Annotated in this window: 176 protein-coding genes, 1 tRNA gene, 2 pseudogenes and 1 riboswitch (1 of these 180 running past the window's edge); of the genes and pseudogenes, 96 read left to right on the top strand and 83 right to left on the bottom strand. The window is 64.7% G+C overall.

All coding sequences use genetic code 11. The features are described 5' to 3' along the window. A partial coding sequence (locus FYJ28_RS02720; RefSeq protein ID WP_154578246.1) for an IS3 family transposase occupies window positions 1-88 on the top strand: 88 nt, incomplete at its 5' end. Between the two features lie 124 nt (window positions 89-212). Here FYJ28_RS02720 and FYJ28_RS02715 read toward each other — a convergent pair. The 4 genes from FYJ28_RS02715 to FYJ28_RS02700 form a co-directional block, all read right to left on the bottom strand. Further along, window positions 213-1,076 (bottom strand): PhzF family phenazine biosynthesis protein, encoded by an 864-nt coding sequence (locus FYJ28_RS02715; protein WP_326831466.1) that lies wholly within the window; start codon window positions 1,074-1,076, stop codon window positions 213-215. Window positions 1,077-1,210: 134 nt separating this feature from the next. Continuing rightward, window positions 1,211-1,717, bottom strand: a complete 507-nt coding sequence (locus FYJ28_RS02710; protein WP_154578151.1) for a flavin reductase family protein — start codon at window positions 1,715-1,717, stop codon at window positions 1,211-1,213. 51 nt (window positions 1,718-1,768) lie between these two features. Continuing rightward, window positions 1,769-1,888: riboswitch (SAM riboswitch) on the bottom strand. A gap of 89 nt (window positions 1,889-1,977) precedes the next feature. Further along, complete coding sequence (locus FYJ28_RS02705; protein ID WP_154578150.1) at window positions 1,978-2,250, bottom strand: hypothetical protein; 273 nt, start codon at window positions 2,248-2,250, stop codon at window positions 1,978-1,980. Continuing rightward, window positions 2,243-2,533: a hypothetical protein gene (locus FYJ28_RS02700; RefSeq protein ID WP_154578149.1), complete on the bottom strand. Its 291-nt coding sequence runs from the start codon at window positions 2,531-2,533 to the stop codon at window positions 2,243-2,245. The genes FYJ28_RS02705 and FYJ28_RS02700 overlap by 8 nt, the downstream gene beginning before the upstream one ends. Before the next feature lie 125 nt (window positions 2,534-2,658). Between FYJ28_RS02700 and FYJ28_RS02695 the strand changes: the two genes are divergently transcribed. The 14 genes from FYJ28_RS02695 to nusB all read left to right on the top strand — a co-directional run bounded on the left by FYJ28_RS02695 (window position 2,659) and on the right by nusB (window position 16,297). Beyond that, entirely contained in the window at window positions 2,659-3,495 is an 837-nt protein-coding gene (locus tag FYJ28_RS02695) for a PhzF family phenazine biosynthesis protein (RefSeq protein WP_154578148.1), read from the top strand. A gap of 104 nt (window positions 3,496-3,599) precedes the next feature. Beyond that, window positions 3,600-4,994 (top strand): replication-associated recombination protein A, encoded by a 1,395-nt coding sequence (locus tag FYJ28_RS02690; RefSeq protein WP_404320089.1) that lies wholly within the window; start codon window positions 3,600-3,602, stop codon window positions 4,992-4,994. Window positions 4,995-5,312: 318 nt separating this feature from the next. Then, the gene (gene rpsD / locus FYJ28_RS02685) at window positions 5,313-5,939 is read left to right on the top strand and encodes a 30S ribosomal protein S4 (RefSeq protein WP_055242205.1); all 627 of its coding nucleotides are present in this window, start codon (window positions 5,313-5,315) and stop codon (window positions 5,937-5,939) included. Between the two features lie 198 nt (window positions 5,940-6,137). Beyond that, window positions 6,138-6,512, top strand: coding sequence for a DUF948 domain-containing protein (locus FYJ28_RS02680; protein WP_055240989.1), 375 nt, complete (start codon window positions 6,138-6,140; stop codon window positions 6,510-6,512). 36 nt (window positions 6,513-6,548) lie between these two features. After that, window positions 6,549-6,803, top strand: a complete 255-nt coding sequence (locus tag FYJ28_RS02675) for a hypothetical protein (protein ID WP_154578147.1) — start codon at window positions 6,549-6,551, stop codon at window positions 6,801-6,803. 61 nt (window positions 6,804-6,864) lie between these two features. Beyond that, window positions 6,865-9,558 (top strand): alanine--tRNA ligase, encoded by a 2,694-nt coding sequence (gene alaS / locus FYJ28_RS02670; RefSeq protein WP_055240990.1) that lies wholly within the window; start codon window positions 6,865-6,867, stop codon window positions 9,556-9,558. A gap of 7 nt (window positions 9,559-9,565) precedes the next feature. Next, window positions 9,566-10,135 carry a Holliday junction resolvase RuvX gene (gene ruvX / locus FYJ28_RS02665; protein WP_326831465.1) on the top strand — a complete coding sequence of 190 codons (570 nt, stop codon included), beginning with the start codon at window positions 9,566-9,568 and terminating at the stop codon, window positions 10,133-10,135. Then, entirely contained in the window at window positions 10,132-11,475 is a 1,344-nt protein-coding gene (gene mltG, locus FYJ28_RS02660; protein WP_326831464.1) for an endolytic transglycosylase MltG, read from the top strand. Before ruvX ends, mltG begins: the two co-directional genes overlap by 4 nt. Next, window positions 11,476-12,381 carry a shikimate dehydrogenase family protein gene (locus tag FYJ28_RS02655; protein WP_154578145.1) on the top strand — a complete coding sequence of 302 codons (906 nt, stop codon included), beginning with the start codon at window positions 11,476-11,478 and terminating at the stop codon, window positions 12,379-12,381. It begins immediately after the preceding gene. A 32-nt stretch (window positions 12,382-12,413) separates the two neighbouring features. Beyond that, window positions 12,414-13,625, top strand: coding sequence for a chorismate synthase (gene aroC, locus FYJ28_RS02650; protein ID WP_154578144.1), 1,212 nt, complete (start codon window positions 12,414-12,416; stop codon window positions 13,623-13,625). After that, window positions 13,618-14,133 (top strand): shikimate kinase, encoded by a 516-nt coding sequence (locus FYJ28_RS02645; RefSeq protein WP_235472071.1) that lies wholly within the window; start codon window positions 13,618-13,620, stop codon window positions 14,131-14,133. The genes aroC and FYJ28_RS02645 overlap by 8 nt, the downstream gene beginning before the upstream one ends. Then, window positions 14,134-15,255 carry a 3-dehydroquinate synthase gene (gene aroB / locus FYJ28_RS02640; RefSeq protein ID WP_055240994.1) on the top strand — a complete coding sequence of 374 codons (1,122 nt, stop codon included), beginning with the start codon at window positions 14,134-14,136 and terminating at the stop codon, window positions 15,253-15,255. It begins immediately after the preceding gene. A 71-nt stretch (window positions 15,256-15,326) separates the two neighbouring features. Beyond that, window positions 15,327-15,890 carry an elongation factor P gene (efp, locus tag FYJ28_RS02635; protein WP_055240995.1) on the top strand — a complete coding sequence of 188 codons (564 nt, stop codon included), beginning with the start codon at window positions 15,327-15,329 and terminating at the stop codon, window positions 15,888-15,890. Beyond that, on the top strand, window positions 15,887-16,297 hold the full coding sequence (gene nusB / locus FYJ28_RS02630) for a transcription antitermination factor NusB (protein ID WP_055240996.1): 411 nt from the start codon (window positions 15,887-15,889) through the stop codon (window positions 16,295-16,297). Before efp ends, nusB begins: the two co-directional genes overlap by 4 nt. A gap of 80 nt (window positions 16,298-16,377) precedes the next feature. Here the strand turns inward: nusB and FYJ28_RS02625 are convergent, their stop codons facing one another. Continuing rightward, window positions 16,378-17,571 (bottom strand): PrsW family intramembrane metalloprotease, encoded by a 1,194-nt coding sequence (locus FYJ28_RS02625; protein WP_154578143.1) that lies wholly within the window; start codon window positions 17,569-17,571, stop codon window positions 16,378-16,380. Window positions 17,572-17,683: 112 nt separating this feature from the next. Between FYJ28_RS02625 and pyrR the strand changes: the two genes are divergently transcribed. The 13 genes from pyrR to FYJ28_RS02560 all read left to right on the top strand — a co-directional run bounded on the left by pyrR (window position 17,684) and on the right by FYJ28_RS02560 (window position 32,839). Next, the gene (pyrR, locus tag FYJ28_RS02620; RefSeq protein WP_154578142.1) at window positions 17,684-18,265 is read left to right on the top strand and encodes a bifunctional pyr operon transcriptional regulator/uracil phosphoribosyltransferase PyrR; all 582 of its coding nucleotides are present in this window, start codon (window positions 17,684-17,686) and stop codon (window positions 18,263-18,265) included. Then, window positions 18,262-19,260, top strand: a complete 999-nt coding sequence (locus tag FYJ28_RS02615; protein ID WP_326831463.1) for an aspartate carbamoyltransferase catalytic subunit — start codon at window positions 18,262-18,264, stop codon at window positions 19,258-19,260. The genes pyrR and FYJ28_RS02615 overlap by 4 nt, the downstream gene beginning before the upstream one ends. Then, complete coding sequence (locus FYJ28_RS02610) at window positions 19,248-20,636, top strand: dihydroorotase (RefSeq protein WP_442778566.1); 1,389 nt, start codon at window positions 19,248-19,250, stop codon at window positions 20,634-20,636. The genes FYJ28_RS02615 and FYJ28_RS02610 overlap by 13 nt, the downstream gene beginning before the upstream one ends. Beyond that, window positions 20,624-21,139, top strand: coding sequence for a PH-like domain-containing protein (locus FYJ28_RS02605; protein WP_326831462.1), 516 nt, complete (start codon window positions 20,624-20,626; stop codon window positions 21,137-21,139). The genes FYJ28_RS02610 and FYJ28_RS02605 overlap by 13 nt, the downstream gene beginning before the upstream one ends. Before the next feature lie 38 nt (window positions 21,140-21,177). Then, window positions 21,178-22,314 (top strand): glutamine-hydrolyzing carbamoyl-phosphate synthase small subunit, encoded by a 1,137-nt coding sequence (gene carA, locus FYJ28_RS02600; protein WP_082413517.1) that lies wholly within the window; start codon window positions 21,178-21,180, stop codon window positions 22,312-22,314. Next, window positions 22,314-25,610 carry a carbamoyl-phosphate synthase large subunit gene (carB, locus tag FYJ28_RS02595; RefSeq protein ID WP_154578141.1) on the top strand — a complete coding sequence of 1,099 codons (3,297 nt, stop codon included), beginning with the start codon at window positions 22,314-22,316 and terminating at the stop codon, window positions 25,608-25,610. Before carA ends, carB begins: the two co-directional genes overlap by 1 nt. Further along, a complete protein-coding gene (pyrF, locus tag FYJ28_RS02590) occupies window positions 25,603-26,466 on the top strand; it encodes an orotidine-5'-phosphate decarboxylase (protein ID WP_268234964.1) in 864 nt (287 codons plus the stop codon). Before carB ends, pyrF begins: the two co-directional genes overlap by 8 nt. A 142-nt stretch (window positions 26,467-26,608) precedes the next feature. After that, entirely contained in the window at window positions 26,609-26,926 is a 318-nt protein-coding gene (mihF, locus tag FYJ28_RS02585; RefSeq protein ID WP_154578139.1) for an integration host factor, actinobacterial type, read from the top strand. 64 nt (window positions 26,927-26,990) lie between these two features. Next, the gene (gene gmk, locus FYJ28_RS02580; protein ID WP_055241004.1) at window positions 26,991-27,560 is read left to right on the top strand and encodes a guanylate kinase; all 570 of its coding nucleotides are present in this window, start codon (window positions 26,991-26,993) and stop codon (window positions 27,558-27,560) included. 39 nt (window positions 27,561-27,599) lie between these two features. Next, on the top strand, window positions 27,600-27,860 hold the full coding sequence (gene rpoZ, locus FYJ28_RS02575) for a DNA-directed RNA polymerase subunit omega (protein ID WP_055241005.1): 261 nt from the start codon (window positions 27,600-27,602) through the stop codon (window positions 27,858-27,860). Window positions 27,861-27,893: 33 nt separating this feature from the next. Continuing rightward, the gene (gene coaBC, locus FYJ28_RS02570) at window positions 27,894-29,168 is read left to right on the top strand and encodes a bifunctional phosphopantothenoylcysteine decarboxylase/phosphopantothenate--cysteine ligase CoaBC (RefSeq protein WP_326831461.1); all 1,275 of its coding nucleotides are present in this window, start codon (window positions 27,894-27,896) and stop codon (window positions 29,166-29,168) included. Between the two features lie 180 nt (window positions 29,169-29,348). Then, the gene (gene metK / locus FYJ28_RS02565) at window positions 29,349-30,575 is read left to right on the top strand and encodes a methionine adenosyltransferase (RefSeq protein ID WP_326831460.1); all 1,227 of its coding nucleotides are present in this window, start codon (window positions 29,349-29,351) and stop codon (window positions 30,573-30,575) included. 5 nt (window positions 30,576-30,580) lie between these two features. Continuing rightward, the gene (locus tag FYJ28_RS02560) at window positions 30,581-32,839 is read left to right on the top strand and encodes a primosomal protein N' (RefSeq protein WP_195840578.1); all 2,259 of its coding nucleotides are present in this window, start codon (window positions 30,581-30,583) and stop codon (window positions 32,837-32,839) included. On the opposite strand, the gene FYJ28_RS02555 is transcribed toward FYJ28_RS02560, so the two are convergent. Then, the gene (locus FYJ28_RS02555; RefSeq protein WP_195840577.1) at window positions 32,836-33,255 is read right to left on the bottom strand and encodes an Hsp20/alpha crystallin family protein; all 420 of its coding nucleotides are present in this window, start codon (window positions 33,253-33,255) and stop codon (window positions 32,836-32,838) included. The two genes, FYJ28_RS02560 and FYJ28_RS02555, sit on opposite strands and share 4 nt — an antisense overlap. 87 nt (window positions 33,256-33,342) lie before the next feature. On the opposite strand from FYJ28_RS02555, the gene FYJ28_RS02550 reads away from it, so the two are divergent. Continuing rightward, the gene (locus tag FYJ28_RS02550; protein ID WP_055242217.1) at window positions 33,343-33,864 is read left to right on the top strand and encodes a DinB family protein; all 522 of its coding nucleotides are present in this window, start codon (window positions 33,343-33,345) and stop codon (window positions 33,862-33,864) included. Between the two features lie 122 nt (window positions 33,865-33,986). Beyond that, window positions 33,987-35,000 (top strand): NADP-dependent oxidoreductase, encoded by a 1,014-nt coding sequence (locus FYJ28_RS02545; RefSeq protein ID WP_055241009.1) that lies wholly within the window; start codon window positions 33,987-33,989, stop codon window positions 34,998-35,000. Here the strand turns inward: FYJ28_RS02545 and FYJ28_RS02540 are convergent. The 3 genes from FYJ28_RS02540 to FYJ28_RS02530 are packed head-to-tail and all read right to left on the bottom strand — an operon-like array spanning window position 34,997 to window position 37,853. Continuing rightward, a complete protein-coding gene (locus FYJ28_RS02540) occupies window positions 34,997-36,094 on the bottom strand; it encodes a glycosyltransferase family 4 protein (protein ID WP_154578137.1) in 1,098 nt (365 codons plus the stop codon). The two genes, FYJ28_RS02545 and FYJ28_RS02540, sit on opposite strands and share 4 nt — an antisense overlap. Beyond that, on the bottom strand, window positions 36,091-37,017 hold the full coding sequence (locus FYJ28_RS02535; protein ID WP_235472073.1) for an alpha/beta fold hydrolase: 927 nt from the start codon (window positions 37,015-37,017) through the stop codon (window positions 36,091-36,093). The genes FYJ28_RS02540 and FYJ28_RS02535 overlap by 4 nt, the downstream gene beginning before the upstream one ends. Continuing rightward, the gene (locus tag FYJ28_RS02530) at window positions 37,017-37,853 is read right to left on the bottom strand and encodes an aldo/keto reductase (RefSeq protein ID WP_154578136.1); all 837 of its coding nucleotides are present in this window, start codon (window positions 37,851-37,853) and stop codon (window positions 37,017-37,019) included. Before FYJ28_RS02530 ends, FYJ28_RS02535 begins: the two co-directional genes overlap by 1 nt. Before the next feature lie 288 nt (window positions 37,854-38,141). On the opposite strand from FYJ28_RS02530, the gene FYJ28_RS02525 reads away from it, so the two are divergent. From FYJ28_RS02525 to FYJ28_RS02505, 5 genes are all read left to right on the top strand, one after another. Beyond that, complete coding sequence (locus tag FYJ28_RS02525) at window positions 38,142-38,882, top strand: MIP/aquaporin family protein (protein WP_326831459.1); 741 nt, start codon at window positions 38,142-38,144, stop codon at window positions 38,880-38,882. Window positions 38,883-38,929: 47 nt separating this feature from the next. After that, on the top strand, window positions 38,930-40,456 hold the full coding sequence (glpK, locus tag FYJ28_RS02520; protein ID WP_055241012.1) for a glycerol kinase GlpK: 1,527 nt from the start codon (window positions 38,930-38,932) through the stop codon (window positions 40,454-40,456). Between the two features lie 142 nt (window positions 40,457-40,598). Continuing rightward, window positions 40,599-42,002 (top strand): flavin-containing monooxygenase, encoded by a 1,404-nt coding sequence (locus tag FYJ28_RS02515; RefSeq protein ID WP_154578134.1) that lies wholly within the window; start codon window positions 40,599-40,601, stop codon window positions 42,000-42,002. Then, a complete protein-coding gene (locus FYJ28_RS02510) occupies window positions 42,002-42,928 on the top strand; it encodes a bile acid:sodium symporter family protein (protein WP_154578133.1) in 927 nt (308 codons plus the stop codon). The genes FYJ28_RS02515 and FYJ28_RS02510 overlap by 1 nt, the downstream gene beginning before the upstream one ends. Further along, the gene (locus FYJ28_RS02505; protein ID WP_326831458.1) at window positions 42,925-43,893 is read left to right on the top strand and encodes an SDR family oxidoreductase; all 969 of its coding nucleotides are present in this window, start codon (window positions 42,925-42,927) and stop codon (window positions 43,891-43,893) included. Before FYJ28_RS02510 ends, FYJ28_RS02505 begins: the two co-directional genes overlap by 4 nt. Window positions 43,894-43,950: 57 nt before the next feature. Here the strand turns inward: FYJ28_RS02505 and FYJ28_RS02500 are convergent, their stop codons facing one another. Then, entirely contained in the window at window positions 43,951-44,994 is a 1,044-nt protein-coding gene (locus tag FYJ28_RS02500) for a sigma-70 family RNA polymerase sigma factor (RefSeq protein WP_055241015.1), read from the bottom strand. A 391-nt stretch (window positions 44,995-45,385) separates the two neighbouring features. Between FYJ28_RS02500 and leuS the strand changes: the two genes are divergently transcribed. The 4 genes from leuS (at window position 45,386) to FYJ28_RS02480 (ending at window position 52,786) form a co-directional block, all read left to right on the top strand. Next, the gene (gene leuS / locus FYJ28_RS02495) at window positions 45,386-47,887 is read left to right on the top strand and encodes a leucine--tRNA ligase (protein ID WP_442778565.1); all 2,502 of its coding nucleotides are present in this window, start codon (window positions 45,386-45,388) and stop codon (window positions 47,885-47,887) included. Window positions 47,888-47,889: 2 nt separating this feature from the next. Further along, window positions 47,890-48,969, top strand: a complete 1,080-nt coding sequence (locus FYJ28_RS02490) for a DegV family protein (protein ID WP_229780111.1) — start codon at window positions 47,890-47,892, stop codon at window positions 48,967-48,969. A gap of 106 nt (window positions 48,970-49,075) precedes the next feature. Then, window positions 49,076-50,059: a ComEA family DNA-binding protein gene (locus FYJ28_RS02485; protein ID WP_154578132.1), complete on the top strand. Its 984-nt coding sequence runs from the start codon at window positions 49,076-49,078 to the stop codon at window positions 50,057-50,059. 57 nt (window positions 50,060-50,116) lie between these two features. Continuing rightward, window positions 50,117-52,786: a ComEC/Rec2 family competence protein gene (locus FYJ28_RS02480; protein ID WP_154578131.1), complete on the top strand. Its 2,670-nt coding sequence runs from the start codon at window positions 50,117-50,119 to the stop codon at window positions 52,784-52,786. A gap of 6 nt (window positions 52,787-52,792) precedes the next feature. Here the strand turns inward: FYJ28_RS02480 and FYJ28_RS02475 are convergent, their stop codons facing one another. After that, complete coding sequence (locus FYJ28_RS02475) at window positions 52,793-54,115, bottom strand: TetR/AcrR family transcriptional regulator (RefSeq protein WP_154578130.1); 1,323 nt, start codon at window positions 54,113-54,115, stop codon at window positions 52,793-52,795. Between the two features lie 243 nt (window positions 54,116-54,358). Between FYJ28_RS02475 and holA the strand changes: the two genes are divergently transcribed. Further along, on the top strand, window positions 54,359-55,366 hold the full coding sequence (holA, locus tag FYJ28_RS02470; protein WP_326831456.1) for a DNA polymerase III subunit delta: 1,008 nt from the start codon (window positions 54,359-54,361) through the stop codon (window positions 55,364-55,366). A gap of 384 nt (window positions 55,367-55,750) precedes the next feature. Here the strand turns inward: holA and rpsT are convergent, their stop codons facing one another. Continuing rightward, the gene (rpsT, locus tag FYJ28_RS02465; RefSeq protein WP_055241021.1) at window positions 55,751-56,011 is read right to left on the bottom strand and encodes a 30S ribosomal protein S20; all 261 of its coding nucleotides are present in this window, start codon (window positions 56,009-56,011) and stop codon (window positions 55,751-55,753) included. A gap of 218 nt (window positions 56,012-56,229) precedes the next feature. Next, window positions 56,230-56,724, bottom strand: a complete 495-nt coding sequence (locus FYJ28_RS02460; RefSeq protein ID WP_229780109.1) for a type II toxin-antitoxin system PemK/MazF family toxin — start codon at window positions 56,722-56,724, stop codon at window positions 56,230-56,232. Window positions 56,725-57,051: 327 nt separating this feature from the next. Between FYJ28_RS02460 and lepA the strand changes: the two genes are divergently transcribed. After that, window positions 57,052-58,905, top strand: coding sequence for a translation elongation factor 4 (gene lepA, locus FYJ28_RS02455; protein WP_055241023.1), 1,854 nt, complete (start codon window positions 57,052-57,054; stop codon window positions 58,903-58,905). After that, complete coding sequence (gene hemW / locus FYJ28_RS02450; protein WP_326831455.1) at window positions 58,902-60,131, top strand: radical SAM family heme chaperone HemW; 1,230 nt, start codon at window positions 58,902-58,904, stop codon at window positions 60,129-60,131. The genes lepA and hemW overlap by 4 nt, the downstream gene beginning before the upstream one ends. Before the next feature lie 43 nt (window positions 60,132-60,174). Here hemW and FYJ28_RS02445 read toward each other — a convergent pair whose 3' ends face one another. Both FYJ28_RS02445 and FYJ28_RS02440 read right to left on the bottom strand, forming a co-directional pair. After that, a complete protein-coding gene (locus FYJ28_RS02445) occupies window positions 60,175-60,600 on the bottom strand; it encodes a DUF4870 domain-containing protein (RefSeq protein ID WP_326831454.1) in 426 nt (141 codons plus the stop codon). 140 nt (window positions 60,601-60,740) lie between these two features. Beyond that, entirely contained in the window at window positions 60,741-61,583 is an 843-nt protein-coding gene (locus tag FYJ28_RS02440) for a DUF3097 domain-containing protein (protein ID WP_154578129.1), read from the bottom strand. Window positions 61,584-61,747: 164 nt separating this feature from the next. Here FYJ28_RS02440 and hrcA point away from each other — a divergent pair, with 164 nt between their 5' ends. The 3 genes from hrcA to FYJ28_RS02425 all read left to right on the top strand — a co-directional run bounded on the left by hrcA (window position 61,748) and on the right by FYJ28_RS02425 (window position 64,784). Further along, window positions 61,748-62,761 (top strand): heat-inducible transcriptional repressor HrcA, encoded by a 1,014-nt coding sequence (gene hrcA / locus FYJ28_RS02435; RefSeq protein WP_055241027.1) that lies wholly within the window; start codon window positions 61,748-61,750, stop codon window positions 62,759-62,761. 91 nt (window positions 62,762-62,852) lie between these two features. After that, a complete protein-coding gene (gene dnaJ, locus FYJ28_RS02430; RefSeq protein ID WP_326831453.1) occupies window positions 62,853-63,992 on the top strand; it encodes a molecular chaperone DnaJ in 1,140 nt (379 codons plus the stop codon). 15 nt (window positions 63,993-64,007) lie between these two features. Then, complete coding sequence (locus tag FYJ28_RS02425; RefSeq protein WP_055241029.1) at window positions 64,008-64,784, top strand: 16S rRNA (uracil(1498)-N(3))-methyltransferase; 777 nt, start codon at window positions 64,008-64,010, stop codon at window positions 64,782-64,784. A gap of 15 nt (window positions 64,785-64,799) precedes the next feature. On the opposite strand, the gene FYJ28_RS02420 is transcribed toward FYJ28_RS02425, so the two are convergent. Further along, on the bottom strand, window positions 64,800-65,720 hold the full coding sequence (locus tag FYJ28_RS02420) for a GerMN domain-containing protein (protein WP_055241030.1): 921 nt from the start codon (window positions 65,718-65,720) through the stop codon (window positions 64,800-64,802). A 407-nt stretch (window positions 65,721-66,127) separates the two neighbouring features. Between FYJ28_RS02420 and FYJ28_RS02415 the strand changes: the two genes are divergently transcribed. From FYJ28_RS02415 to FYJ28_RS02380, 8 genes are all read left to right on the top strand, one after another. Continuing rightward, window positions 66,128-67,165 (top strand): PhoH family protein, encoded by a 1,038-nt coding sequence (locus FYJ28_RS02415; RefSeq protein WP_229780107.1) that lies wholly within the window; start codon window positions 66,128-66,130, stop codon window positions 67,163-67,165. Next, a complete protein-coding gene (ybeY, locus tag FYJ28_RS02410) occupies window positions 67,162-67,635 on the top strand; it encodes an rRNA maturation RNase YbeY (protein ID WP_055241032.1) in 474 nt (157 codons plus the stop codon). The genes FYJ28_RS02415 and ybeY overlap by 4 nt, the downstream gene beginning before the upstream one ends. Before the next feature lie 20 nt (window positions 67,636-67,655). Beyond that, window positions 67,656-68,963 carry a hemolysin family protein gene (locus tag FYJ28_RS02405; protein WP_404322202.1) on the top strand — a complete coding sequence of 436 codons (1,308 nt, stop codon included), beginning with the start codon at window positions 67,656-67,658 and terminating at the stop codon, window positions 68,961-68,963. After that, window positions 68,956-69,885, top strand: coding sequence for a GTPase Era (era, locus tag FYJ28_RS02400; RefSeq protein ID WP_154578124.1), 930 nt, complete (start codon window positions 68,956-68,958; stop codon window positions 69,883-69,885). Before FYJ28_RS02405 ends, era begins: the two co-directional genes overlap by 8 nt. Before the next feature lie 163 nt (window positions 69,886-70,048). Next, window positions 70,049-71,524 carry an LCP family protein gene (locus FYJ28_RS02395; RefSeq protein ID WP_229780106.1) on the top strand — a complete coding sequence of 492 codons (1,476 nt, stop codon included), beginning with the start codon at window positions 70,049-70,051 and terminating at the stop codon, window positions 71,522-71,524. Window positions 71,525-71,702: 178 nt separating this feature from the next. Next, window positions 71,703-73,451 carry a 2-isopropylmalate synthase gene (gene leuA, locus FYJ28_RS02390; protein ID WP_055241034.1) on the top strand — a complete coding sequence of 583 codons (1,749 nt, stop codon included), beginning with the start codon at window positions 71,703-71,705 and terminating at the stop codon, window positions 73,449-73,451. 83 nt (window positions 73,452-73,534) lie between these two features. Continuing rightward, window positions 73,535-74,287: a DNA repair protein RecO gene (gene recO / locus FYJ28_RS02385; RefSeq protein ID WP_326831452.1), complete on the top strand. Its 753-nt coding sequence runs from the start codon at window positions 73,535-73,537 to the stop codon at window positions 74,285-74,287. Between the two features lie 3 nt (window positions 74,288-74,290). Continuing rightward, window positions 74,291-75,088 (top strand): isoprenyl transferase, encoded by a 798-nt coding sequence (locus tag FYJ28_RS02380; RefSeq protein ID WP_055241036.1) that lies wholly within the window; start codon window positions 74,291-74,293, stop codon window positions 75,086-75,088. Here the strand turns inward: FYJ28_RS02380 and FYJ28_RS02375 are convergent. Continuing rightward, window positions 75,085-76,092 (bottom strand): alpha/beta hydrolase, encoded by a 1,008-nt coding sequence (locus FYJ28_RS02375; protein ID WP_229780099.1) that lies wholly within the window; start codon window positions 76,090-76,092, stop codon window positions 75,085-75,087. The two genes, FYJ28_RS02380 and FYJ28_RS02375, sit on opposite strands and share 4 nt — an antisense overlap. Window positions 76,093-76,218: 126 nt before the next feature. Here FYJ28_RS02375 and FYJ28_RS02370 point away from each other — a divergent pair, with 126 nt between their 5' ends. Beyond that, entirely contained in the window at window positions 76,219-77,295 is a 1,077-nt protein-coding gene (locus tag FYJ28_RS02370; RefSeq protein ID WP_154578122.1) for a quinone-dependent dihydroorotate dehydrogenase, read from the top strand. 132 nt (window positions 77,296-77,427) lie between these two features. On the opposite strand, the gene FYJ28_RS02365 is transcribed toward FYJ28_RS02370, so the two are convergent. After that, window positions 77,428-78,030, bottom strand: coding sequence for a DUF3043 domain-containing protein (locus FYJ28_RS02365; RefSeq protein WP_055241039.1), 603 nt, complete (start codon window positions 78,028-78,030; stop codon window positions 77,428-77,430). Between the two features lie 128 nt (window positions 78,031-78,158). Here FYJ28_RS02365 and FYJ28_RS02360 point away from each other — a divergent pair, with 128 nt between their 5' ends. From FYJ28_RS02360 to FYJ28_RS02330, 7 genes are all read left to right on the top strand, one after another. Further along, a complete protein-coding gene (locus FYJ28_RS02360; protein WP_154578121.1) occupies window positions 78,159-79,565 on the top strand; it encodes a dipeptidase in 1,407 nt (468 codons plus the stop codon). Between the two features lie 109 nt (window positions 79,566-79,674). Beyond that, the gene (locus FYJ28_RS02355) at window positions 79,675-80,064 is read left to right on the top strand and encodes a HesB/IscA family protein (protein ID WP_055241041.1); all 390 of its coding nucleotides are present in this window, start codon (window positions 79,675-79,677) and stop codon (window positions 80,062-80,064) included. A gap of 186 nt (window positions 80,065-80,250) precedes the next feature. Next, complete coding sequence (gene ctaC, locus FYJ28_RS02350; protein WP_055241042.1) at window positions 80,251-81,096, top strand: aa3-type cytochrome oxidase subunit II; 846 nt, start codon at window positions 80,251-80,253, stop codon at window positions 81,094-81,096. 19 nt (window positions 81,097-81,115) lie between these two features. Continuing rightward, entirely contained in the window at window positions 81,116-82,843 is a 1,728-nt protein-coding gene (gene ctaD / locus FYJ28_RS02345) for an aa3-type cytochrome oxidase subunit I (RefSeq protein WP_055241043.1), read from the top strand. Then, the gene (locus FYJ28_RS02340) at window positions 82,840-83,241 is read left to right on the top strand and encodes a cytochrome c oxidase subunit 4 (protein WP_055241044.1); all 402 of its coding nucleotides are present in this window, start codon (window positions 82,840-82,842) and stop codon (window positions 83,239-83,241) included. The genes ctaD and FYJ28_RS02340 overlap by 4 nt, the downstream gene beginning before the upstream one ends. A 201-nt stretch (window positions 83,242-83,442) precedes the next feature. Next, window positions 83,443-84,237, top strand: coding sequence for a GntR family transcriptional regulator (locus FYJ28_RS02335; RefSeq protein WP_326831471.1), 795 nt, complete (start codon window positions 83,443-83,445; stop codon window positions 84,235-84,237). A 23-nt stretch (window positions 84,238-84,260) separates the two neighbouring features. Next, complete coding sequence (locus FYJ28_RS02330) at window positions 84,261-84,818, top strand: hypothetical protein (protein ID WP_055241045.1); 558 nt, start codon at window positions 84,261-84,263, stop codon at window positions 84,816-84,818. A gap of 90 nt (window positions 84,819-84,908) precedes the next feature. Here the strand turns inward: FYJ28_RS02330 and qcrB are convergent, their stop codons facing one another. From qcrB to ctaE, 4 genes are all read right to left on the bottom strand, one after another. Then, window positions 84,909-86,603: a cytochrome bc1 complex cytochrome b subunit gene (gene qcrB / locus FYJ28_RS02325; protein WP_055241046.1), complete on the bottom strand. Its 1,695-nt coding sequence runs from the start codon at window positions 86,601-86,603 to the stop codon at window positions 84,909-84,911. A 2-nt stretch (window positions 86,604-86,605) separates the two neighbouring features. After that, a complete protein-coding gene (gene qcrA, locus FYJ28_RS02320; protein ID WP_055241047.1) occupies window positions 86,606-87,631 on the bottom strand; it encodes a cytochrome bc1 complex Rieske iron-sulfur subunit in 1,026 nt (341 codons plus the stop codon). Window positions 87,632-87,716: 85 nt separating this feature from the next. Further along, a complete protein-coding gene (gene qcrC, locus FYJ28_RS02315) occupies window positions 87,717-88,502 on the bottom strand; it encodes a cytochrome bc1 complex diheme cytochrome c subunit (RefSeq protein ID WP_055241048.1) in 786 nt (261 codons plus the stop codon). A 78-nt stretch (window positions 88,503-88,580) separates the two neighbouring features. Beyond that, window positions 88,581-89,219: an aa3-type cytochrome oxidase subunit III gene (gene ctaE / locus FYJ28_RS02310; protein WP_082413525.1), complete on the bottom strand. Its 639-nt coding sequence runs from the start codon at window positions 89,217-89,219 to the stop codon at window positions 88,581-88,583. Window positions 89,220-89,378: 159 nt separating this feature from the next. On the opposite strand from ctaE, the gene trpD reads away from it, so the two are divergent. Continuing rightward, complete coding sequence (gene trpD, locus FYJ28_RS02305; RefSeq protein WP_326831451.1) at window positions 89,379-90,425, top strand: anthranilate phosphoribosyltransferase; 1,047 nt, start codon at window positions 89,379-89,381, stop codon at window positions 90,423-90,425. A 184-nt stretch (window positions 90,426-90,609) separates the two neighbouring features. On the opposite strand, the gene FYJ28_RS02300 is transcribed toward trpD, so the two are convergent. From FYJ28_RS02300 to FYJ28_RS02280, 5 genes are read right to left on the bottom strand one after another with little or no spacing between them, the layout of a single operon-like run. Continuing rightward, complete coding sequence (locus FYJ28_RS02300) at window positions 90,610-90,891, bottom strand: Lrp/AsnC family transcriptional regulator (RefSeq protein ID WP_055241050.1); 282 nt, start codon at window positions 90,889-90,891, stop codon at window positions 90,610-90,612. A gap of 31 nt (window positions 90,892-90,922) precedes the next feature. Further along, window positions 90,923-91,327: a DUF3054 domain-containing protein gene (locus tag FYJ28_RS02295; protein WP_154578119.1), complete on the bottom strand. Its 405-nt coding sequence runs from the start codon at window positions 91,325-91,327 to the stop codon at window positions 90,923-90,925. Further along, on the bottom strand, window positions 91,324-91,926 hold the full coding sequence (locus FYJ28_RS02290) for a TetR/AcrR family transcriptional regulator (RefSeq protein WP_154578118.1): 603 nt from the start codon (window positions 91,924-91,926) through the stop codon (window positions 91,324-91,326). Before FYJ28_RS02290 ends, FYJ28_RS02295 begins: the two co-directional genes overlap by 4 nt. Window positions 91,927-91,950: 24 nt before the next feature. Further along, the gene (locus FYJ28_RS02285) at window positions 91,951-92,652 is read right to left on the bottom strand and encodes an ABC transporter ATP-binding protein (RefSeq protein WP_055241053.1); all 702 of its coding nucleotides are present in this window, start codon (window positions 92,650-92,652) and stop codon (window positions 91,951-91,953) included. Further along, window positions 92,649-93,794: an ABC transporter permease gene (locus tag FYJ28_RS02280; protein WP_154578117.1), complete on the bottom strand. Its 1,146-nt coding sequence runs from the start codon at window positions 93,792-93,794 to the stop codon at window positions 92,649-92,651. Before FYJ28_RS02280 ends, FYJ28_RS02285 begins: the two co-directional genes overlap by 4 nt. Before the next feature lie 165 nt (window positions 93,795-93,959). Between FYJ28_RS02280 and FYJ28_RS02275 the strand changes: the two genes are divergently transcribed. Beyond that, complete coding sequence (locus tag FYJ28_RS02275) at window positions 93,960-95,021, top strand: lysylphosphatidylglycerol synthase transmembrane domain-containing protein (protein ID WP_055241055.1); 1,062 nt, start codon at window positions 93,960-93,962, stop codon at window positions 95,019-95,021. A gap of 5 nt (window positions 95,022-95,026) precedes the next feature. Here the strand turns inward: FYJ28_RS02275 and FYJ28_RS02270 are convergent, their stop codons facing one another. From FYJ28_RS02270 to FYJ28_RS02255, 4 genes are all read right to left on the bottom strand, one after another. After that, window positions 95,027-95,374, bottom strand: coding sequence for a UBP-type zinc finger domain-containing protein (locus tag FYJ28_RS02270; RefSeq protein ID WP_154578116.1), 348 nt, complete (start codon window positions 95,372-95,374; stop codon window positions 95,027-95,029). Between the two features lie 92 nt (window positions 95,375-95,466). Next, window positions 95,467-96,075: a hypothetical protein gene (locus tag FYJ28_RS02265; RefSeq protein WP_154578115.1), complete on the bottom strand. Its 609-nt coding sequence runs from the start codon at window positions 96,073-96,075 to the stop codon at window positions 95,467-95,469. Continuing rightward, the gene (locus tag FYJ28_RS02260; RefSeq protein WP_154578114.1) at window positions 96,072-97,490 is read right to left on the bottom strand and encodes a glycosyltransferase family 2 protein; all 1,419 of its coding nucleotides are present in this window, start codon (window positions 97,488-97,490) and stop codon (window positions 96,072-96,074) included. The genes FYJ28_RS02265 and FYJ28_RS02260 overlap by 4 nt, the downstream gene beginning before the upstream one ends. A 202-nt stretch (window positions 97,491-97,692) precedes the next feature. Further along, complete coding sequence (locus FYJ28_RS02255; protein ID WP_154578113.1) at window positions 97,693-97,839, bottom strand: hypothetical protein; 147 nt, start codon at window positions 97,837-97,839, stop codon at window positions 97,693-97,695. A 270-nt stretch (window positions 97,840-98,109) separates the two neighbouring features. Between FYJ28_RS02255 and FYJ28_RS02250 the strand changes: the two genes are divergently transcribed. Beyond that, window positions 98,110-99,165: an alpha/beta hydrolase gene (locus FYJ28_RS02250; protein ID WP_160317931.1), complete on the top strand. Its 1,056-nt coding sequence runs from the start codon at window positions 98,110-98,112 to the stop codon at window positions 99,163-99,165. Between the two features lie 67 nt (window positions 99,166-99,232). On the opposite strand, the gene FYJ28_RS02245 is transcribed toward FYJ28_RS02250, so the two are convergent. After that, a complete protein-coding gene (locus tag FYJ28_RS02245) occupies window positions 99,233-100,024 on the bottom strand; it encodes an SDR family oxidoreductase (protein ID WP_055241060.1) in 792 nt (263 codons plus the stop codon). A gap of 341 nt (window positions 100,025-100,365) precedes the next feature. Here FYJ28_RS02245 and FYJ28_RS02240 point away from each other — a divergent pair. Beyond that, a pseudogene (locus tag FYJ28_RS02240) lies at window positions 100,366-100,973 on the top strand (SDR family oxidoreductase); the annotation flags it as partial. 104 nt (window positions 100,974-101,077) lie between these two features. On the opposite strand, the gene FYJ28_RS02235 reads toward FYJ28_RS02240, so the two are convergent. The 5 genes from FYJ28_RS02235 to FYJ28_RS02215 form a co-directional block, all read right to left on the bottom strand. Beyond that, window positions 101,078-101,644: a hypothetical protein gene (locus FYJ28_RS02235; protein WP_154578112.1), complete on the bottom strand. Its 567-nt coding sequence runs from the start codon at window positions 101,642-101,644 to the stop codon at window positions 101,078-101,080. A gap of 188 nt (window positions 101,645-101,832) precedes the next feature. Beyond that, window positions 101,833-102,447: a hypothetical protein gene (locus FYJ28_RS02230; RefSeq protein WP_154578111.1), complete on the bottom strand. Its 615-nt coding sequence runs from the start codon at window positions 102,445-102,447 to the stop codon at window positions 101,833-101,835. Between the two features lie 242 nt (window positions 102,448-102,689). Then, window positions 102,690-103,619 carry a hypothetical protein gene (locus FYJ28_RS02225; RefSeq protein WP_154578110.1) on the bottom strand — a complete coding sequence of 310 codons (930 nt, stop codon included), beginning with the start codon at window positions 103,617-103,619 and terminating at the stop codon, window positions 102,690-102,692. 530 nt (window positions 103,620-104,149) lie between these two features. Beyond that, on the bottom strand, window positions 104,150-104,491 hold the full coding sequence (locus FYJ28_RS02220; RefSeq protein ID WP_154578109.1) for a helix-turn-helix domain-containing protein: 342 nt from the start codon (window positions 104,489-104,491) through the stop codon (window positions 104,150-104,152). Between the two features lie 10 nt (window positions 104,492-104,501). Continuing rightward, the gene (locus FYJ28_RS02215) at window positions 104,502-105,530 is read right to left on the bottom strand and encodes a tyrosine-type recombinase/integrase (RefSeq protein WP_227896917.1); all 1,029 of its coding nucleotides are present in this window, start codon (window positions 105,528-105,530) and stop codon (window positions 104,502-104,504) included. Between the two features lie 919 nt (window positions 105,531-106,449). Between FYJ28_RS02215 and FYJ28_RS02210 the strand changes: the two genes are divergently transcribed. Then, window positions 106,450-106,755 carry a DUF4193 domain-containing protein gene (locus FYJ28_RS02210; RefSeq protein ID WP_055241061.1) on the top strand — a complete coding sequence of 102 codons (306 nt, stop codon included), beginning with the start codon at window positions 106,450-106,452 and terminating at the stop codon, window positions 106,753-106,755. A 179-nt stretch (window positions 106,756-106,934) separates the two neighbouring features. Continuing rightward, on the top strand, window positions 106,935-107,516 hold the full coding sequence (locus FYJ28_RS02205; protein WP_154578223.1) for a peptide deformylase: 582 nt from the start codon (window positions 106,935-106,937) through the stop codon (window positions 107,514-107,516). Window positions 107,517-107,550: 34 nt separating this feature from the next. Here the strand turns inward: FYJ28_RS02205 and FYJ28_RS02200 are convergent, their stop codons facing one another. After that, window positions 107,551-109,614, bottom strand: coding sequence for a S9 family peptidase (locus FYJ28_RS02200; RefSeq protein ID WP_154578107.1), 2,064 nt, complete (start codon window positions 109,612-109,614; stop codon window positions 107,551-107,553). 83 nt (window positions 109,615-109,697) lie between these two features. On the opposite strand from FYJ28_RS02200, the gene FYJ28_RS02195 reads away from it, so the two are divergent. The 4 genes from FYJ28_RS02195 to FYJ28_RS02180 all read left to right on the top strand — a co-directional run bounded on the left by FYJ28_RS02195 (window position 109,698) and on the right by FYJ28_RS02180 (window position 112,895). Continuing rightward, window positions 109,698-110,552, top strand: coding sequence for a putative RNA methyltransferase (locus FYJ28_RS02195; protein ID WP_154578106.1), 855 nt, complete (start codon window positions 109,698-109,700; stop codon window positions 110,550-110,552). A 156-nt stretch (window positions 110,553-110,708) separates the two neighbouring features. Continuing rightward, on the top strand, window positions 110,709-111,224 hold the full coding sequence (locus FYJ28_RS02190) for an NfeD family protein (RefSeq protein WP_442778563.1): 516 nt from the start codon (window positions 110,709-110,711) through the stop codon (window positions 111,222-111,224). Between the two features lie 111 nt (window positions 111,225-111,335). Then, the gene (locus FYJ28_RS02185; RefSeq protein ID WP_055241065.1) at window positions 111,336-112,337 is read left to right on the top strand and encodes an SPFH domain-containing protein; all 1,002 of its coding nucleotides are present in this window, start codon (window positions 111,336-111,338) and stop codon (window positions 112,335-112,337) included. Between the two features lie 207 nt (window positions 112,338-112,544). Then, window positions 112,545-112,895: an RNA polymerase-binding protein RbpA gene (locus FYJ28_RS02180; protein ID WP_055241066.1), complete on the top strand. Its 351-nt coding sequence runs from the start codon at window positions 112,545-112,547 to the stop codon at window positions 112,893-112,895. Between the two features lie 101 nt (window positions 112,896-112,996). Here FYJ28_RS02180 and FYJ28_RS02175 read toward each other — a convergent pair whose 3' ends face one another. From FYJ28_RS02175 to FYJ28_RS02090, 18 genes are all read right to left on the bottom strand, one after another. Beyond that, window positions 112,997-113,725, bottom strand: coding sequence for a polyprenol monophosphomannose synthase (locus FYJ28_RS02175; protein ID WP_055241067.1), 729 nt, complete (start codon window positions 113,723-113,725; stop codon window positions 112,997-112,999). Window positions 113,726-114,172: 447 nt separating this feature from the next. Further along, on the bottom strand, window positions 114,173-115,813 hold the full coding sequence (locus FYJ28_RS02170) for an amidohydrolase (protein ID WP_229780093.1): 1,641 nt from the start codon (window positions 115,811-115,813) through the stop codon (window positions 114,173-114,175). A 62-nt stretch (window positions 115,814-115,875) separates the two neighbouring features. After that, on the bottom strand, window positions 115,876-118,722 hold the full coding sequence (locus FYJ28_RS02165; protein ID WP_154578105.1) for a DEAD/DEAH box helicase: 2,847 nt from the start codon (window positions 118,720-118,722) through the stop codon (window positions 115,876-115,878). An 84-nt stretch (window positions 118,723-118,806) separates the two neighbouring features. Beyond that, on the bottom strand, window positions 118,807-119,592 hold the full coding sequence (tatC, locus tag FYJ28_RS02160; protein WP_055241070.1) for a twin-arginine translocase subunit TatC: 786 nt from the start codon (window positions 119,590-119,592) through the stop codon (window positions 118,807-118,809). A 47-nt stretch (window positions 119,593-119,639) separates the two neighbouring features. After that, window positions 119,640-119,933, bottom strand: coding sequence for a Sec-independent protein translocase subunit TatA (gene tatA / locus FYJ28_RS02155; RefSeq protein WP_055241071.1), 294 nt, complete (start codon window positions 119,931-119,933; stop codon window positions 119,640-119,642). A 32-nt stretch (window positions 119,934-119,965) separates the two neighbouring features. Then, a complete protein-coding gene (locus FYJ28_RS02150; RefSeq protein WP_235472078.1) occupies window positions 119,966-120,253 on the bottom strand; it encodes a hypothetical protein in 288 nt (95 codons plus the stop codon). Between the two features lie 119 nt (window positions 120,254-120,372). Continuing rightward, window positions 120,373-122,382, bottom strand: coding sequence for a helix-turn-helix transcriptional regulator (locus tag FYJ28_RS02145; RefSeq protein WP_154578104.1), 2,010 nt, complete (start codon window positions 122,380-122,382; stop codon window positions 120,373-120,375). 104 nt (window positions 122,383-122,486) lie between these two features. Next, window positions 122,487-122,882 (bottom strand): FKBP-type peptidyl-prolyl cis-trans isomerase, encoded by a 396-nt coding sequence (locus tag FYJ28_RS02140; protein ID WP_055241074.1) that lies wholly within the window; start codon window positions 122,880-122,882, stop codon window positions 122,487-122,489. A gap of 49 nt (window positions 122,883-122,931) precedes the next feature. Then, window positions 122,932-123,813, bottom strand: a complete 882-nt coding sequence (locus tag FYJ28_RS02135; protein WP_326831450.1) for an FKBP-type peptidyl-prolyl cis-trans isomerase — start codon at window positions 123,811-123,813, stop codon at window positions 122,932-122,934. A gap of 148 nt (window positions 123,814-123,961) precedes the next feature. Further along, window positions 123,962-125,323 (bottom strand): Pup--protein ligase, encoded by a 1,362-nt coding sequence (gene pafA / locus FYJ28_RS02130; RefSeq protein WP_055241076.1) that lies wholly within the window; start codon window positions 125,321-125,323, stop codon window positions 123,962-123,964. After that, window positions 125,323-126,081 carry a proteasome subunit alpha gene (gene prcA, locus FYJ28_RS02125; RefSeq protein ID WP_154578102.1) on the bottom strand — a complete coding sequence of 253 codons (759 nt, stop codon included), beginning with the start codon at window positions 126,079-126,081 and terminating at the stop codon, window positions 125,323-125,325. The genes pafA and prcA overlap by 1 nt, the downstream gene beginning before the upstream one ends. A 3-nt stretch (window positions 126,082-126,084) precedes the next feature. Further along, entirely contained in the window at window positions 126,085-126,909 is an 825-nt protein-coding gene (gene prcB / locus FYJ28_RS02120) for a proteasome subunit beta (protein ID WP_154578101.1), read from the bottom strand. Between the two features lie 3 nt (window positions 126,910-126,912). Continuing rightward, complete coding sequence (locus FYJ28_RS02115) at window positions 126,913-127,119, bottom strand: ubiquitin-like protein Pup (RefSeq protein WP_154578100.1); 207 nt, start codon at window positions 127,117-127,119, stop codon at window positions 126,913-126,915. Window positions 127,120-127,158: 39 nt separating this feature from the next. Beyond that, entirely contained in the window at window positions 127,159-128,751 is a 1,593-nt protein-coding gene (dop, locus tag FYJ28_RS02110) for a depupylase/deamidase Dop (protein WP_154578099.1), read from the bottom strand. A 14-nt stretch (window positions 128,752-128,765) separates the two neighbouring features. Then, window positions 128,766-130,493, bottom strand: coding sequence for a proteasome ATPase (gene arc, locus FYJ28_RS02105; RefSeq protein WP_154578219.1), 1,728 nt, complete (start codon window positions 130,491-130,493; stop codon window positions 128,766-128,768). Window positions 130,494-130,638: 145 nt separating this feature from the next. Next, window positions 130,639-131,703: a tRNA (adenine-N1)-methyltransferase gene (locus tag FYJ28_RS02100; protein ID WP_055241081.1), complete on the bottom strand. Its 1,065-nt coding sequence runs from the start codon at window positions 131,701-131,703 to the stop codon at window positions 130,639-130,641. Between the two features lie 70 nt (window positions 131,704-131,773). After that, window positions 131,774-132,934, bottom strand: coding sequence for a site-2 protease family protein (locus tag FYJ28_RS02095; RefSeq protein ID WP_154578098.1), 1,161 nt, complete (start codon window positions 132,932-132,934; stop codon window positions 131,774-131,776). Beyond that, window positions 132,931-133,647 carry an HAD family hydrolase gene (locus FYJ28_RS02090; RefSeq protein WP_154578097.1) on the bottom strand — a complete coding sequence of 239 codons (717 nt, stop codon included), beginning with the start codon at window positions 133,645-133,647 and terminating at the stop codon, window positions 132,931-132,933. Before FYJ28_RS02090 ends, FYJ28_RS02095 begins: the two co-directional genes overlap by 4 nt. A 102-nt stretch (window positions 133,648-133,749) precedes the next feature. Here FYJ28_RS02090 and FYJ28_RS02085 point away from each other — a divergent pair, with 102 nt between their 5' ends. After that, on the top strand, window positions 133,750-134,631 hold the full coding sequence (locus FYJ28_RS02085; RefSeq protein WP_326831449.1) for a PAC2 family protein: 882 nt from the start codon (window positions 133,750-133,752) through the stop codon (window positions 134,629-134,631). A gap of 21 nt (window positions 134,632-134,652) precedes the next feature. Here FYJ28_RS02085 and mshC read toward each other — a convergent pair whose 3' ends face one another. The 3 genes and pseudogenes from mshC to FYJ28_RS02070 form a co-directional block, all read right to left on the bottom strand. Beyond that, window positions 134,653-135,936 carry a cysteine--1-D-myo-inosityl 2-amino-2-deoxy-alpha-D-glucopyranoside ligase gene (gene mshC / locus FYJ28_RS02080; RefSeq protein WP_326831448.1) on the bottom strand — a complete coding sequence of 428 codons (1,284 nt, stop codon included), beginning with the start codon at window positions 135,934-135,936 and terminating at the stop codon, window positions 134,653-134,655. Between the two features lie 60 nt (window positions 135,937-135,996). Further along, window positions 135,997-136,821, bottom strand: a complete 825-nt coding sequence (locus tag FYJ28_RS02075; RefSeq protein ID WP_055241086.1) for an undecaprenyl-diphosphate phosphatase — start codon at window positions 136,819-136,821, stop codon at window positions 135,997-135,999. Window positions 136,822-136,998: 177 nt separating this feature from the next. Continuing rightward, a pseudogene (locus FYJ28_RS02070) lies at window positions 136,999-137,238 on the bottom strand (hypothetical protein); the annotation flags it as partial. 41 nt (window positions 137,239-137,279) lie between these two features. On the opposite strand from FYJ28_RS02070, the gene FYJ28_RS02065 reads away from it, so the two are divergent. After that, a complete protein-coding gene (locus tag FYJ28_RS02065; protein WP_055242232.1) occupies window positions 137,280-137,513 on the top strand; it encodes a DUF5703 family protein in 234 nt (77 codons plus the stop codon). 40 nt (window positions 137,514-137,553) lie between these two features. Here the strand turns inward: FYJ28_RS02065 and FYJ28_RS02060 are convergent, their stop codons facing one another. Both FYJ28_RS02060 and FYJ28_RS02055 read right to left on the bottom strand, forming a co-directional pair. After that, window positions 137,554-138,702, bottom strand: coding sequence for an acyl-CoA dehydrogenase family protein (locus FYJ28_RS02060; protein WP_055241087.1), 1,149 nt, complete (start codon window positions 138,700-138,702; stop codon window positions 137,554-137,556). 33 nt (window positions 138,703-138,735) lie between these two features. Then, entirely contained in the window at window positions 138,736-140,037 is a 1,302-nt protein-coding gene (locus tag FYJ28_RS02055; protein ID WP_154578096.1) for a M20/M25/M40 family metallo-hydrolase, read from the bottom strand. Window positions 140,038-140,238: 201 nt separating this feature from the next. On the opposite strand from FYJ28_RS02055, the gene FYJ28_RS02050 reads away from it, so the two are divergent. The 4 genes from FYJ28_RS02050 (at window position 140,239) to FYJ28_RS02035 (ending at window position 143,736) form a co-directional block, all read left to right on the top strand. Then, window positions 140,239-140,322, top strand: a tRNA-Leu gene (locus FYJ28_RS02050). A gap of 146 nt (window positions 140,323-140,468) precedes the next feature. Further along, window positions 140,469-141,791 (top strand): hemolysin family protein, encoded by a 1,323-nt coding sequence (locus FYJ28_RS02045; RefSeq protein ID WP_154578095.1) that lies wholly within the window; start codon window positions 140,469-140,471, stop codon window positions 141,789-141,791. A gap of 72 nt (window positions 141,792-141,863) precedes the next feature. Beyond that, a complete protein-coding gene (locus tag FYJ28_RS02040) occupies window positions 141,864-143,333 on the top strand; it encodes an APC family permease (protein WP_442778562.1) in 1,470 nt (489 codons plus the stop codon). After that, window positions 143,326-143,736 carry a universal stress protein gene (locus tag FYJ28_RS02035; RefSeq protein ID WP_154578094.1) on the top strand — a complete coding sequence of 137 codons (411 nt, stop codon included), beginning with the start codon at window positions 143,326-143,328 and terminating at the stop codon, window positions 143,734-143,736. Before FYJ28_RS02040 ends, FYJ28_RS02035 begins: the two co-directional genes overlap by 8 nt. Window positions 143,737-143,774: 38 nt before the next feature. On the opposite strand, the gene FYJ28_RS02030 is transcribed toward FYJ28_RS02035, so the two are convergent. From FYJ28_RS02030 to FYJ28_RS02015, 4 genes are all read right to left on the bottom strand, one after another. Then, complete coding sequence (locus tag FYJ28_RS02030) at window positions 143,775-145,010, bottom strand: kynureninase (RefSeq protein ID WP_154578093.1); 1,236 nt, start codon at window positions 145,008-145,010, stop codon at window positions 143,775-143,777. Between the two features lie 23 nt (window positions 145,011-145,033). After that, window positions 145,034-145,699: a MaoC family dehydratase gene (locus FYJ28_RS02025; protein WP_404319994.1), complete on the bottom strand. Its 666-nt coding sequence runs from the start codon at window positions 145,697-145,699 to the stop codon at window positions 145,034-145,036. 251 nt (window positions 145,700-145,950) lie between these two features. Further along, window positions 145,951-147,291, bottom strand: coding sequence for a 3-oxoacyl-ACP reductase (locus FYJ28_RS02020; RefSeq protein ID WP_154578092.1), 1,341 nt, complete (start codon window positions 147,289-147,291; stop codon window positions 145,951-145,953). Window positions 147,292-147,293: 2 nt separating this feature from the next. After that, window positions 147,294-148,625 (bottom strand): acetyl-CoA C-acetyltransferase, encoded by a 1,332-nt coding sequence (locus FYJ28_RS02015; RefSeq protein ID WP_154578091.1) that lies wholly within the window; start codon window positions 148,623-148,625, stop codon window positions 147,294-147,296. A 73-nt stretch (window positions 148,626-148,698) separates the two neighbouring features. Between FYJ28_RS02015 and FYJ28_RS02010 the strand changes: the two genes are divergently transcribed. Both FYJ28_RS02010 and FYJ28_RS02005 read left to right on the top strand, forming a co-directional pair. Next, window positions 148,699-149,454, top strand: a complete 756-nt coding sequence (locus FYJ28_RS02010; protein WP_082413530.1) for a TetR/AcrR family transcriptional regulator — start codon at window positions 148,699-148,701, stop codon at window positions 149,452-149,454. 9 nt (window positions 149,455-149,463) lie between these two features. Beyond that, complete coding sequence (locus FYJ28_RS02005) at window positions 149,464-151,560, top strand: acyl-CoA dehydrogenase family protein (RefSeq protein ID WP_154578089.1); 2,097 nt, start codon at window positions 149,464-149,466, stop codon at window positions 151,558-151,560. 73 nt (window positions 151,561-151,633) lie between these two features. On the opposite strand, the gene glgA is transcribed toward FYJ28_RS02005, so the two are convergent. Continuing rightward, window positions 151,634-152,830, bottom strand: a complete 1,197-nt coding sequence (gene glgA / locus FYJ28_RS02000; RefSeq protein ID WP_326831447.1) for a glycogen synthase — start codon at window positions 152,828-152,830, stop codon at window positions 151,634-151,636. Between the two features lie 115 nt (window positions 152,831-152,945). Between glgA and glgC the strand changes: the two genes are divergently transcribed. Together glgC and FYJ28_RS01990 are read left to right on the top strand one after the other, a co-directional pair. Further along, on the top strand, window positions 152,946-154,190 hold the full coding sequence (gene glgC, locus FYJ28_RS01995) for a glucose-1-phosphate adenylyltransferase (RefSeq protein ID WP_055241109.1): 1,245 nt from the start codon (window positions 152,946-152,948) through the stop codon (window positions 154,188-154,190). A 109-nt stretch (window positions 154,191-154,299) separates the two neighbouring features. Further along, window positions 154,300-155,739: an SDR family NAD(P)-dependent oxidoreductase gene (locus tag FYJ28_RS01990; RefSeq protein ID WP_055241111.1), complete on the top strand. Its 1,440-nt coding sequence runs from the start codon at window positions 154,300-154,302 to the stop codon at window positions 155,737-155,739. Here the strand turns inward: FYJ28_RS01990 and FYJ28_RS01985 are convergent. Continuing rightward, the gene (locus FYJ28_RS01985; protein WP_154578088.1) at window positions 155,711-158,494 is read right to left on the bottom strand and encodes a cation-translocating P-type ATPase; all 2,784 of its coding nucleotides are present in this window, start codon (window positions 158,492-158,494) and stop codon (window positions 155,711-155,713) included. The genes FYJ28_RS01990 and FYJ28_RS01985 overlap by 29 nt on opposite strands. 165 nt (window positions 158,495-158,659) lie before the next feature. Between FYJ28_RS01985 and FYJ28_RS01980 the strand changes: the two genes are divergently transcribed. From FYJ28_RS01980 to pepN, 3 genes are all read left to right on the top strand, one after another. Continuing rightward, window positions 158,660-159,667: a YeiH family protein gene (locus FYJ28_RS01980; RefSeq protein ID WP_055241113.1), complete on the top strand. Its 1,008-nt coding sequence runs from the start codon at window positions 158,660-158,662 to the stop codon at window positions 159,665-159,667. A gap of 135 nt (window positions 159,668-159,802) precedes the next feature. Beyond that, on the top strand, window positions 159,803-161,413 hold the full coding sequence (locus FYJ28_RS01975; RefSeq protein WP_154578087.1) for a hypothetical protein: 1,611 nt from the start codon (window positions 159,803-159,805) through the stop codon (window positions 161,411-161,413). Between the two features lie 4 nt (window positions 161,414-161,417). Continuing rightward, window positions 161,418-164,030 (top strand): aminopeptidase N, encoded by a 2,613-nt coding sequence (gene pepN, locus FYJ28_RS01970; protein WP_326831446.1) that lies wholly within the window; start codon window positions 161,418-161,420, stop codon window positions 164,028-164,030. A gap of 69 nt (window positions 164,031-164,099) precedes the next feature. Here the strand turns inward: pepN and FYJ28_RS01965 are convergent, their stop codons facing one another. The 7 genes from FYJ28_RS01965 to FYJ28_RS01935 form a co-directional block, all read right to left on the bottom strand. After that, on the bottom strand, window positions 164,100-164,432 hold the full coding sequence (locus tag FYJ28_RS01965) for a cupin domain-containing protein (protein ID WP_055241117.1): 333 nt from the start codon (window positions 164,430-164,432) through the stop codon (window positions 164,100-164,102). Between the two features lie 43 nt (window positions 164,433-164,475). Continuing rightward, window positions 164,476-165,549 carry a lipoate--protein ligase family protein gene (locus tag FYJ28_RS01960; protein WP_055241119.1) on the bottom strand — a complete coding sequence of 358 codons (1,074 nt, stop codon included), beginning with the start codon at window positions 165,547-165,549 and terminating at the stop codon, window positions 164,476-164,478. A 124-nt stretch (window positions 165,550-165,673) separates the two neighbouring features. Next, on the bottom strand, window positions 165,674-165,931 hold the full coding sequence (locus tag FYJ28_RS01955) for a type B 50S ribosomal protein L31 (protein ID WP_055241121.1): 258 nt from the start codon (window positions 165,929-165,931) through the stop codon (window positions 165,674-165,676). 136 nt (window positions 165,932-166,067) lie between these two features. Then, entirely contained in the window at window positions 166,068-166,940 is an 873-nt protein-coding gene (locus tag FYJ28_RS01950; protein ID WP_154578085.1) for a hypothetical protein, read from the bottom strand. Window positions 166,941-167,027: 87 nt separating this feature from the next. Beyond that, the gene (locus FYJ28_RS01945; protein WP_055241125.1) at window positions 167,028-167,834 is read right to left on the bottom strand and encodes a TrmH family RNA methyltransferase; all 807 of its coding nucleotides are present in this window, start codon (window positions 167,832-167,834) and stop codon (window positions 167,028-167,030) included. After that, window positions 167,835-168,635: a sulfite exporter TauE/SafE family protein gene (locus FYJ28_RS01940; RefSeq protein ID WP_154578084.1), complete on the bottom strand. Its 801-nt coding sequence runs from the start codon at window positions 168,633-168,635 to the stop codon at window positions 167,835-167,837. A gap of 14 nt (window positions 168,636-168,649) precedes the next feature. Then, window positions 168,650-169,438: an ABC transporter ATP-binding protein gene (locus FYJ28_RS01935; RefSeq protein ID WP_055241130.1), complete on the bottom strand. Its 789-nt coding sequence runs from the start codon at window positions 169,436-169,438 to the stop codon at window positions 168,650-168,652. Between the two features lie 114 nt (window positions 169,439-169,552). Between FYJ28_RS01935 and serB the strand changes: the two genes are divergently transcribed. Further along, the gene (gene serB, locus FYJ28_RS01930; RefSeq protein WP_154578083.1) at window positions 169,553-170,467 is read left to right on the top strand and encodes a phosphoserine phosphatase SerB; all 915 of its coding nucleotides are present in this window, start codon (window positions 169,553-169,555) and stop codon (window positions 170,465-170,467) included. Between the two features lie 3 nt (window positions 170,468-170,470). On the opposite strand, the gene FYJ28_RS01925 is transcribed toward serB, so the two are convergent. After that, a complete protein-coding gene (locus FYJ28_RS01925) occupies window positions 170,471-171,214 on the bottom strand; it encodes an SDR family oxidoreductase (RefSeq protein WP_154578082.1) in 744 nt (247 codons plus the stop codon). 119 nt (window positions 171,215-171,333) lie between these two features. Next, the gene (locus tag FYJ28_RS01920; RefSeq protein WP_055241136.1) at window positions 171,334-172,062 is read right to left on the bottom strand and encodes a beta-ketoacyl-ACP reductase; all 729 of its coding nucleotides are present in this window, start codon (window positions 172,060-172,062) and stop codon (window positions 171,334-171,336) included. Between the two features lie 156 nt (window positions 172,063-172,218). Here FYJ28_RS01920 and FYJ28_RS01915 point away from each other — a divergent pair, with 156 nt between their 5' ends. From FYJ28_RS01915 to FYJ28_RS01905, 3 genes are read left to right on the top strand one after another with little or no spacing between them, the layout of a single operon-like run. Then, window positions 172,219-172,614: a DUF3099 domain-containing protein gene (locus FYJ28_RS01915; RefSeq protein WP_154578081.1), complete on the top strand. Its 396-nt coding sequence runs from the start codon at window positions 172,219-172,221 to the stop codon at window positions 172,612-172,614. Next, the gene (locus FYJ28_RS01910; RefSeq protein ID WP_055241141.1) at window positions 172,611-172,868 is read left to right on the top strand and encodes a hypothetical protein; all 258 of its coding nucleotides are present in this window, start codon (window positions 172,611-172,613) and stop codon (window positions 172,866-172,868) included. The genes FYJ28_RS01915 and FYJ28_RS01910 overlap by 4 nt, the downstream gene beginning before the upstream one ends. Next, window positions 172,869-173,747: an SURF1 family cytochrome oxidase biogenesis protein gene (locus tag FYJ28_RS01905; RefSeq protein WP_055241143.1), complete on the top strand. Its 879-nt coding sequence runs from the start codon at window positions 172,869-172,871 to the stop codon at window positions 173,745-173,747. It abuts the gene before it with no gap. A gap of 68 nt (window positions 173,748-173,815) precedes the next feature. On the opposite strand, the gene FYJ28_RS01900 is transcribed toward FYJ28_RS01905, so the two are convergent. Further along, entirely contained in the window at window positions 173,816-175,414 is a 1,599-nt protein-coding gene (locus tag FYJ28_RS01900) for an ABC-F family ATP-binding cassette domain-containing protein (protein WP_055241144.1), read from the bottom strand. Between the two features lie 329 nt (window positions 175,415-175,743). On the opposite strand from FYJ28_RS01900, the gene FYJ28_RS01895 reads away from it, so the two are divergent. From FYJ28_RS01895 to FYJ28_RS01885, 3 genes are read left to right on the top strand one after another with little or no spacing between them, the layout of a single operon-like run. Continuing rightward, window positions 175,744-176,304: a biotin transporter BioY gene (locus tag FYJ28_RS01895; protein WP_326831445.1), complete on the top strand. Its 561-nt coding sequence runs from the start codon at window positions 175,744-175,746 to the stop codon at window positions 176,302-176,304. Further along, window positions 176,301-177,017, top strand: a complete 717-nt coding sequence (locus FYJ28_RS01890) for an energy-coupling factor ABC transporter ATP-binding protein (RefSeq protein WP_442778564.1) — start codon at window positions 176,301-176,303, stop codon at window positions 177,015-177,017. Before FYJ28_RS01895 ends, FYJ28_RS01890 begins: the two co-directional genes overlap by 4 nt. A gap of 4 nt (window positions 177,018-177,021) precedes the next feature. After that, complete coding sequence (locus FYJ28_RS01885) at window positions 177,022-177,651, top strand: energy-coupling factor transporter transmembrane component T (RefSeq protein ID WP_154578078.1); 630 nt, start codon at window positions 177,022-177,024, stop codon at window positions 177,649-177,651. A gap of 70 nt (window positions 177,652-177,721) precedes the next feature. On the opposite strand, the gene FYJ28_RS01880 is transcribed toward FYJ28_RS01885, so the two are convergent. From FYJ28_RS01880 to FYJ28_RS01860, 5 genes are all read right to left on the bottom strand, one after another. Next, on the bottom strand, window positions 177,722-178,051 hold the full coding sequence (locus tag FYJ28_RS01880; protein WP_055241151.1) for a metal-sulfur cluster assembly factor: 330 nt from the start codon (window positions 178,049-178,051) through the stop codon (window positions 177,722-177,724). A 38-nt stretch (window positions 178,052-178,089) separates the two neighbouring features. Further along, complete coding sequence (gene sufC / locus FYJ28_RS01875) at window positions 178,090-178,860, bottom strand: Fe-S cluster assembly ATPase SufC (RefSeq protein WP_055241153.1); 771 nt, start codon at window positions 178,858-178,860, stop codon at window positions 178,090-178,092. A gap of 66 nt (window positions 178,861-178,926) precedes the next feature. Then, window positions 178,927-180,282, bottom strand: coding sequence for a Fe-S cluster assembly protein SufD (gene sufD, locus FYJ28_RS01870; protein WP_154578077.1), 1,356 nt, complete (start codon window positions 180,280-180,282; stop codon window positions 178,927-178,929). After that, the gene (gene sufB, locus FYJ28_RS01865) at window positions 180,282-181,754 is read right to left on the bottom strand and encodes a Fe-S cluster assembly protein SufB (protein WP_055241155.1); all 1,473 of its coding nucleotides are present in this window, start codon (window positions 181,752-181,754) and stop codon (window positions 180,282-180,284) included. Before sufB ends, sufD begins: the two co-directional genes overlap by 1 nt. After that, the gene (locus FYJ28_RS01860) at window positions 181,754-182,518 is read right to left on the bottom strand and encodes a helix-turn-helix transcriptional regulator (protein WP_055241157.1); all 765 of its coding nucleotides are present in this window, start codon (window positions 182,516-182,518) and stop codon (window positions 181,754-181,756) included. The genes sufB and FYJ28_RS01860 overlap by 1 nt, the downstream gene beginning before the upstream one ends. Before the next feature lie 168 nt (window positions 182,519-182,686). On the opposite strand from FYJ28_RS01860, the gene FYJ28_RS01855 reads away from it, so the two are divergent. The 4 genes from FYJ28_RS01855 to FYJ28_RS01840 all read left to right on the top strand — a co-directional run bounded on the left by FYJ28_RS01855 (window position 182,687) and on the right by FYJ28_RS01840 (window position 186,551). After that, window positions 182,687-183,640: an ABC transporter ATP-binding protein gene (locus tag FYJ28_RS01855; RefSeq protein ID WP_442778561.1), complete on the top strand. Its 954-nt coding sequence runs from the start codon at window positions 182,687-182,689 to the stop codon at window positions 183,638-183,640. Beyond that, window positions 183,637-184,380, top strand: a complete 744-nt coding sequence (locus FYJ28_RS01850; protein WP_055241161.1) for an ABC transporter permease — start codon at window positions 183,637-183,639, stop codon at window positions 184,378-184,380. Before FYJ28_RS01855 ends, FYJ28_RS01850 begins: the two co-directional genes overlap by 4 nt. 5 nt (window positions 184,381-184,385) lie before the next feature. Beyond that, window positions 184,386-185,363 (top strand): COX15/CtaA family protein, encoded by a 978-nt coding sequence (locus tag FYJ28_RS01845; protein ID WP_326831444.1) that lies wholly within the window; start codon window positions 184,386-184,388, stop codon window positions 185,361-185,363. Between the two features lie 108 nt (window positions 185,364-185,471). Continuing rightward, a complete protein-coding gene (locus FYJ28_RS01840; RefSeq protein WP_154578075.1) occupies window positions 185,472-186,551 on the top strand; it encodes a S41 family peptidase in 1,080 nt (359 codons plus the stop codon). On the opposite strand, the gene FYJ28_RS01835 is transcribed toward FYJ28_RS01840, so the two are convergent. Continuing rightward, window positions 186,493-187,389, bottom strand: coding sequence for a heme o synthase (locus tag FYJ28_RS01835; protein ID WP_154578074.1), 897 nt, complete (start codon window positions 187,387-187,389; stop codon window positions 186,493-186,495). The genes FYJ28_RS01840 and FYJ28_RS01835 overlap by 59 nt on opposite strands. Window positions 187,390-187,858: 469 nt before the next feature. Here FYJ28_RS01835 and tkt point away from each other — a divergent pair, with 469 nt between their 5' ends. Beyond that, window positions 187,859-188,547, top strand: the start of a protein-coding gene (gene tkt, locus FYJ28_RS01830) for a transketolase (protein WP_082413538.1). The gene runs 1,501 nt beyond the window's last position; the window shows 689 of its 2,190 coding nt (coding positions 1-689); its start codon is at window positions 187,859-187,861; the stop codon falls past the right edge of the window.

Here is a 188,547-nt window from a genome sequence, read left to right as displayed (position 1 = left end):
CATCGGCTGGTACAACAATGAACGCATCTCGACAAAGCTCGAGGGCCTGAGCCCGGTGCAATACCGTGCTCAGGCCCTCGCGGCCTAGGATCTTATTTGGCCAGTCCAACTTTCGGGGAGCAGTTCATTGAGGTGGCCGGGTCTTTTTCTGTTCGTAACCTTTACGATGCGGACGGTTAGCGCGTTTTCCAAACCGCAGCGATTCGCTTGCCTCAGATGCTGATGGTCCCGGAGATGCGGGTAGTACATTCCCCGCCCACCCAGATGTCTTCGCCGTCAGCTTCCACATGGACTCGTCCAGTCCGGCCCAGGACCGTTCCCTGGGCTGCAGTGTAGGACGACGGCGCCCGGCCGCTGCCAATCAGCCACTGCGCTGCGCCGGCGTTGAAGCTTCCAGTCACCGGGTCCTCGCAGGGGAGCTCATCGGAGATGAACGTGCGCACTTCAAACTCGGTGGCCGCGCCGTCGGGATGCGGGCCGATGACGCCGACTGCCAGCCCCGCCATGGCCGGGTAGTTGGGCTGGATCGCCAGCACCTGCTCAGCGGAGCCCAGCAGCACACCGATCCACTCAGGACCGTTGACCAGCCAGGCAGCGTCCAGCAGCGCCTCACGTGGGAGTCCCAGCCCTGCCGCAACGCGGTCCAGTTCGTGCTCAGCAACAGGCCCGAACCGTGTCAGGTCCGGAGCCGCGAACGCCAGCCGGCCGCCGTCGTCGTCGTCCGCTTTTATCCGCACCAACCCGGCGGCAGATTCCTGGATGAGCATGCCCTCCTGGCGGGGTTTGCCTCCGGCTTCCAGCCAGGCGTGGGCGGAGCCGAGGGTTGGGTGCCCGGCGAACGGCAGCTCCTCGGTCGGAGTGAAAATCCGGACCCGGTAGTCAGCGCGCGGATCCTCCGGGCGCAGAAGGAAGGTGGTCTCGGACAAGTTGGTCCAGTTCGCGAACCGCTGCATCTGGGCGGCGGTTAGGCCGGAGGCTTCAAGGACGACGGCGAGCGGGTTGCCGCCGAAGGGCTCCGGGCTGAACACGTCAACCTGGACAAACGGGCGGGTGGATACGGGAATTTCGGAAGTCACTATTTGAGCTTAGTGAGTCGGCCGGGTGGATCCGCTAGCCACGGATTGCCCCAAGCTGCTCCAGTTTGTGCTGTTCGCTGCGTGGCGCGGCGGAGCGATTTCCCAAAACGGAGCGTTTAGCGCGGTCGGGCGGCTCAGGCGAAAGCCGGAACCGCGAGATTCCGAAACGCCGAGCCGTGGAAGACAAGCGGCTCATGGGCGCCGTCGTGGGTTGAGTAGCCGTGAACGCGGAGCAGGACGACGGCGTGGTCCCCGGCGGGAACCTCGTTCTCAACCGATGTTTCAAGCCAGAGGGCGGCCTCGTCCAGGAACAGGGCGCCGGTGCCGGCTTCGTGCAGGCTTAGTCCGGCGAAGCGGTCGCCGTCGCGGGAAGCGATCTGGCGGCAGACGCCGTCGTGCCCCGTGCCCAGGATGGACACGCCGATCCGGTCCGCAGCCCGAAGCAGCGGCCAGGTGCGGGAGGTATTCTGCACCGCGAACATGACCAGGGGCGGATCCATCGAAACGCCCACGGTGAAGGAAGAGGCCACGATTCCCTGTGGCGCGCCGTCGACTTCGGCGCAGAGTGCTGCGATTCCGGAGGGGAAGCGCCCAAAGGCCCGGCGCAGTGCGTTGGGCTGGAGATCGGTTTCAAGTGCCATGGAGATTCCTCTGCCTGACGCGCAGCCTGCGGTGCGAACCGCGAAATGCCAGCGCTGTACTTGCCGGACCGGGAGATCCACCGGAACGGCCGAATCGTCACCTGGAGCACCCCGCTACGGCGAGAGGGTTGCCGCCCAGCCGGCCAGGGCCTGTGGCTGGAACTCTTGATTCTGGCTACCAATCTAGGAGCGGGAAGGGGCCCGGGGCAAACGTTCGTCACATACCGGCTGTGGCGGGCAACAGTTCGTAACGGGAGTACTTAACCGGTTGCCGGCCCGTTTCCTGTTTCCACAGGGGCCGGTGCCACGGCAGGGAAGTCCGGTCTGTCTCTGACACCCATCCTGTTCAGGGCCAGCGGCCCCAGGATGGACCCGCTGAGAATGACGGCTCCCAGCACCAGGCAGGAAACCAGCCACGAACCGCCGTCGTAGAGGAAGCCTGCCAACAGGGATCCTGCCGCGGCGCCAATCAGTCCTGCATTACTCAGGAGCGCCATTCCCCGGCCGAGGCGAACTCTGCCGGTCTCAGCCACGACCGCCCCATGCATCGGGATCAGCATCGCCCAGGACGCGCAGGTCAGCACCCAGAGCACCGCGATCACCAGCGGAGGGTGTGAATGCCAGGCATCCGGCCGCTACGCCGGAACAGACTGATGCCGCCACGTATCCGGCCCGGCGTCCGCGGCGTTCCGTATAGCGGTGCAGCACCCGGGGGAGAACAGTCAGCGCGATTCCGCCGGGCAGGTAGACGAGGGCGATCTGGTAGACCTCCAGCCCAGCAGTGTTCTGCAGATACAGAAGAAGCAGCAGCCCCACACCGGCTTCAGCAGCGGCGGTCAGTGCCGCGAGGAACAGCAGCGGACTTTTCTCATGCGCTGAGCGTAGCCGACCCGTGCGGCATGCCTTTCCGTGCCGACACGCCGAAGCACTACAGTGTCCGCATGAGACAACGGTGGTTCAAACAGGTAGACGTCTTCGGCAAAAAGCCGTACCAGGGCAACCCATTGGCCGTGGTGCTGGACGGGGAAGACCTCGACGATGAGGCAATGCTCCAGTTCGCCCGCTGGACGAACCTCTCGGAGACGACGTTCGTCCTGCCGGCAACGCAGGACGAGGCTGATTACCGGGTGCGGATCTTCACGCCCGGGGGCGAAATCCCGTTCGCGGGTCATCCGACGCTCGGCACCTGCCATGCGTGGACCGAAGCCGGCAACACTCCGATGAAGCCCGGACTGGTGGTCCAGGAATGCGGCATCGGTTTGGTTCCGCTTCGGGTCAATGCCGGGTTGGCTGCCTTTGCTGCACCGCGGCTGCTGCGGACCGGTCCGGTGGAGCCCGATGTCCTGGCCCGGGTGACGGCAGCCCTGGGACTCACTCCGGACCAGGTCCTGGACCATCAGTGGGTGGACAACGGCCCGGGCTGGCTGGGACTGCTGCTGCCTGACGCGGAGACTGTTCTGTCTGTGCAGCCCGATCACGGTGCGCTCGGTGGACTGAGGGTCGGGCTGATCGGGCGGCAGCCGGAAGCCGCCGAGACGGACTTCGAAGTGCGCGCCTTTGCACCTGGTCTCGGGGTCTCCGAAGATCCGGTCACTGGAAGCCTCAACGCCGGCCTGGCGCAGTGGCTGATCGGCCAGGGCATTGCGGAGGAACGCTATACGGTCACCCAGGGCACCGCCGTCCACCGGTCCGGCCTGGTGCGCGTCTTCACCCGCGAAGGCCGCATCTGGATCGGCGGCGAGTCCGTCACCTGCATTGACGGCTCCGTTTCGCTCTAACAGTCCACCTAGTGCATGATGCCCATCGAGATGACACTTACGGCTCTTTTCAGCGCTGAAAGGAGCCGTAAGTGTCATCTCGATGGCGCGGGTAGCCTTGAAGCGTGAATGACTTGTTCAACAGCGGCGAGGACCAGGACCTGCAGGACCACGACGACGACGCCACGGAGGGCGACTCCCGTCAGCGCCCGCGCAGCCCGCTGGCGGTACGGATGCGCCCCCGCAGCCTCGACGAGGTGGTGGGGCAGCAGCACCTGCTGGCGCCCGGGTCACCCCTGCGGACCCTCGCCGAAGCTCCGCAGGGAGGACCAGCCGGCCCTTCCTCGGTGATGCTCTGGGGCCCGCCCGGCACCGGCAAGACCACCCTGGCGCACGTCGTAGCCCGCGGGCCCGGGCGCAAATTCGTTGAACTCTCGGCAATCACCTCCGGCGTCAAGGACGTCCGGCGGGTCATGGACGAGGCCCTGACCGCCAGGGACCTGCACGGTGTCACAACCGTCCTGTTCCTGGACGAAATCCACCGCTTCAACAAGGCCCAGCAGGACGCACTTCTGCCCGGTGTGGAGAACCGCTGGGTAGTACTTATCGCGGCCACTACCGAGAATCCGTCCTTCTCAGTGGTGTCGCCGCTGCTCTCACGGTCCCTGCTGCTGACCCTGAAACCGCTCACGGAAGAAGACATCGCTGCGCTGCTGGTCCGCGCAGTCCAGGATGAACGCGGGCTGGCCGGGCGGGTTGAACTCAGCGACGAAGCGCTGGAACACCTGGTCCGTCTTGCCGCGGGGGACGCACGCCGCGGGCTGACCGCGCTCGAAGCCGCAGCCGGCGTCGCCTATTCGGAACGGGACCCGGACGTTGAAGTACCGGTTGTGCTGCTGACCCATGCCGAACAGGCACTGGATGTTGCAGCCCTGCGCTACGACCGGGCGGGGGATCAGCACTATGACGTCACCAGCGCCTTCATCAAGTCGCTGCGCGGATCCGACGTGGACGCCGCCCTGCATTACCTGGCGAAAATGCTCGAAGCGGGGGAGGACCCCCGGTTTATCTCGCGCAGGCTGATGATCTCCGCGGCCGAAGACGTGGGTATGGCGGATCCGACGGCGCTGCAGACGGCGGTGGCCGCCGCCCAGGCGGTTCAGATGATCGGTATGCCGGAGGGACGGCTGATCCTTGCGGAGGCGGTGGTTCATATCGCCACTGCTCCTAAATCCAATGCCGCTTACAAGGCGATCGGCGCGGCTACGGCAGACGTACGCGCCGGCTACGGGAAAGGTATCCCTGCGCACCTGCGCGACGCCCATTATCCAGGTGCCAAGCAGCTGGGCCACGGCAAGGGCTACGTGTATTCGCATGATGAGCCGCACGGCGTGGCGAAACAGCAGTACCCGCCGGATGACCTCGTGGGGAAGGACTACTACAAGCCCACCGCGAACGGCGCGGAGCGGGACATCGCTGCCCGGCTGGAGCGCCTGCGCGGGATCATCCGCGGACAGTAGCGGAGCGGGGACGGACACTGTCGGACGCTGTCGGGCAGGGAACGGGCAGGGAACAGTGCCCCGCGGCGCGCGGCCCGTACCCGAAGGCCCGCGCATGCTAGGATTGATGGTTGACTGGCAAGCGCACTGCCGGACAATCCCACCTCATCTCCGGATTAGCGTCCGGACGCGGTGGAACTGTGTCCGGTAACTGCGTTGCAGCAGAAGGCAGCGGTTGGCCGGAGCTCTCCCTAATGGAGGCCAGTGACTACGCATTAGCCGTGCACGGCGGGTTTCCCGGCGCGTACGGCAAAACCGCCAAAACAGTGAAAGGTGAACGTGGCTAATTCAACACGTGCACGCCGTCAGGCCCGCGCTTCGCGCGCCCTCGGCATTGCTTTGACCCCCAAGGCAGCAAAGTACTTCGAGCGCCGGCCTTACCCCCCGGGTGAGCACGGCCGCGCACGCCGCAAGCAGGACAGCGACTACGCAGTCCGCCTGCGCGAAAAGCAGCGCCTGCGCGCACAGTACGGCATCCGCGAAGCACAGATGACCCGTGTCTTCGAAGAAGCCCGCCGCACCGCCGGTCTGACCGGTGAAAACCTGATCGAGCTTCTCGAGATGCGTCTTGACGCCCTCGTGCTGCGTGCCGGCTTCGCCCGGACGATCGCCCAGGCCCGCCAGCTGGTTGTGCACCGCCACATCATGGTTGACGGCGCCCGCGTGGACCGCCCGTCGTTCCGCGTGTCCGAAGGCCAGCTCATCCATGTGCACCAGCGCAGCGAGACCATGACGCCGTTCCAGGTTGCCGCTGCCGGCGCCCACCGCGACGTCCTGCCCGCTGTTCCGGGTTACCTGGATGTCTCCCTGGACAAGCTGCAGGCTCGCCTGGTTCGCCGCCCGAAGCGCTCGGAAGTCCCCGTGACCTGCGAAGAGCAGCTCGTGGTGGAATACTACGCACGCTAATTCGACTGTTTTCCCGGTTTCCGGGAGACATGCGCGAAAATGGAACAGCCCGTGGCCTTTGTGCCGCGGGCTGTTTCATTTCGTGCAGGCCCCGGCCACAGGCCGGTGCGGGAACGCGCCGCCGCCAAGTAAGTGTCCTGTCCCGTCAGTGGGTAAGGTACATAGCGGAAACTCTTCGAATACAACCCAAGGAGAACCATGTCAGGTGGAGATATTGCCGGTCTGATCGCAGCCGGGGTTTTTGCCGTGCTGGTTGCACTGCTGGCCGTCCCCATCCTCAAGCTTGGGAAGGTGTTCGACGAGCTTCGCGGATCGATCAAGACCCTGAGCGATGAGACCACTCCGCTGATCGACGAGGTGACCACCACGGTGTCCACCACCAACCTGCAGCTGCAGAAGGTGGACGGCATCTCCTCCAACGTCTCCGATGCCTCTGCAAACGTCTCTGCGTTGACTTCCCTGGTCGCCGCCACGGTCGGTTCGCCGCTGATCAAGGTTTCCGCCTTCACCTACGGAGTCCGCACCGCACTTGCTTCACGCCGGCCCGCCGGACGCGGCCGCCGCAGCCGCTAAGGCCAACCGCCACGCAGTCCACAATAGGAGCAGCATATGATTAAGCGTGTTTTCTGGATGTCGATCGGCATCACGATCGGCGTGATTGCGGTCCGCCGCATCTCCGACGCCAAGCAGACCCTTGGCCCGGCCGGCCTCAACCGCGCCGTTGGCACTGCAGCCGACGCCCTGCACGATTTCACCGACGCCTTCCGCGACGCCATGACCACCCGTGAAGGCGAGCTCCGCTCCGCCCTGGGCCTGGAAACCACGGACACGGTCGCCCAGACCATGTCTTCGGCCCGCCGCTGACTTTCTTCCACCGCGCAGCCGCCCTGCGCGGAATTGATTTACCAGAAGGGTAAGAACCACCATGAAGTCCCACGAGATCGCACGCCGCTGGCTGGATTTCTTCAGCAGGAAGGGCCACACGGTCGTTCCCTCCGCGTCGCTCGTCACCACCGACCCCTCGCTGCTTTTCACCGTCGCGGGCATGGTGCCCTTCATCCCGTACCTCACGGCACGGGAGACCCCTCCGTACAGCCGGGCCACCAGCGTCCAGAAGTGCATCCGCACAGCAGACATCGAAGAGGTCGGCAAGACGGCGCGCCACGGCACCTTCTTCCAGATGGCCGGCAACTTCTCCTTCGGTGACTACTTCAAGGAAGACGCCATCACCTTTGCCTGGGAGCTGCTGACCAGCCCCGTGGCAGAGGGCGGCTACGGCCTTGACCCCGAGCGCCTCTGGGTCACCGTCTACGAGGACGGCGACGAGCGCGACGACGAGGCCCGCGCCATTTGGCGGGACAAGATCGGCGTCCCGAACGAGCGCATCATCGGCACCGGCAAGGCAGACAACTACTGGAACACCGGCCAGGCCGGCCCCGGCGGTCCCTGCTCGGAGATCTACTACGACCGAGGCCCGGCCTACGGCCTTGAAGGCGGACCGGCAGTCGACGAGACCCGGTACATCGAGATCTGGAACCTCGTCTTTATGCAGTACCAGCTCTCCGAGGTCCGTTCCAAAACGGACTTCGACGTCGCAGGTGAACTGCCGAAGAAGAACATCGATACCGGCCTTGGCCTGGAACGCCTCGCGATGATCCTGCAGGGCGTCGAGAACATGTACGAGACGGACCAGGTCCGCCCGGTCCTGGACAAGGCAGCCGAGCTCTCCGGCAAGGCCTACACCTCCGCCGAGGATCCCTCGGACCCGCACCACGCCGATGACGTGAAGATGCGGGTTGTGGCCGACCACATCCGCTCGGCCCTTATGCTGATCTCCGACGGCGTTACCCCGTCCAACGAAGGCCGCGGCTACGTGCTGCGCCGCCTGATCCGCCGCGCCGTCCGCGCCATGCGCCTGCTCGGCGTGGAAACCGCTGTGCTGCCCGAGCTGCTGCCCGTCTCCCGCGACGCCATGAAGGGCACCTACCCGGAGGTCGAGACCGACTTCGCCCGCATTTCCCGCATCGCCTACGCCGAGGAGAAGGCTTTCCTGCGCACCATTGCCTCGGGCACCGAACGCCTCGAAGCCGCAGTGCAGGAGTCCAAGGCTGCGGGCAAGCCGCTCTCCGGCGCCGACGCCTTCGCGCTGCATGACACCTACGGGTTCCCGATCGACCTCACCCTCGAAATGGCAGAAGAAGCCGGTCTGAAGGTGGACGAAGCAGGTTTCCGTTCCCTGATGCAGGAACAGCGCCAGCGCGCCCAGGCAGATGCCCGCGGCAAGAAGCACGGCCACTCGGACATGTCCGTGTTCAACGAACTGCTGAAGTCCGGCAACACCGTGTTCACCGGCTACGACGAGCTCGCCACCGAGTCTTCCGTCCGCGGCATCGTGTCCAACGGCCAGTCAGTCTCCTACGCAGGCCAGGGCACCGAGATCGAGCTGGTCCTGGACGAAACCCCGTTCTACGCAGAAGCCGGCGGCCAGGCTGCCGACGTCGGACTCATTACCGGCGACGGCTTCGTCGTTGAGGTCTCCGATGTCCAGCGCCCGGTCAAGGGCCTCACTGTCCACAAGGCAGTGGTCCGCGAAGGCGAAATCTCCGCCGGCGCCCTGGCCCAGGCCGTGGTTGATGCCGAGCAGCGGCACGCCGCCGAGCAGGCGCACTCCGGCACGCACATTGTGCACGCCGCCCTGCACCAGATCCTCGGCCCGGAAGCGCTGCAGCGCGGCTCCTTCAACAAGGCCGGTTACCTGCGCTTCGACTTCTCCTGGGGCGAAGGCCTTTCCGATGCCGCCAAGTCGGAAATCGAAGAGGTCTCCAACCTGGCCATCCGCAGCAACCACAAGGTCGAAACCAAGATCATGTCCCTGGCAGATGCCAAGGCCCTGGGCGCTACCGCCCTGTTCGGCGAAGCATACGGCGACCAGGTGCGTGTGGTGGAGATCGACGGCGCATGGTCCCGCGAACTCTGCGGCGGCACGCACGTTGACTCCACTTCCCGGATCGGTTCCCTGACGCTGCTCGGTGAGCAGTCCGTAGGCTCGGGTAACCGCCGCGTGGAAGCCTTTGTTGGCATGGATGCCTTCCGGCACCTCGCCGCTGAGCGCGCACTTGTCAACGAGCTCTCCGAAATGCTCAAGGTCCCCTCTGTCCAGGTGCCGGAGCGCGTGGCAGCCACCCTCGCGAAGCTGAAGCAGGTTGAGAAGGAACTCGAACGACTGCGCCGCGACCAGCTTGCAGCTTCTGCTGCTGCGCTGGTGGGCACGGCCGTGGACATTGACGGAGTCCGCCTCCTGGCACACGACGCCGGCACGGTGTCCGGTGCCGATGACCTTCGGACGCTCGCCCTGGATCTGCGCAGCCGCCTTGGCAGCGAAGCAGCCGTGACGGCAGTAGCCGGTGCAGCCAACGGCCGCCCTGTGGTGATCGTGGCCACGAATGAGGCGGCCCGTGCAGCAGGAGTCAAGGCCGGTGCCCTGGTGAAAACCGCAGCCGGTGTCCTTGGAGGAGGCGGCGGCGGCAAGGACGACGTCGCCCAGGGCGGCGGATCGGATGCTGCCAGGATCTCCGAGGCGCTGGGAGCAATCCGCGCAGCAGTGGCGAACCGGGGTTAGTACCACAGTGTCCGGCTACCCGCGCGGAACGAAGCTCGGCGTCGATGTTGGACTGGCACGCGTCGGGGTCGCCTCCTGCGACCCCGACGGCCTGCTGGCCACCCCCGTGCGCACGTTGAAACGCGATGCCAAGAAGAACAGCGATATCCAGGTGCTGGTGAGGGAAGCTGCCGAGCGGGGAACCGTCGAGTTCTTTGTCGGCCTGCCGCAGAGCATGAAGGGCACGGAAACAGCTTCCACCGCGATGGCCCGAGACTATGCCCAGGTCCTCGCAGAGTTCCTGGATGAGGCAGGACTGGACGTGCCTGTTCGGCTTATTGATGAGCGGCTGAGCACAGTGAGCGCACACCGCTCCCTGCGGGAAGCTGGCTTGGACACAAGAAATCACCGTAGAGTAGTAGACCAAGTGGCCGCTGTGGGTATATTGCAGCAGGCCATTGACATGCAGCGTTCCCTGGGACGCGATGTGGGGGTGCCGGTCACACTGCGCCGGAGCAAGCGGTCTGCTGCTCCGGCCCCGAACGAGGAGCCAACTATTTCCGAGGAAAGCCGCCCCGAAAGCGATACGGCGTCGTGAGCCACAGGTACCCCGACTCCCACGGTGCAGAAGAGCATCCGGACCATGCGCCTGGCGTGAACCGCCATGCCCAGCACCCGGATGACCAGTATGCGGATGCCTACGCGGAGGGGCACTACGAAGAGCCGCAGTACCAGGATGCCCGTTACGCAGAGGCACAGTACGCGAAGGCCTACAGCGGGACCGGGCACCATGAACCGGCTCCCGCCGTGCAGACTTTCTTTGCTGAGGATGAGGCTCCCAGCAGGCGCAGCCGCCGCCCAACCCGCGCCAAGCAGCGCCGCAGGCGGCGCCGGACAATCGTTATGGTCGTAGTCCTCGCGGTCTTCGCCGGTGCTGTCTTCGGACTGACCGTCTTCCTCCGTGACCTGCTGGGCATGAACGAGGTCAAGGACTATGAGGGACCGGGGGAGGGAACTGTCTCTTTCGTGGTCCAGCCCGGTGACGGGCCCCTGGTGATCGGCAACAACCTTGCCGGCCAGGACATCGTCGCGAACAGCAAGACTTTCCTTGAGGTCTTCCAGCAGGAATCCCAGGGCCGGGAAATCCAGCCGGGAACCTTCGAGATGCGTTACCAGATGAGTTCCTCAGGGGCACTGGAAGCCCTGCTGGGTGACGGGGGGACGGCAGTTCACTACGCCGCAATCGACCGTGACCTGCGCCAGAGCGAGACCTTTGACAAGCTCGTCGAATCCACCGGCATTCCGTTGGAGACGTTCACTGCCCTGGCACAGAATCCGCAGGACTTTGGCCTGCCGGCCCAGGCAGTCAGCCTGGAAGGCTACCTCTTCCCCGGTGAGTACCGGTTCCCGGTGGACATGACCGCCGAGGACATTATTGGCGAAATGACCCAGAACGCGTTTGCCGCTCTTGAGGACGCAGGCATCACGGACCCGACGCAGCAGTACGAGGTGCTGACCAAGGCCAGTATCATCCAGGCGGAGGCAGGGGAGGCCGACTACGCCACAGTGGCAGGTGCAATCGAGAACCGCCTGCGTGCCGACAATACGGAGACCAACGGACTCATCCAGTCCGATGCGACGGTGACCTACGGCCTGAACCGCAAGAGCTACAACCTCACACCGGAGGAGAAGGCGGACACCTCAAACCGCTGGAACACCTATGCGAACCCGGGCCTGCCGGTGGGACCGATCGGCTCTCCCAGCGAGGAAGCGATCGACGCTGCCGCCAACCCGGCGGACGTTCCCTACTTCTACTGGGTGACGGTCAACCTGGACTCCGGGGAGACCAAGTTCTCCAGCACGCTGGCCGAACACGGACGCTACGTTGCCGAGTACCAGGAATGGTGCGGCACGCAGATAGCCGGAAGGTGCGAATAGTTGCCTGGCCGCAAACGCGCGGCGGTACTGGGACATCCGATTGGGCATTCCCGGTCCCCCCAGCTTCACCGTGCCGCGTATGAGTACCTGGGTTTTGACTGCAGCTATGAGGCGATTGACGTAGAGGAAGCAGCCGCAGCGGACTTCGCTGCGGCTGCCCGTCAGGACCCGGCATGGAACGGACTGTCCGTCACCATGCCGCTGAAGGCTGCCATGGCTGCCGCCGTCGACCACCTGGATCCGCTGGCACACGCCCTTGGTGTGCTGAACACCGTCACATTTGACCATGGACCCGGCGGGGCCGTGCTCACCGGCTGGAACACCGACGTCCTCGGGCTGGTTAACGCCCTGCGCCATGCCGGCGCCGGGGACGCGCCCCGCGGAATTGTCCTGGGGGCCGGTGGAACCGCGTGTGCCGCCGTGGCCGCGTTCTCCCGGATGGGCTGCACCGCTGTGGACGTCTACGCCCGCAGCCATCAGCGCGGGGACCAGGCGCAGAATACCCAATCACGGGGATCGGCCCAGGCGGCCAACGTATCGAAGGTCGGTGCCGCGCTTGGCATCACCGTCAATCTGCACCCCTGGAACGACGCTGCACAGGCGTGCGCGGAGGCCGACGTCGTCATCTGCACTCTCCCGCCGCGCGGAGCAGATGCCCTCGCTGACGCCTTTGACGCGCTCGGTGCTGCCCGCACCGGCGCCGTCCTGCTGGATGCTGCCTACGACCCGTGGCCCAGCCGGATCGCGCAGGCCTGGGAAAGCGCCGGAGGAACGATCGTGCCGGGCCTTGAAATGCTTCTGTACCAGGCAGTGGAACAGGTCCGTCTGTTTACCGGGAACGCGTTCCGCGACGAGGACGCCGTCATAAACGTGATGTGTGACGCAGTGGGACTGCCTGCGCGCTGAACGCACCTTCCGAACGTGGCAGTATTGAAGCCATGTTGCGTTGGTTGACCGCCGGTGAGTCCCATGGGCCTGCACTGGTTGGAATTATTGAGGGCGTCCCCGCGGGCGTCGAGGTAAGCACCCCGTCCATCCAGGAAGCACTGGCCCGCCGCCGTCTTGGCTACGGCCGCGGCGCCCGGATGAAGTTCGAACAGGACGAGGTCCGCATCCTTGGGGGTGTCCGCCACGGACTGACCCAGGGCGGCCCGGTGGCGATCGAGGTCGGCAATACGGAGTGGCCCAAGTGGGAGCAGATCATGGCATCTGATCCTGTGGCCCCGGAAATCCTTGAGGGCCAGGCACGCAACGCCCCGCTGACCCGGCCCCGCCCGGGACACGCGGATTTCACCGGTATGCAGAAGTACGGCTTCAGCGAGGCGCGGCCGGTACTTGAGAGGGCCAGTGCCCGGGAGACCGCAGCCCGTGTGGCGCTTGGCGCCGTCGCCTCAGCCTTCCTGAACCAGCTCGGCGTCGAACTGGTCAGCCACACTGTGTCGATCGCCGGCGTCGGTTCCCCGGAAGGCTCCGCACTGCCGCAGCCCGCCGACGTCGCAGCACTGGATGAAAACCCCATGCGCTGCTTCGACCCTGCAGTCACCGAAGCGATGGTTGCCGAGGTGGATGCCGCGCACAAGGAAGGCGAAACGCTGGGCGGCGTCGTCGAGGTGCTGGCCTATGGACTCCCGCCGGGACTGGGCAGCTACGTCCACTGGGACCGCCGCCTGGACGCACGCCTGGCCGGAGCCCTGATGGGCATCCAGGCCATCAAGGGCGTTGAAGTGGGCGACGGTTTCCTCACGGCATCCCGCCGCGGCTCGGCAGCCCACGACGAGATCCTGCAGGATGAACTGGGACGGGTTGTCCGCTCCGGCAACCGTGCCGGGGGCATCGAGGGCGGCATGAGCGTTGGCGAAGTGCTGCGCGTCCGTGCAGCCATGAAGCCCATTGCCACCGTTCCCCGTGCCCTGAAGACGGTGGACGTCGCTACCGGCGAGCCCGCCCGCGCACACCACCAGCGTTCGGACGTCTGTGCCGTGCCCGCTGCCGGCGTGGTTGCCGAAGCCATGGTTGCCCTGGTGCTGGCTGAGGCCATGACGGAAAAGTTCGGCGGTGATTCGGTGGTGGAGACCGCAAGGAACCTGCGGACCTACCTTGAGAACATTCCCGAGTCCCTCGCCTCGACCGGTACCGTTACAGGTGCCTGATAAGCACCTGGTCCTAATCGGGCTCATGGCAGCCGGCAAATCCGTTGTCGGCCGCTCACTGGCAGCCCGCCATTCACTGCCGTACGTTGATACTGATCAGCTGGTAGTGGAGGAACACGGACCTATCCCGGAGATTTTCGCGCGCCACAGTGAACGCTTCTTCCGCGAGGCAGAGGCGCAGGCAGTGGCCGGTGCGCTCGGTTCCCCTAAACGCTCGGTGATCTCCCTGGGCGGCGGAGCCGTCCTGAACACCGGAACCCAGCAGCTGCTGGATCGCGCTACGGTGGTATTCCTGGACACGGATCTGGCCACGGTGCTGCCGCGCATTTCGCGCACCGCCCACCGGCCGCTGCTGGCCGGCGACCCCGCGGCGCGGTGGAGTGCGCTGGCCGAGGTCCGCAGGCCAATATACGAATCGCTGGCAGACATAGTCATAGATACCAGGGGCCTGGCAGTAGCCGAGGTGGTGGAACGCATCACCGCAGCCCTGGACGAAGGAGAGAACTAAATGCCCGCTGAAGCCACCACCATTGAAGTGACGGGTGAGAGGCCCGCAGAGAATTACGACGTCGTGATCGGCAACGGGCTGCTGGGCCGCCTGCCGGCCATGCTGGGGGAGCGGGTCCGCCGGGTGCTGGTCATCCATCCCCGCGCCCTGCGCACCACCGGGGACACCGTGCGCGACGAACTGGCTGAAGCCGGCCTGACTGCACTCACAGCAGAGATTCCCGACGCCGAAGAGGGCAAGCACATCCAGGTGGCTTCCTTCTGCTGGCAGGTGCTGGGCCAGAACGACTTCACCCGCTCAGACGCCATTGTGGCCGTGGGCGGCGGCGCAGTCACCGACGTCGCCGGTTTTGTGGCCGCGACCTGGCTGCGCGGCATCAAGGTGGTGCACATCCCCACGAGCCTGCTGGGCATGGTGGACGCCGCTGTTGGCGGCAAGACGGGCATCAACACCGCTGAAGGCAAGAACCTGGTTGGTGCCTTCCACCCGCCCGCCGGTGTGCTGGCAGACCTTGATGCCCTTGGCTCGCTGCCGAAGAACGAACTGCTCAGCGGCATGGCCGAAGTGGTCAAGTGCGGCTTCATCGCCGACCCGGCGATCCTGGACCTGATCGAAGCGAACCCGGAGGCAGTCGCTGACGGCGGCTCCGACGTCGTGCGTGAACTCGTTGAGCGTGCGGTGCGGGTCAAGGCAGAAGTTGTTTCAGGTGACCTGCGCGAAGCAGGACGCCGTGAGTTCCTGAACTACGGCCACACCCTTGGACATTCAATTGAGCTGGCCGAACGGTACCAGTGGCGCCACGGTGCCGCGGTTTCCGTCGGCATGGTCTTTGCAGCTGAACTGGGCCGCACTGTGGGCCGGCTCGACGACGCCACGGCAGACCGGCACAAGGAAATCCTGACCTCCCTGGGGCTTCCGGTGAGCTACCGCCGGGACCGCTGGAGCGCCTTGCTGGACGGCATGCGCCGGGACAAGAAATCCCGTGGTGACCTGCTGCGCTTTGTTGTCCTGGACGGACTCGCGAAACCTTCCATCCTGGAAGTCCCGGACACCTCGCTGCTCTTTGCCGCTTACCAGGAGATCGCCTCCGAACCGGAGACCGGGATTCGCCTCAGCCTGTAGGGAATCGCCGAACAGGTAGAATGGTCGACGGATAAGACTCGAAGCAGAAGCGAAACGACGAAAGAGAAACTGTGGCAACGACCAACGACATCAAGAACGGCACCGTGCTGAAGCTTGAAGGCAACCTCTGGAGCATCATTGAGTTCCAGCACGTAAAGCCGGGCAAGGGTGGTGCGTTTGTCCGTACCAAGATGCGCAACGTCCGTTCGGGCAAAGTCGTCGACAAGACGTTCAACGCGGGCATCAAGATCGAAACCGCCACGGTTGACCGCCGCGATTACCAGTACCTGTACAAGGACGGCGAAGACTACGTCTTCATGGACACCTCGGACTACGACCAGCTCACTGTCCCGGGCTCGATCGTCGGCGATTACGCCAACTTCATGCTTGAGTCCATGATGGTCACCATCGCCATGCACGAAGGTGCGCCGCTCTACATCGAACTTCCGGCTTCCGTGGTCCTGGAGATCACCTACACCGAACCGGGCCTGCAGGGCGACCGCTCCACCGGCGGCACCAAGCCCGCCACCGTGGAAACCGGCTACGAAATCCAGGTTCCGCTGTTCCTGGAAACCGGCACAAAGGTGAAGGTTGATACCCGCACCGGCGACTACCTGGGACGCGTTAACGAGTGAGTGCACGCAGTAAAGCAAGAACACGGGCACTTGAGGTGCTCTTCGAAGCGGAACAGCGATCCATGTCTCCGCTCGAGTCCCTGCGTTCCCGCCGGGAAAAGACGGACCAGGTAATCAACCCCTACACCATGGACCTGGTGGAAGGCGTGATTGCCAAGCAGGAGCAGATCGACGAGTTCCTGAGCACCTATTCCCAGGGCTGGCCGCTGGAACGGATGCCTGCGGTTGACCGCATCATCCTGCGCCTGGGCAGCTGGGAGCTGCTGTACAACGACGAAGTCCCGGACAAGGTTGCCATCAGCGAAGCCGTTGAACTGGCCAAATCCCTCTCCACGGACGAGTCGCCGGCGTTCATCAACGGGCTCCTTAGCCGCCTTCACCAGCTGAAGGACTCGCTGCTGGCCTAGCGTCCGGCGAATCATGCACTATGCCCGGCAGGGTTTGCCTGCCGGGCATTTGCGTGCCCGGCGGCGTTCGCCGGCAGAGGTCAGTACCGGCGTCCTGCGGCGGTAACGCTCAGCAGGCTGGTCCTGGTGCGGGTGAGGGCTGCCAGGAGCAGGTGCTCGCGCTGCAGGTTCTTTTCCAGGTCCCTGCCGTTGACCAGCTGCTGGCGGGTAAGGGCCAGGTGCGTCGCTTCGCGGATGAACGTGCGCATGGGGGCCTTCGCTCCGAATGCCCCCGCCCAGTGCAGTGCCCGGCGGCGTCCGGCGGGAGTGGAGAGCAGGTTCACTTCAGCCGGAGTGAACCAGCCGGCCGCTGCATATTCGCCCAGCCGCTGCCTTGTGAGGCGCTGTTCCTGGCGGCGGAGCCAGGTCACCCCGCCTACCGCCAGCGCAAACAGCGGCACCTGGAGCAGGAAGTAGAAAACGAAGAAGTCGTCGGCTACCAATGCCATGCCGCCGTTCCAGAACATGTGTCCCGCCACGGCGGCAGCCAGCCCGGCAAGGAAACCAACCACGATCCGCCAGGCTCCGGGTTTGCGGACGGCGATGCCCAGTGAAAGGCCGATCGCAGCCGTAAAGAGCACATGAGCGAACGGAGAGAAGAGTCCGCGCAGCACAAAGACGAACCCGAGCTGCAGCCCCACGCCGCCGGCTTCGAACAGCGCGGCACTGAAGTAGAGGATGTTCTCGGTGAAGGCGAAGCCAGCGCCAACCACGCCTGCATAGACAATGCCGTCCAGCGGCCCGTCGAAATGGGAGCGGCGGACAAAGACCAGCAACAGAACGCCCAGACCCTTGGCTGCTTCCTCCACGAGCGGTGCCTGGATCACGGTGGTGATCACGTCCGCCGGTGTCAGCGGCAGCAGAACCACCAGGACCTCGTTTACGGCACCGCCCAGGAGCAGTGTTATGGCAACCGAGACGCCGGCGCCCCAGAGGAACGCGAAAACAAGTGCGCCCCGTGGTTCCGGTTCCCAGCGGTCAATCCAGTGCAGGCCCAGCAGGCAGATGCCCAGCGGAATCAGGGCCAGCACACCGCACAGAATGAACGCCTCGCTGCCCAGCGTCGCAAAAAGAAACAATCCAACCAGCACCAGCACAATGCCGGCAGCGGTAATGAGCAGCACGTTGAGGATGCCCGTCGTGCCGCGGGCAGGGGAGGGGACGCTGAGTTCGGGAACCTGGCCGGCCGGCTGCTCCGGGAGCTGGGAATACCCGCTTCCGGGCTGGAACGTCATGGGCGCATGCCTGTCATGGACCCAAGAATATACGGCTCACCTGCTGTGATAGCTTTGAAAGGCATTCAACCTTTAAGTCCGTCCTGTGAGGCGGGGAAGGAGGAAGCAGAATATGGATCTTGTCGATCCCCAGCAGGCCGCCGCGGCTGCCCGTACCGTTCTGACTTCAGCTGACATTGACCGCGTGCTGACACGCATCGCCCACGAAATCCTTGAAGCAAACAAGGGCGGCACCGATCTGGTGCTGATGGGCATTCCACGCAGGGGCTATCCGCTGGCACGCCGGCTTGCAGCCAAGATCTCCGCTGCGGATCCCACCCTCGACGCCGACGCCATCACCGGGCAGCTGGACGTCACCATGTTCCGCGATGACCTGGCGCACCAGCCGACCCGTCCGCCGCACCCCACCGAGCTTCCCGCCAGCGGGATTGACGGCAAGGTAGTGGTCCTGGTGGATGACGTGCTGTATTCGGGCCGCACTATCCGTGCAGCGCTCGACGCACTGATCGACCTTGGCCGGCCCCGCGCCGTGCGCCTGGCAGTGCTGGTGGACCGCGGACACCGCGAACTTCCAATCCGGGCCGACCACGTTGGCAAGAACCTGCCGACCGCTGCCGTTGAAAAGGTCCGGGTGCGGCTTACCGAAACGGACCAGCCTGCCTTGGATGAAGTCGTGATCGAAGGCACTGCGTGAAACACCTGCTCTCCACCCTGGACCTGTCCCATCAGGACGCCATCTCCATCCTCGACACGGCAGAGGCCATGGCCGCTGTGGGGGAGCGGGAAGTCAAGAAGCTCCCTGCCCTCCGCGGCCGGACAGTGGTCAACCTGTTCTTCGAGGATTCAACCCGGACCCGGATTTCCTTCGAAGCCGCTGCCAAGCGCCTCTCTGCTGACGTCATCAACTTCTCGGCCAAGGGATCCTCAGTGTCCAAGGGCGAATCGCTCAAGGACACCGCGCAGACCCTGGCCGCAATCGGAGCGGACGCGGTCGTGATCCGGCACGGTGCGTCCGGTGCGCCGGCCCGGCTGGCCAACTCCGGCTGGATCGACGCCGCCGTCCTGAATGCCGGGGACGGTACGCATGAGCATCCCACCCAGGCGCTGCTGGATGCCTTCACGATGCGCAGGCACTGGGCGCAGCTGCACGGAACGCCGTCACAGGGCACCGACCTAAAGGGCATGCACGTGGCAATCGTGGGAGACATCCTGCATTCCCGTGTGGCACGGTCGGATCTCTGGCTGCTCAAGACCCTCGGAGCCGAAGTCACCCTGGTGGCCCCGCCCACACTGCTGCCCTTCGGCGTCGAATCCTGGCCCTGCAAGGTCAGCTATTCCCTGGACGAAACCCTCGAAAACAGACCCGACGCCGTGATGATGCTGCGGGTCCAGGCCGAGCGCATGCAATCAGCATTCTTCCCCACGGTCCGGGAGTATTCCCGGCGATGGGGCTTCGACGACGTCCGCCTTGACCGGCTGGACACCCTTGGCCTGGACAATACGATCCTGCTGCACCCCGGCCCCATGAACCGCGGGCTGGAAATCTCCTCCCGGGCTGCCGATTCCCCCCGGGCAACCGTTCTGGCCCAGGTCAGCAACGGCGTCTCGGTCCGTATGGCCGCCCTCTACCTGCTGCTCTCCGGTGAGGGCAGCTCCCAGCGCACGACACAGGAAGTATCCGCACAGTGAAAACTGCAACACCTGCACCTGCCGCCCAGCCAATCCTCTCAGCCGATGGCACCTACCTGATCCGCGGTGCGTCGCTGCTGGGTGCCCAGACGGCTGACCTGCTGATCCAGGACGGCCTGATCGCGGCCGTAGGCCAGGACCTCGAAGCGCCCGAAGGTGCCGTCACCGTCGAGGCAGCAGGCCTGGTGGCGCTGCCCGGCATGGTCGACCTGCACACCCACCTGCGCGAGCCGGGACGCGAAGACGCCGAGACTGTTGAAACCGGTACCCGGGCCGCCGCACTGGGCGGATTTACCTCGGTGCACGCCATGGCCAACTCAAATCCGGTGGCAGACACCGCCGGCGTGGTGGAGCAGGTCTACAGCCTGGGCCTGAAGTCCGGCTGGGTGGACGTGCGCCCGGTCGGGGCTGTCACCGTTGGCCTCAAGGGCGAACGGCTGGCTGAGCTCGGGGCCATGGCAGACTCCCGCGCCCGGGTCCGGGTCTTCTCCGACGACGGCATGTGCGTCCACGACCCTGTGCTGATGCGGCGGGCACTGGAGTACGTGAAGGCGTTCGACGGCGTTGTTGCCCAGCACGCGCAGGAACCCAGAATGACCGAGGGCGCGCAGATGCACGAAGGTGACGTCAGCGCTGTCCTGGGGCTGCCGGGCTGGCCGGCCGTCGCTGAGGAATCCATCATTGCCCGCGACGTGCTGCTGGCACAGCACACCGGCTCCCGCCTGCACGTCTGCCACGTCTCCACCGCAGGATCGGTGGAAATCATCCGGTGGGCCAAGGAACGGGGCATCAATGTCACCGCAGAGGTGACACCGCACCACCTGCTGCTGACGGACGAAGCCGTGCGCAGCTACGACCCGGTGTACAAGGTCAACCCGCCGCTGCGCACTGAATCCGATGTGCAGGCACTGCGCCGGGGCCTGGCCGACGGCACGATCGACATCGTTGGAACCGACCACGCCCCGCACCCCAGCGAACACAAGGAATGCGAATGGGCGCAGGCCGCCATGGGCATGACGGGCCTTGAGACGGCGCTTTCCGTGGTGCAGGCGACCATGATCGACACCGGCCTGATGGACTGGGCAGGATTCGCCCGCGTGACATCCGCCACTCCGGCGCGGATCGGAGGCGTGAGGACGCAGGGAAGACCGCTGGAAAGCGGCGAACCGGCCAACGTCATATTGGTTGACCCGGCTGCGCGGCGCACCGTGGACCCCCATAAGATGGCAACCATGGGTAAGAACAGTCCGTACGCCGGACTCGAGCTGCCCGGCCAGGTCCGAGCCACCTTCTACGCAGGCCATCCGACAGTCCTCGAGGGAGCACTCAACGGCCCCCGTGCCGCCGCAGCTGAGGAGACACCGTGGATTGGGTAATCTTCCTTCTCGGTGTAGTCGTCGCGGCAGCTGCAATCCTGGCGCTTTTCGCGCTCGGCTGGCGCGGCCGCAGGCAGCGGCAGTCAGACATCCCGCGGCCCCTGCCGCTTCCCGAAGAACTTGAGCTGCCGCGCTTCGAGGCTGACGGCCAGTACGTGGCCACCACCACCGCCGGTGACTGGCTGGACCGCGTGGCGGTGTACGGCCTGGGCGTGAAGTCCGTGGCGACCGCCGCAGTCTTCGACGAAGGCCTGCTCTTCGCCCGCCACGGGGCACCGGACGTCTGGATCCCGCGGGCAGACCTGCGCGGAGTCCGCCTGGAGCGCGGCATGGCCGGCAAATTCGTGGAGAAGGAGGGCCTGGTCATGGTGACCTGGCAGCTCGGACCCAAGCGGGTCGACACCGGGTTCCGTACCCGTGCGGCCGACCACAAGAACCCCCTGGTTTCGGCGATCAAGGCGCTGGGCCCGGAATCAGCAACATCTAGCGAGGAACAACTGTGACAGTGAACCAAACCCCCGCCCCGAGAACAGCTGTCCTCATGCTGGAGGACGGCCGCAGCTTCCGCGGCCGCAGCTACGGGGCCACGGGCACCGCCCTGGGCGAGGCAGTCTTCGCCACCGGCATGACCGGCTACCAGGAGACCATCACGGACCCCTCCTACGCCCGGCAGCTGGTTGTCCAGACCGCACCCCACATCGGCAACACCGGTGTGAACAGCGACGACGCCGAGTCCCGCCGCATCTGGGTGGCCGGCTACATCGTCCGCGACGCGGCACGCAAACCCTCCAACTGGCGCTCCGAGCGCACGCTCGACGAGGACCTGGCAGCCCAGGGCGTCGTCGGAATCTCGGGTGTGGACACCCGCGCCATCACCCGGCACCTTCGCGAACGCGGCGCCATGAAGGCCGGGATCTTCTCCGGCGAAGCAGCGCAGCGCACTGACGCCGAGCTGCTCGCCGAGGTCCGTGCGCAGGAAGCCATGGCCGGCTCCCGCCTGGCCGAGGAAGTCAGCATCGAGGCCAGCTACGTCATTGAACCTTCCGCCCATGGGTGGGAGGGCGAGCCCCTCTTCACCGTTGCTGCCCTGGACCTGGGCATCAAGTCCATGACCCCGGTGCGCTTCGCAGAACGCGGCGTGCGGGTGCACGTGCTGCCCGCCTCCGCCACCCTTGAAGACGTCCAGGCACTGAACCCCGACGGCGTCTTTATGTCCAACGGCCCCGGCGACCCCGCCACCGCGGATAACCAGGTCAAGCTGCTGCGCGACGTGCTGGACACCGGCACTCCGTTCTTCGGCATCTGCTTCGGCAACCAGATTCTGGGCCGCGCCCTGGGCTTCGGTACCTACAAGCTGCCCTACGGCCACCGCGGCATCAACCAGCCGGTCCTGGACCGGCGCACCGGCAAGGTGGAAATCACCAGCCAGAACCACGGTTTCGCCGTCGATGCCCCGCTGGACGGCCCGGTCACCGCCCCCGAAGCACGCTTCGGCAAGGTGGAGGTCAGCCACATCAGCCTCAACGACAACGTGGTGGAAGGCCTCGCCTGCCTGGACATCCCCGCATTCTCCGTCCAGTACCACCCCGAAGCCGCCGCCGGCCCGCACGACTCCGCCTACCTGTTCGACCGCTTCGTCGACCTGATGGCCTCCAGCAAGAACAAGGAATCCCGCTAATGCCCCGCAGAACCGATCTCAAGTCCGTCCTGGTGATCGGCTCCGGTCCGATCGTCATTGGCCAGGCCGCCGAATTCGACTACTCCGGCACGCAGGCACTGCGTGTGCTCAAGGAGGAAGGCCTGCGGGTCATCCTCGTTAATTCCAACCCGGCCACCATCATGACCGACCCGGAGTTCGCCGACGCCACGTACGTCGAGCCGATCACTCCCGAGGTGGTCGAGAAGATCATCGCCAAGGAACGCCCCGACGCAGTGCTGCCCACACTGGGCGGCCAGACGGCACTGAACACGGCAATCGCCCTGGACAAAAACGGCGTTCTGGATAAGTACAACGTCGAACTCATCGGCGCCAACATCGAAGCAATTGAACTCGGCGAAGACCGCGAGAAGTTCAAGGGCGTCGTCGAACGCTGTGGAGCGGAGTCCGCGAAGTCGATCATCGTGCACAGCATGGATGAGGCTTTCGCCGCTGCCGAGGAACTCGGTTACCCGATGGTGGTCCGTCCGTCCTTCACCATGGGCGGCCTGGGCTCCGGCCTGGCCTACAACGCCCAGGACCTGCGCCGCATTGCCGGCGCCGGCATCCAGTACAGCCCCACCTCCGAGGTGCTGCTCGAAGAGAGCATCCTGGGGTGGAAGGAATACGAACTTGAAATGATGCGGGACAAGAACGACAACGTGGTGGTTGTCTGTTCCATCGAGAACTTCGATCCCGTAGGCGTCCACACCGGCGACTCCATCACCGTGGCCCCGGCCATGACCCTCACCGACCGCGAATACCAGAAGCTGCGCGACATCGCGATCGCCGTCATCCGTGAGGTTGGCGTGGACACCGGCGGCTGCAACATCCAGTTCGCCATCGAACCGGACACCGGCCGCGTCGTCGTCATCGAAATGAACCCGCGCGTCTCCCGCTCCTCGGCGCTGGCCTCCAAGGCCACCGGGTTCGCAATCGCGAAGATCGCCACCAAGCTCTCCCTTGGCTACACACTGGACGAGATCCCGAACGACATCACCAAGAAGACCCCGGCGTCCTTCGAACCGACGCTGGACTACGTGGTGGTGAAGGTTCCGCGCTTCGCCTTCGAGAAGTTCCCGGCCGCGGACCCCACACTGACCACCACGATGAAGTCCGTTGGTGAGGCCATGGCCATTGGCCGCAACTTTACCGAGGCGCTGCAGAAGGCGCTGCGCTCCCTGGAGCAGAAGGGCTCCCAGCTGAGCTTCGACCCGGTGGACCCGGCAGACGTACCGGCGCTCATCGAAGCCGCCAAGCGTCCCACCACGGGCCGCCTGGCCCAGGTCCAGCAGGCACTGCTGGGCGGCGCCACTGCCGAGCAGCTCTACGAAGCCACCGGAATCGACCCCTGGTACCTGGACCAGCTTGAGCTGATCAACGAGGTTGCCGAAGAAATCCGCGGCGCAGCCCAGATCACGGAGGATGTCCTGCGCCTGGCGAAGCGCCACGGCTTCTCCGACGAGCAGATCGGCAAGCTCACCAACCAGTCCGAGGCCGTGGTCCGCGGAGTCCGGCACGTCCTGGGCATCCGCCCGGTCTACAAGACGGTGGACACCTGCGCCGCTGAATTCGCTGCGTACACGCCGTACCACTACTCCTCCTACGACGAGGAGGACGAGGTTGGGCAGCACGCCAAGCCGTCGGTGATCATCCTCGGTTCCGGTCCAAACCGCATCGGCCAGGGCATCGAGTTCGACTACTCCTGCGTCCACGCCACCATGGCGCTGCGCGAAGCCGGACACGAGACCGTCATGATCAACTGCAACCCGGAGACCGTGTCCACGGACTACGACATCTCTGACCGCCTGTACTTCGAGCCGCTGACGCTCGAGGACGTGCTGGAAGTCATCCACGCCGAACAGCGCACCGGCGGCGTGCTGGGCGTCTTCGTCCAGCTCGGCGGACAGACCCCGCTGAAGCTCGCACAGGAACTGGCCGACGCCGGCATCCCGATCCTGGGCACCTCGCCCGAAGCGATCGACCTGGCAGAGCACCGCGGAGCCTTCCAGCGCGTGCTGGACGAAGGCGGGCTCATCGCCCCGAAGAACGGCACCGCCGTATCCTTCGAGGACGCCAAGAAGATCGCCGACGAGATTGGCTACCCCGTCCTGGTCCGGCCGTCCTACGTGCTGGGCGGCCGCGGCATGGAGATCGTCTACGACGAGGCCAACCTCTCCCGCTACATCGCCAACGCCACGGAGATCACCCCGGACCACCCCGTGCTGGTGGACCGGTTCCTGGAAGACGCCATCGAGATCGACGTCGACGCGCTCTTCGACGGCACCGACCTGTACGTGGGCGGCATCATGGAACACATCGAGGAAGCCGGTATCCACTCCGGCGACTCGGCATGCGTCCTGCCCCCGATCACGCTGGGCACCGACGTGATCGACCGCGTGGTTGAAGCAACCCGGGCAATCGCGTCCGGCGTCGGTGTGCGCGGCCTGATCAACATCCAGTTCGCGCTGGCCTCCGACGTGCTGTACGTCATTGAAGCCAACCCGCGCGCCTCCCGTACGGTTCCGTTCGTTTCCAAGGCCACCGGCGTCCAGCTGGCCAAGGCCGCTGCCCTGATCGGAACCGGAACCACCATCGCGGAACTGCGTGCCGCAGGGAAGCTCAAGGCGGCAGGCGACGGCTCCGCACTCCCGCTGGACGCTCCGGTGGCGGTCAAGGAAGCAGTACTGCCGTTCAGCCGCTTCCGCACCCCTGAAGGCACGGTTGTGGATTCCCTGCTCGGCCCGGAAATGCGTTCCACCGGCGAAGTCATGGGCATCGACAAGTACTTCGACACTGCCTTCGCCAAGTCCCAGGCGGCCGCAAACTCGGCGCTGCCCACTGCCGGCAAGATCTTTGTCTCCGTCGCCAACCGGGACAAGCGCGCCATCATCATGCCGGTGAAGCTCATGAGCGACCTCGGCTTCGAGATCCTCTCCACCGGCGGCACCGCGGACGTCCTGCGCCGCAACGGGATCCAGGCCACCACCGTCCGCAAGGTCGGCGAGGGCGCGGGTCCGGACGGCGAAGGAACCGTGGTCGACCTGATCACGGCCGGGGACATCAACCTGGTGATCAACACCCCATCCGGCGGCCAGGCCCGCGGGGACGGTTATGAGATCCGCGCCGCCGCGACGTCGATTGGCTGCCCGGTCATGACCACCGTGTCCGAATTCACTGCGGCAGTTCAGGCTATCGAGGCCATGCGGTCCTACGAATGGGACGTCTGCTCGCTGCAGGAGTATGCGGCCAAGCTCCAGGCCTCGACCGTTGCCTGAGCACAGCACTGAAGCTGCCGGCAGGCGCGCACCGTTTGGTGCGCGCCTGCGGGCGGCCATGGACACCCGCGGACCGCTTTGCGTTGGCATCGATCCCCACCCCGGCCTCCTGGCCGCGTGGGGCCTGAATGACGACGCCGCCGGACTGGAGCGCTTCTCCCTCACCGTCCTGGAGGCGGTGGGGGAGCAGGCTGCTGCCCTGAAGCCGCAGGTTGCACTCTATGAACGCCACGGTTCGGCGGGCATCGCCGTACTTGAGCGCCTGCTCGCGGCGTGCGCCGAGAGCGGAGTCCTCTCTATCGCGGATGCGAAACGCGGGGACATTGGCTCTACCATGGCGGCCTACGCTGACGCATGGCTGCGGGACGGGTCTCCGCTGGCTGCCGACTCGGTAACGCTTAGCCCCTACCTTGGCTACGAGTCGCTGCGCCCGGCGCTGGACCTTGCTGCAGCCATGGGCAGGGGAGTCTTTGTCCTGGGACTGACCTCGAACCCGGAGGGTTCCACAGTGCAGCACGCCGGGGCGGACCGTTCCGTGGCGGCACGGATCGTGGATGCCGCAGCGGCGGAAAACGCTGCGGCCGGGACCCTCGGATCTACGGGGCTGGTGGTCGGAGCTACTGTCGGTTCCGCCCTGTCGGACCTGGGAATTGACCTGGCTGCTGCCAACGCGCCGATCCTGGCCCCCGGCCTTGGTGCACAGGGAGCAACGGGGGAGGACCTAAGGAAAACCTTCGGAGCGGCGTACGCCAATGTGCTGGCCACCTCCAGCCGCGACATCCTCAAAGCCGGCCCGGAGCGCCAGGCACTCCGTGAGGCGGCCTCCCGCACGCTGGACGGCCTGCCGCAGCCATAGTGGAAACCGGTACGGCTTCCGTGCCGGTTTCCATTGCATTGCCCGCATCTGGCGGATAGGTTCGGACCCTAGCCCAAGAAACCGCAAAGCCGCCGGTCACACCCCGTTTGACGGGCGGTCAGTCTTCGCCCGGGAGAGCCAATTGAACCTCAAACCACTGACTGAAGCAGAGCGCACCAGGGCGCGGGAGAAGGCCACCGCCGCCCGCACCGTGCGGGCCGAGATCAAGTCCAAAATCAAGTCCGGAGAACTCTCGGTCCAGGAAGTCATAGTTTCCCGTTCCTCGGAGGAAGCCGTGGGCCGGCTGAAGGTCGTGGACCTGCTGCGGGCACTGCCTGGTGTGGGGGAGCGCCGCGCAGCTGGAATAATGGCTACCGTGGGTATTGCCCCCACCCGCCGGGTGAGGGGACTTGGCGTCCACCAGCGCAAGGCGCTGATCGAATTACTGGAGTCCGACTAAGCCACCGGCCGCCCACCGCGGCGGCAGCGGCGTCGGACCTCAACAAACACAAAGTGAGGTCTACGTGTCGCAACCGCGGCTGACAGTTCTGGCAGGTCCCACCGCCGTTGGCAAAGGCACTGTGTCCACCTATATCCGGGACAACTATCCCGAAGTCTGGCTTTCCGTCTCCGCCACCACCCGGGCCCCGCGCCCGGGCGAGGAAAACGGAGTCCACTATTTCTTCGTCACCGCCGACGAGTTCGATGACCTGGTGGAGGAAGGGCAAATGCTTGAATGGGCCGTAGTCCACGGCCACAACCGCTACGGCACGCTGCGTCGGACCGTGGAGTCCGCCATGGCCGAGGGCCGCTCGGTGCTCCTGGAGATCGACCTGCAGGGAGCACGCCAGGTCAAGAAGTCAATGCCGGAGGCGAATTTCGTGTTCCTGGCGCCGCCGTCGTGGGACGAAATGGTCCGCCGTCTGGTCGGGCGGGGCACCGAAACACCCGAGGAGCAGCAGCGGCGGCTGGAAACCGCTAAACTGGAACTTGCTGCCGAGCCCGAGTTCGATCACACTGTCATCAATGATGACGTTCAGCGGGCTGCAGCAGAGCTCGTTTCACTCATGGGGATCAGCCCTCGCCAACGCTGAGCTGCTGTTCTTGATCCGCACGAAAACTTTGGAGATCTTTTGTCTACCCAGCCTGAAGGCATCATCAACCCGCCGATCGACGACCTGCTGACGGCCGCTGATTCGAAGTACGCCCTGGTCATCTACGGTGCCAAGCGCGCCCGCCAGATCAACGCCTACTACTCCCAGCTGCACGAGGGCCTGTTCGAGTACGTTGGCCCGCTGGTGGAAACCAAGCTGAACGAAAAGCCGCTGTCCATCGCCCTGCGCGAGATCAACGACGGCATGCTGGTAGTCCGCGCCAACGAAACCGCCGAGTAAGGCACATACCCACGGCTAGGAGGTAGGACAGGCGTGCGCATTGTCCTGGGGGTGGGCGGCGGCATCGCAGCCTACAAGGCAGCGTCACTGCTGCGCCTGTTCACCGAAGCCGGCCACAGCGTCCAGGTGGTGCCCACCGAGGCATCCACCCGGTTCGTGGGCATAGCCACCTGGGAAGCCCTCTCGGGCCACCCGGTCAGCACCACGGTGTTCGACGCCGTGGATACCGTCAACCACGTCCGGCTCGGCCACGAGGCTGACCTGATTGTGGTGGCACCTGCCACAGCCGACCTGCTGGCCAAGGCGGCAGCAGGTCTTGCTGCCGACCTCCTGACCAACACGCTCCTGATGGCACGCGGGCCGGTGTTCTTTGCTCCGGCAATGCACACCGAAATGTGGAACCACCCGGCCACGCAGGCCAACGTGGCCACGCTGCGCTCCCGCGGCGCAGTTGTCATGGAGCCGGCCATTGGCCGCCTGACCGGCAAGGATTCCGGCCCGGGACGGCTCCCGGAGCCGGAGGACATCTACGCTGCGGCGCTGGCTGCGGCTGGAGAAGCCGGCTCCGCGCCGGCTGCCGGCCTGCTGGCCGGCCGCCGGGTAACCGTTACCGCAGGAGGCACCCGGGAACCCCTGGATCCCGTCCGCTTCCTGGGCAACCGGTCCTCCGGCAAGCAGGGTGCGGCTGTTGCGGCTGCAGCCGTAGCCGAAGGAGCCCAGGTGAGGTTCGTCGCAGCCCACTTGGAGGTTCCCGTCCCTGAGGGGGTGGAACTGGTACAGGTGGAAACCGCCCTGGAACTGCGCGACGCCGTCCACGATGCGGTGCAGTCCACGGATGTGCTGGTCATGTCCGCAGCAGTGGCAGACTTCCGGCCCGGAGAAAACGCGGACACCAAAATCAAGAAGCGCGACGACGGAGCGGACCCCGTGATCACGCTGGTGCGCAATCCGGACATCCTGGCCGAAACGGTGCAGAACCGCTCCGCTTCCGGCACCGGACCCTCCCTGATTGTGGGTTTCGCCGCGGAGACCGGCGACGGCAGTGGATCGGTGCTGGAGTACGGACGCCGCAAACTCGAACGCAAGGGCTGCGACCTCCTGGTCCTGAACCAGGTGGGCCGTTCGCTTGTGTTTGGCCAGGACAGCACTGAAGTGAGGATTCTCTCACCGCATGAGGACCCCCGGATCGAGCCGCCGGCACTGACGGGAAGCAAAACCGACATTGCCCGGCACCTGGTGGAACGGATCGCCGCTGAACTTGCCGGTGCTCCGGCGTCCAGCTCCACCGGCGCCGTTCCTCCGGGATAGCGTTTCCAGCCCGTTCGTTTTCCCTCCCGGCCGCTGAGCAACCCGCCGACCCTGCGCGCCTGCCCTGAGGCCGGCAGGATCGGGTATTTCTTCCCGTGCAGCAATGCGACTCCCGATGACCGTGCATGGCACGGCATGACCCAGACGGGGACTGTCCCCGGAACGAAGTAGAGTAAACCCGTGACTTCCAGCAATACGACTGCCCCCGCCGAATCCAGTGCCCTGCGGCTGTTCACCTCCGAGTCGGTGACCGAAGGCCACCCGGACAAGATCTGTGACCAGATCAGCGATGCGATCCTCGACGGCCTGCTCAAAGCCGACCCCGAATCCCGCGTTGCCGTGGAGACCCTCGTCACCACGGGGCTGGTCCACGTTGCGGGTGAGGTCACCACAGAAGGCTATGTGGAGATCCCGCAGCTGGTCCGCGACACCATCCTGGAGATCGGCTACGACTCCTCTGCCAACGGTTTCGACGGTGCACGCTGCGGCGTCTCCGTCTCCATCGGCCAGCAGTCCCCGGAGATCGCCTCCCGCGTCTTCAACTCGGTGGAGAACCGTTCCGGCGACGCCGTAGACCCCTTCGACGCCCAGGGCGCCGGCGACCAGGGCATTATGTTCGGCTTTGCCAGCGACGAGACCAGCGTCCTGATGCCGACTCCGATCTGGCTAGCACACCGCCTCTCTGAGCGGCTGACCAGGGTCCGCAAGGACGGAACACTTCCCTACCTCCGTCCGGACGGCAAGACCCAGGTGACCATTGGGTACGAGGGCGACCGTCCGGTTTCAGTGGACTCGGTAGTCGTCTCCACGCAGCACGCAGCGGAGCTGGAACAGGCCCAGCTGCGCCAGGACATGATTGAGCACGTGGTGAATCCGGTGCTGGCAGGGACGGAACTGGATACCTCCGGGGTCCGGCACATCATCAATCCCGGCGGACCGTTCGTCATTGGCGGACCGGTGGGAGACGCCGGCCTGACCGGACGCAAAATCATCGTGGACACCTACGGCGGATTCTCCCGCCACGGCGGCGGTGCCTTCAGCGGCAAGGACCCGAGCAAGGTGGACCGTTCAGCTGCCTACGCGATGCGCTGGGTTGCCAAGAACGTTGTGGCCGCAGGGCTGGCCCGCCGCGCAGAAATCCAGATCGCCTACGCGATTGGCATGGCCCGTCCGGTCGGCATCTACGTAGAGACCTTCGGCACGGAAACCGTTGACCCGATGAAGATCTCCCAGGCCATCAACGAGGTCTTCGACCTGCGGCCCCTGGGTATCATCAACGCCCTCGACCTCAAGCGTCCCATCTACCAGAAGACTGCAGCCCACGGACATTTTGGCCGCGAGGACGAAGGCTTCACCTGGGAACGCCTCGACAAGGTCGAGGAACTGCGCCGCTGGTTTAACGCCTAGTACCCATGGAAGAGCGTCCGTTCCAGCGCGCGTCGAAGGATGGGCGCGCTTCGCCGGAACGGAGCGCCTCTGCCGACCAGCCCGCGGCAAGGAAACCGGGTACCGGCGAAGACCAGGGCGTGCAGCTGTCCCTGCTGCACGGCTTCGCGCCGCCCGCAGCACCCGTGGGCAAGTCCCTGCCCGCCCCGGAGCTGCCGATTGCCAGGGTCCTGCTGGATTCCCCGCTGCCCCACCTGGACCGGCCTTTTGATTATCTGGTTCCGGCAGAGCTCGACGGCGATGCAGTGCCCGGCGTCCGGGTCAAGGTCCGCTTTGGCGGGCAGGAGCTCCCCGGATTCCTCACCGAACGGCTTGCCACCACTGATACCACTGCCCGGCTGGTCAGCCTGGGCAAAGTCGTCTCGGGAGTCCCCGTACTGAGCCCTGAGGTCCTCTCCCTGGCCGAGGCTGTTGCTGCACGGTATGCCGGCAGCGTCCACGATGTGCTCCGCGTGGCGGTGCCTCCCCGCGTGGCGCGGGTGGAGAAGGAGTTCTCCGGCCGTACCCCCGGCGTCCGCGTCCCGGAGGCGCCGGACGGTGCCCAGCCGGACGGTGCCCGGCCGGACGGTGCGCAGCCGGGGAAGGAATCAGGTACGGATAACGACGCCGCGCCTGCTCGGGATGCCGCTGCGAGCCCTTACCGCCGCTACCCGCACGGCCCCCGCTTCCTGAGCCACCTCGCAGCCGGCCACAGTCCGAGGGCAGTACTGAGTTCCCTGCGCGGCTACGGCCCGGATGCCTGGCCGGAAGAGATCGCGGCAGCCGTGGAAGCCACCCTGCTCTCCGGGCGAGGCGCCGTCGTTGTGGTCCCGGACCAGAAAGACCTTGCCCGTGTCATGGCGGCACTCGAGCAGCGCATTCCCAGCGGAACCGCGGTGCGGCTGACCGCCGAGGACGGACCCACGCCGCGCTACCGGAGCTTCCTGCAGCTCCTCTACGGGGATGCCGCCGTGGCTGTCGGCACCCGCTCTGCTGCCTACGCACCCGTGGCCAACCTCGGCCTGGTGTGTATCTGGGACGACGCCGATGACCTGCATGCAGAACAGCGCGCTCCCTACCAGCACGCCCGCGACGTACTGCTGCTGCGCGCGGAAGCTGCAGGCGCCGCGATGCTCGTTGCCTCACATACCCGCAGCACGGAGGCCCAGCGGCTCGTCGAATCCGGGTGGGCTGCAGCGCTGAACGCTGAACGCCCCGTAGTCCGGGCTTCCACACCACGGGTGATGAGCACCGCCGATACCTTCAACATGGAGCGTGATCCGCTGGCGGCCCGTGCCCGGATTCCCCACGCAGCCTGGAAAGCCGCACAGGACGGGCTGAAGCACGGTCCGGTCCTGGTGCAGGTGGCCCGGACCGGGTTTTCCCCGGCGCTTTCCTGCCAGGACTGCCGGGAACCGGCCCGCTGCCGCCAGTGCCAGGGTCCGCTGGCTCAAAGCCGGAGGAACTCTCCGCCCGCCTGCCGCTGGTGTGCGCGGCCGGAACCCCGGTGGCACTGTCCGCACTGCGGCAGCTTCCGGCTGCGGGCCTCCACCGCCGGCGCCGGCCGGACGGCCGAAGAACTTGGACGCGCTTTCCCCTCGGTAACCGTCGTCTCCTCAGCCGGTGACCATATCCGGGCCGAGGTCCCGGACACGCCCGCGCTGGTAGTGGCTACCCCCGGCGCGGAACCCGTGGCGCCGTCGGGCTATGCCGCAGCGCTGCTGCTGGACGGAACCATGATGCTCTCCCGGCAATCCCTGCGTGCCCAGGAAGAAACCCTGCGCCGCTGGCTCACTGCGGCGGCACTGGTGCGTCCGGCAGCGGACGGGGGAGTTGTGGTCGTGACCGCGGATGACACCGCCACGGTTGGGCACCTGCTGCGCTGGGATCCGGCAGGAGCTGCGGAGCGCGAACTCGCACTCCGCCGTGAGCTGGGGCTTCCTCCGGCAGTCCGCTATGCCGAACTGTCCGGTTCCCGGGATGCCCTGGACGCTTTCGCGTCCCGCCTGGAGCTGCCCCGGGACGCCCGGACCGTAGGCCCGGCGCCCGTGGAGGAACCGCCGTCGTACCGTGGCGAGGACGCTGAAACCCTCAACGGGGCAGCCCGCTGGCGCACCCTGTGCTTCTTCCCGTACGGGGAGGCCCCGGCCGTCACATCGGCAATGCGGGCCGCGAAGGCAGCACTTTCAGCCCGCCGTACGGGCGACCCGGTCTATGTCCGGGTCGATGCGCCGGATGGCCTCTAAGCGGCTTCCGGAGCGCTGCCCCGGTACTGCACGGGGACGCTGCGCTGGTGGCCAGATTCCGCGAGGGGGATGTGAAGGCTGAGAATGCCGTTGGCATAGTGCGGGGCGATCCGGTCCGCTGCCACTCTGCTGCCCACCGGAACGCGCCGCAGGATCGTTCCGTCCTCCCGCTCACGGACATCCCAGCGGGTCTCGCGGTCCAGGCCGCGGAGGGAACGGTGCGCCCTGATCAGCAGGAAGTGGCCGTCCAGTTCCACCGAGAGGGAACCCGGATCAATGCCGGGCAGGTCCGCATTGAGCACCAGATACCCGCCGTCGCGGTACAGGTCGACGGCGGTTCCGCCGCGTGCCTGGCTGCGGGCTTCCAGCATGGCTCTTAGACGTTCCCGGTCCCTGGGCGCGGGCCCCGTGGGCATTGTCATCATCTCCTGAAAAAACGCTGTGCCGGTGTAGCAATTTTAGGAGCGGTAGGGCTCACGGTCCGAATCCTCTACAGTGTGGCAATGGCCATAACCCCCGATACCAAGAACTGGACCTGGGTCCTGGACCGGACCTGCCCCGAATGCGGTTTCACTGCATCGGAGACGAACTTTGAAGACATACCCCGAATGCTCCGGGCCAATGCCGACGCCTGGCAGGACGTTCTCGAGCGGACGGACGCGGCCCAGCGGCCGGATGAGAGCACCTGGTCCCCGCTTGAATACGCCGCGCATGTCCGCGACCTGTGCGAGGTCTACCGGATGCGGCTGCTGCTGATGGTGGACACGGACGGAGCGGAGTTTGCTGACTGGGACCAGGACGCAACCGCCGTCGCAGAGCGCTATGGCGAGCAGGATCCTGCCCGTGTGGCCGCAGACCTTGCAGACGAAGCGGAAGCCACAGCGGCAGCTTTTGCCGCCGTCGAGCCGCAGGACCGCTCGCGCCGTGGAAGCCGCTCGGACGGCAGTACCTTTACGGTCGAGTCCCTGGCACGGTACTTCATGCATGATGCCGCCCACCACCTGTGGGACGTCCGGATCCGCTGACCGGACGGACGGGCTGTCCTGCCCGGGTAGAGGGCTGTCTTCGGGCAGGGTGCCGCGCATGATAGACAGGTTGCTTATGTTCATTCTGCGCCCGGCCTGGCCAGGCGCCTGAAAGGAGATCCATGTCCTACCCCGCGACAAGCCGCGAAATCCAGCTCGCTTCCCGTCCCGAGGGGTGGCCCGCCGACGAGAACTTCCGGCTGGCCGAAGCGAAGGTTCCGGAACTGCAGGACGGACAGATCCTGGTCCGCAACACGCTGATGTCCGTGGACCCGTACATGCGCGGCCGCATGAACGACGCGAAGTCCTACGTCCCCCCGTTCCAGCTCGGTGCTCCGCTGGACGGCGGTGCCATAGGGGAGGTCGTTGAATCCCGTGCGGGGACCCACAAGGCGGGGGACACCGTCCTTCACAACCTCGGCTGGCGTGAATACGCTGTCCTGGATGCCAGGCGTGCCCGGGTCATTGACACCGGGATTGCCCCTGCCAGCGCATACCTTGGCGCCATGGGCCTCACCGGCCTGACCGCCTGGGCGGGCCTGACCAAGGTAGCCGGTTTCCGTGAGGGTGACGCAGTCTTCGTCTCCGGCGCGGCAGGAGCAGTCGGCTCGATCGCCGGACAGATCGCCAAGGCACTGGGGGCCAGCCGTGTCATCGGCAGTGCCGGTTCAGCCGAAAAGGTCCAGCGGCTCCGGGAGCTCGGCTTCGATGCCGCCTTCAATTACCACGACGGCCCGGTCAGGGACCAGCTGAAAGCAGCCGCAGAAGGCAACGGGATTGATGTCTACTTCGACAACGTCGGCGGAGACCACCTCGAGGCCGCGATTTCCGTCCTGAACAAGTACGGACGCGTGGCTATGTGCGGAGCCATCTCGGCCTACAACAGCACCGAACCGCAGTGCGCTCCCCGCAACCTGTTCCAGGCGATCGGCAAGGAACTGACTCTCCGCGGTTTCATCGCCAGCAGTTACAACGAGTACGCCGGTCAGTTCGCGGAACTCATGGCCGGCTGGCTTCGGGACGGAAAGGTCAGCTACGACGAGACGTTCGTGGACGGACTTGCAAACGCACCGCAGGCATTCATCGACCTGATGAAGGGCGCCAACACGGGCAAGATGGTGGTCCGGCTTTCCTAGCGGTTCGCCCTGCGCGTCCGGGCCGTGAACAGGCTGGCGGCTTCCTCCGCTGCTTCAAGGAGCTGCTTCGCAGAGGCCTCCCAGTCGTATTCCGCGGCCCGGACCAATCCGGCAGCTGATGCTTTCCTCCAGCGCTCCGGGTCTGAGAGGCGCCGGACCGCACCGGCAAACTCCTGCGGACTGTCCGGATCCACCAGCAGGGCCGCTCCGCCGGAAACCTCCCGGAAGATGGGTGTGTCTGCGGCAATGACCGGCGTACCCGTCGCCATCGATTCGATGATGGGCAGCCCGTAGCCCTCAGCCTTGGAAAGGGTAACGAGCGCCGTGGCGCGGCGAAGCAGGGCATCATATTCCGCGTCGGTGACCCCGTTATGGAACACCACCCGGTCAGGATCCGCCGTCAGCGCGGCCAGTTCGGCCTGGCGCTGCGGCGGGATCCGGCTCAGGAGGTGCAGTGTGTAGCCCGGCAGGGAATCCACCGCCCGGACGATGGTCTCCACGTTCTTGTAGGGCATAAAGGAACCCATGTAGAGCAGCGTCTTCTCCGGCGGCCGGGAAACGTCCCGCGGAACCGTACCCGGCTGGGGTGCGTTGGAAACCATCCGCACCGGCCGGCGGGTCAGGCTGTGCCGGGCCATCAGATCCCGGGTTGTCCGGCTAATCGTGGCAACCACGTCGGCCCGGTTAAGCAGCAGGCGCTGCGGCCAGTAAGCCAGGTGGTACAAACGCCATAGCAGGCGCACGGGCAGCGGCAGGAATCCAGGCGGCGTCGGGTTCTGGTAGTAGATCAGGTCATGGAGGGTCAGGATCAGCGGGTACCGCCTGCCCCACGTTCCCATGGTCTGCATGGGACACACCACGACGTCGGCTCCAAGCCGGTTGATCCGTCCGGCCACAAAAAGCTCGGCAGGGGAGAGCGGGGAGTTGATCTTCGTCCAGGGCACAGCCGGCAGGAGCGCCAGCTGGCGCTCGTCGCTGATCAGCATCCGAACGTCCGCATGGCGGGAAACGGCTTCGATCAGGCTCGCTCCGTAGCGGCTGATGCCGTCGTGCTGGTCAGTGCGGGTGAAACGGGCGTCAAAGACGATTCTCATGCGCTGTGGTGCCTCCGGTCCAGGAAATCGGTGATCAGGGCCGCTGCGGCATCCGGTGCTTCGTAGTGAACCAGGTGGCCGACCCCCTCCAGGATCTCGAGTTCGCCGTCGGGCACCAGTTCCGCGAGGCGCCGCTGGGCAGGAACGGATCCCAGGTCATCCCGGTCTGCAGCAATCAGAAGCACAGGCATGCGCAGCCGGGCAGCGGAGTCCCGAACGGTTTCGGAAATGGAGGACCGGAACGCTTCCAGCACGACGGCGCGGGACGCGAAGGCGCTGAAGTAGGCATCATGCTGGGCATGGATCCAGCGGCGCAGCCCGGGGTTGCGGGTCTTGGCCATCAGTACGCTCATGCCGCGGACGATCAGCGGGTTGGCCAGCAGGGCACGGCCCGGTTTCTCCGGAAGTTTTGCTGCGGCCAGGTAGTACAGTTCCGCGAGCTTGCTGGTGAAACCCTTCGGACCCTCCAGGGCAGGCTCGCAGATGGGGTTGACCAGGACGAGCTCGCTTATGAGTTCCGGGTGTTCCGCGGCGGTCCGCGCGGCGATGATGGAGCCGAATGAGTGCCCCAGCAGGACGGTGTCCGGCCCCAGGTCCAGGGCAGTGAAAGCCGAACGCACAAAGCCGGCGTAGGCGGCGGCGTCGTGCGTTCCCGGCAGGACAGCCCCCTGCCCGAATCCGGGGAGGTCAGGCAGGATCACCCGGTTGTTGGGGAGGGCTTCCACCAGCCGAAGCAGTCCGTGATGGTCGCCGCGGAAGCCGTGGACCATAAAGACCACCGGACCGGCGGGGGTAGCCGCGGGGAAATCCCAGAAGCGCTGTGCGGTGCCTTCAATGGGGATGGTCCTCACTGTGGCCTGCCGTTCGAAGGGTGCAGGGCCCGTGCCGGCGCTGCCGCGGCGGGGAAGGCGGAACAGCTGCACTAGTTCACCTCTGCGGGATTGGAGCCGGTCCTGCGCCCTGAATCCAGCCCGTCCAGGACTGCGGCGTGCTCAGGCTCCAGTTCGAAGGAGAAGATGTCCAGATTTGCGCTCATCCTGTCTTCGCTGCTGGCCTTCGGAATCACGGTATGCCCTGCCTGGACGTGCCAGCGCAGCACCACCTGTGCGGCAGTGCGGCCTATGCTGTTCGCGATCTCCACCACTGCCGGATCCTCAAGGACGGCGCCGCGGCCCAGCGGGCTCCAGGCCACCGTGCGGATTCCGTGGGCTTCGTGGAAGGACCGCAGTTCCTTCTGTGCGAGCCACGGATGGAGTTCAACCTGGTTCACGGCCGGGACGACTGCCGCGCTGTCCAGCAGCTCCTCAAGGTGCCCGCGGTTGAAGTTGGAGACGCCAATGGCGCGGACCCGGCCGGATGCATACAGCTCCTCAAGGGCCTTGTAGGTCTGGAGGAACAGTCCGCGGTCCGGGCACGGCCAGTGAATCAGGTAAAGGTCCAGGTACTCGAAGCCAAGCTTTGCCATGGACACGTCAAACGCGCGCAGCGCGGCATCATAACCGTGATCCGTGTTCCAGACCTTGGATGTCACGAAGAGGTCTTCCCGGACCACATGGCCGTTGTCCGTGAAGTTGCGGACTGCTTTGCCCACCCCTTCTTCGTTGCCGTAAAGGGCCGCCGTATCAATGTGGCGGTAGCCGGTGGAAAGCGCCGCGCTCACCAGCGGGGCGGTGTCCTGCGGGGGCACCTTGTAGGTTCCGTAGCCGGCCTGGTCCATAAGTACGCCGTTGTTCAGTGTCAGTTTTGGTGCCGGGTCCATGGAGTAACTCTACCGAGATGAGCCGGGCGTGCGCTCCCGTGATGGCGCGTGTAGCGTGAAGAGCCTGTAAACGCCCCCTGACAAGCAGTTTTCCCAAAGTCATGGTGTTTATCGAAAAAGATTGATTCCATAGAGCCTTACGACGGTGCGCGCAGCACACGGCGCGGAAAAGGACACGGGATGCATGGAAACATGTCCGGCGCTCTTTGACTGGCACTCGACGCAGGTCCAACATCACTCAATATCCCAATGCACCAATGAGAAACTAACGGATCGGAGGAGTCGATGGTGACTCTAGGAGAGGTTTTTGTCAGCGAGATGCTGGGTACGGCAGCGCTGATAGTTCTGGGCTGCGGCGTAGTCGCCAACGTTGCCCTGGGCAAAACCAAAGGCAACGGCGGCGGCTTCCTGATGGTCAACTGGGGCTGGGGGCTCGGCGTCTTTGCCGGTGTCTACCTCTCAGTGATGTCGGGTGCGCACATCAACCCCGCAGTGACCGTGGGCGTCATCACCGGCGGCGCGGAAGAATTCGTGCCCGGCGTGGCAGTAACCATCGGATCCACCCTCACCTATTTCGGCGGCCAGATGCTCGGCGCCGTCATCGGCGCCTTTGTCGCCTGGCTGGCCTACAAGAAGCAGTTCGACGAAGAGCCCGATCCCGCGAACATCCTGGGTGTGTTCTCCACCGGTCCCGCAATCCGCTCCTACGGCTGGAACGTCGTCACGGAAGTCGTCGGCACGTTCATTCTGGTCTTCGTGATTGTCGCCTTCGCCGGAACACCCTCGGGGCTCGGCCCGCTCGCGGTTGGCCTGCTGGTGGTCGGTATTGGCGCCTCACTTGGCGGCCCCACCGGGTACGCCATCAACCCCGCCCGTGACCTTGGCCCCCGCATCGTCCACGCCCTGCTGCCCATCCGGAACAAGGGCAACAGCGACTGGGCCTACTCCTGGGTTCCGGTCGTCGGACCGCTCATCGGCGGCGCACTGGGCGGCTGGGCCGGCGGTTTTATTCCGCTGCCGGACCTCTAATCGTTACTGCGTCCGCAAAGACCTAAGACCTCAAAGGAGAGACCCACGTGACCGACAGCAAACAGCAGTACGTGATTGCAATCGACCAGGGCACCACCAGCAGCCGGGCGATTGTCTTCGATCACGACGGCAAGATCGTTTCCACCGGCCAGAAGGAACACGAGCAGATATTCCCGCGCGCCGGCTGGGTCGAGCACGACCCGATGGAAATCTGGACCAACGTCCGCGAGGTCGTCGGCACTGCGCTTTCGAAGGCAAACCTGACGCGGCACGACATCGCGGCGGTCGGCATCACCAACCAGCGCGAGACCGCAGTGGTGTGGGACCGCAACACCGGCAAGCCCGTCTACAACGCAATCGTCTGGCAGGATACCCGGACCCAGCCGATCGTCGACGAGCTTGCCAGGGACGGCGGCCTGGAACGGTTCAAGGACACTGTTGGGCTGCCGCTGGCCACCTACTTCTCCGGCACCAAGATCAAGTGGATCCTGGACAACGTCGAGGGTGCCCGCGAGAAGGCCGAGAACGGTGACCTGATGTTCGGCAACACCGACTCGTGGGTGACCTGGAACCTGACCGGCGGCACCGACGGCGGCGTGCACATCACTGACGTCTCCAACGCCTCCCGGACCATGTTCATGGACCTGGACACCCTGACCTGGGACCAGTCGATCCTCGACGTCTTCGGTGTCCCTGCGTCCATGCTTCCGGAAATCCGATCCTCCTCCGAGATCTACGGCAAGGTGCACGGCTCCCAGCTGCTGCGAGAGACTCCGGTTGCGGGCATCCTCGGTGATCAGCAGGCTGCAACCTTCGGCCAGGCCGCCTTCGGCGTCGGCGATGCCAAGAACACCTACGGCACCGGCAACTTCCTCATCTTCAACACCGGTGAGGAAAAGGTGATGTCCGAGAACGGACTGCTCACCACCGTCGCGTACAAGATTGGCGATGCCGCACCGGTGTACGCACTCGAAGGCTCGATTGCCGTGACCGGTTCGCTGGTCCAGTGGCTGCGGGACAACCTTGGCATCATCAAGAGCGCGCCGGAAATCGAGAAGCTCGCCAGTGCCGTGGAAGACAACGGCGGCGTCTACATTGTCCCGGCGTTCTCCGGCCTGTTCGCACCGCACTGGCGTTCCGACGCCCGCGGCGCAATCGTGGGACTGACCCGGTTCGTGAACAAGAACCACATTGCCCGCGCAGCCCTGGAAGCCACGGCATTCCAGACCCGCGAGGTGCTGGACGCAGTCAACGCCGATTCCGGTGTTCCGCTCACTGAAATGCGGGTCGACGGCGGCATGGTCGCCAATGATGCGCTGATGCAGTTCCAGGCCGACATCCTGGGCGTGGACGTCGTCCGCCCCGAGGTTGTGGAGACCACCGCACTCGGTGCCGCCTACGCGGCCGGACTGGCGGTCGGGTTCTGGAAGAACACCGACGAGCTGGCTGCCAACTGGAACGAAGGCAAGCGCTGGACGCCGAACATGGACGAGTCCGAGCGTGAGCGGCAGATGCGCCTCTGGAGCAAGGCCGTGACCCGGACGTTCGACTGGGTTGACGAGGACGTGCTCTAGCGCAGGACGCCAGGCCTCCCGGCCGGAACAAGCCGCTCCCGGATCAACGGATCCGGGAGCGGCTTTTTGCGTATGGGTCCTGGGTGTGTTGCGTTTGACCTGCGGGAACACCGCCCGGTAGCGTGCTGGCAGCATCAATGTGATGCGCATCACACAGAAGCGGGTCGCAGTGGCAGCTACAGCAGGTACAAACGAGGTCCGCACGGCGAGGCATCCGCTGCCGGTAGCGGTAATAGGTGCCGGCCCCAGCGGGCTGGCTGCCATGCGTGCCCTGTCCAAACGCGGACTCGGCGTCGTTGGCTTCGAGGCGCACAGCGACGTCGGCGGGCTGTGGAACATCTCGAACCCCTCCAGCACGGTGTACGAGTCCGCCCACCTGATCTCCTCCCGGACCACCACAGAATTCGCCGAGTTTCCGATGCCGGAGGGCACACCGGACTATCCGGGCCACCGGCACCTGCTGGAGTACTTCCGTGCGTACGCAGGACACTTCGGGCTCACCGGCCGGATCCGGTTTGGCACCCGGGTCACCGCAGCCTTCCAAACGGACGACGGCGGCTGGGAAGTGACGTGGGAGGGGCCGGAGGGTGCGGGAAGCGGCCGGTTCAGCGCCGTCGTCGTCGCGTCCGGCACCTTGCACACCCCGTACCTGCCGGCTTTCCGGGGAGAATTCTCCGGGGAAATCCGCCATTCGGCGCAGTACAAGGAAGCCGTGGAGCTGGCCGGCAAACGGGTGCTGGTTGTGGGTGCCGGAAACAGCGGCTGCGACATAGCCGTGGACGCCGTGCACCATGCCGCTGCCGTGGATATCAGCGTCCGCCGCGGCTACTACTTTGTGCCGAAATACGTTTTTGGCCGGCCCACGGACACCCTGAACCAGGGCAAACCCCTGCCGCGGCCGCTCAAGCAGTTCCTGGACAAGCGCCTGCTGCGCATGTTCACGGGAGACCCTGCCCGTTTCGGCTTCCCGAAGCCTGACTACCGGATCTACGAATCCCATCCCGTGGTCAACTCCCTGGTCCTGCATCACCTGGGCCACGGCGACCTGTCCGTCAAGCCGGACATCGACCGGCTGGAGGGTTCCACCGTCCATTTTCGGGACGGCACGTCGGGGGAGTACGACCTGCTGCTCTGCGCCACCGGCTATGTGCTCAGCTATCCGTTCCTGGCCCCGGACCTGCTGGGCTGGACCGGGGCCTCACCCCAGCTGTACCTGAACATTTTCAGCCGCCAGGCGGAGAACCTGATGGTGGTGGGGATGGTTGAAGCCTCCGGGCTGGGCTGGGAAGGCAGATACCGCCAGGCCGAGCTGGTGGCAGCCTATCTCGCCGCGAAGCAGGAAAAGGCGGAGGTGGCCGCCGCGTTCGACGCCGCTGTCAGCGGGCCGTCCCCGGATGTCACGGGCGGCTACCGCTATCTGGGACTGGACCGGATGAGCTACTACGTGAACAAGGATGCCTACCGGGCGGAGCTTGAGGCGCACCTTGACACGCTGGCAGCGCCGGCGGGCGCTTCCGTTCCCGCGCCGGCGGAGGTGAACCGCTGATGCCCATCGACGACGTCATACTCAACTTTTCTCCCGGCTCGCTGGTGATCCTGAACGTGGTTTTGGCCGTGATCATCCTGGGCATTGCCCTGGAGGTCCGTCCCGCCGACTTCCGCACAGTCGCCCGGAGCCCCAAGGCCATCCTGCTGGGCATTGCCGCGCAGTACCTGCTTTTGCCTGCGGTGACCGTGGGAATTGCACTGGCGCTGCAGGTTCCGGCCTCGATTGCCCTGGGCATGATCCTGGTGGCCTGCTGCCCGCCGGGCGGTATTTCGAACGTGCTGACCCACCGGGCGCACGGCGATGTGGCGCTGTCCGCGTCCATGACCGCCGTGTCCAACCTGGTGGCGATCATCGTGATGCCGCTCAACGTGGCCTTCTGGGCCGCGCTGAGCCCGTCCACGAACTCCCTGATGCGCGACTTTTCCCTGGACCGGGGCGGAATGCTGGTCCAGGTCCTGCTGATCATAGGAGTCCCGTTTGCGCTGGGCATGCCGCTCGCCCGCCGCTTTCCCGAGCTCACGGACCGGCTGCGGCCCTGGGTGCAGCGGATCGGACTGGTGGCGCTGCTGGCGTTCATCGTTGCCGGAACCGCCAGCAACCTTGGCCCCCTGCGCGAGCACCTCGGCACCATCTTCCTGGTGGTAGCCCTGCACGACGCCGTTGCGCTGGCCGTTGGATACTGGGCAGCCGCGGCCGTTCGGCTGAATGAAGCCAGCCGGCGGGCGGTGACGTTTGAGGTTGGTGCCCGCAACACCGGACTGGGACTGGGACTCACCCTGACCTTCTTCTCCGGGCTGGGCGGGATGGCCATGGTCGCTGCCTGGTGGGGGATCTGGGACATCCTGGCCGGCCTCGCCCTGGCCGCGTGGTGGCGCCGGCGTGATGCCCGGAAAGCCGCCAGGGCACAGGAGGCTGCACTGTGAACCGGGTATGCGTGACCGGAGGCAACGGCTTCCTGGGCAGCGCCGTCGTGTCCCGGCTGGCGGCAGACCCTGCAGTGAGCCACGTCCTGAGCCTGGACCTCCGGGAGCCCTCGGCTGAGCGGAAGGTTGACGGCGTGGTGTACGCGCTGGCGGACGTCTGCTCCCCGGACGTTTCCAAGGATCTGCAGAAGCACCGGATCGACACCGTGGTCCACTTGGCGGCGATCGTGAATCCCGGCAGGGACACCACCCGGGAGCAGGAGTACCGCGTCGATGTTACCGGGACGCAGAACGTACTGGCCGCCTGCCTTGAATCAGGCGTGAAGCACGTTGTCATCTCATCCTCCGGCGCCGCCTACGGCTACCACGCAGACAACGCCCCGTGGCTGAACGAGTCCCACCCGCTGCGCGGCAATGACGAGTTTGGCTATTCCCGGCACAAACGCCTGGTCGAGGAGGAACTGGCCCGGCTGCGCACTGAGCACCCGGAACTGCGGCAGACCATCTTCCGGATCGGAACGATCCTGGGGGAGCGGGTCCGGAACCAGATCACGGCGCTGTTCGATGCGCCTCGGCTGCTGCGGGTGGCCGGCAGCGAGTCGCCGTTCGTCTTTATCTGGGACCAGGACGTCGCTGATGCCATGGCACAGGCCGTGATCACCGGACGCAGCGGGATCTTCAACGTGGCCGGCGACGGCGCCCTCACCGTCCGCGAGATCGCGGGGCTTCTGGGGAAACGGACACTGACGGTTCCCGCTCAGCTCCTGGCAGCCGGTCTCTGGGCGGGGCAAAAGCTGAAACTCACGGTGCACGGTCCGGAGCAGCTGCGGTTCCTGCGCTACCGTCCGGTCCTGGACAACACGGCCCTGAAACACGAGTTCGGCTTCACTCCCACGCGAACCAGCAGGGAAGCCTTCCTCGAGTTCAGGAAAGCGCGGGAGGCCGCCGGCGCCCGGCAACGATGACGACGCCGCTGCCGGCCGCAGTGGATTGCGCGGCCGGCAGCGGATCCGCGGAAAGTGCTAGAAGTAGCTCACACCATTTGTCTTGAAGGGCAGCCCCAGCCCGCCGGCCACTTCCGCCACAACCTCGGGGCAAAAGAAGTACCACTTTAGTTCCGCGACCAGCGGGGCCCCGAAGGCCGGCCGCACCCGCAGGACGTCCGAGACCACCTCCGATGCCCCGGGGACATTCTTCTGCCGCTCCCACATCAGGATAATGTCCTCCCCGTCGAAGTGGTGGACTGTTGACCTGTGGATCTCGGCGGCATCCGGACCGAACGTGTCCGTCAGGGATCCGGCACGGATTTCCCCGTGTCCGGTTTCAGTGGCGTTGCCAACCACCTCGGACCGTCCGCTTGCCAGGAACAGGGACACCATGGCGTCAATGTCGTAGGCGTTGAACGCCGCGGCCAGCCGGCGCAGCAGCGCCTGGTGTCCGGGATGCCGGCCAGCGGCCCGCGGGCCGGGTGCCAAGGTTTCGGGGGAGGGTCCTGCAGAGTCCGTACGCGCCGCCCGCAGCGTGGTCCGGCCGCGGTGCAGGGCGGACTTGACGGCGCCGGGAGTCGTCTCCAGCATCCCGGCAATCTCGGCGAGGGAATAGGAGAACACATCCTTGAGGACCACACACGCCCGTTCCCGGGGAGGCAGCAGGTGCAGCAGCTGACGCAGTGCGGACTCCACTGCAAGGGCTGCCAGCGGATCCTCGGCCCCGTCATCAGGAAGGTCAAGGGCGGATTCTGTCCACTCAAGGGTCACCCGGCCGCTGCGGCGCAGTGAGTCGATCCACGTGTTCGTGGCGATACGGACAAGCCATGCCTGGGTATTGCGGATCGGCTCATACCGCTGCGATGCTTCCGCAAGGGCCTTCGTCAGGGTCTCCTGCAGCAGGTCCTCGGCGTCCCACACGGTGGGGGTCAGGCTGCGGCAGTAGGCGTACACCGAAGCCCGGACCGGTTCCAATGCCACCAGGAAATCTCGGCGGGCCTGCCGCAGGTCCACCCTGTTTTCTGCCAAAGCCTGCGTTTCGCCTGCCGCGCAGGCTTCGAAGTCCGTTCCCGCTGTCATTACACATCCCCTCGCTCTCCCGCCCAAGGCGGTGCCTGATAAAAAGCATGGCACCGTGCCATGCCCTTACCGGGTAGACGCACAGACAGGCCCAAAAGATACGCCGTAGCAGGCAGCGTCCGCAGCAGGGCTGAAGCGCAGGCGGGATCTGCGGATGTCCGGACCGTTACAGCCCTGTGGCGGGCACCGCCGTCGGGCGCTGCCTGTTGTAAAGTGGAGAAATGACCGCATTGCTCCTCCTTAGATAGCCGCGTTTGTATCAAACGCGGCAGCCCCTTGCATCTGACGAGGGGCTTTTGTGTGTCTGGGGAAGAGTCAACAGCGCAGGCGGAACCGGCAGCACGCCGGAGTCCGCGGATCACCAGGATTTTCTTGAGGACAGAGGCGAAGCATAGTGAGCACGCAGTCACAGACTGACCAGTCGGAAGAGGCCGTATACAGTTTCGCGGCCATGGAGAAGAAGTGGCCGGCTGTCTGGGACGACCTTGGCGTTTTCACCCCGGCCGACGACGGATCGAAGGAACGCCGCTACGTCCTGGACATGTTCCCCTACCCGTCCGGCGACCTGCACATGGGCCACGCTGAAGCGTTCGCCATGGGAGACGTGGTTGCCCGCTACTGGCGCCAGCTCGGTTTCGATGTGCTGCACCCGATCGGCTGGGACTCCTTTGGCCTGCCCGCTGAGAACGCCGCGATCAAGCACAACGCCCACCCCAGCGAGTGGACGTACCGCAACATCGACACCCAGGCCGGCTCCTTCAAGCGCTACGCGATCAGCGTTGACTGGTCCCGCCGCCTGCACACTTCGGACCCGGAGTACTACCGCTGGACCCAGTGGCTGTTCACCCGTTTCTACGACCGGGGCCTGGCCTACCGTAAGAACTCCCCGGTCAACTGGTGCCCGAAGGACCAGACCGTGCTGGCCAACGAGCAGGTCGTCAACGGCGCCTGCGAACGCTGCGGCACCCAGGTCACCAAGAAGGCCCTGAACCAGTGGTATTTCAAGATCACCGACTACGCCGACCGCCTGCTGGACGACATGGAGCAGCTCAAGGGCCACTGGCCTGAGCGCGTGCTGGCCATGCAGAAGAACTGGATCGGCCGTTCCGAGGGTGCACACGTCCGGTTCGCCATCGAGGCTGCCGGGAACAAGCCCGAAGAGCAGGTCACCGTCTTCACCACCCGCCCGGACACCCTGTACGGAGCAACGTTCTTCGTAGTGGCAGCGGATGCACCGCTGGCACTGGACCTGGTCGATGACGAGCACCGCGACGCGCTGCTGCAGTACCGCGAGGACGTCAAGGCGCTCTCCGACATCGAACGCCAGGCCACCGACCGCACAAAGACCGGTGTCTTCACCGGCCGGTACGCGATCAACCCGCTCAACGGCGAAAAGCTGCCGGTCTGGGCAGCCGACTACGTGCTGGCCGACTACGGGACCGGTGCGATCATGGCCGTGCCCGCGCACGACCAGCGAGACCTGGACTTCGCCCGCACCTTCGACCTGCCCGTCCGTGCGGTCCTGGATACCGGCGAAGAAGATCCTGCCGTTTCCGGCACCGCCACCACCGGCGAGGGCACCCTGGTGAACTCCGGTGAGCTGAACGGCCTGCCGAAGTCCGAAGCCATTCCCGCGGCAGTCCGCATCCTGGAAGAAAAGGGCACCGGCGAGAAGTTCGTGAACTTCCGCCTGCGCGACTGGCTGCTCTCCCGCCAGCGGTTTTGGGGCACCCCGATCCCGATCATCCACTGCGAAAAGTGCGGCGAAGTACCGGTTCCCGATGACCAGCTGCCTGTCACCCTGCCCACCGGGCTGAAGGGCGAGGCGCTGGCTCCCAAGGGCACCTCCCCGCTGGCTTCCGTGGAAGAGTGGGTCAACGTTTCCTGCCCGTCCTGCGGCGGCGCAGCCAAGCGCGACACCGATACCATGGATACCTTCGTGGACTCCTCCTGGTACTTCATGCGCTTCGTTTCCCCGCACTTCACCGAGGGACCGTTCGATCCCGAAGCCGTGCGGAACTGGATGCCGGTGGGGCAGTACGTGGGCGGCGTCGAGCACGCTATCCTCCACCTGCTCTACTCCCGGTTCTTCACCAAGGTGGTCAAGGACATGGGCCTGATCGAGGCCGATGAACCCTTCACCGCACTGCTGAACCAGGGCCAGGTCCTCAACGGCGGCAAGGCAATGTCCAAGTCACTGGGCAACGGCGTTGACCTAGGCGAACAGCTGGACAAGTACGGCGTTGACGCCGTGCGCCTGACCATGGTCTTTGCTTCCCCGCCGGAAGACGACGTGGACTGGGCGGACGTCTCGCCGTCGGGCTCCGCCAAGTTCCTGGCCCGCGCCTGGCGCCTGGGCCAGGACGTTGCCTCCGAGCCCGGTGTGGATTTCACCTCCGGGGACAAGAAGCTGCGTTCCGTAACCCACCGGACGATTGCCGACGCGACGGAACTGCTGGACGCCGGCAAGTTCAACGTGGTGATCGCCAAGCTGATGGAGCTGGTCAACGCGACGCGCAAGATGATCGATTCGGGCGCTGGCGCCTCCGATCCGGCTGTCCGCGAAGCTGCCGAGGCCGTTGCCGTCATCCTGAGCCTCTTCGCCCCGTACACGGCCGAAGATCTCTGGAACACGCTGGGCCACCCGGCATCGGTCGCCAACGCGGGCTGGCCCGCAGTGGATTCCTCGCTGCTCGTGGAGGACACCGTCACTGCGATCGTCCAGGTCAAGGGCAAGGTCCGTGACCGGCTGGAGGTTCCCGCGGATATCACCGAGGACGCGCTGCGTGAACTGGCGCTGGCTTCGGAGCAGGTGCAGAAGACGCTCGACGGCGCCGGCATCCGCACCATCATTGTGAAGGCACCCAAGCTCGTGAACATCGTGCCTGCCTAGCCATGATGGACTGGGCGGCGCTGCGCGGGCGGTGGAACAAGCCCCGGAAAACCGGGGCCGCTGAGCCTGCATTCCGTCCGCGCGTCGCCGTCGTCACCGATTCCTCCTGTTCGCTGCCTGAGCAGTGGGCGGAGAGCCCGCAGCTGGCTTCGCTCGTGCGGGTTGTCTCGATGCCGGTCATGATCGGGGACCAGATTTACGGCGAGGGCACCGACAGGATGATCGGTGCCCTGGCGCTGGCCCTCGCCCAGGGACAGGACGTACGTACTTCCCGCCCGGCGCCTGGCCAGTTTGAAGCCCTCTACGCGAAGCTGGCGGCCGAGGGTTTCGAAGCCGTAGTCTCGGTCCATCTTTCCTCCAAGCTCTCCGGAACGGCGGATTCCGCCCGGCTTGCCGCCCGCACCGCCCCACTTCCGGTGACCGTGGTGGACACAGCATCGGTCGCCATGGGGCTTGGCTATGCCGTGCAGGATGCAGCCCGGGCAGCAGCTGCCGGAGCCGAAGCGGCCGGCGTCGTCGCCGCGGCGCGCGCCAGCGCTGAAGCCGCACACATCCTTTTCTATGTACCCAGCCTTGAGCAGCTTCGCCGCGGCGGCCGCATCGGCGCTGCAGCAGGCTGGTTTGGCACTCTCTTTGCCGTCAAACCGATTCTGGCGATCCGGGACGGACTGGTCGTTCCGCTGGAGCGCGTCCGGACCGCACCCAAGGCCCTGGCCCGGCTGGAAGAACTCTCCCGGGAGGAACTTGCCCGTCGTTCGGGAGCCGTCCGGGTCGCCGTCCATCATTTCGGAAATGAAGCAGAAGCCGAGCGCCTTGCGGCAGCCGTGATCCGGGAACGCCCAGACGCGGAGGTCATGCTCTGTCCGCTCCCGGCGGTGCTGGCAGCACATGCCGGGCTGGGTGTGCTGGCCGTGGCGATCGGGCCAAGCAGCGGCCGGGATTCGGCGGAAGACGCCATCTCCAGTTCCGGAAATCCAGCCGCCGAATCAGCTGACGCGCCGGTCCCTGAACCTGAAACCCCCGGTAGAGGCGCGCAGTCGGCAGCTCCGAACGATGCCGACCCTGGCCTGGACATCGACTGACCCCTATCCGCCCAGTCTCCCTGCACAACCCCGGCCCGCGTCCCGCCGGTCCACAGTGATGTTGGTTCCGCAGATTCGGTTCTGAAGGAAACCTACTCTGGCCTGTATGGCCGATCACCGCTGGGACACCGAACCGCCTGCCATCCTTCCATCGCGGCTGGCCGCCCGGCGGCGTGCGGCGGGAAACGGGACCATGTTCAGCGGAGCAGAGGATCCTGGCGCAAACGCACCCGCGCCGGTCGGCGACGGGACCGTCAATGACCACCAGGTTCCGGTACCGGCGTCCGTTTCCGCAGGTGACTCCGGTGCCGATTCCGCTGCTGACTCCCAGCGGCCGGCCAGACGGTGGCGTTTCCCGCTGGGCGCGGGAATCCTCGCTGCCTGCCTCATGCTTGCGGCAGCAGCGGCCCTTCCACTGCTGAGAGACCGGGACAGGGATCCCGTCCTTTCCGTGGAAATGGGAACAGAAGTCTCTGCCGGGCGCATCGCGGATACCGGTGAGGCGGACCCGGAAGGGCAGGACAGCCCAGCCGGCAGCCCGCCGCCGCCGACTGAAACTATTGGGCCGGCTGACACTGCAGGGCCGGCTGCCGAACCAGGCAGCGCAGGGGACGGCCTGGTGGTGCACGTGGCCGGAGCCGTTGCCGCACCGGGCATTGTGCGCATCCCTGAAGGCGGACGGGTTGCAGACGCCGTCGCTGCTGCCGGCGGAGCCACTGCGGACGCCGACCTTACCCGGGTCAATCTGGCTGCCCCGATGCCGGACGGGAGCATGGTGGTGGTTCCCGCGGAAGGGGACCCAGCCAGGGCACCCGTCGATGCAGCCGGGACTGCCCCCGGTACAGGGCCTGTTCCGGGCGCGGGGAGTCCCGGCGGGTCGCCGGGAACCCCCGGTGGTTCAGTGGTGAACCTGAACACGGCGTCGGAAGCGGAACTGCAGACGCTGCCCCGGGTTGGGCCCGTCCTGGCCGCCCGCATCATTACCTGGCGTACCGAGCATGGGCCGTTCCAGCGGGCGGAGGACCTGGACGCGGTCCCCGGCATCGGTGAGGCCATGCTCGCGGCTCTCCTGCCGCTGGTCGTGGTGTGATTCGGCTGGCTCAGCCCGCCAGCCTGCCGGCGCAGGGCCCGGCCAGAGGCCCGGCGAATGGCGAGTAGGAGCCGGTGGCATAGATATACCGCGGCCGCCGTCGCGGGCACGGTGACCCAGCGCAGACAAGATGAAGGACGTGCCGCCTCGAGCCATGATCCCCGGGAGGGAGCAGACACCCCAACCGGCAAGGGCGGACCGGCGGCGCTGGTCCCTCGCCTTCTCAGCGGACTGCGGCGCGGTGTGGTGCCTGCCGGCTGGCGCACCACCGGTGCGGCAGCCGGCAGCGGCCCGGATGTCCGTCCCAGCACCGAACTGCGGCTCGTGCCCGTAGCCGCCTGCGCCTGGGCCGGAGCTGCGGCGGCCGTGAGAGTTCCCGGGACGCTAACCCTGCTGGCCGCACTGGCCTCCGCTGCCCTCCTGGTGCTGTGCCTGCTGGCTGCCTGGCGCAATCCGAGGCCCGGAGTCCGCAGGCGGGCATCCGCAGTCCTGGCGCCGCTCGCTGTGCTTGTCCTGATTGCGAGTTCAGCGGGATCCGCTGCGGTGGCGCGTACGGCCGGCGCGGCGGGTGAGGCAGTCGCAGACGGAGCATCGATCACCGGAGAATTCACTGCCCGGGGTGACGCCCGGGCGGCAGCGGTGGACCGGTTCAGCGGCAAACCGCGTTACCTGCTGGAAGCCGAGATGAACAGTTTTACCAGGCGGGGCGAACGCTCGGCTGCCCGGCTTCCGGTCCTAATCATCGGGGATGAGTCCTACGCGGGTATCCACCTGGGCGATACCCTGGTGACCGCCGGGAAGCTCAGCGCCACCGAACCCGGCGACCGCTCGGCCGCACTGCTGCGGGCTTCGCGTGCCCCGGCGGTCAACCCTTCAGACGGGCTTCAGGGACTGGCCACGGCCCTGAGGACAGGCTTCGCGCAGCGCTCAACCCTGCTGGGCGCCACCGATGCCGCCGGACTTTTGCCCGGAATGGTCCTGGGCGACAGGTCTACGGCCGCGCCGGACCTTTCCACCGCCATGCAGGACACGGGACTCACACACCTCACCGCTGTTTCAGGAGCGAACTGCAGCTACCTGCTGGCCTTTATCTTCCTGGTCTCACGGCTGGTGCGGCTTCCGCGCGGCTGGGCGGCAACCGCGGCCGTGGCGGCACTTGCGTGCTTCGTACTTGTGGTCCGGCCGGACGCCAGCGTGCTTCGGGCAGCGGTTATGGGGTCCATCGGCACAGTTGCCGTGCTCACCGGACGCGGGAAGGTGCCGGCCGCCCTGCTTTGCCTGTGTGCCACGGTACTGCTGGTTGTGGACCCCTGGCTCAGCGGAAGCTATGCCTTCATCCTTTCCGTGTGTGCGACCGCCGGGCTGATCTTCCTTGGTCCGCGTCTCACCGCCGCCCTTGCACGTTTCCTTCCACGGCCGGTGGCAGTGCTCACCGCGGTTCCCCTTGCCGCGCAGGTCGCATGTGCACCTGTGCTGGTGCTGCTGCAGCCCAACCTTCCGGCGTACTCGCTGCCTGCCAACATCGCCGCCGCACCGGTGGTCCCCTTCGTGACTATCGCCGGGATGGCTGCGGTTGTGCTGGGCCATCTTGCTCCGCCCCTGGACTATCCGCTGCTCGCAGCCGCAGGGGCCGGCGCCGGCTGGGTAGCAGGCGTCGCCCGCTTCTTTGCACAGGCGCCCGGCGCGCTGCTGCCCTGGCTGCCTGGCCCTGCGGGAGCCGGCCTGATGGCAGCGGCGGCGGCCATTCTCACCGTCTGCATCGTCCGGACCGGTCAGTCTTCGGAACGAACGCGGGCGGACGCCGGCGCACCCGCTGGTCCACTCCGAAAGCATGGACTTCTTTTCCGCCGCTGGACGACCGTTTTCCTCTCGCTGGTGCTGGCTTCCCTGGCGGCGGTGGCCCTGGCGGCGGGGTGGCGGCTCATTGTTCCGACCCCAGGCCCGCCGAAGGATTGGCTGGCGGCTGCCTGCGATGTAGGCCAGGGGGATGCCCTGGCAGTGAGGACCGGGCCCCGGTCGGCGATTCTCATCGATGCGGGCCCCGATCCGTCTGCTCTCGATGAGTGCCTGGACCGGCTGGACATCGACACCCTGGACCTGCTGGTCATCTCCCATCTGCATACGGACCATTACGCCGGGGGACCTGCCGCCGGCGACGGCAGGGAAGTGCGGGCCCTGGCATACTCGTCGGCAGAATCCGGGGTGCCCGAAGAGATAGCCGGCCTCGGCCGGGAGCTGGCAGTTAAGCCGGAGCGCCTCGGCACAGGCATGAACGGGATCATTGGCGGGGTCCGCTGGAAAGTCCTTTGGCCGCAGGCGGACGCAGCACTCCCGGCACCGCCCGGAATGAGTGAAAACGATGCAAGTGCCGTCCTTTTGATCAGCAGCGGCGGACTGAACTTCCTCTTCACCGGCGACCTGGAGGAAGAGGCAGCGCTGAAGATGCTGCGTGCCAGTCCGGAACTCCGAACCGAAACGGTGCACGTGCTCAAGGTTGCCCACCACGGCGCACGCAACTCCGGTCCGGTGCTGCCGGATGAGCTCCGGCCTTTGCTGGCTCTGATATCGGTCGGGAAGGAGAACACTTACGGCCATCCTGCACCGGAGACGCTGAAGAGCCTTGAACTGGCCGGTTCGCAGGTGGCCCGCACCGATCTGCTGGGCAGCTTCTTTCTGCACATCGACGACGGCAAACTGCTGGTCAGCGGGCTGGGGTCAGGGTGGTGACCGGCTTCAGGCGGAACTGTCCGGACGCGCCAGGGCCGTTCGCAGATCGGTCATGGCTGCGGCAAAGCCGTTCGCGCTGGCGTGCACATCGCTGGCCGCGCCCAACCAGCCGTCCTCCATGACACAAATCACGGCATAGGCGGCGTTGGATGCCAGGGATGCTTCATACGCGGGGTCGTCGCCCAGGCTGGAGTACTGCGGACTGGCAGCGAGCCAGTCCCGGATTGTTGCCATGATCTGCGTGCCGGCATCAACCAGGGTTGTGGTTCCTGCGTCCCGGGCTGCGGGCTGTTTGCGGGATAGTTCCGCCCGCAGCCGAGCAACTTCGGAGTTGATGCTGCTGTACCCGAGGGAAGCAAAAACGAGCGCGAAAGCACCGGCTGGGGTGTCTCTGCCGTGCCTGGAAAGAACTTCTTCGGCTGTTTCCTGCGGCAGTACTCTCAACGGCCGGCCGACGATGGCCGCATCCCGCGAAGGAAAGTAATTGAAAAACGTGCTGCGCGAGATGACTGCTTCTTGGCAGATCTCGTCGACTGTGACGGCTGCGAAGCCGCGCTCCAGTGCCCCGCGGGCTGCGGCCAGCTCGATGCGGTTTTCCGTGTCACGGCGCTTTCGCTCCCTCAGCCCGGTACCCGGGGCAGAAGTGTCCGCGGATCCGGGCGGCCGTACGTCGGGACGGCTGACCGGACGGGACGGATCATTGACTCCAACCATGTCCCGCAGGGCATCGGCGGCCGTGAGGCACGCGGAAAGAGGCTCGGCAAGGTCACGCAGCGGAATGGTCCACCCGTTCGAGGCGGCATAAATCGCCGCATAGGCTGCGGTCACCGTCAGCACCGCTTCAGTCCGGGGTTTGCCCGGGAGGCGTGCATGCTGAGGATTGGCACGCAGCCATCCTTCAACGGTGTCGGTGAGGCTATTCTGGATGGAGATGAGCCCTGCGGAGTACTGCCGCATAGCTGCGGGCTGTTCAGTAATCAGCCGGGTACGGTCCCGCAGAATGTCAGAATCCGGCGTCCGGGTGACGAGGCCCGGAACCTGCATTTCAAGCAGGCCACGCACCAGGTCTTCCGGGTGCCTGGAAAGAATCGGGTGCGTTACCTCGGGTCCCGGCACGTCCAGAGGTTTACCCAGAATCGCTGCGTCGCGCGAAGGGAAATGGTTGAAGAACGTGCTCCGGGAAATATCAGCCCGGGAACAGATCATTTCCACCGTGACCCGCTCAAAGCCGTGTTCAAGTGCTGCGTCCATCGCCGCCCGGGCAACAACGGAACGAGGCTGCCGGCGCGAGGGTTTGCGGCGGGAAGGGGTGCCGTCGACTGCGGCCACAGAATCACTCTCCTCTAGGCGTGCCTCCGCAACATTAGCCGCAGGACGCGGACGCGGACAAACGCTGCCCGCGGTGCCGCAGCCACTGTTCACCGGAGGGCTGCCCGGGATGGCCGGCCCCGGCAGTGGATGTGGCAAAAACGACGACGGCGGAAGTTGGCGGGCGCGGTCCACCGTGGCAATGTTGGGTGTGATTGATCCCCCTCATACCAGTCCAGGAGCAGTGCATCCGTGAATCCGGCCGTGCCCAAGAAATCTTCCGCCAAGCAGGCGGCAGGTACCGTCTCCTGGCGGCAGGCCGCGCCCGCACCTGTAGTGCTGCTGACCGGGCCCGAAGACTACCTCGCCGGACGGGCGATGGAGAGTATCCGCCTTCAGCAGCGGAGCGAGGCGCCGGACACCGAGGTCATCCGGATTGACGCGGCGGCCTACACCGCAGGTGAACTGACGCTGATTGCCAGCCCGTCGCTGTTTGGCGAGGCAAAACTCATCGAGGCCGGCAACCTGGCCCACATGAGCGAGGAGTTCCTCAATGACACGCTGGCCTACCTTTCCGATCCGGCCCCGGACACAGTTTTGGTACTGCACCATTCGGGCGGAAACCGCGGAAAGAAGCTGCTCGACGCCGTGAAGGCGGCCAAGGCGCCGGTTATCGACTGCCAGCCCTTCAAGAAGGACTCCGACAAGGCCGACTTCGTTTCCCAGGAATTCAAGGCGGCAAAACGCAGAATCGACGGCGAGGCTGTCCGTGCGCTGGTCAGCGCGGTGGGCTCCAGCCTCGCTGAACTGGCTGCCGCCTGCCAGCAGCTCATGAACGATTCTTCCGGCGCGATCACGGAAGAGCTGGTGGAGAAATACTACGGCGGCCGGGTGGAGGCAACAGCGTTCAAGGTGGCCGACGCAGCACTTGCGGGCCGCGCAGGCGCCGCACTTTCCATGCTTCGCCATGCCCTCGCGACCGGAGTGGATCCAGTGCCGCTGGTTGCAGCACTGGCAATGAAGGTCCGAGCTGTGGCCAAAGTCGCGGACCTCAGGGGATCCTCCGGAGCGCTGGCCAAGGAACTCGGGATGGCGCCGTGGCAGGTGGACCAGGCACGGCGTGATGCCCAGCGCTTCACCTCCGAGTCGCTCATCAAAGCCGTGCAGGTCCTGGCCGAGGCAGATGCCCAGGTAAAGGGCGCCGGACGGGATCCGGTGTACGCGGTGGAGCGGGCTGTAACGGTCATTGCCCTGGCCGCGTCCGGCCGCTAGCACCGGGTCTGTCTAAACCAGGCCATCAGGCACCAGGGCCCGCGCAGAAGACCGGCCCTCCGTTCCGGGCCCCGCGTTGAGCCGGATTCCCTGCACTCCGGGACTTTCTTCCCTCCTGAGCCGGTCATGGGGCTTTTTCCTCCGACTTGTGTATTTCACTGCCGGTTAGGGACATTCCTGCGCGGCGCTGCGGCGGGAAAGTCCCACACTGGCAGGCCTGTCCCAAACTGTCCGAAAAAGAGGACCCCGGACCGTTCAAGGTGCGGGACGCCACCCGGCAACAGACACCGGGGGAGCACGCCGCCCTGCACCTGCCGAACATGCAAAAACGGCCGGTCCCGAAGGACCGGCCGTACTTTGTAAAACTAAGGGTGATGCTCCCGCTTAGAGCGCGTTGACCTTCTTGGAGATGGCCGACTTGCGGTTAGCAGCGTTGTTCTTGTGGATAACGCCCTTGCTGACAGCCTTGTCCAGCTTGCGGGTAGCAGCCTGCAGGGCTGCCTGAGCCGCTTCCTTGTCAGCAGCGGTGACAGCGTTATCCACGTTGCGGATAAGCGTCTTCAGCTCGGACTTCACCGAGTTGTTGCGCTGACGCGCCTTCTCGTTGGTGAGGATGCGCTTCTTCTGGGACTTAATATTGGCCACTTATAAACTCTCTTTGTATTGCGGACTTGGTCGGTGAGGGAATTTCAGACCAGACATTGACTGAGCGGCGTGGGGATACCGTAATGGCGCCCGGCCTGAAGTGCCCGTCGACCTGCGCGGACACACAGCAATAAATGTTAGCAGAACTTCGCCGCCGGTGTGGAACCCGGCACGGAACAGGGGAGTGGCCGACCCGCGCCGGCTTCAGCTGGCCCGGTTTACCGGCGCCGCGCTGAGAGGCTCTTCGCGACCCGGTTGAAGACCTCTCGGTCAACAACTGCGCCCTGCCTGCGGATGGCTGAGGGCTCCAGGGTAAGGATCCGGTTCAGCTTTACTTCGCTGGGCCGGCCCTTGCTGTCCCATGCTCCGGTTCCTATATCAATGTAGTCCGGATCCGACACGCCTGAGTTGTTCCGGTCCCGGGACGTGAGCATAAGACCCAGAAGCCTGGTGCCGCTGCGGCCGATCAGCAGCACCGGACGGTCTTTGCCCTGCGCAGGGTCGTCCTCGTAGGGCACCCATGCCCAGACCACTTCACCCGGATCGGGAGCTCCATCCGGTTTGGGTGCATAGACCGGGTCGACGCGTCCGGTGTAATCCCCGGCGTACCGGCCGGCGGAGGCGGAAGGGGCGGAAGGGGCGGAAGCGGGCGAAGGCGCAGAGGGGCGGGGTGAAGCAGCCGGGCGCTTCCCGGAGCCATTCCGAGAGGCCATACCAGCGGTATCACTGCCCTGGCCCCCGGTTCGAGGCGTCCGTGCAGGCCCAGGCGCCAGCTGCCGCGCAATACGCAGTGCGGTGCGGGCCAGGCCGAAAAGATTACGGGAAGAAAAAGCCATGCCGCCATCCTAGGTGTCTCGTCCCGCAGGCAGGGACGGCCCGGCATCTGCAAACAGTTCGGGTCCGGCGGGGTAAACGTGGGAGACTGTTAACTTAGAAACCACTCCCACTTCGTACAATCCCTGCGTGCGAGCGGCGCATCCGGTGCAAACACGCACCCGGGACGGTGCCGAAGCCATGCAAACAGTAAAGGAACCGCCACAGTGTCACCTCTGGCCCGCTTCTCACCGGTGCCTGCCGCGACGGATCCGGCGATCATTCGGAATTTCTGCATCATCGCCCACATCGACCATGGCAAGTCCACCCTGGCCGACCGCATGCTTCAGTCGACCGGTGTGGTTGAGCACCGGAACATGAAGGCCCAGTACCTGGACCGCATGGACATCGAGCGCGAACGCGGCATCACCATCAAGTCGCAGGCCGTGCGCATGCCGTGGGAAGTCGACGGCGAGTCCTACGCGCTGAACATGATCGATACCCCGGGCCACGTGGACTTCACCTATGAGGTGTCCCGTTCGCTGGCCGCGTGCGAAGGTGCCATCCTCCTGGTGGACGCAGCGCAGGGCATCGAGGCCCAGACACTTGCGAACCTGTACCTGGCGATGGAAAACGACCTGACCATCATTCCGGTCCTGAACAAGATCGACCTGCCGGCAGCGCAGCCGGAGAAGTACGCCGAGGAACTGGCGAAGCTGATCGGCGGGGATCCGGAGGACGTACTGAAGGTCTCCGGCAAGACCGGTGTGGGCGTCGAAGCCCTGCTGGACAAGATTGTCCGCGACATTCCCGCGCCCGTAGGTGACCCGGACGCCCCGGCACGCGCGATGATCTTCGACTCGGTGTACGACACCTACCGCGGCGTGGTCACCTACGTACGCGTAATCGACGGTTCGCTGTCGCCCCGCGAACGCATCCAGATGATGTCCACCCGTGCCAGCCACGAACTGCTGGAAATCGGCGTCAGCTCTCCCGAACCCACCCCGTCCAAGGGACTGGGCGTCGGCGAGGTGGGCTACCTGATCACCGGTGTGAAGGACGTGCGGCTCTCCAAGGTGGGCGACACCGTCACCAACCTGAACAAGCCGGCAGCTGAATCGCTTCCCGGCTATGCCGATCCCAAGCCCATGGTTTTCTCCGGCCTGTACCCCATCGACGGCGCGGATTATCCGGTGCTGCGTGACGCGCTGGAAAAGCTGATGCTCAATGACGCCGCGCTGGTGTACGAACCCGAGACGTCCGCGGCGCTGGGCTTCGGTTTCCGCGTTGGCTTCCTGGGCCTGCTGCACCTTGAAATTACCCGGGAGCGGCTCGAGCGCGAGTACAACCTGGACCTGATCTCCACTGCCCCGAACGTGGAGTACGAGGTGACGCTCGAGGACAACAAGGTAGTCACGGTCACCAACCCCAGCGAGTACCCCGAGGGCAAGATCAAAGAGGTCCGCGAACCGATGGTTGCGGCCACCATCCTGGCGCCGAGCGAATTCGTCGGCGCGATCATGGAGCTGTGCCAGTCCCGCCGCGGCGTCCTGGGCGGCATGGACTATCTCTCCGAAGACCGGGTGGAAATCCGGTACCGCCTGCCGCTGGCCGAGATCGTTTTCGACTTTTTCGACGTCCTCAAGTCCAAGACACGCGGCTACGCCTCCCTGGACTGGAAGGCCGACGGCGAGCAGGTTGCCGACCTGGTCAAGGTGGACATCCTCCTCCAGGGCGAGCAGGTTGATGCGTTCAGCTCAATCACCCACAAGGACAAGGCGTACTCCTACGGCGTCATGATGACCGGCAAACTGCGTGAACTCATCCCGAGGCAGCAGTTTGAGGTCCCGATCCAGGCTGCCATCGGTTCGCGCATCATTGCCCGCGAATCCATCCGCGCGATCCGCAAGGACGTGCTTGCCAAGTGCTACGGCGGCGACATCAGCCGTAAGCGCAAGCTGCTGGAGAAGCAGAAGGAAGGCAAGAAGCGCATGAAGATGGTTGGCCGCGTGGAAGTTCCGCAGGAAGCCTTCGTGGCCGCCCTGTCATCCGACGAGTCCAAGGACAAATCCAAGAAGTGACACCCAGCGCTCTGCCCCTCGGGGATCCCGCGCCAAAGGACGGACTCCTTCCGCCCGACGCAGCAGCCGCGGCTGCAGAACGGAAATTCGGACTCTACGTCCATATTCCGTTCTGCGCCGTTCGCTGCGGCTACTGCGACTTCAACACCTACACCGCCACTGAACTCGGCGGAGGTGCCTCCCAGGACGCCTATGCAGCGACTGCACAGCAGGAGGTCCGCTTTGCCGCCAAGGCGCTGGCGGCGTCGGGAATCCCGGAACGCCGGATCGAAACTGTGTTCTTCGGCGGCGGCACCCCAACCCTGCTTCCCGCTGAAGACCTGGCCGCCATCCTCGGCACCGCCGTCGAGCAGTGGGGCCTGGCGCCCGGGGCTGAAGTCAGCACGGAAGCCAATCCCGATTCCGTGACGCCCGAGTCCCTGCAGCTGCTGGCCGACGCCGGGTTTACCCGGGTGTCCTTCGGGATGCAGTCAGCTGTGCCCCATGTGCTTGCCGTGCTGGACCGCACCCATACGCCGTCCCGCGTTCCGCAGGCCGTGCAGTGGGCGCGCGACGCCGGCCTGAAGGTGAGCGTGGACCTGATCTACGGCACGCCGGGGGAGTCACTGGCTGACTGGAAGCACTCGGTCGAAGAAGCCCTGAGCTACGAGCCGGACCATATCTCGGCCTACGCCCTGATCGTCGAAGAAGGCACGAAGCTGGCCGCGCGCATGCGCCGCGGCGAGGTCCCGCCGATTGACGACGACGACCACGCGGACAAATACCTGCTGGCGGAGGAGCTCTTCGCCGCGGCCGGGCTGCACTGGTACGAGGTCAGCAACTGGGCTCGCACACCGCAGGATGCCTGCCGGCACAATCTCGCCTACTGGCGCAGTGATGACTGGTGGGGCATCGGCCCCGGGGCACACTCGCACGTGGGCGGAGTCCGCTGGTGGAATGCAAAGCATCCCTCGGCCTACGCCGGCCGGATTGCTGCGGGGGAGTCGCCCGCCGTCGGGCGCGAAACCCTGGATGCGGATACCCGCTACCTCGAAGACGTTATGCTGCGCACCCGGCTGGCCGAAGGCCTGCCACGTGAGGTGCTGCGGCCGGAGGGACGGCACGAGATTGCCGGACTGATCGCCGACGGTCTGGTGGAGCCCCGCGCAGCCATGGCGGGCACGGTACTGCTCACCCTGAAGGGCAGGCTCCTGGCCGACGCTGTGGTGCGCCGGCTGCTGCCCTAGGGAAACCCCGGCGCTTTTGCAGCGGCAGCGGGTTCCCGGCTGCCTAACGGATCCGGCGCAGGTTGAACCGGTAGCGGTACGGGCGGCCCCGGTTGCATTCAATTCCGGCTATGACGGAGAAGACGGCAACGGCAATCCAGATCAGCGCGTTGAGGATGGCGAAGTAGCCACCCGCTACGGGGATAAAGGAAAGCAGCCAGGCCACCAGCGCCAGGATGGTGGGAGGCAGTGTGAAGTTCAGCGCTTCCTTGGATTCCTGTGCAGTGAACGGCCCGCGGTCGCGGAACACCAGGTAAATGATGAGCGAAGGAACGAAGCCGAGGATGCCGCCGAAGTGCGACAGTGTTGCCCACTGCCGGTCTTCCGAGGCTGTCAGCGGGAGGGCGTTTGCCGGTGCGCCCTGGTAGTCCGGGCGCGCCGGTGAACCGTTGTTTTCCGGTTGCGGATGGTTCGGGCGTGGGTTGGACACGGTTTATTCCTTTGACTCTCAGATGACGCAGGGCTGCCCCCGCGGGAACCTGTTGTTAGACAAGGGTACTGGGTTCCGGCGCGGGAACGGGCACTGGCGGTTCCTGCGCGCCGCGCGGGAACCGCCCGGCTACGGACGGATCAGGGCACGGTCAGGAAGTCGATGACCTCTTCCACACGTCCCAGCAGGGCAGGCTCCAGGTCCGCGTAGGTCCGGACGGAACCAAGCAGCTTCTTCCAGCCCAGGGCGACGTCGGTGTGGTCGCGGTGCGGCCAGCCAAGTCCCTTCAGGATCCCGGTCTTCCAGTCTTCATGGCGCGGTACTACCGGCCAGGCCCGCAGGCCGATGACGTCCGGCTTGATGGCCTGCCACACGTCGACATATGGGTGGCCGACAATAAGTACGTTCCCCGCGGCGCCGGGCACCTTCATGGCTTCTGCCGCAATCCTTGATTCCTTGGATCCCGCAACCAGGTGATCCACCAGGATGCCCAGGCGCCTGCCGGGTCCGGGGGAGAAGTCCCGCACCACCGAAGCAAGATCGTCCACGCCGTGGAGGGGCTCGACGACGATGCCTTCGATCCGAAGGTCATCTCCCCAGACCTTCTCCACCAGTTCGGCGTCGTGCTTGCCTTCCACCCAGATCCTGGATGCCCTGGCCGTGCGGGCACGTACATCTTCGACGGCGACCGATCCCGAAGCGGTACGCCGTGCGGCAGGAGCGGCGGCCTTGAGCGGGGGAACAACTTCCACGGGTTCCCCTTCGAGGAGGAAACCGAAGCCGAGTTCAAAGGAGCGGGTGCGTCCGCGGGCGTCCTCGAGAACAACCACATGCATTCCGCCGGACTTCTCCGTACGGATGACCGCACCTACCCACCCGGTTTGGACCTCCTCGAGAACCAGGCCCTTCTCGGCGCCGACCTGCCGCAGTGCCTTTCGGGCCGGAGCGGAAATGTCCTGCGGCCCCCACTGGTAGCTGGGCATAAAACCTCGTTCCTGGAGACGGGGAGGAGCACCTGCGCTGGGTGCAGGCACGGAAGATTCAATGCTAACAACGGCAGCGGAAGGTATTAGACTTAGCACTTAGGTATGCCGAGTGCTAAGCCAGCAACTCGGAACGGGAGTCAGTCAGCGAGGGAGGGAAAACCATGAGCGAACCACGCCGGCTCGAGGTGCTCCGGGCCATTGTTGAAGACTACGTGCATTCCCGGGAACCCGTGGGTTCCAAGGCCCTGGTGGAACGGCACCACCTTGGTGTCTCCTCTGCCACAATCCGCAATGACATGGCTGTCCTCGAAGAAGAGGGCCTGATCGTTGCTCCGCACACATCCGCCGGGCGAATCCCCACCGATAAGGGCTACCGGCTGTTCGTCGACCAGCTCTCGGACCTGAAGCCGCTGTCGGCTGCCGAGCGGCGGGCCATCCAAACCCTGCTCGAAGGCGCAGAGGACATTGACGACATCCTTGACCGGACGGTGCGCCTGCTCTCGCAGCTGACCAACCAGGTGGCAGTCGTGCAGTATCCGCACCTGGGGAACGCCAAGGTACGGCACATTGAATTTGTGCTGCTGGCGCCTGCCCAGGTGCTCGTGGTCCTGATCTCTACAACCGGACGGGTAGAGCAGCGGGTGATCACCGTGCCGGGGCCGGTGACGGAACAGGCGCTGCACGAACTTCGTCAGCATTTCCTGCAGGCACTGGCGGGAACCACCCTCACCAGGATCACCTCCCACCTCACGGATGCAGTGGCCACCGTTCCGGTGCAGCTGCGCGGAGTTGCCCAGGCGCTTGGGCAAAGCCTGGAACAGCTTGCCGGAATCAACAGGGAAGACCGGATGGTCATGGCCGGCACAGCCAACCTGGCCCGGGCCACCGGTGACTTCCCGCTGACAATCGGGCCCATCCTGGAAGCACTGGAGGAGCAGGTGGTTATGCTTCGTCTGCTGTCCGAGATGGAACAGGATGCCAGGGGCGTTTCGGTGCGGATTGGCTCAGAGAATCCCTATGGCTCCCTGTCCGAGGCATCCGTTGTAGCTACTGGGTACGGGCCGGACGCTTCCGCTATGGTAGGAATCCTCGGTCCCACCCGGATGGACTATCCCAACACCATGGCGGCGGTTCGAGCCGTTGCCCGCTACCTTTCCCGGGTCCTGAACACCTGACCCCCAGAGACCGGCAGCCCCTCCGGGCGCTGCCTGCATGACTAGAGAACCCGCCAGGCGGGGCACGCAACACAGGAAGCGATGTGCACGAGTGAGTGATCACTACCAGGTACTCGGCGTGAGCCGGGATGCCACCGGCGAAGAAATCAAGAAGGCCTACCGCAAGCTTGCCCGCAAGCTGCACCCGGATGTGAATACCGCTCCCGGCGCCGCGGACGAATTCAAGGCTGTTACCCACGCCTACGAGGTTCTCTCGGACCCGCAGAAGCGGCGCGTCTACGACACCACCGGCCAGGAAAACGGCACGGACAACGGTTTCGGAGGCGGCTTCAGCGGCCAGGGATTCGGGTTCCAGGACATCTTCGACACCTTCTTCGGCGGAGGAGCGCCCGGCGGCGGGCGCGGACCGGCCTCGCGTACCCGGCGGGGCCAGGACGCCCTGATCAACGTACGCATCGACCTGAAGGATGCCGTCTTCGGCACCAACAAGAAGATCGACGTCGAGACTGCCGTGCTCTGCCCCACCTGCGAAGGCTCCTGCTGCCAGCCCGGAACCTCGCCGCGCACCTGCGACATCTGCCACGGCAGCGGACAGGTTCAGCGTGCCGTGCGCTCGATCCTGGGCCAGGTCATGACCACCGCACCCTGCGGTTCCTGCCAGGGCTTCGGCACGGTCATTCCGGACCCCTGCCATGAGTGTGCGGGTGAAGGACGCGTCCGCAGCCGCCGCACCCTGACCATCAAGGTTCCCGCCGGTGTCGCCACCGGAACCCGCATCCAGCTCAGCGGCCAGGGTGAAGCCGGCACCGCCGGCGGACCCCAGGGTGATCTGTACGTTGAGATCCGTGTCAACGCTGATCCGGTATTCATGCGCGACGGCGATGACCTCCACGCCACCCTGACGGTGCCCATGACAGCCGCTGCCCTGGGCACGGTCATCACTATGGAAACCTTCGACGGCGAACGCGAGATCAATATCAAGGCCGGGACCCAGTCCGGTGAAGTCACTACCCTCAAGGGGCTCGGCGTGACGCACCTTCGGGGCTACGGCCGCGGCGATCTCCTGGTGCACGTCCAGGTCGAAACCCCGCAAAAGCTGGATTCAGCGCAGGAAGAGCTGCTGCGGCGCCTTGCCGAACTCCGCGGGGAACAGTTTGCCGAGGGCCGGGTGTCCGGAGGCAACAGCGCCGGAGTCTTCGCGAAGCTGCGCGACCGCCTGGGCAACCACTAGGCATCGGCGCCTCACATGACCAATCCGATCTTCTTCGGCGATCCCGAACTTGTGGCAGCGTCCGGACCGGGAAGCGTCTTTGCGCTGACTGGTCCGGAGGCGCGGCATGCGGTTGCAGTCAAGAGACTCTCCCCGGGTGAGGACGTTGACATAGTCGACGGCGCCGGGCGGAGGCTGCGGGGGACAGTACGGTCGGCAGATCCTGCCCTGCTGGAAATCGATGTCCATGAAGCGGAGTCAGAACCCGAGCCGCAGTATGAGTTCACGCTCGTGCAGGCTCTGGCCAAGGGCGACCGGGATGAACAGGCCATCGAAGCCGCAACCGAACTCGGAGTGGATGCAGTCCTTCCGTGGCAGTCTGAACGCAGTATCGTCCGCTGGCGGGCGGAAAAGGCTGCCAAAGGCCAGGCAAAATGGCGTGCCGTAGTCACCTCGGCGGCCAAGCAGTCCCGCAGGTCCCGGATTCCCCGGGTGCTGGACACCGCGGACAGCAAGTCCCTGGCCGCCCGCCTGGCAGGAATGGACCTTGTCCTGGTCCTGCACGAAGAGGCAGACATGCCCCTGTCCCTGGCGCTGGAAACTCCCGGCAGCGGAGATGATTTGCCGGCGGCACGCGTCCGCTCCGTCGCCGTTGTTGTGGGACCGGAAGGGGGCATCAGCCCCGCTGAACTTCAGGAGCTGCGTGCAGCAGGAGCAGTAGCGGTTCGGCTTGGACCGCACGTCCTGCGTTCTTCAAGCGCAGGACCGGCCGCGCTCGTGCTGCTGAACCATTTGCTGGGACGCTGGGAATAGGTCCCGCCCGCCGGTTTAGTAGACCGTAATCCGCTTGGAATCTTCGTTCGATCCCTTGCCGTGGAAGACCCGCAGGTTGTATTCCCCGGGTTCGAGTTCAACAACCACCTCAAACATTGCCGTCTCACCGGCTTCCGCGTCGAGCTGGATGTTACCGGACTTCAGGGGCTGGGATTCCGGACGTCCGTTGAGGACCCGGTCCACGCTCCAGGACAGCTGTTCATCGCGCGCCACCGCGGAGCCGCTGACCGTGACGGACGTTTCCGCGCCGTCACCCTCCTGGGGGCTGATAATCCAGATCGGCGCCGGGAGTGTTTTGTCCCGCTCCAGGGCCGGTTCAAGGTCTTCGTGGCCAAAAGCCTGGTAGCCCGCCTTGCCGTCCACCAGCACCACAACGCTGGTGTTGTATCCGGCGGCGGTCAGGCCCGCGTTGGCTGCAGCAGCAGTGGCCGTGTACACCAGCTGCTGCACGGCGCGGTGAGCCATGCCGGCATCCAGCGAAGGCTTGAACGCATCAGAGGTGATATCCACGGTGATGACGTTCTTGCTGGAAATCGAAGCAGTAACCTTTGATGCCGCCGCCCACGGCGTGAAGTAGTCAGCGTCACGGGGAGTAGCTGCCGTCATGGCGTGCACGGCCTCGCCGATCGGGTCACCGGTGTTTTCGGAGGGCAGGAATTCCCGGTAGAGCTGGACGTCAGAACCGTTGAGGCCGAGCCAGTACACCGGCATAACCACCTTGGACGCTGTCTCCTCTGCCGGTGCCGATACCGCCATTGGATGGTCTTCCGTCGCCGAAGCTGCACCGAAAGAACTGGGCATGCTGGTGGTGGGCAGTTCAGCCACCACGCCGCAGGAGCCGAGCAAAAGCGGTGCCGCGGCCGCCGCCAGGAAAAGGCGGGTGCGGCCTGAGCGGCGATTCTGCTGCCTGGTCATGGCTGTCCTGCCTTCCGTTACTGGTGCCTGGTGTCCGGAGACGCAGACGGTGCGTGGGGGAACCGGCGGGGCGGTTCCCGTCCGGAGCATGCCATCCAGCTTGGCACAGCGGAACAACCCAAAACCGGGACTTGATGGTTCTGTGCCGGGACTGAAACCTGATTGAGACCCAGACGATGCCAAGCCGAGACATACGCTGTAATACACGTCACACAGCCCGTTCCTGCAGGGGCGGCCGCAGTCCGGATATGCGCCTGCAGCGAAGAAGTCCGGCGCACAGACGTGCCGATCCGGTAGAATTAAGTAGGCTGTGCACACTGTTTACCGAAGGCCCCCGAGGGCCAGGCGCAGCCAAATATGAATCCAGTCTTCCAAAAGGGGCGATGAGAGGCCGAGGGGCCGCATATATGACCGAAACTTCAGCAGGAATCGGCACCATCCGCGAGGACCAGCAGACGATCGTCTTTGACTCAACTGAGCATATGGTCCAGTCACTGGGGGCCAACGACGAGGCCCTGAAAATCATCGAGACCTCCTTCCCGGAGGTTAATCTCCATGTCCGCGGCAACGAACTCTCCGTTTCCGGCCCGGCCTCCGAAGTGGAACGCACCGTCCGCCTGGTCAATGAAGTCCGCGTTCTTGCCCGGCACCAGACCCGGGTGACGCCTCAGGTCCTTGAGCAGCTCATCACCATGCTGCGCGACCAGAGTGCTGAACGGCCGGCTGAGGTGCTGACGCAGAACATCCTCTCGACCCGCGGGCGCACGATCCGTCCCAAGACCCTGAATCAGAAGAACTACGTTGATGCGATCGACCGCAACACCGTCGTCTTTGGTATTGGGCCGGCCGGCACCGGCAAGACGTACCTGGCCATGGCTAAGGCAGTGCAGTCCCTGCAGCAGAAGGAAGTCAACCGGATTATCCTGACGCGTCCTGCTGTGGAAGCCGGTGAGCGCCTGGGCTTCCTGCCCGGCACGCTCAACGACAAGATCGACCCGTACCTTCGGCCGCTCTACGATGCGCTCCACGACATGATGGATCCGGAATCGATTCCCCGCCTGATGGCTGCCGGGACCATTGAAGTGGCACCGCTGGCATACATGCGCGGACGCACGCTCAATGATGCGTTCATCATCCTGGACGAGGCCCAGAACACGACGCCGGAACAGATGAAGATGTTCCTCACCAGGCTCGGGTTCGGCTCGAAGATGGTGGTGACCGGCGATGTCACGCAGGTCGATCTGCCGGGAAGCACAACGTCAGGGCTGCGGATCGTCCACGAAATCCTTGACGGAATCGAGGATGTGCACTTCTCGGAGCTGACGGCCACGGACGTGGTCCGCCACCGCCTGGTCAGCGACATTGTGACCGCATACAGCGAATGGGATGAAGAACGCCGTTCCCGCACCGGTTCCCGCAGTGCCGGGCAGGAGAAGAAACGATGAGCATCGAAGTCAACAACGAGTCAGCCGTACCGGCGGACGAGGAGGCGCTTGCCCGGCTGGGCCGGTTCCTGCTCGATGCCATGTACGTGCATCCGGAAGCCGAGCTGTCCATCATCCTCGTGGACGAAGACGCCATCGAGAAACTGCATATCGAATGGATGGACCTGCCCGGGCCTACGGACGTCCTGTCCTTCCCGATGGATGAACTGCGTCCCGGATCGCCCGGCAGGCCAACGCCCGCCGGAGTCCTGGGTGACATTGTGCTCTGCCCGCAGGTCGCGGCGCGCCAGGCTGAGGCCGCAGGACACGGGCTCGAAGACGAGCTGCTCCTGCTGACCACCCACGGGGTGCTCCACCTGCTTGGTTATGACCATGCCGAACCGGAGGAAGAAGCCGAGATGTTCGGGCTTCAGCGGCGGCTGCTCTCCGACTACACGGGCAAGGAAGCCCCGAAGGAGACGCGCAGTTGAGCGTAGGCGTCCTAGTGGTCATGGCCATCGCCTTCGTGGTGCTGGCCGGACTCCTTACCGCCGCAGAGGCAGCCTACGGCTACCTTCCGCGACACGAAGCAGAAGCGCTGCTGACCGGCCGCGCCGGCAAGCCGCTGAAGAGGATCCTCCAGCACCCTGTGGCGCACATGCACGCGCTTCGGTTCTGGCGTGTCTGGTTTGAAATGGCGACGGCGGTCTCCGTTGCCATCGCCTTCCAGCTGGTCGTTGAAAACCTCTGGCTAGCAGGCCTCCTGGCAACCGTCACGATGGCGGCGGTGGGCTTCGTCCTGGTAGGAGTCTCTCCGCGGCAGATCGGACGCCGGCACGTCACCGGCGTCGTGGTCCTGACTGCCGGTCTGGTGAGCGTGCTCCGCATCATCCTCGGCCCCATCCCGGGATGGCTGGTGAAGATCGGCTCTGCCGTGGCTCCAGGCACCCAGGGACCGGACGCAGCCTTCTTCACCGAAGAGGAGTTCCGCGAACTGCTGGACCGCGCCTCAGAGGCAGACATGATCGAGAACACTGAGGCGGAGCTGATCCATTCGGTGTTCGAGCTGGGGGACACCAAGGTCCGTTCGGTCATGGTTCCCCGGACAGACATGGTCTGCATCGACTCCGGATCCACACTCCGCCAGGCAATGTCCCTCTTCCTGAGGTCGGGCTATTCACGGGTGCCGGTAATCGAGGACAGTGCCGACCAGATTGTCGGCATTCTCTACCTGAAGGACGTCGCAGCCCAGATGCACGGCAGGTCTCCGGAAGCCGGGACCCAGGCTGTTGACGGCTTCTGCCGACCCGTGCGCTACGTCCCCGAATCAAAGGCGGTAGGGGAGCTGCTGCAGGAACTGCAGCGCGAGTCCACGCATGTTGCGGTCGTGATTGACGAATACGGCGGCACGGCGGGACTGGTCACCCTTGAAGACCTGATCGAAGAGATCGTCGGCGAGATTGTTGACGAATACGACTCCGAGCGTCCGGAGATCGAAGACCTGGGCGACGGCCGCTACAGAATCAGTTCCAAGGCCGGGATCGATGATCTCGGGGAGCTGTTCGACGTCAGCCTGGAAGACGACGAGGTAGACACCGTGGGCGGCCTGCTGGCCAAGGCGCTGGGCCGTGTGCCCATCGTGGGCAGCGAGGTGGCCGTGGAGTCGATCGTCCTTCACGCCGAAAGGCTGGAGGGGCGGCGTAACCGTGTTTCCCATGTCCTGGCCTGGCGGCAGCCCCAGGACGGCGACGAACAAACTACAGCAGCGGCCCAGCAGGACCGCCCGAAAACAACAGAATTGGTACCCCGAAATGACTGAACCCACGTTCCGTGCCGGATTCGTGTCCCTGGTGGGCCGGCCAAACGCCGGTAAGTCCACACTGACGAATGCCCTCGTTGGCCAAAAAGTGGCCATCACCTCAGCAAAGCCGCAGACCACCCGGCACACCATCCGCGGAATCGTGCACCGGGACGACTCCCAGCTCATCCTCGTGGATACCCCGGGGCTGCACCGTCCGCGCACCCTCCTGGGACAGCGCCTGAATGACCTTGTGGCTGACACCCTGGCCGAGGTGGACGCCATTGGTTTCTGCCTGCCGGCCAACGAAGCGGTTGGTCCGGGCGACCGGTACATTGCAAATCAGCTCGCCGCCGTGAGGGGGAAGCCGATTGTTGCCCTGGTGACCAAGACCGACCTGGTGGACCGGGCAGCCCTGGCAAAGCAGCTTATGTCGGTAACAGCGCTGGGAACCGAAGTCATGGGCGAGGCCGGATGGGCCGACGTCGTTCCGGTTTCGGCCGCAGACGGGTTCCAGGTGGACACCGTTGCGGACGTTCTGGCCTCCCACATGCCTGCCTCACCGCCGTTGTATCCGGACGGTGAACTCACCGACGAGCCCGAGGCGGTTATGGTTGCTGAGCTGGTCCGTGAGGCCGCCCTGGAAGGCGTCCGGGACGAGCTTCCGCACTCCCTTGCCGTGGTTGTCGAGGAAATCATCCCGCGCGAAGGGCGCAGCGAGGAGAACCCGCTGCTGGATGTCCGTGTGAATCTCTATGTTGAGCGCCCCTCGCAGAAAGCGATTATCATAGGGCGGGGCGGTTCCCGCCTGCGCGAAGTGGGAACCAACGCCCGCCGGGGGATCGAGGCACTGCTTGGGACCAGGGTTTACCTGGACCTGCACGTCAAGATTGCCAAGGACTGGCAGCGCGACCCCAAGCAGCTGGTCAAGCTGGGCTTCTAACCGGACGGGAAATCGTCCGCAGCGGGTCCAGAGCATCTTCCCAGACGCAGCCCGTACACTTTGTACATCCAATTTTCGCGAGCCATAATTCACTGATCCATGGGAGGGACCGGCTATGCCATCACGCCGTGCCGCTGCAGGTCCTGGTCCCTCCGGATCCGGATTGCCAAGCCGACGCCGGACTGCCGCAGTTCCGGGCGGCCGCCATCTGGGCAACGGTGCTGCCCGCGGCGGGCACCCCGTACTGGCCGCCCTGGCCCTGGTGCTGTCCCTGACCCTTGTGTCCGGGCTCGTCTTTGCCGGCGTGCAGCTGCTGCGCCTGCAGAGCAACTTCGATACCAAGCCGCTGAACATTGGCCAGAACCAGGACGAGCTTCCGGGGGACACGAACCGGGACGCCATGCAGATCCTGGTGCTTGGCACCGACAACCGCGAAGGCCAGGATTCGAACAACTCCGACGTCATGATGCTCGTGAACATGGCAGCGGACCGGTCCCACGTAACTGTTGTCAGCTTCCCGCGCGACCTCCTTGTGGCGCTTCCGGCCTGCACCGATCCCGAGTCCGGACTGCAGTATGAGGCCATGGACCTGGGCCAGCTGAACGGCGCACTGGGCAACGGAGGCCCCGGATGCACCGTTGCAGCCATCAACCAGCTAACCGGCCTGAGCATTGACCACTTCATGATGGCCGACTTCAACGCGGTCAAGGAACTTTCCAACACCCTTGGCGGTGTTGAAGTCTGCGTGAACCAGCCTGTGGATGACCCGTTGTCAGGGCTGAACATCCCGGCCGGCGTTTCAAGTATCCAGGGCGACCAGGCACTGGCGTTCCTGCGCACCAGGCACGGCTTCGGCAACGGCGGTGACGAAGGCCGTATCAAGGCGCAGCAAAGCTTCCTGGCGTCCATGGTCCGCAAGGTCCAGGGCGAAGGAACACTGAACAACCTGCCCCGCCTGTATTCAATTGCCGACACCGTGACCAAGAACCTCACCGTCGACGACGGACTCACCGACATCCCCACCCTGATCGCCATGGCCGGCAGGCTCAAGGACGTAGACCTGGGCAACGTTGCCTTCGTGACTGTCCCGGTGGTTCCCTACGAACTCGATCCCAACCGCCTCGTCCTTGACGAGACCGCAGCGCAGCCCCTGTTTGATGCACTGGTCGCTGACCAGCCCATCGGGGTTGCCGGGGAAGCCGAAGAACCCGGCACTGAAACCCCCGGCACCGAATCTGCCGCGCCGGAACCCTCAGCGCCTGCGATCGACCCCGCCACCATTCCCGTGACCCTGCTGGACGGGATCGACGGAACCGAAAGCGGCCGCGACGCCGAGCTCGCCGAGTACCTGCTCAGCGAAGGATTCACGCAGGCCCTGGCCGGTGGACTGTCACAGTCAACAACACCCGGTACCCAGATCTTCTTTACTCCCGGGTACGACGAAATGGCCCTCGAAGTAGCTGAGGCCCTGAACATTCCCGCCTCCCAGGTCAGCGCCAGCGCCGTGGTGAGCGGCGTCGTCGTGCAGGTTGGTTCCGACTTCACCAAGGGCAACGTCATGGAGGACACCGGGGACCTCGGCGGGCTGACCGGGCAGACTGCGGCACAGGTTACGTGCCAGTCGGCCTTCGGTTACTAAGCTTTCCGAGCCCCCGGAACCTGCGTGCTAGTCTGGGCAGGTGCGCGCAGAGAACCTCCTCCTTAGCTGCCGCGGCGAGGCCACACGAACAACTGTTTAGGCCGAACCCTCGCTGCGGAGTTTGTGTTGCCCGGCCACCATTTCTGAAGCTCTACAAGAAAAGGCCACCCCAGATACCATGCGAAACGCACAGCAGCCCTCCGGCATGCCGATCCACAAATATGTTCCGTTCCAGGACCAGATCGCCGTTGATCTGGCAGACCGTACCTGGCCCGACAAAGTGATCACCAAGGCCCCCCGCTGGTGCGCAGTCGACCTCCGTGACGGCAACCAGGCGCTGATCGACCCGATGACCCCCGAACGCAAGCACAAGATGTTCGATCTGCTTGTGAACATGGGCTACAAGGAAATCGAGGTCGGCTTCCCCTCAGCCTCCCAGCTGGACTTCGACTTTGTCCGCCAGCTCATTGAAGGCGACCGGATTCCCGACGACGTTACGATCCAGGTGCTCACACAGTCCCGGGAACACCTCATCGAGCGCACCTATGACGCCCTCGAAGGTGCAGACCGCGCGATCGTCCATCTCTACAACTCCACCTCTGTCCTCCAGCGGAAGGTCGTGTTCAACACCGACCAGGACGGTATCGTGGACATTGCCCTGAACGGCGCCCGGCTCTGCAAGAAGTACGAAGAGCAGCTGAGCGGCATCGATGTCACGTATGAATACTCCCCGGAGTCCTACACGGGCACCGAACTCGACTTCGCACTGCGGATTTCCAACGCCGTTGCCGAGGTCCTTGAAGCATCCACGGACCGCCAGATGATCCTGAACCTGCCCGCGACGGTGGAAATGGCGACTCCGAACGTTTACGCGGACTCCATTGAATGGATGCACCGCAACCTTGCCAACCGCGAGGCCATCATCCTGTCGCTGCACCCGCACAACGACCGCGGCACCGGCGTCGCAGCCGCTGAGCTGGGATACCTGGCCGGCGCTGACCGGATCGAAGGATGCCTCTTCGGCAACGGAGAGCGCACCGGAAACGTTGACCTGATCACCCTGGGCATGAACATGTTCAGCCAGGGCATCGACCCTCAGATCGATTTCTCGAACATGGACGAAATCCGCCGCACGGTCGAATACTGCAACCAGCTGCCGGTGCCGGAACGTTCACCCTACGGCGGAGACCTTGTCTTCACGGCCTTCTCCGGCTCCCACCAGGACGCCATCAAGAAGGGCTTCGAGTCCATGGAGAAGGAAGCCGCAGCAGCCGGCAAGTCCGTGGACGAGCTCGAGTGGGGCGTTCCGTACCTGCCCATCGACCCGAAGGACATTGGCCGGAGCTACGAAGCCGTAATCCGGGTGAACTCCCAGTCCGGCAAGGGCGGAGTGGCTTACCTGCTCAAGAACGAGCACAACCTGGACCTGCCCCGCCGTGCACAGATCGAGTTCTCCGGCGTCATCCAGCGCCGTACGGACACCGTTGGCGGAGAAGTCACCGGCGCGGAGCTGTGGCGGGTCTTCCAGGACGAGTACCTGCCCACGTCCCCTGATACAGGTGCCGAACCGTGGGGCCACTATGCGCTGACCTCCGTCACAGCCGACACTGCAGAGAACGGTTCGTTCCTGCTGACCGCCAGCCTGCGTGCAGGCGGCGTCCAGCAGCGCCGCGTCGCCTCCGGTACAGGTCCTATCGACGCCCTGCTCCAGATCCTGAGCCAGGACGGCGTGGATGTCCGCCTGCTCGACTACTCCGAGCACGCACTCTCCGCCAGCGGCAAGGCAATGGCTGCCGCGTACGTTGAGCTCGCCGTCGGCGAGCGTGTGCTGTGGGGCGTTGGCATTGACTCCAACACCACGCTTTCTGCCTTGAAGGCCGTGGTTTCCGCAGTGAACCGGGCGATCCGCGACGCTTCCGGCGAGTAGCACAGCCGCCGGCTGCCAACCGGTGCAGGGCGCGCCCGGCTGCAGCTGCAGCCGGGCGCGCTGCTGCGTGGGAAAATGGTCCCGTGGCCAATAAATCATTCGCTTCGCGGACCTACCGCGATGAGGGAGTGGTCCTGCGCACCCACAAACTGGGTGAAGCAGACAGGATCGTCATCCTCCTGACGCGCAACCACGGCCAGGTCCGTGCGGTGGCCAAGGGAGTGCGCCGCACCTCAAGCAAGTTCGGTGCCCGGCTGGAGCCCTTTATGGTCGTGGACCTGCAGCTCTCCCACGGCCGCAGCCTGGACATCGTGACCCAGGCCCAGACCAAAGGGGCCTATGGGGCCGGAATCGCAGCAGACTACGCCCGTTATACTGCTGCAGCAGCGGTGGCCGAGACTGCCGAACGGCTTACCGATGCGGACGGTGAATCCGCGAATGCCCATTATCCGCTGGTCATCGGGGCGATGGCGGCGCTAAGCCGGGGCGCACACCCGCCTGAGCTCATACTTGATTCGTATCTCCTTCGGGCGCTGGCCACCGCCGGATGGGCCCCAACGTTCACCGATTGCGCCCGCTGCGGGGCACCGGGGCCGCACTCGGCGTTTTCCGCACCCCTTGGGGGAGCTGTCTGTCCGGTGTGCCGCCCTCCGGGTTCCGCGTCTCCGTCTGCGGAAACGATGGAGCTGCTGGCCGCACTGCTCAGCGGTGACTGGGAACATGCAGACTCCTCCGGTCCCCAGCCGCGGCGTGAATCCGCGGGACTGGTGGCCAGCTACCTGCAGTGGCACCTGGAACGCGTCGTAAAGTCCCTTCAACATGTGGAGCGTGTGTAAGTCTTGGTCCCTCCCCGCAATTCTCCGACGCCGCCCTGGCCGCACCCTTCCGGGGCCGTGCCTCCGCCTGTCCCCAGGGAACTGGTCCCAGGGCACGTGGCAATCGTGATGGACGGCAATGGCCGCTGGGCCAACCAGCGCGGCCTGCCGCGCACGGAGGGCCACCGTGCCGGTGAAGCCGCGCTTCTGGATGTGATGGCCGGTGCGGTGGAGATCGGCATTCAGCACGTGTCCGTCTACGCGTTCTCTACTGAAAACTGGAAGCGGTCACCTGAAGAGGTGCGGTTCCTGATGGGCTTTAGCCGGGATGTGCTCCGCCGCCAGCGCGACCAGCTCGATGAATGGGGGGTACGGATCCGCTGGTCCGGACGCCGCCCCAGGCTCTGGGGTTCCGTGGTGAAGGAACTCGAGGTCGCAGAGGAACAAACCAGGAACAATACGACGTGCACGCTTAACATGTGTGTGAACTACGGCGGCCGCGCCGAAATCACCGACGCCGTCAGCGCGATCGCGGAAGACGTCAAGAACGGGAAACTGCGTCCCGGCAGCATCTCGGAGAAGACGATCCAGCGCTACCTCGATGAGCCGGACCTTCCCGACGTCGACCTTTTCCTGCGGACCTCCGGCGAGCAGCGGCTCTCCAACTTCATGCTCTGGCAGTCTGCCTACGCCGAGATGGTCTTTATGAACACGCTCTGGCCGGACGTTGACCGGCGTACGCTTTGGGAGGCCGTTGAAATCTATGCGCGGCGGGACCGGCGGTACGGGGGAGCGGTGGACCAGGCGGCGGCGGGCTCCTAGCCCGGCCCGGCGCCCAGCAGGTAGGCCCTGGTCCACCGGTCCATTCCCCGGTAAACCAGCCTGCGCACCGGTTTGGCAGAGAGCAGGATGTCGTGCAGGGCGCCGTCAAAGCGGAGGACTGTGACAACCGGCCCCAGCTGCAGGGCACGCTGCACCATAAGACTGACGTCAAGCACGCTGTCCGACGTCATCATCGACTCGTTCCAGGTGGTGCCGATAGTGGAACGGGCAGATGTCATCACCAACACCGGGCAGTCAATTGACAGGCCCTTGGCAACCTGCGCGTGTCCGGCCAGGACAGCGGAGATCCAGCCGGCCCGGATCGGCCAGCTGCCCGGGGGTTTCCACACGGGATCCAGTTCCCACTCGCCGTCGGCCTCGTTGCTCAGCGACCGCCAGTAGTAGTCGAGCTCGGGAATTTTCAGGCGGGCCTTGGGCCTCGTGCGGGCGAGCGGCTCCAGCAGGCCGGCTGCGGCGTTGCGTGCCAGCGAGCTGCCGCGCAGTTCAAGCCAAGGACTGTTTAGGATCAGGGTTTCCAGCCTGCCCGGATTCCGGTGTGCCCACAGTGAGGCAACCAGGCCGCCGGTTGAGTGGGCCATTAGGGACATCCGCACCGGAGTCCCGGCGCCGCGGCTGGACCTGATGTCCTCTGTGGCGGCGGCCAGCGCCGACTCAATGTCGGCGTCGTACTCGGAGAGGTCCGTAATAAAGCCTTCGGACTGTCCCGGGCGCAGGCTGCGGCCGTATTTCCTCAGATCCAGCGCATAAAAGGCCACGCCGCGTTCCGCCCAGAAGGCAGCCAGTTCCGTCTGGAAGAAGTAGTCAGCCCAGCCGTGGATGTAAACCACGGCGTGAACCGGCGCAGGCTCCACCGGTCCGCGCATCCGGGCGATCCGCTCACGCACTTTGGCCGCCAGCGTCGGGGCAGGGGGAGGCTCAGGCGTGTAGGAGACCAGGGTGGCGGCGACCGGGCCTTCGTCATCCTCGCCAAGGTCCAGTGTCAAGCAGCGGTATCCGTGCCCCAACCTGTCCGGTTGCCAGTTCTGCGCCATATAACGAAAATACACGAATCGGACGTGCCGTCCGGACCGCGATTTGGTGCAGGACACCCGGGGTGAAAGCATTAAAACATGCGCGTCTACCCCACGTTCTTCCGGGTTGTCTTCTCCGGAATGGACCCCGAAAAAGCCCACAAGATCGGTTATGAAGCCATCCGTGCGATGGCCTTTACCCCGGCTGCCCCGGTGCTGCGTGCCCTGACCCGGCCGTCGCCGGAGCTGGCCACGGAAGCACTGGGCCTCACGTTCCCGTCACCTTTTGGCCTTGCCGCGGGTTTCGACAAGGAAGGGGCTGCCGTTGTGGCACTGGCGAACCTGGGGTTCGGACACGTGGAACTGGGAACGGTTACGGCACAGGCGCAGCCCGGAAGCGCCAAACCCCGCCTGTTCCGGCTGGTCGAAGACCGTGCAGTCATCAACCGGATGGGGTTCAATAACGACGGCGCCGCCGCCGTCGCGCCGCGGGTCCGGAAAGCCGTGGACGGCCTGTACCGCCGCTGGGGCCGGACGCGCCCGATTGTCGGCGTGAACATCGGGAAGACCAAGAAGGTCGGGCTCGAGGATGCGGTGGAGGATTACCTTGCCAGCACGCGGCTCCTCGCCGCCGACGCCGACTACCTCGTGGTAAACGTGAGCTCCCCGAATACCCCGGGTCTGCGCCAGCTGCAGAGCATCGATTCGCTGCGTCCACTGCTGACCGAAGTGGGCCGCACAGCCGACGAGACGGCCGGAAGGCACGTGCCGCTGCTCGTCAAGATTGCGCCGGACCTCACTGATGAAGACATTGACGACGTCGCCCGGCTGGCCCTGGACCTGAACCTGGACGGGGTAGTTGCCACCAACACCACCATTCAGCGCGAGGGCCTGGTCACTGACCCAGAGACTGTTATTGCTGCGGGCGTGGGCGGGCTGAGCGGTGCTCCGCTGAAGCAGAGGTCCCTTGAAGTGCTGCGCCGCCTGCGGGCCGCGCTGGGGGAGGGGCCGGTGATCATCTCCGTGGGCGGTGTTGAAACCGGAGACGATGTCCAGGAACGGCTCGACGCCGGCGCGAACCTGGTTCAGGGCTACACGGCCTTCCTGTATGAAGGTCCCTTCTGGGCCGGACGCATCAACCGGCGGGTCCGGCAGCTCCAGCGCCGCCGCGGCTAGTCTGCCGGGACGGCATCCGTCCGCCCAGCGCGGGGGATCCGGCGGTGACGGCGGGCGCCGGACACTATGCAGACACAGGAAAAGGGACCGGTTCAACAGTGAACCGGTCCCTTTTCCTGCTGTATGAGGCTGTTAGGAAACCTTGTCTCCGCGGCGCACCTGGGGCTTGGGCAGGCGGAACCGGCGCAGCTGCAGGGCGCGGGAGATCCCGTACCAGACGTCTCCCTGGTTGGGGGCGCCAAACTTTTCGGTGAGCCGGCGGCGCAGGAGGAAGCGGATGCGGAAGCTGTCGACCACCACCAGGACAATCAGTGCCCAGAAGGCCATCAGGATGAAGCTCTGGATAGTGAGGTTCTGGATGAAGCTGGCCACCACAAAGACGGCGGCGGCAATCATCACGAACTCGCCCACGTTCCAGCGGGCATCCACCACGTCACGGACAAAACGCCGGTTCGGTCCCTTGTCCCGCAGCGGAAGGTAACGCTCGTCGCCCGTATCGAGGGCAGCACGGGTCTTCAGGCGCTCCTCACGCATGGCGGCGCGGCTGGCTTCGCGGGCAGCCTTGCGGTCATTGGGCACCAGGGGACGCTTGCGGGCGGCAACCTGGTCCTTGCGCCTGGGGGTGGGAGCACCCTTGCCGGCGGAGGTGCCTGCCTTCGCTGACTCCGTGGCCTGGGCCGCTGCGTGGTCCACAGTTTCCTGCGCGGTGGGCGCTTCTTTCTTTCGTCCGAACACTCATCAAGGATACCTGACCCGCGCGTGGCCTGCGCGAGCTTACCGGTGGACGCCACATGGCTGCGGCAGCGGTACGGGGGAAGCGGGTGCCTCGAACCCGGCCGGGGTGCGGTTGTAGGGTTTGCCATATGACTTCGACACCCGAATCCTCCAGCAGCCTCCCGGACGAAGCTGCGCTGCGCAACAGCGTGGCCGCTGCCTTTCCCCGGACACTAGAAGACCTCACCAGGCTGGTTGCCATACCCGGCATCGCCTGGGATTCGTTTGACCCAGAGAACCTTGACCGTTCCGCAGACGCCGTGGCGGAGCTGCTCCGCGGCGCCGGACTGGACGACGTCCAGATCCTGCGGGTGGACAACAACGGCAAGCCGGGCGGGCCCGCCGTCGTCGCGCGCCGTCCGGCAGCCCCCGGCAAGCCGACCGTGCTGCTGTACGCCCACCACGACGTCCAGCCCCCGGGAGATCTTTCCCTCTGGGAAACCGAGCCGTTCACTGCGACGGAGCGCAACGGCCGGCTTTACGGGCGCGGCGCGGCCGATGACAAGGCCGGAATCATGGTCCACGTCGGAGCGCTGCGTGCCCTCGACGAAGTCCTCGGCGCGGACTCCGGCGTCGGAATCACTTTCTTCATCGAAGGGGAGGAAGAAGCTGGTTCCCCCACCTTCCGCACGTTCCTGGAGACCCACCGCGACCTGCTGCAGGCCGACGTCATTGTCGTCGCAGACTCCGGCAACTGGAAGGTGGGCACTCCGGCGCTCACCACCAGCCTCCGCGGCCTTGTTGACGGAACCTTCGAGGTGCGCGTACTCGGCCACGCAGTGCACTCGGGCATGTTCGGAGGTCCGGTACTGGACGCACCGACACTGCTCGCCCGGCTGATCGCCACTTTCCACGACGAACGCGGCAACCTCGCCATCGAAGGCCTGGAAGGGTTTGACGACGCAGAGGTGGATTACCCGGAGGAGGACTTCCGACAGGATTCTTCCGTCCTGGATTCGGTCCGGCTGGCGGGGGAGGGGTCTATCGCCTCAAGGCTCTGGACCAAACCCGCACTGTCCATCATCGGCATCGATGTTCCCTCGGTCGCCATGTCTTCGAACACGATCCAGCCTTCGGCGCGTGCCAAGTTCAGCATGCGCCTTGCGCCTGGACAGGATCCGGAAGCGGCCATGGACGCCATGGCCCGCCACCTGGCAGCCAATGCGCCGTTCGGTGCAGAGGTTGTGTTTACACCGGGGGAGCGGGGCAACGCCTTCGCCACCGACACTGCGGCACCCGCGGCCCAGACCGCACTGTGGGCACTTGAAGCGGCCTGGGGCACCAAACCCGTGGAGATGGGTGTCGGCGGCTCCATTCCCTTCATCGCCGATCTCGTGGAGGTGTTCCCGGCAGCCCAGATCCTGATCACCGGGGTGGAAGATCCTGATTCGCGGGCACACTCGGCCAACGAGTCGCTGCACCTGGATGATTTCCGGAACGCCGTCCTCGCGGAGGCCCTGCTTTTGGCACGCCTGGGAATGCCCGAAACCCCTTAGGCCGTTAGAGCTGTAGGGGTGCGCCGACGTACCATTGAGTGAACTGGCTCCGGTCCCGTTAGCCGACGGCACAAACGGGACCGGGCGCCCGGACGGAAAGAGAGAAGCAATGAGCACTTCCACGAGTGAGAACGCTGGCCTGGTTGGAACCGAAGCAGCCGAAGAACTGCCCACGCACGACGTGATGCTGTCCGAGGTTGCCGCCGGCAAGGTCCGCTCCCTCCTTGAGCAGGAGGGCCGCACTGACCTGCGGCTGCGGGTTGCCGTTCAGCCCGGGGGCTGCTCGGGCCTGATCTACCAGCTTTACTTCGACGAGCGTGTGCTCGACGGCGATGCGGTTCGCGACTTCGACGGCGTTGAGGTCATCGTCGACAAGATGAGCGTGCCGTACCTGGCCGGAGCCTCGATCGATTTCGAAGATACGATTTCAAAGCAGGGTTTCACCATCGACAACCCCAACGCCGGTGGCTCCTGCGCCTGTGGAGACTCCTTCCACTAGGCCCGAAAACACGGCTTTCGAGCCGTAATAGAGGGTATTTTGCCCGGCACGCGGTGCAGTCTGTCACTGGACAGCACCGCGTCCGGGGTAAGCTCTACACGTAGTAGTAAAACTGATCGTGCGCAGCTGGGGGGATTTTTCTGTCCGCTGTGCCGCACTTGCACGTAACAAGAGGAAGGGCCGTCTGTGAGTTCGCAGGACCGAACCAGCAGCCGACGCGCCAGGATCTTAAAGATCTCAGCCGTAACGTCGGCCGGCGCGTTGTTTTTATCGGGTTGTTCATCAGATGTCCAAAAGGGCTGGCTGCCCACGGAACGGGACACCACCAACCACACCGGCCGCATCATGGACCTCTGGGTCAATTCATGGATTGCCGCGCTGGCCGTTGGTATCCTCACCTGGGGCCTGATCCTCTGGTGCATCATTGCCTACCGCCGCAGGAAGAATGAGACCGGCTACCCGCGCCAGCTCAGCTACAACCTGCCGCTGGAAATCTTCTACACGGCGATTCCGCTGTTCATGGTCCTGGTGCTCTTCTTCTTCACCGACCAGGACATCCGCGCCCTCGATGCCCGCGACGATAACCCGGACGTTATTGTGGACGTCCGCGGCAAGCAGTGGGCCTGGGACTTCAACTATGTCAAGGAAGACAAGTACTACAGCGGTGTCCAGGTAAACCTGGACGGCGAGGAAAAGTCCCAGGACGAATTCCCCACGCTGTACCTGCCTGTCAACAAGTCTGTTGAACTGCAGCTGAACTCCCGCGATGTCATCCACTCGTTCTGGGTACCGGCATTCCTGCAGAAGCGCGACATGATTCCGGGCCGCACCAACTACATCACCCTCACCCCGCAGCAGGAGGGCACCTTCGAAGGCAAGTGTGCCGAACTCTGCGGCGAGTACCACTCTGAAATGCTCTTCAACGTGAAGGTCGTCTCCGAGGCCGAGTACGAGGCCTACGTGGCCACGCTGGAAGATGGCCAGCTGGGCGCTGAATACGACCGCAACACCAACCTGAATCCGACGAAGTAAAGGAGGTAGGAGGAAAGCTATGACTACCCTGGAATACACTTCGGAGGAAGCAGGCACCCGGGTCGCCCCGCGCGTCGTGCCGGTCTCCAAGGGACGCATCGTCGTCAATTGGATCACCTCCACTGACCACAAGACCATCGGGTACATGTACCTGATCGCGTCATTCATATTCTTCTGCCTCGGCGGCGTGATGGCCCTGGTCATCCGTGCCGAGCTGTTTGAACCCGGTATGCAGATCCTGCAGACCAAGGAACAGTACAACCAGCTGTTCACCATGCATGGCACCGTCATGCTGCTGATGTTTGCAACCCCGCTGTTCTCCGGCTTCGCCAACGTGATGATGCCGCTGCAGATCGGTGCTCCCGATGTTGCCTTCCCTCGACTGAACGCGCTTGCGTTCTGGTTCTTCCTCTTCGGCAGCATCATTGCCGTGTCCGGGTTCATCACCCCGCAGGGCGCCGCGTCCTTTGGCTGGTTCGCTTACGCACCGTTGTCCAATACAACGTTCTCGCCAGGTGTCGGCGGTGACCTCTGGGTCTTTGGCCTTGCACTTTCGGGCTTCGGTACCATCCTCGGTGCAGTCAACTTCATCACCACGATCATCTGCATGCGTGCCCCGGGCATGACCATGTGGCGTATGCCGATCTTCACCTGGAACACCCTGGTGACCGGTATCCTCATCCTGATGGCGTTCCCGCCGCTGGCTGCCGCACTGTTTGCACTGGGTGCTGACCGCCGCTTCGGGGCTCATATCTTTGATCCGGAAAACGGCGGAGCTGTTCTCTGGCAGCACCTGTTCTGGTTCTTCGGCCACCCCGAGGTGTACATCATCGCCCTGCCGTTCTTCGGCATCGTCTCGGAGATCTTCCCGGTCTTCAGCCGCAAGCCGATCTTCGGCTACAAGGGCCTGGTTTACGCAACGATCGCCATTGCTGCCCTGTCCGTGACCGTGTGGGCACACCACATGTACGTGACCGGCGCCGTCATGCTGCCGTTCTTCGCCTTCATGACCATGCTGATCGCCGTTCCAACAGGCGTGAAGTTCTTCAACTGGATCGGCACCATGTGGCGCGGATCGATCACGTTTGAGACGCCGATGCTCTGGAGCATCGGCTTCCTGATCACCTTCCTCTTCGGTGGCCTGACCGGCATCATCCTCTCCGCTCCGCCGCTGGACTTCCACGTGTCGGACACCTACTTCGTGGTTGCGCACTTCCACTACGTGGTCTTCGGTACCGTCGTCTTCGCGATGTTCGCAGGCTTCTACTTCTGGTGGCCCAAGTGGACCGGCAAGATGCTCAACGAACGCCTCGGCAAGATCCACTTCTGGCTCCTGTTCCTGGGCTTCCACGGCACGTTCATGATCCAGCACTGGCTGGGCGTCATCGGCATGCCGCGCCGCTACGCTGACTACCTCGTGGAAGACAACTTCACCGCGATGAACCAGTTCTCCACGATCGCCTCCTTCGTCCTGGGTGCCTCACTGATCCCGTTCTTCTGGAACGTCTACATCACCTGGCGCCACGGCAAGAAGGTTGAAGTTGATGACCCGTGGGGCTTCGGTGCCTCGCTCGAGTGGGCTACTTCCTGCCCGCCGCCGCGCCACAACTTCACGTCGCTGCCCCGAATCCGTTCGGAGCGTCCGGCCCTGGACCTGCACCACCCGGAACTGCAGCAGACCGTCACCAACGAGTCCGCACCCGGCCAGGTCTACGGTTCGGCTGACCGCAAGGAGAGCGTCAAGTGAAAATCGAGGCAAAGCTCTTCCTCCTGATGGCTCCGTTCTTCGCAGTCGTTGGCGTTGTCTACGGCTACCTTGTGGACTGGATGGAACCGGTTGGCTTCCTTGCACTGTTCCTGACGGCCGGCATGTCCCTGATGATCGGGTACTACCTGATGTTCACGGCTCGCCGCGTGGGCATGCGTCCGGAAGACCGGCTTGATGCTGAAATTCACGAAGGATCCGGCGAACAGGGGTTCTTCAGCCCCTGGAGCTGGTGGCCGCTGGTCCTGGCGACCGCCTGCGCCGGTGGATTCCTCGGCCTCGCTGTGGGCTGGTGGGTGCTGTTCATCAGCGCCGGCCTGGCAGTTGTGGGACTTGTTGGCTGGGTCTACGAATACAGCCGCGGCAACCACGCACACTAGGCTCACGCCCGGTAACTAAGATCAGTTGAACCGAAGGACCCGCAGGAAACTGCGGGTCCTTCGGTTTTTTGTGGTCCGGGGCGGCTCCGGGCCTAGCCGGCCGCCGGCTGTGTTCCCGGTATCCTTGGAGGAGCACCAATTCCCAGGAAGGCCTCCGCACCCAATGCCCGACCGCACAGAGACTCTGAGCACCCTGTTGTGATCAAACGCGCGCTGAGGGCCTTCCCTGAGGGCATCGACCCCAAGTCCGGCGTGCCCAAGCACAGGCAGCTGGAGGAAATCCTGCGCAGGTTCATAGCCCAGCACGCGCCTCCCGGAACGGCAGTACCTTCCGAGCGGGAGCTTGCCGAACACTTCAAAGTGGCCCGCATGACCGTCCGGCAGGCCATCGATGCCCTGGTCGCAGACGAAGTCCTGGAGCGCGTCGTAGGAATCGGGACGTTCGTTGCCCGGCAGAAGATGGACCTCCAGATCAAGCTCACGTCCTACAGCGAGGAGATGCACCGCCGCGGGATGGTGCCCGACGCGCGGGTTCTCACCTTTGAGCAGGTGCCGGCATCCCATCTGGTAGCTCGCGAGCTGCAGATTGACCAGGGACAGCCCGTGATCCGGTTCCGCCGCCAGCTGCTGGCCGACGGGGAACCGATGAGTGTCGACGAGAACTTCATCCCGGCGTGGCACGTACCCGGCATGCTCGAGGAAGAGCCGCCGACGTCGCTCTACCGCGTGCTCAGCGAGCGGTACGGGATGGTGATCGAGTGGGGCGAGGACACCATCGAGGCTACGGCAGCAACAGCTTCCACCGCGCGCCTGCTCAACGTGGACCTCGGAGCGCCGCTGCTGAAGATCCAGCGCCATGCCTATGTTTCCCGGTCCATGGTGGACTACTCGGTCTCTTACTACCGTGCTGACCGCTACAAGCTCTGGGTGCCCCTTCAGCGTCCAGGAATCCGGACACCGCGCACTTACCACCCCGGCCGCCACCAGGCGACCTGAACCAAGAATGGAGGGATCGCCGAATGGAGATCCTGAGGATGTACAAGCAGGACCCGCCCCGGGGAATGCTCTTTAGGGAAGCCGTCTACGAGCCGGAGGACGGTTCGCTGATGGTGACCAAGGGCCGGGTTGGACACGAAGGCACTGTATCCATCCGCGAGAACGTAGACAGCACAGACTCACAGAGACTGCTGAAGGAATTCGCGGAGGCGGGTGCAGGGGAGGGGTTTGCCGAGATCCCCGAAGACCAGCATCACTGGGTGATCGCGCAGTACGCCCTGAAGTCCAAGGACGGAACCGAACGCGACCGGTACCTGGAACACAAGGCCTCGACGGCCATTGGCACGTATTTCGCGTGGCGGGGCCTCGGCTCCGTCGAAGAGTCTGGCTTCAGCCCGTACAAGCTGAACATCCTGTGCCTGGTGCCTGACGTGAAGCTTGCCGTGAAGGGGATTCAGGTAGCCATCCGGGAGAGCCGCCTGGACTTCACCAAACTAAGCATTGGCTCGGCGCCGTTCGCGGACCTGGAGCATCCGGTGCGCCGGTACCCTCTGCCCTCCAGGGTTCCGTTCGAGCTTTAGGCGGAAGGCGTCCAGCCCTTTTACTTCTCCTGAACAACGAAGAAGCCCCCGGCCAGCAATGCTGGCCGGGGGCTTCCGTCGATATTGGTGCTAGTGCTTCTCGATCGAAGCAGGCGCATCATCCACTTCGCTTGCCTCAACTTCGGCAGGCGCTTCATGGTGATGAGCGGCTTCAAGTTCAGCCGGCGTCACCGGAGCAACGCGGTCTTCGAAGAAGAACCGGGAGAGCGCTCCGCGGCGCTTTTCGCTGCGGCTGATCTTGCCCTTGGCATCCGGCTGGGCCGGGGTAACCTCGGGGGACTCAAAGGCAACGAGCTTGTAGCGCTTGAACTCGTCCAGCGGCTCGTGCACCTCGATGTACTCGCCGTGCGGCAGGCGGACAATGCGTCCGCTCTCCACGCCGTGGAGCACAATCTCGCGGTCCTTGCGCTGCAGAGCCAGGGCGATGCGGCGGGCCACAATGAATCCGATGACCGGTCCGAAGAAGAACAGGAAGCGGAGCCAGTAAGTCACGTCGTTCAGCGACACCAGGAAGTGCGTGGCGATGAGGTCGGAGCTGGCAGCAGCCCACATGACGCAGTAGAAGATAACGCCGGCAACACCGATGCCGGTGCGGGTCGGAGCGTTACGCGGGCGGTCCAGCAGGTTGTGGATCCGCTTGTCCTTGGTGACCCAGGCTTCGATCCACGGCCATGTGAACAGCAGGGTGAAGACGATGCCGGCAGGTACCAGGGCGGGGAGCAGCACGTTCAGGGAGAGCGTGTTGACGCCCCAGGGGAACGGAATGTTCCATTCGAACGGGAAGCCGAACAGCCAGCCCGGCATCAGGCGCAGGGCGCCGTCAACCCAGCCGATGTACCAGTCAGGCTGGGTGCCTGCGGATACGGGGGAGGGGTCGTAGGGGCCGTAGTTCCAGATCGGGTTGATCGTGAAGACCGCCGAGATGAAGGCGATGATGCCGAAGACGATGAAGAAGAATCCACCGGCCTTCGCTGCGTAGACAGGTCCAACGGGGTAGCCGACAACGTTGTTGTTGGTACGGCCCGGGCCGCGCCACTGGGTGTGCTTGTGGATAACGACCATGAACAGGTGGATGGCGATCATCAGCAGGATCAGGGCGGGAACCAGGAGGATGTGCAGGACGTAAAGTCGTCCAATCACAGCCGTGCCGGGGAACTCCCCGCCGAAGAGGAAGAAGCTGATGTAGGTACCAACAACCGGGACAGCCTTGATAACGCCGTCGATGATGCGCAGGCCGTTGCCGGAAAGCAGGTCATCGGGGAGCGAGTAGCCGGTGAAGCCGGCAGCCAGGGCCAGGATGAGCAGCACGCCGCCCACAACCCAGTTCAGTTCGCGGGGCTTGCGGAACGCGCCGGTGAAGAAGACGCGGAGCATGTGCACCGATACGGAGGCAACGAACAGCAGGGCCGACCAGTGGTGGACCTGGCGCATGAAGAGGCCGCCGCGGACGTCGAAGGAAATATCCAGCGACGAAGCATAGGCGACGGACATCTCTACGCCCTTGAGGGGAACGTAGCTGCCTTCGTAGTGGGTTTCCGCCATGGACGGATCAAAGAAGAACGTCAGGAACGTTCCGGAGAGGAGCAGGATGACGAAGCTGTAGAGCGCCACTTCACCAAACATGAAGGACCAGTGGTCAGGAAAGACCTTGCGGCCGAACTCCTTGACCATCATCGAGCCGCTGACGCGGGTGTCGACGAAGTTGGTGATGCGCCCGAGCTTGGTCTTCGGCTCGTAGGTGCCGGTTACAGAGGTAGCACTCATGATCAGCCACGCTCCCAGTAGCTCGGTCCAACGGGTTCAGTGAAGTCGCTGGTGGCAATGAGGTAGCCCTCGTCGTCAACGGCGATCGGCAGCTGCGGCAGTGGACGGACGGCCGGACCGAAGATGACAGCGCATTCCTGGGTCAGGTCGAAGGTGGACTGGTGGCACGGGCACAGCAGGTGGTGCGTGTGCTGTTCGTAGAGTGCCACCGGGCAGCCAACGTGGGTGCAGATCTTGGAGTAGGCAACGATGCCGTCCACGGACCAGTCTTCGCGTCCGGGGGAGGGGTTCAGCTCGGAAGGATCCAGGCGCATCAGCAGGACAACTGCCTTGGCCTTTTCTTCGAGCTTGTGCTCGGCGTCGTTCAGGCCCTCGGGAATCACGTGGAAGGCAGAACCGAGGGTGACGTCGGAAGCCTTGATCGGAGTTCCGCTGGGGTCGCGGGTAAGGCGCACGCCGTTGTCCCACATGGTGTGGCGCAGGACATCGCCGGGCAGCGGACCGAGGTCACGGAAGAGCACGATCGCGGGAAGCGGAGCCAGTGCCATGGCACCCAGGAGGGTGTTGCGGATCAGCGGGCGGCGCTTGATGCCGGTCTCTTCGATGATGTCGCCGATCATCTTCTCGGCAACAACGCGGTCCTCTTCCGGACGGATCTCGTGGCGTTCCTCGATGACTTCGTGGTCCGGCATGAGCGTCTTGGCCCAGTGGACAATGCCAACGCCGATGCCGAGCATGGCGAACGCGGTGCCCAGACCCAGGAACAGGTTCTGGATGCGCAGGGTGCCAATGCTCTCATCCAGGCGGATAAAGAAATATCCGTAGAAAAACAGGAGCGTACCGAGTGCGGAGATGGCGAAAAGAATCGCCACCTGCTTCTCGGACCGCTTCTCAGCCCGGGGATCCGTGTCGGCCAGGCGAGGACGGTGCGGGGGAAGTCCAGGATTCTGGAACTCCCCTTCTTCGCCCTGGCCAGCCGTAGCAACGGTGCCCGAGGTGTTCGGACTGCCGTGACTATGGTCGCCCATGATCCCCCTCATCCTTCTCTTGAAACTGCATTAGTAGACCTATGTGTAACTGTGATGTCACCCCGGGGGGTGAGCGCGGCGATGACTAGGAAGACCGGGAGGTCAACCAGATTGTGAAAGCGATGATCAGGCCCAGGCCGGCTGTCCAGATGAACAGGCCTTCGGAGACCGGACCGAGTGAACCGAGTTCGGCTCCACCGGGGGAACCGTTGGCTTCGATGTTCTTGAGGAACGTGATGATGTCCTGCTTCTCCTCGGGGGAGAGGTTCGCGTCAGAGAAGACGGGCATGTTCTGCGGGCCTGTGACCATGGCCTCGTAGATGTGCTGTTCGCTGACGCCTTCCAGGGCCGGAGCGAACTTGCCGCGGGTCAGGGCGCCGCCTGCACCTGCAGCGTTGTGGCACATGGCGCAGTTGACGCGGAACAGTTCGCCGCCGGCAGCGGCGTCGCCGCTGGTCTCCAGGTACTGCTCTTCCGGAACGGACGGGCCGGCACCGAGGGATGCAACGTAAGCGGCCATCTGTGCGGTCTGTTCTTCGTTGAACTGCTGCGGCTTCTGCTGTGCCTGCGGGCCCTGCATGGCCATCGGCATGCGGCCGGTGCCGACCTGGAAATCGACGGACGCGGCACCGACGCCTACGAGGGACGGGCCGTTCTCGGTTCCGCTGGCCTCCATGCCGTGGCAGGTGGCGCAGTTCGCAATGAAGAGCTTCTCGCCCTGCTGCACATCATCGGCAGTGTAGGTAGTGGCGGCCTGGGCTTCGTTCGCTCCGGAAGCAGCCGCATAGATGCCGCCGGTAACGATGAGGCCCAGCAGCAGCAGTGCTACTGCTGCCAGGGGATGACGTCGCCTTTGCGATAGTGCCTTCACTTAGTGGTTCCTAACTTGTGTGGTCTTTGGGTTACTCGTGCCACTTTGAATATTGCTGTGGTGCTGCCCTGAAGCGGACTACTTGAGGAAGTAGATGATGACGAAGAGGGCAATCCAGACCACGTCGACGAAGTGCCAGTAGTAGGACGTCACGATCGCTGAGGTCGCCTCGAAGTGCCCGAACCGCTTGGCGGCGTAGGCGCGTCCGATGATGAACAGGAATGCGATCAGGCCGCCGGCCACGTGCAGGCCGTGGAAACCGGTGGTGATGTAGAACGAGGAGCCGTAGGCGTTGGAGGAGAGCGAGATCCCGTGGGACACGAGTTCTGCGTACTCGAAGGCCTGGACGGCTACGAAGATGGCGCCGAGGAAGAAGGTCAGGTAGAACCACTCGACCATTCCCCAACGGGCAATCTGGAAGAGCCCGCCGGTGCGGCGCGGCTGGAGCCGCTCAGCGGCGAAGACGCCGAACTGGCAGGAGAAGGAGCTGGAAACAAGGATCACCGTGTTCACAAAGGCGAACGGCACGTTCAGCTTGGCTGTCTCGATCTCCCACATCTCGCCCGAGGTGGAGCGGAGAGTGAAGTACATCGCGAAAAGCGCAGCAAAGAACATGAGTTCGCTGGAGAGCCACACCACGGTCCCTACGGAGACCATATTGGGGCGGTTCAGCGTGGGGTGAGCCGGGGTACTGGGGGCATGGGTCGCTGTTGTCACATAGACATTATGGCCGTAAAACTGCCCAGTTCACCAACAGAACCAGACGAACGGCGCGTCTGGTTCGTTCCCAAACCGCTCACTTCCCAGCAACGGCGCGGAACTTGCCGTCCGGAAACAAATCAGCATTTTCTACGATTCGTAGATAACCTAGAGCGTGTGAGTAAGTTTTCGAGTTCCGAGCACACCTGGCCGTCGCTTATTACCGCGCTCATCGCGGGGCAGGACCTGAGTTCTGAACAAACCTGGTGGGCGATGGACACGATCATGGCGGGGGATGCATCCGACGCGCAGATCGCGGGCTTCCTGGTTGCGCTGCGCGCCAAGGGCGAAAGCGTGGAGGAACTCACAGGACTGGTGGAGGCCATGCTGGCCAATGCCCGTCCCATCGACATTCCGGGCGAGACCCTGGACATTGTGGGAACCGGCGGTGACAGGCATAACACTGTCAATATCTCTTCCATGGCCGCACTGGTGTGTGCCGGTGCCGGCGCCAAAGTGGTCAAGCACGGCAACCGCGCGGCGTCGTCCTCCTCGGGTTCCGCAGACGTCATTGAAGCGCTGGGCGTGCGGCTGGACCTCCCCGTGGACCGCGTTGCCCGTTCCGCAGTCGAAGCAGGTATTACGTTCTGCTTCGCGCAGGTCTTCCATCCCTCGATGCGCTTTGCCGCGGTTGCGCGCCGGGACATGGGCGTCGCAACCGCCTTCAACTTCATGGGCCCCCTGACCAATCCCTCACGTCCCTCCGCTTCAGCCATAGGCGTGGCAGACGAGCGCCTTGCACCGCTGATTGCGGGTGTACTGGCGGCACGCGGGGTGCGTGCGCTGGTATTCCGCGGCGGCGATGGGCTCGATGAGCTGACCACCACCGGCACCTCTACCGTCTGGGAGGTCCGTAACGGCACCGTAGAGCGGTCGACAGTGGATCCAATGGACCTCGGGATACCCAGGGCCACCCTGGACGATCTGCGGGGCGGGGACGCGGCCGCGAACGCTGCCGTCGTGCTGAGCGTGCTGGCAGGGGACCGGGGCCCGGTCCGGGACGCCGTGCTGCTCAATGCGGCCGCTGCGCTGGTGGCCCTGGATCCAGCCGCGGAGGGAACCCTGACCGAACGGCTGCGGGCAGGCCTGCGCCGGGCAGAAGAGTCCGTGGACAGCGGCCAGGCCCGCAAGGCTCTGGACCGCTGGGTGGAAGTTACCCAGTAGCCGGGCAGTCCGGCCATATGCACTAAGAATTAAACGAAAAAGGGGAGGCTGACCGGTTGGTCCGCCTCCCCTTCGCGTGGGCTCGTTAGGGGCCGAAATGACGTGGATTACGGGGAAAATTCGTTACCCGAACGTTGTCTTCGGCGCCCTTCTGCTAGGAAAAATCGGTGTTTTAGGGGCCTAACTATCCGTCGAAACCCAGTGAGAACGCGGCGTCGAGGTCATGTTTTGAGTAAGCCCGGAAGGCAATCTGAGTGGTGGTGCCGATCACACCCGGGACCTTCGAGAGCCGGTTGGCAATCGCGTCGGCCAGATCCTCGTGGCGGCGGACGCGGGCGACCGCAATCAGGTCCCACTCTCCGGTGACCGAGTAGACCTCGCTGATGCCTTCAATCTCGGAGATTTCCTCCGCGCACTCCGGAATCCGGGCCGAGTCGGTCTGGATGAGTACGAAAGCGGTGATCATGGCTTGCCTTTCCTTCTGCTGGGCACCTGTGTCAGGCCCTGTTTATGAGCCTAGTGGAATCGTGGCGTGCGCGCCCGCGCGTGGCAAGTGATGCCGTGAGGCGGGGAAGCAGCAGGAAAGCTCCGAGGACACCAAAGGTGACCAGCTGGAAGCTGAACGCTGTACCGCCGCCGGCCAGCGCCCGCACCGCCAGGCCGCCTCCGGCTGTGATTACCCACAGGAGAACCCCGTGCGGCCAGAGGGATGCCGGACGGCGCCACAGGCGCAGCAGTGCCCAGGCAGCCAGCGCAGCAGCAATGAAGGGGGATGCGGTGATCAGGACACCGGCGGGATCCACGCCGTGGGCATGGGTGTCCCGGCCCAGTGCCACAAAAACGATGATGAGTACGACGTCGGCGGCCAGCTGGACGGGCCAGAGCCGGGTTCCGCGGTTCATTGGCTGGCTCCGGCAGTGCCGCCGCCGTGTTCGCGGATGTAAGGCACAAGGAGTTCGCGGACAAGTCGTCCGACCTGCTGCAGGTCCTTGCCGGACTCCAGGAGGCGGGTTCCGGTGTGCACGATGGCATTGATGAGTTCGGCAGTGCTGTGCGGGTCTTCGGTGCCGAGATCCTTCAGGGCTCCTACCAGCGGGTCCAGGATCGCCTGGTGCATGCGGGCGCTCTGGGCGTCGAGTTCCTCGCTGGGTGCCACGGATGCCAGGGCGCTGCCAACGGCATGTTCGCCCTCGGCAACCAGGGCGATATTCGTAAGGACATACGCAAGGATCCGGTCGGCCGGCTCCGTTTCGGCGCTCATGGCGTCCTCTACGCGCTGTGCCCAGCGTGGAAAGACGTCCATTACCAGTGCATTCAGCAGGTCGGTGCGGGACTTGTAGTACTGGTAGGCGCTGGGCCGTGCGAGCCCTGCGAGGGCTGCTACCTCAGCCATGCTTGGCGCTTCGCCGGTACGGGCCAGGAGCGTCCTTGCGGCGTCCAGGAGGGCCCTTTGCTGTGCGGCACGGTGTTCAGCCACCGTCGGCGCGGTAATGCGGGGCAAAGAGCCCTCCTGTTCGTGCAGTATCTAGCTTGCGAGCCGGCCGTCGACCATCTCTACGACCCGGTCGCAGTGATGGAGGACGTCATGGTCGTGGGTAACCATAACAGTAGCAACCCCGAACTCATGGGTTTCCCGGGCGAGAAGCTCCACTACGTCCTGGCTCCGCTTGCGGTCCAGGGCAGCCGTGGGCTCATCCACCAGGAGCACCGTGGGCTTGGAGACCAGTGCGCGGGCGATGCCTACGCGCTGGCGTTCTCCGCCGGAGAGCTGGTCGGGGCGGCTGTCGAGCTTGTGGCCCATGCCCACGGCGTCGAGCAGCTGCTTGGCGTTGAACTTCCCCTTCATCTTTGCCATCCGGTGAATCAGCTCCAGCTGCTCGGAAGCCGTGAGGGCAGGGATGAGGTTGCCGGACTGGAATACAAAACCGATGTTCTCCAGCCGGAACCGGGCCTTGGCAGCCTTGCTGAGGGTGGAGATGTCCGTGCCGTTCACGCTTACCAGCCCGCTGTCCGGAGTGGCCAGCGCACCGGCTACTGCGAGCAGCGAGGACTTGCCCGCTCCTGAGGGGCCGACGACGGCGACGAGCTCGCCCGGCTCGACGGCCAGGGATACGTTGTCCAGGGCCTGGACGGTGCTTTCGCCGTCGCCCAGAGCCATGTTGGCGTTTTCGATGCGCAGGCCGCGGGTGCTGACCTTTGCGCCGGAGGTGTGAGTCTGTGTGCTCATCGCTGTCCTCCTAGGGCAGCCAGGGGATCAACCCGGGAAATTCGGACGATGGCTATTGCAGCACCGAGGATGCCCATGATGATTGTCACAGCCGTTGCGGTGGTGATGGGGCCCGCCTCAAGTGCGAACGGCATGGCGCTGCCGGAGAGCCATGCTCCCATGCCAAGGCCTGCGGCGACGCCGACGGCGGTGGACAGGACCAGGATTACGACGGCCTGGAAAATGCCGTCGCGCAGCAGGTAGCCGGTGGAGGCTCCGACGGCGCGGAGTACTGCCAGCTCGTGCTTGCGCTGGATCGTCCACACGGTGAAGAACGCTCCGACAACCAGCGCGCAGATTGCGTAGAGGAAAACCTGGATCATTTCCAGTGTCATCGTCTCGGCGGTGTAGCCGGGGGAAGCGTCGAAGGAGTCTTTGAGGGTGGAGGTGACGGTCCCTGCGGCGGCGTCACCTGCAGCGAAGTCCAGCTCTGCGCCGTCTTCAGCCTTGATGGCGAGGGCGCTGGCGGTGTCGAAGTCCAGGGCGGCAATGTCGGCCTCGGCCGGTGCGCCGGGCTGGGACTGTCCGCTTGCAATGTACTGCCAGGTTTCCAGCGGCAGGTAGGCCATATCGACGTGGCCGAAGGTGGCCTGGCTGTCGGTGTAGCCGACAACGGTGAGTTCAACGTCGAGGCGGTCCAGTGTGATTACGGAACCGAGTTCGATCCCGGCATCTTCCGCGGTGGGGGAGACAACGATTTCGTTGACGGCCTGGATGGCCCGTCCGTCACCCACAGCCGGGGCGAGGAAAGAGCCGGTGTCGATGCCGAAGAGGGACAGGTCAACCTGGGTGCCGTCTTCGGTGACGCCGTTGACGATCGTGGAACCCAGCATGGTGACTTCCTCTACACCCTCCTGGGTGCTCCAGGCTTCGGCCTGGGAAGGATCAACGATGCTGCGGGAGAAGGCATTGTCGGTTTTGGTGCCTTCGTTGAAGGCAATGGCCGATGCCGGCATGGACTTAAGGCCGGACACCCCGTCATTTACGAGCCCGGATGACAGGCCGGAGAGAAGGACCATCAGAACGGCAATGAGGGCGATGACGCCGCCCATTAATCCGAACCGGGCCCGAGCGAAACGCAGTTCGCGCAGCGCTAGGAACATGTGAAACCCCTTGGTTGTTTGGGTATGTAAGTTGCTGACGCTTAGTCAGGAACATACCAACATCATGTCACTATGATCTCACGCTGCCAAACAGGCGGGGCATTATGCGGCCCGAAGAACCCCGTTGGCTATCGGAGAGGCATGTGCCTCTGCTGTGCTTGAGACGTGACCAGGGTGCGGGAAGCATGGCACCGCCTGCGGCATTCCCGGGCGGTGCGGTGGATCAGCGTCGCCGTCATCATGCTCCTGGTGTTCGAATATGCGGTGCTGCCGCAGATCCTCGGCTCGGAGAACGTCATCAGTGCCCTGCAGCGCCTGCCGGTGGTACTGCTGGTGGCGGCGGTGGCCTTGGAGGCTTTGTCGCTTTGCTGTTACAGCGCACTGACTTCCGTAGTGCTTCCGGGGTCGGTGAAGCCCCGGTACTTCACCCTGCTTCGCATCGACTTGAGCGACCTAGCCGTCAACCACGTTGTACCCGGGGGTGGGACGACCTCCGCCGCACTGCGGTACGAGCTCCTGACCCGGTCGGGCGTGCGGCCCCAGAATGCGCTGAGCGCAGCGATGGTCCAGGTTGTCGGAGCCAACCTGGTACTCGGGGTCCTGTTCGGGGTTGGAGTGCTCACCGCGCTTGGTGAGGTGCGGACCAACCGGTACTTCGTCACGGCGGGGATCATAGTGCTGGTGCTCCTGACCCTGAGCCTCGGTGTGCTCTCGGTGCTGGACCGTCATCTGGACGCGGCCGTTCGGGTGGCACGCAGAACAGCGCGGCTGGTCCGGATCATCAAGCCCGATTCGGCAGAACGCTTCGTGCGGACCATGGCAGCTGAAACCGCCATGTTCCGCAGCGATCCGCGCCGCCTGGTCCGGGCGCTGGTCCTCTCGGTCTGTTACTGGGGCTTCGATGCCGCCTGTCTGTGGACGTTCCTGGCAGCTTTTGGCCACGCCCTGGGGCCCGGCGAGCTGCTCATTGCCTATTCCCTGGCGAATCTGGTGGCCCTGGCGCCGCTGACTCCCGGGGGAGTGGGACTGGTCGAAGGAGTCCTCGTGCCCACTCTGGCCGGATTCGGCGCACCCAACGATGCGGCTGTCCTGGCGGTCCTGTCCTGGCGGATCCTCAACTTCTGGCTGCCGATACCAGTCGGCGGGCTGGCCTGGCTGTCGCTGCGCTTTGGCGTGCTGCGCGGCAGTACGCAACCCGGTGGGCGTCTCAAAAAGGGCGGTGCGTGACGGTCCTAGTGCAGGTGGCTCATCCAGTCCGGCGGGACGCGCCCGGCCGGCCCAGGCACGGGCTGGTCTGCCGGATGCGCTTGGGGCGGGGCCAGCTGCGGTCCGGTGACTGCGGAATCCTGCGGATAGCTGTAAAACCAGTCTTCACCCGGTTCATAACTGCGGATAACCGGATGCCCGGTGGCCTGTTCGTGGGCCGTGGCGTGCTGGCCCGGTGATGTGTCGCAGCAGCCAATATGGCCGCACTCAGCGCAGCGCCTCAGGTGGAACCACCACCCTTCGGCCTCAGTGCACTCCACGCAGCCGGGCCCCGTGGGCGGAACAGCGGGATTGATGCCTGGTACGGATTCCATGGCGGCCTCCTCTGACGCACGGCTGGAGTCCCCCACAGTAGCGACTCCCGGCCGCGCCCAGAAGCGGTTACGGGAAAACGACGGGGGCCGCCTTACCCCTCGGGCTCGGTCCCGGCGCCGGGCGCCTCGCCTGAGTAGCCAACGGTGAGTGTGTCCAGGACCGTCTGCCGGGTAAACACCCCGCTTCCCGGTTCCGTTTCGGTCAGCAGGTCGATGGTGAACAGAACCGTAGTGCTTGCGGCCGAGGGGTTGGCAGGGAGCGCAAAGCCGGATGTGTAGGCATACGGCGGTTCAAGTGCGAAGCTTCCCTGGTCATTTGTGAGCTCCATGCCGAGGGCGTCCACCCGGGCATTGAAACGGGTGACCCGGACGGCTCCCGGACCCGGCGCGCCGTCGATCTTCACGCTCACGTTGATGATCGGCGAGGATTCAGGTGTCCAGCCGGCCGGGTCCTCGTTGGTCCAGTAGTCCAGCACGAGAGTGTGCGAGGCCGCCCCGAGGCGGTGGCTGGTGGAACCCTCCGCCAGTTCGTTTTCTGCCGCGGGTCCCGGTTCCCGGGTTTCTGCACGGCTTTCCGAGGAGTCTCTGCTGCCTGGGAACCCGGGGACTGAGCACGCCTGCAGTCCCGGTACCAGTACCGCGGCGGCCGCAATGCCCATGATCCGTCCTGCCCTGGATGCCCGGCGGTTTACGCCCGTCATACCTTGAACCCCCGGTGCCGGCGCAGTGCCTTGCGCAGCATGAAGAGCGTCTGGACAAGCGTGGTGATGTACAGGATCGGCCAGCCGATGGCCAGCACGGCGGACTGCACGCCACCGGGAAGGTTGAGCCACGCGAAGGTCAGGCCCGCGATGATGACCAGGGCAACCAGGGCGGGCATCAGGAAACCGTAGCCTGCGCCCCGCTCCGCCCGGGCCTGTGCGGCCCAGTTGTCGGTTTGCTGCTTGGAGAAGAACTTGGCCCAGGCGCGGACAAAATGACCGATTCGCAGCCAAAGGTAGAGCTCAGCCGGGACCGCGAGTAAGGCGAAGGCGATATCCCGTGCGCTCCGGTCCTTGAGGGACAGAGCGATGCGGAAATTAAGGAGCACGGCAACCAGCGGCGGGATGAGCCAGAACCAGTAGAAGACGTACGCACCTATGCTGAGCGAGGCGGCGAGCAGCAGGATGAAACCCATTCGGGTGACGATATTGAACAGCATGGAGACGTTCTCGCTCCAGCGCAGCCGCAGGTTCGGGTGCAGCGGCTGGCCCGGTGTATTGCTCCGCTGTCCCGGCCACATCAGGTCGATTGCCCCGTAGTTCCATTTCACCTGCTGGCCGTCCAGTGCCCGCAGGGTCTCCATGCCTCCCACTGAGGCACGGGCCCGGGCTGAAATCTTGGTGGCGTAGCCGATGCTTTTGATCTGCAGTGAGAGCAGCGAATCCTCAACCTCTGAGTCCTTGACCCACGGCGTGGCCTGGCGGTTGTCCACCATGACGTTCTTCAGGGCATCCATCGACAGGATGGAGCACTGGCCGCCCAGGACCGCCATGTTCCGGCCCCGCAGCAGATTGTCCATATTGAAGGCGGCGAACTGCGCCCGCTGCCCGGTTGTGAGGTATTTGGCGATCATGCCCTTCTTCGGCTCGGCGACCGTGTAGATCGCCGAGACGCCGCCGACCCGGGGATCGCTGAGGATCTCTTTCTCAAGGTGCTCTACGGCGTGCTTATCCAGGATTGTGTCCCCGTCCACTCCGAGGAAGTAGTCGTAGTCGTCGCAGACCTGGCTGAAGCCGTAATTGAGGGCGCCGACCTTCTTGTCCGTATTGACGCCGATGTCGTGGACAAAAACCTCGGTCTGGAAGGTGAGGTCCTGGTACGTGTGTTCGTGGGGCCCGGCGAACTCCCTGGCAAGGTAGAACGTCTCGTCATCGGTGTTATTGATGACCACATGGATGACGTCCGGCAGCCGTGTCTGCTTCAGGAGTGCGTTGAGGACATCGACTATGGTGTCCTCTTCGTTGTAGGCCGGAATGACGCAGGCAATGGTTGCCCGGTCCGATGATTTCTCTGCTGTCTTCCGCTGGACCACTTTCAAGTAGCCGGCGTTGGGCAGTTCCTGATCCGTGAGCATGGAGCCTTCCTCTAGGCGTCTGTAGCACCGCTTGCAGTCGCCATTTTTACAGCGGAAATACTCGAGTAATCGAAAGTTTCCCGCAGGAATTGCTCAAATTTGGACTCAGTCCAGAAATGTTGACTCGGAGTACGGGTGTCCAGTCGGGGCAGTTGGGCTCAGCGCGTGCAGGATGCCCGGTTACCTGGATGACAGGGCAGCGTCAGAGCAGCTGGGCCAGGACTGCAGCTGCGGCCAGCAGAAGCATGAGGGCTCCCTGAACCGGTTTGGTCAGCCGGGCGGCTTTGCCCAGCAGCCCGTCGGGCACCTGGTGCATAAGCCAGTTGCGGCCGGCGTTTATTTTGCGCATTGCGACGTACCCCTTTCGGCAGGATCTCCGGCGATGCCTGCACTAGTTTTTAGTGTGCGTTCTCCCGGCGGCCTGTTTCCAACCGGAGAGCCATGATCTTCGCTACGGGCGGGCGTGGGGAAAGGAACACCCTTACTGCGCCGGTGCCTGCGCTCAATGTCGTGCCGGGCACAACCGCCGGTGAAGTCGCACACTGCGGCCGCCGGCGTGCCCCGGGGTGAAGCGGAATCGCGCCGGGATGCATTCAGGGCAGCGTCCTACCCTGAAAAAATGAAGATTCTGCCCCTGGCGGCAGCAGGGTTCATGGCTGGAGCCGTAGCCGCAGCCGGAACACTGGCCGCAACAGCTATCCATAAAGATCCAAGACCCTCGGCACTGTTTATCCGCGGAGTGTTTTCAAGCGGCGGCAAGGTCCAGCTGCGCACGCTTCGAAAGCATGTGCCGTCCGGGGGAGTCAGGGCGCACCGCTCGCTTCCGTACCTGGGCCGCAGCGGCCGCCAGTCCATGGACCTCTTCCTGCCCATGGACACCGGTGACGGTCCCCATCCCGTGGTTGTCTGGGTGCACGGAGGTGCGTGGATATCCGGCTCCAAGGAGAACGTTGCTCCATACCTGGAAATCCTGTCCGGCCAGGGCTACGCGGTAGCCGGGGCCGGATATTCAATTTCTCCCGAAGCCAGTTACCCCCAGGCCGTGATCGAGCTGAACCAGGCGCTCGGATACCTGCGGGAACATGCGGGGGAGTACGGCCTTGATCCGGACCGGATTGTCCTGGCCGGTGATTCTGCCGGGGCCCAGCTGGCCGCGCAGCTGGCACTGATCATCACGGACCCTGACTACGCCGGCCGGACCGGGGTAACCCCGGCCGCAGCACCGGAACATCTTCGCGGGATGCTCCTGTTCTGTGGTGTATACGATCTGAAGACCATGTCGAAGCTAACCGGTCCGCTGGGCTGGGGCTTCCGGACCGCGCTCTGGGCTTACACCGGCAGCAAGGACTGGGCGTCCACTCCCGCAGCGGAGCATATGTCGATCGTCGACCACGTCAGCGCCAAGTTCCCGCCGTCATTCATATCCGGCGGCAACGGCGACTACCTCACCGAGCAGCAGTCCAAGCCGCTGGCTGACAGGCTCGAGCAACTGGGCGTCCCGGTGGTCCGCAGGTTCTGGCCCAAGGACCACAAGCCTGCCCTGGGACATGAATACCAGTTCAAGCTTCAGCTGCGGGAAGCGCGGATGGCACTGGCGGAGACGCTCAATTTCCTGGATACGGTGACCGGGGAAAAAACGGTTCCGGTCCGCTCCGACTTCCAAGCTACGGCTTAGCGACCGGCGCGGCATAGAAATGCCGGTCCACCCCAATGAAGGGTGCGGACCGGCATTTCGCTGTGGGCTAGGACTGCCAGATGTCGTCGCCGCGCAGGGTGGCGTCTGCGCCGCCGTCGCAGTAGATGGTCTGGCCGGCGAGGTGGGAGTTCTCTTCGCTGGCAAGCCAGGCAAGGAGCCGGGCGATGACAACGGGCTCAGAGTGGCCGTTTAGCGGCATCGGCACGTTTTCGTCGACCATCTTGACGCCCTCGGGCGTGGCCAGGAGCTCCTTGGTCATTGCGGTCAGCACGGTGCCCGGTGCAACGGCGTTCAACGGGATGCCGTTGCCTGCGTAGAGATCGCTGACCGAAGCGCGGCGGACCCAACGGCTGAGGGCACGTTTGGAGGACGGGTAGTTCAGGTATCCGATCTGCGGACCCTGGTCGGCAAGCTTCTGTCCGATCTGGCGGGCCAGGGCCTCGTCTCCGGCCAGCATGGCATCGACCAGCTCGGGGGAGTTGGGCTGCAGCGAGGCCATGGAACTGACTACGACGGCGCGCGGGGCCTCGCTGCGTGCCAGTACCGGGGCGAGGCGGTCAAGGAACTCGGTGACTCCGAAGAAATTGACGGAGACCGTCAGCGGAACCGGGGCAGAAATGCCGGCGCAGGCAATGACGGCATCTATGGTGCCGCCGGCAAGCTCCACGGCGCGGTCAACGGCGATCTGGCGTCCCTCGGGGGTGCTGAGGTCGGCTTCTACCTCGGCGTTGCGCAGGTCAACACCAATGACGGTGTTGCCCCGTTCTTTCAGCAGCTGCGCAGTGGCTGCGCCAATGCCGGAGGCGGACCCGGTGACGATATAAGTACGTGTAGTCATACTTCGAGACTACTCCCGGTTTCCGCGTGGTATAGCGGCTGCGGAGCGCTTGCGTCCCTGCCGGGGCAGAATGGAAATCTGCCGTGTGAATGTGCCGCCGGGGGACCCCTTCCGAAACGCTACTGGTAACCCGGCATGTGCCTAACCGGCCAATTCCTACCACTTCGGGCCGATTCTTCGGTTCCGGCGCGTGTCAGGGTGGCTGGGGCCGCCATCCCTGATTAGTCCTTGCTTTGGGATCTCACAAGTTCGGGGTACGCCTTCCAGCGGGCACCAGCGCGTTGTTCGTGGATGTCCATCACCTGATAGCTGTAGCCCAAGGCATCGGCTGCAATGGCCGGCGGTCCGACGCCGACCTGCCCGAAGGCATCCTGGCCGTCCGGGCTGATGTCACGGACTCAGAAAGCATCGACGAAGCCTTCAAGGAAGTCGAAGCAGCCCATGGCCCCGTGGACGTCCTGGTGGCCAACGCCGGAATCGCCAACGACAAGCTGCTCCTGCGCATTTGCGAGGCGGACTTCACCTCCGTCGTCGACACCAACCTCACCGGCGCTTTCCGTGCCGTGAAGCGCGCGTCCAAGGGCATGATGAAAAGCGCAGCGGGCGCATCGTCCTGGTCTCATCCGTGTCCGCTATCTACGGCGCCGCCGGCCAGATCAACTACTCAGCGTCCAAGGCCGGGCTCATCGGCATCGCACGGTCCCTGACGCGGGAGCTGGGGTCCAGGGGGATCACTGCGAACGTCATCATGCCCGGCTTCGTGAAGACCGACATGTTCAACGAAGTCTCCGACGAGATGCAGGCCCACTATCTCGAAGGAATCCCGGCGGGACGCTTTGCTGAGCCGGAAGAGGTCGCCCGGGTGATCCGCTGGCTATCCTCCGATGAAGCCCCTTACAGCTCCGGAGCTGTCATCCCCGTCGACGGCGACGGCAGCATGGGGCACTAGCGGCAGCCGCGCTCTCCTGCCCGCGCCGGGACTTGCGGCCGGCGCGGGGTGCCGGGCCCGTACAAGTAGCCCGATACTCTCTGGTGGCTGCGCATTACTCGGCATCAGCGGCGAGTTTGGAGCGCACGAGTGTAGAGCTCCGGGTCATTCCTTGTCTCAGCTGAGACGACTAGGTGGCTGTCGTTTAGACGCTGAGCGAAGTACCCCAAATAGGGGAGCACGATGATTGTCGTAAGCCCGTCTTGCCATGCCTTGACCAGCGCCGGAAGGCTATCTTGTTCGGAGCTGGAAGGGAAGTCCGGCATTGTCTGTCTGTCCCAGGCGCTGAAGGCCACCAGGTCTAACCCGTCTTCGCCGTATTCGACTGGCCAGAACGGTGGCACAATCGGGTGCAGCCCCTGCCCAGGACTGGAGAGATTCTGCATCTCTTCCTGTGAGAGTGGCGCATCTTGAACCCTGCTCACATTGAACCAGGCCCAGCTGCGGCCCCATTCCTGCTTCCAGCGTTCGTCCCACACCTCGCGGCGTGCGGACTCCGGGATCTTAGATGCACCTATCGAAGGCACAGGGCTGAGTTCCGGGATCTCGATGTCCTGGGCGATCATCCAGGCCTGCCGGATGAAGAGCAGCATCTTCAGATTCTGCGCGTGGTCGTCAATCCGGATGGCCATATCCTCTGGCCAAACAGTCCCCCGTTTATGCCTTATTCCCCGCATAGCGACTCCTTCCTTTGTCGGACGGACCGAGACTGGTCGATGGTGCCCAGCATCGCATTCGGCTTGCCTTCAGTAAATGGTTCGCTTCAAGCCAGAGGCCCCGATCGGAAATGTCCTCTCCAATCGGGGCCTCTGTGCCGTCTTTACGAGTACCAGAGGTCCCCGGGCGTCATCGAACCGCAGACAGCACCAATCCGGGTGGTCACGGTGCCGGTGGAGACCCACCCGTTGTAGGGTTTGCCGGCGAACGAGATGGAGCGGCTGGTGGACCAGTTGCCAATTAGAGGTGCGAACCCGTCAAGGTTGTAGACCTGATAACCCGACGATGATGACACGGCAACTCGCCAAGTGTGTTTGAACGCCGCACCGAACCACGGCTTTATGGCGTATGCAGTGAAAAAGCTCTTACCGGCGCCGGTGAGGGTGGCCGTCCCGCAATTGCCATCGACAGTACCCATAATGCTCACCTCGCCTGACGCCGGAGCATCCTTTGGCAGGTAGAACGCACCATTCATTGAGCCCTGGGGCTCGGTGTCTGGAATCGAGTACTTTACACCCCTTTCATCGGTCCGAATATCGTAGCCATTTTGTTTGGCCACCTTTGCATCGAAACCGATAAATTCCATGTCGACAGTGGTTTCCAATGGCTGAGTCAATTGAGAGTCCTTGGCGACTGCTGGAGCAAGTCCTACTCCGACAACCAGGAATGCAGATGCTGCGGCCGCCGTGAAGGCGCGACGAATTGCGGTAACTACCATGTATCCCCCTAGGTATGGCTGCCAAAGTCGGCAGGTGCGGCAGAGTCTACGTAAGCGTCACTTATGAGTAAATAGTCAATGCTCGGCCTTAAAAAGGCCGTGTCGGAAACTCCTCCGGATAGGGGCTAAGTGGTACTGGCCTACTGGTAACCCGGCATTTGCCTAACCGGCCAATTCCTACCACTTCGGGCCGATTCTTCGGTTCCGGCGCGTGTCAGGGTGGCTGGGGCCGCCATCCCTGATTAGTCCTTGCTTTGGGATCTCACAAGTTCGGGGTACGCCTTCCAGCGGGCACCAGCGCGTTGTTCGTGGATGTCCATCACCTGATAGCTGTAGCCCAAGGCATCGGCTGCAATGGCCGGCGGTATCAACAGGACAAGTTCCTGGAGGGTTGCATTCTTTGCTCCCTGCAAATCGATTCCCACCTCACGCAATCGAATCATGAGGCGGTTCGCGCTAATGTGCTCGCCCGGGCTGAATCCGGGAAAGCACCAGGGCGAGCCTGGGTTGGAGGCGGTATTCGTATTTGGCCGGTTGGCGAGGTAGTCCTTGAAGACTGGGCTGAAAACGACTGGGACTTCGATCGGGTCCTCGCCGAAAATGACCTGCAAACCACCGTCGTCGGAGTGCAAAAACTGCTCCATCTTCATGGCGGCGACTCGCGTGAGGGGCTGGCCGAAGAGGAGCATGAGTAGGCATGCAGCGCGGTCGCCGGAGTCAAGTTCATCATCGTCTAGAGCACGGCGAATCAACTCCAGACGACGGTCTTGGCTAAGTCGGGGAAGCGTCTTGGCTACGCGGTACGGGAAGTCGAGTTTAGGGATGTGCCGGGCTCCCATGGCCCATCTGGCGAACGTGCGGGCGAGGCTTCGGGTTGTTGGCCCTCCCGCCAGCCAATCGTTGATGTCCTCCTGGGTGCATTCACCAGGGTCCTTTCCGCGCCCGTCCAAGAACTCGAGGAACTCGATGGCCGTCGAGGTGGACTGACGAGCACTCAGCAGGGTGCCTTCCTTGAGGCTGTTGTGGCTGGCCAGATGGCGCATCCGGTTCAAGTGGACGAACCTCGCGAATTGCGCGATTAGCCGCTTGCGCTTCGGGGAGGGGACTTTCAGCAACTTCTGGTCGAGCCAGATTTCAAACCGTTCGATGCGCCCGTTGCGTTCCTCGATCATTTCCTAACTCATCATCAGTTTGCGCAGATGCTGAACTTTTCCCGGTGTCGGGTGCTGAGTAAATGTTTCGTGTGTGAGGGAGGCTGAGCCGGTCCCCAGGGCGCGCAGCAGCTCATTCGCCGGCTTATTGGTAATCATCCAGACCCTGGCACTGCGCGCGTTCGCTTGTGTTGTTAGTGCCCGATAAAGCGGGAGCATATGCTCAGCGATGCCGCCGTGCTCATCGCGCAGCAGATCTCCGAGGTCATCTTTCAGGCAGCAACGCGCGCAGAGACCCGTCCGGACCGGCTCATCCTCAACTCCACACCTGGTGCAGTGGAAGTTTGCCGGAATTTGGGCGCAATCCACGCAAACAGTCTCCCCGGAAGGGGAGAGGCCGGGCAGGAGCCGCTGTTCCCCGCAGCCGGGGCAGACCCCGTGGATGCGAGTGATCCGCTGATGACAGCGCCGGCAGATGCTGCCTTCCGGCCACGTGACGGCAAACTTCACACCTGTGCGGGTGCAGCGGGCGCAGGTCCGGGGACTGCTGTTCATCGGTCGGTGGGGCGGATCCGGGCACGCCGTGGCCGGATGGTTTCATTCAGCGATATGGGCTCGGCCGTGCTGCCAACGGTCCGTCGAAGCCGGCTCTTGGATGATACCGCTTCGAAGTGGCAGAGATCCTCGACGGAGCATTCCAGGGCGTCGGTAATCGCACCCAGCAGCGCCAATGACATACGTTCCGGCTTCTGCCCTACCAGCCGGTATATCTGTGAGTCCGACAAGGTGATGCCGCGGTCGGTGAGCAAGGGGAGCAGGTCTGAAATGTTGTTCAGGCCTCTGGCTGCCATGATCTCCCGGAGCCGCCATTTGTGTTCGATACGCCGATTCATTCTCTGCCTCTCATTCCGCTGTCTGGCCTAGTTCGGCAGCCATTTGGTTGAAGGCTTGCTGCACCACACGGTTCCGGTAATCGGGGGATACGCCAGTGTAGATCGACGTGGTGGAACCATGTTCATGCCCGACCTGTTGCTGCACGAAGAACGCGTCGTATCCGTCCTCGATAAGGTGTGTGACGTAGGAGCGGCGCAGTGAGTGGAAGTCCAGGCCGTCGCCAAGGCCTGCTTCTCTCCGGATGACGGTGAATGCCCGGCTGAGGGCATCAGCCGTCATCGCTCCGTTGCGCTCGGATGGGAATACGTAGTCGTTGGTCTGCGCTGAGCCGATTCGGGGCCGGATGTCATCGATCCAGTCCCGGAGACAGTCGACTGCCCAATCGGCTTGGGGCACGGTGACGACCGTTCGGTGCTTGGGCGGCGATCCGGCCTTGGCTTTCCCATGGCGCACGTAAACCATCCCGAAACCCCGGAAGCTTTTGGCGGCCGGGTTGCGCCCGAAGTCCGCCAGCTCCAGTTGCCGGACCTCATTGCGTCTCAGTCCCCATGCGTAGGCAGTTTTCATCATCGTTGCGAGCCTGAACCAGGCCGCCCAGCCTTTGTGGCCGGACCGCTGGGCAGCCACGACATGGTTGTCCGCGCAGTCGAAGAGGACCTGCAATTCTTCCCGGGTGTAGGGGCGCTTCTTCGGACCGCCCATAGAGTCTTCGCGATGCCTTGCCGTGTTCCATTCGAAGGCTATTTGCGCAGGATGGGTTCCGAACCGCTTCAGGCACTCTTCAGCCCAGCCGTAACTTGAATCAGTCACATACTCCATGAAGAGCCGGACCGATCCTTGATAGTTGAGCATCGTCGAGTGGCTAACACCGCGGACCCCGCGAAGTTCCAGGGAGAAGTCATCCATGTCTGTCACCTCCCAGTGCCACGGGTACTTTTCCGTGAACCGCCTGAACCGTTCGATGTTCGCGATTCGCTGGTCGATTGTCGTGAAGGACAGGTTGCGGCCTAGCTGCTGGTTGCACCATCCATTGAGCATCTCCACCCACACAAGTTCCTCGGGATGGAGTACGGGCAGGCCCTGGGCCAGCTGAAGGGGGACAACCCCGGGCGGTAAACCCGTCATGTTCGTCTCTGCGTCATGTGCGAAACTTTCGCATATTATGCGAACTTGGTCAATCGTCGTACTAAAACGCCTAGTCAGACACCGGTTTGGGCAGGCCGCCCGCGTCGATGAAGAATCATCCAGCGTTCTTCTTCGGGCTGTCATTACGCCTTGTTCCCCGGATTCACGCGCCAAACGGGGCAGGTGTCAGCGGACCGGCCTATTCGCACTTTCCGGGAATGTGCCGTCTTCTAGTTGACATAATGTAGATTATCGGCGAACGAGGCAGGGGCCTGAAAGGAGTCCCCCCGGGCGTTTGTACCAACCCTTGGGCCAAGTGCCGATCCTCTCCGTAACGCGGCCGCGGTTGTGCCGGGCCTGATCCGGTCAAATGCTTTTGGCGCGCCGCAAAGCGATCCGTGCTGCGCAGGCCAGGATTTCGCACGAGGTACCTCACGTGTTTTTGCTCATGTTCGCCGTGTTCGCGTCCGCGTTCTTGGGTTGACATAATCTCCCCCGCAGCCAGCTGCGCGGCCGTGGACAGGTTTACATAACGCCTGTCTGTTCGGCGGGAACAAATCGGCGGGGTGCTTCGTTGTAGGTGGCGTTGACCTGCAAAGATGCTGGAGATTCCGCTGAAAGGCGGCTGTTGGCCCTTGATGGACGAGGGCTTGCTTCCCTGGATGCGTGATGTCCTGCGGCCTGGGTGGTCTCCCGGTGCCGGAGCAGATCATCAGGGTTATCTATTTTTTTCACAGTTGGACCTATTCAGAAGCCGTTTGGTGTGTTAGACGGCTTCGGCTATATGATCTACGCTCGAACCCCCCACGATTTCAGGAGAAAAGCACTACACATGGCTACCGATTACGATGCACCCCGCGTCAAAGAAGAAGACCAGCCCACGGACTCTTTGGAGGGGCTGAAGGCCCAGCAGCGCGGCGGAGCGATGACGGCAGTTATCGACGTCGAGGAATCTGACGCCATCGACGGGTTCGACCTCCCCGGCGCGGACCTCTCCGGTGAAGAACTGCTGATCAAGGTTGTCCCGGCACAGGCAGACGAATTCACCTGCATGTCCTGCTTCCTGGTCCGCCACCGCTCCCAGATCGCCCTGGAGAAGAAGAACGGCGACAAGTACTGCGTGGACTGCGAGGGTTAAGACTCTCCCCCGCACAAAGACGACTGAAGCTGCCCGTATCGCACCTGATACGGGCAGCTTCTGCGTTCCGGAAGGGCTGCGCTGTCGGCCAGGGTTCCGCGGGACCCTAAAATGGAGCCGTGATCTACGAATCCGGTGCAGCAGAGTCTCCTGCTGCCATACGTTCCCTGGTCCTGCCGATGCTCGAGGAGGAGCTGGTACCCATAGTCCAGCTGGGGCACCCGGTGCTCCGCCGGCCTGCTGTCCCCTTCGACGGACAGCTGGACCCTGAGGAGCTCAAGGCACTGACCGCCTTGATGCGCCGCGTCATGCACCATGCCCCCGGCGTCGGACTCGCAGCACCCCAGATCGGAATACCGCTGCGGCTGGCTGTACTGGAAGACGCCTACGCCCCGGATCCGGAAGCTGCTGAGGTCCGGGAACGCACGCCGCTGGATTTCTTCACCATCATCAATCCGCGCTACGAACCCCTGGACGGCAGGACTGCCGCCTTCTACGAGGGATGTCTGTCCTTCGAGGGTTATCAGGGCGTGGTGGAACGGCACCATTCCGTGCGGCTGGATTACGACGACGAGCTGGGGAACGTGCAGCAGCGCACTTTCTCCGGCTGGCCGGCACGGATCGTCCAGCACGAAACCGACCATCTCAACGGCGTCGTCTATGTGGACAAGGTCATGACCCGTTCACTCACTTCCAACGCTGAGTACATCCGCTGGGCGGCGCCGGAAATCGACGAAGCCCGGCGCGTCCTGGGGTTCTAGCCCAGGACGCACCGGGCCCTTCCATCCCGGTAGCCTAGGCCCGCGCGGCTGCCGGCTCGCTTCCCGCCCCGGCAGACTCATCGCCCGGGTTCGCCTTGGTCGGGAGCCACCTGGCCCACCAGCGGAGGATGTGCTCGAAGCGCTGGCGGCGGTGCCAGGGCGTACCTGCCCTGGACAGTTCGTGGTTCTCCCCCGGGAAAAGCAGCATCTCGGTAGGTACGCCCTGGAGCTTGAGCGCCGTGTAGTACCGCTGGGCCTGCTCCACCGGGCAGCGCAGATCCTCCTCGGAATGGATAACCATGGCGGGAGTCCGAACCTTGTCCACCTGGGCAAACGGGCTCTGGGACAGGACATGGCCGGGATCGGAACCGGTGTAGGCAGCCGAGAAGAACCAGCCGATATCTGAGGAACCGATGAAGGACAGCGGATCCAGGAAGCCGCGCTCGACGATTGCTGCAGTAAAGCGATGATCCTGGGAGATTGTCCAGGCAGTCAGGTAGCCGCCGTAGGAACCGCCCATGACACCGAGACGGCCGGCATCGAGTTCCGGATGGGCTTCAAGCGCGCCCTCCAGAAAACCGAGGACGTCCTGGAGATCCAGTGTTCCCATGGCTTCCTTGATGGCCCGCCCGTGTTCCTGCCCATAACCCGAGGAGCCGCGTGGATTGCACATCAGCACCGCGTACCCGGCTGAGGCGTAGGCCTGAGCCTCATCGAAAAGGCCCCACCCGTACTGGGAGAACGGGCCGCCGTGAATGTTCAGCAGCACCGGATGCGGACCTTCGCCTTCGGGCAGGACAACCCAGCCATGGACCGGATATCCGTCCGCTGACGGATGGGTTTCCTCGTGCAGGTCCAGCACACCCGCCTGTTCCCTGAACCCGGCTGAGAAGTCGGTCAGGACACGCAGGGAATCCGGCGCGGAAGGATCAACCACAGCCACATCACCGGCGGTCTGCGGATCGGTGAAGGTAACCACAACGGTGCCGGATGCACAGGCAGCACCGGTAACAACGCGCGGCCCGGACACAAGGGCACGCACTTCGCCGGAGTGGCCGGCGCGCAGCAGCTCGCAGCCTCCCCTGTCCAGGTTGAACACCAGGACATCGGTTCCGTCTGCGGGCACGATCCCGCCCCCGGCCAGGTCGGTGGTCTCGGGTTCGGTCAGCCGTACGGCAGCGGACGGGTCGGCCATCGGCGCTGCAAAGAGGGCGGTATTGCGTGCCACGAAGTCCAGGCCGGTTTCGGAGAGATCCTGCCCCAGGTAGTAGAGCCACCTGCCGTCGCTGCTCTGAAGGGGTGAGGACGCGGTGAGGCGGCTGCCGGCGAGGTTGGTCAGCCGGTGCGGCTCCCCCGTTCCATCGGCGCGCAGTTCGTAAACGTCGGTGACCAGGTCCGTGTCCGCGTCCTCATGCAGGGCCGCGGTGAAGAGGACAGAAGAGCCATCGGCGCTGAACACCGGGTTTTGGACGTCGGCCTCCCAACTGGTCAGCTTGACGGACTCAGGCAGGCCGCCGGACTTCTTTTCTGCGCCTTCCGCGGCCCTCCCCACCGGAGTGACGAAGGGCTCAGCAGCGAGGTCAGGAAGCGTCAGGATGAAGGCCTGTACAAACTTGTCCCGGGTGTACCCGGCGCCGTTCATCCGGTAGTTCAGGGTCGTAACGAGACGGGGATCCTCTGCGCCGCCGGAAACGCCGTCGAGCGTACCGTAGCGGCCCTTCTCCGGCTCCCGGGAGGAGAAGACAATCCGGGAAGAGTCCGGGGAGAACCGGAACCAGGAAACGCCCAGATGGCGGTCGGTGAGCTGTACCGGTTCGCCGCCGTCGGCGCTGACGGCGTAAAGCTGCGGCCGGCCGCCGGGCGCAGAGCGCAGGAAGGCGAGTGTTGATCCGTCCGGGGAAAACTGGGGGCTGGAGTCACTGAATCCCCGGGTCAGCCGGCGCGGGGCTGAGCCGTCCAGTGCTACGCTCCACAGCTGCCCAACATAGGCATCGGCTGCGAAGTCGGGGCGCTGCACGGAGACGACGGCGCGGGTTCCATCCGGGCTCAGGGCCGGTTCGGAGACGGAGTTCAGGAGATCCAAATCACTGGGTTTCATAAAACTGAGCCTAGCAAGCACCCTTTGGTCCTCCTGCCCATGCCGCTGCGTCGGCCCGGGTGGGCGGAGCCTAAGATTGAGGTATGCCCACCGGAAAACGCCGCCTCCTCGCCTGCCCCAACTGCGGGGGCGAGCTTCTGCCGGACGAGGCGCGCAGCCGGCTCAGCTGCCCCGCCGGGCACCGATTCGACGCCGCGCGGCAGGGATACTTCAACCTGCTCACCGGAGCCGGCACCAAGTTCCAGGCTGATACGGCTCAAATGGTGCAGGCCCGCTGCGACTTCCTGGCTGCCGGCCACTATGCTCCCCTGGCACGGCGCCTTGGCTTACTGGCAGCCGAGGCTGCGGAGCGCCCTGTCCTGCTAGATGCCGGAGCAGGCACGGGCTACTACCTGAACGAAGTCCGGAAAACGGTGGATGCATCGGAATCCGTGGCCCTGGACATTTCAAAGTTCGCCCTGCGGCGGGCCGCCCGTGCACTGCCGGGAGGCTATGCCCTGGTATGGGACGTCTGGCGGACGCTGCCGCTGGCGGACGGTGCCGCAGACATACTGCTGAATGTCTTCGCGCCCCGGAACCCGAACGAGTTCCGCCGGGTACTGGCTCCCGGCGGGATGCTGCTGGTGGTCACGCCCATGCCGGAGCACCTGCAGCAAATCCGTGCCCTCACGGGAATGCTGGACATCGCGGACGAGAAGGAAATGCGGGTAGCCAGGTCCCTCGGCCCCTCGTTTGCGCCGGGCCGGACGGAACACGTCCAGTACCGCATGGAGCTGGACCGCGCAGATGTGCAAAACGCAGTCATGATGGGCCCCTCGGCACACCATGTGGATTCCCTTGAGCTGTCTAAAACGCTCGACGGCGTTGACTTCCCCCTGGCCGTGACGGCCTCCTTTGCGGTCCAGCAGTTCCGGGCAGCGGAGGCGGCAGCCGGCTGATCTGCCCCGGCAGCGGCTCGCCTGCTGTCGGATGCGCCTAGGTAAACGGCGGTTTATCAGGCAGAATAAGCCAAAAGTCCGCAACTACCCTATCCGCCCGGCGCCGGACGGCTCACGTTACCGGCACCGGTATAAACGGAGCCGGAGGGAAAGACCATGCAGGAACTGTACGACTGGCTCGTAGCATACGGCTGGGTCCTCTGGCTGGTGCTCTTCCTGGGGTTCGCAGCCATCGAGACCCTGACCCTTGACCTGTTCTTCGCGATGCTCTCGGTGGGCGCCCTGGCGGCCATGCTCGCGGCTGTGCTCTCGGCACCGCTCTTCCTCCAGGTCGTGGTCTTCTGCGTTGTTGCACTGCTGATGATCGTTCTGGTCCGTCCGGCAGCCCTCAAACACCTGAAGACGGGCACCAAAGAGCAGCGCTCAAACATTGAGCGGCTCATCGGCGAAGCCGCCATCACGCTTGAGCCCGTCGGTTCCCGCACAGGCACCGTGAAAATCGGCGGTGACACCTGGACTGCCCGCTCCGGAGACGGATCGCTGCTGCCGGCCGGTGAGCAGGTTGCCGTGACCCGCATCGAGGGTGCGACGGCGGTGGTTGAGCCGCTGCGCTCCGGCGGGATCGACTCAGAGGACCGGGGTTCCGACGGCGGCCGTCCCGGACGCCACTAGATCCACAACGGGTTCCCGGCCACGGTCCGGGACCCCCGTAAAGCTCCGCAGTGCGGGGTGAGAACCAGGCTGGACTGCGACTTGCATTCCGGCCGCAATGCAAGGGGGAATATGGAAACCACCGTCCTGCTAGTCATCCTGGCTGTCCTGGTCATTTTTGTCCTGGTCATCCTCGTCAAATCCATCCGGATCATTCCGCAGGCCCGTGCCGGCGTCGTCGAACGCCTGGGCAAGTACCTTCGGACGCTTAATCCGGGCCTGAACATCCTGATCCCTTTCGTGGATCGTCTGCTTCCACTGCTGGACCTGCGCGAACAGGTTGTGTCTTTCCCGCCGCAGCAGGTCATCACCGAGGACAGCCTGGTTGTGTCAATCGACACCGTTGTGTACTTCCAGGTCACTGATGCCCGGGCAGCGACCTACGAAATCGCCAACTACATTCACGCAGTTGAACAGCTGACTACCACAACGCTGCGCAACGTGGTTGGTGGACTGAACCTGGAAGAAGCGCTCACTTCGCGCGACCGGATTAACGGCCAGCTCCGCGGAGTCCTGGACGAAGCTACCGGACGCTGGGGAATCCGTGTTTCCCGGGTTGAGCTCAAGGCGATCGAGCCGCCCCTGTCGATCCAGGATTCGATGGAAAAGCAGATGCGCGCCGAGCGTGAACGCCGCGCCACCATCCTCACCGCCGAGGGCACCAAGCAGTCCCAGATCCTCACCGCTGAGGGCCGGCGGCAGGCAGCCATCCTTGCGGCTGAAGGCGACGCCAAAGCGGCGATCCTGCGGGCTGACGGTGAAGCCCAGGCAATCCAGAAGGTCTTTGACGCCATTCACAAGGGCAACCCGGACCAGAAGCTGCTGGCCTACCAGTACCTGCAGACGCTGCCGAAACTGGCAGAGGGGGATTCGAACAAGCTCTGGATCATCCCCAGCGAACTTGGAGAGGCGCTGCGGGGTGTCGGATCGGCACTGGGCGACTACCTCCCTGACCTGAAGGCCGGGGCGGCTCCGGCATCGCCGGAGAGCAACGGATCCGCCGGCGCGGCCAATCCTGCTGCAGCCGGCTCCCCCGCTGAGCTGCGGGTGGGCACCGGGGACACCGCTTCCTAGTCCCCTGGTCGCTGATCGGCGCGGCGGCCGCTATAATTGACTGTTTGCCGGGGTGCTGGCGTTTCCCGGGAACAGGATTAGCGGCTGCCGCGTTGAAACGGATGAGGTCCGGTGCGCAGCCGGCATGAGCTTTAGCGGCTGCCCTGCTGGGGCAGCGGGCATTACTGATGGACCCGGTGGGTCTTTCGAACTGATGAGGGAGAAAAAATGAGCGATCGTAGCCTGCGGGGTATGCGACTGGGTGCGCAGAGCATGGAGACTGAATCCGGCGTCGAGCCGGCTCCACGCCAGCGTGTCGAGTACCGCTGCGAGGACGGCGAACGCGTGTTCGTGACCTTTGCTGCCGAGGCAGAGGTTCCCCCGGTCTGGGTATCCAAGACCGGCAAGGAAGCCCTGCTCGTTGACGGTGAGAAGCCGGACACCAGCAATGAGAAGCCGGTGCGTACGCACTGGGACATGCTGCTGGAGCGCCGCAGCATCGAAGAACTCGAAGTCATTCTCCAGGACCGCCTGGATAAGCTTCGTGAGCGCCGCGGGGAACGTACGGCTTCCAAGTAGATACCGCGCATTGAACTGATACGGCGAAGGCCGGCAGCCCCCGGGCTGCCGGCCTTCGCTGTATCCGGCTGCAGGATCATCGGGCCTGCAGCCGCCAGGGTCTAACCCCGTTTGGTGAGCTTCTCCCAGCGGGCAGACAGGCCCCACTTGGTGACGTTGGCGATTGCTTCAAAGACAATGTTGCCGCTCATCTTCGACGCCCCGAACTCGCGCTCCACGAACGTGATGGGCACCTCGGTTATCCGAAGCCCCAGACGGGCCACGCGGAAGGTCATGTCTACCTGGAAGCCGTAGCCCACGGACTCAACCGCGGAGAGGTCCAGCTTCTCGAGGGTGCTGCGGCGGAAGGCGCGGTATCCGGCTGTGATGTCCCGAACCGGGATTCCAAGCATCAGCCGCGAGTAGGTGCTGCCTGCACGGGAAAGCAGCTTGCGGTGCAGGGGCCAGTTCACCACTGAACCTCCGGGGACCCAGCGGGAACCGATGACGAGGTCTGCTCCGGCGGCGGAAGCCTCCAGCAGCAGCGGGAGCTGCTCAGGCTTGTGTGAACCGTCGGCGTCCATCTCCACGAGGACGTCGTAGCCGTTTTCAAGGCCCCACCGGAATCCTGCGATGTACGCTGCGCCCAGGCCTTCCTTGCCCTTGCGGTGCAGGACGTGGACCTTGGGGTCCAGGGCCGCCTGCTGGTCTGCATAGGCACCGGTGCCGTCGGGACTGTTGTCATCGGCAATCAGGACGTCCGAATCCGGGACGGCGGTGCGCAGCCGCTGCAGCGTCTTGGGCAGCGACTCGATCTCGTTATATGTGGGGATGATGGTGAGAACGCGCACTCAAAGGCCTTTCAACGAACACGAGCCGCGCTTATCGCGGCTCGGAGGGGGTACTGCGGACGAAGGCAGGATTACCAGTATATGGGAGCTTCGCCAGGTACTGCCCTTGGGCGGTTTCGGCGCCGGGCGCACAAAGGGACAGGTTCCGCCGTCTTCGGGCCAGTTCCGGAGGCTCCGGACCTGTTTTCTACTGACGGATGAACCTGTCCCTATGTGTTGCAACAGATGGCCCTGCACCGCATAAGGGTCTGAAGAGCCATCACCCCTACACACGAAGTGCCCGGGCCGTGGCACCTTGGTACCGGCAATGCCGGACCGTGCCGCGGTGTGTCTAGACTACGTCCTGAGCACGAAGTGTCAACATGTTTCCTGACTAGGTGAATCATGCGTTCACGCAGGTCAGAGCCCTGTTATTCCGGGACAGAGACAGGAAAGTTTTTCGGGGGCCTAGCTAAAATCCGGTGCCCGGTATAGCTCCGTCCCCAGGTGCACGGTCTGCAGGCAGCGGGGCAGCTCGGCAGTGTCCAGGGCCGGCAGGAGCGGTGTACCCGCCCTGGGATCGGTGCTCCAGGAAGCAACTGAGGCGTCTGGAATCTGCACCATCAGCTCGTCAGCCTCCCATACGGCGAAGGACGCCGGAGTTCCGGGTGCAAGCTGGCCCAGCATGGGGTTTCCCGTGCCGGCAGCGCGCCACCCGGCACGGGTGTGGGCGATGAAGGCCGCCCGTGCTGAGATCCGCTCGGCCGGACTGTTATGCATCACTGCGGCCTGGACGGTCCGCCAGGGATCCAGACCGGTTACGGGCGCGTCAGAACCGAACACAACGGGCACCCCGGCAGAGAACAGGGCAGCGAACCGGTTCATCGACGTGCTGCGCTCCCCCAGGCGCTGGGAATACATGCCGCCGTCCCCGCCCCAAAGAGCATCAAAGGAAGGCTGCATGCTCGCTGTGACGCCGTACCGCACCAGTTCGGCCACGGCGGCGTCGTCGCTTAGCTCAAGATGCTCCAGGCGGTGGTGCGCAGCGCGCAGTGCCTGCTCCCCTACGGCCGCGGCAGCCAGACGAAGGGCACCAATAACGGTGTCCAGGCCCGCATCGCCTATGACATGGAACCCGGCCTGCAGGCCCGCGCGGGTGGTCAGCTCCAGGTGGCGTGCTGCCTGTTCGGCGCTAAGGTACACACTGCCGGAGGTCTCCGGCACGTCGCTGTAGGGAGAGCGCAGTGCGGCTGTCCGCGCACCGATGGACCCGTCGATGTTCAGGTCTCCTGCCAGGCCCAGCAGCCGGCCGCCGAAGGCCTCCGTAATCTCTGCCAGCTCGGCCTCGTTCTGTGCCAGCTGCCCCCAGTACGGGAGGATCTGCGGTGCAGGGGCATCCGGCATGCTGCCTTCCAGGCCAAGGAGCTGCCGCAGGTCCTCTGCCGGTGCAATGTGCGGTGCGGCCATCTCGGCCACGGCCACGATGCCTCGCGAGGCCGCCAGATCAAGGGCCGTGCGCTGGTAGCGGGCCCGCTCGGAGAGCGAAAGGCTGCGGGATACCGCCCGGGCTGCTTCGTGGGCACCGCCGGTGACGAAGCCGTCTTCCCAGCCGTCCAGGCCGGCCAGCCCAAGCTCGGCAGCCAGGGTTCCGGAGACCACGGCGCAGTGCACGTCGGCCCGGGCCAGGTAAACGCGGCGGTTGCCTGAAGCGCGGTCGAGTTCGGCTGCTGTCGGGACCCTGCCTTCAGGCCAGGCGGACTCGTCCCAGCCGTGCCCGATGATCAGGCCCAGCGAGCCGTGAGCAGCTGCTGCGACGGCGTCGAGCAGCCCGTCGAGGCTGTGCACGCCCGTGAGGTCCAGGGACGAGGCGGCAAGACCGGTCTCGGTTAGGTGGACATGGGAATCGACGAATCCGGGGGCGGCGAGGGCGCCCTGCAGGTCCACCACCTGCATTTTGTCGTCCTGGATGGACGTGGCGGCCTGCTCCGAGCCGATCCAGGCGACGGTTCCGCCGTCAACCAGCATGGCGGTCGCGAACGGGTCTGCTGAGCTGTAGACCGAGCCGTTGCGGTAAAGGGTCAGGGCATTGGCCGGGGCCGTGCTGTTCAAGGACTCACCTGTTCTATGGATCGTGCGGTTTGTATCGAAGGAGACGAGGAGCGGCTGTGCCGCTACTCGCTGACGGCGGAGTAGGCGACGACGCCGCGGCGGATGAGGCCGATCGCGTCACGGCAGCGGCGGCGGAGGTCCGCAGGAATATCCGGGACCTTGGCGAGCTGGTCGATCAGGTCAATGACCTGCTTGGACCACCGCACGAAGTCTCCGGCAGCGAGCTCGGTCCCGTTGAGGGCCACCTGCAGGTGCTTGCCGCGCACCCACTTGTACATTGGCCAGACCAGTCCCAGTTCCGGCTCGCCCGTTACGGGAAGCTTCTCGGCCTCCTCGAGGTCGGTGAGCTCGGACCACTGGCGGATCAGGATGTCCACTGCCCCGTCAAGGACGGCGCTGGGCATCTTGGGACGCAGCCCGCGTTCTTCACGCTTCGGCTGGTACACCAGCGCTGTGGCAAGGCACGCCAGCTCAACGGCATCGACGTCGTCAAAAGCGCCGTTCTCCAGGCCAAGGGCAGCAAGCAGGTCCTTTTCGCCGTAAATCCGGCGCAGTTTGCTGCCGGCCGGGGTGACCTGCAGTACTCCCTGCTCATCCGGGCGCACATAGCCGTAGTGCTCCAGCACGCCGCTGACGCGGTCGAAAGTCTTGGCGATCGTGTTGGTCCGGCCCCGGATCTGGGCCGCCAGGTTGTCCGTCTCACGGCGCAGCTTCCACCACCGCTCGGCCCAGCGCGCGTGGTCTTCGCGGTCGCTGCAGCCGTGGCACGGGTGGGCCCGCATCTTTCGCCGAAGCTCGGCAATCGCACGCTCCTGCCGCTCCGAACCGGCTGCGTGCATGGAGGCGCCCCGGCCCCCTGCGGTGCGCGGCGGGCGGTGTTCCCGGAGCGCGTTCCGCAGTGAGGAAGCCAGGTCCCGCCGGTCCTTCGGGGCCCGTGCATTGAACGATTTCGGGATCCGGATCTGGGAGACCACGTCCACCGGCCCGTCGAGGTCCTGGACGTGCAGGCGCCGGATCTGTTTGTCCTCGGTCAGGATGGTCGGCCGCGGTTCACGGGCCTCGGAATCCGGGGAGAGGATTACTGCGAAGCCCGGGTTCCTGCCGCCGGGAACGTCCACCACGTCGCCCGGCCGAAGCGTCTCAAGGGAAGCTGCGGCTGCGCTGCGCTGGCTTCGTGCCCTGGTCCGGGACGCAGTGTGTTCAAGGTCGGAGAGCTGGCGCCGGAGACCGGCGTACTCCGTGAAATCGCCCAGGTGGCAGGTCATTGCCTTCTCATAGCCGGCAAGGGATTCCTCGCGGGAACGAACCTGACGGGCAAGGCCAACGACGGAACGGTCGGCCTGGAACTGCGCGAAGGAGGATTCAAGGATTTCCCTGGCACGGTCCCGGCCAAACTGGGCGATCAGGTTGATGCTCATGTTGTACGTTGGCCGGAAGGACGAATTCAGCGGGTAGGTCCGGCGCGAGGCCAGGCCGGCGACGGCGGCGGGATCGGTGCCCGGCTGCCAGAGCACGACGGCGTGGCCCTCTACGTCGATCCCCCGGCGTCCGGCGCGTCCGGTGAGCTGGGTGTACTCCCCCGCCGTGACATCGACGTGTGCCTCGCCGTTGAACTTGTCCAGCTTCTCCAGCACGACTGAGCGTGCGGGCATGTTCACGCCCAGGGCCAGGGTCTCCGTGGCGAATACCGCCCGGACCAGGCCGGCGGCAAACAGTTTCTCCACTACTTCCTTGAACGTGGGCAGCATGCCGGCGTGATGCGCCGCGAAACCGCGGATCAGGCCCTCACGCCAGGTCCAGAAGCCAAGGATCTCCAGATCGTCCTCGGGAATGTCCTGGGTTGCTTCGTCTACGGTGCGTGCAATGACGGCACGCTCGGCCTCGTTCGTCAGTGCCAGGCCAGAGTCCACACACTGCCGCACCGCGCCGTCGCAGCCGTTCCGGGAAAAGATGAAGGTGATTGCGGGCAGCAGGCCGCGCTTGTCCAGCTGGCTGATTACCTGGGGGCGGGAGGCGCGGGGTGTCCGGGTCATCGTGTGCCCTCCGGAGGCTCCCCTGACGTTGGCGGGCTTGCGGCCGCCGGTTCCGGAGCGAGGGCCGCCCCAGCGCCCGCGGTGGTTCATGCGGGACTCGCTTCGGGCCACCTCCAGCAGCTCGGGATTCACCTTGATGCGGTCTTTCGCCCCCTCCGCTGCACTGTTGTCCCCTGCGGCCTCGTCGAAGGTGACGTCGTTGGCGAAGAGGTCCAGGATTTCCCGGCCCACCATCACGTGCTGCCACAGCGGCACCGGGCGGTGTTCAGTGACTACGACGTCGGTGTCGCCCCGGACGGTGTCCAGCCAGGCGCCGAACTCCTCGGCATTCGAGACCGTGGCACTGAGGGAGACCAGCTGCACGTCGGAGCTGAGATGAATGATGACCTCTTCCCAGACGGCTCCGCGGAACCGGTCAGCGAGGTAATGCACTTCATCCATGACCACGTAGCCCAGGTCGTCCAGGGTCTCCGAGTTGGCGTAAAGCATGTTGCGCAGGACCTCGGTGGTCATGACGACCACGGGCGCCTCCGGGTTGATGCTGGTGTCCCCGGTGAGAAGGCCGACGTTTTCGGATCCGTAGGACGCCGCAAGCTCGGTGTACTTCTGGTTGCTGAGCGCTTTGATGGGCGTGGTGTAGAAGGCCTTGAGTCCGCGTTCGAGTGCCATGTACACGGCGAACTCACCAACTACCGTTTTGCCGGCGCCTGTTGGTGCGGCAACGAGGACTCCGCGGCCGGCCTCCACGGACCGGCAGGCCTCCAGCTGGAAGGGATCGAGGTCAAAGCCCAGTGACTGCTCGAAGATTCCCAAACGGGTTCGTGCGTGGCCGGTGCGTTCCTTGGCGGCAAGATACCGTTCAGACGGGGATGTCATACCTCCAGCCTAGACGGTGGCCGGGACCGTTCGCCCCCCCGCAGAATGCGAACCGGTCCCGGCCACGGTTCCGGGCAGGGAAAGCTAGAGGTCCTGGATGCTCGTGGCTTTATCCGCTTCCGCGGATACTGCCGCTTCACGGGCCGCATTGCGCCGCACCCGCCGCTTGTCATTTATGAAGCACAGGCCGACGGCTACGGCAAAGAGAACCAGCAGCGGGGCGGCCAGATAGAACATGCTCAGCGCATCGCCGCCCGGAGCGGCCATGGCTGCGAAAAGACAGATGATGAAGACCGTGATTCGCCAGTACTTCACGATCGTCTTGCCGCTTAGCAGGCCCAGCAGGTTCATTCCCACCATGACAACGGGAATCAGGAACGCAATGCCGAAGGCCAGCAGCAGCCGCAGCACGAAGGCAAGGTAGACCGAGGCGGTAATGACGTTGGCCGCGCCCTCCGGTGTGAAGTCTGTAAGGACTCCGACGGCGTTGGGCAGGATGAGCCAGGCGAGCCAGACTCCGGCGAGGAACAGCGGAACTGCCGCGGACAGGAAGCCGAGTGCCGCCCGGCGCTCCTTCGTCTTCAGGCCTGGGGTGATGAAGGCCCACAGCTGGTAGAGCCAGAAGGGGCTTGAAACCAGCACGCCGATGAAGACGGAGACCTGGATCATCTGGTCGAAGGAGGTAGCCACGCCGTCGAAGTTGATCGTGGCAAGGCGTCCCTGCTCCTCGGACAGCTCCCGCACCGGACGCGTGAGCTCGTTGAACACAGGCATGTAGAGGAAGAAGCCGCCAACCGTGCCCAGGACGACTGCGATAGCCGCTTTAAAAAGCCGGTTGCGGAACTCCCTCAGATGCTCCTTGAGGGCCATCCGCCCTTCAGGGTTGGATTTGCGCCCCCGTTTAAGCGCCACAGCCGCTAGGGGTTGGCGGGCGGGTTACCGCTGCCGGTGTTTGGTCCTGGCGGCGGAGTGTGGCCTGCAGCCGGTCCCTGGTGAGGCGCGGAGGTGCCGGGGTTGTTGACCACGCGGCCTTCCACCGGATCGCCGTCGGCACCGGATGTGGTGTTTTCGTCCTTCATCTGGCGTACCTCGGACTTGAAGATCCGGAGGGACTGGCCAACGCTGCGCGCGAGCCCGGGCAGCTTCGGCGCACCGAAGAGCAGGATCGCGATAACGATGATGATGACAATGTGCCAGCCTTCTAGGCGCATGCCGGTGTCCTTTCGTTTACGTGCATTCTATGTCAGAGTCCGGGAATGTCGCGCCACGCGCGTGGTTGGCCGTGCTGGATCCTTCGCTGGACCCGGCGTTCGCGGCGGGCGTCCTTCCGGACGGCCTTACCCTCGTCATATCGACGCCGCTCTTCCTCCGGGTCCGCGAAAACTGCGGGCTGGAACGCCTTCTCCGGAGCGGCCGGTGCCGTTGCGGAGATGAAGGACAACCGGGAACCGGCTGCCTGCACTTCGCTCAGGACCGCCATGAACTTGCGGAAGAGCCGGTAGCCGATCAGGACATACAAGAGCAGGGCCACTGCTGTGAGTGCAACCCAAATCAAAATCCACGACCACCAAGGCATGTCTCCAGCATAGTGGAGCGCCGGAGCGAACCCGCGACGCGACGGGCCGCGACCGGAAGGGATTCATTCCGGGTTCATGCGTAGTTCACCAGGGCTGAGGCGAGCCAATCCTGGGTGCCGGCCCGCAGGTCAGCCGGTTCAAGAACGGCGCCGCCTCCGGCCAGACGTGCAATAAAGCCGGGGATCCAGCCGGTACTGCCCGTGCGCAGCACAACGGCCTGGCCGCCGTCATCAAGGCTGGTGCGCATCTGCGCGCTGTAGGCATCTGCTACCCAGGCGGCATCTGGTGTGAGACGGATTGTGACAAACTCGTCAGACTCCGCCGGCGTGAACAGGTTCTCCGGGAAGCGCGGCTGCGGCCCGGGAACGTCCGAAGGGGAGGCACCGGCGTCCGCGAGGGAAAGGATCCGGTCAACCCGGAAGAGGCGTCCTGCCTGGGCGCGTTCGCACCAGGCATCCACATACCAGACGTTGTTGTCGGAGAAGATGCGGCGGGGGTCGATCAGCCGCTCGCTGACTTCGTCCCGGCTGGGTACGACGTACCGGATGGCCAGCCGCCTGTTGTCGCTGATCGCCGTCCTGAGCTCGGCAAGAAGGCGGGGCGGTGCGCCGCCGGGAAGCAGCTCCGCAGCGAGCGAGTTTCCGGCGGTTCCGGCGGTTCCCGCGGCTTCGGTCAGCTTGGCGTGGGCGCTGGCGACGGCGTCTGTGGGTGCAGCACCGGGCAGGGCAGCAAGGGTGTCCAGGCCAACTACGAGGGCAGCGGCCTCTTCCATGCTCAGGCGCACCGGCTGCGACAGGTTCTCGGCATTGTCGATGTAGATGTCGCCGGTCTCGAAGTTCACGTCCATCAGCCCGTTGGGGTAGTACCTGGGACCGCTGACGAAAAGCAGGTTGAGGTCCGAGGCCAGCTGTTCCTGGCTGACGCCGAACTTCGCCGCGGTTTCAGCCATGTCGGCGCCCTGGTTGGCCAGGATATAGGGCACCAGATCCAGCAGCCTGCTCAGCCGGTCCTGGGCTCCGGGCGTCTTCGGAGCCGGTCCCCGGGGGGCGGAGGGTGCCTTGAACTCCGGCACGGGCGCTTCCTGCGCCACGGACGCGCGGGTCAGTGCTTCGGCTACGGCCGTCCGAAGGGCTGGTGGATGGACGGCTTCCGCGCTTTCGCCAAGAGCTGCGACGTCGGAGGCAAGGGTCTCAAGGTCGGTCACTGTGAACCAGAGGCGGTCACGGCCGGCCCGCGGCTCAGGCAGTTCCACGCTTTCCTGCGGTTCCGCGGCGCGCAGCCGCAGTTCCGCTCCGGCGCCGGAGCGTACGTCCACGGCAGCGGACTGGGGACTGAACACGGTGTCCAGTGAAGCCAGGGACGCGTGGATGTCGAAACCGGCAGGAACGCTGTAGCCCTCTCCGTTTTTCTGCTTCACAGCCTTTACGGCACTGGTCATCCGTGAGAGCCGGAACCACCGCTCGGCGTTGCGGTCTGTGTCCCAGCCGACCAGGTACCAGTGGCCGTAACGGGAGCCCATCCCCCAGGGCTGCACCTTCCGGGTTGATTCCTGTCCGTTGGAGGCCCGGTAGCCGAAGGAGATGGCGGTGCGGTCCGTGACAGCACGGAAGACGGGTGTGAAGTTCGGGTCCTCGGTGCGGATGGCCGGCTGCACCGGGCTTGAGGCGGCGTCTTCGGCCAGCACACCCCGGGCCCTCAGTTTGCGCAGGGCACGGGCAGCTGCCGATCCGAGGGCAGCCTGTTCCCACATTTGGGCGGCCAGCGCCAGGACTGCCGATTCGGCGGGAGAAAAGGACACTTCGGGGAGCCGGTACTCCTCGCTCCGGATCCGGTAGCGCTGCGCGGCGTTGTCCTGCTCGTAGAGCGGATCATCGCTGTACGACTCCACAGGAATGCCCTGCTCGCGCAGGAAGGCCTTGTCCCGGTCAAAGAGCTTCTCCCTTGCCTGCGGCGTAGCGGCCTCGGAATAGAGCTCGATTTCTTCGAAGAGTTCCTGCTTGGTGAAGCCCCGCCGGCTGGAGAGCAGGGCTATGACCAGGTTGAGCAGGCGCTCGGTGCGGGTTTCAGCTGATTTCGGGGACACAGGGATAATCTACCGCCGCGGGCCCCGGATACGCGCAAAGGACGGCCGGGCGGTCTTGGAATGACGCGCCCGGCCGTCCTTTGCGGAACAGCTTCGCTCTGGCCCTAGCGGACTCCGAGGAGGTCCACGACGAAGATCAGGGATTCACCCGGGGCGATCGCCGATCCTGCACCGCGGTCACCGTAAGCCAGGTGTGCCGGGATTTCGAGGCGGCGGCGTCCGCCGACCTTCATGCCCAGCAGGCCCTGGTCCCAGCCCTGGATGACCTGGCCGATGCCAACCTTGAAATCCAGCGGAGCGCCGCGGTTCCACGATGCGTCGAACTCTTCGCCGGTGGAGAAGGCCACCCCGACGTAATGGGTGGAGACGGTGTCCCCTGCTTTGGCCTCTGCGCCGTCGCCGACGATGATGTCCTCGATGACGAGGTCAGTGGGGGCGTCGTGTGCCGGGAAATCGATTTCCGGCTTCTGGCGGTCGTATTCGCGCTTTCCGAATGACATGGAACTCCTTCGTTATGGGACTGCCAGCAATCTTATCCGGATTGTCCGGTTACTTGGTCTCCAGGATGTCGACGACGAAGACCAGGGTTTCGTTCTGGAGTTCGTTGCCTTCGTTGGCGCCGTAGGCGGTGGCAGGAGGCGCGACGATCAGGATCTGTGAGCCCACCGTCTTGCCGGCCAGGCCGTCGGTCCAGGCCGAGATGACCTGGTTCAAGCCGAAGGACGTGGGTGCGCCGCGCTCCCAGCTGGAGTCGAAGACCGAGCCGTCGGACCATTTCACGCCGTGGTACTGCACAGTCACGGTGTCGTCGGCTTCGACAACGGGGCCGTCGCCCTTCTTCAGTTCCTGGGCAATGAGTTCGGTGGGAGCGTCGCCCTCGGGAATGGTGATGGACGGCTTGCCGTCGTCGTCGAGGGTAACGGTGGGCTGGCCCTCAACCGGGTCAACGTCGGAGCCCCAGGCGCGGGTGGGAACGTCCCGTGCGTCGGTGAGGGTGAACACGATGAACTGCGTGGCTGTGCCGGCCTGTTCGTTGCCGGGCACGTAGTAGGCGAAGTCGGAACCGACAGGGGCGCCAACAAGGGCGTCGTACATCTGTTCGTTGCCCTGCTTAAGGCTGTCATCCACGGCAATGTCTTCGGCAGCCTCGGCCGTGTACGTCTCCTGGCCTGCTTCACCGCTTTCGGGGTCAAGGACCACCAGCCGGACGGAAGCAGTCTGGCCTTCAGCCAGCTCCTCGCCGTCGCCGTCGTTGACCCGAACCAGCGTCGGTTCTTCGGCCGTCAGCGGGGTGTCGAACTCAACGGTGGGCACGGCGCCTTCACCGTTTGAAGTGACCTTGACGGAGGAGAGCGGTTCGCTGCTGCCGTCTCCGGAGCATGCGGTGAGCAGCAGGAGGGCGGGCAGGAGCAGTGCTAGTACTTTTCGCACAGTACTTCTTTCAGTGGCGGGCAAATGTCTCTGCCCAAGCCAGAGCGCACGGGCATACCCGTACCCTCTCCGGGCAGCAAGACCTACCCTAACGCCTTCACCTGAAAGGTTCCTAGACTGCCTTCCGGGCCGGTTTGCCCGCGTGTGCTCAGAGCGTGGACAGCAGCGCCTCTACCCTCTCGTCCACGGCAGCGAACGGATCCTTGCACAGGACGGTCTGCTGCGCGCGGTCATTGAGCTTCAAATGGACCCAGTCCACGGTAAAGTCCCGGTTGGCAGCTTTGGCCCGGCGGACGAAGTCACCGCGGAGCTTTGCCCGGGTGCTCTGCGGCGGAACATCTACCGCCTCCTTTACGGCGCTGTCGTCCACCACGCGCGCCGTTTCGCCCCGTGACTGCAGCAGATAGAAGAGGCCGCGCTTCCGCGAAATGTCGTGGTAGGTGAGGTCTATCTGGGCCAGCCGGGGCGATCCCATGTCCAACCCGGCGCGTGCGGCGTAGCGGTCCACCAGTTTCTTCTTGATGGCCCAGTCAATCTCCGTGTCAATGCCTGACGTATCCCCGGTCTCGACTGCATCCAGTGCGCGTCCCCAAAGATCCAGGATCCGGGGGACGTACCGGTTGTGCGGGCCGTTGTCCTGCACAAAGTCAGTGACCCGGTCCAGGTAAATGCGCTGTACCTCGAGGGCTGTCATGGTTGATCCATTGGCGAGCTTCAGGGGCGCCGATCCGGTGAGGTCGTGCGAGATTTCCCGGATGCTGCGGATTGGGTTCTCCAGCCGCAGGTCCCGCATGATTACGCCGGCTTCAATCATGCGCAGCATGAGGTCCACTGAGCCGACTTTCAGCATGGAAGTCGTTTCGGACATGTTGGAGTCGCCGGCGATCACGTGCAGCCGGCGGTAGTGCTCAGCATCGGCATGGGGCTCGTCGCGGGTGTTAATAATGGGGCGTGAACGCGTGGTGGCGGAAGAAACGCCTTCCCAGATGTGGTCAGCCCGCTGGGAGAAGGCGTACAGCGAACCGGACTGGGTCCGCAGCACCTTTCCCGCACCCACAAGCAGCTGGCGTGTCACGAGGAACGGGATCAGGATGTCCGCAAGGCGGGAGAACTCAAGCCGCCGGGGTATCAGGTAATTCTCGTGGCTGCCGTAGGAGTTCCCGGCGGAGTCCGTGTTGTTCTTGAAGAGGTAGACGCTTCCGTTGAACCCTTCCGCTGCGAGGCGTTCCTCGGCTTCGTCCACGAGGTCGTCAAGGATAAGCTCGCCTGCGCGGTCATGGGCGATCAGCTGTGCTACGTCGTCGCATTCTGCGGTTGCGTACTCGGGATGCGAACCAACGTCCAAATACAGCCTGGATCCGTTGGTGAGGAAGACATTCGAGGAACGCCCCCAGCTCACGACCTTGCGGAAGAGGTAGCGTGCAACCTCTTCCGGTGAGAGCGGCCGGGAATCCGGTCCCGAATAGGCAATACCGAATTCGGTTTCAACGCCGAAGATCCTGCGCTCCATCAGTCTCCTTCCGCGCTGGACAGGAATCGGTCCAGCTCAACGGTTCCTATCCTGCGGAAGGCCCTGACGGTTCCCCGGGTAGAGAGCGGGTCCCGGTCCAGGACTGCAACTTCCAGCAGCCCCGCTCCGAGCAGTTCGGTTCCCGGCGCCGGTTCCGTGTCCGGTGCCGGCGCCGATTCGGGTGCCTGCCGGGTGGCGGACAGGGCCCTTACCGCAATCTGGATAGCTTCGCTGAAGGGCGTGTCCGGAGACCAGGTGCGGGCCAGGGAGTCGTTGACGATCTCGGCCTGGCCGCCCATCACCACGTAGTTGCTTTCGTCTGCGATCGATCCGTCGTAGGTCAGGCGGTAGAGATGATCGGAGTAGGGTTCCCTGCCCACCTCGGCGACGGCGAGTTCGACTTCGAAGGGTTTGCCCTCGGCAGTGAAGACCGAACCGAGGCTCTGCGCGTAGACACTTGCCAGGCCGCGTGCGGAAACGTCTTCGCGGGCGTAGGAGTAGCCGCGTACGTCGGCATACCGCACGCCGGCCTGCCGCAGGCTCTCGAACTCGTTGTACTTGCCGACGGCGGCGAACCCGATCCGGTCGTAGATCTCACCGAGCTTGTGGAGTGACGGAGACGGATTCTCAGCCACGAACGCGATGCCGTCGCGGCAGGTCAGGACCACCACAGACCTGCCCCGTGCGATCCCCTTCCGGGCAAAGTCTGCCCGGTCCTTCATCAGCTGTTCGGGTGAAACGTAGAACTGCTGCGTCATTTGCTACGCCTCCCGTCCGGCAATGGAGCGGCGTGCAACCAGCTCTTCGGCGAGCTGGTGAAGTTCACGTTCCGGGATTTCGCGTATTCCTGCCGAGTTCACCACGTAGACCACCGGCCAGAGCTGCCGGACCATGTCCGGACCACCGGTAGCTGAATCGTCGTCCGCTGCGTCGTAAAGTGACTCGACGGCAATCCGCACTGCTTCGTCCTGGTCGAGGCCGGGCCGCCAGAGCTTTTTCAGCGCCCCCCGGGCGAAGACGGAACCGGAGCCCACACTGTGGTGCTCATACTCTTCGTACCGCCCGCCCGTGACGTCGTAGGAGAACATCCGTCCGGTGTGCCGTTCGGTGTCGTATCCGGCAAACAACGGGATCACTGCCAGCCCCTGCAGGGCCAGCGGCAGGTTTTGCCGGACCATGGCCGCGAGCCGGTTGGACTTGCCGTCCAGGCTCATCGGTGTGCCTTCGATTTTCTCGTAGTGCTCCAGCTCCACCTGGAAGAGCCGGATCATGTCCAGCGCCAGGCCTGCGGTGCCGGCGATGCCGAGCACAGAGTAGGTGTCCGCCGGGAAAACCTTGCGGATGTGGCGGCTGGCAATCATGTTGCCCATCGTGGCCCGCCTGTCCCCCGCCATGAGGACGCCGCCGGCATAGGTGAGGGAGACGATCGTGGTGGCCTGCGGCGCCGCCGCGGAAGCCGATCCTGCTGGGGCTGTTCCGAGCCTGCGGGCCGAAGGCAGCAGCTCCGGATGGTGGCGGCTGAGGTGTTCACTGAATGATGAGCCCGCTGCCGCGGCCATCGTGTGCGCAGGATCCGTTGGCGTCATCCGCTACTGCCCACCCTTCTGGATGAACCCGCGGACGAACTCTTCGGCGTTGTTCTCAAGCACGCCGTCGATCTCATCCAGGAGATCGTCAACACCTTCGGTCTGGGCGGAAGACTGCTCCGCTGGTTCTCCCGCGGGAGTTGGAACTTCTTCGGTTTCTTCGACTTCCTGCGGACGTGATCCGGTGTTCCTGCGGTCCTGGGTTGCCATGATGCGTGCCCTTTCTTGCTGGCGAATGTGACCTACGTCCTATGGTGCCACGGTCGGCTCCGGACCGGTCAGGAGTCGGGTGACAAAGTCCTCCGCGTCCGCGGAAACGTCGAACAGCTCTCCCGTCAGTTCCCTGGTTCCCCTAAGCGGTTCCCGGGTGGGAATGCGCTGCAGCCGGCGCCGGGAAGGCAGTTCGAAGATGATGGAGTCCCAGCTTGCACCGATCACTTCTGCGGGGAAACGGGTGATGCACCGGCCACGGAAGTACGCGCGGGTGTCTTCGGGCGGATGCGTTACTGCCGCGGCGATCTGTTCGTCCGTAAAGAGCCGTTCCATCTGGCCGCGCGCCGCCAGCCGGTAGTAGAGACCCTTCTCCGGACGCATGTCCGAGTACTGGAGGTCTATCAGGTTAAGCCGCGCATCGTTCCAGTCGAGCCCGTCGCGGTCGCGGTATGCCTGCAGCAGCCGGAGCTTCGCGACCCAGTCCACCTGTGCCGAGGCTGCCATCGGGTCACGCTTGAGGGTGCCCACCACGGAACTCCACCTGCTCAGCACGTCTTCCGTGGCGGCGTCGACTCCGCCTTCGCGCCGGGCGTGGGCTGCCGCGGCTTCGAGATAGATTTCCTGCAGGTCCAGACCCGTCAGGTGCCGGCCGTCCTTCAGCTCCACCAGGGTGGTGAGCGAGGGATCGTGGCTGATCGCCTGCAGCGCGCCTACAGGATCCCGGAGCTCGACCTGGGGAGCCGTGCCGTCCTCGATCATGGACAGGACCGCCGACGTCGTTCCCACCTTCAGCAGCGCAGAGACCTCGCTGAGGTTGGCGTCCCCAATGATCACGTGCAGGCGCCGGTACTTCTCGGCGACGGCATGCGGCTCGTCGCGGGTGTTGATGATCGGGCGCCGGATGGTGGTTTCGAGGCCGACCTCGGTTTCGAAGAAATCAGCCCGCTGGCTGAGCTGGTAGCCCCTGCGCTGGTTGCTCGTCCCGATGCCGACCCGGCCGGACCCGCAGATCACCTGGCGGGAGACAAAGAACGGGAGCAGTCCGGCAACCAGCCGGGTAAAGGGCACACTGCGGGGAACAAGGTAGTTCTCATGCGCACCGTAGGAAACGCCCTTGTTGTCCGTGTTGTTCTTGTACAGGTGGACCGGCGCAAACCCAGGGGTCGCGGCGATGTGCCGCATGGCGGTGAGCACCACGGCGTCGCCGGCTTTGTCCCACAGCACGGCGTCCTGCGGGTTGGTGGTCTCCGGCGAGGAATACTCCGGATGTGCATGGTCAACGTACAGACGGGCACCGTTTCCAAGCACCATGTTCATCAGCACGGAGTTGTCTTCAGCCTCCCCGTACAGGGCCGAGGGACCGCCGCCTTCCATGGCGATCTGCTCGGCATCCAGCACCGGCGGGGCGTCCGTCAGCTGGGTGGGGTCTGCCGCCGTGCGGGGCACCGTGTACCCGCGGGCATCATTCAGCGGTGCCTCGTCCGTGTAGTCCCAGCGCGTGCCGGACAGGTTGCCGTGTCCTGCCCGGACACTGGCCGCGTAGGCATTGACCACCTGGCTGGACAGCACGGTGGCATTCGCGTTTGGCAGTGCAGGCGCCAGGACCCCGTACTCGGTCTCTGTGCCCATTACCCTCCGGACCGTCACAGATACTGCCCCGGGTTGGCCGTCGTCTCGATGGTCCGGCCCGGCTCCTGCCCGGCCTTGCCCTGGATGATGGTGCGGATGTACGTGATGCGTTCACCCTTCTTTCCGGAGATCCGTGCCCAGTCGTCCGGATTGGTGGTGTTGGGCATGTCCTCATGCTCGCGGAACTCGTCGACGACGGCGCGCATCAGGTGTTCGATGCGCAGGCCGCGCTGATGGAGCGTCAGGAAGTCCTTGATGGCGTACTTCTTGGCCCGGTCCACCACGTTCTGAATGACTGCACCGGAGTTGAAGTCCTTGAAGTAGAGCATCTCCGTGTCGCCGTTGGCGTAGGTGACCTCGAGGTACTCGTTGGACTTGTCCTCCGCGTACATCTTCTCCACCGTCCGGCGGATCATCTCCTTGACCGTCGCCACCGGGTCGTAGCCGTGCTCCGCGAGGTCGTCGCGGTGCAGCGGCAGGTCCGGTGTGAGGTACTTGGCGAAGATTTCACCTGCGCCTTCGGCGTCGGGCCGCATGATCTTGATCTTCACGTCCAGGCGCCCGGGGCGCAGGATGGCCGGATCGATCATGTCTTCACGGTTCGAGGCACCGATGACAATGACGTTTTCGAGTTTCTCCACGCCGTCGATCTCACTGAGCAGCTGCGGAACGATGGTGGTCTCGACGTCGGAGGAAACCCCGGTGCCGCGGGTGCGGAAGAGTGAATCCATCTCGTCGAAGAAGACCACCACAGGGCTTCCGTCTGAGGCCTTCTCACGTGCCCGGGAGAAGATCAGGCGGATGTGCCGTTCCGTTTCGCCGACGTACTTGTCCAGCAGTTCCGGTCCCTTGATGTTCAGGAAGTAACTCCGGGTGCCCAGTGTGCCGGTCTGTTCCATGACCCGCGCGGCAAGTGAGTGGGCCACTGCCTTGGCGATCAGGGTCTTGCCGCAGCCGGGAGGGCCGTAAAGCAGGATGCCCTTGGGCGCTTTGAGCCCGTGTTCCCGGTACAGGTCCGGATGCATGAACGGAAGCTCGACGGCGTCCCGTATCTGCTCGATCTGCGGGCCCAGCCCGCCAATGTCCGAGTAGGAAATGTCCGGGACTTCCTCCAGGACAAGGTTCTCCACTTCGCTGCGGGGGATCTTCTCCAGTGCGTAGCCGATCCGCGTGTCCACCGTCACGGCGTCCCCCACCCGGATCTTTTCCTTCACCAGCGGACCGTTTAGCCGAACGACGCGCTCGTCGTCGGCCCGGCCCACCACCAGTGCACGATCGCCTTCCAGCAGTTCCTGGACTGTGAAGAGCTCTCCCGCTTTTTCAAACCCGAGCCCCGCCACCACTGTGAGGGATTCGTTCAGCAGCACTTCCTGGCCCGGGACAATCTGGCCCAGGTCCAGCAGCGGGCTTACAGCCACCCGCAGCTTCCTCCCGGACTGGATAATGTCCACGCTTTCCTGCACGGTGGCCGTGGTGGTGATGCCGGGTTCCGGTTCCGTGCGCGAGTTCACCGAAAGGACGGTGCCGAAGCTGAACGGCGTCGCCCCTTCCTTCTCCAACGCGTCCTTTAGCCGGACGATCTCCGCCCGGGCTGTCTCCAGCATGGTTACAAGACGTGCGTTGTTGTGGGTCAGGGACGCCAGCTGGCGGTCCAGATTCCGCAGCTTGTCCCGCAGGACATTCAGCTGCCGGGACTCCGCACTGGCCATGCCGTAGCCGCTTTCCAGACCGCCGCCGTCCATCCCTGCACCGTTGGTGTTTTCCGCATCAACCATTGTCCGACCGCCTTCATTGCTCAGGTCCCTTCGTTTGACGATAACGCAGTGACGCACGCAATACACGGGCCGGGAGGTCTTGCGTTTCCCAGCTTCCCGGATAAGGTCCCGGCTAGTCCTCCGGGTTCGTTCCGTCGCCGTGTTCCTCCTGGAAACGCTCGGCTTTGGCAAGGGCGCCACGCTGGATTGTGGAACTGGCATCCTTGGCCGCGCGCCGCAGTTTCTTATCAGAAACTTCGCGTTCCCCTACGGCAGCCGGCGTCCAGGCGTTCAGGTCCTCCTGGCTGAAGTCCGTCTTTGAAGCACGCCGCTTGGCCACGAGTCCGGTGGCCCCTTCTGCCAGGCGCCGTGCGGAAAGCAGGAATCCAGTGTGGGCGACCATACGGTGGTCCGGCCGGACGGCGAGGCCTTCCAGGTGCCACCCACGGACCATTGATTCCCATCCTTCGGGCTCCGTGAAGCGGCCGTCTGCCCGGATTGCCTCAGCCGTACGGGAAAGCTGGGTCACGGTGGCTACATAGGAGATCCAGACACCGCCGGGAGCCAGGACGGTCGCCACGGCATCGGTGCACTCCCAGGGCGCCAGCATGTCCAGGACCACGCGGTCCACGCTGCCGGGCTCCTGGTTCTGCACAACCTGGTCCTGGAAGTCACCGAGGGTGATGTTCCAGGCGGGGTGCGGGCCGCCGAAGAAGGTCTCTACGTTGCCGCGGGCTATGTCCGCGAACTCCTCGCGGCGCTCATAGGAGTGAAGCGATCCGGTGTCCCCCACGGCACGAAGCAGGGAGATGCTCAGGGCGCCGGAGCCGACTCCTGCTTCCACCACGCGGGCACCCGGGAAGATATCGGCCATGGTGACAATCTGGCCTGCGTCCTTCGGATAGACCACGGCGGCACCGCGGGGCATCGACAGAACGAAGTCCGAGAGCAGCGGACGCAGCACCTGGTACTGGTGGCCGGTGGTGTTGGTGACGATGGTGCCTTCGGGTACGCCGATCACGGCTTCGTGCGGGAGGTAGCCGCGGTGGGTGTGGAATGCCCCGCCCTCCGTCAGGGTGATGGTGTTTCGGCGTCCCTTTTCGTCGGTGAGCTGGACGCGTTCGCCGGGCCGCAGGGGTCCGCGGCGCATGTCGGCGCCGTGGGCGGTGGGTGAATCGGGGGTACCCGGATTGTTCATGGGGGCTGTCCTTCGTGTCAGGCGGGGTCGGGGTCTGGCCGGCAGGAGCAGCGCGCTTCCACCGGCGGGGTCAGGAGCGGCGGCCCTGCGGCCGGCGTCCGGTTATGGCGGCGACGACGGTCTCCTGCCGCAGCAGGCCCACCACCGTGCCCTCACGGTCAATGACGGCGTACTCACTGCCGTCGAGCTTGGAAAGGTAGGCGATCAGTTCCTGCCCGTTGGCCACATTGGGGATGTATGCCCCGGGCGCAAGTGCACGCGCCACGGCAGCGGCCGGGGTTGAGTCAGCCAAGTGGTCCGGTACTGCGAAAAGCGCTCCCCTGTCCACGACGGCCTCCGGGTGTCCGGTTGGCGCGGTGAGCACCAGTGCGGTCCGCGGCCCGGCTGCAGCGGCCAGCCTCCGCAGTTCTGAAACGGCGGTCCAGGAAGGCACCTGGATGGCCGGCTCCATGAGCGCGGCGGCTGAGACGGCGGGAAGCCGCAGCCGCATCCTGGCGTTGGTGATGGCTGCTCCGGCGCCCATCCAGAGGAAGCCGGAAACCAGGGCGGTTATGAGCAGGAGGCTGAAGTCCGGGGTCCTCCCCTGCAGGAAGGGAGGCACCACTATTGCGGCTGCCAGAGCTGCGGCGATGATCCGTCCGGCCCAGCCGGCTGCCAGGGTGCCTTTGTCCTGGCTGCCGGTCGCCTTCCAGACGATCGTCTCCACGATTCTGCCCCCGTCCAGTGGCAGTCCCGGAAGGACGTTGAAGACGGCAACAAGCAGGTTCGCCCAGACGAAGATGTCCGCCAGCAGCCGAGGCACGGTTCCCGGCTCCAGGAAGAGCAGCAGTCCAAGGCCGATCAGTGCCAGGAGGAAGTTCGCTGCCGGTCCGGCAAGGGCAACCACCAGCGACCTGCCCGGTGTTGCGCGGACGTCGCCGAACTGGGTGTGGCCGCCCCAGAGAGTCAGCACAATTTTTGGCGTCGGCCAGTTCCAGGCCTTTGCTGTCAGGGCATGGGCAAGCTCGTGGACCAGGACGGAGAGCAGCAGCAGGAGGGCATAGCCTAGCGCGACGCCGTAGGCGGCAGCGGTGCCGAGGCCCGGAATCGCGGCGGCAACACGGGGCCCAAACAGGAAGATGATGGCGGCCGCGATGATGAACCAGGACCATGCCAGGGTTACCGGCACCCCGCCGATCCGTCCCAGGGGAATGCCTTCGCTGCGCTGCGTCCGGGTAGGTTCCTGAGTCATGGGCGGGCCCCCGCCTGCGCGGAGACGATGTTTTCCAGGTCCTGGACCGAGCGACCGGCGAGTGTCTTCCACTCAAGTCTCTGCGGATCAGGGGGCAGGGGAACGAAGTGGGGGATGGAGACCGTGGGCAGGCCCGCTGCGTGGGCCGATGTGTAGCCCGGATAAGAGTCTTCCAGGGCTGCGCACCGTGCCTTCGACAGTCCCGGGACGGTGGCTGCGAGCTCGTTGAAGGCGAGGAGATAAGGCTCGGGATGCGGCTTTCCGTGCTTGACCATTTCACCGGTGACCAGCAGCCGGAATGTTCCGGCAGGAAGCTGTTCAGCTACAAGGCGGGCAAGCGGGCCGGTGGACATGGTGACCATTGCGCAGGGAACCCCCTTTGCGGAGAGCTCCTCCAACAGCTCGCGTGCCCCCGGACGCCATGGGACCTCTTGGCGGACGCGCCGGGCGATCCGATCGGTCAGCGCGGTGATCACGCCTGCGGCCGGCAGGTCCACCCCGGCCTGCTGGAGGCGGCGGGCCGTGTAGGTCAGAGCCTGGCCTACGAGCTCCTCCGCGTCTTCGTCGGTCCAGGTCCCGCCATGCTCGCGGACCAGCTCCTTTTCCGCCTCAATCCAATACGGCTCGGTATCTACGATCGTTCCGTCCAGGTCCCAGAACACGGCCTGCAGCGCAGGCACAGGTCCGGGGACTGAAGTTCCAGGCAGGGGCATAAGGCAAGTCTACGTGGCACAGCCGGAGGTTCATTGCGCGGGCCCTGTGCTTGTGCGGCGTGCGGGACTGACAGTGTGCAGCCGGAGGCATAAGGTGAAATCGTGAGTAATACCGATAAAAGCCCGGCAGCGGGCCTCCAGGATTTCTTCGCCGGCGGCACCGGCGAACGGGTCACCGTGATGGTTGCAGCCTTCGAAGGCTGGAACGACGCCGGCGAGGCAGCGAGCGACGCCCTGAACTTCCTGTCAGTGTACTGGGACAGCGAGAAGATTGCCGGAATCGATGCCGACGAATACTACGACTTCCAGTTCACCCGTCCTGCCATTGAACGCACTTCATCGGGCAAGCGGCGGATCAAGTGGCCCACCACGCGGATCTCGCGGGCCGAAGTGCCTGGATCGAACCTTGACCTGATTCTTGTCACCGGTGTTGAGCCCTCGTACAAATGGCGGGCCTACACCGCAGAACTTATCGGTTTGGCCAAGGAACTGGACGTAGACTGCCTGGTCCTTGCCGGTGCACTGCTGGCCGATGTGCCGCACACCCGTCCCATCCCGGTCACGGCCACCTGTGAAGAGGAAGACCTTCGGTCCCATCTTGATCTTGAGCCCTCGGAATATGAGGGTCCCATTGGGATCGTCGGTGTCCTGGCCGAGGTGGCCGCACTCGCGGACATCCCAACGCTCTCACTTTGGGCAGCTGTGCCGCATTACGTGGGGCAGCCGCCCTCCCCCAAGGCCCAGCTGGCCCTGCTGCACCGCATCGAAGATCTCCTGCAGGTGCCCATCGACACGTCCGTGCTGACAGAAGAGGCTGAAGCCTGGGAACGCGGCGTCGACGACCTGGCTACGGAAGACCCGGAGATTGCCGCTTACGTCCGCCAGCTGGAAGAGGCCAAGGACACAGCGGAACTGCCGGAAGCATCCGGTGAATCGATTGCCCGGGAGTTCGAGCGGTACCTCAAGCGGCGGCGCCGGGACTGAGCCCGGCACCGGCCGTCAGGTCTAGCGGAGGGTAATCCCCAGCAGGGCGTCAAAGGACGCAGCTGCCAGCTGTGCGCCCCGGGGTTCCGGCGTCAGGCCGGCGCCCTGGAGGCTGGCTGCCCACTCATCAGCGGCAGCAAGGGCCGCCGGGGCGTTCAGGTCGTCTGCAAGGGACATGCGGAACTGCTGCAGCAGGCGCTCCGCGGAAGCTGCGTCGGTGAGGTCCAGCGCCTGGCGGTAGCGGCTCAGCCGCTCTTCGGCACGTGCCAGGTCCGCTCCAGTCCAGAACCAGTCGGAGCGGTAGTGGTGTCCGGCCAGTGTGGTGCGGATTGCGGCCGGCTCCACGCCTTCGGCACGGAGCTTGGAGACAAGCACCAGGTTGCCGAGTGACTTGCTCATCTTTTCGCCGTCGAGACCCACCATTCCTGCATGGGCGTAGACCTGTGCGAGGGGTTCTCCCGAGCAGGCGTAGGCGTGGCCCGCACTCATCTCGTGGTGAGGGAAGACCAGATCGGATCCACCGGCCTGCACCGTGAAGTTTGCCGGCAGGAAACGGCGGGCAATGACCGAACACTCAATGTGCCATCCAGGGCGGCCGTCGCCGAGGGATCCTCCGGGCCACTGCGGTTCGCCGGTCCTGGCCACGCGCCAGAGCAGGGCGTCCAGCGGATTGCGCTTTCCCGGGCGGTCCGGGTCTCCCCCGCGCTCGGCGAAGACCGGGAGCATCTGTTCCGGTGTGAGGTTCGAAACCTGGCCGAGCCGCCACGCATCCGGGGCTTCCTTCTCGAGTGCCTGGGCCGCGTCGACCGAGAAGTACACGTCGCCGTCGGGCTCTGAACCGTTTCCGGGGACGCGGTAGGCGATTCCGCGTTCCAGCAGGTCCTCGACCACCGGAACGATCCATTCGATTGATTCAACGGCGCCGACGTAGCTGCGCGGTGCCAGGACGTTCAGTGCTTCCATGTCTTCACGGAAAAGCTGCGTCTGTTCCTTGGCCAGGACGGTCCAGTCCACGCCGGTCGCTTCGGCCCGCTCCAGGAGCGGATCGTCGATGTCGGTGACGTTCTGGACGTAGTTGACTGTGTGGCCGGCGTCCCGCCATTGCCGGTTCAGGAGGTCGAAGGCCACGTAGGTGGACGCATGCCCCATGTGGGTGGCGTCATACGGCGTGATTCCACAGACATACAGTCCGGCCTCCGGTCCGGGGCGGACGGGCACCGGGCGGCGCCGGGCCGTGTCAAAGAGGACAAGTTCAGGGGAATGTCCGGGCAGTTCAGGAAGGGGGCGGGATTTCCAGGCGATCACGTAATCACTCTACTTACTTGGCAGGCGGGGTTCATTTTCGGGGCGGCAGGACCGGGCGGTCTACGGCTGCAGCACGCCGAAGGCCAGCGCAATGTAGATCGCCACGCCAAGGCCGATGCGGTACCAGACAAAGAGCTGGTAGCTCCGGGTGGAGACGTAGCGCAGGAACCAGCCGATGATGACGAAGCCCACAACAAAAGCCACCACGGTCGCCAGGGCAGTCTCCGCTCCCCCGTAGGGTCCGGTATCGCCCCAGGACTTCGCGAGCTGATAGAGGCCGCTGCCGAAGACGGCCGGAATCGCGAGCAGGAAGGCATACCGGGCGGCGGCCTCACGGGTGTAGCCCATGAGCAGGCCGGCCGTAATGGTGCCGCCGGAGCGGGAAACTCCGGGGATGAGGGCCAGCGCCTGGGCGAACCCGTAGAGAATGCCGTGTTTGTAGGTGAGCTGGTCCAGCGTGCGCTGCTGTTTTCCGACCGCGTCCGCGACCGCCAGGATCACACCGAAGACAATCAGCATTGTGGCGACAATCCACAGGCTGCGGAACGTGGACTCGATTTGGTCCTGGAACAGCAGGCCCAGTATCACGATCGGCAGGGTGCCCACGATGATGAGCCAGCCCATCCGGGCATCAGGATCTGAACGGGAAACCCGTCCGGACAAGGAGCCGAACCAGGCCTTGACGATCCGGACAATGTCCTTCCAGAAGTACACCGCGACGGCGGTTTCAGTGCCCAGCTGGGTAATGGCGGTAAATGCCGCCCCCGGATCCTGGGCGCCGGGCAGGAGTTCCCCGGCGATGCGCAGGTGGGCGCTGGAAGAGATGGGCAGGAACTCGGTCAGGCCTTGAAGGAAACCGAGGAAGATCGCTTCGAACCAATTCACCCTACGACTCTAGGGCACCCGAACCTGCCACTGAGGCAGGCGTGGCCGTGGCTAGCGGTCGCTGCCCGTCTGCCGGTAGGTTTCCCGGCTGTCAGGTGCAGCCGCCGTGCCGGAAGTCATACCATTCTGGTCGGCGCCGAAAGCTGGCCCGCCGTCGAGGCCGCTGCGGCGCAGGAGCTCTTCGTCTTCGTCCAGCAGATCCTCGTCAGCCTCATCATCGTCATAGATCTCGAGCGGCGTCACTTCGCCGTAGGCGTCGTAAAGCACCTCTTCATAGACTTCGAAAGCGTCCGCTATGGCCAGGTAGGCGGCTTCCACGGCCGGGTCTTTCTCCCCGCGGCGGGTGGCGGCAGCCGCGAGGTGCTCTTCGAAGGCAGCAACCAGGGACTGGAGTGCAACGCGCGGATCTATGCTCATGGACTAGACGTTAGCCCCAAAGGAGGCAAAATGGGATGGAAATGCGAGAACAAATTCTGAGACCAGACGTCTCGTTCAAAACCGCTCCCGCCAAGGACTATGAGTATCTGGTCCTCTCCGTAGGACCCCACGAGTCCCTTCCTGATGCCCGCCGGCTAATCACCGACCACGCCGAGTACGGCAAATGGGAGCTGCAGCGGACCCGCATCTACCGCGGCGGAACCCACCGCTACTGGCTGCGCCGCAAGATCATGCGGGTGACCCGGACGGTATAGTCCTTCCGGAACCCGGCCCGGCACCCGCATAGGGACAGGCTTAGGGAACCGGGCCCAGAACTGCCTTGGCCATTGAATCGTGCGCCGAGTCTTCGCTGGAGGGGTGGAACATCCCCGCCAGCACATCGCGGTACAGCCGCTCGAGCTCCTGTCCCCTCGAGTAGCCGGATCCGCCGGCCACCTGCATGGCGGTTTCCACGATTCCGCGGGCCGTATCAGTCGTACGGAGCTTGAGGCCGGAGAGCCGGGGGAACCAGAACGCACCGTGGTCCACGCCTGTCTCCAGGTCCCGGGCGACGGCGTCGAGCTGGAGGAGGATCCCGTCCAAACGGATCGCCGCGTCGGCAACCCTGAAGCGGGTGTGCGGGTCGTGGGCAGCGGGCTGTCCCTGCACTGAGCGTTTCCCGGCAGCCTCGCCCGCCAGCGTCAGCGCGCGTTCTGCCAGGCCGGCGTAAACGGCGGACAGCAGCGTCTCGAAAAGGCTGAATATCCCGAATACAAAGGCGTCCGAATGCGGCCCCACAGGTGTGTGACGCACAATCCTCCCCGCGGGTACCACCGCGTTCTCAAGCAGCGTGGTGCAGGACTGGGACGCCCGCATGCCCATGGTGTCCCAGTCATCCAGGGTGGTGATGCCCCCGGTGCCGCGGTCCGCGAAGCCGAACACCAGCTGCGGCTCGTCGGGGTTGGAGGAGTCCTTGCCGAAGATTCCCAGTCGCGTCCAGGCTGGGGAAAGGCTGGTGAATATCTTTCGGCCGGTAAACGCGTACCCGCCGCCGTCCTGAGGGACTGCGTCCGTTTTGGAATCGAAAAGCACGGCACTGTTTCCGGGCTCCGAGACACCAAATGCGAACAGCTCCCCGGCTGCGGCTTCTTCGAGCAGGAACCGCAGCGAGTCGTCTCCCCGCAGTGAGAGCAGGTGGGCCACTCCACACCACACGAGGTGCATGTTCACCGCAAGTGCCGTTGCGGGAGCCGCGGACGCCAGAAGCCGCTGGCAGGCGACGACGCCGGGGATGTCCAGGCCGGACCCTCCCATCTCCGCAGTGGAGAAAAGCGCCAGGTAGCCGGCTTCTCGGAGGTCTTCCAGATCCTCGGTGAAGAAGGCGTTGGCCTGGTCATATTTCGCTGCCCGGCCGCGGAGCCGCTCAAGCAGGTCGGGTGTGAGGATGTCTTCGGCGGATTTCACGCTCTGTCCTTCCTTAGAGGGGTCTCGCTGGTCCTAGTAGCCGCGCAGCAGGCGGCCGAGGACCCGGGTGCCGAATTTCAGGGAATCGACCGGGACACGTTCGTCGACCCCGTGGAACATACCGGTGAAGTCCAGGTCTTCGGGAAGGCGCAGCGGCGCAAATCCGTACCCGGTGATGCCCAGCCGGCTCAGCGACTTGTTGTCGGTGCCGCCGGAGAGGGTGTAGGGCAGCACGGGTGCGCCGGGGTCCTCTGCCTGCAGTGCCGAGACCATTGAATCCACCAGGCTGCCGGCAAAAGGCACTTCCAGCGAGACATCCTTGTGCTCGTAGGAGACATCAATGCCTTCCCCGGCCAGGGAACGGACGACTTCGAGCAGGTGCTCTTCCTGTCCGGGCAGCGTGCGGGCGTCGATGAACGCCTCCGCTGTGCCGGGAATGACGTTGTGCTTGTAGCCGGCCTGCAGCAGCGTGGGATTGGCGGTGTTCTGCAGGGTCGCCCCCACAAACCGTGCCACGGTCCCCAGCTCGGCCAGCAGCTTTTCCGGATTGTCCGGGTCGAATTCGACGCCGGTGAGTTCCGTCACACCGTCGAGGAAGGCACGCGTCGTGTCAGTGAGTTCGATCGGCCATTCATGGGATCCGATGCGTGCGACGGCCCCGGCGAGCCGGGTGACCGCATTGTCGGTGTTGATCTGGGAGCCGTGGCCTGCCCTGCCGTGGGCTTTTAGCCTTAGCCAGGAAATGCCCTTTTCTGCTGTCTGCAGCAGGTAGGTCCGGCGTCCTCCGATAGTTGCCGAGAATCCTCCGACTTCAGAGATCGCTTCTGTGGCGCCGTCGAACAGCTCCGGACGGTTCTCTACTGCCCAGCCTGCACCGTAGCTTCCGCCCGCTTCCTCATCGGCGAAGAATGCAAAGATGATGTCCCTGCGGGGGCGGGTTCCCGTGCGGGCCATTTCCCGCATCACGGCCAGGATCATGGCGTCCATGTCCTTCATGTCGACTGCGCCGCGCCCCCAGATCAGGCCGTCGAGCTCTTCGCCGCTGAACGGATCAACGCTCCAGTCTTCCTTTTGTGCAGGCACCACATCCAGGTGCCCGTGGACGACCAGTGCAGGCTGGGAGGAATCGCTGCCGCTCATCCGCGTCACCACGGACGTACGTCCCGGCGCGGACTCGAAAACATCTGCTTCCAGGCCTACCTCTTCTATGAGGGCCGCCACATACTCGGCAGCCTTACGCTCGCCTGGCCCGGATCCGTCGCCGTAGTTGGAGGTATCGATGCGGATCAGTTCCTGGCAGATGCGTGTGACTTCGTCTTCGGCACGGATACTCATGCGGCTCTCTCCTTGCTGGGCGGCGTTTAGGACCCAGCCTAGCGATTACCTGCGCGGACGGCGGCCCTTTGTTCCGCAGCAAGTCCCGTAATACTGGGCCCGGGTTCTGCCGATTCGTTGTTCTCGCAGAAACCGTGTTAGAGTTTTTCCCGTTGCAAACGAAGAAACGGAACAAAAAACCGCTCTTCGGAAGACACCTAAGCGCGGGTGGCGGAATGGCAGACGCGCTAGCTTGAGGTGCTAGTCCTCTTATTGAGGGTGGGGGTTCAAGTCCCCCTCCGCGCACAAATCGATGTCCCAGGATATCGAGGATGCCCCCGGTCTACGGACCGGGGGCATTTTTTGTCTCCAATTGCGTGTGTGCGTCTCGTCACACCGGCTTGAACGCCTGGCTGCTGTGCGCGGGCCTCCCCCCTTGGTACCCTCGCCATATGGACGGCAGCGCGCTCCTGAACGTCATTCTGGTGCTGTTCTTCATCCTGCTCGGAGGCGTTTTCGCCGGGGCGGAGATGGCGCTTGTTTCCCTTCGCGAAGGGCAAATTCTCCGGCTGGAGGGGTCGGGAAAGCGCGGTGCGAGAATCGCTGACCTGGCCCGCAACCCCAATCTGTTCCTTTCAGCCATCCAAATCGGGGTTACGCTCTCGGGATTCTTCTCCGCAGCGTATGGTGCTTCGGCCCTGGCACCCGCCGTGTCCCCCGTGCTTCAAAGCTGGGGCCTGGGTGCTGCGGCGGCGCAGACCACGGCGTTCATCGCCATGACGCTTGTAGTGGCTTACCTATCCCTCGTCTTTTCCGAGCTGGTGCCCAAGCGGCTGGCCATGCAGAACGCGGAAGGATTTGTCCGGGCACTGGCGCCGCCGCTGGCAGTGTTCGCCGCGGTCATGCGTCCAGTTATCAAGCTGCTTTCGGTATCGACCAATGGCGTGGTCCGTGCCCTGGGTGGGGATCCGGACCTCAAGAACGTTCCCGTCTCGCAGCAGGAGCTCCTGGAGATGGTGAAAGCCAGTCCAGTGCTGGCCGACGAGAGCCGGAGCATCCTCGCAGACGTCTTTGGGGCGGGGCAGCGGCTGCTGCAGGAAGTTATGCGTCCGCGTCCCCAGGTTGAATTCCTTCCCGCGGACCTGACACTGGCCCAGGCCCGGGAGAGGGTGCATGTCCGCCCGTACTCCCGGTATCCGGTGATCGGCGATTCCCCGGATGACGTCCTGGGATTTGTCCACGTCCGTGACCTTCTGGCGCAGGACCCGGAGGTGGCCGGGGACATGCTGCTGGCAGAAATTGCCCGGCCCATCCTGTTCCTTCCGGGCACGGCGACGGTCGTCCCCTCACTGTCACGGATGCGCCGGGAGAACAGCCACATTGCGGTCGTCGCCGATGAATACGGCGGCACCGACGGAATCGTTACGCTCGAGGACCTTGTGGAAGAGGTAGTGGGCGAGATCTACGACGAGTACGACACGGGTAAGGACCCGGAAGACCAGCACGTTGCACTCGAAGGCGAGCTGGTGGTCGACGGCGGACTGATCCTCCAGGAGTTCGACCGGCTCACCGGGATGCAGCTACCGGAGGGCCAGTACGAGACTGTGGCGGGCTACATTCTCGACCAGCTCGGCCGGATGGCAGAGCCCGGGGACACTGTTCCGGCACCCGGCGGCAGGCTGCGGGTGCTCGACGTCGACCACCACCGGATCCGCACGGTTCGTGTGGTGCCGGACCTGCCGGCTTCCCAGCCTGGTCCGGCAGCCGGCGGCTGATTGCCCCTCCGCCACGCGGAAATCAGCAGGGCGCATTGCAGGTCCACTCCAAACGCGCGCAGAATACCGGGCATGAGCGCACCCGGCGGAGGCGAGGGAACGGCTACCAGCGGCGCGCCGCGGCCCGGAGACGGACCGCAGCTTAAAAGGGTCATGGGGACCAAGCTGCTGCTGCTTTTCATCATCGGAGACATTCTGGGCACAGGGGTCTATGCCCTGACCGGACGAATAGCCGGCGAGATCGGCGGGGCTGCCTGGGCGCCTATCCTGATTGCCTTTGCCGTGGCAACGATCACTGCGCTTTCCTACCTGGAGCTCGTTACCAAGTATCCGCAGGCGGCGGGGGCTGCCCTCTATACGCACAAGGCGTTCGGCATCCACTTCGTCACGTTCCTGGTGACTTTCGCGGTCCTCTGCTCCGGCATCACCTCGGCGTCTACAGCAGCGAAGTTCCTGGCGGAGAACTTCCTGGTGGGCTTCGACCTGGGATGGGGCCAGTTTGGCGTCACTGCAATTGCAGTCGGCTTTATGCTGCTGCTGGCCCTTGTCAATCTGCGCGGTGTAGGCGAGAGCATCAAATTCAACCTGTTCCTGACGGTGGTGGAGCTGACCGGGCTGCTGATCGTCATTGGGATCGGCTTCTGGGCGATGGGCCAGGGCAACGTGGACTTCTCCCGCGTGGTCGTCTTCGAAACGGAAGGCGGAAAGTCGATTTTCCTGGCACTGACCGCGGCGACGTCGCTGGCGTTCTTCTCCATGGTCGGCTTCGAAGACTCGGTCAACATGGCCGAGGAGACCAGGGACCCGGCCCGCATCTTCCCCAAGGTCATGCTCACCGGACTGGGCATCACGGTGTTCATCTATCTCCTGGTGTCCATCGCCGCCGTGGCCGTGGTGCCGGTAGGGACACTGTCCGAAAGCCAGACTCCGCTGCTGGAAGTGGTGCAGACCGGTGCGCCGGACTTCCCCATTGATGTGTTCTACCCGTTCCTCTCCATCTTCGCCGTGGCCAACACAGCGCTGATCAACATGCTGATGGCCAGCCGCCTGCTGTACGGCATGTCCAGGCAGGAGGTCCTGCCGCGGCTGCTGGCACTCGTGCTGCCGGGCCGGCGGACTCCCTGGGCGTCGATCGTCTTCACGACCATCCTGGCGATCGGCCTGATTATCCTGGTCACGAACGCCATGGGACCGGAAACGGTTTCGGCTCTTGGCGGCACCACAGCGCTGCTGCTGCTCTGCGTCTTCACGGTGGTGAACATAGCCTGCCTGGTGCTCCGAAAATCACCGCCGGACCCCGTCGAGGGTGAATCTCCGGGGCAGACCCGCAGGACGTTCCGCTCCCCCGGCATCATGCCGTGGGTGGGAGCGCTCAGCTGCGCCTTCCTGATCGGACCGTGGGCGCAGGACCCGATCGAGTACCAGATCGCCGGGGTCCTGCTGGCAATCGGCGTGGTGCTCTGGTTCTTCACCTGGCTGTGGAACCGCGCGGTCAAGGCCAAGCGCACGCGTTTTACGGATCCGGAGGAACTCCATGGCTAGCGTCATAGTTGGTTACGTCCCCGCACCTGAGGGAGCAGCAGCACTTTCGCACGCCCGCCGCGAAGCCAAGCTGCAGGAGGACAGGCTGCTGATCGTCAACGTACGCACCACCGGCCGCGGCCTGGGACACGGTCACAGCCACGGGGATGATGCCACTACCGAACTGGAGCTCATCACCGCGGAGCTCCGGGCTTCGGGGCAGGACTTCGAGATCATCCACCCGGAAGGCGACTATGACCCTGCAGATGAGATCCTTCGGGCGGCGGAGCACATGGATGGCCGTCTGATCGTCGTTGGGCTCAGGCACCGGACACCGGTCGGGAAACTCCTCCTGGGCAGCACCGCACAGCGTGTGCTGATCGAGGCACCGTGCCCGGTCCTGTGCGTCAAGGCGGGGCAGTAGCCAGGCACCGGACTTCGCGGCCCCAGGTACGAATGCGGTTATGCCCTGGACCCAAGCTCCGCAGCTATGGCTTCGATGCCGGTCCAGGTTTCCGCGAAGGACGTGGACAGCGGTGACAGGCCGAGCCGGATACCGTTTGGATTGCGGTAATCGGGGATGATCCCCTGGTCCCACAATCTCGCTGTGACCTCCCTGAAGGAGGGATGGTCGACGGTGACGTGGCTGCCCCTGCGGGCAGGATCCCGCGGAGAGGCCAGCACAGCGCCAAGCGGGGCCAGGACTTCATCGAAGGCGTCGACTGCGAAGCCCGTCAATAGCTCGGACTTCGCCCGCACCGCGTCCCTACCGGCTTCCCCTATGAGTGCCACCATGTCCTGTATGGCCAGCATCCCCATAATCGGCGGTGTGCCGGAGACCACGCGCTGGATGCCGGCTGCCGGAACGTAATCCCGGGCCATGCCGAACGGGTCTCCCGCCCCCAGCCACCCCTGGATGGGCTGGCGGAAGTCCGCCTGGTGCCGGGCGGCCACATAGGCCCACGCAGGTGCGCCGGGTCCGCCGTTCAGGTACTTGTAGCTGCAGCCGGCGGCATAATCCACGTTCCAGGCATCGAGCTCCGCCGGCACGGAGCCGGCGGAATGGCAAAGGTCCCAGAGCACGCGCCCGCCGGCACGGTGGACCAGGTCCGTGATGGCCGGAACGTCGGCGATGTATCCGGAACGGTAGGCGACATGGCTGAGGACCACCAGCGACGTCCGCGGTCCGATGACCTCCGCAACCGCCTCGGGTGAGACCCCGCCGTCGTAATCCGCTTCTGCCCAGCGCAGGGTAAGGCCGCACTCGGCGGCGATGCCCTCCATGATGTAGCGGTCGGTGGGAAAGTTGTCCCGGTCCAGCACGATTTCAGTGCGGTCGCCGCCTGCCTCGACAGCGGCACGGGCCAGTTTGTAGAGCAGGACGGTGGTTGAGTCCGCAACAACACACTGGCCCGGGGCCGCGCCAAGGACAGTGCGGCCCAGTTCGTCTCCGAGCCTGCGGGGCAGTTCAAGCCAGCTTTCGTCCCATCCACGGATCAGCCGGCCGCCCCACTGGTTTCGAACGAACTTGTTCAGCCGTTCCAGCGTGGCAGCCAGCGGCCGGCCCAGGGAATTACCGTCCAGGTAGGCCGGCACATCCGGATCATCGTGGCCAAGGAAACGCGCGCGCAGACCGGACAGTGGATCAGCGGCGTCCAGTTCAGCGGCACGGTGAGCAAGGCGCGATGTTGTTCTCATGGCCGGAACTTTAGCAGCCGTGCCTAGCCCGCTTCGGACGGGGCACCCACAGGAATCGGACGCGCCCAGCCGTGGAAGTGCCGGCGCCGGCTGCGCTGGTTCCAGCCCTGGAAACTCGTGGTCCCGCGCTCCCCCGGGGCGCCGGCATCCGAGATGCGGACGCTGACGGAGGCAGGCAGGAAGACCGGCGACTCAAAGCCGATGCTCCACTCGAACGGTTCCTGCACGGCAGGACCTGTTTCTGCGATGACGCGCGAGGCCATGTACATGCCGTGGGCGATCGAGCGCTTCAGTCCCAGCGCCCTCGCGGACAGGGCGCTGAGGTGGATGGGGTTGAAGTCGCCGGAAACCCTGGCATAGTTCCGTCCCGCGTCTGCTCCAAGGCGCCACTGGGCGGTGGGAAGCGGGGGAACAAACTCCGTCCGTTCCCCCGTTGACACAGGCCGGTCGAACCTGGGCAGGAACACGCCCTTGGCCAGATAGACCGATCGTCCGGTCCAGACAACCTCGTCCCCGGCACGGACTTCAGCTATGAGGTCCACCTGGGTGCCGGCACGGTGTCCGGACAGGTTCTCTGCCCAGGCCGTTACGGTCAGCGGCTCTGAGTAGTGGATGGGTCGGAAATGCTGCACCTCGTTGCGCAGGTGGACCAGTCCCAGCAGCGGCAGCGGGAAATCCTCGCGCGCCATGACGCTCATGGCCACGGGGAACGCGAACGTGTGGACGTAGCCCGAGGGGAGGGTGTCCTGTGCAGAGTGCATTACCAGCCGCTGGAACTCACTCAGCCTGGAAAGGTCCACCCGCGCCCCGTGCACGGTATGCCGTGCCGCGGGGAGCTCCTTGGGGGCCGAGGACGGCGAGATGCGGCTGCGCGCGGCGTTTGAAGCAGCGGTGAGGTAGAGGCGGCCAAGCGCCGGGATGGCTTCGAGTTCCTGGACGCTCATGCCCCCACCATATTCTGCCCGCAGACCCGCAGGACCTGTCCGTTGACGCCTGCTGCGGCGTCAGAGGCGAGGAAGGCAATCGCTTCCGCCACGTCCACGGGTTTCCCGCCCTGCTGCAGGCTGGACAGCCGGCGGGCCACCTGGCGGGTGAGGGCGGGCATCCGCGCCGTCATATCCGTCTCGATAAAGCCTGGGGCGACGGCGTTGATCGAGCCGCCGCGCGGGGCCAGCAGCGGCGCGGTTGCACGGACCATGCCGATGATGCCGGCCTTCGAAGCGGCGTAGTTGGTCTGGCCGCGGTTGCCGGCAATGCCGCTGGTAGAGGCCAGGGAGACGATCCGCCCGTCGGGACTGAACGTTTCCGACTCCAGGAACCGGGAGTTCATCCGCAGCTGAGATGCGACGTTGACGGCAATCACTGAATCCCAGCGGGAGGCATCCATGTTGGCCAGCAGCTTGTCCCGCGTGATTCCGGCGTTGTGGATGACAATGTCCAGCCTGCCGTAGCGTTCGGCGGCGTGGGCCAGGATCCTGTCGGCGGCGTCGTCGCGGGTGATGTCCACCTGCAGGGCGGTGCCGTGGATTTCGTTGGCGACGGCCGCAAGCTGCTCACCTGCGGCAGGAACATCCACCACGATTACACTGGCGCCTTCGCGGTGCAGCACACGGGCAATGGATGCGCCAATGCCGCGGGCTGCGCCGGTGACGACGGCTGTCTTGCCCGCCAGGGAAGCGTTCCAGTCCTGCGGGATCTCACCGGCAGCCGAGCCGACGGTGATGAACTGCCCGCTGACGTAGGCGCTGCGGCCCGACAGCAGGAAGTGCAGGGCGGCGGCAACTGAAGGCGCGGACGCATCGGTGCCGTTGGCGAGCACTATCCCGTTGGCGGTGGCCCCGCCGCGGAGTTCGTGGGCGAGGGAGCGGAGGGTGCCGTCCACGCCCTGCCGGGCGGCCGCGGCAGCCGGGTCCTGGGCCTCTGCAGCTGGCCGGGACACGGTCACGATCCGCCCGCCGGCCGCCAGGTCCCGCAGGCTGGCCCCGGCGTCGAGGCTGACGGCTCCGAGGTCCTCGGGTGTTGCCGCCTCATCGAGCACCATCAGGATTGCCCCGAGCTTTTCCCTGGGCGTTGCGTGCCTGCGGACGTCCTGGTCCCACGAGAGGAGCAGCGAGGAGAGCGAATCTGCCGTTTCACCCTTGCCCAGGACCAGAACCGGCCCGGGGATGAGGGGTTTGGAGGGATCGTAGCGCCGCAGTATCGCCGGGCGGGGCAGCCCCAGCTTCTTGGCGATTTCCTTGGTCAGGCCGGAGTTGACCAGCGAGAGGTAGGTGTCCGTCATAATCAGCGTGCCTCCAGGATTGCGACGAGGCCCTGCCCGCCGGCTGCACAGATGGAAATCAGGCCGCGGCCGGATCCCTTCTCGGCCAGCATCTTGGCCAGCGAGGCAACAATTCGCCCGCCGGTGGCGGCGAACGGGTGTCCGGCAGCCAGCGAGGAGCCGTTGACGTTCAGCTTGCTCCGGTCGATGCTGCCCAGCGGGGCGTCCAGGCCCAGGCGGGTGCGGCAGAACTCGTCGTCTTCCCAGGCGGCCAGGGTGCTGAGGACAGTTCCGGCGAAGGCTTCGTGGATTTCGAAGAAGTCGAAGTCCGCGAAGGTGAGGTTGTTGCGGGACAGCAGGCGCGGAACGGCGAACGCAGGAGCCATCAGCAGGCCGTCGCGGCCGTGCACGAAGTCAACCGCGCCGGCTTCAGCGTCAACGATGTTGGCCAGCATCGGCAGGTCGTGTTCGCGTGCGTAGTCCTCGGAACCAAGCAGGACGACGGAAGCTCCGTCGGTCAGGGGCGTGGAGTTGCCGGCGGTCATGGTGGCTTCGTCGCCGAGGGCACGGCCGAAGACGGGCTTGAGCTTGGCGAGCTTTTCCATGGAGGTGTCCGCGCGCAGGTTCGAATCCCGGGACAGTCCGCGGTATGGAGTGATGAGGTCGTCGAAGAACCCGCGGTCGTAGGCTGCTGCAAGGTTGCGGTGGCTGTTGTAGGCCAGTTCGTCCTGGCTCTCACGCGTGATCTTCCACTGGGCGGTGGTCAGCGCCTGGTGTTCTCCCATGGACAGTCCGGTGCGCGGCTCCCCCGTGGTGGGTGCGTTGGGCGCGAGATCCTTCGGCCGGATCCTGGCGATGGCAGCCAGCTTCTGCTTGGTGGTCTTGGCCCGGGACAGGTCCAGCAGTGCCCGCCGAAGTCCTTCACTGACTGCGATTGGTGCGTCGGAGGCAGAGTCGACGCCGCCGGCAATTGCCGAGTCGAGCTGTCCGAGCTTGATCTTGTTGGCCAGCGAGACCACGGTTTCAAGTCCGGTGGCGCAGGCCTGCTGGACGTCGTAGGCGGGGGTTTCCGGCGACAGTGCCGAGCCGAGAACGGCTTCCCGGGTGAGGTTGAAATCGCGGGAGTGCTTCAGGACGGCGCCGGCAGCGACGGTGCCGATCCTCTCGTCCTGGAGGCCAAACCGGGCTACCAGCCCGTCCAGGGCAGCGGTCAGCATGTCCTGGTTGGAGCTGTGGGCGTAGGCACCGCCGGAGCGCGCGAAGGGAATGCGGTTGCCGCCAATTACGACGGCGTTGCGGACGGCAGGTCCGGTGCCGGGGGCGGGTGCCGGCGCGGACGTGGATGATGCAGCCATTCGTCAGTCTCCTTGGGGGGTCGTGGTGTGACGAGAGTTACTGTAACCCACCGTACCTGATACGCTGAGTATCGTGAACACCGCAGTGAAACAAGACACACCTTCCCAGGACGGCCGCTCCGTCCGCTGGGAAGCGCACCGCACCGAGCGCCGCACGGCCCTGATCCGGGCTGCCCGCCGGGCCGTGCACACCCTGGGCGCCCAGGCCTCCATGGAGGAGATCGCTGCCTCCTCCGGAACCTCCAAGTCCGTGTATTACCGGTACTTCGGAGACAAATCCGGGCTGCAGCAGGCCATGGGAGAAGTGGTCATCAACCAGATGCAGGACAAGATCCTCGCGGCCGGACGCAGTGCCGATTCACCGCGTTCGGGCCTGCGCGCCATGGTCTCCGCGTACCTGCAGATGGCGCAGACCTCCCCCAACGTGTACGCGTTCGTTACCGGCTCCGCAGCCGGAGAAGCGCCGGGAACCAGCGAACCCGGCGTCGCCGTCGCGCTTTCACACTTCTTCGCCAACATCAGCAAGATGATGGACCACGCCGTGCAGGCGTACCTGGAAGGGCATGATTCCGGCTCGATGACCCAGGCCGCAGCCGGTTTCTGGCCCATAGCCGCTCTCGGCATGGTTCGGGCAGCCGGAGAGCGGTGGCTTGCCACGCCCGAGCCCGACCGTCCCACGGAAGCCGAAATGACGGACCAGCTGACTGCATGGCTGTTCGACGGAATCGGCTGGGACACCCCCGCCCGCAACACCACCGATGCTTCTGAACCCACCACTGCGCATGGCAGCCGCGGGGATTCCTCCGCAGCGCCGAACGCCGACCAGTAAGGACACGCAATGACGCAATCAGTCTCTACCCCGCAGCGCCAGCTTCCCCCCAGCACCGTCATCCGCGAAGACGACTCGGCGACGGTCAACGTCGAGGAACTCGGCCGTGCCCTGCTGGGCAAGTGGCAGGATATTCGGCTCCAGGCCCGAAAGCTCGCCGGCACCGACGCGCTGCACACCCCGGCCGGCCTGACCCACACGGAGCACCGGCTGCGGGTTATGGATCAGCTGAAGATCCTGGTGGACGCCGATGCCGTCCACCGCGCCTTCCCGGCCTACGTTGGCGGACAGGACAACCACGGCGGGAACATCGCCGGGTTCGAGGAACTGGTTGTGGCCGATCCTTCCCTGCAGATCAAGGCCGGCGTCCAGTGGGGCCTCTTCGGCTCCGCAGTCCTGCACCTGGGCAACCGCGAACACCATGAGAAGTGGCTGCCGGGCATCATGAGCCTTGAAATCCCCGGCTGCTTCGCGATGACCGAAACCGGCCACGGTTCGGATGTCTCCAGTATTGCCACCACCGCCGAATACGACGAGGCGGCACAGGAGTTCATCATCAATACTCCGTTCCGTGCTGCGTGGAAGGACTACATCGGCAACGCCGCCGTGAACGGCAAGGCTGCCGTTGTCTTTGCACATCTCATTACCAAGGGCGTGGACCACGGCGTGCACGCCTTCTACGTTCCGCTGCGCGACGAGAACGGTTTCCTTCCCGGCGTCGGCGGAGAGGACGACGGCGTCAAGGGCGGCCTGAACGGAATCGACAACGGCCGGCTGCACTTCTCCAACGTCCGGATCCCGCGCACCAACCTTCTGAACCGCTACGGAGACGTTGCCGAAGACGGCACGTACACCTCTTCCATCGAGAGCCCGGGCCGGCGGTTCTTCACGATGATCGGCACCCTGGTCCAGGGCCGGGTATCGCTGGACGGTGCTGCGGTTGCCGCCTCGAAGCTAGGCTTGAACATTGCCATTAAGTACGCCACTGAACGGCGCCAGTTCAACGGCGCCTCGGACACGGTGGAGGAGGTGCTGATGGATTACCAGCAGCACCAGCGTCGCCTGCTCCCCCTGCTTGCAACCACCTACGCGGCGTCCTTCGCGCACGACGAGCTGCTGGCCAAGTTCGACGATGTGTTCTCCGGAGCCGATGACACCGACGAGAACCGCCAGGACCTTGAAACGCTCGCCGCTGCCCTGAAGTCGCTCTCCACCTGGCACGCGCTGGACACCCTGCAGGAATGCCGCGAGGCCACCGGCGGTGCCGGATTCCTGGCCGAAAACCGGCTCACCGCGCTGCGCTCGGACCTGGACATCTATGTAACCTTCGAAGGTGACAACACGGTGCTCCTCCAGCTGGTGGCCAAGCGGCTCCTGGCCGACTACGCCAAGGAGTTCCAGGGTGCCGACTTCGGCGTGCTGGCGCGCTACGTAGTGGGACAGGCGACGGAGCGGACCTTCCACCGTTCCGGCCTGCGGCAGATCGTGCAGACAGTGGCCGACACCGGTTCGGAGAAGAAGTCAGCCATCGCGCTGCGCGATCCCCGCACCCAGCACGACCTGCTGGCTGACCGGGTGGCCACGATGGTTGCCGAGGTTGCCGGCGAGCTGCAGAAGGCCCGCAAGCTGCCCAAGGCCGAGGCCGCCGCTGTGTTCAACCGGAACCAGCACGATCTCATCGAAGCCGCGCGTGCACACGCCGAGCTGCTGCAGTGGGAAGCATTCACCCGCGGCCTGGAGCGCATTGAGGACGAAGGAACCCGTCAGGTGGTGACGTGGCTGCGCGATCTCTTTGGCCTGGGCCTGATCGAGAAGAACCTGTCCTGGTACCTGATGCACGGCCGGCTGTCCTCACAGCGTGCCCGGACGCTTGGTGAGTACATCAACCGCCTGCTCGCCAAGATCCGGCCGCATGCCATGGACCTGGTCAATGCCTTCGGCTACGGGCCTGAGCACCTGCGTGCCGCCGTCGCCACGGGCGCCGAAAAGGAGCGCCAGGATGAATCAATGGAGTACCAGCGGCTGCTCCGGGCCTCCGGAGCTGCACCGGTGGACGAGAAGATCCTGATCCAGCGCAGGAAGCAGGCCGAAAAGGGCAAGCGCTGACAGGCGCGGCTTCGAAAGCGAAAGACCCGGCATCGGATGCCGGGTCTTTCGCTTGTTCAGCTCGGAAGGATCCTTAGGGAAGCACTGACCGGTAGACCTTCAGGGTCGCCTCGGCAATGGCATCCCAGGAGAAGTGCCGGGCGGCACGCTGCCTGCCGGACTCCCCCATCTCCCGGGCGCGTTCCGGGTCTGTGACGACAACCGTCAGTGCCGCGGCGAAATCACGGACGAAGACTTCGGGATCCAGCGGAGTTCCGGTTCCGTCCTGCACCTGTTCGATCGGTACCAGAAGACCCGTCACACCGTCGTCGACGACTTCCGGAATGCCGCCAGTGGCACTGGCGACGACGGCGGTACCGCAGGCCATGGCTTCCAGGTTCACGATTCCCAGCGGTTCATAGATGGACGGGCAGGCAAAGACTGTTGCGGAACTGAGCACCCGAATGAGTTCACTGCGCGGCAGCATGCGCTCAATGACCACGACGCCGGTGCGGGAGCGGGTGAGCTCCTCGATCAGTACTGCCGTTTCAGCTGCCAGCTCCGGGGTGTCCGCCGCTCCCAGGCACAGGACAACCTGGACGCCGGCAGGCAGCAGGGCCGCGGCCCGAAGCAGGTAGGGAACGCCCTTCTGCCGCGTGTTGCGTCCGACGAACACCACGGACGGCGCATCGGGGTCGATACCCAGGGCGCGGACTGCCTGCGGATCATGCTCGGGGCGCCACTGCTCCGTGTCGATCCCGTTGTGCACCACCCGGACCTTGCCGGGTGTGACCTCCGGATAGGCGCGCAGGATGTCTTTCCGCATCCCCTCGGAGACGGCAATGATGGCGGAAGCGGCGTCGTAGGCTGTCTTCTCCACCCAGGAGGACAAGGCATAACCGCCGCCGAGCTGTTCGGCTTTCCAGGGCCGCAGCGGCTCCAGGCTGTGCGCACTCAGGACGTGGGGTACGCCGTACAGCAGTGAGCCCAGGTGGCCGGCCATGTTGGCGTACCACGTGTGCGAATGGATCAGGTCCGTGCCCGCCAGCCCCTGCAGCATGTCCAGGTCGGTGCCAAGCGTCTGCACCGCCGCATTGGCAGCGCCAAGCTCCGCCGGCACCGGATATGCCTGGACCCGGGCGCCGTGGTAATCGGCCTCCCGGGGCGCACCGAAACAATGAACCTGCAGGTCAACCCGGCTGGCCAGCACACGGCTGAGTTCAGCGACGTGCACTCCGGCCCCGCCGTAGATCTCAGGGGGAAATTCCTTGGAAACGATATCTACTCGCACTTGATCAACGTAGTGCACATCACGCGTGGTGATCTAGTGTGATGGACAGCAAGCTTCCAGTCCGGCAAGGCAAAACAGTTTCTCCCGCAACCCGGGAGCAGTCAGGAGCAGACACATGGCACCGAAGAAAGTCCTGTCCGTAGTGCTCGCAGGAGGCGAGGGTAAACGGCTTATGCCGCTTACCGCTGACCGGGCGAAACCAGCGGTGCCTTTTGCCGGCAAGTACCGGCTCATTGATTTCGCGCTGTCGAACCTGGTCAACTCCGGCTATCTGCAGATAGTCGTGCTGACCCAGTACAAGTCGCACAGCCTGGACCGGCACATCTCAGAGACCTGGCGGCTGTCCACGCAGCTCCAGAACTACGTTGCCTCGGTTCCCGCGCAGCAGCGGGTGGGCAAGAGCTGGTTCCTGGGCAGCGCCAATGCGCTGTTCCAGTCCATGAACCTGATCGACGACGCGCGGCCGGACATCGTCGTCGTGATCGGTGCGGACCACGTCTACCGGATGGACTTTTCCCAGATGGTGGAAGCCCACATTGCCTCCGGAGCCCCGTGCAGCGTTGCTGCCGTCCGGCAGCCGCTGGCCATGGCGGACCAGTTCGGCGTGATTGAAACTGATCCCTCCGATCCGGGCCGGATCGCGGCGTTCGTCGAGAAGCCCTCCAGCACGCCCGGACTGCCGGATGATCCCGGGAGCTTCCTGGCGTCCATGGGCAACTACGTCTTCACCACTGACGCACTGGTTGAAGCCCTGCGGGTGGACGCGGAACGCCTGATCACCAAGCACGACATGGGCGGGGACATCATCCCGTGGTTCGTGGAACGGGGCCAGGCAAACGTCTACGACTTCACCGAGAACATCATTCCCGGGGCCACCGAACGGGACCAGCGCTACTGGCGTGACGTAGGTACCCTGGATTCCTACTACGACGCGCACATGGACCTGATTTCCCCGGTCCCGTCCTTCAACCTGTACAACCTGCAGTGGCCCATCTACACCCGGCAGAGCATTTCCCCGCCCGCAAAGTTCGTTCGGGATTCCTCGTCCCAGCCCGGGACCGCGGTGGATTCGATCGTGGCCAACGGTGCAGTAATTTCGGGCGGAAGCGTCAGCGGATCCGTGCTGGGCCATGACGTTTACGTGGATGCGGGTGCCACCGTCAGTGACAGTGTAATCATGGACGGCGTGCGGGTTGGCGCGGGAGCGGTCGTCCGCCGTGCCATCGTAGACAAGTTTGTCCAGATCCCGCCCGGCGGGACTATCGGTGTGGACCGCGAACTGGACCTGGCCCGCGGCTACACGGTCACGGCGTCCGGACTGACGGTCATCAGCAAAGGACAGACCGTACGCGTGGAGTGACCCGGACCGCCCGATAGCAGGTCGCAGTCCCGTTAGCGGTAAGGTCGAGGTGCACCAGTTTGCCCTCCGCCGTGCGCCCCCCGGCGGACCCACCGCAGAAACGTGATCCATGAGCAGCACAGACCTCAGCCCCGAAGACCTCAGCACCTGCCTTCGGGTCCTGTCCACCATCCATGCCCTGGATGAGGACCATCCGGACCATGTGGCCGTACGCCGGGCCACAGCCAAAATGTTCAAGGCCGTCAAGAAGCACCGGAAGGTGGCCAAGCGGGACGCAGTCGCCGAGGCAGACCGCGCCGTCGTGGCACGCACGGCTACCGGTGCCCCCGACCGCATTGACGACGAGACCAGGGGTGCGCAGCTGCGCAGCTCCGCACACGGTCCGTCTGCCGGTACCCTGCTGAAGCCGCGGAACTGCTACATCTGCAAGCAGCCCTACACCCTGGTGGATGCGTTCTACCACCAGCTCTGCCCCGAATGCGCGGCGTTCAGCCACGCCAAGCGGGATGCCCGGACTGATCTCACCGGACGCCGGGCACTCCTGACGGGCGGGCGGGCAAAGATCGGCATGTACATTGCCCTCCGGCTGCTGCGCGACGGCGCGCACACCACGATCACCACCCGCTTCCCGAAGGATGCCGCCCGCCGTTTCGCCGCGATGGAGGACTCTGCCGACTGGCTGCACCGGCTGAAGATTGTGGGAATCGACCTGCGCGATCCCGCCCAGGTGATTTCCCTGGCTGATGCCGTGGCCGCAGCGGGCCCGCTGGACATCCTCATCAACAACGCCGCGCAGACAGTGCGGCGCAGCTCCAACGCCTATCAGCCGCTCATGGACGCCGAGCTCGAAGAACTTCCCTCCAACGCGGCCATGCCGGAACTCGTGACCTTCGGCAACACCTACAACGCCCATCCCACGGCGCTGGCCGGATCGGTAGCTTCACACCCGGTTCTGGCCGGGGACGCCGTCACCTCCCTGGCACTGACCGCCGGATCCTCATCGTTGTCCCGGCTGGAGGCTGGAACAGCCATCGACGCCGGCGGCCTGGTACCGGACACGGCTCCGATCAATTCCTGGACGCAGGTAGTGGACCAGGTTGAGCCGCTGGAAATGCTGGAGGTGCAGCTGTGCAACGTGACGGCGCCCTTCCTGCTGGTCAACCGGCTCCGCCCTGCGATGGCCGCCGCGCCGGCGCGGCGGAAATACATCGTGAATGTTTCCGCCATGGAGGGACAGTTCTCCCGACGCTACAAGGGGCCCGGACACCCGCACACGAACATGGCCAAGGCTTCGCTGAACATGCTCACCCGCACCAGCGCCGGAGAGATGCTTGAAACGGACGGAATCCTGATGACGGCCGTGGACACCGGATGGATCACTGACGAACGTCCCCACCCGACCAAGGTAAGGCTTGCGGAAGAAGGCTTCCACGCGCCCCTGGACCTGGTAGACGGTGCCGCCCGTGTCTATGACCCGATCGTTATGGGAGAGGCCGGCGAGGACATCCACGGCGTTTTCCTCAAGGATTACCGCCCGTCTGCCTGGTAGCGCGGCGGCGCCGCAGCGCGCCAATGCCCTTGCTGAGCTCGGAGACCACCACGATCACGGCGGCCACACCAATGCAGAACAGCCACTGGTCACTTGTCAGGGGCACGGTGTCAAAGAGTTCTTCCAGCACGCCCAGCTGCACCACCAGGATCTGAAGCAGCACAACGGCACCGAGGGCGAACCAGATGGTCCGGTTGGTGAACGTCTGCAGGGAGAACAGTGATGACGTTTCGCTGCGGACGTTGAGCAGGTTGAACACCTGGAAGAATACAAACGTCGTGAACGCCATGGTGGTGGCGAAGTCCGGCCCGGCAGCCGCACCGTCGGGGAAAATGTCCGGCGCAGCGACCAGCACCCAGCAGGTTCCCGCTGCCATGACCGCGCCGGAAACCAGCAGCCCGAACAGGCGCTGTCCGGTCAGCAGCGGCTCCCGGGGCCTGCGCGGCGGGCTGCGCATCACCTTCGGGTCCGTGGAGTCCACACCAAGGGCAAGCGCCGGCGGTCCATCCATGATGATGTTCACCCACAGAATCTGGATGGCCGTAAAAGGAGCTCCCCCGGCGAATCCAAAGGTCGCGGCGGCAAGGAAAATGAGTACGAATCCCCACGCCGTCGTGAGCTGGAAACGGACGAACTTGAGGATGTTCGCGTAGATTCCCCGTCCCTCACGGACCGCGGCAACTATGGTGGCGAAGTTGTCATCCGTGAGGATCATCCGGGCAGCGCCCTTGGAAACATCGGTACCAGTGATGCCCATCGCAATGCCGATGTCGGCCCGTTTCAGCGCAGGGGCGTCGTTGACGCCGTCGCCCGTCATTGCCACGACGCTCCCGTCCGCCTGCAGCGCCTCCACTACCCGCAGCTTGTGCTCCGGTGAGACTCGGGCCAGCACCCCCACCTTGGGGGCAAGTTCCTGGAGCTCCTCGTCGCTGAGCGTATCCAGCGCGGAACCCGACACGGTCTCCCCCGGTATGCCCAGGTCCTTGGCGATCGCCGAAGCGGTGACCAGATGGTCTCCGGTAATCATGTGGACCTTAATGCCCGCGGACCGGGCCTCCTCAATGGCGTCCCGGGCCTCCCGGCGGGGCGGATCCATAATGCCCACCACGGCGAATAGCACCAGCCCGGAAACGCTTTTGCGCAGCTCTGCCGGGTCTTCGGGAGGGGCCTGCGCGAGCTGCCGTCCGGCCACAGCCAGGGTCCGCAGCCCCGAGTCCGCGATTGCCTCCACCTCCGCGAGAAGCAGATCGCGGCGTTCCTGCGTGAGGGGTTCCAGGCCCTCCGGTGCGGCCACCTGCGTACACAGGTCGAGGACGACGCCGGGTGCCCCCTTCACATGGCAGACGATGTCCCCCGGAGTGCGCTCACTGGTGTTGAAGGTGGCCATGTACTTGTACTCGGAGTCGAACGGGACTTCAGCGATCCGGGGGTGCTCCGCCCGGGCACCGACCGGGTCAATACCGCCTTTCTCGGCAAGTACCACCAGCGCCCCTTCCGTGGGGTCTCCGGAAAGCACACCGTCCGTGACCGAAGCGTCATTGCACAGGACCATGGCCAGATAGGCTTCTGTCAGCGCCGGCACTTCCCCGCCGTCGGGACTGAGGATTTTGCCTTCCGCGCTGTAGCCGGTACCGGTGACGCGGAACCGCCGCCCGGTTGCGGAAATGATCCGGCGCGCAGTCATCTCGTTCAGGGTCAGTGTGCCGGTCTTGTCGGTGCAGATCTGGGAGGTCCCGCCCAGCGTCTCGACGGCGGAGAGCTGCTTGATAATCGCGCCGCGGGCCGCCAGCCGGGAGGCACCCATGGCCAGGGTGAAAGCAACCACGGCCGTCAGGCCCTCCGGGATGGTGGCCACGGCCAGGGACACCGATGTCAGCAGCAGTGTATTCAGGTCTTCACCGCGGAGCAGCCCAAGGACAAAGACCAGTCCAACCACGCCCAGCGCAATCCAGGTCAGCAGGGCTGCCAGCTGGTCAATGCTTCGCTGGAGTGTGGTTTTCTCATTGGCGGTGCTTCCCAGCAGATGGGCGATTCTGCCCATCTGGGTGCCCATCCCGGTAGACGTCACGACCAGCACGGCCCTGCCGCGGCTAATGTCCGTGCCCATGTAGAGCATGCCGTGCCGGTCTGCCACCGGTGAATCCGCGGGCTGTACGGACGCCGCGTCCTTGTTGACGGGCTGGGACTCCCCTGTGAGGGCTGCCTCCGCGGCCTGCAGCCGCACGGCCTCCAGAAGCCTGCCGTCAGCGGGAACGGAGTCGCCGGCCTCCAGCAGCACGATGTCCCCCGGGACCAGGTCTGTGCGCGGGATGGTGGCGGTGCTGCCGCCGCGACGGACGCGTGTGGTGCCAACATCAGTGCGCCGCAGGGCTTCGAGGCTGTTCTCGGCGCGGCGTTCCTGGACGTAATTGAGGCAGGTGTTGAGGATAACGACGGCGAGGATCACCACTGGCGTCTCGAGGTCACGGGACACGACGGCGCTGAGTGCAGCCGCTGCCAGCAGCACCAGGATCAGGCGGTCTGACAGCAGTGCCAGGATCTTCCGCCAGGCCGGGACCGGCGGCCGTCCGGCAAGTTGGTTGGCCCCGTATTCCGCGCTCCGCCGGGCAACCTGCTGCTCGGTGAGCCCCGTGGCCGTGTCGGTCCCCAGCGCCGCGGCAACCTCGGCGGCGGGGGCGGTCCACGGCTCGGGGACGGGAGGGTCGGCTGCGCCGGTTACCGGCTCGCCGGCCCCGGAAGTGCTGAACTTCTGCATGGGCTGCCCCTGTGCTCGGAGGGCGAACTGGTCCGGATCAGTTTAGCAACGGGGCTGTGGTTCCCTGCAGTGCCCCGGTGCTTTCGGAGGGCGGGTACCTGACATACAGCTGCTGCCCCTAGGAGTGAAGTGGAATTGAACCCGCTTCTCGGGGATGGTTGGAGGATGCCCGAACCCGCCGCGCTCCGCGCGAAACTGCCAGGCCTCGCCGCCGCTGCTGCTGCCGTAGCTGTCTGCCTGGTGCTGCACCGGCTGCTCCCCGCCATTCCGGTGCTGACAGCCGCCGTTGTGCTTGGACTGCTCGCAGGGAATCTGCCCGGCGCGGCTGCCCTGTCCGCGGGACCGTGGCGCCCGGGGCTGGCGCTCTCCGCCAAGAAGTTACTGCGCCTGGGCATTGTGCTCCTTGGACTCAAGGTCTCCCTGATGGACATCGCAGGACTTGGCTGGCTGACAGTCCTGCTTCTGGTAGGCCTGGTTGGCTTCGCCTTCGCGGTCACGTACTGGATCTGCCGGGCCTTCCGGCTCCCCGGGGAACAACCAGTGCTCATGGCGGCGGGTTTCTCCATCTGCGGAGTTTCCGCCGTCGGAGCCGTGGCCGCAGTTCGGCAGGTGCGCCAGGAACAAACCGCTGTTCCCGCGGCCATGGTGACCCTCTGCGGAACTCTGGCGATTGCCGTGCTGCCGGTTTTGGGAGCGGTGCTCGGCCTTACACCGGAGGTCTTCGGCTTCCTGGCCGGTGCTTCCGTCCATGACGTCGGCCAGGTAGTTGCCACAGCCCAAACCGGGGGTGCAGCAGCACTCGCGCTGGCCGTGGTCGTGAAACTGGTGCGGGTCCTGATGCTCGCCCCTGTCAGCGCACTCGCGGGTCTCCAGCACCGGCGGCGTTCCGGCGGAGAAGGGAAAATGCCTCCGCTGATTCCGCTCTTCGTGGCCGGATTCCTGGCGGCTGTGCTGCTGCGGTCAACAGGCCTCCTGCCGGTGTCCGTCCTGGAGGCCGCTGCCTTGATCCAGGAACTGCTGTTTGCCGCAGCCCTGTTTGGCCTGGGCGCTTCAGTGGACTTCCGCCGGCTCGCGCGGACCGGCGCGCCGGCCGCAGCTGCCGGACTTATCTCGTGGGCGGTGCTGGTGGGCGCGGCCCTGTTGCTCGCGGTGCTGCTGGTTCCTGCTGCCTGATCTTGTTGGTCCTGCGATCGCGGGCCTAGGCTCAGGCTTCAATCCACTTTCTTGCCGACAGCAGGGGGCGTTATGGGCCAGGCGGTCACCGCCCGCCGTGCACCGGCCCACGCCGGAAGCGGCGGGCAGGAACAAGTGAGCGCGGGTGTTCTGCCGCGGGTGGCGGGATACGTTTGGTGCGCAGCGATTCTCTGGCTCCTCGGCTCCAACATTGTGGCGCCTTCGTTCGGTTCAACGCGTTACCAGACCCTGGCTGCGCTGCTTGCGGCTGCCGCGATCCTGTTGCTCACGCTCGGTGTGCCGTGGCTGCTGGCCAGGCTGGATATGGTGTTCAGGCGTCACAGCTGGGTGCTGGTCATCGGGTCTGTTGCCGGCTGGGGAGCAGTTTTCGCTGCTATCGCCCGGCTGGCTGATGCTGTCCGTCTTCCTCCGGACTGGGACGCCTATCCAGTCTTTAACTCTGCCGCCGCCCTGGCCGCAGAGAATACGGACGAAGCGAATCACAGCTATTTCCGGGTCAATCCCAATAACGTCCTGCTGACGCTCCTGCTCAGCCGGTATCTGGCCGCCGCTGAGGACCTGGGCTCGGTGGACCTGCGGCAGTCGGCAGCGTACCTGAGCGCCGGAGTCCTCTTTTGCGGGATGATCCTCACCTATGCGGCCGCCGCCATGATCGCCGGCCGTCAGGCCGCGCGGCTGACCCTGGTTCCGTCGCTGGCGTTGACCGGGGCCTCGCCATGGTTGCCTGTGCTCTACTCGGACACCGCAGGTCTGGTGTTTCCAGTGCTGATCCTCTGCCTTCTGCTGCTGGCAGGAAAGTCAGTGCTTTGGCTCCGTCTGGTGCTGTGGGCACTGGCAGGTGCGCTGTCTGCAGTCGGCTACGGAATCAAACCCACGGTGCTGGCAGTCCTGGCCGCGGCAGTGCTGGTGGGCTTGTTTTCCCTGCGCGGGCCGACGTGGAAACGCCAGCTTTTGGGCACACTGCTCACCGCCGCGGTCGCCGCCGCGGCATTCGGCGGCATGCGCCAGGCGGTCCACTCGTGGGAGCAGTCTTCCGGCATTTACGGAGCCGGAGGTACTGCCGAAGCTGCTCTTCCACCGACGCATTTCCTCAAGGTTGGAGCCCAGCATTATCCGGGACCGTACGGGGAGTTTTATGGAGCCTTCAACCAGGCGGACCTTTCCGGCACGCTGGAGTCAGCCCCCGGCCAGGAACGGTTCAACGCAGGGCTGGAAGCCTACCGGGACCGGGTCACCGCCATGGGACCGGCCGGCTACGCGGGATTCCTGAACGCGAAACTCCGCTGGATCACGGGTGACGGTTCGTTCTTCAGCTGGGGTGAAGGACAGATGAAGGCGGAGAACTTTCTCGCCGATGATCCCCTGAGCCGCACTATCCAGGATTTCTATGGACCGGGCCGTCCGGGCTTTGATTTCCTGCGCAGCGTCTGGCAGGGAACCTGGTTCATCGTCCTCGCCCTCTGCGGCGCAGGGTTGTTCCTTCGGAGCCCGGCGCTGGTTTCCCAGCCTGCGGCGATAGCCCGGATCAGCCTGGCATGCCTGTTCGTATTCCTGATGTTCTCTGAGGGAAGGGCCCGCTTCCTGTACCTGTACGTACCCTTTTTCATCGTCCTCGGCAGCCTGTCCCTGCTTCGCCTGCAGCAGCTCGTTCGCGGGCATCCGGCCAGGCACCGTGAGCGTCGGAGAGGACAAGCTCCCTCATCAGCGGCCGAAGTGGTTGAATGAACTGGTGTCTAACGAAAACCTGAGCCGCGATGAAGCTGCCGCCCGCTCCGCCCTGCTGAGAGTCGATTCCTACGATGTCGAGCTGGATCTCGGCAACGCCGCCGACCCGGCTGCCGCCGGGTTTCGGTCGCGCAGCACCATCACTTTCGACTGTTCCGAAGAAGGCGCCTCCACCTTTCTGGACTTCATCCACGGCGGCATTGACGCCGTCGTTGTCAACGGCCGGGCCTACGATCCCGTGGAGACGGTGGACGGCTCACGGGTGCTTCTGCGCAACCTCCAGGTCGGAACCAACAAGGTCAGTGTCGAGGGAACAGCGCTCTACAGCCGCAGCGGGGAAGGCCTGCACCGCTTCACGGATCCCGCTGACGGCAGGACCTACCTCTACACGCAGTATGAACCGGCGGATTCACGGCGGGTTTTTGCGAACTTTGAACAGCCGGACCTCAAGGCTTCCTTCACCTTCCACGTGATTGCCCGCTCGGACTGGGAAGTCGTCTCCAACGGAGTCGAAGCTGCACGCACTCCGCTTGGGGACGGAAGCCTGAGCCGCTGGGATTTCTCCGCCACGCAGCGGATCTCCACCTACATCACCTGTATCCTCGCGGGTCCGTACTTCAAGGCACAGGACATGTGGAGCACGACCCTCCCGGACGGTACGGATCTCATGGTTCCCCTCGGGGCGTACTGCAGGGCTTCCCTCGCCGAGCACTTCGATGCCGAAAACATTTTTGACACCACCAAGCGCGGCCTGGACTACTTCCACGGGCTCTTCGCCTACCCCTACCCCTTCGGAAAGTACGACCAGGCGTTTGTTCCTGAGTACAACCTCGGTGCCATGGAGAACCCAGGCCTGGTGACCTTCACGGAAGCCTACGTCTTCCGGACCAAAGCCACAGAGGCGCAGTACGAGGCCAGGGCCAACACCATCATGCATGAGATGGCGCACATGTGGTTCGGCGACCTGGTGACCATGCAGTGGTGGGACGACCTCTGGCTGAAAGAATCCTTCGCGGACTACATGGGCGCCCTCGCCGTGGACGAAGCCACTGACTGGACGAACTCCTGGGTGAGCTTTGCGAACCGGCGCAAAGCCTGGGCCTACGTACAGGACCAGCTACCCACCACGCACCCCATCGTCGCGGACATCCCCAACCTCGAAGCTGCCAAACAGAACTTCGACGGAATCACCTACGCCAAGGGCGCCTCAGTGCTCAAGCAGCTGGTGGCCTACGTGGGGTTTGAAGCCTTCATCGAGGCATCGCGCACGTACTTCTCCCGGCATGCCTGGGGCAACACCACCCTGGCGGACCTGCTTGACGTCCTCGGGGATGCTTCCGGCCGGGACATGAGCGAATGGTCCAGGATGTGGCTGCAGACCGCAGGCGTACCGGTCCTGGCCGTCGAGGCTGAGACAGCGCCGGACGGGACGTATACGTCTGTCGCTGTGCGCCAGGACGCGCCGGATCCTGCCAGCGGCGAGCAGATGCCCCGCCCGCACCGCATCCGCCTGGGCTCCTACGATTTCACGGCGGACGGTTGGCTGGAGCGTACCGGCACTGTGGAGATCGACGTCGCAGGCCGGCGCACCGAGGTGCCCGAGCTGGTGGGAGCGCAGCGCCCGGCGCTCCTGATTCCGAACGACGGCGATCTCACCTACGCCAAGATCCGGTTTGATCCGGAGTCGCTGGCTACCCTGCTCGAATCCATGGAGCGGCTGCGGGATCCGCTGTCCCGCGCGATCAGCCTCTCGGCTCTCTGGAACAGCGTTCGTGACGGCGTGCTTTCGGCCCGGGACTACGTGCGGCTGGTAATCCGCACCGCTCCCTCTGAATCCGGTGCCGGGGTGAAGCAGGTCCTTCTGGACAACGCCCGCGCCGCCGTCGAGCGTTATGCCCCGGCGGAGATACGCAGTGAACTCCGCGAACAGCTGTTCACGGCCGTTGCCCAGCAGCTCGCCGATGCTCCGGCAGAAAGCGACAGCCAGCTCATCCTGGCCAGGACCGCAGCAGCCCTCGCACGCTACAGCACGAGCCATAACGCACTTCTGCGTGGACTCCTGTCCGGAGAAGTCTCCTATCCCGGGCTGGGCGTGGACACAGACCTGAGGTGGAGGCTGTGGCAGGGGCTGGCGGGTACGGGATCTGCCGGACCGGAGGAGCTCAAGACGGAGCTGGCATCAGACAACACCGCTGCGGGCCGGGTGGGTTATACCGTTGCTGCGGCGGCGCTCCCCGACCCCGAGGTCAAGGCCGCTGCCTGGACTGCGGCAGTGCACACCGAGGATCTCTCCAACGAACTCCTTTCAGCGACGATCGAAGGGTTCAGCATAGGCGGGCATGAACTCCTTGATCCGTTCATACCCGACTACTTCGCTTCCCTTACCGATGTCTGGGCCAGCCGCAGCATCGAGCTCGCCTCGAGGGTCGTAGCGGGGCTGTATCCGTCTGCCCAGGACCTGCCGCTGCATACGGTGCCCGCAGACCACCCGGTGCTGCTGCTTGGCCAGGAATGGCTGGAAACAAACCCCCAGGCCCCGGGAGCCCTTCGGAGGATCATCATCGAGGCGCAGGACCAGCTGCTGAGGGCGCTGCGGGCCCAGGCTGCTGCGCGCTAGCCAGAATACATTCCCCCTGCTGCCGGTCGGCCGGCAGCAGGGGGGCATTCAGCAGCAACCGCGGTACGGCTACCGGTGCATTGCCACGCTGAGCAGGAACGCGGAGTCTTCGACCGCAGTCACGGCATGGCGTGCCTGCGGAACAATCAGCAGATCGCCGGCCGAGCCTTCCCAGCTCTCCCCCTCCGAGTTGAGGGTAATCCGTCCCTTGAGCACGGTAATGGTGGCCTCTCCGGGATTCTCATGCTCATCCAAAGCGAAACCGGCGGCCAGTGCGATCACCGTCTGGCGCAGAACGTGTTCATGCCCTCCGTATACAGTGGCTGCGCTTCTGCCGGACGACGCCTGCCGCGCCGTTTCCAGATTGTTCCGAACGAGGGCCGTTAGCGACTTCTTCTCCATGCCGGGAAGTCTAGATGCCCGGTCAAAGGTTAGATAGCCGGACCTACGGGACGCGGTTGATCCACTCCGAGGTGTCGAACTTTTCGGCGACCTTTTCCCTCGCACGTTCCATTTCGTGTTCGGAGAGGCCCGTCGTCTTGGCCCCGTAGCGCTCCGCGAAGGTCTGCATCATGGTGTCCAGGATCTCCTCGCGGCTCAAACCGGTCTGCCTCCGGAGCGGGTCCACGCGCTTCTTGGCACTGCGTGTCCCCTTATCGGAGAGCTTCTCCTTGCCGATACGCAGGACTTCCACCATCTTGTCAGCGTCAATGTCGTAGGACATGGTCACATGGTGCAGCATGCCGCCGGAGCTCAGGCGCTTCTGTGCCGCTCCGCCAATCTTGCCTTCGTCAGTGGCTATGTCATTGAGCGGCTGGTACCACGCCTTGATGCCCAGACGTTCCAGGGACTCCATGACCCACGCATCCAGGAACGGATAGGAATCAGCGAAACTGAGGCCGTCCACCAGGGACTGCGGAACATACAGGGAATACGTGATCGCGTTGCCGTGCTCCATGAACATCGCGCCACCGCCGCTGATCCGGCGCACCACCGTCACGCCGTGGCGCTCCGCGCCTTCCGGATCCACCTCATTGCGCAGTGACTGGAAGCTGCCGATCACCACGGACGGCGATTCCCACTCCCAGAAGCGCAGGGTTGGGTTGCGCCTGCCCGCTCCGACCTCTTCGGCAAGGACCTCATCCATGGCAACGTGCATGTGGGTGGACAGCGGAGTGGGCGGAATGATCTCCCATTCGTGGTCTCCCCAGCTTGTGGCCTTGGCCAGGGCGCGGCGCACCGTGATGGCCACCGCTTCGGGCGAGAACCCGAACAGAACGGCGTCGGGACGCAGGCGGGCGCGTACAGCCTCTGCGATCTGCTCTGCCGTACTCTCGGCAGAGAGTCCGTTCAGGGCCGAGTTGATTTCTCCGAGCGCGTCGTCCGGTTCAAGAAAGAAATCTCCACTGAGCGAAACTGAGTCCAGCTCTCCGTCCTTCACCTGGAGATCCACCACGACAAGTTTGCCTCCGGGAACCTTGTACTCCCCGTGCCGGCTGCCGTCGTGTGCTTCACTCATGGTGTTCCTCCTGGAAGAAAATCCCGGCCGTTCCGACGGCGCAGATATGACGTAAACGAAAGGTCCGTCCGGATCATTCCGGACGGACCTTTCAATTCTAGGCTGCTGGCTGGTAGCGGTAAGGCTACTTCTTGCCGCCGAAGCCCTTGAAGCGTGCGTTAAAGCGCTCCACGCGGCCGGCGGAGTCCATGATGCGCTGCTTGCCCGTGTAGAACGGGTGCGATGCGGAGGAGATTTCCACCTCGATCAGCGGGTAGGTGTTGCCGTCTTCCCACTCGATCGTCTTGGAGGACGTTGCGGTGGAGTTGGTCAGGAACGCGGTGTCGGACGCAAGGTCACGGAAGACTACCGGCGCGTATGTGGGGTGGATGTCAGACTTCACAGTAATACCTTCTCTAGGTGACTGGATTTTGCCAGGCACAATGGGGTTCAAAGCTCTTCAGGCCAATTGGCCAACAATCAATCTTAGCGCAAGGTGCACGGATATGCGCAAAAGCGGTACACCGTGCCTTCCAGGGCTAGCGCAGCGGCCCGGTGCTCCCCCAGCCGGTAATCTCCGCGCGGATTGAGGTGGCAATCCCCCGGGTTCGCCCCGCATGCTCAATCAGGAGCGGACGGTAGAGCTCGTCCAGGGTCAGGGTGAGGGTACCGGAGAAACCCCCCGGTTTTTCCGGCTCTACGACTGCGGTGAGCCGGGTGGCGGAAACTCCCTTGTAATCGACCGCGTACTCGACGGAGGCCGGATTGCCGGATTTGATCAGCCCGGCCAGCCTGTCCGGGTTGGCAGTGAGTTCGGCTGCATCAACTAATACGGCAGCGTAGGACTCTTCTGCCCCGCCCGACGCATCGGCCCGAACCGATGAATCTCCCGTGCGCAGCGTGCGCATCCCGCTTTCCACGGAAATCTCCAGCTCACCGTCCGTGCTGCGCAGCATCATCCCGAAATCGCTGCCGGTACGGAAATCCATTGTGTAGCTGCCCGGGGGCAGCCAGCTGGCCGTGGTGGACACTGTCTGCTGGGCGCCGTTTCCAGCCCTCATCGCCGAGGCCACGCACTCGGCCGCGTCGGCGCTGGGGAAAGGCCGGGCTTCCTCACGAAGGAGCCACTGGCAGGCAGCCTGGACTTCCTCTGCCATGCCGGCCTGTGCGCCGCTAACGCTCACCTGCATGGGCTCCGGCTCGGGCGCAGGCTCGGGTTCCGGCTCGGCCGTCCGTACTTTCGCCTGCGGGGGAACCGGAGCGGGGGCCGGGGGCACGGTGGTCTGCGTGGTTTCCCTTGACGCAATCTGATCTGCTGTTGGGCCGCAGGCTGCAACCGCCGGGAGCATGCCCGCGGCCAGGCACAGCGCAGCGATTCTGTACCGCCCCGGGCGGCGCTTGCGACCTGTCATTCCCTGCCCCCGGACGCTTCAGAGTGTGACGCTTCGTGCAGGCCCAAGTGTTACACCAATATCCGCTGGATATAAGGGTGGGCGTTCCTACAAAACCCTGCACTCCCAAAAGGCAACGGCACTTGCGGCGGCGACATTCAGCGAGTCCACTCCGCGCTGCATGGGTATGCGGACGCTGACGTCCACTGCCGAGATTGTCCCCGCCGAGAGGCCGTCCCCCTCGGTGCCAAGGACGAGCGCGAGTTTCTCGTGGCGCTGGGCGCCAAGCTGCTGAAGCGTGAGCGAGTCGTCCCGGAGAGCCAGCGCGGCCGTCACGAAACCGGCTTCACGGAGTTCGGTCAGGGCGCCCGGCCAGGATTCGAGCCGGTGCCACGGCACCTGGAACACTGTGCCCATGCTGACTCGAATGGCCCTGCGGTAGAGCGGGTCCGCGCACCTGGGGCTGACGAGGACGGCGTCAACGCCCAGGGCCGCAGCGGAACGGAAGATCGCACCGATGTTCGTATGGTCCACAATGTCTTCGAGGATGGCAATCCGCCGTGAAGAAGCCAGCAGCGGCGCCAGCTCCAGCGGGGCTGGACGCTGCATGGCAGCCAGGGCACCGCGGTGCAGATGGAACCCCGTAATTGCTTCGAGCACCTCGGGTGTTCCCACGTAGGCAGGCGTACCCGGAAACCGGTCCAGGATGTCCTGCAGGTCGGGAAGCCACTTTTCGGCCAGGAAGAAGGACCTGGGAATGTGGCCGGCGTCGATGGCCCGCCGCAGGACCTTCGAGGATTCGGCGATGTACATGCCTTCGGCCGGCTCGCGAAGCCTGCGAAGGGAAGTGTCTGTCAGCCGGGTGTAGTCGGAGACGCGCGGGTCACCGGCTGATTCAAGGTGGATGAGGCTCACTTAGAAAACCATAATCCACAGTGCCCCGAGGCCCAGCAGCACGATCACCGTACGCAGCACAACGGGGTGCAGCCGGCGCCCGACGGCGGCACCGATGAAGCCGCCGATCAGTGAGCCGACGGCGATCAGCGCCACGACCGGCCAGACGATCCGGTCGAAGGCAAACAGCATGTACGACGCCGCTGCCACCAGGTTCACTCCCAGAACCAGGATGTTCTTGACGGCATTGGCGTTCTGGAGCGTCCCGTGCAGGAAGATGCCGAGGATACCCACCAGCAGGATGCCCTGCGCCGCCACGAAGTAGCCGCCGTAGACACCTGCCAGGTAGATCAGCACTGTCAGCGTCCAGGACGGTCTGGCGGGCCCCTGCAGCACTGTTCCGGGTTCAGCGGTCCGGGCTGCCCGCTCGCGCACCCACGACTGCAGCTTGGGCTGGAAGACGACGAACAGCAGTGCCACGACGATCAGGAACGGGGCGACGGTTCCGAACACGTCCTCTGGCAGGTGCAGCAGCAGCCAGGCTCCGGTGATCCCGCCAAGGATCGAGGCGGGCAGCAGGCGAAGAAGCGTGCCGCCAAGACCCGCCAGTTCCCTGCGGTAGCCCCAGGACCCGGCGATGTTGCCGGCTACCAGGCCCATGGCGTTGCTGATGGTGGCGGCGACAGGCGCGTAGCCGAGGGCCACCAGCACCGGGAACGTCACAAGTGTTCCGGAGCCAACGATTGCGTTGATGGTTCCGGCCCAGAGGCCGGCGAAAAGTACCAGGGCGTCATGAAGCCACCCTGCGGAAGACAGGAGCATGGAGGAGCAGCTGCTTACCGGCGTGCGGTTGCGCTGTAGCGTCCTGCTGCGTCGCGCTGGACGGTGAGCGGCAGGTCAAACGCGGTGCTCAGGTGTTCCTCGGTGAAGACGGTGTCGATCTCACCGGCTGCCACAACGGCGCCGTCCCGCATGAGCAGTGCGTGGGTGAATCCCGGCGGTACTTCTTCGAGGTGGTGGGTGACCAGGACGATCGCGGGTGCCTCTTCATCGGCTGCCAGATTCGCCAGGCGCTGTACAAGGTCTTCGCGGCCGGCCAGGTCCAGGCCTGCGGCCGGTTCATCCAGCAGCAGCAGTTCAGGATCGGTCATCAGTGCCCGGGCGATCTGGACGCGCTTGCGTTCGCCTTCGCTGAGCGAGGAGAAGCGGCGGTTGATGTAGGTGGACATCCCCCAGTCGTGCAGGAGGTGGAAAGCGCGCCGCTCATCGAGCTTCTCGTACTTTTCACGCCAGCGTCCGGTCATGCCGTAGGCAGCAGTCAGCACCACGTTCAGGACGGTTTCGTGCTCGGGAATCTGGTTCGCCAGTGCCGCGGAGGCCAGCCCAATGCGGGGACGCAGCTCAAAGACATCCACGGCGCCCAGGACTTCCTCAAGGATCCCGGCCATGCCGCGGGTGGGGTGCATCCGGCCGCCGGCGATCTGCAGCAGCGTGGTCTTGCCGGCTCCGTTGGGTCCCATGATGACCCAGCGTTCGCCTTCCCTCACCTGCCAGTCAACGCCGTCCAACAGGGTCTTTCCGCCCCGGACGACACTTACTCCGGCAAATTCAAGAACATCACTCATAGCAGTAGACACTAGGCTAAAGAAAGGCGCGTTGGCGAAACGCGACGCCGCCGCATGTCCGCACGGCCGTGTCTACCACCGGCCGCTCTTTCCCGCACGCAGAATGGAACCCGCATGTCCCCGAAATCCTCTCCGGAGTACAGCGTTGTCAGCTACGGACGCGAATTGGCTGACGCCTACCTCGTCAGTGTCCAGCAGGCCGTTGTTGCTGCCGGTGCACGGATCGTTGAACTGGAGAACGCGGAGGGGGACGGCTATGTGGCCTCGAAACTGTTTGTAACCTACGACGGCGGCCTGGAAGCGCTGCGCCTCGCGGTCGCGTCAGCTGCCGCCGCAGCGCTCGATGGCGGTGCAGCGCAGGCGTCAAGCGCCGTCGTGCCCGCTTCGCTGATCCAGCCGGGCCGCAAACTCCTCGTCATGGATGTTGACTCCACGCTGATCAAACAGGAGGTCATTGAACTGCTCGCGGCACATGCAGGCAAGGAAGAAGAAGTTGCTGCCGTGACCGAAGCCGCCATGCGCGGTGAGCTCGACTTCGCACAGAGCCTCCACGCCAGGGTGAAGACACTGGCCGGGCTGCCGGAGTCTGTGATCGCTGAAGTGGGGACCAGGATTGAACTCTCCGACGGCGCGGAGGCCCTGGTGAAGGCCTTCCTGTCCGCCGGGCATGCCGTGGCCGTTGTTTCCGGAGGATTCAACCAGGTCCTTGCCCCGCTTGCGCAGCGGCTGGAACTGACTTTTGCCCGGGCCAATGAACTGGGAGTCGAAAACAGCGTCCTGACCGGCAAAGTTGCCGGTCAGGTGGTGGACCGGGCGGTGAAGGCTCACTCACTTCGGCAATGGGCCGCGGAACTGGGCATCCGGGAAGACCAGACGATCGCTGTGGGTGACGGCGCGAACGACCTGGACATGCTTGCGGCGGCCGCACTGGGCGTGGCGTTCAATGCCAAGCCGGCTGTGCAGGCCGCCGCAGATGCCGTGCTGAACCTGCCCAGCCTGGACGTGGTGCAGCACTTCGTGAAGCTGTAGCGCCTAGGCGCTGAGGTAGTCCGCTCCGCCCACATACTCGGTGTGGCCGGTGGGTACATCGGCAAGGGCCATGCGGGCTACCTCGGCGGCGAATTCCTCGACGGAATAGAGCCGGCCGGCTTCTTCCCGGCGTGCTTCAATCGCTCCGGGGTTGGCACGGTCGAGCAGGGTTGCCGTGACGGTTCCTTCGATCATGTCGCCGGAAACAACCACCAGGGAAATGCCCTTCTCCTCCAGCTCGCCGATCATGGCGCGCAGGGCATCCTCGCCTGCGCGCTTGCTGCGGGCCACCGGCTCGTACTCGGGCATGGTAGGAACCGTGTTGATGAAGTGGGCCTGGTGGCTGGTAACGAAAACCACCCGGGAACCGGGCTTCATCTGCGCGGCTGCAGCGGTGAGCATGTTCACCTGGGCATCGCGGTTGAGCTTGAGCGCGTAGTTATCCTCCACTCCGGTCTCCATTCCGCCGGAGGCGTTCAGGACCAGCAGATCCAGGCTCCCAAAGGAGTCCAGTGCCGCTTCGACCAGTGCTGCCGGACCTTCGGGGGACGTCAGATCGGCACCAACGGCAACAGCGCGGCCCCCTGCGGCTTCAATCCCGGCAACCACCTTGTTGGCCCGGGGCGCCTTCTGGCGGTAATTGACCACTACCCCGGCACCTTCAGCGGCCACCAGTTTGGCGACCTCCGCTCCGATGCCGCGGGAAGAACCGGTGACGATTGCGCCCTTGTGCTCAAGCTGGCCCATAAAAACTCCTTTGTGGAAATTGGCTAAAGACGTGCTCACTGGTTCCCATCCTGCCAGCCGATGCGTGCCCGTGCGTTGGTGGAAACCTCCAAGGAATACCCTGCCCGGGTGCGCGCAGGCTAGTGGCCCATTCCTAGTCCGCCGTCCACGGGGATGACAGCGCCGGAGATGTAGCCCGCTTCCGGACCGGCAATCCAGCGCACGACGGCGGCGACCTCCTCAGGCGCGGCAAAGCGGCCGGCGGGGATGGAGGACAGGTAGTTCTTCTGGGTGTCCTCCGGCAGGGAGCGGGTCATGTCCGTGTCGATGAAGCCGGGAGCCACAACATTGGCGGTGATGTTGCGGGAGCCCAGTTCCCGGGTCAGCGACCGGGCAATTCCCACCAGTCCAGCCTTGGAGGCGGCGTAGTTGACCTGGCCCGGCGAGCCGTACAGTCCCACTACAGAGGAGATGAGGACCACGCGGCCGCGGCGCAGCTTCAGCATCCCCTTGGACGCACGCTTTACCACCCGGAAGGCGCCGGTCAGGTTTGTGTCTATGACGTCGGTAAAGTCATCCTCGCTCATGCGCAGCAGCAGGGTGTCCCTGGTGATTCCCGCGTTGGCGACCAGCACCTCAACGGGGCCGTGGGCTGCTTCGACCTCGGTGAAGGCGGCATCAACGGACGCCATGTCCGTCACATCGGCCTTCACTCCGAGCATGCCCTCCGGGACGTCTCCGCTGCGGTAAGTAATGGCGACTTTGTCTCCGGCTTCGACGAACGCTTTGGCGATAGCCAGGCCTATGCCCCGGTTGCCGCCGGTAACGAGGACGCTGCGGCCGGCCTGGGTCTGGGAATCGTTCTGCACAAAAAATCCTTACGTTTAGGGTCGGGGCGTGAGAATCCGATCCTATCGGCGCCGGAGGCAACTACAAGTTCGCCGGCGGCAGTGAGACAATGGGGAAATCTGTTTGGAGAGTGAAGACCCAGTGATGTCCGGAGATGGTTCAGAAATGACCAAGGGATGAGCAAGCTATCCCGCCGCAGCGTCCACATTCCGCGGATTACGGACGCCCGCTCGGCGCACACCGATGAGATGCATGCGCGCATGGTCAAATACACGATTTCCATGAGCATCCGCATGGTCTGCTTGTTCCTGCTTTTCTTCGTCCACGGCTGGATGCTGTGGGTGGTAGTGGCGGGCGCAGTCGTGCTCCCGTGGTTCGCCGTCGTCATTGCCAACGGAGGCAGTGACCGCAGCAACCTTGGCGGAGACTCCCCCTACGAGGCTGCCGCTCCGCAGCAGCTCGAGGCACGGGTTTCCGACGCTCCCGAGAATCCCGGAACCACCGTTCTGAGTGGCGAGATTGTCGAAGATCACGGCCCCGCGGGCCGGGGTACGGCGGCGCCGGGAGCATGAACCTGCTTGACTCACTGTCCGGCGGCACGCCGGGCGAAGACCGTGCCCGCTGTTCCCGGAAGGGCTGCCGTGCAGACGCAGACTGGCAGCTGCTCTGGAACAACCCCAGGATTCACACCCCTGAACGACGTAAAATATGGCTTGCATGCGGCGAACACCGCAGCTGGCTCGAAGAGTACCTGCAGGCCCGCTCCCTGTGGAAAGAGACGCTCCCCCTTGCCGGGGACGCCGGAACCGAAAGCGACACACCGTAGATGTACAAGTTCCTCCTGTCCAGCCGCTGGCTTGGATGGTTTGTCCTGGTGTGTGCGCTGGCAGCAGTCTGCGCCTTTCTTGGCACTTGGCAGCTCGAACGCCGCGACGCTGTCCGTGAGGACATTGGCTGGGTGGAAACGAACTACTCGGCGGAACCGGTTTCCTTCCAGGAAGCTGCCGGTTATTTCAAGGAGTTTGACCCGTCGGCCGAATGGCTCCCGGTAGAACTGACCGGCTCGTATGACACGGCAAACCAGCGGATTGTGCGTAACCGTCCGCTCAACGGACGTCCCGGCTACGAAGTGCTGGTGCCGCTGAGACTTGCTGACGGTACTGCCGTCGCCGTGAACCGCGGCTGGCTCGCGATCGGCAACAACGAGGCAGGATGGCCGGACGAGGTGCCTCCGGCTCCGGAGGGCGAAGTCACCGTCACGGCCCGCCTGAAGCCTGCCGAACCCGCCCTGCTTCGCGGCGCTCCCGAAGGACAGCTTGCCTCGATCGATCTCGCTGAGTACCAGGACCAGATCGGTTACCCGCTTGAACAGGCCGCCTACGTGCTGATGGACACGGAAGATCCGGCTCCTGCCACGCGTCCCGAAGCTGCGCCAAAGCCGGACCTGGACGAAGGCCCGCATCTTTCGTATGCGCTCCAGTGGTACGCCTTCGGACTGCTGTTCTTTGTAGGCTTCGGCTACGCCGCCCGCCAGGAGGCCTGGAACATCATTGAGGCCGGCGAAGAGGATGACGAGGACTGGGACGACGACGATGAAGTCCACTCAGCAGCGCCTCTCCCCCGCCGCACACGGCCGGTCCGCAAACGTCGTGGAACCACAGGTGAAGAAGAAGAGGACGCGATCCTCGACGCCCAGGGATACTAGCGTTCAACAGGCATAAAAGTGGCCGCGCACCCCATGAGGGGCCGCGGCCACTTTCGCGTCTGCGGACACTAAGCCAGCGTGACGAGCTCCAGGTAACCTTCGTTCCAGTGGTCCTCGTCGCCGTCGGGAAGCAGGACAACCCGTTCCGGGTTCAGCGCGGCAACGGCACCCTCATCGTGGCTCACCATAACGACGGCGCCGGAATAGTTGCTCAGGGCGCCCAGGATTTCCTCACGGGAAGCAGGGTCCAGGTTGTTCGTTGGTTCGTCCAGGAGCAGCACATTCGCTGAGGAAGCCACAATGGTGGCCAGCGCCAGGCGCGTCTTCTCACCGCCGGAGAGGACTCCGGCAGGCTTATCAACGTCGTCGCCGCTGAACATAAAGGAACCCAGGACGCTGCGGACCTCCGCATCGTCCATATCCGGTGCGGCGGAGCGCATGTTCTCCAGCACGGTGCGGTCGGTATCCAGGGTTTCGTGTTCCTGGGCGTAGTAGCCGATTTTCAGTCCGTGGCCGGGAATGATGCGTCCGGTATCGGGGATGTCCACACCGGCCAGCATGCGCAGCAGGGTGGTCTTGCCGGCGCCGTTCAGGCCAAGGATGACTACCTTCGAACCACGGTCAATCGCCAGGTCCACGTCCGTGAAGATCTCCAGCGAGCCGTAGCTCTTGCTGAGGCCTTCAGCCATCATGGGGGTCTTCCCGCAGGGGGCGGGATCCGGGAAGCGGAGGGCGGCAACCCGGTCCGTGGCGCGGACAGCGTCGAGGCCGCTCATCAGCCGGTCCACGCGCTTGAGCATGCTCTGGGCGGCGGACGCACCCGACGCACGGGCCTTCATCTTGTTGGCCTGGGCCAGCAGGGCACCGGCCTTCTTCTCCGTGTTGGCGCGCTCACGCTTACGGGCGCGTTCGTCCGTCTCACGCTGGACCTTGTAACGCTTCCAGTCCATGTTGTAGATGTCGATCGTGGCGCGGTTGGCGTCCAGGCTGAAGACCTTGTTGACCGTTGCTTCCAGCAGGCCGGTGTCGTGGCTGATCACGATCAGGCCGCCGGTGTGGTTCTTGAGGAACTCGCGCAGCCAGGCGATTGAATCGGCGTCGAGGTGGTTGGTGGGCTCATCGAGGAGCATGGTCTCGGCGTCGGAGTACAGGATCCGGGCCAGCTCAACACGGCGGCGCTGGCCGCCGGAGAGTGTCTTCAGCGGCTGGTTCAGCAGCCGGTCCGGCAGGGCCAGGTTCGCGCAGATGGTCGCGGCCTCGGACTCTGCGGCATATCCGCCGGCGGAGAGGAACTCCGCTTCGAGCCGGTCGTAGCGCTTCATGGCCTTGTCAGAGACCTTCGAATCGTCGCTGGCCATTTCGTCCTGGCACTTCTTCAGCTCCGTGAGGACCTTGTCCAGGCCGCGGGCGGAGAGAATGCGGTCCCGGCCCAGCTGTTCCATGTCCGGTGTGCGCGGGTCCTGCGGCAGGTAGCCGATATCCCCGGTGCGCTTGATATGTCCGGCGGCCGGAAGCGTTTCGCCTGCCAGCACCTTGGTCAGCGTGGTCTTACCGGCGCCGTTGCGTCCCACCAATCCAATTTTGTCCCCTTTGTCCACACGGAATGAGACCGCTTCCATGAGCAGGCGTGCACCGGCACGAAGCTCGAGTTCAGATACGGCAATCACTAAGGAGGGACCTTTCGAAGGGTGGGTTCTACGCAGGTTGTACGCGGATGCCGCGAAGGCAGCCTTTCAAGTCTACCGGTTCGGGACGATTTGTAGGAACCCGACAACGGTGGACGGGCAGTCCCCGGTCTAGTCTCGGATTCACCGGGGTGATTCTCCCGGCGCCCTGAGGCGAATGTTGTAGGACACCGACGAAATGAGCCCAAATGACCGCTGCTCCTGAACCCACTGCGCCTGCCGGCCCGGCCTCCCCTTCCCGGAAGGGCGGAAACGGCTCGACTGGGCATTCCGGGCGGCAGTTTCCATCATCACGGCCGCGGTGGGACGCCGTGGACCTGTCCTACATCGCAGTCTTTGCCGCCCTGGTCGCCGCATTTTCGCTGCTGCCCGGGATTCCGCTCCCCGTAGGCGTGCCGATCACCCTTCAGACCCTCGCGGTAATTCTCACCGGAATGGTCCTCGGTCCGGGCCGGGGCACCGCAGCCGTGGGGCTTTATCTGGTTGCCGGCCTGGCCGGCCTGCCGGTCTTCAGCGGCTTCCGCTCCGGCATCGGTGTCCTGGCGGGACCATCCGCCGGGTACCTGCTCGCGTTCCCCCTGGCGGCCCTGGTGGTGGGCCTGCTGGCCCGCGCCCTGATGGGCCGGATCCGTCGCGCCCGCTTCGCTGTGCTCTTCGCCGCCGGGCTGCTCACCAGCTTTTCGGTGGTTCATCCCCTGGGCATCGCAGGCATGATGCTCAATGCAAAGCTCAGTTTTCCTGCCGCTGTTGCTGCTGATATGGCCTTCTGGCCCGGAGACGTGGTCAAGAATCTCCTGGCAGCCGCGGTTGCAGTCAGTGTCTTCGCAGCCTTTCCCCGGATGGTTCCGGGTACCAGGCGGGTCCGCCGCTGATGGTTGTCCGCTTTGAGGAGGCTGCAGTCGAGGTGCAGGACGCAGAATCGGGTCCCCAAACCATCCTGCATCCGGTCTCCCTGACCCTTGCTGAGCAGCGGATTGCGGTCATTGGTGCGAACGGCACGGGGAAATCAACGCTTCTGCGCCTGATCAACGGTCTGCTGCTGCCCTCCAGCGGCAGCGTGAGCGTCGACGGCGCTGATACAGTCCGCAGCGGAAGCGAGGTGCGGGGCCGTGTGGGTTTTGTCTTCACGGATCCGCTCTCGCAGCTGGTGATGCCTACCGGGCGGAACGACGTCGAGCTTTCCCTGCGGCGCAGCGTGCGGAATGCACGCGAACGCCGGGTGGCCGCGGAGAAGGTGCTGGACCGTTTTGGCCTGCTGCAGCTGGCGGACCGCAGCATCTATGACGTCTCAGGCGGTGAACGCCAGCTGATGGCGCTGGCTGCCGTGCTGGCCACGGATCCTGCCGTGCTGGTGGCAGATGAACCGAGCACCCTCCTGGATCTGCGTAACACTGCCCGGCTGCGGGCCATCCTTGCCGCACTCCCCCAGCAGGTCATCTTCACCACCCATGACCTTGAGTTTGCAGCCGACGCTGAACGGGTGCTGGTAGTGGACGAAGGCTCCGTGGTGTTCGACGGCCCGGCTGCGGAAGGCATTGCAGCCTACCGGCAGCTGGCGGCCCGCGCAGGCCAGTGGGCGGAGTGACCTGATGAGGAGCACCAGGCATCTGGGCGAGTACCGGGCCGGGAACTCTATGGTGCACAGGGCCCCGCTGTGGCTTAAGGCAGCAGTTGTTGTGGTGGTATCCGGGGGCACGCTGTTCGCTGCCCGGCCGCTTGCCACGGCAGCGGCTGCGGCCCTGGTTGCGGCTGTCTACGCTGCCACAGGACTGCTGCGCGAGCTGCCGCGGCCGCTCAGGCTAATGTGGCCGGTCCTGGTACTCATCGCCGGCTTCCAGCTGTGGCACGCCGGTGCTGCGTCCGCCGTGACCGTGGCCGGGAACATTATGGTCTGCGTTGCGGCCGCCCGCCTGGTGATACTCACCGTGCCGGTACCGCAGCTGCTGGACGGGGCAGTGGCCCTGGTGCGGCCCCTGCGGGTGCTTGGGGCGGACCCGGAGCGCTTTGGGCTGGCACTGGCCCTGATGCTGCGCAGCATTCCGTACCTGCTGGGCTCAGCTTCCGATGTCCGGGATTCTGCCAGGGCCCGGGGACTCGAACGGAATCCGCGCGCTCTCGCGGTCCCGGTGGTGATCCGGGCTGTGGCGTACGCACAGCAGACAGGCGAAGCATTGGCCGCAAGGGGAATCGGCGAACCGGAGCGCGGCTTAAAAGACTAAAGGCGGCATGCAAAAGGGCGGGCACCTCCGAAGAGATGCCCGCCCTTTTGTCTTGTACGGCGGAGCCTGCCTAGATGTTGAAGCCCAGGGCCCGCATCTGGTCGCGGCCGTCGTCCGTGATCTTCTCAGGTCCCCACGGCGGCATCCACACCCAGTTCAGCCGGAACTCGTCGACGATGCCTTCCAGCGCCTTGCCTGTCTGCTCCTCGATGACATCGGTCAGCGGGCAGGCGGCAGTGGTCAGGGTCATGTCAATGAGCAGGGCACCGTCTTCAGCGTATTTCAGCCCGTACAGCAGGCCCAGGTCGACGACGTTCACCCCCAGCTCGGGGTCGATGACGTCCTTGAGGGCCTCTTCGACATCCTCAAGGGACGTCTGGGCCAGGTTGGCGTCAGTCATGTTCTGCTCCTCGTCTTCCGGCGTTCTGCGGTGCCGGATCAGGCGCTGGCTGCGCCGGCGTTGGTGAACCGGTCGTAGCCCTCTTCTTCAAGGCGGTCGGCAAGCTCGGGGCCGCCCTGCTCGGCGATCCGTCCGTCGACGAATACGTGCACGTAGTCCGGCTTGATGTAGCGCAGGATCCGCGTGTAGTGCGTAATCAGCAGCGTACCCATGTTTCCGTTGGCGTGTTCACGGTTTACGCCTTCGGAGACAACCTTCAGGGCGTCCACGTCAAGACCGGAGTCGGTCTCATCCAGGATGGCGAACTTCGGGTGGAAGAGCTCAAGCTGGAGGATCTCCACGCGCTTCTTCTCGCCGCCGGAGAAGCCTTCGTTGACGTTTCGCTGGGCGAAGTCGGCATCGATGCGAAGCTGCGACATGGCGCCCTTGACGTCCTTGGTCCAGTGGCGCAGGGACGGTGCTTCGCCGTCCAGTGCGGTCTTGGCGGTGCGCAGGAAGTTCGTCATGGTGACGCCCGGAACCTCAACCGGGTACTGCATGGCCAGGAAGAGGCCGGCGCGGGCGCGCTCGTCAACGCTCATTGCCAGGACGTCTTCGCCGTCCAGGGTGATGGAACCGCTGTCCACCGTGTAGCGCGGGTGGCCGGCAATGGTGGAGGCGAGGGTGGACTTGCCGGAGCCGTTCGGGCCCATGATGGCGTGGGTTTCCCCGGTGTTGATGGTGAGGCTGACGCCCTTCAGGATCTGCTTCTTGACACCCTGTTCGGTCTCAATGCTGACGTGAAGGTCCTTGATTTCAAGAGTGGACATGCGTTGTTCGCTTTCTCTTTGCACGCGTGCGGTGCGGTCTGCAGGTTCTTGGTGGAGGAAGAGGTCTTAGTTCTCGACCTGTGCGAGCTCACGCTCGACGGCGGCGGTGAGGCGCTCTTCCAGTTCCGGAACCCGGATCTGCTGGATGATTTCGTTCAGGAAGCCGCGCACCACAAGGCGGCGTGCGATGTCCTCGGGGATGCCCCGGGCCATCAGGTAGAACAGGTGCTCGTCGTCGAACCGGCCGGTGGCGCTGGCGTGGCCGGCACCTTCAATGAGACCGGTCTCGATTTCCAGGTTCGGCACGGAGTCGGCACGGCCGCCGTCGGTAAGCAGCAGGTTGCGGTTCACCTCGTAGGTGTCGGTACCTTCGGCTTCCTTGCGGATCAGCACGTCGCCAACCCAAACGGTGTGTGCGTCCTTGCCCTGCAGCGCGCCCTTGTACATAACGCGGGACTTGCAGTTCGGCACCGCGTGGTCGACGAACAGGCGCTGCTCCAGGTGCTGGCCGGCGTCGGCGTAGTACAGGCCAAACATCTGCACATCGCCGCCGGTGGCGGTGAACTTCGAGGACGGTGTCACGCGCACCAGGTCGCCGCCGAGGCTGACGACTACGTGCTTGAAGCGTGCGTCGCGGCCAACCTTGGCGTACTGGGCGGACGCGTGAACGGCGTCGTCGTCCCAGTCCTGTACGGAGATGACGGTCAGTTCCGCGCCGTCGCCGACGATGATCTCCACGTTCTGGGACAGCGTGGCTGAACCCTTGTGGTCCAGGACCACAACTGCCTTGGAGAAGGCGCCGGCCTCGATGACCACGTGCTGGGCGGCAGGATCAGTGCCGGCACCTGTGATGCTCAGCGTGACCGTGCCTTCAGCCTGCATGTCCTTCGGAATGCTGACCAGGGTGGCTTCGGTGAAGGCTTCCCAGGCTGCTGCAGCAACCAGGTCTTCGGGGATGCCTGCGGTGCCGATCCGGGCATCGTCGCGGCCGATTCCGGCTACGGTGATGCCTTCGGGAGCTACCACGGCCACCTCGGGGGCGGTCCCGGTCAGATCCTGGGTGTGCAGGCCGCGCAGGCGCTTCAGCGGAGTAAACCGCCAGTCCTCTTCACGGCCGGTGAGCTTGCCAAAATCCGCCCGGTTGAAGGAGGTGAGGCGCCCGGCGCGCGAGCTGTCAGGAATGCCTGCCCCGGCACCGTGGCTGTGGGACTTGCTGCTGTCACCGCCCAGAACGGGGGAAGAATCGTTCAGCGGGGAGAGGTTTTCGCCTTCCTCGGTGAAACCGTCAATGCGGACCCGGCGGTCCCCGGAGGGGGCCCCGATGCGCGCCTTGACACCTTCCACTGCGTCGCTGACTTTCTCGGCTACGGTTTCAGCGACGTTCTCGGCTGTGTTTACTACGGCGTCGTTTAGCTTCGACATTAACCGACGGCTCCTTCCATCTGGAGTTCGATGAGGCGGTTGAGTTCGAGGGCGTATTCCATCGGCAGTTCGCGTGCGATCGGCTCGATGAAGCCGCGCACGATCATTGCCATTGCCTCGTCCTCGGGAAGGCCGCGGGACATCAGGTAGAACAGCTGCTCCTCGCTGACCCGCGAGACGGTGGCTTCGTGGCCCATGGTCACGTCATCCTCGCGGATATCCACGTAGGGGTAGGTGTCCGAACGGGAAATGGTGTCCACCAGCAGGGCGTCGCAGCGAACGGTGTTGGCGGAGTTCTTCGCGCCTTCACGGACCTGGACCAGGCCGCGGTAGGCAGCACGGCCGCCGCCGCGGGCAACGGACTTGGAGATGATGGAGCTCTTGGTGTTAGGGGCAATGTGCACCATCTTCGAGCCGGTGTCCTGGTGCTGGCCTTCGCCGGCGAAGGCGATGGACAGGGTCTCGCCCTTGGCGTGCTCGCCGACCAGGTAGACAGCCGGGTACTTCATGGTGACCTTGGAACCGATGTTGCCGTCGATCCACTCCATGGTGGCGCCTTCGTGCGCAATGGCACGCTTGGTCACCAGGTTGTACACGTTGTTCGACCAGTTCTGGATCGTGGTGTAGCGGACGCGGGCGTTCTTCTTGACGATGATCTCGACGACGGCGGAGTGCAGTGAGTCCGAGGTGTAGATCGGAGCGGTGCAGCCTTCGATGTAGTGGACGTAGGAGTCCTCGTCGGCGATGATCAGCGTGCGCTCGAACTGGCCCATGTTTTCCGTGTTGATGCGGAAGTAGGCCTGCAGCGGGATCTCCACGTGGACGCCCTTCGGGACGTATACGAAGGAACCGCCGGACCACACGGCAGTATTCAGCGAACCGAACTTGTTGTCGCCTACCGGGATAACCGTGCCGAAGTACTCCTGGAAGATCTCCGGGTGTTCCTTCAGCGCGGTGTCGGTGTCCAGGAAGATGACGCCCTGGCGCTCCAGGTCTTCACGGAGCTGGTGGTACACGACCTCGGACTCGTACTGGGCAGCGACGCCGGAAACCAGGCGGCCGCGCTCAGCTTCGGGGATGCCGAGCTTCTCGTACGTGTTGCGAATGTCCTCGGGGAGATCTTCCCAGGTGTTCGCCTGCTTCTCGGTGGAGCGCACGAAGTACTTGATGTTGTCGAAATCGATGCCGGAGAGGTCTGCACCCCAGGTGGGCATGGGCTTGCGGTCGAAGTACTTCAGGCCCTTCAGGCGCAGGTCCAGCATCCATTCCGGTTCGTTCTTCTTCGCCGAAATGTCACGGACAACCTCCTCGGAGAGGCCGCGGCGGGCGTTGGACCCGGCGACATCTGAGTCGGCCCAGCCGTACTCGTAGGTACCAATGCCCTCGAGTTCGGGGTTCTTTTCCAGGATGTCTGAAATCACGGAGTCGGGCACCGCTGGTGCCTCAACCTTCCGGGTTACTTGATCCGTCATCACGGCCTTTCTTGCTGATGAGTGGATGTGGACTGGTTGGTTGCGGAGCCCACCGTCTGGTGAGGCGCAGACTTCGAACGGCCCACGGGGATGTGGGTCGTACAAACGTGCCCCCCGCGGGAGAGCGTGGACAGCCTGCGCACGTCCACACCCAGCAGCCGGGAGAAAACTTCGGTCTCCTTGTCACAGAAGACGGGGTAGGCGCTGGCCAGCGCCTGGATGGGGCAGTGCCCCTGGCAAAGCTGGATGCTCAGCAGGGTGCTGGGTGTCCGGCTCGTGCCGATCATGGTCGTAGAGGCAACGAAGCCGTCCCTGGTCAGTTCTGCGGAGAGCGCCCGGGCCCTGTCCTCCAGGGCAGGACCAGCGGCGTCGAGCACCGGACGGTAACGTTCTTCCATCTTCCGGAACCGCTCTGCCGCGAATGCTTCAATGGCTTCCGGACCGGCTGCAGCTCCAAGTGCCCGAAGGGCCTCGGTGGCAATGGTCAGGTAGTCATTACCCAGATAGGACTGGCCCTGCTGGCTGACAACGTAGCGCCGCGCCGGACGGCCTGCACCTGCCCCGGGGCTGGAAACCCGCTTGACCTCAATCAGGCCCTGCCGCTCCAGTGCGTCCAGGTGCCTGCGCACCGCTGCCGGCGTGAAGCCAAGCCGCTCGCCGAGCTCGGCCGCACTCACGGGACCGTGCTCAAGCACGGCACCGAGTACGCGGTCCCTGGTACGTTCTTCCGACTCCCGGGCTGCTGCCTGGGTTGCGGGTTTCACCGCCCCAGTCTCCGCCGGAGGGGTCTCCGTCTCTGAGCTCTTCACAGAATACACAACACAATCATGACCTAATCCATTCCTCAAGGCTACTAAGGACATGCTTCCCACCCGCCCGCACGGGGTGCGGGGAGGGCGGGAATGGACTACTACCTAACGTAGAATACTGGGGTGTCTAACAATGAACCCTGCCTGTCTATCTCCGGCCTGATCCGGGATCTGGGCCCTGTTCCCGGTTTGGACGGGAAAATGATCCGGGTGCTGGCCGGGGTCGACCTGACCGCGAGGCGGGGGGAGGTCACCGCACTCCTCGGCGCAAACGGTGCCGGCAAGACAACCACGCTCGAATGCGCGCAGGGGCTTCAGCCCATCGACGGCGGCGAAGTGCGCCTTCTCGGCGAAGCACCCTATGGAGCGGGCGCAGAGCTGCGCGCGCGCGTAGGGGTCATGCTCCAGGACGGCGGACTGCCGCCGGCTGCCCGTCCCGTAGCCCTGCTGCGGCATATAGCTTCCATGTACAGGGATCCGCGCGACGTCGATTCGCTGGTGGAGCGTCTGGGAATCAACAGCTTTGCCAGGACAGGCATCCGCCGCCTCTCCGGCGGGCAGCGCCAGCGGGTTGCGCTGGCAGCAGCCCTCGTGGGCAACCCGGAAGTGCTCTTCCTTGATGAGCCGAGCGCCGGGCTGGACCCGCAGTCCCGCCAGATAGTGTTCGACCTGATCCAGGAGCTTAGGGCAGAAGGACTGGGCATCATCCTGACCACCCACCTCCTCGACGACGCCCAGCGGCTCGCCGACTATGTCTACATCATCGATGCCGGGCGCACCGTGGCTTCGGGAACTGTGGCGGAGCTCACGGCACGGACCGCTGCCCACGCCAGCGGACGCGAACTCACTTTCGAGGCACCCCCCGGGCTCAAGCCCGCGCTTGCCGGGCTGGAACACCTGGCGTTCACCGAAGATACTCCGGGCCGGTACGCTCTCCGGGGCGAGTTCTCCCCCGCAGACCTCGCCGGACTGGCTGGCTGGTGGCAGGATGCAGGCATCCTCCCGGACAGCATCCACATGGCATCCCGCACTTTGGAGGACGTGTTCCTCGAACTCTCCGGAAAGGAGATCCGATGAGCGCGCCGGCTTCCCTGCCAGTCAGGGTCCTGAACCAGGGCAAATACGAGGCCGAGACCATGCTGCGCAACGGTGAACAGCTCATTCTCGCCGTCGTGCTTCCGCTCCTTGGCCTCATTGCATTGAGCGTGACTCCGGTCCTGGATGACTTTGGGCCCTCCCGGATAGACACAGCCACGCCCGGCATCCTTGCCCTGTGTGCCCTGTCAACTGCTTTCACCGGCCAGGGCATCGCAACCGGCTTCGACCGGCGCTACGGTGTTCTCCGGTTCCTCTCCACCACTCCCCTTGGCCGGGCCGGACTCATTGCCGGCAAGGTGATCGCCGTGCTGTCCGTACTGGCGATCCAGGTGGTGCTTGTCAGCGTCGTCGCCCTCTTCATCGGCTGGCGTCCGTCGCTGCCCGGAATCCCGCTGGCGCTCCTGCTGCTTGTCCTTGGGGCAGTGGCCTTTACCTCGCTTGGCCTGCTGGTCGCCGGAACGGTCCGTCCCGAGGCCACACTGGCCATCACCAACCTGCTCTGGATCCTTCTGGCGGGCATCGGAGGCATAATCCTTCCGGCTGCCAGCCTGCCCTCAGACATGGAACCGTTCGTCCAGCTGCTGCCCTCGGCGGCGCTGGGTGATGTACTGAGATCAGCCCTGATAGATACGCAGTTCAACCTTTCCGCCACGCTCATCCTGCTGGCGTGGACAATCCTGGGCGGCCTCGCTGCTGTCCGCTGGTTCAAATGGAGTTAGTTCCCGTGTCCAATACCCCCGCTCCCGCTCCCGCAGCACGGAAGGCCGAGCTTTCCGCTGGGCCCGCCACAGGCAAGCTGGTCCGCACCCTCGCGGTGGCTACCCTGGTGGCCAACATTGCCATTGTGGTCACCGGCGGCGCCGTGCGGCTGACCGCTTCAGGGCTGGGCTGCCCCGAATGGCCGCTGTGCACGGCGGATTCGCTGGTCACGACGCCGGAAATGGGCGTTCACGGCATCATCGAGTTCGGCAACCGGCTGCTGACGTTTGTCCTGGCCGCGATTGCATTTGGCATGCTTGCTTCAGTGTGGAAGGCGCGGTCCACGCGCCCGGACCTGCTGTGGCTTTCCGCGGCGGCCCTGGCCGGCATCCCGGCCCAGGCCTTCATTGGCGGCATTACGGTGTGGACCGACCTGAACCCCTGGGTGGTCGGCCTGCACTTCATTGTTTCGATGGTCATTATCAGCGTGGCTGTAGTGCTGGTGAACCGGGCGTGGCTGACAAGCGGACAGCTTGCCGAGGGCAACGCACCACTGGCTGACCGCCCCCTGCGTCCGCTGGTCTGGGCGATCGGCGTGCTGACGGCGATTACCGTCGTGCTCGGGGTCATGGTGACCGGTTCCGGCCCGCATGCCGGTGACCACGGTGCTGCCCGCAACGGCCTGGATCCGGACTTCATTACCCGTCTCCACGTTGTCCCGGTCTACCTGCTGGTCTTCGCCACGGCCGTGGCGCTGTACCTGGTTTACCGACGTACCGCGGATGTCCGGCTGCGGCGTTCCCTGGTGGTCTTCGCCGTCGTTGTTCTGGCCCAGGCAGTGATCGGCTATGTACAGCATTTTCTCCACCTGCCGATCGTCCTGGTGGCACTGCACATGCTGGGAGCCTCGCTGCTCACCGGTGCTGCGGCCTACGTTGTGTACACGGCGCTCTCGCACAAGGTGCCGGGTGCGGTCTATGCGTCTTCGGAGGCAAGGGACTAGTTACGCAGTCGCCGCCGAATCCCGCGAAACCCCTGGTTTCGCGGGATTCGCTCGTTAAGGTGACCCTCGGCCCGGGTAGATTGTCTGGAAAACTCCGGAGGGTCACCCATGAATACAAGATCTGCGGGCATTGCCGGCGCGATGCTTATCGCCCTGCTGGCACAAACCGCCTATACGGCAAACCTGGATTCGACCGGAGATGACCTGTCACCGCCCGTCGAGACGGCTGCAGCGCTGTGGGAGTTTGAGCCAAACGCATACGTCTCTGAAGCACTCGATTTTATCGAGGCCAATGGGCTCTATCTCGAAGACATCGATTGGCCTGCGGTCAGGGAGCGGGCTCTTGAACAGACCGCCGGCGCCAAATCTCCGGATGAAACCTACCCGGCGCTAAAGGAAGTTATTGATCTGGCAGGAGGCAGGCACAGCGCACTGAGGGAGCCGACCCCGAATCCCCCGGGGTACAGCTTCATTCACACTCCTGAAGCCGAACTGCTCGGTGACGGTGTGGCGGTCCTCAACATACCGGCGTTCAGATCACCCCGGCCGGAACACATTGAAGAGTATGCCGAAGCGGGGTGGGATGAGATAGCAAGGCTCTCCGCCGAAACGCAATGCGGCTGGATCGTCGATGTGAGGGAGAACTACGGCGGAAATATGCTGCCCATGATTAGCGCCGTCACACCGCTTCTCCCCGAAGGCACACTGATGCAGTTTATTGATCGGGACGGAAACAGTTCGGCGGTCGCAGCCAGGGACGGGGGGATTTTTCAGAATGGTGAATACCAGGCGGGCGCCTCCAGCCGGGCCGCAGATATGAGCCACCTGCCGGTCGCCGTCCTTCAGTCAGGTTCGACAGCAGGTTCGGCAGAGGCTGTCGTTATCACTTTCATGTCCCGAGACGGAGTCAGGACGTTCGGAGCGGATACAGCAGGACTGTCAACCGGAAACGTGACGAAGACTATGCCTGACGGTGCGGTTCTCCGGGTCACCCGCGCCTACATGGCCAACAGCTCCGGGGTACCCGCAGACGGTGCTCTTCCGGTACATACAGCCTCCGATGACCCGCTGTCCGCGGCCACCGAGTGGCTCAGGGAAACCTGTGAGATGGTTCGCGCTAGCAGAGCTGCTAGAGAAGCGGTCCGCCGACGAAGGGATCGACGGCCAGCGCCACGAAGAGGATGGTGAGGTAGCTGATCGAACCGTGGAAGACCTTCATGGCCGTCTTGTCCGTGACCTCGCCCCGCTGGGCCCGGGCGTGGAGGCGATGGGTTTCTGCAAGGAACCATGCGCCGCTGAGGACGGCTCCGGCGGTGTAGACCCAGCCGGCACCGCCAACCGGAATCAGGAGCAGCGAGCAGACGACCGTGGCGTAGGCGTACAGGACAACCTGCACGGAGACCACCTTCGCACCGGCAACGGCTCCGAGCATGGGAACCGAGGCGTTGCGGTAGTCCTCGCCGTACTTCATGGACAGCGGCCAGTAGTGCGGAGGCGTCCAGAGGAAGATCACCATAAAGAGGATCACGGCAGGCCACTCGACGGTGTTCGTCACGGCGGCCCAGGCGATCAGCACAGGCATGCAGCCGGCTGCTCCGCCCCAGACAATGTTCTGGGTGGTTCGGCGCTTGAGGATCAGAGTGTAGAACACCACGTAGAGCAGGATCGCGCCGAGACCCAGGAGGCCGGTGAGCGGATTGGCACCGAACCAGAGCAGGGCAATCGAGACGATTCCAAGCGTCCAGCCGAATACCAGGGCTTCGCGCGGGCTGACCTCACCCGTAACCAGCGGGCGCTTTTCGGTCCGGCGCATCAGCCGGTCCATGTCCCTGTCGATGTAGCAGTTAAAAACACCGGCACTGGCTGCTGCCAGGGCGCCGCCGACCATGGTTGACACCATGAGCCAGACCGAGGGAACTCCGCCCTGCGCAAAGAACATGGTGGGAAGGGTGGTGACCAGAAGAAGTTCGATCACGCGCGGCTTCGTGAGGGCCACATAGGCCCGAAGCTTACGTCCCACGCTCATTTTTCCGGTGTATACCGGAACCTCGGCGGGGGCATGCTGCGTACTCACGAAACGATCACTCAGTCCTGTCTGGAATCCTGTCTGGGCCGTAAAAGTCCACGCTCATCATAACCTCTATCCCCTGTAGAAAACGAAGCAGGTACCCGCCCCGGAGGCGTTCTGCACGGGCATTGGGATGCTGTGGCCCCCGCGCACCCCTTTTTCCCCAGTGAATGCGGGACACGATACGCCAATTGGCCGGGCCTTCGGGATAAGGTTGAAGCGGACATTGGCCCCGTGCGCAAACATTGCCGTGGGAGGCTGGCTGACCTGCCGGTTTGCCGGGGGCCGACGGCCCGCTGGAACAAGCAGGGCCTCGCCTGTGTTCCGTTAGAAACACCGCAAGATCCGGTTGGAGCGGCAGAAGCCGCTTCCGGTGCCTAATGCACCGGTGATCCGTAGAGAGAGGGGCCCGGTAAACGTGCCACATTTGGAAGAGCAGAACCTGACCTGGAGCGAGACGGACAGCAAGGCAGTAGACACTGTCCGCGTCCTGGCCGCCGACGCCGTTGAGAAGGTCGGCAACGGGCATCCCGGAACCGCCATGAGCCTGGCTCCGGCAGCTTATCTGCTGTTCCAGAAAGTCATGCGCCACGATCCCGCGGATCCGCACTGGCTTGGACGCGACCGTTTCGTCCTCTCCCCCGGACACACGTCGCTGACCCTTTACATCCAGCTCTTCCTGTCCGGTTACGGACTTGAGCTCGATGACCTGAAGGCCCTGCGTACCTGGGGCTCCAAGACTCCGGGCCACCCCGAGTACCGCCACACCGACGGCGTTGAAATCACCACCGGGCCGCTGGGCCAGGGGCTGGCCTCCGCAGTTGGCTTCGCGTTCGCGCAGCGCCGCCTCCGCGGAATGTTCGACGCCGATGCCCCCGCAGGCTCCAGCCCCTTCGACCACACCATCTGGGTCATTGCCTCCGACGGTGACCTGCAGGAAGGCGTGACGGCTGAGGCTTCCTCGCTGGCCGGGCACCAGGAACTGGGCAACCTTGTGGTGATCTACGACGAGAACCACATCTCCATTGAGGACGACACGGACATCGCCTTCACCGAGGACGTCCTCAAGCGATACGAAGCCTACGGCTGGCACACCCAGCGCGTTGACTGGACTGC

It is taken from the genome of Arthrobacter sp. BL-252-APC-1A (assembly GCF_009696625.1).
In the GTDB taxonomy this organism is placed as follows: domain Bacteria; phylum Actinomycetota; class Actinomycetes; order Actinomycetales; family Micrococcaceae; genus Arthrobacter_B.
This window is presented reverse-complemented; position numbering and strand designations above follow the sequence as displayed.

What these genes read in the sequence shown, in the direction of transcription:
- FYJ28_RS02710 (WP_154578151.1), bottom strand. Translation starts at nt 1,717, where the DNA reads ATGGCACTTGAAACCGATCTCCAGCCCAACGCACTGCGCCGGGCCTTT.
- FYJ28_RS02695 (WP_154578148.1), top strand. Translation starts at nt 2,659, where the DNA reads ATGAGACAACGGTGGTTCAAACAGGTAGACGTCTTCGGCAAAAAGCCG.
- FYJ28_RS02680 (WP_055240989.1), top strand. Translation starts at nt 6,138, where the DNA reads ATGTCAGGTGGAGATATTGCCGGTCTGATCGCAGCCGGGGTTTTTGCC.
- FYJ28_RS02675 (WP_154578147.1), top strand. Translation starts at nt 6,549, where the DNA reads ATGATTAAGCGTGTTTTCTGGATGTCGATCGGCATCACGATCGGCGTG.
- alaS (WP_055240990.1), top strand. Translation starts at nt 6,865, where the DNA reads ATGAAGTCCCACGAGATCGCACGCCGCTGGCTGGATTTCTTCAGCAGG.
- aroC (WP_154578144.1), top strand. Translation starts at nt 12,414, where the DNA reads ATGTTGCGTTGGTTGACCGCCGGTGAGTCCCATGGGCCTGCACTGGTT.
- aroB (WP_055240994.1), top strand. Translation starts at nt 14,134, where the DNA reads ATGCCCGCTGAAGCCACCACCATTGAAGTGACGGGTGAGAGGCCCGCA.
- FYJ28_RS02625 (WP_154578143.1), bottom strand. Translation starts at nt 17,571, where the DNA reads ATGACGTTCCAGCCCGGAAGCGGGTATTCCCAGCTCCCGGAGCAGCCG.
- pyrR (WP_154578142.1), top strand. Translation starts at nt 17,684, where the DNA reads ATGGATCTTGTCGATCCCCAGCAGGCCGCCGCGGCTGCCCGTACCGTT.
- carA (WP_082413517.1), top strand. Translation starts at nt 21,178, where the DNA reads ATGCTGGAGGACGGCCGCAGCTTCCGCGGCCGCAGCTACGGGGCCACG.
- carB (WP_154578141.1), top strand. Translation starts at nt 22,314, where the DNA reads ATGCCCCGCAGAACCGATCTCAAGTCCGTCCTGGTGATCGGCTCCGGT.
- FYJ28_RS02560 (WP_195840578.1), top strand. Translation starts at nt 30,581, where the DNA reads ATGGAAGAGCGTCCGTTCCAGCGCGCGTCGAAGGATGGGCGCGCTTCG.
- FYJ28_RS02555 (WP_195840577.1), bottom strand. Translation starts at nt 33,255, where the DNA reads ATGCCCACGGGGCCCGCGCCCAGGGACCGGGAACGTCTAAGAGCCATG.
- FYJ28_RS02550 (WP_055242217.1), top strand. Translation starts at nt 33,343, where the DNA reads ATGGCCATAACCCCCGATACCAAGAACTGGACCTGGGTCCTGGACCGG.
- FYJ28_RS02545 (WP_055241009.1), top strand. Translation starts at nt 33,987, where the DNA reads ATGTCCTACCCCGCGACAAGCCGCGAAATCCAGCTCGCTTCCCGTCCC.
- FYJ28_RS02540 (WP_154578137.1), bottom strand. Translation starts at nt 36,094, where the DNA reads ATGAGAATCGTCTTTGACGCCCGTTTCACCCGCACTGACCAGCACGAC.
- FYJ28_RS02530 (WP_154578136.1), bottom strand. Translation starts at nt 37,853, where the DNA reads ATGGACCCGGCACCAAAACTGACACTGAACAACGGCGTACTTATGGAC.
- FYJ28_RS02515 (WP_154578134.1), top strand. Translation starts at nt 40,599, where the DNA reads ATGCGCATCACACAGAAGCGGGTCGCAGTGGCAGCTACAGCAGGTACA.
- FYJ28_RS02510 (WP_154578133.1), top strand. Translation starts at nt 42,002, where the DNA reads ATGCCCATCGACGACGTCATACTCAACTTTTCTCCCGGCTCGCTGGTG.
- FYJ28_RS02500 (WP_055241015.1), bottom strand. Translation starts at nt 44,994, where the DNA reads ATGACAGCGGGAACGGACTTCGAAGCCTGCGCGGCAGGCGAAACGCAG.
- FYJ28_RS02490 (WP_229780111.1), top strand. Translation starts at nt 47,890, where the DNA reads ATGATGGACTGGGCGGCGCTGCGCGGGCGGTGGAACAAGCCCCGGAAA.
- FYJ28_RS02485 (WP_154578132.1), top strand. Translation starts at nt 49,076, where the DNA reads ATGGCCGATCACCGCTGGGACACCGAACCGCCTGCCATCCTTCCATCG.
- FYJ28_RS02480 (WP_154578131.1), top strand. Translation starts at nt 50,117, where the DNA reads ATGGCGAGTAGGAGCCGGTGGCATAGATATACCGCGGCCGCCGTCGCG.
- FYJ28_RS02460 (WP_229780109.1), bottom strand. Translation starts at nt 56,724, where the DNA reads ATGGCCTCTCGGAATGGCTCCGGGAAGCGCCCGGCTGCTTCACCCCGC.
- FYJ28_RS02440 (WP_154578129.1), bottom strand. Translation starts at nt 61,583, where the DNA reads ATGCCCAGCTACCAGTGGGGGCCGCAGGACATTTCCGCTCCGGCCCGA.
- hrcA (WP_055241027.1), top strand. Translation starts at nt 61,748, where the DNA reads ATGAGCGAACCACGCCGGCTCGAGGTGCTCCGGGCCATTGTTGAAGAC.
- FYJ28_RS02425 (WP_055241029.1), top strand. Translation starts at nt 64,008, where the DNA reads ATGACCAATCCGATCTTCTTCGGCGATCCCGAACTTGTGGCAGCGTCC.
- FYJ28_RS02420 (WP_055241030.1), bottom strand. Translation starts at nt 65,720, where the DNA reads ATGACCAGGCAGCAGAATCGCCGCTCAGGCCGCACCCGCCTTTTCCTG.
- FYJ28_RS02415 (WP_229780107.1), top strand. Translation starts at nt 66,128, where the DNA reads ATGACCGAAACTTCAGCAGGAATCGGCACCATCCGCGAGGACCAGCAG.
- ybeY (WP_055241032.1), top strand. Translation starts at nt 67,162, where the DNA reads ATGAGCATCGAAGTCAACAACGAGTCAGCCGTACCGGCGGACGAGGAG.
- FYJ28_RS02405 (WP_404322202.1), top strand. Translation starts at nt 67,656, where the DNA reads ATGGCCATCGCCTTCGTGGTGCTGGCCGGACTCCTTACCGCCGCAGAG.
- era (WP_154578124.1), top strand. Translation starts at nt 68,956, where the DNA reads ATGACTGAACCCACGTTCCGTGCCGGATTCGTGTCCCTGGTGGGCCGG.
- leuA (WP_055241034.1), top strand. Translation starts at nt 71,703, where the DNA reads ATGCGAAACGCACAGCAGCCCTCCGGCATGCCGATCCACAAATATGTT.
- FYJ28_RS02370 (WP_154578122.1), top strand. Translation starts at nt 76,219, where the DNA reads ATGCGCGTCTACCCCACGTTCTTCCGGGTTGTCTTCTCCGGAATGGAC.
- FYJ28_RS02360 (WP_154578121.1), top strand. Translation starts at nt 78,159, where the DNA reads ATGACTTCGACACCCGAATCCTCCAGCAGCCTCCCGGACGAAGCTGCG.
- FYJ28_RS02355 (WP_055241041.1), top strand. Translation starts at nt 79,675, where the DNA reads ATGAGCACTTCCACGAGTGAGAACGCTGGCCTGGTTGGAACCGAAGCA.
- ctaD (WP_055241043.1), top strand. Translation starts at nt 81,116, where the DNA reads ATGACTACCCTGGAATACACTTCGGAGGAAGCAGGCACCCGGGTCGCC.
- FYJ28_RS02330 (WP_055241045.1), top strand. Translation starts at nt 84,261, where the DNA reads ATGGAGATCCTGAGGATGTACAAGCAGGACCCGCCCCGGGGAATGCTC.
- qcrB (WP_055241046.1), bottom strand. Translation starts at nt 86,603, where the DNA reads ATGAGTGCTACCTCTGTAACCGGCACCTACGAGCCGAAGACCAAGCTC.
- qcrA (WP_055241047.1), bottom strand. Translation starts at nt 87,631, where the DNA reads ATGGGCGACCATAGTCACGGCAGTCCGAACACCTCGGGCACCGTTGCT.
- FYJ28_RS02300 (WP_055241050.1), bottom strand. Translation starts at nt 90,891, where the DNA reads ATGATCACCGCTTTCGTACTCATCCAGACCGACTCGGCCCGGATTCCG.
- FYJ28_RS02295 (WP_154578119.1), bottom strand. Translation starts at nt 91,327, where the DNA reads ATGAACCGCGGAACCCGGCTCTGGCCCGTCCAGCTGGCCGCCGACGTC.
- FYJ28_RS02285 (WP_055241053.1), bottom strand. Translation starts at nt 92,652, where the DNA reads ATGAGCACACAGACTCACACCTCCGGCGCAAAGGTCAGCACCCGCGGC.
- FYJ28_RS02280 (WP_154578117.1), bottom strand. Translation starts at nt 93,794, where the DNA reads ATGTTCCTAGCGCTGCGCGAACTGCGTTTCGCTCGGGCCCGGTTCGGA.
- FYJ28_RS02270 (WP_154578116.1), bottom strand. Translation starts at nt 95,374, where the DNA reads ATGGAATCCGTACCAGGCATCAATCCCGCTGTTCCGCCCACGGGGCCC.
- FYJ28_RS02265 (WP_154578115.1), bottom strand. Translation starts at nt 96,075, where the DNA reads ATGACGGGCGTAAACCGCCGGGCATCCAGGGCAGGACGGATCATGGGC.
- FYJ28_RS02260 (WP_154578114.1), bottom strand. Translation starts at nt 97,490, where the DNA reads ATGCTCACGGATCAGGAACTGCCCAACGCCGGCTACTTGAAAGTGGTC.
- FYJ28_RS02255 (WP_154578113.1), bottom strand. Translation starts at nt 97,839, where the DNA reads ATGCGCAAAATAAACGCCGGCCGCAACTGGCTTATGCACCAGGTGCCC.
- FYJ28_RS02250 (WP_160317931.1), top strand. Translation starts at nt 98,110, where the DNA reads ATGAAGATTCTGCCCCTGGCGGCAGCAGGGTTCATGGCTGGAGCCGTA.
- FYJ28_RS02245 (WP_055241060.1), bottom strand. Translation starts at nt 100,024, where the DNA reads ATGACTACACGTACTTATATCGTCACCGGGTCCGCCTCCGGCATTGGC.
- FYJ28_RS02235 (WP_154578112.1), bottom strand. Translation starts at nt 101,644, where the DNA reads ATGGCCATCCGGATTGACGACCACGCGCAGAATCTGAAGATGCTGCTC.
- FYJ28_RS02230 (WP_154578111.1), bottom strand. Translation starts at nt 102,447, where the DNA reads ATGGTAGTTACCGCAATTCGTCGCGCCTTCACGGCGGCCGCAGCATCT.
- FYJ28_RS02225 (WP_154578110.1), bottom strand. Translation starts at nt 103,619, where the DNA reads ATGATCGAGGAACGCAACGGGCGCATCGAACGGTTTGAAATCTGGCTC.
- FYJ28_RS02220 (WP_154578109.1), bottom strand. Translation starts at nt 104,491, where the DNA reads ATGAATCGGCGTATCGAACACAAATGGCGGCTCCGGGAGATCATGGCA.
- FYJ28_RS02215 (WP_227896917.1), bottom strand. Translation starts at nt 105,530, where the DNA reads ATGCTCAATGGATGGTGCAACCAGCAGCTAGGCCGCAACCTGTCCTTC.
- FYJ28_RS02210 (WP_055241061.1), top strand. Translation starts at nt 106,450, where the DNA reads ATGGCTACCGATTACGATGCACCCCGCGTCAAAGAAGAAGACCAGCCC.
- FYJ28_RS02205 (WP_154578223.1), top strand. Translation starts at nt 106,935, where the DNA reads ATGCTCGAGGAGGAGCTGGTACCCATAGTCCAGCTGGGGCACCCGGTG.
- FYJ28_RS02200 (WP_154578107.1), bottom strand. Translation starts at nt 109,614, where the DNA reads ATGAAACCCAGTGATTTGGATCTCCTGAACTCCGTCTCCGAACCGGCC.
- FYJ28_RS02195 (WP_154578106.1), top strand. Translation starts at nt 109,698, where the DNA reads ATGCCCACCGGAAAACGCCGCCTCCTCGCCTGCCCCAACTGCGGGGGC.
- FYJ28_RS02190 (WP_442778563.1), top strand. Translation starts at nt 110,709, where the DNA reads ATGCAGGAACTGTACGACTGGCTCGTAGCATACGGCTGGGTCCTCTGG.
- FYJ28_RS02185 (WP_055241065.1), top strand. Translation starts at nt 111,336, where the DNA reads ATGGAAACCACCGTCCTGCTAGTCATCCTGGCTGTCCTGGTCATTTTT.
- FYJ28_RS02180 (WP_055241066.1), top strand. Translation starts at nt 112,545, where the DNA reads ATGAGCGATCGTAGCCTGCGGGGTATGCGACTGGGTGCGCAGAGCATG.
- FYJ28_RS02165 (WP_154578105.1), bottom strand. Translation starts at nt 118,722, where the DNA reads ATGACATCCCCGTCTGAACGGTATCTTGCCGCCAAGGAACGCACCGGC.
- tatC (WP_055241070.1), bottom strand. Translation starts at nt 119,592, where the DNA reads ATGGCCCTCAAGGAGCATCTGAGGGAGTTCCGCAACCGGCTTTTTAAA.
- tatA (WP_055241071.1), bottom strand. Translation starts at nt 119,933, where the DNA reads ATGCGCCTAGAAGGCTGGCACATTGTCATCATCATCGTTATCGCGATC.
- FYJ28_RS02140 (WP_055241074.1), bottom strand. Translation starts at nt 122,882, where the DNA reads ATGTCATTCGGAAAGCGCGAATACGACCGCCAGAAGCCGGAAATCGAT.
- pafA (WP_055241076.1), bottom strand. Translation starts at nt 125,323, where the DNA reads ATGGAGCGCAGGATCTTCGGCGTTGAAACCGAATTCGGTATTGCCTAT.
- prcA (WP_154578102.1), bottom strand. Translation starts at nt 126,081, where the DNA reads ATGACGCAGCAGTTCTACGTTTCACCCGAACAGCTGATGAAGGACCGG.
- prcB (WP_154578101.1), bottom strand. Translation starts at nt 126,909, where the DNA reads ATGACGCCAACGGATCCTGCGCACACGATGGCCGCGGCAGCGGGCTCA.
- FYJ28_RS02115 (WP_154578100.1), bottom strand. Translation starts at nt 127,119, where the DNA reads ATGGCAACCCAGGACCGCAGGAACACCGGATCACGTCCGCAGGAAGTC.
- dop (WP_154578099.1), bottom strand. Translation starts at nt 128,751, where the DNA reads ATGGGCACAGAGACCGAGTACGGGGTCCTGGCGCCTGCACTGCCAAAC.
- arc (WP_154578219.1), bottom strand. Translation starts at nt 130,493, where the DNA reads ATGGACGGCGGCGGTCTGGAAAGCGGCTACGGCATGGCCAGTGCGGAG.
- FYJ28_RS02100 (WP_055241081.1), bottom strand. Translation starts at nt 131,703, where the DNA reads ATGAACAATCCGGGTACCCCCGATTCACCCACCGCCCACGGCGCCGAC.
- FYJ28_RS02095 (WP_154578098.1), bottom strand. Translation starts at nt 132,934, where the DNA reads ATGACTCAGGAACCTACCCGGACGCAGCGCAGCGAAGGCATTCCCCTG.
- FYJ28_RS02090 (WP_154578097.1), bottom strand. Translation starts at nt 133,647, where the DNA reads ATGCCCCTGCCTGGAACTTCAGTCCCCGGACCTGTGCCTGCGCTGCAG.
- FYJ28_RS02065 (WP_055242232.1), top strand. Translation starts at nt 137,280, where the DNA reads ATGCGAGAACAAATTCTGAGACCAGACGTCTCGTTCAAAACCGCTCCC.
- FYJ28_RS02055 (WP_154578096.1), bottom strand. Translation starts at nt 140,037, where the DNA reads ATGAGTATCCGTGCCGAAGACGAAGTCACACGCATCTGCCAGGAACTG.
- FYJ28_RS02045 (WP_154578095.1), top strand. Translation starts at nt 140,469, where the DNA reads ATGGACGGCAGCGCGCTCCTGAACGTCATTCTGGTGCTGTTCTTCATC.
- FYJ28_RS02040 (WP_442778562.1), top strand. Translation starts at nt 141,864, where the DNA reads ATGAGCGCACCCGGCGGAGGCGAGGGAACGGCTACCAGCGGCGCGCCG.
- FYJ28_RS02035 (WP_154578094.1), top strand. Translation starts at nt 143,326, where the DNA reads ATGGCTAGCGTCATAGTTGGTTACGTCCCCGCACCTGAGGGAGCAGCA.
- FYJ28_RS02030 (WP_154578093.1), bottom strand. Translation starts at nt 145,010, where the DNA reads ATGAGAACAACATCGCGCCTTGCTCACCGTGCCGCTGAACTGGACGCC.
- FYJ28_RS02025 (WP_404319994.1), bottom strand. Translation starts at nt 145,699, where the DNA reads ATGGCGCGCGAGGATTTCCCGCTGCCGCTGCTGGGACTGGTCCACCTG.
- FYJ28_RS02020 (WP_154578092.1), bottom strand. Translation starts at nt 147,291, where the DNA reads ATGACGGACACCTACCTCTCGCTGGTCAACTCCGGCCTGACCAAGGAA.
- FYJ28_RS02015 (WP_154578091.1), bottom strand. Translation starts at nt 148,625, where the DNA reads ATGGCTGCATCATCCACGTCCGCGCCGGCACCCGCCCCCGGCACCGGA.
- FYJ28_RS02005 (WP_154578089.1), top strand. Translation starts at nt 149,464, where the DNA reads ATGACGCAATCAGTCTCTACCCCGCAGCGCCAGCTTCCCCCCAGCACC.
- glgC (WP_055241109.1), top strand. Translation starts at nt 152,946, where the DNA reads ATGGCACCGAAGAAAGTCCTGTCCGTAGTGCTCGCAGGAGGCGAGGGT.
- FYJ28_RS01990 (WP_055241111.1), top strand. Translation starts at nt 154,300, where the DNA reads ATGAGCAGCACAGACCTCAGCCCCGAAGACCTCAGCACCTGCCTTCGG.
- FYJ28_RS01985 (WP_154578088.1), bottom strand. Translation starts at nt 158,494, where the DNA reads ATGCAGAAGTTCAGCACTTCCGGGGCCGGCGAGCCGGTAACCGGCGCA.
- FYJ28_RS01980 (WP_055241113.1), top strand. Translation starts at nt 158,660, where the DNA reads ATGCCCGAACCCGCCGCGCTCCGCGCGAAACTGCCAGGCCTCGCCGCC.
- FYJ28_RS01965 (WP_055241117.1), bottom strand. Translation starts at nt 164,432, where the DNA reads ATGGAGAAGAAGTCGCTAACGGCCCTCGTTCGGAACAATCTGGAAACG.
- FYJ28_RS01960 (WP_055241119.1), bottom strand. Translation starts at nt 165,549, where the DNA reads ATGAGTGAAGCACACGACGGCAGCCGGCACGGGGAGTACAAGGTTCCC.
- FYJ28_RS01950 (WP_154578085.1), bottom strand. Translation starts at nt 166,940, where the DNA reads ATGACAGGTCGCAAGCGCCGCCCGGGGCGGTACAGAATCGCTGCGCTG.
- FYJ28_RS01940 (WP_154578084.1), bottom strand. Translation starts at nt 168,635, where the DNA reads ATGCTCCTGTCTTCCGCAGGGTGGCTTCATGACGCCCTGGTACTTTTC.
- FYJ28_RS01935 (WP_055241130.1), bottom strand. Translation starts at nt 169,438, where the DNA reads ATGAGTGATGTTCTTGAATTTGCCGGAGTAAGTGTCGTCCGGGGCGGA.
- serB (WP_154578083.1), top strand. Translation starts at nt 169,553, where the DNA reads ATGTCCCCGAAATCCTCTCCGGAGTACAGCGTTGTCAGCTACGGACGC.
- FYJ28_RS01925 (WP_154578082.1), bottom strand. Translation starts at nt 171,214, where the DNA reads ATGGGCCAGCTTGAGCACAAGGGCGCAATCGTCACCGGTTCTTCCCGC.
- FYJ28_RS01915 (WP_154578081.1), top strand. Translation starts at nt 172,219, where the DNA reads ATGAGCAAGCTATCCCGCCGCAGCGTCCACATTCCGCGGATTACGGAC.
- FYJ28_RS01910 (WP_055241141.1), top strand. Translation starts at nt 172,611, where the DNA reads ATGAACCTGCTTGACTCACTGTCCGGCGGCACGCCGGGCGAAGACCGT.
- FYJ28_RS01905 (WP_055241143.1), top strand. Translation starts at nt 172,869, where the DNA reads ATGTACAAGTTCCTCCTGTCCAGCCGCTGGCTTGGATGGTTTGTCCTG.
- FYJ28_RS01885 (WP_154578078.1), top strand. Translation starts at nt 177,022, where the DNA reads ATGAGGAGCACCAGGCATCTGGGCGAGTACCGGGCCGGGAACTCTATG.
- FYJ28_RS01880 (WP_055241151.1), bottom strand. Translation starts at nt 178,051, where the DNA reads ATGACTGACGCCAACCTGGCCCAGACGTCCCTTGAGGATGTCGAAGAG.
- sufC (WP_055241153.1), bottom strand. Translation starts at nt 178,860, where the DNA reads ATGTCCACTCTTGAAATCAAGGACCTTCACGTCAGCATTGAGACCGAA.
- sufD (WP_154578077.1), bottom strand. Translation starts at nt 180,282, where the DNA reads ATGTCGAAGCTAAACGACGCCGTAGTAAACACAGCCGAGAACGTCGCT.
- sufB (WP_055241155.1), bottom strand. Translation starts at nt 181,754, where the DNA reads ATGACGGATCAAGTAACCCGGAAGGTTGAGGCACCAGCGGTGCCCGAC.
- FYJ28_RS01850 (WP_055241161.1), top strand. Translation starts at nt 183,637, where the DNA reads ATGAGCGCGCCGGCTTCCCTGCCAGTCAGGGTCCTGAACCAGGGCAAA.
- FYJ28_RS01840 (WP_154578075.1), top strand. Translation starts at nt 185,472, where the DNA reads ATGAATACAAGATCTGCGGGCATTGCCGGCGCGATGCTTATCGCCCTG.
- FYJ28_RS01835 (WP_154578074.1), bottom strand. Translation starts at nt 187,389, where the DNA reads ATGAGCGTGGGACGTAAGCTTCGGGCCTATGTGGCCCTCACGAAGCCG.